Source organism: Serratia sp. PL17 (assembly GCF_017832355.1).
GTDB lineage: Bacteria > Pseudomonadota > Gammaproteobacteria > Enterobacterales > Enterobacteriaceae > Serratia.
Map to the genome: position 1 here is coordinate 115,344 of NZ_JAFIBY010000004.1, position 230,686 is coordinate 346,029.

The window sequence follows — 230,686 nt, forward strand, 5'->3', positions numbered from 1 at the left end:
CTGTGTTGGCCGCGCACGCTCCCCCCAGTCACTTAGTTTACTCAGTGACTGGGGGCGCACTGCCGCGTTACTCGGCAAAGCCTCGCCCGTTGGGGCCAGCGGAAGCGCTGTTCAACAAAGCCGTGGCTTTGTTGTGATGTAACTCCAATTATTTTGGAATGACATACAGTACAAAACATTTATTTCTCCGCCGGGCGCGTGCGTCCGTTGCGGTTCTTTTTTCTATTTTAAGAGGCGACATAACATGCAACTCCCACACTGCCCGAAGTGCAACTCCGAATACACCTATCAGGACAACGCGATGTTCATCTGCCCTGAATGTGCCCACGAGTGGAGCGACAGCGCCCCGGCAGAAGACAGCGATGCGCTGATTGTCAAAGACGCCAACGGCAACCTGCTGGCCGACGGCGACGCGGTGACCGTGGTAAAAGATCTGAAGGTCAAAGGCAGCTCTTCAATGCTGAAAATTGGCACCAAGGTGAAGAACATCCGTCTGGTGGAAGGCGACCACAACATTGATTGTAAAATCGATGGGTTTGGTCAAATGAAGCTGAAATCCGAGTTCGTGAAAAAGAACTGATCCCGCAGACTTTGCTCTCACGTTCTTACGCGGCTGTTTAGGCCGCGTTTTTCCTCTATCAGCCCTTGAATTTCGCCGTCGGCGCACAGATAGATCATGGGTAAACTTGCGCCAGTGCGTCGCACCATGAATAATTCAAGGTAGAGAACCTCAGGTTTTGCCCTGAATGCGCGTACCGAAAATCAACCAGGCCCGATATGAGCCTTGAGGAATAGTTTGAACGTCGCAACACAAGAAATTTTGTTAGAGCCGGCAGACAATAAGCGATTACTCAGCCTGTGCGGCCCGTTTGATGAGAACATCAAACAACTCGAACGCCGGTTGGGTATTGAGATAAACCGCCGTGACAACCGTTTTAAACTGGTTGGCAAAAACCCGAGTGTGGTTGCCGCCGCTGATATCCTGCGCCACCTGTACGTGGACACCTCCCCCATCCGCGGCGTGATCCCAGATATCGATCCGGAACAAATTCATCTGGCCATCAAAGAAAGCCGGGTGCTGGAACAGATTGCCGACAGCGTGCCGGATTACGGCAAGGCCGTCACCATCAAAACCAAGCGTGGCATGGTGAAACCGCGTACGCCGAACCAGGCGCAGTACATCGCCAATATTCTCGACCATGACATTACCTTTGGCATTGGCCCGGCAGGTACCGGCAAGACCTATCTGGCGGTTGCTGCCGCGGTAGATGCGCTGGAACGTCAGGACATTCGTCGCATACTGCTGACCCGCCCCGCAGTCGAAGCCGGTGAAAAACTGGGCTTCCTGCCAGGGGATCTGAGCCAAAAGGTCGATCCTTATCTGCGCCCATTGTACGACGCCCTGTTCGAAATGCTGGGCTTCGAGCGCGTAGAAAAGCTGATTGAACGCAATGTGATTGAAGTTGCGCCGCTGGCCTATATGCGCGGCCGTACCCTCAACGATGCGTTTATCATCCTTGATGAGAGCCAGAACACCACTATCGAACAGATGAAGATGTTCCTGACACGTATCGGGTTCAACTCAAAAGCGGTGATTACCGGTGACGTGACGCAGGTAGACCTGCCACGCAACCAAAAATCCGGCCTGCGCCACGCGATGGAAGTGCTGGCGGACGTCGAAGAGCTGAGCTTCAACTTCTTCCACAGCGAAGATGTGGTTCGTCATCCGGTCGTTGCCCGTGTGGTAATCGCCTATGAAGCCTGGGAAGCCGCCGAACAGAAACGCAAAGACGCCATTAACGAACAACGTAAGCGCGAGGCGACTATCGCCTCCGAGCAGGAGATACCATGAGTCAGGTGATTTTGGATCTGCAGATTGCCTGTGCAGACAGTAACGGTCTGCCGGACGAGGCCACTTTCCAGCGCTGGCTGGAAGGCGTGCTACCGCAGTTTCAAGAAGAAGCCGAAGTGACCATTCGCTTGGTCGACGAGGCCGAAAGTAACGAATTGAACCTGACTTATCGCGGCAAGGACAAACCCACCAATGTGCTGTCATTCCCGTTCGAAGCCCCCCCGGGTATTGAACTGCCGCTGCTCGGCGATTTGATCATCTGCCGACAGGTCGTTGAACAAGAAGCGGTTGAGCAAGAGAAGGCGCTGGAGGCCCACTGGGCGCATATGGTTGTTCACGGTAGCCTTCATCTGCTAGGGTATGACCACATCGAAGACGATGAAGCCGAAGAAATGGAGTCTTTGGAAACCGAAATCATGCACGGCCTGGGCTATCCGGACCCGTACCTGGCGGAAAAAGACCCTCTCTGACGTCAGCTGATTTCCCCACAGCCCCTCTATGGGGCTGTCGCTGACTCCCCTAACTCTGACATGAGTGATGTTAACTAAAACGCCATGAGCGACGACCATTCACAAAGCAATGACAGCCCCAGTCCCAAGAAGGGGTTCTTTACTCTTATCCTTAACCAGCTGTTCCACGGCGAACCTAAAAACCGTGGTGATCTGGTAGAGCTGATCCGTGATTCCGAGCAAAACGACCTGATCGATCCCGATACCCGAGACATGCTGGAAGGCGTGATGGATATCGCCGAGCAGCGCGTGCGCGACATCATGATCCCGCGCTCCCAGATGGTAACGCTCAAGCGTAACCAAACGCTGGAAGAGTGCCTGGACGTGATCATTGAATCCGCCCACTCGCGCTTCCCGGTGATCAGCGAAGATAAAGATCACATCGAAGGCATTTTGATGGCCAAGGATCTGCTGCCGTTTATGCGTGCAGAATCCGAGGAGTTCAGCATCGACAAGGTGCTGCGTACCGCCGTGGTGGTGCCTGAAAGCAAGCGAGTAGACCGGATGCTGAAGGAGTTCCGCTCCCAGCGTTATCACATGGCGATTGTCATTGACGAATTCGGCGGCGTATCCGGTCTGGTCACTATCGAAGACATTCTGGAGCTGATAGTCGGCGAGATTGAAGATGAATATGATGACGAAGACGATCTGGATATCCGCCAGCTCAGCCGTCATATGTATACCGTGCGCGCATTGGCACCGATTGAAGACTTCAATGAAGCCTTCGGCACCCATTTCAGTGATGACGAGGTCGACACTATCGGTGGTCTGGTGATGCAAGCCTTCGGTCATTTGCCTGCGCGCGGGGAAACCATTGAAATCGAAGGTTACCTATTTAAAGTTGCGATGGCCGACAGTCGACGTATCATCCAGGTTCATGTAAAAATTCCGGACGATTCTCCGCAACCGAAACTGGAAGACTAAATTAAACATGGCTAAAGCCTCTTTCCTTGAACGCCAGTGGGTTCGCGCCCTACTGGCGCTGTTGACCGGTGCCAGCGGTACGTTGGCATTTTCTCCGTACGATATCTGGCCTGCGGCCATTGTCTCCTTGTTTGGCCTGTTGGCCGTTACCCTCAATCGCACGACTAAACAGTCCGCCTTGCTCGGTTTCTGCTGGGGCTTCGGTCTGTTCGGTACCGGCATTAACTGGGTTTACGTCAGCATTGCCGATTTCGGTGGCATGCCCTTCGCCGTTAATATTTTCCTGGTCGCGTTACTGGCCGCCTATTTGTCACTGTATACCGGGCTGTTTGCCGGATTGCTGGCACGGCTGTGGCCAGCTACCAGTTGGTACCGTTTGGCGATTGCCGCGCCCGCGTTGTGGCAAGTGACCGAGTTTCTGCGTGGTTGGGTACTGACCGGTTTCCCTTGGTTGCAGTTCGGTTACAGCCAGCTCAACGGGCCGTTAAAAGGCATTGCCCCGCTGATGGGGGTAGATACCATCACCTTTATGCTGATGGCGATCGCCGGGCTACTTGTGTACGCGGTGAATCAACGCCGTATCACGCCGGCCGTGGTTGCCGTCGCGCTGCTGCTGTTGCCGTGGCCTTTACGCCAACTGCACTGGTTCACCCCACAACCGGACAAAGCGGTCAACGTCGCCATGGTTCAGGGCAACATCGCTCAGTCGATGAAGTGGGACCCGAAAGCCCTGGTCAGCACGCTGCAAACCTACCTGGATGAAACGCGCCCCTATGTGGGCAAAGCGCCGATCATCATCTGGCCGGAATCCGCCATCCCGGACTATGAAGCCAGCCAGAATGGTTTCCTGACTATGATGGATGATCTGATGCGTGCCAAAAACAGCAGCCTGATCACCGGCATTGTTGACGTACGTGCGACACCGCAGGGCCAGCAAATTTACAACAGCGCCATTGTATTAGGCGAGCCCGCACCCTACAGCTACCCAGCCAAAGACCGCTACAACAAGCACCATTTAGTGCCCTTCGGCGAGTTTGTCCCGCTGGAGACGTTGTTACGCCCACTGGCACCGTTCTTTGATCTGCCAATGTCTTCCTTCAGCCGCGGCGATTATGTCCAGCCACAGCTCAGTGTGAAGGGGTACAACCTGACTGCGGCGATCTGTTATGAGATTGTCTTGGGCCAACAGGTTCGCGACAACTTCCGCCCAGATACCAACTTCCTGTTGACCATTTCCAATGACGCCTGGTTCGGCCATTCCATCGGTCCGTGGCAGCACTTCCAGATGGCGCGTATGCGCGCACTGGAGTTGGGCCGTCCACTGTTGCGCAGCACCAACAACGGCGTCACCGCCGCGGTAGATGCCAACGGTGAGGTCATCGCAGAGATTCCTCAGTTCACTCGTAAGGTGCTTGAAGTGAAAATGACGCCGACCACCGGCATCACGCCTTATGCCCGCTTTGGCGCTACGCCATTGTGGATCGTCACTTTACTGCTCGGCGGTCTGGCGCTGATCCTCAGTCTGCGTCGTAAATAATCCTTTGGGGCGTTGCCGCTGGCACGCCCCGCTTCAATTCATCCCCCCTATAAACTTAACATTGCCTCCCGCATCGCCAGCGTTTGCCATTCAGCCAGCATAAACCATTGCTAAACCAGCGTTTCTGGCACACTCCTTGCTTTAATTATTCTGTGATTGATGACCGATTTACTTTTACTGACGCTTTGTCGCACTTATGCACAACTCAGGGGCATGACCGGCACCATATAGGTGCATTGAGATTTTGTTGCATTAATTTGGTGCGCGTGGCGTCTCAAAAAATGAAACATTTTAGTTTCAAGCCGTTCACAATCGGCTATTTTCTAACGGTTATCGGTACTAAGACTATCTTTATAACTTAAGCAATAAACCTCCATTTTGAATCTGATGCTCTTTGAATTTGAGCCACCACAACAGCAAAGGAGTTGGACCATGCAAATGCGTAAATTGGCGTTATCGTTACTGCTGATCGGTATGGCAGGTAGCGTAGCCCATGCGGAAGAACTGACCGGTACGCTGAAGAAAATCAAAGATAACGGCGTGATCGTTGTCGGCCATCGCGAATCGTCAGTGCCGTTCTCCTACTACGACAACCAGCAGAAAGTTGTGGGTTACTCCCAGGACTACTCCAACCAAATCGTTGATGCTGTTAAGAAAAAGCTGAGCCTGCCTAACCTGCAGGTAAAAATGTTACCAATCACCTCACAGAACCGTATCCCACTGCTGCAAAACGGTACCTTTGACTTCGAATGTGGCTCAACCACCAACAACCTTGAGCGTCAAAAACAGGCCGCCTTCTCCAACACCATCTTCGTGGTCGGTACCCGCCTGTTGGTGAAAAAAGGCTCTGATATTAAAGATTTCAAAGATCTGGCCGGGAAACCTGTCGTCGTAACGTCCGGTACCACCTCTGAAGTGCTGCTCAATAAGCTGAACGACAGCAACAAAATGAACATGCGCATCATCAGCGCCAAAGACCACGGTGACTCATTCCGTACCCTGGAAAGCGGTCGTGCCGTGGCCTTTATGATGGACGACGCCCTGCTGGCCGGCGAACGCGCAAAAGCGAAGAAGCCGGATCAATGGGAAATCCTTGGAACGCCGCAATCTCAAGAAGCCTACGGCTGTATGCTGCGTAAAGACGATCCTGAGTTCAAAAAACTGGTCGATGACACCATCGCTCAGGCACAGACTTCAGGTGAGGCAACGAAATGGTTTGATAAGTGGTTCAAACAACCTATCCCACCTAAGAATCTCAACATGAACTTCGAACTGTCGGACGACATGAAGAAATTGTTCAAAGAACCTAACGATAAAGCACTGAACTAATAGAACAAGGGCTGGGGCGGCTATCAGGCCAAGCCAGCTCTGTTGATGACTGGGACAGACAGGAATACGGGAGGCCGTTCCCCTCCCGTATTTTTCCCCATTGCACATTACCGATGCCCGCACACATAAGTCAGCCCGACTGGCCGCGGTGCCATCGGCGTTGAATAGTCATCAATCTTTAGGCGCTCTGCGCCCGCTTAACGGAGTTTGTTATGTCAATAGATTGGAACTGGGGTATCTTTCTGCAGCAGGCCCCGTTTGGGAATACCACCTACCTTGGCTGGATTTGGTCCGGCTTCCAGGTAACGGTAGCCCTCTCCGTCTGTGCATGGATTATCGCTTTCTTTGTCGGTTCGCTATTCGGTATCTTGCGTACCGTACCCAACCGCTTTCTTTCCACCCTTGGCACCTGTTACGTTGAATTGTTCCGTAATGTGCCGCTCATTGTGCAATTCTTCACCTGGTATCTGGTGATCCCGGAACTGCTGCCCACCAACATCGGCATGTGGTTCAAAACCGAACTCGATCCTAACGTGCAGTTCTTTGTTTCTTCGATGCTGTGCCTTGGTCTCTTTACTGCTGCACGTGTGTGCGAGCAGGTTCGTGCCGCCATCCAGTCGCTGCCACGTGGCCAGAGAGCTGCCGGGCTGGCCATGGGCCTGACGTTGCCGCAGACCTATCGCTACGTGCTATTGCCGAATGCTTACCGGGTTATTGTGCCGCCGATGACCTCGGAAATGCTCAACCTGGTCAAAAACTCCGCCATCGCCTCCACTATCGGGTTAGTCGACATGGCAGCCCAGGCAGGCAAACTGCTGGATTACTCCGCGCATGCCTATGAGTCCTTTACCGCGATTACACTGGCCTATATCGGCATCAATGCCGTCATCATGCTGCTAATGCGTTTGGTCGAAAGAAAAGTGCAGTTACCCGGCAATATGGGGAGTAAATAATGTACGAATTTGACTGGGCATCCATTGTCCCAAGCTTCCCTTATCTCCTTCAGGGTCTGCTCATTACGCTGAAGATCACCGTGACCGCCATCGTTGTCGGTATCCTTTGGGGCACCATTCTGGCCGTCATGCGGTTGTCATCGTTCAAGCCAATCAGTTGGTTCGCCGCCGTGTACGTCAACCTGTTCCGCTCGGTGCCGTTGGTTATGGTGCTGTTGTGGTTCTATCTTGTCGTTCCAAGCTTATTACAACAGGTTCTAGGGTTATCACCGAAAACCGATATTCGCCTGATCTCGGCTATGGTAGCCTTTTCCCTGTTTGAAGCGGCCTATTACTCGGAAATTATCCGTGCCGGCATTATCAGTATTTCGCGCGGTCAGTCTTCCGCTGCGTTGGCATTAGGCATGACTCACTGGCAATCCATGAAGCTGGTAATCTTGCCGCAGGCATTCCGCGCCATGGTGCCGCTGCTGCTAACCCAAGGCATCGTACTCTTCCAGGATACTTCTCTGGTATACGTACTGAGCCTGGCTGACTTCTTCCGTACTGCTTCCACCATCGGTGAGCGCGACGGTACGCAGGTCGAAATGATCCTGTTTGCCGGTTTTGTCTACTTTGTTATCAGTCTCGCCGCTTCGGCGCTGGTAAGCTATTTGAAGAAAAGGACTGTTTGATGATATCCCTGAAAAATGTTTCTAAGTGGTACGGTCACTTTCAGGTTCTGACCGATTGCACCACTGAAGTAAAAAAAGGCGAAGTGGTGGTAGTCTGTGGTCCTTCAGGTTCAGGCAAGTCCACCCTGATCAAAACCGTCAACGGCCTGGAGCCGATCCAGCAAGGCGATATCCTGGTGAACGGCACCCCGGTCAACAACAAAAAAACCAATCTGGCGCAGTTGCGTTCAAAAGTCGGCATGGTGTTTCAGCACTTTGAGTTGTTCCCGCACTTGTCGATCATCGACAATTTGACGCTGGCACAGGTAAAAGTACTCAAACGGGATAAGGCCGCCTCACGCGATAAAGGCCTGAAGTTGCTGGAGCGTGTCGGTTTGACCGCCCATGCCAACAAATTCCCTGGGCAACTTTCCGGTGGCCAACAGCAACGTGTGGCTATCGCCCGTGCGCTGTGTATGGATCCTATCGCCATGCTGTTCGATGAACCCACGTCTGCGCTCGATCCGGAAATGATCAACGAAGTGCTGGACGTTATGGTGGAACTCGCGAACGAAGGCATGACCATGATGGTGGTAACCCACGAAATGGGCTTTGCCCGCAAAGTGGCAAACCGGGTGATCTTTATGGATGAGGGCAAAATTGTCGAAGATCGTAACAAAGACGACTTCTTCAACAACCCAGAGTCCGAGCGTGCTAAAGATTTCTTGGCGAAAATCCTGCACTGATGACGACTCTGCGCCCCGCCTGGGGCGCAATTTTATTTCCCCCCGCCCGGCACTAAAAGCACTTGTTTCTCCCCTGTTTTGATCCGATGCTCACTGGATAACAACAAAAGGAGATAAACATGCCCCGCCCTATCATTATCGATTGCGATCCCGGCCTGGACGATGCCATTGCCCTTGCTATGGCACTCAGCTCACCGGAACTGGACGTTAAAGCGATCACCACCTCCGCCGGCAACCAAACGCCAGAGAAAACCCTGCATAACGCACTCGGCCTGCTAACGCTGATGAAGCGTGAAGACATTCCTGTCGCTGCAGGTGCCGCCGCTCCACTGATGCGTGAGCTGGTGATTGCCGACTACGTCCATGGCAAAACCGGCATGGGTAATACCCATCTGCCGACCCCGACGATCGCACCGGTCAAACAAACCGCCGTGGAGCTTATCGCTGACCTGTTACGGAACAGCCCAGAACCAATCACGTTGGTGGTCACCGGGCCAATGACCAATATTGCGCTGCTATTGGCTCAACACGCTGAGTTGAAAGATAACATTGAGCGTATCGTATTTATGGGGGGCGGGATGAACGCCGGTAATACGACTCCCGTGGCGGAATTTAATATTTTTGTCGACCCAGAAGCCGCCGACATGGTTCTGAAATCCGGTGTGCCAATGACCATGGCGGGATTGAATGTGACTCACCAGGCATTGGTGCTGCCGCAGGATATCGAACGTATCCGCAACATCAAAAATCCGGTAGCGCAGGCCGTGGCAGAAATGCTCGACTTCTACCTGCCGCTGTATCTCAGCCACCCGCGAGGGTTGCCCGGTGCCGCGATGCACGATCCCTGCACCATCGCTTGGCTACTGGCACCACAGCTGTTTAGCAGTATAGAACGTTGGGTCGGTGTAGAAACCAAAGGGGAATACACCCAAGGGATGACGGTGGTGGATGTCTTCCAGCAAAACGGCAACGCGGCCAACGTGGAAGTGCTGACCGACATTGACCGCGAAGGGTTTATCAATCTGTTAGCCGAACGCGTGGCAGGTTACCAATAGCGCCTCTCAATGTTCAATTTTTTTGATTTAACCCAGCGAATTTTTACGCTATCACTGCTCCAGGCTTGCCTCTAAGATGCTATCAAATGCACAACAGCACTGACACCTTAGACCTAGCCTGGAGAATACCCAATGAGTCGTATACTGGTCCTGAAATCAAGTATCCTGGGTGATTACTCCCAGTCTGGAAAATTAGTCGATTTTTTTGTTCAACAGTGGCGTGAAACCCACCCAAGCGACAGTTTTACCTTTCGCGATTTAGCCAACCCGACCCTACCTGAGCTGGATGGCGAAGTGATTGGCGGTTTTAACGCCGGTGACAAGCCTTTAACGCCACACCAGCAAGAGACGCTGGCACTTTCAGATGCGTTGATTGCCGAGCTGAAATCGCACGACACCATTATCATCAGTGCGCCGATGTACAACTTCAACATCCCCACTCAGTTGAAAATCTATTTCGACCTGGTGGCGCGTGCCGGTCAAACCTTCCGTTACACCTCCGAAGGCGCAGAAGGCCTGGTTACCGGCAAAAAAGCGATAGTGATCTCCAGCCGCGGCGGTATCCATGCAGATACACCAAGCGACCTGATCACACCTTACCTGAAGCTGTTCTTAGGGTTTATCGGCATTACTGATGTGGAGTTCGTGTTGGCAGAAGGCTTTGCCTATGGCCCAGAAGCGGCAGAAAAAACCGCACAGGACAGCCGTATTGCCGTGGCGCAGAAAGTGCCTGCTGCGCAGTACGCTGCGGTTGCCAACCAGGTTGAAACAGCGACAGCCCCAGCCAGCGGTGGTTTTCTCAGTAACTTGATGAAGAAACTCTTTGGTTGATAGCAATGCCCCGGCTCTATCTCGACAAGAGAGGACCGGGGCGTGAAATTTTAAGGCTCGAAAGGCCGACGTTGGAACTGGTCGTGACCGCATTTCGGGCATAGCGGCAGCACTTCCGGTGTGTAAAATGCCAAATGATGGTGGCACTGTTCACATACCAGGTTGCCCAGACCAACAACTTCACCGCTGTGGTAAACACCATGATGGCTGACATCTTTGAAGACTTCTCGCCATTCCAACTGGGTTTTATCCGTAATATCTGCCAGTTCCTGCCACAGGCTCTCTTTAATCACCCGCATAAAAACGCTGTCGGTAAACTCGTCCCGGCTTTCCTGGTAGCTACGCGCAAACTCTTCCAAGTCGCGCCTGACCGCCAGAGTGACCTGCTCCACTTCATCGCGCGTCAACTCACCGGCTTCATTCAGCCGTTTTTCAGCGCTCGCGACCAGTGCGTCAATATCACGTTCGCCATTTTTCAAACGTTCGGTCAGAGATGCCACCAATTCGCGGTAGTACTGAGCAACCTTGTTCATAATCTCTCCTCGATGAACTTACGTGACAGGGCTTACCTCTTAAACTATCCCTTATCATTTTAGCCGTAAATTGCTGATGTCACTTGGCAAGGGGTGAGATCCTCAGGTTGTGAGACATATCATGGCGAAGATTTTTTAAATACGCCGAGTCGGGCGCTGGGTGTTGTTGCCAAGAGGTCTTATCAGCTATGCTATGCGGATCTATAAGTACTCAACAGAATGCTACAGAAATACCCCGATAGGTTTCGAGTCACGGCCAGGTGGCCAGTGCGGGAAACCCAGGAGCTTACAACGGTAAGTGACTGGGTTGAGTGTACGCAGCCAACAACGCCGCGGCTTGAAAGATGAAGGGGGTAGCTGTTTGACACCTACAGGACCACCAGCCGCCATGCAAGAGCAATACCGTCCAGAAGACATAGAATCGAACGTACAGCTTCACTGGGAAGAGAAGCAAACTTTCAAGGTTACCGAAGATGCGAGCAAGGAAAAGTATTACTGCCTATCCATGCTGCCGTACCCATCAGGCCGTCTGCACATGGGGCACGTTCGTAACTACACTATCGGTGACGTGATCTCGCGCTATCAGCGCATGCTAGGTAAAAACGTCCTACAGCCGATCGGCTGGGATGCGTTCGGCCTGCCGGCTGAAGGCGCTGCGGTGAAAAACAATACCGCACCGGCTCCGTGGACCTACGACAACATCGAATACATGAAGAACCAGCTGAAATTGCTGGGCTTTGGCTATGATTGGGATCGCGAGATCGCCACCTGCGATCCGGATTACTACCGCTGGGAACAGTGGTTCTTCACCAAGCTGTACGAAAAAGGTCTGGTCTACAAGAAGACCTCCGCGGTGAACTGGTGTCCGCACGATCTGACCGTATTGGCTAACGAACAAGTTATCGACGGTTGCTGCTGGCGCTGTGACACCAAGGTTGAGCGTAAAGAGATCCCTCAGTGGTTTATCAAAATCACCGATTACGCCGATCAACTGCTGAACGATTTGGACACGCTTGAAAGCTGGCCAGAGCAGGTGAAAACCATGCAGCGTAACTGGATTGGCCGCTCTGAAGGGGTGGACATCACCTTTGACGTGGCGGGCAGCGATGAGAAACTGACGGTTTATACCACGCGTCCTGACACCTTTATGGGTGCCACCTACGTTGCCGTTGCCGCGGGCCACCCGCTGGCGCAGCAAGGCGCCGTGAACAACCCTGCGCTGGCTGAATTTATCGAAGAGTGCCGTAACACCAAAGTGGCCGAAGCCGAAATGGCGACGATGGAGAAGAAAGGCATGCCGACCGGCCTGTTCGCCATCCACCCGCTGTCCGGCGAGCAAGTGCCAATTTGGGTTGCCAACTTTGTGCTGATGGAATACGGCACAGGCGCCGTGATGGCAGTACCCGCTCACGATCAACGTGACTGGGAGTTCGCGACCAAATACGGTTTGCCGATCAAACCGGTTGTGCTGGCACTCGACGGCAGCCAACCCGACGTGCAAGCCGAAGCCATGACTGAAAAAGGCACACTGTTCAACTCGGGTGAATTTGACGGTCTGGATCACCAAGAGGGTTTCAACGCCATTGCCGACAAACTGGTCGCCAAAGGCGTCGGTCAGCGCAAGATTAATTACCGTCTGCGTGACTGGGGCGTTTCCCGCCAGCGTTACTGGGGTGCGCCAATCCCAATGGTGACGTTGGAAGACGGTACCGTGATGCCAACACCTGAAGACCAACTGCCGGTGATCTTGCCGGAAGATGTGGTAATGGACGGTATCACCAGCCCAATCAAAGCCGATCCTGAGTGGGCGAAAACCACCGTAAACGGTCAGCCAGCGTTCCGTGAAACAGACACCTTCGACACCTTTATGGAGTCATCCTGGTACTACGCGCGTTATACCTGCCCGCAGTACGACAAAGGGATGCTGGATCCAGCCGCCGCCAACTACTGGCTGCCGGTCGATCAGTATGTTGGCGGCATCGAACATGCCATCATGCATCTGATGTATTTCCGCTTCTTCCACAAACTGCTGCGTGACGCAGGCCTGGTCGATTCCGATGAGCCGGCAAAACGCCTGCTGTGTCAGGGTATGGTGTTGGCAGATGCCTTCTATTACACCGGTAACAGCGGTGAGCGCGTGTGGGTTTCTCCCGTCGACGCCAATGTTGAACGCGACGACAAAGGCCGCATTATTAAAGCCACCGATCCACAAGGTCGTGAACTGGTCTATGCTGGCATGAGCAAAATGTCGAAGTCGAAAAACAACGGCATCGACCCACAGGTGATGGTTGAGAAATACGGCGCGGATACCGTGCGCCTGTTCATGATGTTCGCTTCACCGGCAGAAATGACGCTGGAGTGGCAGGAGTCCGGTGTGGAAGGGGCAAACCGCTTCCTGAAACGCGTCTGGAAACTGGCCTACGAACATCTGGAAAAAGGTGCAGTTCAGCCGCTGAACGTTGCGACACTGAACGAAGAACAAAAATCACTGCGCCGCGATCTGCACAAAACCATCGCCAAAGTGACCGACGATATCGGCCGCCGTCAGACGTTCAACACCGCGATTGCCGCGGTGATGGAACTGATGAACAAGTTGGCCCGTGCACCGCAAGAAAGCGAGCAAGATCGTGCGCTGTTGCAAGAAGCACTGCTGTCCGTGGTTCGGATGCTGTATCCGTTCACTCCACACGTGTGCTTCTCTCTGTGGCAGGCTCTGGGTGGCGAAGGTGATGTGGATACCGCAGCCTGGCCGCAAGCCGACGAGCAAGCGATGGTCGAAGATTCCAAGCTGGTGGTTGTGCAGGTAAACGGCAAGGTTCGCGCTAAAATCACTGTGGCAGCGGATGCAACCGAAGAGCAAGTGCGCGCGCGCGCTGCCGAGGAACATCTGGTCGCTAAATATCTGGACGGGGTTACGATTCGCAAAGTGATCTATGTTCCTGGCAAATTGCTTAACCTGGTTGTGGGTTAACACAAGGAGGCGTTGTGCGACATCGTATTCTGACGTTGTTGCTGGGGTTGGCGGTGCTGGTCACCGCTGGCTGCGGTTTTCACCTGCGTGGCACCACGCAGGTACCCTCAGAAATGAAAACGCTACTGCTGGATAGCTCAGACCCTTATGGTCCGCTGACCCGTGCAGTACGTGAACAGTTGCGTCTAAGCGGCGTGACCATTGTCAAAGATGCGAAACGTAAGGATCTCCCTTCCCTACGCATCATTGGCGCAACCGAAAGCCAGGATACCGCGTCTATCTTCCAGGACGGTAAAACCGCTGAGTACCAGATGGTGCTAACCGTTCAGGCACAGGTGCTGCTCCCGGGTCACGATTTGTATCCGCTGAGCGTGAAAGTGTTCCGTTCGTTCTTCGATAACCCACTGACCGCACTGGCTAAAGACTCCGAACAGGAGATCATTCGTCAGGAAATGCGTGAGCAGGCCGCGCAGCAACTGGTGCGCAAACTGCTGACCGTGCACGCGGCGGAAGAAGAAACGCAACAGAAAGCCGCTGCCGCCGGTGAAAAAGCGGCCAGCCGCGTAGATCAATGATTCGTATTTATCCTGAACAACTTGCCGCGCAGCTCCGAGAGGGGCTGCGCGCTTGTTATTTATTGAGTGGTAATGAACCGTTACTGTTGCAGGAAAGCCAGGATCTGATCCGTCAGGCGGCGCAACAACAACAGTTCACCGAGCATTACAGCATTTCACTTGATGCCCATACCGACTGGGACGCCATTTTCAGCATCTGTCAGGCCATGAGCCTGTTTGCCAGTCGCCAGACGCTGATGCTGATCTTCCCGGAGAACGGACCCACCGCGCCTATCGGTGAACAGCTAATCAAGCTGGCCGCCCTGCTGCATGACGATATTTTGCTGATACTGCGTGGGCCGCGCCTGACCAAGGCGCAAGAAAACAGCGCCTGGTTCAAGGCTCTCACTCCGCATGGTGCTTATGTCAGTTGCCAGACACCTGAGCAAGCCCAATTGCCACGCTGGGTAGCGCAGCGCGCCAAAACCATGAAATTGGAATTGGACGACGCGGCCAATCAATTGCTGTGCTATTGCTACGAGGGCAACCTGCTTGCGTTGTCGCAGGCACTCGAAAGGCTGTCACTGCTGCATCCAGACGGTAAACTCACGCTACCGCGCGTTGAACTGGCGGTAAACGACGCCGCACACTTCACGCCATTCCACTGGCTAGATGCTCTGTTGGCAGGTAAAAGCAAACGTGCCTGGCATATCCTGCAACAGATGCAGCAGGAAGATGTCGAACCGGTAATTTTGCTACGTACCCTGCAGCGCGAATTGCTGCAGTTGCTGAATTTGCAAAGACGCATGGCATCAGTGCCGCTGCGCACGTTGTTTGATCAGTACAAAGTGTGGCAAAACCGCCGCAATCTGGTCACTCAAGCATTACAGCGACTATCCGGTGCCCAACTGCGGCAAGCGGTGCATCTGCTGGCGCGGATTGAAATCACCCTTAAACAGGATTACGGCCAATCGGTTTGGTCGGAACTGGAAACCCTGTCAATGCTGCTGTGCGGCAAACCTCTGGCCACGAGTTTTTCAGATGCCCACTAAAACGCAAGACACCACCGTTCTGCACGCCCTGTTTGGCGGAACCTTTGACCCAATCCACTACGGCCATTTACGGCCGGTGGAGGCCCTCGCTGCAGAAGTTGGCCTGAGCCGAGTCACGCTACTGCCAAACCATGTTCCCCCGCATCGCCCTCAGCCCGAGGCTAATGCACAGCAACGGTTGAAAATGGTAGAGCTGGCAATCGCCGGCAATCCGTTATTTGCCGTAGACGACCGTGAGCTGCACCGCACAACGCCGTCCTATACCATAGAGACGCTGGAAGCCATTCGTAAAGAACGTGGCGCTGAATTGCCTCTGGCGTTTATTATTGGCCAGGACTCGCTCTTGTCGTTGCACAAATGGCATCGCTGGCAATCGCTGCTGGATACCTGTCATCTGCTGGTGCTGGCCCGTCCCGGTTACAATGACCGGATGGATACGCAAGAACTGCAACAGTGGCTGGAACAGCATCGGGTGACCGATGCAACACAGCTTAGCCTGAAACCTCAGGGCTATATCTATCTGGCAGACACACCGCAGTTGGAAATTTCTGCCACGGAAATCCGCCAGCGCCGCCATCAGGGCCTCAACTGTGATGACCTGTTGCCACGTTCAGTACAACGCTATATCGAGTTACAGGGTTTATATCGCTAGCGAGAGCTGCATGATATACTGCGCCGCTATTTTTCAGGTATTCGCTGAAAACCCCGGAAACCTTAGCTGGCCGGGCAGTCACCAGCTGGCTTTCAGCGGCATCCTGCCGACTTATCATTGATTCAGGCCGCAATACGGGCAGTTGCCCGCCGCAGTCGAATAAACCGAACACACCCGAGGGGGAACCTTTGCAAGGTAAAGCGCTCCAAGATTTCGTCATCGATAAAATTGATGACCTGAAAGGCCAAGACATTATCGCTCTGGATGTACAGGGTAAATCCAGCATCACCGATTGCATGATCATCTGCAGCGGCACCTCTACCCGTCACGTGATGTCGATCGCCAACCACGTTGTGCAGGAAGCGCGCAACGCCGGTATGGAACTGTTCGGCATGAAAGGTCAGGAAGCTTCTGACTGGGTGGTTGTCGATTTAGGCGAAGTGATTGTTCACGTGATGCAGGAAGAAAGCCGTCAGTTGTACGAGCTGGAAAAACTCTGGAGCTAAGTGGTGAAACTGCAACTGGTAGCGGTCGGCACTAAAATGCCAGACTGGGTGCAGACCGGCTTTATGGATTATCTGCACCGCTTTCCAAAAGACATGCCGTTTGAGCTGACCGAAATCCCGGCGGGCAAGCGCGGCAAGAATGCCGATATCAAACGCATTCTGGAAAAGGAAGGCGAGCAGATGCTGGCGGCGGTGGGCAAAGGCAATCGTATTGTCACGCTGGATATCCCCGGAACGCCGTGGGAAACACCGCAGTTGGCGCAACAGCTCGAACGCTGGAAGCAGGATGGCCGCAACGTCAGCCTGTTAATTGGCGGCCCAGAAGGGCTAGCCCCCGCGTGCAAGGCCGCAGCCGAACAAAGTTGGTCACTCTCGCCGTTGACATTGCCGCATCCTTTAGTGCGCGTTCTGGTGGCTGAAAGCCTCTACCGCGCCTGGAGTATTACAACAAATCATCCTTACCACCGGGAATAATCGGTGGTAACCGTGACAGAGTGAAATAAAGCAGCGGGATGAAAATAGAACGTAACCCTTTTCGCGACTATACGGCTGAATCGGCCCTGTTTGTACGCCGCGCCCTGGTGGCGTTCTTGGTCATCCTGGTGCTGACCGGCATCCTCATCGCCAATCTGTATAATCTGCAAATCGTCCGCTTTGAGGATTACCGCACCCGCTCCAACGAAAACCGCATCAAACTGGTGCCCATCGCGCCCAGCCGCGGCATCATTTACGATCGCAACGGCACCCCGCTGGCGCTCAACCGTACGATTTACCAACTGGAACTGATGCCGGAAAAGATCGACGATCTTAAGGCTACGCTACAGGCATTGCGGCCCGTGGTCGATCTGACCGATGACGACATCACCAATTTCGAGAAAGAGCGCAAACGCTCGCGCCGTTTTGTCTCTATCCCGGTCAAAACCGCCCTGAACGAAGTGCAGGTGGCGCGTTTTGCCGTTAACCAATTCCGCTTCCCCGGTGTCGAAGTTAAAGGCTATCAGCGCCGCTACTATCCTTATGGATCTGCCCTGACCCATGTGATCGGCTACGTGTCGAAGATCAACGACCGTGACGTTGAACGGCTGGATAAAGATGGCAAGTTGGCCAACTACGCCGCCACACACGATATTGGCAAGCTGGGCATCGAACGCTATTACGAAGATACCCTGCACGGCAAAACCGGCTACGAAGAGGTTGAAGTCAACAACCGCGGGCGTGTCATTCGCCAGCTGCACGAACAGCCGCCTTCCGCCGGGCAGGACGTTTACCTGACACTGGATCTCAACCTGCAACGCTATATCGAACAGTTGCTGGTGGGCAGCCGGGCTGCGGTAGTCGTGAGCGATCCGCGCACCGGCGGCATTCTGGCGATGGTGTCCAACCCCAGCTATGATCCGAACCTGTTCGTCGACGGTATCTCCAGCAAAGACTACCAGGGGCTGCTGAACGATCCGAACCGGCCGCTGATCAACCGTGCAACGCAAGGGCTTTATCCCCCAGCCTCCACGGTGAAGCCGTACATTTCCGTCTCGGCACTCAGCGCTGGGGTGATCACCAAAAATACGACGCTGTTCGATCCCGGTTGGTGGCAATTACCCGGTTCGGAAAAACGCTTCCGCGACTGGAAAAAATGGGGCCACGGCCGCCTGAATGTGACCAAAGCGCTGGAAGAATCGGCGGATACCTTCTTCTATCAAGTCGCCTACGATATGGGCATCGATCGCCTGTCGACCTGGCTGACCAGGTTCGGTTACGGCGAATATACCGGTATCGATCTGTCCGAAGAGCGTTCTGGCTTGATGCCGACCCGCGAGTGGAAATTCAAGCGTTATAAAAAACCCTGGTACCAGGGCGATACCATTCCTGTAGGCATAGGCCAAGGCTACTGGACGGCTACGCCTATCCAGATGTCCAAGGCACTGACCACGCTGATAAACGACGGCAACGTCAAAACGCCACATCTGTTGCAGAGCACCAGAATCAATGGGGCACTGGTGCCATTTAGCCAAGAAGAAAGCAAGCAGATCGGCGATATTCATTCCGGCTTCTGGGAAATTGCCAAAGACGGCATGTATGGTGTAGCCAACCGTCCGAACGGGACGGCGCGTAAGTACTTCGCGGATGCACCTTACAAAGCCGCGGCGAAATCGGGTACCGCACAGGTATTCGGCTACGAAACCTACAACGCCCACAAACTGGCGGAGCACCTGCGTGACCACAAATTGATGACGGCGTTTGCACCGTACAACAACCCTACGGTGTCGGTCGCCATCATTCTGGAAAACGGCGGCTCCGGTCCGGCGGTCGGGACAATTACCCGTCAGATCCTCGACCATATCCTGTTGGGCGATAACAATACGCAATTACCATCTGAAGCCCCACTGCCACCAGGCGTAGAGGGTGATTAAGGTAGAACATGACTGAAAGCCAACAAAAAGGGTCGATCTGGACCAAAATCCACATCGATCCTACATTCCTGCTACTCATTCTGGCCCTGCTGGTCTACAGCGCGTTCGTCATGTGGAGCGCCAGCGGGCAGGACATTGGCATGATGGAGCGCAAGATCGGCCAGATCGTCATGGGACTGATCGTGATGGCCGTCATGGCACAAATCCCACCGCGGGTGTATGAAAGCTGGGCGCCGTATTTGTATATCTTCTGCGTAATCCTGCTGATTTTGGTGGATGCCTTCGGCCAAATCAGTAAAGGGGCTCAGCGCTGGCTTGATCTCGGCTTTGTGCGCTTCCAGCCGTCCGAGATCGCCAAGATTGCCGTGCCGTTGATGGTGGCGCGCTTTATGAACCGCGACGTCTGTCCGCCTTCGCTGAAGAATACCGCCATCGCACTGGTGCTCATTTTCCTGCCAACGCTGTTGGTTGCCGCACAACCGGATTTGGGGACCTCAATTCTGATCGCCGCCTCCGGCCTGTTCGTGCTGTTTCTGTCCGGCATGAGCTGGAAGCTGATCGCCGTGGCTGCGGTATTGCTGGCTGCCTTTATACCCGTACTGTGGTTCTTCCTGATGCACGGCTATCAGCGCGACCGCGTCATGATGCTGCTCGATCCGGAAACCGACCCGCTTGGTGCCGGCTATCATATTATTCAGTCAAAAATCGCTATTGGCTCCGGTGGTCTGTCAGGCAAGGGTTGGCTGCACGGTACCCAGTCGCAGTTGGAATTCCTGCCGGAACGCCACACCGACTTTATCTTCGCGGTGTTGGCCGAAGAGTTAGGGCTGATCGGGGTGCTGGTGCTGCTGGCACTCTACCTGCTGGTGATTATCCGAGGGCTGATGATTGCCGCCAAGGCACAAACGACCTTCGGCCGAGTGATGGTCGGCGGCCTGATGCTGATTTTGTTTGTTTATGTGTTTGTTAACATTGGCATGGTCAGTGGCATTTTACCGGTAGTTGGCGTACCTTTGCCTCTGGTCAGCTACGGGGGTTCGGCGCTGATTGTGCTTATGGCCGGGTTCGGCATCATCATGTCGATCCACACGCATCGGAAAATGATGTCTAAAAGTTTATAAGAGGTGAGTAATGCGTAAGGAATGGCTTTGGGTCGGCGTAGTCGCGGTGTTACTTTCCGCCTGTACCGCCCCGACCTCGGAACAGCAAGCACCGCCGCAGCAGCCGTATAACGGGCCGGTGGTGGAAATCGGTGGCGTTGAGCCTCAATATGAACCCTATAACCCTAATAACTTGCAGGATTATAAGGTTAATGGCGACACTTACCGCATTGTGAAAGATCCGCAGAACTTCTCGCAAACCGGTCTGGCGAGCTCCTATGGCGAAGAAGCCCGAGGCAACACCACGGCGCTGGGTGAACAGTTCGATCCTAACGGCCTGACCGCCGCACACCCGACGCTGCCGATCCCAAGCTACGTACGCGTGACCAACCTGGCCAATGGCCGCCAACTGGTGGTTCGGGTTAACGATCGCGGCCCTTACACCAAAGGTCGCATTATCGATCTGTCGAGAGCCGTGGCCGATCGCCTGAACCTGTCCAACAACACCAAGGTCAAGGTTGATTTCATCAATGTTGCACCGGACGGCACCCTGAGCGGTCCTGGCACCATCGGTACTACCGTCGCCAAACAAAGCTACGCCCTGCCTTCACGCCCGGATCTTGGTTCCAGCAGCATGGGCACCCCGGTACAGCAGGACGTTCCTGTCGCGAGCGGCGCAGCAGTTCGCCCCATTGACAACAGCAGCCTGAATAACGGCGATGACGCCCCAGCAGCGGCCACCAGCAACAGCGGCCGCAGCGGTTTCCTCGGTGCGCCGAGTGCCGTACCGGCTGGCGTGTTGGAAGGTTCAGAGCCTGAACCTGCAGTCAGCGCTGCCGCCATTGCTGCCCCTGTAGCTGCCACTGCAGCCGTTGGTGCAGGCAGCATGGCTTCTGGCGGGAGCTATGTCGTCCAGGTTGGTGCACTGAGCAGTGCCGAACGTGCGCAGACCTGGCAACAAAGCCTGAGCCAAAAGTTTGGCGTGCCCGGTAAAGTGGCTGCCAGCGGCAACGTTTATCGCGTACAGTTAGGCCCGTTCAGCAGCCGTCAACAAGCGACTCAGCTGCAGCAGCGCCTCGCTAGCGAAGCGCAGCAACAATCTTTTGTCACTGCTGCACCTTAAACAGAGCTCCGGCAGATATCGCGACTGATACTCCTTCCTTTAGCTGAAACATTTTCTTTCAGCTAAAGCCAGTAAAGCGCGATGAGTCAGAGGATTGGCTAATGCCTGCCGGGATCTCATCTGTTATAGTGTGGCTCGTTTTTAACTTTACCCTCATGGATGTTGTAGTCTCGATCATGAAACAAGTAACTTCTTTCCGCTTAATCAAGAGCATAGCGCTCGGCACCGTTATCGCGATGAGTGCAACTACTGTTGCGCATGCCGATGACGTTAATATCAAGACCATGATCCCAGGGGTACCGCAGATCGACGCGGAAGCCTACGTCCTGATTGATTACAACTCCGGTAAAGTTTTGGCCGAAATGAATGCCGATGCGCGCCGCGACCCAGCCAGCCTGACCAAAATGATGACCAGCTACGTCATCGGCCAGGCACTGAAAGCAGGTAAAATCGGCCAGGAAGACCTGGTTACCGTCGGACAAGATGCCTGGGCAACCGGCAACCCGGTATTCAAAGGCTCTTCGCTGATGTTCCTGAAGCCAGGCGATCGCGTACCTGTTTCCAAGCTGACCCGCGGCATTAACCTGCAGTCCGGCAACGATGCCTGTGTGGCCATGGCCGACTACGTGGCAGGCAGCCAGGACGCGTTTGTTAATCTGATGAATACTTACGTCAGCAAGCTGGGCCTGCAGAACACCCACTTCCAAACCGTACACGGCTTGGATGCACAGGGTCAGTACAGTTCAGCACGCGATATGGCGTTGATCGGCCAGGCGCTGATCCGCGACGTACCAGATGAATACGCGATTTATAAAGAAAAAGAGTTCACCTTCAACAATATCCGCCAGATGAACCGTAACGGTTTGTTGTGGGACACCAGCCTGAACGTGGACGGCATCAAAACCGGCCATACCGATGCAGCAGGTTATAACCTGGTTGCCTCTGCAACAGAAGGCCAGATGCGCCTGATCTCTGCGGTGCTGGGTGGTCGTACTTATAAAGGCCGTGAAACCGAAAGCAAAAAACTGCTGACGTGGGGCTTCCGCTTCTTCGAAACCGTTGCGCCACTGAAAGTGGGCAAAGAGTTTGCCTCTGAACCAGTGTGGTTCGGCGATACAGACCGTGTTGAATTGGGCGTAGACAAAGACGTCTATCTGACCATTCCACGCGGCCGCATGAAAGACCTCAAAGCCAGCTACGTGTTGAACACACCAGAAATTCATGCCCCTCTGGCTAAAAACCAGGTTGTCGGCAGCATCAACTTCCAGCTCGATGGCAAAACCATCGATCAGCGCCCACTGGTGGTGATGAACGAAGTGAAAGAAGGTGGTTTCTTCAGCCGTATCGTGGATTACATCAAACTGATGTTCCACCACTGGTTCGGTTAACAGTTGAAACGGGCGAAATCGCCCCCATATACTGATTAACTTTAACTCCCGCTCCGGCGGGAGTTATAATTTATAGATTAGCGATACCCTAAATAATTGGAGTTGCGTCGAGGCGGCAACCGTATGAATCCCGATGAACTTACTCAAGTAAGTGATTCGGCTAAGTAAGGGCAGCCAACAAAGGGGCAGTTTCAAGTATGACGGGACTATATTGATAGCCGCACTCTGGAGCGCACATGAAAACTAAACTGAACGAACTGCTCGAATTCCCTTGCTCATTTACCTACAAAGTAATGGGCTTGGCACAACCCGAGCTGGTAGACCAGGTGGTTGAAGTGGTGCAGCGCCATGCTCCTGGGGACTATAACCCACAGGTTAAACCGAGCAGCAAAGGCAATTACCACTCCGTTTCCATCACCATTAACGCGACTCATATAGACCAGGTAGAAACCTTATATGATGAGCTGGGCAACCTTGAAATTGTCCGCATGGTGCTGTAATTCCAGCACAAAAACCTGCTTTTCAGCCCGGGCCAGAGCATTCTCTGCCCGGGTTGCGCATTTTTGGTCAGCGAAATGCTGGTCGCGGGCCAGAGCGCCCGGTATAATGGCATTACCACTTCTGTAACCTGGCGATGACTCTTTTGCAACCAGACAAGATCATTTTGCGTCAGCTGGGGTTGCAGCCCTACGAGCCTGTATCCCAAGCCATGCACAACTTCACCGATCGCCGAATCGAGACCACGCCAGATGAGCTGTGGCTGGTTCAGCATCAGCCGGTGTTTACCCAAGGCCAAGCCGGTAAAGCCGAGCATCTGTTAATGCCGGGTGACATTCCGGTGATTCAGAGCGATCGCGGCGGCCAGGTGACCTATCACGGCCCGGGGCAGCAGGTGATGTATGTGATGGTTGATCTGAAACGCAACAAGGTTGGCGTTCGGCAGCTGGTCACGGCTATTGAAGATACCGTTATTAATACCCTTGCCCATTTCAACATCGCGTCACGCGCCCGTCCGGATGCGCCCGGTGTTTACGTGGGGGAGCAAAAAATTTGTTCGTTGGGTTTGAGGATCCGCAAAGGCAGTTCATTCCACGGCTTAGCCCTGAATGTCGCCATGGATCTTACCCCCTTCCAGCGTATTAACCCTTGTGGTTACGCCGGCATGCAGATGACACAGGTCAGCGCGGTTGTGCCTGGCGTTGGTATTGAAGACGTACACCCAGTCCTGGTACAGGAATTTGTTCATTTACTCGGCTACCCGAAGGTCGAGCTTCGTAACTGGAACCTGCACGATTATGAGTAAACCAATTCAGATGGAACGCGGCGTCAAATACCGCGATGCAGACAAAATGGCGTTGATCCCGATTAAAACGGTGGTCACCGAACGGCAGGAGCTGTTGCGTAAACCCGAGTGGATGAAAATCAAACTCCCTGCCGACTCTACCCGCATTCAAGGCATTAAAGCCGCAATGCGTAAAAACGGTCTGCATTCGGTGTGCGAAGAAGCTTCTTGCCCGAACCTGTCTGAGTGCTTCAACCACGGTACGGCCACCTTTATGATCCTGGGCGCTATCTGTACCCGCCGCTGCCCATTCTGTGACGTGGCACACGGCCGCCCTGTTGCCCCGGATGTTAACGAGCCGGAGAAACTGGCTCAGACCATCGCCGATATGGGCCTGCGTTATGTGGTCATTACCTCGGTTGACCGCGACGATTTACGCGACGGCGGTGCTCAGCACTTTGCCGATTGTATCGCTGCCATCCGCGCCAAGAACCCGACCATCAAGATTGAAACCCTGGTACCGGACTTCCGTGGCCGTATGGATCGCGCACTGGAAATCCTGACCGAAACGCCACCAGACGTGTTCAACCACAACCTGGAAAACGTACCGCGCGTCTATCGTCAGGTTCGTCCGGGCGCTAACTACGAGTGGTCACTGAAGCTGCTGGAACGCTTTAAAGAAGCACATCCTCACATCCCAACCAAATCAGGCCTGATGGTCGGTCTGGGTGAAACCAATGCGGAAATCGTTGAAGTGATGCGCGATCTGCGTCGCCATGGTGTGACCATGCTGACTCTGGGCCAGTATCTGCAGCCAAGCCGTCATCACCTGCCAGTACAGCGTTACGTCAGCCCGGCAGAGTTCGACGAAATGAAAGAAGAAGCGATGGCGATGGGCTTCACCCATGCCGCATGCGGTCCGTTTGTTCGTTCATCCTACCATGCCGATTTGCAGGCAAAAGGGATGGAAGTGAAGTAATCGCAGCAATGAATTGTTACGTTTCTCATCACGGAAACGCCAAAAAACGGATGTCCTTGCGGCATCCGTTTTTTATTGCCCAACCAAAAGCGTCATTACTGGTCTTTCTTTTCCACGCTCTGCGGGTTGGACTGGCTTTCAGCGGTGTTCGCTGCTGGCGGTGTCGTATCATCACCGACCGCCTTTTTAAAGCCTTTCAGCGCAGCGCCTAAATCTGCGCCCAAAGAACGCAGCTTGCTGGTACCGAACAGCAAGATGATCAACACCGCAATCACCAGAAGTTTGGTAATACTGAGACCTTCCATACTCACCTTCTTATTCATATAGCGCTGCGGACGCAGCGAAACAACAAAGCTTGCCTGATAATATTTACCTACTTTCCCTGAGCCAAAACAACATCAACATGTAACAGAGTGAGATCTTGAGCCAAGATGCTATTTTAAATGCATTGAACATTAATCAGACTATTCTGAGTTTCTTAGCTGCATGCTACGCTGTCATTCTACTTACTGTGGAGTTGCCGGATGTACACGCCTTCAGTCATTGATACCAGACGTTCCGGCCTCAGCTTCGCCAGACGCACCTATCTGCCTCGCATTGTCGGCCTTGGGGTCGGTTTTATCTGTGTATTCTCGGTGCTTTATTCACAGCAGACGTCTCCTTGGATATGGGGCCTGCTGGTTCTCCACGGTTTTATCTGGCCACACCTTGCCTATCAATGGGCACGTCGTTCCGCTATGCCTTTCAAGGCTGAGATCCGCAACCTGCTGATCGATTCATTTTTTGGTGGGCTGTGGGTGGCGATGATGGCATTCAATGCCTTACCGTCAGTCGTTATCCTGTCGATGATGGGCATGAACAACATTGCCTCCGCCGGAAAATCACTGTTCCTCAAAGGATTGGCCGTGCAAGTGTTCAGTGCCCTGGCGATCGGTGCCGTGCTGGGTTTTCCCTTTCAACCACAAAGCACAGCGCTGCAGATCTATCTGTGCCTGCCGATGATCTATCTCTACCCCACACTCTTGGGGTTGGTGACGTACCGCACCGCCAAACGGCTGGCGGAGAAAAAACAGGAACTGCTGCGTATCAGCATGCGTGACGGCCTGACAGGGCTGTATAACCGCCGTCATTGGGAACATTTGCTCCATCACCAATTTGACAGTTGCCGGCGCTATCAGCACAGCGCAACACTGATTTTGATGGATATCGATCGTTTCAAAACCATCAACGACACCTTCGGGCATGCGCTGGGGGACGAGGCCCTGGCGGTGTTGGCCGAAGAGCTGTTAATTGGATTACGTGCAGTGGATATTGTTGGGCGCTACGGCGGGGATGAGTTTGGAGCCGTATTGCCAAACACCAGTGCTGAACAAGCCAGTATTGCGCTGGTACGCATTCAGGAGCGGCTGAACGACATTATTTTCCGTGAGGCGCCACAGCTAAGATTGAATATCAGCGCCGGCATCGCCGATTATCACGGTGAAATGACCGGCTATCTGGACTGGTTAAAAGCTGCTGACAACGCGTTGTATCGTGCGAAGAACAACGGCCGCAATCGTCTGGAACTCGCGGTGCCCAATCATTAATACCAAGAGTGACAATTTCTGCTTTCCACGTCACTTTTGATACTACAAAACCGTCGGCGCTGGGTGTAAGATCCCACCTGCGCGGCAAAAACAGCGGCGTCGAATCACGGAGATGACATTCCTCCATAACCGCCTTCACAGGCTGATGATGTCTACGTAACCTCTCAGAGGGGTACGTAGCATTGTGCCTGGACCTTTCTGAGTTTGACTTCCCATTTAATGAAAGGCAGTTTTGACCATGTTGAGTTCTTTACTGGCAGTTTTTATTGGCGGCGGTGTGGGCAGCGTACTGCGCTGGGCCATCAGTATGAAGATGAACCCGCTGAATGCCCATATCCCCCTGGGTACTCTGGCGGTGAATTTGCTGGGGGGTTTTATCATCGGCGCCGCTATCGCCATTTTCTCTCGAATGACGCATCTGGATCCTACCTGGAAGCTGCTGATTACCACCGGTTTCTGCGGCGGTTTGACCACCTTCTCCACCTTTTCGCTGGAAGTGGTCTATTTGCTGCAAGATGGGCGTTTCGCCTGGGCTCTGGCCAATATGTTACTCAACCTGGCGGGCTCGCTGGCGATGACCCTGCTGGCGTTTATGCTGGTCATTTGGATTAATGGGCAATGAGCTAATTTCGTTGCCTTAATGTTTCCTTAATCTGCCCAGCCCATAATCTCATCCAGTATCCCCCACTGGATGAGAACTCAGATGTTTAGTCTGCCAAGAACCGCCACTGAAGTTACCGCAACTCTGCTGTGCCTGCTGATTGTTGGCACCTTCATCAAGGTTTATCTGTTCGCCTGACGTTCAGCGCCCCGACACCGACCTTTACAGTTGTGATATTGCCTATTGCCGTTGTTGCATTACAATTGAGAATGAACGTTCACACCCAGAAAGTGAAACGCATTTCTCTTGGCAAAGGATCGGGACATGATATCCACCAGCGACAGCAGGCAGGCTAAAGTACAGGCTCGCCGCGACCAGATTGTCGACGCAGCAAAACTCTGTTTTCGCCAGCACGGTTTTCACGCCGCCAGCATGGCGGAAATCGCACAAAACTCCCAACTGAGCGTCGGCCAGATCTATCGCTACTTCGACAACAAAGATGCGATCATCGAAGAGATCGTTAATCGTATCATCACCAGTAAAATGCGGCGGCTCGAGGATCTCGGCGATCATATCAACCTGATCGCTGGCACTTTGGCAGCACGTACCCTGTTTCAACAACCCGGTGAAAGCGAAACCGACCACATGTTGATGTTGGAGGTTACTGCCGAGGCCACACGCAACCCGAGCGTGGCGAAAATGCTCAGCGATGCGGAAACACGGTTATTCCACCATGTTTGCCAGAACCTACAGCGGATCTACCCGCACTTCAGCGAGCAGGAAATCGCCGCCAGGGTAGAGTTTATTGCCGTATTAAGCGAAGGTACCGGCTATCGCATTCTTACCACCCAAAAAGCCGATATCAGCCTGCTCAGCGGCCTATACCAGCAAGCTATCTCTCACCTGTTCAGGAAACCATAATCCTCATGACCAGACACATAGCCAGACAACGTCTGGTGTACGCACTCGTACTTGGCCTGCTTGCCTCACTGGGGCCGCTGTGCATCGATCTTTACTTACCTGCCCTGCCGGAAATGGCCGGAGAGTTGAATACGTCAACATCCACGGCACAGCTCAGCCTCACTGCCGGTCTGCTCGGGCTGGGGGTCGGTCAGCTGATTTTTGGCCCCTACAGCGACAAACTTGGCCGCATGCGTCCGCTGCTGCTTTCTCTGGTACTGCTGTTGGTTGCTTCCCTGTGGTGTGCTCTGGCACCCAACATCGACCAGTTACTGATAGCACGGCTGTTACAAGGGTTAGCAGGGGCAGGTGGTGCCGTTATTTCCCGCGCCATCGCCCGCGATCTCTATTCCGGGCACGAACTCACGCGCTTCTTCGCCCTGCTGATGCTGGTCAACGGCCTGGCACCGATCATTGCACCTGTATTGGGTGGCGCGATGCTGCAGTTTATGGACTGGCGTGGCATTTTCGGCGCGTTGGCGGCCATCGCGGTACTGCTGTTTACTCTCGCCAGCCTGAAACTGCACGAATCACTGCCCGCGGAGCGTCGTAGCCAGGGTGGGATCTTGGCAATGTTGCAATCTTTGGGGGGGTTGCTCACTCAGCGCCAATTCATGGGCCTGTGCCTGACGCAAGGCTTTGTCATGGCTGGCATGTTCGCCTACATCGGCGCCTCTCCCTTCGTATTACAGCAGATTTATGGCCTCAGCCCACAGATGTTCAGCCTGTGCTTTGCCGTCAATGGCGTTGGGTTGATCATTTCTGCGCAAGTCGCCAGCCGTCTAAGCATGCATTTTGGTGAAAGAAAGGTTCTGAAAGGGGGCTTAACATTAGCGGCTATCTCGTCGCTGCTGTTGCTGCTGGCTGCCGGTTTGCACGCACCGCTAGGACTGTTGATGGTGCCGCTGTTCTTCTCGGTGGCGGTGATCGGGATTGTCGGCCCGACAGCATCATCTTTAGCGATGCAAAGCCAGGGGGACAAGGCGGGGAGCGCATCTGCGTTGATCGGCGTGAGCATGTTTGCGCTCGGGGCATGCAGTGTGCCACTCACCGGGTTGGGCGGTACTTCCAGCGTGTCGATGGCACTGACGATTGTTGGCTGTTACGCCATTGCCATCCTGCTGTTTAGCTTACTGGTACGTAAACAACCGGCCTGAGTTACCGAAAAATAATAATAAAAAACCCGCTCAAGGAGCGGGTTTTAAGAATTTCGGCTACTGTAGCTTAGATAGCGATAACGTTAGCAGCAGATGGCCCTTTGGCACCGTTCGTGATTTCAAATTCTACACGCTGGCCTTCAGCAAGAGTTTTGAAACCATTGCTAGCGATAGCAGAGAAGTGAACGAAAACGTCCTTGCTGCCATCTTCCGGAGTAATGAAGCCGAAGCCCTTGGATTCATTAAACCACTTAACGCTACCTTTAATCTTAGACATCAAACTTACCTTTAACGTGAATGTAAGACACAAAACGTGTGTCCAGTACAGTACAGCAATTAGACGGGATTTTGTCCACAACCTGGATCACATAAAATCGATAAAAAGTGAAAAAATCCATCTCGAACGGTGTAAAGCCTGTGTCCTCTTGGCCATTACCGTATTGAGCAGTCCGATCCTCTTTAAACCCTGGCGAACAACGACCGAACGCCTGTTTCACGAACAGTCAACGCACGTTGCCACCGTGATGCAGACACAATCGCTATGAAATATAACCAGATAGTCTTTTTGCTTCCGGCTGCCCTGCACTAGGGTTAAAGCTTACTAACCACTGTGAGCCAAGACTATGACCCGCCAACTGGCCGAAAAAATCGTCGCCTACCGCCGTGAACTGCATCAGAACCCTGAGCTGTCCAATCACGAGTTTGCTACTACCGCTCGCCTCACCCGCTGGCTGGAAGAGGACGGTATCCGTATTTTACCGCTGGGGCTGAAGACCGGCGTAGTGGCCGAAATCGGCAGTGGAAAGGGGCCAATCATTGCGCTGCGCGGTGACATTGACGCCCTGCCGATCGAGGAAATTTCCGGCGTGCCGTTCAGTTCGCAAAACAGCGGTGTGATGCACGCCTGTGGGCATGATTTTCATACCTCGGTCATGCTTGGTGCCGCACACTTGTTGAAAGCACGTGAGGCCACCCTGCCCGGTACGGTTCGTATTTTCTTTCAGCCGGCAGAAGAAACCTTCAACGGTGCTCAACATCTGATCGACGCTGGCGCGCTGGATAACGTAGCCGCCGTGTTCGGCTTGCACAATGCACCGGAACTGCCGACCGGCACCTTTGCTACCCGCGCAGGTGCGTTTTACGCAAACGTTGATCGCTTCCAGATCCTGATCACCGGCAAGGGTGCTCACGCCGCCAAACCGGAGCAAGGCGTCGACACCATTGTGACCGCCAGCCAGATTGTCAACGCGCTGCAAACCCTGCCCAGCCGTAGCTTTAGCTCACTGGAATCGCTGGTCGTCAGCGTTACGCGCATTGAAGGCGGCAATACCTGGAACGTCCTGCCGCAAACCGTGGAGCTGGAAGGTACAGTGCGTACCCATAGCGATAAAGTACGCCGACAGGTACCGGATAAAATCCGCCAGGTGATTAACGGCGTAGCCGCTTCGCTTGGCGCAGAAGCGGAACTGCGCTGGCAGGCCGGTCCACCTGCCGTCGTGAATGACGCGCGCTGGGCAACGTTCAGTAAAACGGTCGCTGCTGAAGCAGGTTACCGGGTAGAAGAAGCCGAATTGCAGATGGGCGGTGAAGACTTCGCCCTTTACCTGCACCACGTACCGGGCGTCTTCGTCAGTATCGGCTCAGCCAGTGAGTTCGGTCTGCATCATCCACGCTTTAACCCGGATGAACAGGCCATTTTCCCTGCGTCACAATATTTCGACCTGTTGGCAGAACGCACTCTGCAACAATTAGCTACCGCACCAGAAAAAGCCACCAGCAAGGTGTAAAAACTCACCCAGGAATAAGCCGCAGCGCAGTGTATTCTGCGCTGCGGCTTATTATTTTTGCGCTGTTATATTTGCTATTTTCAACATTTGAATATGCTGTTTTGTTGTTTTACATCCTGATGTTGCTCATCAATAGTGGTGCTCTAGAGATAGCGCCACAGGGGCACTTAACAGGGTGATAGCAATGAGCAACAGTGCGAAGAATCAACGACAATTGCGCCTTGGCGCCATTTTGCATGGCGCATCAGGAAATATGTCTGCCTGGCGGCATCCCGATGCCACCGCCGATGCCAGCATTAATCTCGATTTTAATATTGCCACGGCAAAGAAAGCCGAACAGGGTAAATTAGATTTCGTGTTTGTGGCCGACGGTTTATATATCAATGAGAAATCCATTCCGCATTTTCTCAATCGTTTTGAACCGCTAACCCTGCTTGCCGCCCTCTCTGCCGCCACGCGTAAAATTGGGTTAGTGGGCACCCTATCAACTTCGTACAGCGATCCCTTTACCGTTGCACGCCAATTCGCCAGCCTCGATCACCTGAGCAAAGGCCGTGCAGGCTGGAACGTGGTGACTTCGCCGCTGGAAGGATCGGCAAAGAACTTCTCACGTACAGAGCACCCCGAGCACAGCCTGCGCTACCGCATTGCCAGTGAATACCTCGACGTCACCAAAGGATTGTGGGACTCGTGGGAAGCCGACGCCTTTGTGCGCAACAAACACAGCGGCGAATTCTTCCGTGCCGATAAACTCCATACCCTGAATCACCAGGGTGAGTTTTTCTCGGTACAGGGGCCACTGAATATTGGTCGTACACCACAAGGCCGCCCGATCCTGTTCCAGGCGGGCGCCTCGGAAGACGGCAAGCAATTAGCGGCCAAACACGCCGACGCGATCTTCACCCACCATGATACCCAACAACAAGCTCAGACGTTTTATCGTGACGTCAAAAAACAGCTGGTAGAGCAAGGGCGTGAACCGGATGACCTGCGGATCTTCCAGGGTGTCAGCGTGATCGTCGGAGACGACCATGAAGACGTGGAGCGTCAGTATTGGGAAACCGCACGTCTGGTCAGCATCGAAAACGCACTCAACTACCTTGGGCGCTACTTTGAACACTATGACTTCTCCCGCCACCCTCTGGATGCGCCGTTCCCGGATATTGGTGAACTCGGACAAAACAGTTTCCGCAGCACCACCGACACCATCAAGCGCAATGCTCGCGAACGTAACCTGACGCTGCGTGAAGTCGCGCTGGAGGCGGCTTCACCGCGCCCAGTATTTGGCGGTACGCCAGAAGCGGTGGCGGACGGCCTGCAAAACTGGTTCGACACCCATGCCGCCGACGGCTTCATCATCAGCGGCGGCACGCCAAATTCATTCGGCCACTTTGTGGATCGCGTGGTGCCGATCCTGCAGCAACGCGGCCTGTTCCGCAGCGATTACAGCGGCGATACGCTGCGCGAGCACCTTGGTCTGAAACAGCCACTCAACCAATTTACGCAATGACCTGGCTGATGAGGAGCCTACCGATGGCAAATGACGTTTTTATCCAAACGCTGCCGGACGACCCGCTGATCGAGCCGGTAATCGCAGGGTTGTTCAGTGAGTACCGCCAACGCTATGGCGACTATTTTGGTGACCAAGAACAGGAACCATTGAGCCTGTACGCCCCCCCACAGGGCGCCTTTATCGTGCTGCTTCGCGCAGAGGAACCGATCGCCATGGGGGCATTCAAACGCTACGATCAACAAACCGCTGAACTCAAACGCATTTGGACGCGGGCCGATCTGCGCCGCCAGGGCTTGGCACAACGGGTTTTGCAGCAGTTGGAAACGCTGGCGGGGGAACAAGGCTATCGCCAACTCTATCTGACCACCGGTTTTCGTCAGCCTGAGGCCGTGGGCTTGTATTTAAGCAATGGCTATCAACCACAGTTCGACACCACGATCGACAGCGAAGTCTACAGCCGCCCGCCTTATGACGGCCGGCTACCGTTTCGTAAAAGCCTGATAACAGCGGATGCGCTCTGTTGTGCACCCGAAAGGAAGATTGCCTAAAGCTCCCCCTTTTTCTGTTTCAGGAGACCCGTAATGTCCAAACAAGAAGTCTTAAAAGTGGTGCCCGTACGCTACCCGTTCCGGCTGGTAGGCGCGCTGTTTTCGGTCTTTATTCTGGCGGCTATTGTGCAGTCAGTCGCGGTTAACGAGCGCTGGGAATGGGGTGTATTTGCCGAATGGTTCTTTGCACCTGCAGTGTTGTCGGGCTTGGGGCAGACTCTGCTACTGACGTTGCTCGGCACCCTGTTCAGCATCATCCTTGGCACCCTGCTGGCGTTGGCGCGATTATCGCGATCTTACCTGTTGGCGTCCCTGGCATGGGGATACATCTGGCTGTTCCGTTCGCTCCCCCTGATTCTGGTGTTGATCATCCTGTATAACTTCTCCTACCTGTATGATGCCATCTCACTGGGGATCCCCTTTACTTCCGTGGTGTTCGCCAGCTACCCGACCATTGATATCCTCAGCCAATTTTCCGTCGCCGTACTCGGGCTCACGCTGGTCCAATCTGCCTATACCGCAGAAATCATCCGCGGCGGCATTATTGGCGTGGAGTACGGCCAGCATGAAGCTGCTGCCGCACTCGGCCTGCCAGGCTACCGCCGTACTTTCCGTATTATTTTGCCACAGGCGCTGCGCTCCATCATCCCGACGGGCTTCAACGAAATCATCAGCCTGGCGAAGGGAACGTCCATTGTCTACGTGCTGGCACTGCCAGAGCTGTTTTACACCATCCAGGTTATCTATAACCGCACCCAGCAGGTCATTCCGCTGCTGATGGTCGCCACCATCTGGTACCTGTTCATTACCACGGCGCTGTCAGTCATCCAGTATTACATTGAGCGCTATTTCGCCCGTGGCGCGGTGCGCGAACTGCCGCCAACGCCATGGCAGAAACTGGCTGGCTGGTTAAAACGTTAGGAGAATCCCATGTCCGAAGCCATTGATTATTATGCCCTGCACGAAGAAGCGTCGGTCCGCAGCATCGCGCCAGTGCCCGCACGTGGCCTGATTGAAATCAGTAACGTGAGCAAGTTTTTCGGTAAGCACAAGGCTCTGGACGACGTCAGCCTAACGTTGCAACCGGGTACCGTCACGGTGATTCTCGGTCCATCAGGTTCAGGAAAATCTACGCTGCTTCGCGCTATTAACCACCTGGAGCGCGTCGACGAAGGGTTTATCCGTATCGACGGTGACTACGTTGGCTATCGCCGCAAGGGGGACAAGCTGTATGAGCTAAAAGAGCATGCCATTCTCAAACAGCGCATCAATGTCGGCTATGTATTCCAGAACTTCAATCTGTTCCCTCATCTAACGGTACTGGAAAACATCACTGAAGCGCCGGTAGTCCATAAAATTTACTCGCGAGCACAGGCCAGAGACGTCGCCTATCAGCTACTGGACACTGTTGGTCTGCGCCACAAAGCCGACGCTTACCCGCGCCATTTGTCCGGCGGTCAACAACAGCGCATCGCCATTGCCCGCGCACTGGCATTAAACCCCAAAGTCATTCTATTTGATGAGCCCACTTCCGCACTCGATCCAGAGCTGGTTGGGGAAGTCTTGGATGTGATCAAAGGACTGGCGGATCTGGGCGTAACGCTGGTGGTGGTGACCCATGAGATTGGCTTTGCGCGCGAGGCAGCGGATCAGATTGTGTTTATGGTCGATGGAAAGGTTGTCGAACAGGGCGATGCGCGTCGAGTACTGAACCATCCACAGCATCATCGCACCATCAATTTTCTCAACAAGGTGCTGTAACCGGTGGGGCACAAAACGCGCCCCACTTATTCATGCCACTGTGAAACGGCGTTTTTCGGCATCGAAATCCAGCGGCTTGATACCCCGCTGGTTACGATCTTGTTCCGTCAGCAACGCAGCCGGAATAAACCAGGTCACTTCAAACAGCAACCCGTCCGGATCGTGGCCATAAATACTCTTATGCACGCCATGGTCTTCCTCAAGCCCAAGAATACCGCGTTGTGCCAACTGATCGCGAATGCGCTCCAGTTCTTCCAGGCTATCGACTTCCCACGCCAAATGGTACAGCCCGGCCGGTGGCTCATTTTCCGCCGGTGGTTCACCGTGCGCACGAAATACCCCCGCTCGCTGCTGCCCCAGATTCTTGCTGAACAACGCCAGGTCGTGATCGTTTTCTGAATCAGCGGCTTGGGTAAACACTGCTTTGTCAGGGTTATCGGTGGCTTTAAGCTTAAAACCCAGAACCTGATGATAAAAATCCGCGCTCTGCTGCACGTCGCTGACATACAGAACCGCATGATTTAGCCGTTTAATTCCCATCTATTTTCCTTGTCAGAAATGAATAACGTCAGGCTGAAAATAGCATGCGGGCAGAAACCCGCTAAATGCCGTTATTGCATTATCAAATGCTGGGCACACAATCTGTCACTGCAAGGCATTCCGCGCTATCATAAGCACTGTATTGAACGACTTTATGAGAATGATGATGAACGGCAAGATAACGACTTTTTTTGAAGACAAAGGCTTCGGCTTTATTACCGATGAGAACGGGGAAAATCGTTATTTTCACGTGATTAAAGTGCAGAATCCGGAGCTGATCAAGAAAAACGCGGCGGTGACTTTCGAGCCGACCAACAATACCAAGGGCCCTTCGGCGTTTGCGGTCAAGGTACTGGCATCGAGCAAGTACATCATCATCGCCAACGAAAGAATCAAAATCACCAGCATTAAATCCTTCAACACCTTCACCAAAGAAGTGCCGGTGAAAGCGGACGTGGATAAAGAAAACACGGTGCTGTCTGTAGGCCTGTTGATGAATCGCATTCGTCCGCAGTCCGAAGATGCGGCGCAAAGCATGCAGACGCTGCGTATGCTGACAATCACCACGTTCCAGAACGACACCTACACTTTCTCGGAGCACGAGATCGACATGGATGAAACGCTGAAAGTGCTGAAAAGCCTGTAATCACAACCCCCGCCAGCCGCATATACCCTATGAATTTCGAGTTGGCCGCTCTAGCGCGTCCATGCTCTCGCGGCATTTGTACATCCCCAGGTATGGTAGGGGCGCTGCATGCTGCGCCCGCATTAGTCGGGGCGAATATATTCGCCCCCTACAGTAACTGCGGGACCGCTGCAGCTTGAAAGGCGACGGGTATAAAACATTCAAAGCAATTTGATATCACCTGTGTTAGCGTGGGTTTTCACCTGACACAGGCCATTCATTATGTCTGATACCAGTAGTGTTAAAAGCTTCATTAACCGCTCGACTAAAATCGCCTGCCCTAAATGCGCTTACGTCACCACCCAAAAATGCGCCACGCTACGAAAAAATGTCATGCTGATCTGCCCAAACTGCGGCACGGAATTTGAACCCAAACAGAACTAAAAAACCTACTTGAACATAATGTGGCCAACACTGTTGCCACTGACCACATTAAACGACTCAACACGGTTACGCCCCTGCGATTTGGCGCGATAAAGCGCGATGTCCGCCATATTCATGAGCTGTTCCAGCGACTTCACTTCGTTCATCGCCAAACTGGCAACGCCGACGCTGATGGTAATGTTTAACGGCGTTTTCCCTCTGGGATACACATCAGCCTTTTCTACCAATTGCCGCAAATGCTCCCCCAAAGCCAACCCTTGCGCCGCCAGCGCACGCGGCAGCATGATGGCAAACTCTTCCCCACCCAAGCGGCCAAAGAGCTGATCGTGACGCAGCTCGCGCCGAACGACATGCGCAAAGGAAGCCAATACCTGATCACCAACCAAATGGCCGTAAGTGTCGTTAATTTGCTTGAAATGGTCGATATCGATCAGCAGCAGCGACACCGCCTCTTTCGACTTATGTTTATGCTCCAACAACTCGCCCGCCTTGCGCGTCAGTGCGTTACGCGCCAGTACCCCGGTAAGGAAGTCGTGATTAGCACTGTGCTCCAGCCGCCGGAGTAGCTTGCGATTAACGGCGATCGAACTCGCCAGGATCAGCGGCCCCATAACCAACATGGCGATCCCCAGGCGGGCCGACATCAGCGTATCGAGAAACGCATTGTGGTTGTTCGGCGTTTCATACAGCATCAGGTTGGCGGAGATGCTGCTGATCTCGGTCATGCCCGTCAGCAGTGTCAGCAAGGTCACAGTGAACAGCTGGTAACGCACCGCGCACCACAACAACGCCGGGATAGGGAAGGCAATGGCGCCCGGCCCACCGATATACACACTGAACGCCAACGAAAACAACAGGGCAAACAGCGGCATACTGCCACGCAGTCGGTAGTTGATCTGCATTCGCAGCAGTTGCTTGAGCCGCGGTGCCGCCAGCAGCACCGGCAACAACAGTAAATTGGTTGAGAATTGTTCGCTGAACCACGCCAGCCAGGCGATCACCGCCGTGTTGTTGTACAGGCTTTCGTTACGCAATATCGACAAAGTCGAAGCCACGGCCGCCCCGCTCAGGCTAGCGGTAAACATATACAGTATTGCCTGAGGTTTACCCATCCGGCGCTGCGACTTCGGCAGCATCAGCATTACGGCATAACCGGTACCAATCAGCGACATGTTGCAAGCATTAAGCCACATAGCCAGTGACAGGCTTTCACCATTAGCCAAATCAGCCGCAATCATCCCAAGATAGGTGATGACCCACCCCGCCGGGGTGGCATAAGCAGGCTTGCGTAATAACAGGCCGAGCAAAATCGCATTCACCGGCCAAAACAGGGAAAGTGAGCCTATTGGGCGAGTAAAAATACCCAGCAGTGAAAGTAAAAATGCCAGCAGAAAAAGTGTGATCAACTGGACGGCGGCAGGCAGGCTATGTTTGGTGTTTATTCTGGCGTTCATCGCCTTACCCATATATTGATAATAACCAGAGAAATTCTACGCATATTCCCCCGACAAACATAATGAGGAAGACATGACAACCGGACCTTAACGTAAAAAATAGAGACAATTCAAAACGAAATAAATGGCAGCTCGCCCGACAATAATACCCAGAGATATCTATCAGCATAGCGCAAACCCATGTCAGACAGCATTAACACAAAAACCATAAAATAAAGGAGGGTATTATTTGCCACCTTGCTGTTCTGCTGGCCAATATTTTCCTGTAACTCGCCCAGAAGCGCAATTCATAAAAAAAGCCCGCACAGTGCGGGCTCGCTTGAAGAGCAGCTAATCGACAGTTACGACACAGCCATTGCATGCCTGTGCTGCTGCTCATTGTATCGCCAGAAGCTTAAGCACACCTTAGCAACAAAAAACCCGGTCTAGGAACCGGGAATATTTGTACGAAATGCAGTGTTAGCCCAAGCAGGCTAATAACACGCAGCATTTTACGCGTCAATTGTGTAGAGAAAATGAGCAAGGCCATGCCTATAAAAGCACAATGCGAGGGCAATACCCCCCCTTCGTTGACGAAAAGGGGATTAACCGTTACGCCAGTTTGGCAGCAAAGCCCGCAACACGTTGGCCGTATAAGCTGGCAGTTTCCAAATCGCCCGACAGCATCTCATCCACACTGGCGTCGGCGGGTGTTTGCACCAATAGCCCGACTGACCCACCCAGATTGTTTACATCGGTGCGCTGTGCCGATTTGGTATTAGCAGGCATCAATCCCAGGCTGACCCACAGACCACCATGCTGCGAAGCCAGCGTTTGCAACGCGATCAGCGTCACTTGCTTGTCGCCATTCAGGCTGGCACTGTTAGTAAACCCACCGAAAACCTTGTCCTGCCATTTGCGGCTAAACCAGGCTTTTGAACTGGCATCAGCAAACTTCTTGAATTGCCAGGATGGGCCACCCATATAGGTCGGTGAACCAAAGATGATTGCATCCGCCTCATCCAGTTTCTGCCAGGCTTCATCGCTGATATTGCCTTCCTGATCGATAGCGATCAGTTCTGCCTCTGCCCCTTGCGCGACAACTTTTGCCAAACGCTCGGTGTGGCCGTAGCCGGAATGAAAGATAACCACTGTCTTCGCCATAATGGACTCCAGGTCATTGCATTAGAATGCCGACGGCACTCGAAGTTACTCTGATCCAATCTAATCAACTGGCCCTGGAGTGAATACCAAATTTATCTGACAGAGTTATTCAAAAAAACCGGACGCTGCTCATCCCCCCACAACCTTCACACTTTGCTGCCGTGCGAAATCGATAAACGCGCGAAGTGGGCGTGGCATTTGCTGATTGGCAGGATAATAAAGGTAAAAACCAGGAAACGGCGGTGTCCAGGCCGTCAACAACGATAATAGCCGCCCCGCTCGCAAGGCTTCGCTAGCCTGGCTCTCAAATAAATAGGCAATGCCCAGCCCATCAGTTGCCGCACGAATCAGAACCTGCGGATCGTCCACAATTAGCGGGCCTTCCACTGCGATCTCCGATACTTCCCCATCACGCTCGAATTCCCAGCGGTAAAGGTTGCCGTTGGTCGGCCAGCGAGTATTCAGGCAGCGGTGCTGGCGCAACGCATCGGGTGTTTGCGGTGTTCCGAAGCGGGCCAAATAAGTGGGAGAAGCCACCACGCACATCCGCTGTTTGTCACCCAGTGCTACGGCCACCATATCTTTCGGCAGCCGCTCATGCAGGCGCACACCCGCGTCAAAACCGGCTGCCACAATGTCTACCAGCCGATCCTCCACGCTCAGATCCACAATGATGTCAGGATAGTGTGCATTAAACGGGGCCAACAACGGGGCCAAATAATGGATAGCCGCCAGACTGGACGCATTGAGCCGCAGCGTGCCTGCAGGCTGCAACCGTAATGCCGCAGTCTGTGTAACAGCAGACTCAATCTCAGCCATCGCCGGCCTCAGTCGGGCCAACAGCTGCTCCCCTGCCTGAGTCAGAGCCACACTGCGGGTCGTGCGATTCAACAGGCGCACACCCAGCCGAGCTTCCAGATTACGCTGCGTTTGGCTAAGCGCTGAAGCGGACATACCCAATTGCGCTGCCGCACGGGCAAAGCTGCCATATTCAACAATGGCAGCAAAGGCGCGCAGTTCTGCAAAGTCACTCCCTCTCATTATGCTCTCCATCCTTAATAATTCATGAAGATTATAGCGTATTCAATACACGCTCGACGGGGCCTATCCTTGAGAAAAACCACAGAGGAAACACCTGATGCAAACATCACTGGCCCTAAACCACTACCGCCTACTCGGCCGTTCCGGCCTGCGAGTCTCGCCATTGGCTCTTGGAACCATGACCTTCGGCACCGACTGGGGCTGGGGGGCGGAACAGGCAGAGGCTCGCCGTCTGTTTGACGTTTATGTCGAACGCGGCGGCAATTTCATCGATACCGCCAACCGCTACACCGAAGGCAGCGCCGAGCGCTTTTTGGGAAAATTCGCAGCCGGACGCCGCGATCGCTTGGTGATTGCCACCAAATACACGCTCCCCATGCAGATAGACAACCCTAATTCGGGCGGTAACCACCGCAAAAGTATGATCCACTCGGTGGAGGAAAGTCTGCGGCGCCTGAACACCGATTATATCGATCTGTTGTATCTGCATGCCTGGGACTTCACCACTCCGGTGGAAGAGATTATGCGCGCCATGGATGATCTGGTGCGTGCCGGTAAGGTACTGTACCTGGCGGTTTCGGATCTTCCTGCCTGGCAAGCTGCCAGAATGCAAACACTGGCCGATTTACGCGGTTGGTCACCGTTGATTGGCCTACAGATCGAATACAGCCTGCTGGAACGCACCGTAGAGCGTGAGCTGATCCCGATGGCACGTGAATTAGGTTTGGGTGTTATCCCTTGGTCGCCGCTGTCTGGGGGTATATTAAGCGGTAAATACAGCCGACAAGACCTGCAGCCATTGGAGGAAGAAAGCGGTACCCGACGCACTATGATACGCAATAAAGGTATGCTCACCGAACGCAATATTTCTATTGCCGAAACAGTGCAATCATTGGCCGACGCGTCCGGCTTCAGTCCTTCGCAAGTGGCCCTGGCCTGGACGTTACGAAATCCGGCGGTAACCGCCCCCATTATTGGCGCACGCACACAGGCGCAGCTGGAAGATAATCTGGGGGCGTTGGATGTCAGACTAACGGAAGATCAATGGCAACGGCTGGAAATCGCCAGCGCCGTTGAGCTAGGTTTCCCTCATGATTTTTTGGCGTTGCAGGCCTCACGCGACATTATGTTTGGAGAACTCGTGATTTCACACAGATAAAAAAAATCCCGCTCAAGGCGGGATAAACTTAACAGGGATGGGTACTACACTACAGGGAATGGATAACACACAACATCATCGGGTAGCTGTTAAACTACCAGCCTCAATGTATAGAACTGTCATCCCTGCGTAAGGTTGATCCGGCAGATGTAACGCCGGATGGAAATGTGACATTTTTACTGCAGCGCCCTGTGTTCATGGCAGCAAAAATTCCCCCATCGCGCTCACAGAAATGATGAATAAATCATCAGTAAAGGGCTATTGATGACGCTGAATGGTAGAGTGAGTTTCCCTACATCGACCCGGTGAAAGATATGTCTATCTTTGAAGCCCTTAAGATGTTCAGCGACACATCAGTAAAAATGACCTGTCCAAAGTGCGCTCACGTTTCTGAACAAAATCGCCGGAAAGTGCGTAAAAACATCACCATGATTTGCCCTAAATGCGGCCACTATTTCCTTCCTGACGAAAAATAGTGTCTTCAACACCTCACCGCCTTTAGTGCGAAAGCTGAGTGGTATAGTTGGCGGCAACCCAGCGGTAGCCGTTGTCCTCGGCCTTCACATGGCCCAGACCGGGGAATGAGATATGGGCTGCGGCCACCCAATCGCCCTCACGCGCCACCTGTGCCAGAATACGCTCTCGGGTTTGCACTGCCTGCTGCTGGTTCACATCAAAATGGATCGCCACCTCAGGGTCCGGCATTTGCACCGCCTTGGCGTGAATGATATCGCCCCACAATACCAGCGTTTGCCCTTCGCTTTCGACCCGATAGACCACGCTACCCGGCGTGTGGCCCGGTGCCGGTAGCGCCTGGATACCGTCCAGTACTTTTAGCGGCGCAGTGAAGGTTTTCAGCTTACCGGCGGCGATCACCGGGTTAAGCGAATCTGCCGACTCCTTGAAGGTATGCCTCTGACTCGCCTCCACCTTGCTGAGGTTGGCCGTGTTCAGCCAAAAATCCACGTCTTTTTTATCGACATAAACCAGCGCATTAGGAAATGCCGGTTTGCCGTTTAACGACACTCCTCCAGAGTGATCGCCATGTATGTGGGTCAACAGCACCGCGTCCAGGGTTTCCGCTGGGTACCCCGCCGCACGCAGATTTTCCAACAGGTGCCCACCGGCTTTGCCGAATAACGGTCCAGCCCCCGTATCAACCAACACTCGCTGCTTGCCGGTATCAATAACAAAGGTGTTGATTGAAGTTTCCGCCTGCGGCGTCATCGCCTCCTGGGCCATCCTTTGCTTCAGCGCCTGCGGCGAGATATGGGTCAACAATTTATCGAGCGGAATGGTCACCGTGCCGTCGGACACGGCGGTAATGACAAATTTACCCAGTGGCATGCGGTAATAACCCGGTGCCTGGACCTGCGGCTCCGCCACGGCGGCCCCCGTCAACAGTAAGCCGGCAAATGCCAGCGCAGAAAGCAGCTTCATAACATCCCCTTCAGTTAGAAAAATGCGTCGCCTTTAACGCTGACGGAGATTATGGTAGCGGCAGTTAACATCATTCAAATTGATTGGAATGATTATGAACATCAGAGAAAATGATTTTAGTCGTATCGACCTGAACCTACTGACGGTACTGATGGTACTGTTTCGTGAACGCAGCGTGTCACGGGCAGCAGAAAAGCTGTATCTGGGGCAACCGGCCGTCAGCGGTGCACTGGCACGTCTGCGTGACATGTTCAATGACCCACTGTTTATCCGTACCGCTCAGGGTATGGAACCCACCCCAAGGGCGCAAACGCTGGTGCTGGCATTGACACCCCTGCTGGAAGAGATGCAGCAGGTGCTATTCCAGCCACCCAATTTCGTTGCCGCCACGGCGCAATACAGCTTCCGGATAGGCATGGCCGATTGGGTCGAAATGTGGCTGATGCCCGCGCTAATGGCTGACCTGAAACAGCAGGCACCCGGTATCACTCTAAACGTGGTGGCCACCGATCCATTCCAGGACAGTGATGCACTGGAACAGGATCGTATTGACCTGGCCATTTCCGTCGCACCATCCGGGCCTAAATGGCTGCAGCGAGAAGTGTTGACCAAGATGCGCTTCTGCTCTCTGTGGCATCCGGAACAGCTAAACCTGCCTACCCCGCTGCCGCTGGCGAATTACATTGCTAACGACCACTTGTTGGTTTCCTACCGTGGCGCAAACACCAGCGCTATCGATGAACAACTGACCCTTCATGGGCTGCAGCGTTTGGTGCGTTACACCAGCCCGCACTTCGCCACACTGCCGCTGATCCTGCAGCGCAGCCCGGCACTGGCCACCGTACCTGAAGGGCTGGGCAAAATCTGGAGTCAGGATTACGGCCTGAAGCACAGCGAGCTACCGCTAGATCTCCCACCTTTCGAAGTGGCCATGCTGTGGCATCACAAGCGCAGTCAGGACCCCGCGTTACTGTGGCTGATGGAGCGGATACGTGCGCTGGTGGCATCCACTTATTATCTGGCGGAGTGAACCACAAACAGCCGTGACTCGAATCCGCCGCTTTTAAAGGTGCTTGTATTGACCCACCCCGGCTGCGTGCGACCAAAATCCTGATTGAAATCACCGCCGCTGACCAACCAAACCCGACGATGGGTCGCAGACAAGGACTTCAGATTATCGACGTAAGTTTGCGCCGCCCGATCGTGGAAAAAGGTACCGAACCCGTAGGCATTGGGTTTACCGGAAAGCCCATTGGGCTTGGCCGGCGTATACAACAATGCACGATAATCTTTTTTGTTGTAATACACGTAGCTCAGGTAATTAAACATATTACTGACAACAACGGCATCCCCAGGCTGGTAGCCGTTGTTGATATAGTGCACCATCCCCTTAAATTGATCTTTGTCTGACGAATAATCATTCTGTAGCCCACTACCGAACAGCAAACCAACCAGCAACAGTAATGAGAGCCTATAAGCTTTATTTTCGCTTTCCGTAATTAAAATGGCCAGGATGATCGGAATACCTAATGAGGCGAAAAACAAATAACGGTCGACGAACAAGGGTGTACGCAATGAAATGATAAACAGCAGGGTCACCGGAAGAAATACGCTGCACAGCAACAGCAAAGGATATTTCCTGTCGCTTTCCCGCCCCCGCAGCCACAAATACGACAACCCGGCGAAGCACAGCGGCAATAGCCAAAAAATTATCCCAGGATAGCCTCGGCCATCATTACCGGCGAAAAAGCGCCAATACATAGCGGGTAAGTCGCTCCACTCAACCTGAGGTATCCACCCCACATCCCCGCCAACTCTCAGTTCTGCAATATGAGTCAACAAATCGAACAGCACTAACAGCCATGGGATATAGGCCAACCCTATCGCCAGGTTGGCCAACCACCAGGCCGGTTGTTTGAGATAATTCACTGGCTCATCACGCTGGAACGATAAAGCCAGCAATACTATCCAATGACTGAATAAAGCAAAAATGGTGAAGTAATGGGTATAAAAACTCAGCGTCATCAGCAACGCATAGGCGAACAAATAGCGGCGGTTGTCCGGTTTTTTCAGCCACATCATCAACGCCATGGTGGCTGCAATCGTCAACATGCCCATCAGCGCATACATTCGCGCTTCCTGGCTGTAGCGCACTGCCATCGGCATGATCGCGACTAACCAACCCGCCAGTAGCGCTGCCCGTTTGCCGGCAATCCAGCGGGTCAGTTTGATCGTCAATGCGACCGTAATGACGCCAAATACCAAACTGAGCGAACGGACCGCCAGGATACTGTCACCGAACAGGGACATCCAACCATGCAGTAACAGATAATAAAGCGGGGGATGAACGTCAAAAGAAGCGTGGTACAACAATGCCCCCACGTCATAACGACTGGTCAGAACGCTGGATGCCTCGTCACACCAAAAATATTTGTCGGTTAAAGAAATAAACCGAATAACCGCCGCGAATATCACGATCAGATACGCATAATGCCTATAGCCGATGCCCTTCACCCTGTTGTTCATCAAGGGAGTATTTGATATTTGTTGCAGTGACATAGCCACATTCCACCGAGTTGTTCCACACAATGTGGAGACGCGGTGTCATCATTGCCGAGAAGAGGTAAATGGCGACTCAATCATCGCGAAAAAGTCCGTGAATCTTTTCCGGAAAAATTACATTCTGCGTACTCCGCCCGTGAACCACGGGTTCCCCCTTCAGATACCTGAACCCAGACAGAGAATACTCACGCATTGTCCTGCCGGCAGCCGCCCGAAAAGCCACGCTAAACTAAAGAGGCCGAACACAACCCGCTGACAGGCAGCGCCGTAAAAAGGGAACGCCATCATGCACAGAGAACGACACAGCATAGAGAAGATAGGTTGGCTCAGAGCCGCAGTCCTTGGCGCTAATGATGGGATCGTATCTACTGCGAGCTTGCTGCTCGGGGTAGCATCGGCCAACGTCACCCACCAAAGTATTCTGCTAACCGGCATTGCCGGTTTGGTTGCCGGGGCGATGTCGATGGCAACCGGTGAATATGTTTCCGTGTCTTCTCAGTCAGACACCGAGAAAGCCGCCCTGGCGGAAGAACAGGCCGAGTTGGATGCCGATTTTCAGGGTGAATTTCGCGAGTTAACCTCAATTTATGTCCATCGCGGCCTGGACGTTACGCTGGCAAAACAAGTGGCTGAAAAACTGATGAGCCATGACGCTTTAGCCGCACATGCGCGTGAAGAGTTAGGCATATCGGAAATCACCACTGCCCGCCCCTTGCAGGCGGCTTTGGCCTCTGCTGCGAGTTTCTCGGCTGGGGCAATCTTACCCTTATTGGTCGCCGTGATTGTCACGGGCCCGTGGGCGATCCCAGCAATTGCCCTTTCAGCATTGCTATCTCTGGCCATTCTGGGTGGCGTTGCCGCTAACGCAGGCGGTGCTCCAATCCTTCCCGGCATGGTCCGCATTACATTCTGGAGTGCCCTGGCAATGGCGATGTCATCGGGCGTGGGGGCGTTTTTTGGTTCGATAGCCGGCTAAATACTGCTCCTCAGCCTCGGCTAATATCCTCATGAAGCCGGTGAGAAATGCATCCATCAAGACTGTGCGGATCTTACCGTCGTAGAAGTAGAAAAGGACCGACCGAATACCAAGGCTGACGTAATCACCATGCCTCCCCCTTGCAGGGTTCATTACCCGGTAGCGGATAATGAACGTAAAAAATCCCGACATAAGCCGGGATTGATTTACTTTGGTTATGCCGGTTGCGAAACCGGAATGTGTTGGGTAGTTACCTGCTCTGCGTAGCTTTCGAGCAGGATAAATGGATACTTGAATTCCCAGGTGTCTCCTGCGGCTGATACTGTCGGAGCACCTACGCCAGAAAAACAACGCCCATCGACAGAGATAGCCAGCGAGTATGCAGGAACTGTGTTCAGAACCTCATCGAATTCAGTACCTGATTCCATTGGCACTGACATGCGGCCAAGGTATTTGTTCAGCAATACAGCATTTTCAAACTGGCCTGCGACTTCAACCTTAGTAAGAGTCTTAGCTTGCTCTGGGGTCAAAGTAATGTCGTTGTTTTCGCTAATAATCAGATTTGCCATGTGAGGCTCCTTGTCATTGACACTGTATCCATATACAGCCCATGAACGTTATCTATTAAGAAGCTGAGCATCACTTGGTAATCGTTGTCTCAAAGGTCACACAACCATGAATAGATGAGTGTCCTGAGCCACTAAAATCCACTGTTTAATTTGCACTAACAAACGGCTGCGTCGCTCTAGCAATATCGAGTCTGTCTGGCCGTACGATAGGGGTCGCTCTCGACGACACCTGACCCCGTGACGTACTGCGATTTCGACTGAACACTGGTGACCATAGCCTGATACTGGTAGATCTGCCAGGTGTAGGTGAGAGTGAGCAACGGGATAAAGAATATGAATATCTATATCGCAATATTCTCTCTGAGCTGGATCTCATCCTGTCGGTTATCAAAGCCGATGATTTAGTGAGGGGCTTTTGCGTAACTGATTGAATCGAAATGGTACGCCCTACAGGGCTCGAACCTGTGACCTACGGCTTAGAAGGCCGTTGCTCTATCCAACTGAGCTAAGGGCGCATGGGGATGCGGCAACCGGAAGTTGCGGAGTGGGATTATACGGTCAGGGGTTACTGAGTCAATGCCTTTTCATAACGTTACGGCGGCAGCCGTGCTTTATGGCGTTTTTTCAACCATTACTGCCCCCGCCCACGGCGTTAACATCATCATTTGTTTTGTATTAAATCCAGCGGCGAGTCAGCGCTGCGTTGAGCCAGGCCGGAATTGGCCGGTTCGATAAGACGTTCTGATTGTTGCTCCGTAGGGCGCTGCAGGCAAATGCGTGCTGAATGCACCATTGCATTGATATTGCCCCAATCAGCATGTTCGGTCGCCAGTAGATTGCAGGCAACCGACAGCGGCGGGCTTAACGCAGCACTCACCGGTGCGGCATTGAGTGAAGCCTGACCCATCGGGGCCCACGCCAGTAGCATAAGCCCCACCCCTCTGATGCTTATCATGCGTGCAACCTCCGGCACAATGCGTTCAAACGCGTTATCCATGAGGACGGTGCTTTATGTGCAGCACGTTGATGCAGCGCAATCAACTGCGCAACGTCTGCCGGGTGTAATGACGAATCGAACACCGTTTCCCCCACGTGTCTTGGTGGATACGCCAGACTATCGATGGGCTGGTGCAAAGAGTGTAACCGAGTGATGACCATCATGATTTCTCCTCCCGTACCGCAATTTCACTGATTGCAGCTTACGTGGCACAAGGTAAAAAAGGCGTAGAGGATCATTCTGTTGGTATAAAAAAAGCGTAAATCACGCCCAGCAAACGCCATCGATCGCGATTCAACGCCTGACAGCGCGCTCCGCTTCTGACAAAATAGCGTCATTCCCCGCTTTTCTTAATTGATGGATTTCCTCACTGATGTCAGCAAAGATTATTGATGGTAAAACGATTGCGCAGCAGGTTAGAAACGAAGTGGCTGAGCAAGTTAAACAACGTCTGGCTGCCGGTAAACGTGCTCCAGGTCTGGCGGTAGTGCTGGTTGGCGAAAATCCAGCCTCACAAATCTACGTCGCCAGCAAGCGTCGCGCCTGTGATGAAGTGGGCTTTATCTCCCGCTCCTACGATCTACCTGCCACCACCAGTGAGGCCGAATTGCTGGCGCTGATCGACAGGCTGAACGCCGACGGCGAGATCGACGGCATTTTAGTGCAGTTGCCGCTGCCCGCTGGCATCGATAACGTCAAAGTGCTGGAACGCATACATCCGGATAAAGACGTCGACGGTTTCCATCCGTACAACGTCGGCCGCCTGTGCCAACGCGCGCCTAAGCTGCGTCCATGTACGCCACGCGGTATCGTGACGTTGTTAGAGCGCTATAACATCGATACCTACGGTCTGAATGCCGTGGTGGTTGGCGCGTCCAACATTGTCGGTCGCCCAATGAGCATGGAGCTGCTGCTGGCGGGTTGCACGACGACGGTGACGCACCGCTTTACCAAAAATCTGCGCCACCACGTTGAAAACGCCGATCTGCTGGTCGTTGCGGTCGGTAAACCGGGCTTTATTCCAGGCGACTGGATTAAACCGGGTGCCATCGTCGTTGATGTCGGCATTAACCGTCTGGAAAGTGGTAAAGTGGTCGGAGACGTAGATTTTGATGCCGCCAGTGAGCGAGCTGCCTATATTACGCCGGTTCCGGGTGGCGTTGGCCCAATGACCGTTGCTACACTGATCCAAAATACCTTGCAGGCCTGCGAGGTTTATCACGACGTTCAACCTAAATAAGTAAGGCAGTATGGAAACTTTTAATCTGGAAAATCACCCGCACGTCGAACTGTGCGATCTGCTCAAGTTCCAGGGCTGGTGCGAAAGCGGCGGTGCCGCCAAAGAAGTCATCGCCGATGGGCAGGTGAAAGTGAACGGTAAAGTTGAAACGCGTAAGCGCTGCAAAATCGTTGCCGATCAGGTCGTGGAGTTTAACGGCGGCAAGGTGGTTGTTAAGCCGTAAACCCCGCTCCATAGAAAAAGGCGCTGAGTAAACCCCAGCGCCTTTTTTGTTTGTTAGCCTAACGCGAATTACTTACGGCGCCAGGTCGTCCCCTGCGGGCCATCTTCCAGCACGATGTTCATCTCGTTCAAGCGATCGCGCGCAGCATCCGCCAGCGCCCAATCTTTAGCTTTACGGGCATCGTTACGTTGCTTGATTAAGGCTTCAATCTCTGTCACTTCAGCATCGTCAGCTTGTGCACCGCTTTGCAGGAACAATTCTGGTTCTTGCTGCAACAGGCCCAGCACCTTCGCCAGCTTGCGTAATTCCGCTGCCAACCCATTAGCTGCATTCAGGTCTTCGGCCTTCAGGCGGTTAACTTCACGCGCCAAATCAAACAGGGCTGAATACGCTTCCGGCGTATTGAAATCGTCGTCCATCGCCTCGCGGAAACGGCTTTCAAATACTTCACCGCCCGCCGGTTGAGCGTTGGCATCGGTACCGCGCAGCGCGGTGTACAGACGTTCCAATGCCGTGCGTGCCTGTTTCAGGTTCTCTTCGCTGTAGTTCAGTTGGCTACGATAGTGGCCGGACATCAGGAAGTAACGCACGGTTTCGGCGTCGTAGTAACCCAACACGTCGCGGATGGTGAAGAAATTATCCAATGACTTGGACATTTTCTCTTTGTCGATCATCACCATACCGGAGTGCATCCAGTAGTTCACGTACGGGCCGTCATGCGCACAGCTTGACTGAGCAATCTCGTTCTCGTGGTGCGGGAACATCAGATCGGAACCGCCGCCGTGGATATCAAAGTGGGTACCCAACTGCTTACCATTCATGGCAGAACATTCAATGTGCCAGCCCGGACGGCCTGCGCCCCACGGGGATTCCCAGCTTGGCTCACCCGGCTTGGACATCTTCCACAGCACGAAATCCATTGGGTTGCGCTTCACGTCGTCGATTTCTACGCGCGCACCAGCTTGCAATTGATCCAGATCCTGGCGTGACAACAAACCGTATTGCGGATCGCTGTCAATGGAGAACATCACGTCGCCATTGCTGGCCACATACGCATGATCACGGTCGATCAGACGCTGGGTGATCTCAATGATCTCAGCGATATGCTGGGTCGCACGTGGCTCGATGTCCGGGCGTTCGATCAACAGGGAATCAAAGTCGGCATGCATTTCTGCCAGCATGCGCGTGGTCAGTTGATCGCAGCTTTCGCCGTTTTCTGTCGCGCGACGGATAATTTTGTCATCAACGTCGGTAACATTACGCACATAGTTCAGCGAATAGCCGAGATAACGCAAATAACGCGCCACCACGTCGAAAGCAACAAAGGTACGCCCGTGGCCGATATGACACAGGTCATAGATGGTTACCCCGCACACGTACATGCCAACTTTACCGGCATGAATGGGTTTGAATTCCTCTTTTTGACGACTCAGGGTATTAAAAATCTTTAGCATCGGGACATTCCGTGGTGTGCGTGATAACAAAAAGGTCATTAGGGGTTAACCCAGTAGCATATTGAAACCCGAAGCCTGATCTAATGCAAGGTTAAGGCCACGCTTTGCTGAGCTGAACCGTGGAAAACGGCGATAAATCAGGGAATACAACCAATGTTATAATATAACAAAAACACTTTTACCACAGACTGTGCGCGGTTTAGCCGCTGCTGACTCATTAAAGGAGATATGTTATAACGACGGTCTGATTGTTCACTCGCTCTACGTGACATCTCACTTCATCTTGTTAGGACTAAAACTATGGTTACTTTCCACACTAATCACGGCGACATCGTTATCAACACCTTTGCTGACAAAGCGCCGGTTACCGTTGAAAACTTCCTGAACTACTGCCGTGACGGCTTCTACAACAACACCATTTTCCACCGTGTTATCAATGGCTTTATGGTTCAGGGCGGCGGTTTTGAGCCTGGCATGACTCAGAAAGACACCAAGGCAACCATCAAGAACGAAGCCAACAACGGTCTGAAAAACACCATCGGTACCCTGGCAATGGCGCGTACCAACGATCCACACTCCGCGACTGCACAGTTCTTCATCAACGTAGCTGACAACGACTTCCTGAACTTCCGCGGCGAAAACGCGCAAGGCTGGGGTTACTGCGTGTTTGCTGAAGTTGTTGAAGGCATGGACGTGGTTAACAAGATCAAAGGCGTGAAAACTGGCCGCAGCGGTATGCACCAGGACGTGCCGGTAGAAGACGTGATCATCACCAGCGTTACCGTCAGCGAGTAATCGCGGCTGCATGCACCAGCTGTTTATCGCAGATCTGCATTTAAGCGCACAGGAACCGGCAATCACTGCCGGTTTTCTGCGCTTTTTGCGGCAAGATGCCATTCACGCCGACGCCCTGTACATTCTTGGCGACCTGTTCGAAGCCTGGATCGGCGATGACGATCCCGAGCCGCTGCACGGTGAAATCGCCGCGGCGTTGAAGGCGCTGCAACAGGCTGGTGTGCCCTGCTATTTTATCCACGGTAATCGTGACTTTCTGGTTGGCAAACGCTTTGCCCGCGCCAGCGGTATGCAGCTGCTGCCGGAAGAAAAGGTGCTGGACCTGTACGGCCGAAAAATACTGATCCTGCACGGTGACACACTCTGTACCGACGATCATGCATACCAAGAATTCCGCAGCAAAGTGCATAACACCTGGATCCAACGGCTGTTTCTGGCAATGCCGTTGCGCTGGCGTCTTAAGATCGCCGCCAAAATGCGCGCACGTAGCCAACAGAGCAACCAATACAAGTCTGAATCTATTATGGACGTCAACCCGCAAGCGGTTGAACAGGCAATGTTACGCCACAACGTTCACTGGATGATCCACGGTCACACACACCGTCCAGCCGTGCATGATCTGACGTTGAGCAACGGTAAAGCCCACCGCGCAGTACTGGGTGCCTGGCACGTTGAAGGCTCAATGATCAAAGTCAGCGCTGACGCCGTCGAATTGATCCAATTCCCCTTCTAAGTTCCTGACATATTGCGCGAGTAAAAAATTCGCGCTTTTGACGGTGAAAACTGGCGACGCAACCGTTTTCCTTGCCGTGCGCTCATGGTATGCTCTACGCCCTCATTCGGCCTCCCGCCGCAGGCAACCGGCCGTCGTTTGTACAATTACAGGAGCCTTACACCCATGGGAGCCAACGCCGCTTCAGCCACCCACGCTGGGGTTAAAATCGCAATTGTAATGGGATCGAAAAGTGACTGGGCCACCATGCAGTTTGCGGCCGACGTCCTGACCTCGCTCAATGTCCCGTTCCATGTCGAAGTCGTTTCCGCTCATCGTACGCCAGATAAGCTGTTCAGCTTCGCCGAACAGGCAAGTGCCAATGGCTTTGACGTGATCATAGCCGGTGCGGGCGGTGCTGCGCATCTGCCAGGCATGCTGGCCGCGAAAACTCTGGTACCGGTGCTGGGTGTGCCGGTGCAAAGCGCCGCATTGAGTGGCGTAGATAGCCTGTACTCCATCGTACAAATGCCACGTGGTATCCCCGTCGGTACGCTGGCGATCGGCAAAGCCGGCGCCGCTAATGCCGCACTCTTGGCAGCGCAAATTCTGGCACTGCACGACACCCCGCTGGCACAACGCCTGGCAGACTGGCGTCAAGCGCAGACCGACGACGTACTGAACAACCCGGATCCGCGGGAGGAAGCATGAAGCCGGTTTGCGTACTGGGCAATGGTCAGTTGGGGCGCATGCTGCGCCAGGCCGGTGAACCACTGGGTATTGCCGTCTATCCGGTTGGCATCGACGCCGAACCGGAAGCTGTGCCTTATCAAAACAGTGTGATCACCGCCGAGATCGAACGCTGGCCGGAAACGGCACTGACGCGCGAATTAGCGACCCATAATAGTTTCGTCAACCGCGATATTTTCCCGCGTTTGGCAGATCGTCTGACGCAAAAACAGTTGCTCGATCAACTGGGTCTGGATACCGCACCTTGGCAGTTGCTGGCCAACGCCGCCGAATGGCCGCAGGTGTTTGCCACCCTCGGTGAACTGGCTATCGTCAAACGCCGTGTGGGCGGATACGACGGTCGCGGCCAATGGCGTTTACGCCCAGGCCAGGAAGCCGAGTTGCCGGCAGATGCCTACGGTGAATGCATCGTCGAACAAGGTATTAACTTCTCTGGCGAGGTGTCTTTGGTTGGTGCGCGTGGGCACGATGGCAAGTCCGTGTTCTATCCGCTGACCCATAACCTGCATGAAGAAGGTATTCTGCGCACCAGCGTCGCATTGCCGCAGCCTAACCCAGCCTTGCAGCATCAGGCCGAGCAGATGCTAACCGCCATCCTTGATGAGCTGAACTACGTCGGTGTGATGGCGATGGAGTGCTTTATCGTTGGCGATCGTCTGTTGATTAATGAACTGGCCCCCCGCGTACACAACAGCGGCCACTGGACGCAGAACGGCGCGTCCATCAGCCAGTTCGAACTGCATTTACGTGCCATTCTGGCCCTGCCGTTGCCAAAGCCGGTAGTGAGTACGCCGTCAGTGATGGTTAACCTGATTGGCACCGCAGTGAATCAGCAATGGCTGGCATTACCGCTGGTACATCTGCACTGGTACGAAAAAGAAGTACGTGAAGGTCGCAAGGTCGGGCACCTGAACCTGAACGATCCTGATGCCGTCGCTCTGCAACAGTCATTACTGGCTCTGGCACCGCTGTTGCCAGCCGAATACCAAAGCGGCCTGGCCTGGGCGCAAAAAAAGCTGGCTTAAGCGTTACGCCGCACCAAAAAAAAGGGTTCAACTCAATGGGTTGAACCCTTTTTTACTACCGATGAAAAGCTAATCACGCTGTACCCTAAATAATTGGAGTTGCATCGCGGCGGCAAGCTTGTAAGCCCCTGGAGCATAGATAACTATGTGACTGGGGCACGCAAGCGCAGCCAACAAAGAGGCAGCGTCAAGTATGATGGGTATAGCCCTGCGGATTTTTGCTCTGCCAATTCCAGGTATCGCGCATCATCACGTCAAGCCCGCGTTGCACTTGCCAACCTAGCTCCTGTTTTGCCAACCCGGCATCAGCCCAGAAGGCAGGTAAGTCGCCCGCCCGGCGCGGTAAAATCTGATAAGAAATGGTGACACCCGAAGCTTTTTCAAACGCTTTCACCATCTCCAGCACCGAGTAACCCACCCCGGAGCCCAGGTTATACGCTTTGAAACCAGCGATCTGCGGTAAGTGATCCATCGCCGCCAGGTGTCCCTGAGCAACATCCATCACGTGAATGTAGTCACGCACGCCCGTCCCATCTTTAGTGGGATAGTCGCCGCCAAACACGCTCAGCGTTTTCCGCTGACCAATTGCCACCTGGGCAATGTAAGGCAGCAAATTATTAGGGATGCCGCTCGGGTCTTCACCAATCAAGCCGGACTCGTGAGCGCCCACTGGATTGAAGTAGCGCAGAGCGATAATCGAAAATGCCGGCTCCGCCTTGGCAAAATCCTGCAGGATCTGCTCTACCATCCACTTGGACGTACCGTAGGGGCTGGTGGTGCCGCCGATCGGCATATCTTCCCGATAAGGCACCGGTGCATGCTCGCCGTACACCGTGGCGGAGGAGCTAAAGATAAACCGATGAGCGCCCGCCTGACGCATAGCTTCCAGTAACACCAGCGTGCCCGCCACGTTGTTTTGATAGTACTCCAGTGGCTTTTGGGTGGACTCCCCCACCGCCTTCAGACCGGCAAAATGGATCACGCAGGCGATCGGCTGCTCCTTAAAGATCCGCTGCAAGCAGTCGGCATCCTGTACATCGCCCTGGTAGAACTTCACGGCTTTGCCCGTCAGCTGTTCCACACGGCGCAAAGACTCTTCAGATGCGTTAATCAAATTGTCCAGCACCACCACATCTTCACCACGTTCCAACAATGTCAGTACGGTGTGCGAACCTATATATCCGGCACCGCCGGTAACCAGAATCGTCATAATTTTCCCTTAATCTGTGCCTGACGCAAAATTCGTCCTATGGCGAGCCACACGTGAGCGCTTAACGTGAGCCAATGTTACGTAACGGCTTACCGGCCATGAGATTGCGCTCAATATGTTCCAGAGAGATATTCTTCGTTTCTGGAATCAATGCCAGCGTGATGAAAATAAACACGACATTGAGTGCAGCATACACCCAGAAGGTGTGTGCACTGCCCAGCGAATTCAGCATGGTCAGGAATGTCGCACCGACGATCATGTTGGCGATCCAGTTGGTTGCTGTGGAACAGGTGATACCAAAATCGCGGCCTTTCAGTGGCTGAATCTCTGAGCACAGTACCCAGATCAGTGGGCCGGCACTCATGGCAAACCCGACAATAAACATCAGCAACATGATAATGGCGAAGTATTGTTCCGTCGGTGAACTCATCCCCACATTCATCATCGTCCCCAGCGCCCCCATGCCCACGGCCATGACGATAAAGCCCAGCGTCAGCGTCGGTTTGCGTCCCCAGCGATCAACCAAACCAATGGCAATAAAGGTGGCCAACACGTTAACCAAGCCAACAATAACCGTGCCCCACATCTGCTGCGCAGTACTGGCAAAACCCGCCAGGCCAAAAATCTTCGGCGCGTAATACATGATGACATTCATCCCGGTGAACTGCTGCATTACCTGTAGCAGAACGCCGAGGAAAACGGCACGTCGGAAATTTTTATTGTCCTTAAACAACGTCCAGCCACTTTGTTTCAGCTTAAGGCTCTCACGGATTTCGTTCAGTTCGTGCTGTGCCTGGGCACTGCTGTCGCGCAGTTTTTCCAATACCTGGCGCGCCTGCTCATGACGATTACGTGAAGCCAGCCAGCGTGGGCTATCCGGCAAGAAAAATACCCCAATCAGCAGCAATACGGCAGGAATCGTGATCACCCCCAGCATCCAGCGCCAGGCACCGGTATAGCTGAATGCAGTATCCGACAGGTAAGCGGCCAGGATACCGATGGTAATCATAAGCTGGTACATGGAAATCATGCTGCCACGGATTTTTTCTGGTGCGATTTCAGACAGATAAATAGGGGCGGTGTAGGATGCAACGCCCACCGCCAGCCCAAGCAGCACGCGAGAAATCAACAAGATCTCCACGTTGGGTGCCGCAGCTGAGCACAGCGAACCCACGACAAACAAGACTGCGCCAATCATCAGGCTGTATTTACGCCCGATGCGGAAGTTCATCCAACCACTGCCCACGGCACCGACAGCGGCCCCAAACATCATTGAGCTAACCACCCACTCCTGCTGGGAGCTCGTGATATGGAACGAATCCGTAATAAATGGCAGGGCACCCGCAATGACGCCGATATCCAGACCAAACAGCAACCCGGCCAGCGCAGCCAAAAAACAGACGAAAAAAGTCATACCTGCATTGTTTTGGCTTTTATCCGCCGCTGCAACGTTGACGGTAGTACTCATACTGCCTCCGATGAATAACGTTCTTAAGTTGTCATTATGATAGGAGGCAATCCATCCAAGAGAAGTGAGTGCGATCACATTAGTGGAAACGATTACATTATTTTATTTACGATACACAAAAGAAAGTCAGCCTGTAAAACCACTAAATAGCATTGATTTTCATGAACAATGACGACATTCACTCTTTTACCATGACGAGACAGGTAACATCTCCTTACCCTAATGCGCGGTGTGAATTTTAATAATCCGAACCATAAATGTAATCGATTTCACAATCAATCTATCAAGCGCCAGAACCCATTGGCAAGGAACGGAAATGACATACGGGAGGTTTTTGACACGCGAGGGGCATGGTGGCAGGAGCAATATTTTGTTCAGGCGGCCCCGGAATCAGGGCCACCTGATAATGAGGGCGAGTTACCCGTCGTAACTGCGGAACAGTGCCTGACCGCGCAACAACCTCACGCCCAGCCAACCACCACATAGCGATAGCAGCAGCGCACTGAGTAACGGCAGCGCCCACCACAGCACAGGCGTTGGCGCCCAGGGGAAGTCAAACACCTGGCTTTGCAACAGCCACAAGGCAGCTTCCGCGCCCACCGCAGCAGCAATGCCCGCGACCAGCCCCAGTAAGGCAAACTCACACCATAACGTGCTGCGTAACAGGCGTTTGCCGGCTCCTAACGTGCGATACACCACCAGTTCCTGACGCCGTTGGCGCATGCCTACCTGCACCTGGGCCATCAATAGCAAACCACCACAAAGCACCACCAGCACCACCATCACTTCCAGTGCGCGGCTCACCTGCTGCAGCACACCGCCAACCTGTTTGAGGATCGAACCTATATCCAGCAGGCTGAGCGTCGGGAACTGGCGGTTAAGCTGGGTCAACATCTGGCCGTCCCCGTCGTAGCGGAAACTGGTGAGCCAGGTTTGTGGCTGACCGTCCAGCGCACCCGGCGGGAAGATGAAGTAAAAGTTCGGTTTCAGGCTTTCCCAATCCACCTGCCGCAGGCTGGTGACTTTCGCGCTGAAAGACTGGGTATCACCGCTAAAGGTCAGGGTATCGCCCAGCTTGACGTTGAGCCGCCCGGCAATGCCTTGATCCATCGAGACCTCCCCAGTCTTAGGCGGCCAACTGCCTGCCAGCAAAGGATTGTGCGCGGGCAGATCCGCCAGCCAGGTCAGGTTCAGCTCACGATTCACTGCCTCGCCGCCCGGATCGTCCTCATGCACCCGTTCGGTCGCCACCTGCTTGTTAATCTCGGTCAAACGTACGCGGACAATCGGGTAGTAAGTTTCCGGGTTAATTTGATGTTGCTGCAGGAAGGTTTTCACCTGCGGCACTTGGGCTTCTGTCAGGTTCAGCAGGAAGTAGTTCGGGCTATCCGGCGGCAATTGCTGCTGCCAGCGGTCGAGCAAATCACCGCGTAGAACCAGTAATAATGCCAACAACATGAACGACAAAGAGAAGGCTGCCAGCTGGCTGACCGTGACCCAGGGTTGATGCAGCAGCCGATTAACCGCCAACCGCAGTGCAAGATTTTTCAGCGTAATCCGGCGTAGCAATAACAAACTGCCCCAACCAATACCGCCCAACAATAAGGCCAGCACCAAAATACCGGCGAGGATAGACCACAACAGCGTGCTGGCCCCCATCAGCGCGGTCAATAACACCACGACAATCAACGCCGTCGCTGGCAGGAAATAGCGCAGTGGCCAGACAGTGGCCACTACATCACGCCGCAATACCCGGAGCGGTTGAGTCGCCAGTAACTGACGGTACGGGCGTAACCCCACCAGCAACGAAATCATCAGCAACGCGCCGATTGCCCACAGCCACGGCCAGGTACCCGCCGCGGGCAGTTCAGCTGGCAGTACGGGGGCCAGCAACCGAATTAACACGGCTTCAAACCCCAACCCGATAAGCCCTCCACAGGCGGCGGCCAGCAGGATCACGGCCAGCCACTGGCCAACAATCAACTTACGCAACGCGCTACGGCCCGCACCCAGCGTTTTTAACACAGCGATCAGATCGTAACGGCTACGGCAATAGTGGCTCATCGCCACCGCCACGGCGGCAATCGACAGCAGCAGCGTCAGCAACGCCGACAGCAACAGGAACTGCTGCGAACGCTGTAGTGATTTGCCCAACGCACTGCCAGACTCCTGCGGCCCAAACCAGCGCTGATCGGGTGTAAGTTGTGACGTCAGGCGATCCTCGTAACGCTGGACATCTTGCGGGGCGCCGGCAAACATATACCTATAGGTCAGCCGACTGCCGGGCTGCACCGCCCCGGTTTTATCCACGTCCGCCAGATTGATCATGATGCGTGGCGCGGTCTGGAACGGGTTGAAGCCAGAATCGGGTTCCTGAAGGATTTCACCGACGATACGCAAGCGGGTATCGCCAACATCCAGCGTATCCCCCACCTTCACGTTCAACAGCGCCAGCAAACGCGGGGCGACCAATACACTCCCCGGCGTCAACTTGACGTTGGCGGGACGCGTTTCCAGCTTGCCGTACAGCGGATAGGCCAGATCGGTGGCCTTCACGTCTGCCAACTGCGGCCTGTCCCCGGCGTAGGTCATGGTGGTAAACGACAGCTGCCGGCTGACTTTCAGCCTTTGTTGCTGCGCATCCAGCAACCAGCCATCCGGTACCGGTCGGGCGCTGCGCAATACTCGGTCGCCCGCGATAAAATCACGGCTCTGCTGGCTCAGGCCCTTATCCATACGATCACTGATGCTACCCAGAGCCAGCACACAGGCCATCGACAGCGTGAGCGCTAACCAGACGATCAGCAGTGACGGCGATCGCCACTCTCGCCAAAACCAACGCCAGATCATGCTTCCTCCCACAGCTTGCCTTCGCGCAGGCGCAACCGACGCTGGCAGCGCGCCGCCAACGTTTCATCATGGGTCACCAGGATTAGCGTGGTGGAAAAATCGCGGTTGAGGGAAAACAGTAAATCGGCAATGCGTTCACCCGTCTGGCGATCAAGGTTGCCGGTCGGTTCATCAGCAAACAGCACCCGCGGCCTACCGCTGAACGCCCGCGCCAGCGCTACACGCTGCTGCTCGCCACCGGAAAGCTGCGCCGGCAGGTGAGTAAGGCGTTTGCCCAACCCAAGCTGCTCCAGCAACTGCACCGCCTGGTCTCTGCTTTGGCGATCGCTTTCACCACGCAATAACGCCGGTAACTGCACGTTTTCCAGCGCATTGAGCGTGGGTACCAACATAAATGACTGAAACACAAAGCCAACATTCTTAGCACGCAGCGCGGCCCGGCCCTCTTCATCCAACGCGGTCAGCGACTCGCCCAACAAATGCACGTCCCCCTCACTGCCGTCATCCAACCCGGCGAGGATCCCCAGCAACGTTGATTTCCCCGAGCCGGACTCGCCAATCAAGGCAATTGTCTGTGCGGGTTTGACAACCAGCTCGACTCCGGTAAGGATGGAGAGCTGATGCTCACCCTGACCAACGTGTTTACTAAGATGATGAACTTCAAGAACGTTTTCCGCTGGCATCTTCCCTTCCTTTTGCTGTTGGGATTATTCAGTTTACGCGCTGTCGCCGCCGATACATTATTGATTTTAGGCGACAGTTTAAGCGCCGGTTACCGCTTGCCGGTGGCGCAGGCCTGGCCGACGTTGCTGGCCGAGCAGTGGCAGAAAAAACCGGGTGATCCGCAACTGGTCAATGCCAGTATCAGCGGCGACACCGCCGCACAGGGGTTGGCACGTCTGCCCGAGTTATTGAAACAACACCAGCCACGCTGGGTGCTGATCGAACTGGGTGCCAACGACGGTCTGCGTGGTTTCCCAGCGCAGGACCTGCAGCGCGATCTCAGCCAGATTATCACTTTGGTGCAGAAAGCCGGCGCACAGCCGTTGCTGATGCAGATCCGTATTCCCCCTAACTATGGCCGCCGTTATACCGAAGCCTTTAGCGCCATTTACCCAGCGCTGGCTAAACAGTTCAACATCCCGCTTCTGCCGTTCTACATGGAACAGGTGGTGATTAAAGCGGAATGGATGCAGGATGACGGATTGCATCCCAATAAGGATGCCCAACCGTTTATCGCCACCTGGATGGCGGAACGCCTGGAACCTCTAGTAAAACATGAGTCTAATTAAATAGGGCTGCACACTAGGTAAAGTTATGCAAAAAGCAGTGTTGATAACCGGCTGTTCCAGCGGAATTGGATTAATTGCAGCGCAGGATCTGCGTAATCGTGGTTACCGGGTGCTGGCCGCCTGTCGTAAACCACAAGACGTGGAGAATATGCGTCAGCTTGGGCTCGAAGGCGTTGAGCTGGATCTGGACGATAGCGATAGCGTCGAACGCGCCGCTGCGCAGGTGATCGAACTGACCGGTGGTCGGTTGTATGGCTTGTTCAATAACGGTGGATTTGGCGTTTACGGCCCGTTGAGCAGTATTTCCCGCCAGCAGTTGGAACGGCAGTTCGCCACCAACCTGTTTGGTACCCATCAGTTGACCCAGCTGCTGTTGCCGGCGATGCTGCCGCACGGCGAAGGCCGCATTATTCAGACCAGTTCGGTGATGGGTCTGGTTTCCAGCGCCGGGCGAGGAGCATATGCCGCCAGCAAATTTGCGCTGGAAGCCTGGTCTGACGCACTGCGAATGGAATTGCATGGCACGGGCATTCAGGTCAGCCTGATTGAACCCGGCCCAATTTCCACCCACTTTACCCAAAACGTCAATCAGGCGCAGAGTGATAAGCCGGTGCATAACCCCGGCATTGCCAAGCGTCTGACGCTGCCGCCAGAGGCCATTTTACCAAAATTGCGCCATGCGTTGGAAAGCCCAAGGGCCAAACTGCGTTATCCGGTCACCCTGCTGGCGCACGCACTCAGCGTATTGCGTCGGATCCTGCCAGGCCGTTGTCTGGACTGGGTGTTACGCAGCAACGGTTAATTTGGCTGGCGGGGTTGAAGAATGCCGCTCCGCCCCCATTTAAAAGCCAATGGCTCCGAAAGATCAGAGAGAAAATTACATGCTAGCTCAAGCTGTTGTTGATATTAACGAAACTAACTTGCACCAGACGCTGGAACAGTCAATGTCCATGCCGGTGGTGTTCTACTTCTGGTCGGATCGCAGCCAACATTGCCTGCAACTCACCCCGATATTGGATAAGCTGGCGGCGGAATATGCCGGTCAGTTTTTACTGGCAAAGGTAGATTGTGACACCGAACAAGCCATCGCCGCCCAGTTCGGGTTGCGCTCGCTCCCAACCGTGTATTTGTTTAAAGAGGGTCAGCCGGTCGATGGTTTCCAGGGGCCACAGCCGGAAGAGATGATCCGTGAGTTCCTGCAGCGTTTCCTGCCAAAGGAAGAGGACTTGAAGCTGGCGCAAGCGACAGAATTGCTGGCTGAAGGCAATGCGGCAGAAGCACTGCCGCTGTTGAAAGACGCCTGGCAAGCGAGCCAACAACGCAGTGATATTGGCCTGACGCTGGCGGAAACCCAGATCGCACTCAACCGCTCTGAAGATGCCGAAGCGGTGCTGGCAACCATTCCGCTGCAAGATCGAGATACCCGTTATCAGGGTCTGATCGCACAGATTGAGCTGCTGAAGCAAGCCGCCGACACGCCGGAAATTCAACTGTTGCAACAGCAGGTCGAGCAGCAACCAGAGAACGTCGATTTAGCCGTGCAATTAGCACTGCAACTGCATCAGGTTGGGCGCAATGAAGAGGCGCTGGAACTGTTGATGGGGCATCTGAAGAAAGATCTCGCGGCCGCCAACGGTAATGCGCGTAAAACGCTGATGGATATTTTGGCTGCATTGGGTACCGGCGACGCATTGGCGGCCAAGTACCGTCGTCAGCTCTACTCACTACTCTACTAAATACCCGTCATACTTGAAGCTGCATCTGTGTTGGCTGCGTTTGCTCACCCCAGTCACTTACTTAAGTAAGTGACTGGGGTGAGCAAACTTGCCGCCTTGATGCAACTCCAATTATTTAGGGTATACCCTTCGTTATTTGGGGCAAATCCCCTATGGATTTCCCGTCACATCTAGGCGGCAAACGCGAGAATCCCTGGGAGCTTAGATAACTAAGTGACCAGGGTTCGAACGTGCAGCCAACAACGATGTGGCTGGAAAGACGAAGGGGATTTAGCGGTAAACCCGCACGCCGCCGTCGATCCCTTTCGGACTGAACAACACCTGCCATAACTGAATATCACGCGAACGGAAAGCGCCCGCGCAGGCATTCAGATAATAGGTGAACATCCGTTCGAAACGTTCGGAATAGCCCTCGGACAGCATCGGCCAGGCCTGTTTAAAATTCTCATACCACGCCATCAGCGTGCGATCGTAGTCAGCACCGATGTTGTGCCAATCTTCCATCACAAAACGCCCTTCGCTGGCTTCGGCAATATGGCGCACCGAAGGCAGGCAGCCATTGGGGAAGATATACTTGTCTATCCAGGCGTCGACGTGGAGATTAGTTTGGTTGGCGCCAATGGTGTGGAGCAGGAACAAGCCGTCGGGTTTGAGATTACGCGCCGCAACGCGGAAATAAGTGTCGTAGTTTTTCGGGCCCACGTGTTCAAACATGCCGACAGAAACAATGCGATCAAACTGACGGTTCAAGTCCCGGTAATCCTGCAACAGTATTTCGACCTCCAGGCCTGCGCAGCGGTCTTGCGCCAATTTTTGCTGTTCGGCCGAAATGGTCACGCCGTGCACGGATACGCCGTAATTTTCCGCCGCATACTGCGCCAACCCACCCCAACCGCAGCCGATGTCCAGCAGTGACATCCCCGGCTTCAATTGCAGCTTTTCGCAGATCATTTTCAGCTTGGCCAACTGTGCCTGTTCCAGCGTATCGGCGTCTTTCCAGTAACCGCAGGAATATTGCATATAGGGATCGAGCATCGCGCGGAACAAGTCATTGCCGATGTCATAATGTTCTTTACCCACTTGCCAGGCCCGTTTCCGAGACTGGCGGTTGAATAATCGGGCATAGGCGATGCGCGCAATATCACTCAGGTTTTTCGGCAACCGCTCATCAACACCGGCTTGCAGAATGCGGGTAAACAGCGTATCCAACCGCTCGCAATCCCACCAGCCGTCCATATAACTTTCGCCAAACCCGAGCGACCCTTCCTGCAAAATACGTTTAAACAAGGCGGGGTTGTGCACCTTGATGTCGCAGGCACGGTTGCCGTTGATAGTAATGCCAGCTGCGGACAGTAATTCTTCCACAATGCGATACCAACGATCTTTTTTTGGGGCAAGTTCATCAACACTGATTGAGTCCATAACAATCCTTGGCAAGATGTCATTTCAAAAAGCATAGTCGCAAATAAAAATGACAAATATTCGAAGTGAAAAGCGACAATGCTTTTTACTGTAGCCAAGGCAGACAACATCATGAAATGAATTAAAATTATTACAAACATGCCTATTTGGAATGCTAATTGTTCAGTACCACTGATTTATTAGTCTTTACACTGCAGCTGGCGTAATATCTGTTTACATATGTCTGACAGGAGGTTTGCCATGTTTACCCTTATCCCCATCGTGATTGTCGTCGCGCTAATCATCGTATTCGCCGGCGTCAAAATTGTTCCGCAAGGGTTCCAATGGACGGTGGAACGTTTCGGTCGATACACTAAAACGCTGATGCCCGGTTTGAACCTTGTGGTGCCGTTTATGGATCGCATCGGCAGAAAAATTAATATGATGGAACAGGTGCTGGACATTCCTTCACAGGAAATCATTTCGCGCGATAACGCCAACGTCGCCATCGATGCAGTGTGTTTTATTCAGGTCGTCGATCCAGCGCGTGCCGCCTATGAAGTCAGCAATTTGGAACTGGCGATCGTCAACCTGACCATGACCAACTTCCGTACCGTACTCGGCTCCATGGAGCTGGACGAAATCCTCTCGCAACGTGACAGCATCAACAGCCGTTTGCTGCACATCGTCGACGAAGCCACCAATCCGTGGGGCATTAAAATCACCCGTATCGAGATCCGCGATGTCCGCCCACCGGCCGAACTGATTGCATCAATGAACGCCCAGATGAAAGCCGAGCGCACCAAGCGTGCAGACATTCTGGAAGCCGAAGGCGTGCGTCAGGCCGCGATCCTGCGCGCAGAAGGTGACAAACAGTCCCAAATTCTGAAAGCGGAAGGCGAACGTCAATCGGCATTCTTGCAGGCGGAAGCGCGTGAACGTGCCGCAGAAGCCGAGGCTCGCGCTACGCAACTGGTTTCCGACGCGATCGCCAGCGGTAATATCCAGGCGGTAAACTACTTTGTGGCGCAGAAATACACCGATGCGTTGCAGAAAATCGGCTCCGCTAACAACAGTAAGGTCGTCATGATGCCGCTGGATGCCAGCAGTCTGCTTGGTTCAATAGGTGGCATTGCCGAACTGTTGAAAGAGACCAAAGGCAAGTAATCATGCTTGAGCAAATTGCAGCAAACCCGCATTGGTTCTGGCTTTCCCTCGGTGGGCTGTTGCTGGCGGCAGAAATGCTTGGTGCCAGTGGCTACCTGTTATGGAGCGGTGTGTCTGCGGTAGTGGTCGGTGCAATCGTCTGGCTGTTACCGCAGTTGGCCTGGGAGTGGCAGGGGGTGATTTTTTCGGTGCTGACGGTGGTCGTGGCCTATCTGTGGTGGTACTGGCTGCGTCAACGCCCATCGGCGCCCTCTAGCGGTTCACAGGTGCTAAACCAGCGTAACCGTCAGTTGATTGGCACCCGTGCCACGCTGACAGAACCGATGCACAATGGGATGGGTCGCATTAACATCGGCGACAGCAGTTGGCGCGCACAAGCCAGTGAAGACCTGGCCGTAGGCACCGAGGTAGAAGTGATCGCCGTCGAAGGCATCACTCTGGTGATCCGTGCACTGCCCCAACAATCTCGTTAGCGAACAAGCCGGGTAACCCCGGCTTGCTTTATTTATACTATTAATTCCGAACTGAGAATGATGACTTTTGAGGTGGCAGGATAAGTTACCCTCCACGGTAGACTGTCAGATGGATAGTGTTCAATAGTTAATTTTGTATCTGCACCTCGAATACTCGGAAGAACTGTGGAATTCCCTTTAATCTGCCAAGTTTTAACAAGCGAATCCCCGTCTCCAAATAATTTAACCGCTGAGTCAATGGCGTCTGTCGTTTGATAAATGGTCAAATTCTGCGGCAATTGGGTGACGCTTGCTGTAGTTTGCAAACAAACGGACTTGTTATTAGTCACAATAAGATTATCAATGTTAGCATTCGCTTCCATCAACACTAACGGCAGCATGTTATTTGCCGACTTGCTGTTAAATATCAAGCTACCAATTGACACTGGTTTCTTAATACTGCAAAGACTTCCGCCACCGCCAAAGGGGCTTGCATATTCATTAACCGTCAACAAATCTATAACCAGATCACTCATATTAAGATCTAAAGCCTTATTGCCAACAAGACGCTCAAAAGTTAACTTTCCGATGCGACTACCCGACTGCGTACCAGATGCACTTAATCCTGGGTGTACTCGGCATGATGCGATAGAAATATTATCAATGAGATTATTTTTTGAGCCGTCATGTATTTCCACCCCTCGAATACAGTGCCCCACAGTAACATTATTAATACGGTGTTTGCTACCGCCGGTATACACCGCCGGCGCGCCATTTAAAATCGCAGAAGCATTTGTTTGTTCAAGATAGTAACAGTCCCCGGCCTCAACATTTTCACAAAAATTATTTTCACCATCTACAATGACACCACCCCCACCCCAGGTCCCGCATTTAACATCAATGACATAACAATCTGAAGTGGTTCCATCGAATTTACTATCCTGCCCAAAGGCAATAATAGCACCAGATAAATAACCCGGTTCAAAAGTACTGGCCGGGATCCCGGCCCCAACAATAGTGACTTTAGCTACAATATTTTTACTACCTTTCACTAAAATACCATCACCAAGACAATAACCACCGGTGATATTACTGACCACATTGTCATTGTTTTTAACGACAACTAAATTATCTCGACACTCATCAATACTCACATCAAAAGCGACTGAGTTGCCCATCAATACCATACCGTCACAGAATCCCCGCACAGTCATATGGTAAAAATAACTTTTATCCCCAGCAACAAAGCCGTTATGTGCAGACACCTGATGATAAACACTTTCACGCTTTACCCAGCCATATAACATACCGCCAAACATTTCCACGCCATGTAAATAATCATAGGCTTCAAGTGTAGAGGTTTGGTTGGCAAAAAATGGTTTCAGATGACCGGGTTTAGCCTTAATGGTTGCCCCATTAAGATTAATAACTTTCTTATTAGGCGTCCCATTTTTAATCCGCACGGTGTCGGACGTCATGTAGGTCGCACCCTGTTGGCAAACGGTGTCATACGCCGTCAAAAAAGCCGCGGTTAACGCACGGGTATCATCTGCAATACCATTCCCTCGCGCACCAAACATATTTGGTGATACCAGAGAGTGGCTGTTCAATACACGAATCCATGTCCACTGTGAATTAGGCTTTATATAAATACCTGCATCATCAATAAGGCCGGGATCATTAGATGCAATGAAAACCCCACCGCCAGATTGTAACTTATCTTCTCCGTGCCAATCAGGATAGTAAGAGACAACCTCGATGGACTCCCCAGCAGTGGCCGGGATAAGGGTTCGTAATGTTGCGATATCAGGGCAAGTATTCATAACAGAAAGCCTCTTAGTGAGTGAAGTCCTCATGGACATAGCAACAATAAGAGGTGTTTCAGCAGGGAAGAATGTAGATAGGTTGTATGACTGTTCAGCGGACAAAATCTCAGTAATCTAGCTGATAGTCACTGTTTCTTTTACCTTTTCTCTGTATGGCAGCACCCCGCCAGATTATTAATGATTGGGCAGTCTGCTCCGTCATCGCCTGGGCATTGATCCGCCAGCGCCAATAAACGCTGGCGCATCTCACCCAATTCGGCAATGTGCTTTTCAATATCCGCCACCTTTTGCAACGTGCGCGCTTTCACATCGGCGCTGTGACGGCCCGGATCGTTGAACAACCCGACCAGTTCGCCGCACTCGTCCAAGTTAAACCCCACCTGCCGCGCCTGGCGTAGCAACGTCAGCTCTTCGATGTGCTTCGGGCTGTAGCTGCGATACCCGTTATCGGTTCGGATTGGTGCAGTCACCAGGCCTTTTTCTTCATAAAAGCGAATTGCCTTGCTGGTTAAGCCGGTTTTTTTTGCCACGTCGCTGATATTCATTCTTCCCCCTTGACCTTCCCCTTGCTGGAAGGTTTAAGCTTCATTCTTAGTGAAAACAGGTCAAGCGGTCAACCTTTAAACACCGCACTTGAGCGAGGGAATCGAATCATGTCACAAACTACCGTGCTGGCATTGCAGGGGCTAACCTGCATGAATTGCGCACAACGGGTAAAAAAAGCCCTGGAAAGCCGCAACGATGTTGAACAGGCAGAGGTTAATGTCCATTACGCCAAGGTCACTGGCGATGCGCCAAGTCAGGCACTGATTGATAGCGTGATTGCCGCCGGCTATCAGGCCGCTGTGGCGCAACAGGCAGATACCGAACTGCAGTTGAATGGCCTGAGCTGCATGCACTGCGCCGCCAGCACGCGCAAAGCGCTGGAAGCCGTGCCGGGTGTGATCGCCGCCGACGTCAGCATTGATAGCGCTAAGGTTTATGGCGATGCCGCTCCCGAGGCGCTGATCGCCGCGGTTGAGGACGCCGGATATCATGCCAGCGTTACCGGAGCCATCATCCCCCCAAAATCTGAGCCGTTGACTGAAACAGCGCCAACTTTGCCGGAAACCCAGGCAGCGGCCCCGCATTCCCTTCCGGTAACCCACAATGATGATGATGACAGCGTGCAGCTGCTGCTCAGCGGCATGAGCTGCGCCAGCTGCGTCAGTAAAGTTCAAAATGCGCTGCAGAACGTACCGGGCGTAGCGCAAGCACGCGTTAACTTGGCAGAGCGCAGTGCGTTAATCACTGGCAGTGCCGATCCGCAAACACTGGTCGCCGCAGTCGAAAAAGCCGGCTACGGCGCAGAAATGATCCAGGACGAAACCGAACGCCGCGAACGCCAACAGCAGACTGCGCAGGCTAACATGAAGCGCTTCCGTTGGCAGGCCGCGCTGGGGCTGGCGCTGGGTATTCCGTTGATGGCATGGGGGGTGTTCGGTGGCAGCATGTCGCTGACGCCGGAAACGCAGCGCCCATGGTTGCTGGTCGGCCTCATAACCCTGGCCGTCATGGTGTTTGCCGGCGGGCACTTCTACCGTAATGCCTGGCGCGCGTTGATGAACGGCAGCGCGACCATGGACACGCTGGTGGCGCTGGGTACCGGTGCAGCCTGGTTATATTCGATCAGCGTAAACCTGTGGCCAGATTTCTTCCCAATGGCGGCGCGGCATCTGTATTACGAAGCCAGCGCCATGATCATCGGTTTGATTAATCTGGGTCATGCGCTGGAACAGCGCGCTCGCCAGCGTTCATCACAGGCGTTGGAACGGCTGTTGGATCTAACACCGCCGACGGCACGACAGGTAACCGAAGAGGGTGAGAAGAGTATTCCGTTAGCGCAAGTGCAGCTCGGTATGACATTGCGCCTGACTACCGGTGATCGTGTCCCGGTTGACGGTGAGATCATTCAAGGTGAAGTCTGGCTGGACGAAGCAATGCTGACCGGCGAGGCAGTCCCCCAGCAGAAAAGCATTGGCGACACCGTTCATGCCGGTACGGTAGTCGATGATGGCACCGTCTTGTTTCGAGCAGGCGCTATCGGCAGCAAAACCACGCTGGCGCGCATCATTAAGTTGGTACGTCAGGCGCAAAGCAGCAAGCCAGAGATTGGCCAACTGGCGGACCGTATTTCTGCGGTATTCGTCCCCGCAGTCGTCGCCATCGCACTGTTGAGCGCCGCAATTTGGTACATCTTTGGTCCGCAGCCGCAATTGGTTTACACGCTGGTGATCGCCACCACGGTGCTGATTATTGCCTGCCCTTGTGCGCTAGGGCTGGCAACGCCGATGTCGATTATCTCTGGCGTAGGACGCGCTGCGGAATTTGGCGTGCTGGTACGCGATGCCGATGCATTGCAGCAAGCCAGCCAGCTGGACACATTGGTCTTCGATAAGACCGGTACTCTGACAGAAGGCCAGCCACGCGTAGTGGAGATCCTCACCTTTGCCCCGATAAGCGAGCAACAGGCGGTGTCTTGGGCTGCCGCGTTGGAACAAGGTGCCAGCCACCCTTTGGCACGGGCCATCGTGGATCATGCCGGTGAACAAGCGTTGCCGCAGGTTGAGAAGTTCCGCACCCTGCGCGGCGCCGGCGTCAGTGGCGAAGTGGACGGCGTGAAGCTCCTGCTAGGCAATGCGGCACTGCTGCAACAGCATCAGGTTGCGATCACCGCTGAGCTGGATACTCAGATGCAGCAACAAGCGGAACGCGGTATTACGCCAGTGTTGCTGGCTGTCGACGGTAAACCCGCTGCGCTGATTGCCATCCGTGATCCCCTGCGTAACGACAGCGTTGAGGCGCTGCAGCGCTTGCATCGCCAGGGCTATCAACTGGTGATGCTGACCGGTGACAACCCGGTGACGGCTAACGCCATTGCCAAAGAGGCCGGTATCGACCAAGTCATTGCCGGTGTGCTGCCAGAGGGTAAAGCCGAGGCCATTAAACGGTTGCAGGCACAGGGCCACCGGGTAGCCATGATCGGCGACGGCATCAACGATGCCCCGGCGCTGGCGCAGGCCGATGTCGGCATCGCAATGGGCAGTGGCAGCGATATCGCGATTGAAACCGCCGCCATCACCCTGATGCGTCACAGCCTGAACGGCGTTGCCGATGCGCTGGAACTGTCTAAAGCCACGCTGCGGAATATGAAGCAAAACCTGCTCGGGGCCTTTGTTTACAACACGCTCGGCATTCCTATTGCCGCCGGCGTCCTGTATCCGTTGACAGGTACCCTGCTCAGCCCGGTGGTCGCGGGTGCCGCGATGGCGTTGTCTTCTATCACCGTCGTCAGTAACGCCAACCGGTTGCTGCGTTTTAAACCCAAACGCTGAATGCCGACGGGGCGCAAATCACTGCGCCCCGTTTCCTTTGAGATAATTCCTTCACTCTTCAGGCTTTCTTGTATGCCGGTTAGCGTTTAGCATGGGGAAAAGGTTACGCCCTTTCCCTTTCAAGCTGAAAGGCGAACAAGTTCTCCAGGAGTCACGTTGTATGGGTCAACTGTTACGTCGTATCGCTGCCTTTTTCGGTCTGATTTCCCCCATGACCTACGCTTACCCGGCACTCGACATCCGCTTGCCTGGCGATCGCCAGTTCCATTTGGTCGGCAGTATTCATATGGGCACGGTGGATATGGCCCCGCTGCCCGCTAAACTGGCCGCGCGCCTCAAGCAAGCAGATGCCTTGATTGTTGAAGCCGATATCACCGACTCCGCCTCTCCTTTTGACCACGTTGAACGGCAACCGGAACTTGAACAAAGACTCTCCGAACCCGAGTTCCAGCAGTTATTAACGCTATGCCAGGAATTGGGCACGGATGCAGAAGCATTCTCTACTCTGCCCGGCTGGCAAGTGGCGCTGATGATGCAGGCACGACAGGCTCAGCGGCTTGGCCTGCGTGCCGAGTACGGGGTGGATTATCAGTTATTGCAGGCCGCCAGGGCGCAGCATAAAAAGGTGATCGAGTTAGAAGGTGCACAGCAACAGTTGGCGATGCTGGAACAGTTACCGGAAGGCGGCATGGCGTTGTTGCGCGATACGTTGGAACACTGGCACACCAACGCCCGCCTGCTGCAAACCATGGTGAGTTGGTGGTTGGATGCAAAACCCAGAGGCGCACTGGAAACCCTGCCCGCTACGTTCAGCGCGGGTTTGTATGATGTGTTGATGCATCGGCGCAATCGCGACTGGCGACAAAAACTGGAGAGATTGCCGGCGGGTAATTACGTGGTAGCGGTAGGTGCGCTGCATTTGTACGGCGAAGATAACCTGCCAGCGATGCTGCAAGCAGAGTAAAAAAGTGGCCAATATCGCTACTGGCCAGTCAAAGAGGAATTTCTTGTATTTTAGTTATACGCATAGCAACCGTGTTAACGGTTACAATAGACAGGGTAGCAACCTAGTGAACATATTGGCAACCCGCTTTACGTAACAGTCTCTCAGGTTGCTGTTACCGTTATATTTTTGTAATTTTGTTGCCTCGCCTTACAACTTCCCCTCAGGGGGAAAGAGGAAAATACCATGACGCCCGCAGTGATCCTGCTTGAGAAACAAAAGGTCGCATTTACCCTTCATCCGTACCATCACGACAGTGCAGAAACCCATTTCGGCGATGAAGCAGTACAGAAGCTTGGGCTGGATGCCGACCGCGTCTATAAAACGCTGCTGGTAGCACTGAATGGCGATGCCAAGCACCTGGCCGTCGCGGTTACCCCGGTCGCCACTCAATTAGATCTGAAAAAGGTCGCCCGTGCGCTGGGTGCGAAGAAAGCTGAAATGGCCGATCCGCTGTTGGCTCAGCGTGTTACAGGTTATTTGGTGGGGGGCATCAGCCCACTGGGGCAGAAAAAACGGCTGCCGACGGTAATCGACAGCCCTGCGCAGCAGTTCGCCACCATTTACGTCTCTGGCGGCAAACGCGGGTTGGATATCGAGCTAGCCGCAGAAGACCTGTGCCGATTACTTTCAGGTAGCTTCGCCGATATCGCCAAACGCGACTGAACAGCCGGGAACATCTGCCCCCAGCCCCCCGTGTAAGTCCCCCGTCTCATAGATATAACGATGAGACGGGGCGAGCGGGCACAGCCACCGAAAAGACAACGTTGACGATGAAGGGTAAAACTTACTGATAGACGATCTCACCCTTCGGCTCATACGCCGCCGCATCCAGCGGTGAGTGCTTCTCGATATATTGCTTCAGCACTTCAGCATCGATAAAACCGGTATTAACATAGCTCGGCAGGGTATCCAGCTTCGGATAGCCATCACCGCCCAACGCATTGAAGTTCAGGGTCGCCATGCGGTACGTTTTATCAGCCTGTAGCGGCTCACCGTTGATTTTGACATTGCTGACGCCCTGTTGGCCGTCCGCCGTCAAGCTGACATTGGCAAACTGCGCGTAGGCCCCGGAATCCACTTTCATATTGGCCACTACCGCCAGGTATTTCACTACGTCGCTGCCTTTCATCTCGACGTAGACCAACGTATTGCCAAATGGCTGTACCTTAAGCACGTTCTTGTAGGTAATGTCGCCCCCCTCAATCGAGTCACGTACACCACCCCCACTCATCACCGCAAAGTCAGCTTCGGCACGTTCCATTTGCGCAGCCAGCAGCACGCGCGCCAGATTGGTCTGTACGAAACGCACCTTGCTGCGATCGCCCTCCAACTTTCCGTTCACGCTGCCAATTTTCACGTCCAGTTGTGCCTTGCCCTTCTCCTGGAACGGCGTCAGCAGCTTCATCATCGACGGATCTTCTGCGATCTGCTGGGTGTAATACACGCGTTCACTGGTACCGTCGGCTTTCTCTACCTTTTTCTTCAGGTTGACCGGGATCAGTTGATAATGCATCAGCTTCAGCTCGCCGTTACGGAACTGGAAATCGGCGCGGCCCACATACTTACCCCACTCATGCGCCTGCACGATCCAGGTGCCGTTCTGACGATCCGGCGAGCACGACGTGCCCGGCACATAATCCACCTGCTTGTGGTTCTCACTGGCCATGCAGACAGGATCCTGCGAGTGACCACCGACAATCATGTCCAGATAGCCGGCAGGCAGGCTGCGCGCCATTTCCACGTCGCCAGGCGCGTTGGAACCGTGCTGGCCGTCATCATAATGCCCCATATGGGTCGCAGCGATAATCACGTCCGGCTTTTCGTCCTTACGCAATTGCTCGACCACCTGTTTGGCTTCCTGCGCTGGCACGCGGAACTCGATGTCGGTGAAATATTCCGGGTTACCAATCTTGGCTGTATCATCGGTCGTCAGACCGATAACTGCGATCTTGATGCCCTGCTTATCAAATAAGGCATAGGGTTTAAATAAGCGTTGCTGGGTGCTTTTCTGATAAATGTTGGCCGACAACAGCGGGAAGGTCGCCCATTTTTCTTGTTGGCGCAATACGCTGAGTGGATTGTCGAATTCATGGTTGCCAATCGCCATCGCATCGTAGCCCACCAGATTCATGCCGCGAAAGTCCGGCTCGGCATCTTGCAGGTCTGACTCAGGTACACCGGTATTGATATCACCGCCCGACAGCAGTAGTAGACTCCCGCCTTTGGCTGCAACATCCTGGCGGATGCTGTCGACCAACGTCTTCTGCGCGCCCAAGCCATACTCACCGTGATCGTTCTGCCAAAAATGACCGTGGTGATCGTTGGTGTGCAAAATGGTGATGTCGTAGGTCTTATCCTTTTCCCAGGCGCTGGCGGCTCCCGACAGGAAAGTCAGGGACACAGCCAAGGCGCATGCGGTGGTCTTGAACGAAAAGCGCATGGCGGAACTCCATATGATTATTAACTGTTTTTTTGAGATGGACGAAAGTGTAGCGCGAAACGAAGGCAACTAATTTCAATTTTTTGAGATGTGCGTCAAATTATGTCGGATATGGCAAATATTGACCAACTTGCTAAGATATCTGCTCTGTCCTCTAAAACTTACCAGGCTAATAATAAAATGACCGACCGTAGCGATACTGCCATGCCACCGGCCAAAGGCAGCGCGGTTAAAGGGACTGCATTCTCGATTCTTGGTGCCATCAGCGTCTCTCACCTGCTTAACGATATGATTCAATCGCTGATCCTGGCGATTTACCCGATTCTGCAAGCCGACTTCAGCCTCAGTTTCGTACAGATAGGTATGATTACGCTGACCTATCAGCTAACAGCGTCTTTATTGCAACCCCTGATTGGCTACTACACGGATAAGCATCCGCAGCCGTATTCGCTGCCGATCGGCATGGGCTTTACCCTGTGCGGGTTACTGTTGCTGTCTGTCGCCAATACCTTCCCGCTGGTTCTGCTGGCAGCGGCACTGGTTGGCACCGGCTCTTCGGTGTTCCACCCGGAGTCCTCTCGCGTAGCACGCATGGCTTCCGGTGGTCGACATGGCCTGGCGCAGTCGCTGTTCCAGGTTGGCGGTAACTTTGGCAGTTCCCTTGGGCCACTGCTGGCAGCGTTGATTATCGCGCCTTATGGCAAGGGTAACGTCGCCTGGTTTTCATTAGCGGCACTGTTGGCTATCGTCGTGTTATTGCAGGTCAGCAAATGGTACCAGCTGCAGCATCGGGCAACAAAAGGTCAGCCTAAAACGGCCTCTTCAGTGAAACAGCTGCCAAAACGTACCGTTACCTATGCCATTGGCATTCTGCTGATACTGATTTTCTCCAAATACTTCTACCTGGCGAGCATAAGCAGCTATTACACCTTTTATTTGATGCATAAGTTCGGTGTTTCAGTGCAAAATGCCCAGTTCCATTTATTTGCATTCCTCTTCGCCGTGGCGGCAGGAACCATTATTGGCGGCCCTATAGGTGACAAGATAGGAAGAAAACGGGTCATTTGGGGCTCAATCCTCGGCGCAGCCCCCTTCACACTTGTTTTACCCTACGCATCACTCTATTGGACCGGCATTTTGACGGTGTTTATAGGAGTAATCCTCGCGTCAGCGTTCTCCGCCATTCTGGTTTATGCCCAAGAGCTTATTCCGGGTAAAGTCGGCATGGTTTCCGGTTTATTCTTCGGCTTTGCCTTTGGTATGGGCGGGTTAGGTGCGGCAGTTCTTGGTTATGTCGCAGATTTGACCAGCATCGAGTTAGTCTATCAAATATGTGCTTTCCTGCCGTTAATCGGCATTATCACTGCGTTACTGCCCAATATCGACCATAACTCGCAATAACCCTGCTTTAACACCGGTTGAATGCTGCCATTCAACCGGGTCTTCCTCAACACAAATCCATGTTATTTGACTTATTAAGTGTTAAATCCCCTCATTGGCTAGTAAAAGACGGAATCCTCTGCTTTTTCACAAAATAGCTCAATTTAGCTAAGCGCAACGCGAAAAAATGCAATAAACTAAATGTATCTTTTCGTAACTTTGTTGCGTTTCCCCTCTGCTGCCATGCATAGCTAGAAGGAGTCTGGATGCATAATTCAACACCGTTAATCACCACCATTGTCGGAGGGTTAGTACTCGCCTTCCTCCTCGGTATGCTGGCGAATCGCCTGCGCATCTCCCCGCTGGTGGGGTACCTTGCCGCAGGTGTGCTCGCTGGCCCTTTTACCCCCGGTTTTGTTGCCGACACCTCGCTGGCACCGGAACTCGCGGAAATCGGCGTGATTCTGTTGATGTTCGGTGTTGGCCTCCATTTCTCTCTTAAAGACCTCCTCGCAGTAAAACATATTGCCATTCCCGGTGCCGTGGCACAGATTGCCGTCGCCACCTTGCTGGGTATGGGATTGTCGAAGCTGTTGGGCTGGGATTTGATTTCCGGTCTGGTGTTTGGTCTCTGTCTGTCCACAGCCAGTACCGTGGTGCTACTGCGGGCACTGGAGGAACGCCAGTTGATCGATAGCCAACGCGGGCAAATCGCCATCGGCTGGCTGATCGTCGAAGATCTGGCGATGGTGCTGACGCTGGTGTTACTGCCCGCGTTCGGCAATATGCTGGGCAATAACAACGCCAGCAGCGGCCAGTTGCTGATTGAACTGGCAATGACCATTGGTAAAGTTATCGCCTTTATCGCGCTGATGATTGTGGTTGGCCGTCGCCTGGTGCCGTGGATCCTGGCGAAAACCGCAAGTACCGGCTCCCGCGAGCTGTTTACCCTGGCCGTATTGGCGTTGGCACTCGGCATTGCCTATGGCGCAGTGAAACTGTTCGACGTTTCATTTGCACTGGGGGCATTCTTTGCCGGTATGGTGCTAAATGAGTCGGAGCTGAGCCATCGAGCGGCCCACGACACCTTACCGCTGCGCGATGCCTTTGCCGTCCTGTTCTTTGTGTCGGTCGGCATGCTGTTTGATCCAATGATTTTGATCAACGAGCCTCTGGCGGTATTGGCAACGCTGGCAATTATCGTGTTCGGTAAATCACTAGCAGCCTTCCTGCTGGTGAAAATGTTCGGTCACTCCAAACGCACTGCGCTGACCATCTCTGCCAGCCTCGCACAAATCGGTGAGTTCGCCTTCATTCTGGCTGGCCTTGGGATCACGCTGGGCATGATGTCAGAACACGGTCGTAATTTGGTGCTGGCCGGGGCCATCTTGTCGATTATGTTGAATCCGTTGCTGTTCACGCTACTCGAGCGTTATCTGGCCAAAACCGAAACCATCGAAGATCAGATACTGGAAGAAGCGGTAGAAGAAGAGAAGCAGATCCCGGTGGATATGTGCAACCACGCGCTAGTGGTGGGCTATGGCCGTGTTGGCAGCCTGCTGGGGGCCAAATTAGCCGAAGCGGGCATTCCGCTGGTGGTGATCGAGAATTCGCGCCCACGGGTTGAGGCACTCCGTGAACAAGGCATCAAAACGGTGCTGGGTAATGCCGCCAATCCAGAAATTATGGATCTGGCACGGCTCGACTGCGCACGTTGGTTATTGCTGACCATACCTAATGGTTACGAGGCCGGTGAAATCGTGGCCTCTGCGCGGACCAAACGGCCAAACATCGAAATTATCGCCCGTGCGCACTACGATGATGAAGTCGCGTATATCTCCGATCGCGGCGCAAATCAGGTGGTGATGGGTGAGCGGGAAATTGCCAACAGCATGCTGAATATCCTCAAGTTGGATACACTGACCGAAGAAGAGAAAATGGGCGGCTGTCCGATCTGATGTGACGGGTCATCGAGATAAAAAAGGTCCGGCATGCCGGACCTTTTGCTTTTTACCGTTCCCAGTAAGACTCTTCCAGGCTATCTTCCCGCTCTGGCAAGCCACGCGTCAAACGTGGTGAGTGCTGGTTCAGCACCTGATAACTGACACGGTTAGCGTATTTACACACCTGCGCCAACGAAGAGTAGGTCAGATAACTGCGAACGTGCTTGCTGGAGTTAGGCACGTTATTACGGTGGTAACCGTTGGCCGCGATATCATGCAGCAGTGCCGACAAGGCCCCATCACCGGCACCGTTGGTGTTCATGATTTTCTCAGGCCCGCCCATGTATGGCGCGATATGCGAATAGATGCGGAACGGATTTTCACAGCTTTCCCGGCGCATGGCACGGCTGAACTCATAGCGGTTGAATTCGGCAATATGCCCCGGCAACAGCGGATGCTGGGTCTCCCGCTTATTGGACTCTTCGGTGTAACCCGCCATATACAAGCCATTTGGCCCCGCGGTGCACAGCACCAGATCCACCCATTCAAGCGCCATGTCAGAAGCGGTGAGTGGATCGCTCAACCCGGTCAACTCCAACGCTTCATCTTCGTTCATCGCCAGAATTGAGACGTGTTCTTTTAGGAAATCACGCCACCACTGTGGATTGTCGGCAATGACATACTTGGTTCCCAGCGTCAGTACGACGGGTACATCGTGCTTTTTGGCAAATTCGATCGCCTGCATGGTGGCAGCAGGCATCGGCTCACCTTCCTTGCAACGCACCAGGTAAGATGTCAGCACTAGCGCAGAAGCCCCGGCAATCACCTCTTCCTTCACGCTTTCCGGTCGCAGTTGATTCATCTGCCCAGGGCTGATAGCAAAGGTACGCTCACCGCTTTCGCTAATCAGCGTAAAGCAGCGGCCAATGGCACCGTCAACCGCCTGCAGGTGGTTAAGATCGGTACGGCTGGAGGTGTTGCACAGATAGCGATAGGCATAGCTGCCGATCTTGATGTTGCTGCACATCACGCCGAGCAGGACCGAACGGTCATCTGCCAGTACCGAATAGTTGTGCAGCGTATTGCCGATGGTGCCGCCGGCAAATTGATGGGTGATCAGATTATTGTCGAGCAATTCCTGATACAGCGCTTCGGCGACGTCATCCTCAATCACCAGAGAGTGCCCCAGGCTCAGGCCATAGCGCTGGACGAAAGTGTCATCCACTTTTGCCTCAATATCCACCAGCGTCTGGTCGATACCGACGACATAAGAGGTGCTGATTTCATTTTCAGGTTGAACCTGCTGTAAAAGCGGATCGCGGGCGTTCACCGGAAAATAGTGTTTGGACTTACGTTTACCAGGAAATTTCATTTAATTGGCGGCAGTGGCAGTTAACAGGCAGAGAATGTTAGCACATTCCTGCCCGATTGATGATGGCTGTCACCATTTTGCGCATTGAGGATCAGAAGCGCTGTGCCACCAGTTGCTGCATCATATCAATATGCGCCGGATCGTCGTTCAGCGCAGAGATATACTCGAACTTCTCACCGCCGGCATGAAGGAAGATCTCGCGGTTTTGTTCCTTGATCTCCTCCAGCGTTTCCAGACAGTCCGCCGAGAAACCGGGGCAGATAAGCTGAATATGCTTAACGCCCTGCGCGGGTAAGCTCTTGAGCGTTTCATCGGTATAAGGCGTCAACCAGGGCTCGCGACCAAAGCGCGACTGGTAGGTCATCATTACCCGATCCGGCGCCAGCGGTAAGGTGGCCGTCAGCGCGCGCAAAGTGTCTTCGCAACGCTGCGGGTAATCGTCGCCCAGGCGCGCATAGCGCTTGGGAATACCGTGAAACGACAACACTAAACGATCCGGTTGACCATGCTCGGCGAACGAGCGTTCGACGCTTTCACGCAAAGCAGAAATGTAGGCCGGGTGTTCGGCATAGTCGCGGATAAAGCTGATCGACGGCAGGCGACGGTATCCCTTCAATATGCGGGCCACGCCGTCCCATACCGCTGCACTGGTGGAACAGGAGTATTGCGGGTATAACGGCAGCACCACCAGATTGGTTACCCCCTGCGCCAACAGCTTGTCTATCGACTCCCCAAGGCTCGGTGAGCCGTAGCTCATGCCCAATTCAACCGGCGTATTTGGCATACGAGCGGCCAGCGCACGCTGCTGACGACGGCTGTAGACCAGCAATGGCGAGCCTTCGTCCATCCAGACCGACTTATACAGCTTTGCCACCCGCGGCGAACGGATTGGCAGGATCGCACCGTTGAGGATCGGCCACCAGATCAGTGGGGCGGTATCCACAACGCGGTCGTCACTGAGGAATTCCTTCAGATAGCGTTTTACCGCCGACGAGGTCGGAGCATCCGGCGTGCCCAGGTTCACCAGCAATACCCCGTGTTTCTCTTGCTTCATCTCAGTTCCCCTTGATTCCTTGCAAGCTAACCCCCCGTTCTGGGTCAGGGGGTTAACGTCGATTAATGGCGCCTATTGTAACGGAAAAGCGCCTCGTCGGAACCGATATCAGCAACAGGCGTTGCCCATGATAAAGGGAATGGCAGTTAGCCCTGTGCCAAGCGCCAGACGGCGGCTACATTACGCGCAGTGACTTCCAGGTTATTGGCCGCCTCCGCCAATGCGTCCTCTAACGAGACGACACGATCGAGCACCGAAAAGGCCGCGTCAATGCCATGTTGGTGCACCACCTGATAATCTTTCGACAGGCTGCCGGCAATGCCGATCACCGGCAAACCATAACGCTTGGCTACCCTCGCAACGCCAATCGGCGTTTTACCGTGGATTGATTGGCTATCGAGCCGCCCTTCGCCGGTGATCACCAGATCGGCATCGCGCAATGCCTCGTCCAGCCCCAAGGTTTCAATCACGATCTCGATGCCCGGTCGCAGCCTGGCGTTGAGCATACCAAGCAATGCGGCCCCCATGCCGCCCGCCGCACCGGCCCCCGGCATATTGATCACCTCACGGCCGGTTGCTTGCTCCAGCAAGGTGCCGTAATGACGCAGCGCCGCGTCCAACTGCGCAACCATTTCTGGTGTTGCCCCCTTTTGCGGGCCAAACACTGCAGAGGCCCCATGCGCACCACACAGCGGATTATCTACATCACAGGCCGCGGTCACACTGACCTGCTGCAAACGTGGATCCATGGCTGAAAGATCGATATGCGCCAGCTGCGCCAGTGCCGCGCCGCCCGGTAGCAATAGATTTTGTTGATCATCCAGCAGCTTGGCACCCAGCGCCTGCATCATACCGGCGCCACCGTCGTTAGTGGCACTGCCGCCGATGCCAAGAATAATCGCCTTCACACCGCGTTCTAGCGCTGCCAGTATCAGTTCACCGGTACCGTAGCTGGTGGTGATCCGTGGATCACGCTGCGCTTTGGGTGCCAGGTGCAGGCCAGAGGCCGCAGCCATCTCAATAACGGCGGTTTCCTCATCCCCCAGCAACCCGTAAAAAGCCTGTACCGGTTGGCCCAACGGCCCCGTAACCTCAACCCTGACGATTTCCCCGCCGGTAGCGGCGACCATTGAATCCACCGTACCTTCACCGCCGTCTGCCATCGGCAGCTTTACATACTGCACGTGAGGGTAGACTTGGCGGAACCCACGCTCAATAGCCTCGGCCACCTCCAGCGCGCTCAGGCTCTCTTTAAACGAGTCCGGAGCAATAACCACTTTTTTCAGCGTTTTCATCAGTATTCCTTATCCCGCCAGATTAAATACGCCAAACATCAACGCCGAGACGGTTGCAATAGTGAAGCCGATCAAGGTTTCATACGGCAACAATTTCAACCGCTGATGCACCGCCATATTGACGCTGCCACCTGTGGCGTGGAAGAAACTGCCGTGTGGCAGATGGTCCAGCACTGTCGCACCGGCATGGATCATCGCCGCCCCAGCCAGACCACTGACGCCCAGTTCCAGTAATGTGCTGCTGAATACGCCAGATGCCACCGCGGTACCCGCCGTCGTCGACGCAGTCGCCATCGACATCAGTGCCCCAGACAGCGGCGCAAGCAGCCAGGCCGGCATACCGGTGTGGGTCAGGCCGTTAATCAATGCATCCTTCAGCGCCGAGTTGGCGATAATACCGGCCAGCGTGCCGGTACCGAGCAGCATAATTGCCACTGGAGCCATACGGGACAGCCCAGAAACCATAAACTGATTGCACTGGCGGATTCGGCCCATCAGCAATGCCCCCACCAGCCCCCCGGCCGGCAGCGCAATCAGCGGATCAATGGCGATGCCCGCAATGGGACGTAACGACAGCAATACAATGGCAACCAACGGCGCACTGATCGCCGCCGCAAAGCCCGGGCGAGACCCTTCGGCATGTTGAGTCAACTCCTCCGCCATCACCTTGTCACCCTTGTTACTCAAACGCCGGGCAAGCAGATAAGCCACCACCAATCCGCACAGGCCAGGCACGATACCCGCCATCATCACAGAGGTCAGCGGTACGTGGAAGTTGTCGGCAGCCGCAATGGTGTTTGGATTTGGCGACATCACGTTACCGGCCTTACCCCCCCCGATCATCGCCAGCAAAATGGCGGCGCGTGATATTCCGGCCTTTTGAGCGATTGAAAGTGCGATGGGTGCCACAGTGATCACCGCTACGTCGATAAATACGCCGACCGCAGTCAGGATCAGTGTAGCCACCGCCAGGGCCAGCAGCGCGCGGGTTTCTCCAACTTTACGAACGATAGTTTCAGCAATCGTGTGTGCGGCACCGGACTCAATCAGCACCCCGGCCAGCACACCGGCCGCCAGAATGCGCATCACGGCATTGGTGATGCCCTGAGCACCGGTAATCATCAGTGTCACGGTCTGCACCAGATCGGCGCCGCCGCATAACCCACCGGCCAATGCACCGGCAATCATGCCGTAGGCAGGTGGGACCTTGCGTAGAATCAGGACAATAGCGACGATCAATGCGACCAGTGCCCCAAGCGTGGATACCGTTGTCATTATTATTTTCCCCGTTGTTGGTGTGGGGAAAACATATCCTGAGCCTCAGGCTTTAGCGTGAGAGAAAGCCACAAAAACGTGCGCGGCTGTCCGCCACAAAGTTGTGGCTTTACACAATTCAGTCGTGCATCAACATGCCGATATACAACTGCAATGCATCAGTTAACTGATTGATTTTTAGCCCCGTAATAGCCTCAATGCGCTGCAGGCGGTAGCGGAGTGTATTGACGTGAATATGAAGTTCGGCGGCGGTCTGCGTCTGATCACAATTCCGCGAAAAATAGTGCCGCAGGGTGCTACGCAATACCCCTTTTTCATCGCTGGCACCTAATACCTGCCAAGGCCGAGAAAGCTCCTGGGCACGCCAATCCTCACCTAAGTCACACAGTAATGAGGGCAACGGAAAATCTTGATAGAACAGCGTTTTATGGCGCAACTTCAGTCGCTGCGCCATCGCCTGCGTAGCGCGTGCCGTCAGATTTGAACGATGCAGCCCCGATTCACCGTTAAAAAAACCGCCGATGATCAGGCGCAGGTTAAAGCGCGATTGAAGCTGTGCCTGCAACTGCTGAGCCTGCTTGCGCTCCTGTTTCAAACTCCATTTGCCTTGCACCAGGCAGGCAGGCCGCAGCAGGATCATTTCATTGAAGCCCGTCATTGCGATCAGTGCTTCACGTTGGGTGTGTTCCAACTCTGTCAGCAGTTCACGCAGAAAATGCGGCTGGGGATCCTGCAATTCAACTATCCAGACAATACGCGGTTGTTGCAGATCCAACCCCAAATAGGCAGCCATCGCCTCCAGTGAGGCCGATGCCGGTTGCGGTTGCAGTAACTGATTCGCCAGTTCCTCGCGGTAGCGTTTTTCCCACTGGTTTTGATCCAGCAAAGCCGCCTGCTCCACCATCAGCTCCGCCGCCATTTTCACCAACTCGGCATAGGCACGCACCTGTGCCGGCTCACCGGAAATGCCGATCACTCCCACCTGCTGGCGACGAAAACTGAATGGCAGGTTGATGCCGGGCCGAACACCTTTCAAATGCGTAGCGGTCACCGCATCGATTTCCACCACGCGATCCTCTGTCAGTGCCAACACTGCGCCTTCATGGCGTTGAAACAGTCGTGAGGGATTGCCGGAAGCAATGATGACACCATTGCTGTCCATCACGTTGACGGAATGATTGATGATGCCCATCGCCCGCTGCACGATCTGGCGTGCGGTGGATTCTGCCAGCAAATTAGTGGGTCTGTGCATACCGGCTCCTGCTATGCATGGAAATGCTGGCAGTTATACGCCATTTTCCCGGCGTTATTAAAGATCGGTGCCGCAACAAGCCGTAGCGATCACACTTCGGCGGCAAAAGACAAAAAAAACGCCAGGCCTAAGGCCTGGCGTTACGCACAGCAATAAAAACCGATCAGCCGAGGATGGTCGCCAGTTCTGCGCTCACTTCGGTCACTTTACGGGTGCCGTCGATTTTACGGTATTGGGTGTTACCTGCTGCAGCTTCTTTGCTGTAATAGGAAATCAGCGGTGCAGTCATCTGATGATATTCCACCAGACGTTTACGTACGGTTTCTTCCTGATCGTCTTTACGTGTCGTCAGCTCTTCACCGGTCACGTCATCTTTACCTTCCACCTGCGGCGGATTGAATTTAACGTGATACACGCGGCCAGAAGGCGCATGTACGCGACGACCCACGATACGATCAACGATCAGTTCGTCTGGCACGTCAAATTCCAGCACGTAATCCACGTTGATACCGGCTTCTTTCATCGCGTCAGCCTGTGGAATAGTGCGTGGGAAACCGTCAAGCAGGAAGCCATTACGGCAATCTTCCTGGGTGATGCGTTCTTTAACCAGTGCAATTACCAGTTCATCGGTCACCAGCTTGCCGGCGTCCATGATCTCTTTCGCCTGCTTGCCCAGTTCACTGCCGGCCTTCACGGCTGCGCGCAACATATCACCAGTAGAGATTTGCGGAATACCGTATTTCTCCATGATGAATTGAGCCTGAGTACCTTTACCAGCGCCCGGAGCGCCCAGCAGAATGATACGCATTGCGTAAATCCCCTTGCTATTATTCCCTTCGTCTTTCAAACCGCAGCGTTGTTGGCTGCGCACACTCATCCCAGCCACTTACCAAAGTAAGCTCCCGGGTCTCACGCGCTTGCCGTCTGGCCGCAAATTGAAATCTTTTGGGTATTAAGTTTTTATAAAATTGCGAAAACGCTCAACCATACCATTTCAGGGGGGGCTGGCTCAAGATACGCGAGGAAATCGATTGCGGAACACAGGGCGTAAAACAGAGGATAAAACGCGGAAAATCAGTGATAAAACAAAAAAATACGCCCCTAACACGCAGGCCAGGGGCGTATACAATCGGAATTATGCGGACAACAGCTTATTCATGCGGCGAATAAACTGGTTTGGATCTTCCAGTGTGCCACGTTCAGCCAGCAGCGCCTGATCCAGTAACAGGTCAATCCATTCAGCGAATTGTTCGTTATCACCCACGTCGGATGCGCGTTTGACCAGTGCATGCTCCGGATTCAGTTCGAAAATGTATTTTACGGCCGGTGCTTCCTGGCCGGCAGCGGCAAACAGTTTCGCCATCTGGGTACTCATTTCGTCGGCATCGGTGATCACGATAGCCGGCGTATCCGTCAGGCGGTGCGTCAGGCGCACATCCTTCACACGATCCCCCAGCAGCGTTTTCACGCGATCAACAAACGGCTCCAACTGCTTCTCAGCGGCCTTCTGCTCTTCGGTTTCATCCGCCAGCTTGTCCAACGCCTCGTCCGCCTTGCTGACCGACTGGAACGGCTTACCGTCAAACTCAGTCAGGTAGCTCATCATCCATTCGTCAATGCGATCGGACAGCAGCAGTACTTCGATGCCTTTCTTACGGAACAGCTCCAGGTGCGGGCTGCTCTTGGCGGCAGCATAGCTGTCAGCAGTGATGTAATAGATCTTCTCCTGCCCTTCCGCCATCCGGCCAACGTATTCATCCAGCGAAACGGTTTGCGCCGAGCTGTCGCCGTGAGTGGAAGCAAAACGCAGCAGTTTGGCAATGGCTTCTTTGTTGCCGCCATCTTCCGCTGGACCCTCTTTCAACACCAGACCGAACTGCTGCCAGAACTTTTGGTAGCCTTCGGCATCGTCTTTAGCCAGCTTTTCCAACATCTGCAATACGCGCTTGGTCAACGCACCGCGCAAGTTTTGCGTCACGCGGCTGTCTTGCAGAATTTCACGCGAAACGTTCAGCGGCAGATCGTTGGAATCTATCAAACCACGCACAAAACGCAGGTAATTCGGCATGAACTGCTCGGCGTCATCCATGATGAATACGCGCTGCACATACAGCTTCAAACCGTGCTTGTGATCGCGGTTCCACATATCCCAAGGTGCCTGTGCCGGGATATACAGCAGGCTGGTGTATTCCTGCTTACCTTCAACCCGGTTATGGCTCCAGCTCAGCGGATCGGTAAAGTCGTGCGCGATATGCTTGTAGAATTCTTTGTATTCTTCGTCGGTAACGTCAGCCTTGCTGCGGGTCCACAAAGCCTGCGCTTTGTTGATTTTTTCCCAGGTAACGGTGCCGTCTTCTTCGTTTTTGGTTTCAATCTCAACAGGCAGTGCGATGTGATCAGAGTATTTGCCGATCACCGAACGCAGACGCCAGGCATCGAGATATTCATCTTCGCCTTCGCGCAGATGCAGGGTGATCTCAGTTCCGCGATCTTCTTTGCTAATGTCAGCGATGGTGTAATCACCTTCACCAACGGACTCCCAGAACACGCCCTGATCGGCCGCGGCGCCGGCAGCGCGGGTGCGCACGGTCACTTTATCCGCCACGATGAACGCGGAGTAGAAGCCCACGCCGAACTGACCGATCAGTTGGCTGTCTTTAGCCTGATCAGAGCCGATAGACTCCAGGAAGGCCTTGGTACCTGATTTGGCAATAGTGCCGAGGTTCTCAATCACTTCTTCACGGCTCATACCAATGCCGTTATCAGCAATGGTCAGCGTACGCTTGTCTTTATCGAAGGACAGACGTACGCGCAGCTCGCCGTCACCTTCATACAGCTCAGGCGTAGACAACGCGCGGAAACGCAGTTTGTCGGCGGCGTCTGAGGCATTGGAGATCAGCTCGCGCAGGAAAATTTCTTTATTGGAGTACAGCGAATGAATCATCAAATGAAGCAGTTGTTTTACTTCAGACTGGAAACCACGGGTTTCTTGACCTTTCATACTCATTGATTACCTCAAAGACAATTTACCCGTCGCCTTTCAAGCCACAGCGTTGCTACCTGCACTCGCTGCAATTTGAAATTCATAGGGTATAACTAATAAAAGCGGACAATGAGGATCAAGTGGGGATAAGGGTGTTGTTTTTCAAGCGACTGGCGGGAAATTTTTGCAGAATAACTGGCGGGGCCAGATAGCCCCGTCAGAGGAAAACATCAATACTTAATGACGTGGCGACCTGCCAATGAATGTGACAGCGTGGTGCCGTCAACCATCTCAAGTTCGCCACCCACCGGCACGCCGTGGGCTATGCGGCTGGCAACCACACCATACTGACCACACATTTCGGCAATATAGTTGGCGGTCGCCTCGCCCTCCACCGTCGGGTTGGTGGCCAGGATCACTTCGGTAATGCTTTCTTTTTCCAGCCGTTGCTCCAGCCTGTCCAAACCAATATCGCCAGGCCCAATGCCGTCCATCGGCGACAAATGGCCCATCAGCACAAAGTAGCGGCCGGCGAACTGGCCGGTCTGCTCAATGGCGTGAATATCAGCCGGGCTTTCCACCACACAGATCTGGCCGTTTTGTTGACGGCGCGGATTGGCGCAGATGGTGCAAATATCTTGCTCGGTGAACGTGCGGCAATCGGCACAATGGCCAATTTCCGACATGGCACGGGTCAGCGCCTGCGCCAGGCGCATTCCGCCGCTGCGATCGCGCTGCAACAGCTGGAATGCCATACGCTGCGCCGATTTAGGGCCTACGCCCGGCAGGCAACGCAACGCCTCCATCAGTGTTTCAAGGAGCGGGCTGGTTTGCATCAGAACGGCATCTTAAAGCCAGGCGGCAGTTGCATGCCATTGGATACAGATGCCATCTTCTCTTTCTGGGTTTCGTCGATACGGCGTGCAGCGTCGTTGATTGCCGCCGCGATCAGATCTTCCAGCATATCTTTGTCGTCTTCCATCAGGCTCGGATCGATCTCCACACGACGGCAGTTGTGCGCGCCATTGATGGTGACTTTCACCAGGCCAGCACCAGATTCACCCGTCACTTCCAATTTGGCGACTTCTTCCTGCATCTGCTGCATTTTTTCTTGCATTTGCTGGGCTTGCTTCATCAGGTTGCCCAGACCGCCTTTACCAAACATAGTCGTCTCTCGTCGCTAGGGCCGCGCACTTTACGCGGCGTTTAAATGGGGCGAATACTCTCTTCATCCAGATCCGCGTCAAAAAAACGACGCAGCGTCTGGATATTGGTATCCGCAACGATCGACTGACGCGCCTGCGCCAGTTTTTCTTCATAAATGGCTTGTCGCCACTCCAGCGGAGTCCGCTCCGCCGGATTATCGTCTTCCACCACGGTCAACTCAACCGGGCTGCCATACAGCTCGCTGAGCGCATCCGCCAGCACCTTCTGCGCCGAAGGCGAGTTCAGATGACGCTGTGACGACCGCAGATGGAGACAAATCTTACCCGGTTCCAGCCGTTGTTTAACCGCGTTTAATGCCAGTTGCTGTACCAGTTTCGGAATTTTTAGCTTATCGATTTCCGCTGCCCAGGCATCGCGCTCCAGCGACTCAACCACCAGCTTAGCTGACAGTTCGGGCGTTTTCTCATGCTCAAGCGCGGTGCGCAGCGCTTTTGGCGTCGCCAGCGGCTCAGGTTCGGCCTCTGGCTCGGTCAGTGCACGCCAGCGATAAGCTTCCGGCTTGGCCGGTTTTTCATTTACGAGCTTTTCCGCCTGGCGCTGCTGGCTGCGCTCAGTCACGGAAGCTAACCGCTCCAGTGCTGAGTTTGCCGGCCGCGCTTTTCCTGGCGCTGCCGGCTCACTCTTTTTTGGTGTGGATGCTCCCTGCTGCCGTAACAGTTGGGTTCGCGCCTTTAATAATTGCGCGGTGGCATCCGGTAGATTTGCCGATTGATTGGTCTGTGGTGCAGCCTGCCCTAACGGCGGCGGCGCATCCTGAAACTGTGGTGCCTGAGCCAGTTGAGACTGCGGCTGTGCCAGTTGCACGGGCGCCGTCTGCACCATTGCCACCGGCTCTGGGATCACCGCTTTCGGGTGAAATGCCAGCGCACGCAGTAAGGTCATTTCAACCCCCATACGGCGATCCGGTGCAAAAGCCAGCTCTTTACGCCCGACCAGCAGCGTTTGGTAATAAAGTTGCACGTCAGTCGGCGGCAAAGTACGCGCTAACTCACGCAACCGCTGTTCGATAGCGGCGTAATGGTTGTCCAGCACTGATGGCAGCAGTTGCACCATCGCGATACGGTGCAGCAATGCCAGGGTTTCGACGAGCAAATTCTCCCAATCGACCCCGCGCGAAGCGGCCTGCGCGACTTGTGCCATCACCTTTTCGCCATCGGCGCTCACCAACGCTTCGAGAATAGCCAGTGGCTGTTCGTCGTCGAGTGTGCCAAGCATCTGGCTGACCGTAGCGGTGGTTACCTGCCCCTGCCCCATGGCAATCGCCTGGTCAGTGAGGCTCAATGCATCGCGCATGCTGCCGTCAGCGGCGCGCGCTAAAAGCTGCAATGCACGCTGATCGCTGGTGATATGTTCTGCCTGCAGTACCGTTTCCAACTGGCTGCGGATCTGATCGACATCCAACGCCTTGAGATGGAATTGCAGGCAACGTGACAGAATGGTCACCGGCAATTTTTGCGGATCTGTGGTTGCCAGCAGGAATTTGACATGCGCAGGCGGCTCTTCCAGCGTTTTCAACAGCGCATTAAAGCTGTGGCGCGAGAGCATGTGCACTTCGTCAATCAGGTAAACCTTGAAGCGACCACGAGCGGGTGCATACTGGACGTTATCGAGCAGATCGCGAGTATCTTCCACCTTGGTTCTGGACGCGGCATCAATCTCGATCAGATCGACAAAACGCCCCTGCTCAATCTCGCGGCAGTTATCGCATTGGCCGCACGGTGTGGCGGTGATGCCGGTTTCACAGTTCAGGCCTTTGGCCAGCAGGCGCGCAATGGTGGTTTTACCCACGCCACGCGTTCCCGAGAACAGATAGGCGTGATGAATCCGCCCCAGCGAGAGGCCGTTAGCCAGCGCAGTCAGGACGTGTTCCTGTCCGACAACATCTGCAAACGTTTGAGGGCGCCACTTACGGGCAAGAACCTGATAGCTCATTAATACCGGAAAAGTCGAGTAATCTGGAGGGTCATGCTAACACAGGCCCGCGCCGATCCGCGAGACCGTTTATCCCCTTCATCTTTCGTGCCATCGCGTTGTTAGCTTCAGGCCTCACTCCAGTCGCTTACTTGAGTAAGCGCCTGGAACTCACGCGCTTGCCGCCTGACGGTGACACGAAATCTTTCGGGGATATCAATTTTAGATCAGTGGCCGGCGAAATTGACCAGGCTGTAGCATTCGATACCCAAGCCATTCAAACGCGCTTCACCGCCAAGATCCGGCAGGTTGATAATGAATGCTGCGTCTTTAACTTCACCGCCCAGGCGGCGGATCAGTTTTGCCGTTGCCTCAATGGTGCCACCCGTCGCCAGCAGATCGTCAACCACCAGCACTTTATCACCTGCGTTGATAGCATCGGTGTGGATTTCCAGCTTGTCAGTACCGTATTCCAGCTCATAGCTTTCGCTGAGGGTCGCACGCGGTAGCTTGCCTGGTTTGCGTACGGGCACAAACCCCACGCCCAGCGCCAACGCAACAGGAGCGCCAAACAGGAAGCCACGCGCTTCGGTGCCCACCACTTTGGTGACGCCCGCTTCGCGGAAGCGCTCAACCAGCAATTCAATACTGGCAGCATAGGCCAGCGGGTTTTCCAGCAGGCTGGTGACGTCACGGAACAGTATGCCCGGCTTAGGGTAATCCGGGATGGTTTTGATACTGTCTTTAATAAACTGAAGCTGCTGCGCAGTAGCGGTCATAATTATTGCCTGATAAAACTGCCTAATGACTTGCGCGCAGGTCGTCTTAAACCCAATCCCGCGATAAACAGGAAAAGGGGAGCACCCCGCGCACGAAAACGCCCAAATCTATGCAAACTGGCGGACAAATGCAACTGTCGCCTGCATCTTTCAAGCTGCAGCCTAAAAGCTACTGGCCATCATAAGCCATAATCAGCGCTGTTTTTGTTGCGACAGGTCAGCAACAGGTAGACGCAGCATAAAGACCAGCAGAATGGCCAACATCAATAACAATAATCCACGAACCCACCAGATTTTAACCAACCACAGCGAAACCGAAAAAGTCAGCACAATCACCAACACGGCCTTCCATTTCGCCCCCGGCGGCAATGCGCGATGCTGCTGCCAATGACGCAGGTAAGGCCCGAACCATGAACGGTACAGCAACCAAGAATGGAATCGCGGCGACGAACGTGCAAAACACCAAGCGGCCAGCAACAGGAACGGCGTCGTCGGTAACAACGGCAATACCACGCCCAGCGTTGCCAACACCACCGCCAGCCAACCGAGGACAATCAATAACCAACGCGTCATGCCACCCCTTAGTGCTTCATCCTGTTGCCGCCTACTTTACCACCGGCATCTGCCGCATCGCCAGCCACTGCAGCCGGAATATGCGCGTGACGCTTGTTTCACGGCGTGATCGCGGGCAAGCTGAACCCAATCTCATTGTCATGGAGCCAACGTGAGCACTCAGCGTCTTTTACAGGTGTTAGAACAACAGATCACCGTACTCGCCGGTGAAATCACACCGCGCGGTGATGCCCCCATTCCGCAGGCACGCTTTGACACAGCGCTGTTTGCCAATCGCGGCACGCGTCTGCGCGATTACCTGACGGAAGTGCAAAAGAATTTTACGCAATTGCAGACCGCAGCCAACGACAATCGCACGACGCAGGTTGCCTTCTTGGCCGAGCGGCTGGTGGCGCAGATCACCGCTCTACAGCGTGAACTGGCGACTCAGGCACTGCGCCGCAAGAATCAACCCAAGGAAGTGGCGGCAGTCGATTTGTACCACAAGCTGGCTGAGCATCAGGATTATGAGCGCCGAATCATTGCAATGATTCAAGATCGGGAAAGTCTTTTAGGAAGACAAACGACGTTGGCCGCACAGCAAAAATTACAGCATGAACTCGCGGCGCTGGAAGGTCGCTTGATGCGTTGTCGCCAAGCGTTGGCACGCATTGAACGCAGTATTGAGCGCAAAGAAAACGGTTTTTGAAGATTTATCACAATATTTTAATGATTATTCCCCTCTGAGGATCTTGTTCACTATACTCAGCCGAAGCGAAGCATCACTCATTCATCTCAATTAAACGTGGGTTTTATGTCTCTAGAAAATGCCTCTCCAGAACTGCAACTGGCGGTAGACCTGATTTACCTGTTGGAATGCAATGAAATCGATCCAGCCACCGCACTGGCGGCGTTGGATATCGTCAAACGGGATTACCAGGAAAAGCTGCAACGCAATGGCGTGACCTCTCCCTACCTGCCCGTCGGGCAGTAAAAAGGGTTCAGCCTGCGCTGAACCCTTGATTCTCATCCCACTACCCTGCCGATACTCCACCTTCCCCCGGTGATAGCGTCCGTTTGACCTCCTGCACTTCATTGCCCTGCTGATTGTGCAAGTACACCTCAAGCTGGTTGAAGGCAATATTGATGTCGTTCTCACGACATAGGCGTTCGATCGAACGGTTCAGTTCATCAACGGTATAGCTGCGGTCACGCAATTCCCGCACATAAAGGCGCAGTTCATGATCCAGCGTGCTGGCGCCAAAATTAAGGAAGAACACCTGCGGTTCTGGATCGGTCATTACCCGTGGATTGTCATGCGCCGCTTTTAACAGCACAGCTTTCACCTTATCCAGATCTGAACCATAGGCCACACCCACTTTGATCAATACGCGGGTGATGGTGTCTGACAGTGACCAGTTGATTAACCGCTCGGTCACAAAGGCTTTGTTCGGGATGATCACCTCCTTGCGGTCAAAGTCGGTGATGGTTGTGGCGCGAATGCGAATTTTGCTGACCGAGCCTGAGAAACTCCCGATAGTAATGGTATCGCCGATGCGGATCGGCCGTTCGAACAGGATGATCAAACCAGAGACAAAGTTGGCGAAAATCTCCTGCAGACCGAACCCTAACCCCACCGTTAAGCCCGCAGCCAACCATTGCAACTTATCCCAAGAGACACCCAGCGATCCGAGTGCGGTCACGGCACCCACGGTGGTAATCAGATAAGTCAGTATGGTGGTAACAGCGTAAGACGTCCCCTGCCGCAACTGCAACCGCGACAACACCACTACCTCCAGTAAGCCAGGTAAGTTGCGGGTCATGACGTAGGCGACGATCACCGCAGCTATCGCGACCATCATGTTGCCCAGCGTCACCGCCTGCGCCACGCTGCTGCCGGCAACAGTCGCGGTATAATGCCAGAGCGTGATGCTGTCCAGATACGATATTACCGTCACCAGATCCGACCAAATACCGTACAAGGCGCTGGCGAAGATAATAAATAGCGCCATTGTGGTCAGACGCAACGACTGTTCGTTGATCTGATCCAGCGCCAAAGGCGGCTCTTCGACCGGCTCGACCCCTTCGGCCCCCTCTTTCTCCTTCGCCAAACTCTGGCGTCGAGCCAACGCACGCCGGTATGCCAGCCGCCGCGCCGCAACGCTCAAACCGCGAATAGCGGTCAGATAAACAATGTTCCACAGGAAGAATAAGTAGAGGCTGTCGATCCAGCGGCCAGCCAGACGCAGTGTGGTGTAGAAGTAACCGGCGAACATCAACCCGAGCAAGATTAGCGGCGTCGCTGCAATAGCGGTGACGATCACCAACCGCACCGCATGTGAGCCTTTCTCACGCCAACTGTCGCGACACATTGGGAACACCAGCACGGCTAACAACGCCAATGTCAGCATCACCACGACCTGGCCAATAACATCTTCCACCAGCCGTAACGGGGCTTTCTCACCCAGCACTGACCAGAAGATCAGCGGCAGCAGTGCCAAGCCCAAACGCACCGTCTGACGCCGGTAGTGTGCGCAGAGTTCAACAGAAAAGTTGAAATGCCGCTCGCTAATGCCGCCGCGTGCCAATAAGCGGTAGGTAAAACCGAACACCAGCCAGAACATTGCTAGCTGCTGCGACAACGCCCAAATAAAGTCGCTGAGGCCAATATCCGCGCGGTAACACCAAAAACCAGCGCCGAGCAGTAACGCCGACCCCGGCAATACCTTCAGCAGGGTCAAAATAATGGCTTTTGGCGTATGCAATTGGCTGTCGCGCTTTAACTGTCCGACATCATTCGCCAGCTTCTGCAAATGGTTGTCGATCAGCTTATAGCGCCAGCGTAACAGACCCAGTAACAGCAACAGCGGAATAAGGATGACTAATGAATTCAACCCACCCTGCAGCATTTTGCGGAGGTCTATTTTGAAATCGAGCGCGGCGATTTGATCTTTGACCGCTCCCGGCAATGCTTTCAACCACGCCAAATCGACCGGCTTGTTGCTGTTAACCCAGAAAATCTGCTGGGTTAGCGTATCTCGCAGCGAAGTGTTTACGCTGGTCAACTGTTGCTGATTGATCTGCAAGCTGATCGACTGCGCCAACTGATTACTGAGCTGTTTATTCAACTGATCCAACAGCTCACGCCGCATATCGACGATTTCATTCAAGGCATCAAGCACGTCCGCACTGGCTTTTTCTTTGCTGTCGGCCACCAACTTATTGATGTAGTCATCACCCTTGAACAGATCGTCGCGCTGCTGGTTGATATCAAATTGCTCCAGGCGAAGATCGGCAATGCGTGTCCCCATATCAGCCACCAGCGTTCCTTGCGGCAAACTCTGTTGCTGCTGATACAAAATACGCGACAGCACCAAACTGCCTTTGAGCACCTGGATTTGCTCCTTCAGATTGCGCTCTGCCTGCAAGCCGCGATCGAGCCAGTTCTTTACCCGAATATTCTGTTGGAACAGTACGTTGCTCTCCTCAGTCGCGGCGATCAACCGCTGACTGAGCTGACGGTTAACGTCCAGCTCTTTGCTGACCAACTGATTGTGCTGAATGTCTGTGGCATCTTCCGGGTTCTGTGCTTCTTTTGCGGTTTTTTCCGATAACGTCAACCGCTTACTGTTGACCACTTCTTGCAGGAGTTGCACGTTGTGGTCCAGAGCATCAATATGGGCGGTGGTGTAGTCACGCTGCTTCTGCAACAGATCCTGCAAGGTGGTGTTGGCTTCCAGACTTTTCCGTTGCAAATCAATTTGCGCGTTGAGCAAGGTCTGTTCAGTGGCCAGCATCACCAACTGACTGTCGCGCAATGAGCTCTGACCCGGCGTCTGATCGTTGATTTGATTGCGGATTTCCTGCAGGCGTTGCGAAGCGGTATACATACTGCTTTGTACCCGCTCTGGCTGGGTCTGCAATGAAACGAGTTGGCTGTTATATGTCGACAGGTTTTCCTGAGCTGCCTGCAAGTCGTCGAGCGTCTGATAGAGGCGGGTTTCTAACTGTCGCAGGGAAAGCGGCAACAGTTCAGCTCTGGCAGCCGCACTGTCTACCGGCGCTTTCAGCGCCTCCAGATCGGCAGTGACCTGCCGCAATTTACCCGGTGCCAATTGCAGCTGCTGTTTAAGCTGAGCCCCATCTTGTTTGCTGCGTTCAATAGCCTCCAGCAGTTCAAGCGTGCGGGTCAAATCCTGCTGGGTCAGTTTATTCACCGGCGTCAGCGTTTTTTGCTTATTCAACGCATCCAGTTGGCTTTGAATTTCGCTGCGTGACGGCAGATCGCCATTCAGTGTGGCATAGGCCGTGGGCTGGCAGACCGCGCAAACCGCGATCAGCAAAAATAGGGCAAGAGTGCGGTAGAGATCCACACCCAGGAACGGGGGTAACGCTGAAAAAAGGCGTTTAACTAACCTGCGATGCATGATTTAGCTTCGAATCAATAAAGAAGCAGAAAGATTATCACGATCGCAGATAGCCAAAGAATAAGAAAAGCATTGCTGGTGATGTACAGATGTACCGGGATCAGAACGTCAGCACTTTCTCGGCCGCCAGCGTCCATTGCGCCAACTCAACCAACGTGCCAATCTCTACGCCATCTGCCAACGGCAGCCGGCTGACACCGCGCGCATCCGCGCAGGTTTTACACAGCTTCACCGGCACCTGCTGCGCAGTGAGAATTTCCAGCATCTGCTGCAAATGGTAGCCTTCATGCGGCTGTTGCCCGGCGAGGCCCGCCACTACCGCATCGGACATCAGGAACAATTTCAGATTGAGGTCGGTTTGCTGTTCTTTCAGCGCAATCGCCAGGCGTAATGCATTAAATAACGATTCGTGGCCATAGGCGGCGCCATTGGCGATCAACACAACAGATGACATAGTGCTTCTCCTTATAAAGGATGACTTTCGACGCTGCACGGCAGTGCCGCCAGCTCTTCCGGCTTGATACGCAAGGTGGGGCTAAACTGGGCCATTTCGAGGAAAGAATCGATCAGCATCGTGGCTTCTGCTTTCAAGTCAAAGCTCTCCGGCATAAACAGCCAATTTTCCATCAGGCCGGTAATATAGGCGTGCAGGATGATCGCCGCACGGCGGGTATGTAAATCAGCAGGCAGTTGGCCATGGCTCATGCAGTCACGCAGTACCGACTCGATGCGTTCGTAACCGGCCAGGTACAGCACTTTACGCGCTTCCTGCAACGGCATCATTTCACCCACGAATTCGCACTTGTGGAAAACGATTTCCATCAGGGCTCTGCGACGGCTGTCATCGACTGTAGCCGTCAGAATGTAAATCAGAATTTCTCGCAAAATACGCAGTGGATTCTCGGGGAACTTTGCCTGATACTCTAGTTCGAGATCGCCTATTTTCGACTCTGATAATTCCCAAACTTCGTTAAACAGGTCTACCTTGTTCTTGAAGTGCCAATAAATTGCACCACGCGTAACCCCAGCAGCGGTGGCAATATCTGTCAGTGACGTTGCAGAAACGCCACGTTCAGAGAATTCTTGCACTGCAGCATCAAGTATGTGCTGCCGAGTTTCTAGCGCCTGCTGTTTGGTTTTTCGTGCCATGACGTTGTTTTTTAGGGGGAGTGTGATTTACATACATTCGCGTATGTATGTACCATAGCACGCACATATAATTAACGCAGCAATGGGTTTTAAAGCTTGTGATCCATTGATCATTTTGAAATCGGACACTTGAGGTTTTTCTATGAACAAAAACAGAGGGTTAACGCCTCTGGCGGCAGTTCTGATGCTTTCAGGCAGCTTAATGCTTACAGGATGTAACGATAAAGAAACCCAACAGCAAGGCGCCCAACCACCGGCTCCCGAAGTGGGTGTAGTGACGTTGAAGGCAGAGCCTCTCAACATTACTACCGATCTTCCTGGCCGTACCGCTGCGTATCGTATCGCCGAAGTTCGCCCTCAGGTTAGCGGTATTATCCTGAAACGCAACTTCGTTGAAGGCAGTGATATCAAAGCAGGGTCTTCCCTGTATCAGATCGATCCTGCTACCTATCAGGCAAGTTATGACAGTGCCAAAGGCGATTTGGCCAAAGCACAGGCCAGCGCATCGATCGCGCGCGTCACGGTAAACCGCTATAAACCATTGCTGGGTACCAGTTACATCAGTAAGCAGGATTACGATACCGCTGTCTCCACACTGCAGCAGGCAGAGGCCGCAGTAGTCGCTGCAAAAGCCGCAGTGGAAACCGCACGCATCAATCTTGCTTACACCAAAGTGACTTCACCGATCTCCGGGCGTATCGGCAAATCTGCCGTAACTGAAGGTGCGCTGGTGACTAACGGCCAGACCACTGCCCTGTCCACCGTGCAGCAACTTGATCCGATGTACGTTGACGTCACGCAGTCGAGCAACGACTTCCTGCGCCTGAAGCAAGAACTGGCCAGCGGTGCGCTGAAACAGGAAAACGGTAAAGCCAAGGTGAAACTGCTGCTGGAAAACGGCGTGCAGTACGAGCAGGAAGGCACGCTGGAATTCTCTGACGTCACCGTTGATGAAACCACGGGCTCCATCACTATCCGAGCCATGTTCCCGAACCCGAACGATATCCTGTTGCCGGGCATGTTCGTTCGCGCCCGTCTGGATGAAGGCGTGCGTAGCGATGCGTTGCTGGTTCCACAACAGGGTGTGACACGTAATCCACGTGGCGAAGCGACGGCTCTGGTCGTGGGCGCTGACGACAAAGTCGAAATGCGCACGCTGAAAGCGGATCAGGCGATTGGCGACAAATGGCTGGTTACCGACGGTTTGAAAGCCGGCGACCGCGTAATCGTCACTGGCCAAATGAAAGCCCGCCCAGGCGCTCAGGTAAAAGTGCAGGAAGTTGACACTCAGGCGCAAAAGCAGCCGCAGTCTGAAGCGCAGAAGTCATAAAAAGGAGCCGGTAAGACATGGCTAAGTTCTTTATAGATCGCCCGATTTTCGCCTGGGTAATCGCCATCATCGTCATGTTGGCGGGGGTGCTTGCAATAATGAAACTGCCTATAGCGCAGTATCCAACTATTGCACCACCTGCGGTCAGTATTTCCGCAAACTATCCGGGCGCGGATGCAAAAACGGTTCAGGATACCGTCACTCAGATTATCGAACAGAATATGAACGGTATCGATAATCTGATGTACATGTCCTCCACCAGTGACTCCTCTGGTAGCGTCACCATTACATTGACATTTAATTCTGGCACCGACCCTGATATCGCTCAGGTTCAGGTTCAGAACAAACTGTCACTGGCTACACCGCTGCTGCCACAAGAAGTACAGCAGCAGGGCCTGAAAGTTGAAAAATCGAGCAGCAGCTTCCTGATGGTTGCCGGCTTCATTTCCGACGATCCGAGCATGACTCAGGACGATATCGCGGACTATGTGGCCTCTAACATCAAAGACCCTATCAGCCGTTCATCCGGCGTAGGTGAAGTGCAACTGTTTGGTGCCCAGTACGCCATGCGTATCTGGTTGGATCCGAACAAGCTGAACAATTTCCAACTGACCACGACGGATGTGACGTCCGCCATCACCGAGCAGAACAACCAGATCGCCGCAGGGCAGCTGGGTGGGATGCCACCGGTGCCAGGTCAACAACTTAACGCCTCCATCATTGCGCAGACCCGTCTGACCTCTCCAGAAGAGTTCGGTAAAATTCTGCTGAAGGTGAATGCTGACGGTTCTCAGGTTCGCTTGAGCGATGTAGCGCACATTGAACGCGGTGCGGAAAGCTATGCCGTTACGGCGCGTTACAACGGTAAACCTGCTGCTGGCTTGGGTATCAAACTGGCCACGGGTGCCAACGCCCTGAACACCGCGAAAGCGGTTAAAGACGCGTTGACCAAGATGCAACCTTTCTTCCCTCAAGGGATGAAAGTGGTTTACCCGTACGACACGACCCCGTTCGTTAAAATCTCCATTAACGAAGTGGTAAAAACGCTGATCGAAGCCATCATCCTGGTGTTCCTGGTGATGTATTTGTTCCTGCAGAACTTCCGCGCAACGTTGATCCCAACGATTGCGGTACCGGTGGTATTGCTGGGGACCTTCGCTATTCTCGCGGCGTTTGGCTTCTCGATAAACACCCTGACGATGTTCGGCATGGTGCTAGCGATAGGCTTGTTGGTGGATGACGCCATCGTGGTGGTAGAGAACGTCGAGCGTGTGATGTCCGAAGAGGGACTCCCGCCGAAAGAAGCCACCAAGAAATCGATGGAACAGATCCAGGGCGCGTTGGTCGGTATTGCTATGGTGCTGTCAGCGGTATTCGTACCAATGGCATTCTTTGGCGGCTCAACGGGTGCCATTTACCGTCAGTTCTCCATCACTATCGTTTCTGCGATGGCACTGTCAGTCCTGGTTGCGTTGATCCTGACACCCGCGCTGTGCGCCACCATGCTCAAACCGGTGCCGAAGGGCGATCACGGGGTTAAAACCGGCTTCTTCGGTTGGTTTAACCGCATGTTCGAAAAGAGCACCCACCACTACACCGACAGCATCGCGGGCATTCTGCGCAGCACAGGTCGTTATCTGGTGATCTACCTGCTGATCGTCGTCGGTATGGGGCTGTTGTTCCTGCGTCTGCCTTCTTCGTTCCTGCCGGAAGAAGACCAGGGTATTTTGTTAACCATGGTGCAGTTGCCAGCGGGTGCGACCGAAGCACGTACCTCTAAGGTACTGGAAGAAGTCACAGACTACTTCCTGACCAAAGAAAAAGATAACGTGGTTTCTGTGTTTACCGTAGCGGGCTTCGGCTTTAACGGTAATGGTCAGAACAACGGTCTGTCGTTCGTCAGTTTGAAAGACTGGTCCGAACGTAAAGGTGAGCAAAATAAAGTGCCCGCGATTGCAGGCCGCGCCATGGGTGCGTTCTCGCAAATCAAAGACGGCTTGGTATTCCCGTTCAACTTGCCAGCGATTATCGAACTGGGTACCGCGACCGGTTTCGACTTCCAGCTGATTGATCAGGGTGGCCTGGGCCACGAAAAACTGACTGAAGCACGTAACCAGCTGTTGGGCATGGCAGCCAAGCATCCCGACTTGCTGGTGGGCATGCGTCCAAACGGCCTGGAAGATACACCGCAGTTCAAGCTGATTATCGACCAAGAGAAAGCCAAGGCGCTGGGTGTCAGCATCACCACCATTAACAGCACGCTGACAACGGCACTGGGTGGTTCGTACGTTAACGACTTCATCGACCGCGGTCGTGTGAAGAAAGTATACGTACAGGCTGACGCACCGTTCCGTATGTTGCCAGAAGACATCAATAAATGGTTTGTTCGTGGCACCAGCGGCCAGATGGTTCCGTTCTCCGCCTTTGCTTCCGCGAAGTGGGAATACGGCTCACCGCGCCTGGAACGTTATAACGGCCTGCCTTCCATGGAGATTCTGGGTCAGGCTGCACCGGGTAAGAGTACCGGTGAAGCAATGAACATGATGGAAGAGTTGTCTTCGAAACTGCCGAGCGGCATTGGTTACGACTGGACCGGTATGTCCTATCAGGAACGTCTGTCCGGTAATCAGGCCCCAGCGCTGTACGCCATCTCGATTCTGGTGGTGTTCCTGTGTCTGGCAGCGTTGTATGAGAGCTGGTCAATTCCGTTCTCGGTTATGCTGGTTCTGCCACTGGGGGTTATCGGTGCGCTGTTGGCAGCGACGATGCGCGGTCTGAACAACGACGTGTACTTCCAGGTGGGGCTGTTGACCACTATAGGTCTGTCGGCGAAGAACGCCATATTGATTGTGGAATTCGCCAAGGATCTGATGGATAAAGAAGGTAAAGGTCTGATAGAAGCCACGTTGGAAGCGGTGCGTATGCGTCTTCGTCCAATTCTGATGACTTCACTGGCCTTCATCCTCGGGGTACTGCCGCTGGTTATCAGTAGCGGTGCAGGCTCCGGTGCACAGAACGCAGTAGGTACCGGCGTGATGGGTGGGATGATTACCGCAACCGTCTTGGCCATCTTCTTTGTTCCGGTCTTCTTCGTGGTGGTTCGTCGCCGCTTCAGCAAGAAGTCTGAGGATGTGGAACACAGCCATCCGGTCGAGCATCACTGATAACACGGTGAGTGCTTACCCCTGAATACAAAGGCCGCTTATGCGGCCTTTTCCTTTTGCTTCATCCGCTTAATGCAAATCACTCTCATTAATTTATCTACAAATGCATTTTGTACTTGATCCGTGATGCCGTGCAGCGCATAATTATTGTTATAGTATAACATTACATTGGAGCGCATCATGAAAGCAGGCATCCACCCAAACTACCGCACCGTCGTGTTCCACGACCTCAGTGCCGATACCTACTTTAAGGTGGGTTCGACGATTAAGACCGACCGCACCATTGAGCTTGAAGGTGAGAGCTGGCCGTACGTCACTCTCGACATCTCTTCCGCTTCTCATCCGTATTACACGGGCAAGCAGAAAGAGTTCTCGAAAGAAGGCAGCACCGCACGCTTCCAGCAGCGTTTTGGCCGCTTCTTTACTGGCAGCAAGTAAAAGGGAATCAATATGCAGGTTTTGAGCTCGTTGCGTTCTGCGAAAAATCGCCATCCAGATTGCAAAGTCGTGCGTCGTAAAGGTCGTATCTATGTGATTTGTAAAAGTAACCCACGCTTTAAAGCGGTACAGGGACGTAAGAAAAAACGTAAGTAATGCAGTACCCGCTGTCTGTCGCAAAGCCCCGTTGCTGCTCAACGGGGCTTTTTTTATGGAGAAAGCTGAAACAGCAAAAATGCCCTGCCTGACAAACAGGGCAAATCCGTTATTTCATACTGCCGAGCAGAGTATCGACATTGTGCTTGAACGCCTGCACGTAAGTGGCTGCTGGCCCGTTGGCGTTGGATAAGGCCTCTGGATACAGTTCCCCCCCTGCTTTGGCACCCGTGGCAGCGGCAATTTGCTTCACCAGGCGTGGATCGGTCTGGTTTTCAATAAAGTAAGCATTAACCTTTTCTTGTTTGATTTGCTTGATCAAACCGGCCACGTCGCTGGCGCTGGCTTCTGCCTCGGTAGAGAAACCGACCGGGGCAAGGAAGGTGACGCCATATTCTTGCCCAAAATAGCCAAAAGCATCATGACTGGTCAGCACCTTACGCTTTTGCTGAGGCACCGCGGCAAATTCTGTTTTTGCCCACAGATCCATCTTTTGCAACTGCTGGATATACTCCGCGCCTCGCTGGCGGAAATAGTTGGCATCTTCAGGGTCTGCCGCAATCAGTGCATTCATCACGTTAGTCGCATACAGCACGCCATTCTTCATACTGTTCCAGGCGTGGGGATCGGTGATTTCCTTACCATCTTCATTCATCTTCCGCGAATTAACCCCCAGCGATGCCGTAACCACCTGCCCTTTGTACCCTGATGCGCTGACCAGGCGATCGATCCCCCCTTCCAACCCCAGGCCACTGACAAACACCACATCCGCTTGTGAAAGCAGCTTGCTGTCTTTCGGTGACGGCTCAAAACTGTGTGGGTCGCCGTCCGGGCCTACCAATGTAGAGACACTGACATGCTCTCCCCCCACCTGCTTGACGATATCACCGAGGATAGAAAAACTGGCAACGGCGTCGACAGTCTTCGCCATAGCCAATGGGCTGGACAGCAGAGCAGCCACTGCCAGCGATATAGGTAAACGTTTCATACTTTCTCCTTGCACATAGCACTTCTCAACGGCGCGCGAGAGAGTAGATTCCCCCACGCGTCCCAAACAGAATCGAAGCAAAAAAGATTACGCTGGCACTCAGCACGATTGCAGGACCGGCGGGCAATGACGCGTAATACGACCATTCAAGCCCAATAAAGCTCGAAAGCATGCCGATCCCCATAGCAACCGCCAACATGTGCGGCAGATTACGCGCCCAAAAACGGGCGCTGGCAGCGGGCAACATCATCAGCCCAACCGACATCAGGGTACCGAGGATCTGGAAACCAGCGACCAGGTTGATGACCACCAAAGCCAGAAACATCCCGTGTATCAGCGCCAACCAACGGGGTGCGCTGACGCGTAAAAAGGTGGCGTCAAAAGATTCAATCACCAGCGCACGGTACAATGCGGCTAACACCAGCAGAGAGAAGCTGGTTATCGCCCCCACCATTAAAATGGCATGCGTGTCCACCGCCAGGATCGAACCGAACAACACGTGCAGTAAATCAACGCTGGACCCCCGTAGCGAAACTAAAGTCACCCCCAGAGCCAGAGATCCCAGATAGAAACCTGCAAAACTGGCGTCTTCTTTCAGCAATGTCCGGCGACTGACAAATCCGGACAGCATCGCTACCGCCAACCCGGCAATAAATCCACCGACGCCCATTGCGACCAGCGACATGCCGGAAATCAGATAGCCGATCGCGGCCCCTGGCAGCACCGCGTGAGATAACGCATCACCAACCAGACTCATGCGCCGCAGCAACAGGAAAACCCCTAGCGGTGCGGCGCTCAGCGACAACGCAAAGCAGGCAACCAACGCACGACGCATAAAGCCGAATGAAGCAAAGGGATCAATAAGTGAATCAAGTAACATCATTGCGCCACCGCCATACGACATACCGGTGGGCTGGCGACATTCAACGCGGGAATATGCTCCAACACTCGACCGGCGGCTCCCCAATGGCAGCATTCTGGTGTCAGTAACAACGCTTGAGGGAAATGGTTAGCCACCATCGACATGTCATGCAGTACCGCAATGACGGTTCGCCCTTGTTGATGCAACTGCGCGATCACCTGCAACAACAATTGCGTCGTTGCGCTGTCGATGCCGGTAAAAGGTTCATCCAGTAAAATCAGCGGCGCCTGCTGGACCAGCAGACGTGCGAACAATACCCGCTGTAGTTGGCCCCCAGAAAGCTCGCCAACCGGGCTATGTGCCATCGCCGTCATACCCACGGTCTCTAACGCTTCAGCAATTTGCAGTACAACGCGTTTGCGCAATCCACCAAACATGCCGCTCTGCGGCCAGCTTCCCATCGCCACCAGATCGCTCACCACGATCGGAAACTGGCGGTCCAATTCAGCCTGTTGCGGCAAATACGCCATCCGCGGTAATGAATGACCGCTGAAGGACAGACTGCCGTTCTGTAGCGGCAAAAGCCCAGCCAACGTTTTCAGCAACGTGGACTTTCCGGCCCCGTTTACCCCGACAACGGCGGTCAGAGACCCCGTAGCAAAGTGACCACTGAGCGGTGGGAACAGAGGTGCACCACCGTAACCGATCACGGCCTCTTGTAACGTTATCATGGCAATGCCACCGCCCAGAGTATGCCTAGCCAGAGTAAAACCAACAGCAATGCGGCAATGCCACAGCGCAACCCTGCAGAGGCCGTGAACAGTGAATGTAATGACGGCGTAGCGTCATCGTGTGATGTGGATGTCAGTTTCATGGTCAGACGACAGGAAATTAAATTGTTATAGTATAACATCACAAACACTTCAACAGCTCAAGCGCCGACCCGGTGATTAGTGCAACCGAACGTAACAATAAAGTGAGTAACCTGCCGACATGTGACACTTTTTCGAAAACGAGAGCGACTCTTTAGAGGTATGCTGGGTAGCGTCAGGGTTATTAACTGATAAGCAACGTTGGGTTAGTGTAAAAAAGCCTTTAGTTAACGAAAAGTTTACCGACGAAGTGTCCAAAAAGGAGTAAGATAATTAGACGGGAACGCCATAAGGTCAGGCATTAAATGGATCTAATTCTCCACTGTCGAACAATGACGGAAGCACTTTCTGTTAAAAAACTAAAGAAAGCGATCCTCGATAAAATGTCAGAGTTGGAACCGGCATTGACCAGCGGCTTGAGTTTTTATTCAGAAAGTGCGCATTATGCTGAGGGTTCATTAGAGATACTTGATATTCAAGCACTGAGCAACGATAAGTATTCAATGAGTTACCGCTATAAATGGACAATTTTCAATGCCTGTCTGGATATCAACACCGAGGAATACATCAGCGATAGTGTCACGTTTCGCGTTGCCGAACAGGGACTCATCTTTGACATCATTGATAACTCTCGGCCATCTACAGCAGATGAATTGTAAGTTTACGTAATAACAGCAGGCCAGATGCGAAGAAATGATTTATATTCATTATACGGAAAGTTTATTCTGTCACCTTCATTAAGCTGTCTCCGTCTATGATGTAAATCAGCTTACTCACAGAGTGTTATCAACACCGAAATTAAGACTTACGGAGGGGATGATATGGATGAGTATTCGCCTAAAAGGCACGATATTGCTCAGCTAAAATTCTTGTGCGAAAACCTGTATGATGAAGGCATTGCCACGCTGGGCGACAGCCATCACGGCTGGGTGAACGATCCGACATCTTCCGTCAACCTTCAGCTTAATGAGTTGATAGAACATATTGCTTCGTTTGTGATGAGTTATAAAATTAAATACATGGACGAAAGTGATTTATCGGAGTTAGTCGAAGAGTATCTCGATGATACCTACACGCTGTTCAGCAGTTACGGTATAAATGATTCCGATTTGCGTCGTTGGCAAAAAACCAAGGCGCGATTATTCAGAATGTTCTCAGGAGAGGACATCTGTACGACAATGAAAACTTAGGGGATAATTATCCCCAAATTATTCTTCTCTACGGTTTATAACACCAAAGGTTATCATGACTAAAATTGATTATCTGATGCGTTTACGTAAATGCACCACAATTGACACACTGGAACGCGTCATTGAAAAAAACAAATATGAGCTTTCAGATGATGAGCTTGAGTTGTTTTACTCTGCAGCCGACCATCGCTTGGCTGAGCTCACCATGAATAAACTGTACGATAAAATCCCAACGGCCGTTTGGAAGTTCGTACGATAGTCCCAGCGTAAAATGCGTTGAGCCGATACATTCATCGGCTTCAATGTTCCCCTGCTAGCGTATTTATCTCATTGACTTCCTAGACTTTCATTCGCTTTTGGAATTCTTGCAATAACAATTGGAAACAATCATCAATTAATACCGGATGGTTTCGGTGTGCGCTGCGCATTAACGCCACGGTGCGGCTGAGCATTGGCTGCTGTAGCTGAACCACGGTTAATTCTTCATCATTCAAATGCGTGGTGTAAAGTTGCGGTAAAATTGCCACGGCTAATTTTGAACGCACTAAACCATATAACGTCTCTAAAAAATCCACCTGGTAACGTGCGGTTAAATTCAAACGGTGGCTTTCCGCCAATGCCAACACCAATCTGCTGATATTCCCTTTAGAAAAAACGGCGATATCCCGCCGGGTTAATTGCCGCCACGGTAGGTGATGTGATTCCGCCAGAGGATCGTCACATCGCATGACGACCACAAAGGGGTCTTCCTGCAACGGATATATCTCCAGCGATTCTGGCACCGAGCTATCCAGTGCACCAATACCAAAATCGATTAACCCGTTATCTAACTGTAATAACAGCGAGTCATTTGTTTGATCATGAAACTCGATACGCAGACGGGGAAAGTGCGTCGCCAGCAATTGCGGCACCGCCGGAAATAATAACCCGCTGACTGAAGGCACCAGCCCGATACGCACAGTCCCGTCGCCACCCGCCAACATAATACGCTGCATATCGTCAAACGCGGCCTGCGCCACATTCAGCAGCCGTTCAGCATGTGGCAAGATAGCCGCGCCCTGTTCAGTTAAGGTCACCGCCGAGGCGGTGCGATTCACCAATTTGCCCCCTAACACCAACTCTATCTGCCGCAGCGCACTGCTCAATGCCGGCTGACTGATAGCCAGTCGGTTTGCCGTATCGGTAAAATGCCGCAACCTCGCCAAAGTAACGAAATATTGGATCTGTTTCAGAGAAAGCGCGGGCAACCGGCGCCAGGGTTCAGACATGTCAGGTTTCCGTCAGCTAACAAAGTAAACGTTTGCGACAGCATAAACGTTTCTTATCAGGCGATAAATTAAATCATCTGTGCAAAGCCCGTACGCCCGCCTAGAGTAACAACCCTGTCATTATGCCGGGTAATCACCATGACCACTCATTGCACCAGCACGGGCGAACGCCAGCGTGCGGTGAAAGCCGCACTAGGCCAACATCCTTTTGATTTACTGCTGACAAACGCTGCACTCATTGACATGGCAACCGGTGAGGTTCGCCACGTTGATGTCGGCATCGTTGGCTCGCTGATTGCAAGCGTTCACCCTTGCACCACAATGACTGACGCCTTGCTGACACAGGATTTGGCTGGTGCGTATCTGAGCCCTGGGTTGATCGATACCCATGTGCATGTTGAGAGCTCGCACTTGCCAGCAGAACGCTATGCTGAGATCGTCGTCGCCCAGGGGACCACAACGATCTTCTGGGATCCGCACGAACTGGCCAACGTGCTCGGCGTTGCTGGCGTGCGTTATGCCGTTGATGCCAGCCGAGGCTTACCGCTCCGGGTGATTTGCGCTGCGCCCTCAAGCGTACCTTCCACACCAGGATTAGAAATGTCCGGGGCCGACTTTGGCGGCCAGGAGATGGAAACCATGCTGGCATGGCCGGAGGTCGGCGGCGTTGCCGAAGTCATGGATATGCATGGCGTACTCAACGGCAGCGACCGTATGCTCGAGATCCTTAATGCCGGGTTAAACAGCGGCAAGTTGATTGAAGGACATGCACGTGGATTGAGCGGTGCTCAACTACAAGCTTACCTGGCCGCAGGTGTTACTTCTGACCACGAACTGACCTCAGGGGCAGATGCGCTGGAAAAATTACGCGCGGGTCTGACGTTAGAAATAAGAGGCTCTCACCCTTACCTGCTGCCGGAGATCGTCGCAGCACTGAAAACGCTCCCGCATCTGTCCTCACAAGTCACAGTGTGCACCGACGATGTACCACCCGATATGCTGTTGGAAAAAGGCGGCATCGTGGCATTGCTTAATATGTTGATCGAACAAGGGTTACCGGCGACTGATGTGCTACGCATGGCTACGCTCAATGCCGCCATCCGCTTGCAGCGTAACGATCTCGGGCTGATTGCCGCAGGCCGTATCGCAGATCTGGTGGTATTCGATTCTCTGGAACACCTTAATGCCCGGCAGGTTTACGTCGCAGGGAAGCTGATGGCACAAGACGGCAAAATGCTGGCTCCCCTCAACGCTAACCCGGATGTCACGGCTCCGCGTAACACCTTGCAGCTGCAACCGCGAGTTGCAGACGATTTCATCCTGAAGGTTCCTGCGATCCACCATGGCCAAGCGACTCTGCGCCACATCAAGGGTGCCCGTTTTACCCAGTGGGGAGAAAAAACGGTCGAAGTACGTGACGGTAACGTACAGATTCCAGAGGGTTTTAGCCTGATTTGGGTTCAGCATCGTCATGGACGTCACCAAGCCACGCCACAACTGGCGCTACTGGAAGGTTGGGGTGAACTGCGTGGCGCTATCGCCACCAGCTATTCGCATGATTCACACAATCTCGTGGTGCTGGGCCGCGATCCTGCCGACATGGCACTGGCCGCCAATACCCTCATCACCACGGGCGGCGGCATGGCCTTAAGTCAAAACGGCAAGATCCTGGCACAGGTGGCGATGCCGATTGCCGGCATGCTTTCGGATCTGCCTGCCAGCGAATTGGCACAACAGTTTAAAAACCTGCGCGCCATGAGCGCACTGATCGCTGACTGGGAGCCGCCTTACCGGGTTTTCAAAGCAATAGAAGGCACCTGTCTGGCATGCAACGCCGGACCACACCTGACCGATCTCGGCCTGACTGACGGCACAACGCGCCAGATTGTCGATCCACTGATCGCCTGCTGGGAAACACCAGCATAAACACAAACATAATAACAACAGATAACCTATAGATTTCGAGCTACGGCCAGCCGTTCAACATGAAATACGATAGGTATAGCGACGGGAGATTGCCATTATGGCAGAAAATTCAGTACCTGCTCCAACACCAGGGAGCTGGCTGCAGCGGCGTTTTCAACTGCACGCGCGGCAAAGTAATGTCAAAACCGAATGCCTGGCCGGGATCACCGGTTTTCTGGCTGCGGCCTATCTGCTGGTCGTGATCCCCGGGTTACTGGCTGTCGGAGGCATGGATAAAGGCGCCGTCACCACAGGCACCATTCTGGTGTTCGTGCTGGGTACCTTGCTGATGGCATTTTACGGCAATCTGCCGTTTATTGTTGGGCCGGGTATCGGTGGTTCGGTGCTGGTCGGTGTGACATTGGCAGGCAGTGAAGGCATCAGTTGGCAAATTGGTCTGGGTATCGCTTGCTGGTCCGGCATTTTATTTTTTGTCCTGACCCGGCTAGGGCTACGTGAAGTGGTCACCCGCTCGGTACCGCAGTCGATCAAGCTTGGGCTAACGGCCTCGATCGGGCTGTTTGTTGCAATACTGGGGTTCCGCAACGCCGGGCTGGTACTGGCCAACGCAAAATCCAACGCGCTAATGCTGGGGGACTTCACTGCGCCCGGTGCATTGATTGCGCTGTGTGGCCTGTTTTTAGCGATTGCTCTGCAGGCCCGCCGCATCCCCGGCGCTATTCTCTGGGCGATCCTGGTCGCTACTCTGGTCGGCATCCCATTCGGCGTCACGCATTTGCCAACCAGCCTGATGGCCATGCCGCATTCATTGGCCCCGGTACTCGGCCATGTCGATCTGGTCGGCGCATTGAATATTGCCTTCTTACCCTATCTGTTCGTGTTTTTCGCTTCAGAGTTTTTCTCAACCATGGGCACGACGCTGGCTGTGGGGGGGGAAGCCGGATTGTTGGACGAGCACGGCAATATGCCGCACATCAACCGACCATTCATGGTGGACTCTATTGCCGCTGCCCTCGGTCCCTGTGTCGGTATTCCTGCTGCCACAGCGCTGATCGAGTCCTCTGCAGCGGCTGAAGCCGGCGGAAAAACCGGGCTAACCGCACTGGCGGCGGCGGTGATGTTTTTACTGATGCTGCTGTTCACACCGGTTGCCCTGATGATCCCGAAAGAAGCCACTGCACCAGCGCTGATTTTGATCGGCCTGAATATGTTCAGCGGGCTGCGCAAAGTCGACTTAGCCAACTTTACCGACGGCCTGCCGGTACTGATGATGGTAATGATCACATTGATCGCCAACAGCTTTGGCACAGGCATCGCAGGTGGGTTGTTGTTTTATATTATTATCAAGGTGATTGCCGGTAAGTGGCGTGAAGTACCTGTAGGTCTTTATCTGCTGGCGATCCCACTGGCGTACTACTTCGCCACGCTGGTTAGGCACTGAGGTGGAAAAGCTGGCGAGCCGTCGGCGCCGGCAGTATTTCTGCTGCGACATTATTAGCCTGGCAATGGCAAACGAGCGGGATGAAGGTTAAAGAGGCTGGCGTGACGCTGAAATTGGTGGAGGCCCTGCCAGCTACATCCCGGCACACACGTCACCTGCTACGGCTGCTTCCTTCCGGATCTGACCGAGTTCACAAGTTAGTGTTGCGGGAGAACCAACAGGGCCCCCATTGACGGCTTCTGTACTCTGAAGCGGTGGGCATTATCGGCTATGCCCCGCCAAATAGCAAGCCAACCCCGGCCAACCGCTGTTTTCTTACCCACCTCGCCTGTGGCACACTCTTCGCTTGGGATTTTACTCGCGCAGGAAGACACTATGGAACCAGAAGACGCCTCCTTCAGCCAACGCGTATTCCACGTGGTGGCCGCCATCCCCTATGGTAAGGTCACGACCTATGGAGAAGTCGCACAGCTGGCCGGCTCACCGCGCGCAGCTCGGCAAGTCGGCGGCGTACTCAGACGTTTGCCTGAAGGCAGCAGCCTCCCTTGGCACCGGGTCATTAACCGGCACGGGCAAATATCGCAGCAGGGAGAGGATTTCCAACGCCAGCGGCAGGCATTGCTTGAGGAGGGGATTATCTTCGGCAAACACAGCACGATTGATCTGCAGGTCTACGGCTGGCGCTGGTAGTAACAAAACAGCCTTTGGCCAGAGCGCAAAGGCTGTTCATCGTTTACTGCTTCAGACTTGCCGGATTATGGCATCGTTGTCGGGGCAGCCTGTGCGGCCATACCCTGCACCGGAACCATCACCAAGTCAGCACGGGTGCCGTTACGATTCACCACTTCCTGAATGGTGTCGGTAATGAACATCATCCGACCATTTAACGTAATTGCCGCACTCAGGATAATGCGCGCATTAGGCTGTATATCGGACGGATTGTACGGCAGTACAAAATTAAACGGTGCCTGCTTGCCCTCGGTGCGAACGGCGCGCTGGGCGATCACTTTAGATGGCGCATCCGCCAGTGAGGCATCAGAGAGCGTAACGGTCAGTACCGCATCCGGCGGCAGCGCTATGCGCTGGCGAATGTTAACCGAACCTGTCACCGCCGGGCCCTGAATCTGCGTTTGCGCAATCGCTGCGTTTCCCGCGGTCGGTGTAGGCACTTTCGCGCTCTTTTGGGCACAGCCCGCCAGGGCGATCGTTAATGCTGTTGCTCCACCTACGATTTGCCAGAGTTTCATGGATCGGTCTCCTTTTTTATTATCAACATGTTGGTGGCTTTCACCACCGCACTCATTAAACTTAGCACAAAATACTGAAAAATCCATTTAGTCCTGCCTATTAATCATTTAGCCCTCTAATAACGCTCAGTATTCAGTCCATTTTCCCTGTGCTTTAACGCAATATATTGACGTCTTGCCGTGATATTCCGCACACTGCTCAAAATGATTATAAAAGGGTAGTAATTTTATGAGCCAGGCACTGCAAAACCTCCTTGATCTGCTGGATCTGGAGAAAATTGAAGAAGGGTTGTTCCGTGGTCAAAGCGAAGACCTGGGACTACGTCAGGTATTCGGTGGCCAAGTCGTTGGCCAGGCGCTGTATGCTGCCAAGCAAACCGTGCCGGCTGAACGCAGTGTGCATTCATTCCACAGCTACTTCCTGCGCCCCGGCGACAGCAGTAAGCCGATTATTTATGACGTGGAAATCCTGCGTGACGGCAACAGCTTTAGCGCCCGCCGCGTCAGCGCTATCCAGCACGGCAAACCGATCTTCTACATGACGGCCTCTTTCCAAAGCCCAGAAGAAGGGTTTGAGCACCAGAACACCATGCCAGATGTGCCGCCTCCGGAAGGATTGATGTCTGAATCGGAGATTGCCCAGAAGCTGTCGCACATGTTACCGGATAAAGTGCGCGAGAAGTTCATCGGCCAGAAACCGATTGAAATGCGCCCGGTCAAATTCCATAACCCATTGAAAGGCAGCGTGGAAGAACCGCACCGCTACGTGTGGTTCCGCGCCAATGGCACCATGCCGGACGATCTGCGTATCCATCAGTATTTGCTCGGCTATGCGTCTGACTTCAACTTCCTGCCAACCGCGCTACAGCCGCACGGCGTCGGGTTCCTGGAACCGGGCATGCAGGTCGCGACGATCGACCACTCAATGTGGTTCCACCGTCCATTCCGCATGGATGACTGGTTGCTGTACGTGGTGGAAAGCCCTTCTGCTTCCGGCGCCCGTGGCTTTGTACGCGGCCAATTCTATACCCGTGATGGCCAGTTGGTTGCGACGACGGTTCAGGAAGGCGTGATCCGCCAACGCGAAGCCTAATCGCCCACCAAAGAAAAAGGGCGATGTCACCATCGCCCTTTTTGCATCATCATTATTTTTCGAGTTATTTAGCGCACTGCCCTTCTTCAAGGCTTATTGGTTGTAGGCACTCTCGCCATGGCTGTTGACGTCCAGACCTTCGCGCTCCTGCTCTTCCGGCACGCGCAGACCGACAATAGCCCCTGCCACTTTGAAAGCGATAAAGGCAGCCACTCCAGACCAGACCAGGGTTATCACGACACTCAACAACTGGATCCACACCTGATGGCCCATAGTAACGCCTTCTGCGTAGCCCGTACCGCCCAGCGAAGCAGAGGTGAACACACCTGTCAGCAGACAGCCGACGATGCCACACACGCCATGCACGCCGAACACGTCACAGGTATCATCAACTTTCAGCCATTTCTTCAGCGTGACCACACCCCACAGACCGGCAATGCCGCCGACCAGGCCGATAATCAACGCCCCGCCAACACCCACGGTGCCCGCAGCCGGTGTTATCGCAACCAGCCCGGCGATCATGCCGGAACAAGCACCCAACAGTGAAGGTTTGCCACGCACAATCCACTCAGCGAAGGTCCATGAGAGAATCGCGCCCGCAGTAGCCACCACGGTATTCAGGAACGCCAGGGCCGCAACACCGTTAGCCGCGCTGGCAGAACCGGCGTTAAAGCCAAACCAACCGATGTACAGGATGGACGCACCGGTAAACACCATTGGCAAGTTGTGCGGCTTGAAGGCTTCTTTACCGAAACCCGCGCGCTTGCCCAGCAGGTAAGCGCCGATCAGACCGGCACTGGCCGCGTTGATGTGCACGACGGTACCACCGGCAAAGTCCAGTGCACCGTCAGTAGCGAGCAAACCACCGCCCCACACCATATGGGCAATTGGCAGGTAAGAAATGGTGAACCAAATTGCCGCGAAGATCACTACCGCAGAGAAACGGATTCGTTCGGCAAAGCCCCCCACAACCAGCGCAACGGTAATACAGGCAAATGAGCACTGGAATGCCACGTGGATCATTTGGTTAAAGGTGCCGGTAACGCTGTCGATGCCAATGCCCTTCAGCATCGCCGTTTGGAAGCCACCGAAGAACGCATTGCCTTCGCTGAAAGCCAGACTGTAGCCATAAAGCACCCATAACACGCACACCAATGCGAAGGTGACTGTCACTTGGGTCAACATGGAAAGCACGTTCTTGGAACGCAGCAAACCGCCGTAAAACAACGCGACGCCCGGCAAGGTCATGAACAGCACCAAAGCGGTGCAAATCATCATGAAGGCGTTGTCAGCCTTGTCTGCGACCGCCGGAGCGGCCAGGGCCAAAGAAGGAACCATGGTTACCGTACTCAGGCCCAACATGGATAAAAGTTTTTTCATTATCAATCCATCCCCATTACTTTACTGAGCCTGTGATTACAGTGCTGCTTCATCTGTTTCGCCGGTGCGAATGCGAATGACACGTTGCAATTCGGCAACGAAAATTTTGCCGTCACCTATTTTGCCGGTGTAGGCCGCTTTACTAATGACATCAACCACTTCATCTAACTGGTCGTCAGCGATAGCAATGTCGATTTTTACTTTGGGTAAGAAGTTGACGCTGTACTCGGCTCCGCGATACAGCTCAGCATGCCCTTTCTGACGACCAAAGCCTTTCACTTCGCTTACGGTCAGCCCCTGAATACCTACAGAGGATAGGGCTTCACGCACGTCCTCCAGCTTGAATGGTTTAATCACCACGGTCACCAGCTTCATATTGCCTCTCCACGAATTAAGCCCAAACTCACCCCGGGTACGAGTCTTATAAAGCAAAGGCTATGCCACAAATGATTTTGTACGCTAATTCAGCAAATTAACCGGCAGGACGGCGATCCGTTGCACTGCAGGTCGCCGCCAATGCGCCAGCGCACAGAAGATTGATTAAATATTGCGCACTATTTTGGTGCGTGACGCGTCGAAAAAGTGCAGAGAAAGGGATTTAAAAAGCCGTGATGCCTGTTTGTGGTGCGTAGGCGTGGGAAAAGTAAGAGGCCGCCAAAGCGGCCCCAGGCATTACGCCGTTTGTGTTTCTTCGCGGTTAGCGGCGGCCAGTTCTTCCCCCACCAATTGCAGCTGATACATCTGGTAGTAACGTCCCTGCTGCGCCAGCAGTTGCTGATGATTGCCCTGCTCGACGGCCTGACCACGGTGCAGCACCAGAATAGTATCCGCATCCACAATGGTCGACAGACGATGAGCGATCACCACCAGCGTGGTATGTTCGCGAATCAAGCGCAGTGCGCGCTGAATCGCCTGTTCCGTTCCCGAATCAATGTTGGCTGTCGCCTCATCCAGGATCAAGATTTGCGGTGCCTGCACCAACACCCTGGCCATCGCCAGCAGCTGTTTCTGGCCCACAGAAAGATTGTTACCTTGCTCACCCAGGCGCGTATGAATACCCTGCGGGAAGCCGCGCACCAGCTCAGCCAGTTGAACCCTTTCCAGCGCTTGCCAGACGGCTTCCTCACTGATATTGCGCCCCAAGGTAACGTTAGCCAGCACTGACTCGGCAATCACTACCGGATCCTGCTGCACCATCGCCACGCCCTGACGCAACGTACGGTGTGACAGACTGGCCAGCGGACGCCCATCGAGACGCACCTCTCCCTGGTTAACGGGGTAGTAGCCCATTAACAGATTGGCCAACGTACTCTTACCGCTGCCGGTATGCCCGACCAGCGCCACAAAACCACGCGACGGCACCGACAGCGAAATATGCTGCAGCACCTTTTTGTCATCACGGTAGGCAAAGCTCAGATCGTCTATATCTATGCGCCCGCTTTCCAGCGGGCGTTCATCCGTGCCGTAACTCTGCTGCTGACGATCCATCAATTCGAAAATACGCTCGCCGGCGACAACTGCCTGCTGCAAGATAGATTGCTGCGCCGTCAGCTCTATCAGCGGCTCATTCAGACGCCCCAGATAGTTGATAAAGGCATACAACACCCCAACGCCGATCGCTCCCTCACCACTGAAGCCGAACAGCATCAACAGGCCGCACAGCACGAGCGCCGAAAACAGGCTGAGCAGTGGACGCAAAAGAAAACCATCCAACCGCAAGGTTTGCATGCGGGCGGTATAATGAGAACGACTGGCGGCGCTCATGCGTTCGCCAAAGCGGAGCTGCTGACGGAACTGCTGAATGACCCCCATACCGTTGATCACTTCGTTAAAGCCATCGTTAATGTCTGCCAGATAACTACGTACCCGCCGCACAATCGGTATGCTGTAATATTGATAAATCCCCATCACCACAAACACCGCAGGAAAGATGCAGATCGCCACCAGTGCCATACGCCAGTCGAGGCTAAACATCGCCACCAGCATGGCGCCAATCAGCGCAGCACTTTTCAATACGGTGGACACAACCATCACGTACAGATCTTTGATCACTTCCGTGTCGTTGGTTACCCGCGAGATTAACTGCCCGACCGGCTGCGTATCAAAAGCACTCAGCGGCTGGCGTAACGCGGCATCCATCACGTCCGTACGCAGGCGTTGAACCACCCCGACTGCCGCCTGGTTGAACAGCAACGCCTGAAAATAGTGTAGCGCTGCTGCGAGCAGTTCCAACAGAATATAGGCGGCTGCCAGCCCACAGACGATCATCAACGGCAGCTGGCCCTTGGCAACATAGTTATCGATAAAGTAGCTGACCAGAATGGGTCCGGCGACTTCCGCCGCTGCTGCGACCCACAGCATTAACACCGCCAACCCCAGCGGTTTCCGGTACGGCGATCCATAAGCCAGCAACCGTTTCAGCGTCGGCCACAGCTTTTGCACCTTATTCATTGGGTAACATCTCCTCACCGCTTTCAGGAGCCTCATCGAGTGCCGCTTCCAGTTGCTGATAACGATACATATCGCGATACCAACCGGGTTGAGCCGCCAGCGACGCATGCTGGCCACGTTGCGCCACGCTACCGTGCTGTATCACCAGAATTTCACTGGCTTCGGTCAACGCCGAGAGCCGGTGTGCGCTGATAATCACCGTCCGGTTTTGTCCCCAGCTACGCAGGTTATGCAGAATTTGATGTTCAGTACGGCCATCCACTGCCGACAGCGCATCATCAAGGATCAGGATTTCCGCATCCAGCAACAGGGCTCGGGCAATAGAAATACGCTGTTTCTGCCCGCCGGACAGCATCACGCCACGCTCGCCCACTTCGGTTTCATACCCCTGCGGCAGACGCAAAATATCCTCATGTACGCTGGCCAGCCGAGCTGCTCGCTCAATTTGTTCCTGCGTCGCACCCGGATTCCCCAGCGCAATGTTGTTTGCCACGCTGTCAGAAAACAAGAACGGCGTCTGGCTAACCACAGACAAGCGTGAACGCCAATCGTCGAGCTTCACCTGCGTCAACGGCAACCCCTGATAGCTGATTTGGCCATCATCAATATCAAACTGACGCTGGATCAACGACAGCAACGTCGATTTACCGGCACCGGTCGGCCCACACAGCCCAAGCATTTGTCCTGGCTCCAGTTTCAATACCACATTGTGCAGTGCCGAATGCGTATTGCCCGGGTAGTGGAACGCCCGGATATCGACAGCCAGACTGCCTCGCCCTGCTGGCAACCTATGCTCACCATCGGTTACCGCGGGTGCTTCGTCCAGCAGACTGCGAATACGGCTATAGGCCGCGCTGCCGCGCTCGACAATGTTAAACATCCAGGCCAGCGCCAACATGGGCCAAATCATCAGGCCAAGATACATGACGAAACTGGTCAGTTGCCCCAGCGTCATAGAACCGTTTACCACCATCCAACTGCCGCCGCCGATCGCCAACAGATTGGCGGTACCGATGGCGATATAAATCGTCGGGTCAAAACGGGCATCCACCCGCGCCACATGCATATTTTTGGCGCCAGTTTGGGCTGCCACTTCAGCAAACTGATTGGACTGATGATCTTCCAGGCCAAACGCCTTGATCATCCGAATACTGGTCATGCTTTCCTGCGCCTGATCGTTCAGGCTGGAGAACGCGGCCTGCGCTGATTTAAAGCGTTGGTGCAACTGATCGCCATAATACTTGATAACGATCGCCATGATCGGCATGGGAATGAGCGATATCAGGGTGAGCTGCCAGCTAATTTGGGTGCTCATTACCACCAATACAGCCAACCCCATCACCAGCGAATCCACCAGTGTTAATACACCTTCACCGGCAGCGAACACCACCCGATCGACGTCGTTGGTGGCACGCGCCATCAGATCGCCCGTGCGGTGACGCAGATAGAAGGCCGGGTTCTGACGGCTAAGTTGGCGATAAAAGTTTTCACGCAGTTCAACGGCGAGCTGATAGGACGCGCCAAACAGCAATACCCGCCACACATAGCGCAACAGGTAAACAACCACCGCGGTGCCGAGCATTAGCCCCAGCCATGCCATCAGCACCCCACCGGACATCTGTTTTTCGGTGATGCCATCCACAATGATCCCCACCAGCTTGGGCGGCAACAATTGCAGTATGGCAATGATGATCAGCAGCACCACCGCCCCTAAGTAGCGGCGCCACTCGCGGCGGAAATACCAGCCGATTTGAGCAAATAGTCTCACGCAGTTTTATTCCAAGATGTAGATGTAATCGTTTTTTCTCTCGATCTGCCTCAGCAGAGTAGGATACCACCGTTACTTCGCCGATTTGGTGAACTTTTCACTCAGGAACCGGCAGTGCAGTGGTGTATTTGATCTTTTCCATCGCGAAGCTGGAAGTCACGTCGATCAGCCCCGGCACACCGTTCACCAGGCGTTTGTAAAAGCTGTCGTAGCTCTTCATATCTGCCACTTCTACCTGCATCAGGTAATCGTATTCTCCCGCCATGCGGTAAAACGCCAGCACCTCCGGCATCTGCTTGGTCAGTTGCACAAACTGTTGATACCACTCGCTGCTGTGCTGCTGCGTTTTGATCAGTACAAATGCCGTCAGACCCAAACCGAGCTTTTCGTTATCGAGTAGCGCAACCCGTCCACGGATATAGCCCTCCTCTTCCAACCGCTTGAGCCTTTTCCAGCAGGGTGTCGACGTCAGATTGACCGCATCCGCCAGTGCCTGTAACGGCTGCGTGCAATCCTGCTGCAGCATGCAAAGTAATTTACGGTCTGTTTTATCTAACATATCGACAACCAGGAGAATAATTTTCTCCCATTAGGCGATTAAACAGGAAAAATGGCAATCCTTTTTTCTCAGCGGCGGGCTATATTATGCGGTAAATAAGCTCCCCTATTCTGAGGCCAGATGATGACAAATTCTTGGGTAAAATATGCTATCGGTGAAATAGAAGCGGATTTTCAACGCTCCGCCGACACGCACCTGATCCGCCTGAACCTGCCTGAATTTCCTGGTATCTGCCTGTACCTGAAAGACGAAAGTACGCACCCGACCGGCAGCCTGAAGCACCGCCTGGCGCGCTCGCTGTTCCTGTACGGCCTGTGCAACGGCTGGATCACCGAAAACACCACCATAATCGAGGCATCATCCGGCAGTACAGCGGTGTCAGAAGCCTACTTCGCCAGATTAATTGGCTTGCCTTTTATTGCTGTGATGCCTTCCTGTACCGCGCGCCGCAAAGTTGAGCAGATTGCCTTCTATGGTGGCCGATGTCACTTCGTCGATCATGCAGCGCAGATTTACGCCGTCTCCGAGCAACTGGCGAAAGAGCTTAACGGCCACTACATGGATCAGTTCACTTACGCAGAACGTGCTACCGACTGGCGTGGCAACAACAACATCGCCGACAGTATTTTCCGCCAAATGGCTCGCGAACCTTTCCCGGTCCCTAAACACATCGTCATGAGCGCCGGCACCGGCGGTACCTCCGCAACGCTGGGCCGCTACATCCGCTATCAGGGGCACGACACAAGCCTGATGGTGGTCGATCCGGAAAACTCGGTGTTCTATGATTGTTTCCACCAGCGTGACCGTACCCTGATTGGCAGTTGCGGCAGCCGAATTGAAGGCATTGGCCGCCCTCGCGCCGAGCCATCATTTATCCCTTCCGTGGTCGATAGCATGTTGCGCGTGCCTGATGCCGCCAGTGTTGCGACTATCCATTGGCTGGAGACGGTCCTGGGACGCAAAGTGGGCGCATCCACCGGCACTAACGTCTGGGGCGCATTACAGCTGGCAAAACAGATGCGGGAAAACGGCGAGCAGGGTTCCATCGTCACCTTACTGTGCGACAGTGGCGAACGTTATTTGGATACCTACTACAACGAAGAATGGGTCAGCAACAATATCGGCGATCTGACCCCCTATCTGGCGCAGTTGGCAGATTTGTAATCAGCAATAATCCCCAATGGCTTTCGAGTTGCAGCCAACAACGCTGCGGCTTGAAAGATGCCGGGTATAAAAAAAGCCGGGTAAGTCTTACCCGGCGGCCGCCAATAAAACCTCATAATTCGGGGGAATAGGTGAGGCAAGGTGAACGCAGCCAATGTTGCAAATAGTGAGCCACTGCCTGCTGTTCGCAGTGGCCGATAACCTGTAGCTGTGGCAATAACGACTTCAGCTGTGGCAACGCGTTGCCCATCACCACACCGTGCCCTACTGCCGCCAGCATCTCCTTGTCGTTCATCGCATCACCAAACGCCATGCAGTCCGCCATTTTCAGCCCCAGATGGCGGCTTAAGGTGTCCAGCGCTGAGCCCTTATTGCAGCCCAACGGCAAAACCTCCAGGCATTCATAAGCGGAGAAGCAAAGATCAACGCGGGCGGCAAAATGTTGCCGCAGTTGTACCTGAAGCTTCAGCAGTTCTTCATGCGGCCCCACAAAGCAGACCTTGCTGTTGCCAAACGCCGGCAAGCGCCGCACTTCGGTAAGTTGGTAATGGAAACCACTCAAGTGGTGCGCCCGGAGCATCGCCTCCGGCACCGCGAACTCCGTCATCCAGCCTTCGTCACGAAATACGTGCATACTGGCTTCGGTGCACCAATGGGTATGCAAGACCTCTTCAGCAATATCGGCAGGCAAATCGGTGGCGTGCAGCTGCTGCCCCTGATTATCATAGACCCGTGTACCGTTGCCCGTAATCAGATACCCTTGCAGACCCAGCTGCGCCATGATCGGCTGTGCATCCAGGTAGTGACGCCCTGTCGCGAAAGTGACGATCATCTCTCGCTCAACAAGCTGCTTTAGCACCGCCAGAGTTTCCGGCCCAACCCGGTGATCCGGTGTCAACAAAGTGCCATCCATATCAAAAGCCGCCAGGCGATACATAAAGACCTCGTGAATGTGAACGCGATTACAGTCCCTGCAGTATGAGATGGTATTTGCGGAAGTAATAGTGAACAATTCTGGAAAACTGTTCCGGATTTCCCCTCATGCGCCTGACCCACCGCCTCAGCCAATATCAACGCCTGTACCAGCAACTTGGCGGTACGCCAGTCGCCATCACCATCAGCGAACTGGCGGCCATGTTCTATTGCAGTGAGCGCCATGCCCGCACGCTGGTGCAACAGTTGCAGGATCAAGGCTGGCTAAGTTGGCAGTCGCAGCCTGGGCGGGGAAAGCGTGCACGGCTGCATTGCCTGAAAACACCTGATGAACTCCGCGCCGCCCACCTGCAAAGGCTATTACAGGACGGCGATCATCAGGGTGCATTGGAAATGGCGCAGCTGGACCCACAACATTTGCAGGAATTACTCAATCCACACCTCGGCGGCCAATGGCAAGCAGGTAGCCCAACGTTGCGTATCCCCTACTACCGTAGGCTGGAATCCCTGGATCCGCTGACGCTCACTGGCCGTGCCGAACAACATTTGGTTGCCACTCTGCATGCCGGCCTGACGCGCTTTATTACCGGTAATACCGAACCGCAATCAGATCTGGCTCATCATTGGCAAACCAGCCATGACGGTTTACGTTGGCAGTTCTTTCTGCGCAGCCAATTACGCTGGCACAACGGCGAACCCTTGACCGGGCAACAACTGTTACAAACACTGGAAAAACTGCTGAAGCATCCGCGTAGCCAACCCAGCCTGGCCAACGTCGCCACGCTCAGTCTGCCGCATGCGCTGTGTCTGCAGTTTGATTTACACTCCCCAGATTACTGGTTGGCGCACCGACTGGCAGAGCTGCCTTGCCTGCTCACCCACCCCGATACGCCGAGCATGGGCGCAGGCCCATTTAAGCTAACGCTCAACGAACCCCATCTGGTGAGATTGGAACAACACGCATTTTACCATTTGCAGCATCCTTATCTGGAAAGCATTGAGTATTGGATCACACCGGAACTGCAAAACGGCGATGCCTATACCAGTTGCCAACACCCCGTACGTATTACCATTGGCCAGCAGGAGGACTTGGCGCTGGCGCGGCCGGTACAGCGCAGTATGAGTCTGGGGTGGTGCTATCTGGCGGTGAATTTAAAACATGGCGAGCTCAGTGAGGCACAAGGGAAAAAGCTGCTGATGTTGATCCAGCAATCCGGCTTACTGGCCAATCTGCCGGTTCCAAACAGTGTCATCACCCCCAGCCACGAAATGCTTCCCGGTTGGGCGATCCCACAACATCACGTTGAGGAGGGTATTACCCTGCCGGCCAAACTGAAGCTGCTGTACCGGCCCCCTGTGGAGCTGGAAACGGTCACCGTTGCGTTACAACAGCTGTTGGCACGACACGGTTGCGAACTGGAGGTGTGTTACTACGCGGGCAAACGCTGGCAAAGCGCCGAGCAAATCGAGCAGGCCGACCTGCTGCTTGCGGACAACTTAATTGGGGAGTCGCCGGAGGCAACGTTAGAAAGCTGGCTACGGCAAGATACGCTGTGGCGCGGTATCCTGCCCGACTCTCGCTGGCAACATCAGCAACAGACGCTGCAACAGATCCAACAACGACCAGCACAACAACAACGTCATGAGCAGTTAAAAGATTATTATCGGCAACTGATGACAGCGGCGATCATCACTCCCCTGTTCCACTACCAATATCAGATCAGCGCGCCACCGCGTATCCATGGCGTCACATTGACCGCCCACGGTTGGTTCGACTTCTGCCAAGCCTGGTTACCACCACCGGTGGAGGATACAGAGCCGCCCTCAGCAGACTGAGCATGGGTGCGGCCCTGCGGTATCCAGCTATTTCTGCTACCATTGCTGCCGCAACGCATTTTTATCCTGCCGCCCGATTGTGTGTCGGGAAAGGCCAAATCCAATAAGGTGATTTTATGAAGCGCGCGGTTGTCGTTTTTAGCGGTGGACAAGATTCCACGACCTGCTTGATCCAGGCATTACAACAGTATGACGAAGTTCACTGCGTTACCTTCGATTACGGCCAGCGCCATCGCGCTGAGATTGAGGTGGCTCAGGCGTTGTCGGTAGCTCTGGGAGCCAAAGCGCACAAACTGCTGGATGTCGGCCTTCTCAACGAACTGGCGATCAGTAGCCTGACCCGTGACAATATCCCGGTACCCGCCTACAACCCAGATGAAAAGAATGCGCTACCGAGTACCTTTGTGCCGGGCCGCAACATTTTGTTCCTGACGCTAGCGGCTATCTATGCTTATCAGGTTGAAGCCGAAGCCGTGATCACTGGCGTGTGTGAAACCGATTTTTCCGGCTACCCGGACTGCCGCGACGAATTTGTCAAAGCATTGAATCACGCGATAGTGCTGGGTATCGCGCGTGATATCCGTTTTGAAACACCGCTGATGTGGTTGAACAAGGCAGAAACCTGGGCGATGGCGGATTACTATCATCAATTGGCGTTGGTGCAGCAAGAAACGCTGACCTGCTACAACGGCATTAAAGGCAACGGCTGTGGCGAATGTGCCGCCTGCCATCTGCGCGCTAACGGCCTGCAGCAGTACCAAATCAACAAAGCCGAAGTCATGGCAAGTCTGAAACAGAAGACCGGCCTGGTCTGAAGGAAGATAACCTGAATCGGTGAGTTGCATCGAGGCGGCTAGCAAGCGCCGCTACTATGGATGCAACTTGCCGCATGATGGGTAGAACGGCGGCAGCATTGCCGCCCGTTATTTTACTGTTCCTCTTCCGGCTGCGTGAATACCTGCAAGTATTCGCGCAGTTGCCCTTCAATAGGCAGCGCCCGCTGAGTTTTTAGATCCACACAAACAAAGGTCAGCATTGCGTCTGCAACCGGCGAGCCTGTAGCATCTTGTATCACCTTCTGGCTCAGCACACCGCTTTTGCTGTTTAGCTGCACCATCTGGCTGTCGATACGCAGTTTGTCTCCTAACAACGCCGGCGTGCGATAGTTTATATTGATGTTCACCACGATAAAGGCAATGTTGTTTTGCGTCATCCAACGGAAGCCTTCCTGATTCTCCAGCCAATCCCAGCGCGCCTCTTCCAAAAACTCCAGATAGCGGGCGTTATTAACATGCTGATAAAAATCAAGATGATAACCACGGACTTTGATAAAGGTATGGTGCATAGTGTACGGCCGCTCCTGCCTGGTGATTACAGTAAAGAAGGAGCCGCTGGCGGCTCCTTTACGCGTTTGGTCAACTCGCCAAACTGGTAAGACCTGTAAAATGTAGCAGAGGAAAAAGAGCTGTATGGGCACTTTGCCACTCAGCTGTGAGTAACATCACATTTTGAGCCGTGCACGATTCATTTCAAATAAGGCAGGCCCAATGCCCGGCACTTCCTGGAGCTGTTCAATCTGTGTAAAGGGGCCATGCTGTTCACGATAGCGCACTATGCTCTCCGCTTTCTTCAGCCCCACACCTTTCAGCACGCTCGCCAGTTGTTCGGCATCCCCCTGATTAATACTGACCGACGCCTCTTTATTGGCAGTCACACCGGGCTCGGTGCTTTGCCCTACTTTAACCGGCTGTGTTGATAACACCGGTTGCCCGGTAGCCGCTTTCTCTTCCGCCGCCAGTGTCGGCCCTGCAAGGCAGATCAGGGCTGCCATCAACAACGCTTTAATGCTCAAGCCACGGCCATTAGCCGCTTTTATTTCTGTAAGTTGCATGCTGTATCCTCCTTGTGTTTAACAGCAAGCTCACCTTGCCGCAACGGGCGATCTTCAGCAATTCACGGATTCCAGATGTGGAAAAGGCCGCGAAAGCGGCCTTTGAGGATTACATTGCGTTGCAGAAAATTGCGGTACTTTACTGAGGTTGCTGCTGCTCAGAGGCACCCATGGTGATTTTGGCTTCTTTACGCAAGCTAGCCAGCAGAGAGTCAAAGGACACGCCGGTCGCACCTTCTTCCATTTTGCTGACGAAGGTTTTCATTTCTTCCGCTGGCAAGGTGCCAGGATTCACAGCATCGAGTGCAATAAGCACCACGTTGCCCTGATTATCCTGCGACATGCCGTAAACGGGTTTACCTTCCTGCGGATGCGCCAGCGCGAATACACTCTGCACCAGTTGGCTATCTTCCGGCGCACGTGCCATCTTCTGCACGCTACCAAAGCTCAGACCTGCCGCTTTCATTGCTTCGTCGCCTTTGCCTTGTTTCAGCTCCACCAGCAGTTTCTCGCCCTGCAGTTTCGCTTCCTGTTCCGCTTTGTTGCGTTTAACCAATTCAGCTACGCGATCTTTCACCTGGTCGAAGGGTTCAATGCCTTCTGGTTTATGGCCAGAAACACGGATCACGAAGGCGCGGTCACCATCAACGGTGATCACATCAGAGTTGCTGCCCGGAGCACCCGCTTCACCAATCAGTGAACCGTCAAAAATCGACTGAATCACAGGTTTGAAGTTCAGTGCTGCCGGGATGTTATCGCGAGTAAACCAGTCAGTGTGTGCCGCTTTCATGCCCGCGGCCTCTTCTGCTGATGCCAGGGACTCGTTATCGCTGGTGGCAGCTTCGCTGACCTTCTGCTGCAGCGCGTAATACGCATCTACGGCTTTTTCCTGCTTAACCTGCTTGGCGATAGCGTCATGCACTTCGCTCAAAGGTTTCACTTTCTCAGGTTCGATGTCGTTCAGACGCACGACCAGATAACCTACGGAAGACTTCACCGCGCCAGACAGCTGGCCTTTTTCGGTCAGGTTAGCTTGTTTCAATTCGTCTGCTGTGGTTTCCGGTTCCAACCAACCCAACTCACCACCGGTACGGCGTGAAATGATGTCGGTGGATTTTTCTTTCGCCAGAGTGGCGAAATCGCCGCCTTTTTTCAGTTCATCCAGCACTGCATTGGCTTCCGCCTCAGTTTTCAGCTGGATAACGCTGTAGTTCTTGCGTTCAGGTTGGCCGTAGCTGCTTTTGTGCTGGTCGTAATAGGCGCTGATATCCGCGTCGGTTACCGTCACCTTGTCCTGCATAGAGGCCGCATCCATCGGGATATAGCTTACTTTGACCTGCTCCGGAGCAATGAAGCTGTTCTTGTTCTGGTTGTAGAACTCTTTCAGCTCGTCGTCAGTCACGGTTTGCTTGGTCTGCAACGCTTTCAGATCCAGCGTAGCCAGGCGCACATCGCGTTCTTGCAATACCAGTGCTGTCATGCCTTGCGCTTCAGCGGGCAAAATGAAGCCGGAGCTACCAAAGGCTTGGATCACTTGCTGATTAACCAATTGCTGGCGCATTGATTGCGCAAAGTTATCGGCGGTGTAACCCATACGGCTAATCAGATCGAGATATTTAGCGTTATCGAACTGGCCGTTAGTTTGGAAATAAGGCGCCTTGCGGATGGCGTCCTTCACCTGATCGTCGCTGACGCTCAGGCCTAATTTCTTGGCGTATTGATCCAACAGCATGTTGTCGATCAACTGTGACAACGCCTGATGGCGCATCTGCTGCATGTAGCCTTCATTGCCCGCCAGCGCGGAGAACTGGTCACCCAGCTGTTGCTGCATACGGCTGCGTTCGCTTTGGAAAGCCTGTTCCAGCTGAGCGCGCTCGATCACCTGACCATTTACTTTCGCTGCATAATCGCCGGAACCGCCGATCAGGTAGTTACCCACCCCGGTCAAAATAAATGACAAGATGATCAGGGCCAGGATGATTTTGAGCACGACGTTATTAGCAGCCGCGCGTAAATTGTCCATCATAGTGTGACAACACTCCGCTGTGATGTGGATTAAAAACACCCTTGCGCAGGCGCGTTCCCTGCGACAAAAATAAAAAAAGCGCATCAATCTGATGCGCCTTATATCTTACCTTACCAGCACCGTTGCGTCAGGTGATTGTTTATTACAAAACCCTGTAACGCTAAACGGTTAGACGCAAACAATCAGTTTACTGCGTCTTTCAGCGCTTTCCCTGCACGGAAGGCCGGAACTTTGGCTGCCGCGATTTTGATCTCTTTACCGGTTTGTGGATTACGGCCAGTACGGGCTGAACGCTCACGCACTGTAAAAGAACCGAAACCAACCAGAGCCACGTCATCCCCTTCCTTCAAGGATTCGGTAACAGATGCAATGACTGCATCTAAAGCACGTCCAGCTGCCGCTTTGGAAATATCAGCACCTGCGGCAATTTTGTCGATCAGTTGTGACTTATTCACTCTATCATCCCCTCTAGAATTCAATCGTCGCACCGAAAAATCCCTACGGTTGCGACAGCGCAGCTGTTATATCAATCCCATCGAACCTTGGCAAGCCACCGAAAGCATGACAAAACGCGGGCCGATAGCTTTCTAACTTAGCGGTACAAAAAAAGACTGGCAAGTCCGAAATGACTTGCCAGCATAAGTTTTATCAATGGTTTTTGCGATTCGTCACTATTTTGCCGCTACCGGCAGTGCGCCGAAGGCCGGGTTTTGCAACGCAAGGTTCAAAACTTCATCGATTCGCTGCACCGGATGAATATCCAGATCGGCGATAACGTTGTCCGGAATCTCTTCCAGATCGCGCTTGTTCTCAAAAGGAATCAGCACGGTTTTGATACCGCCGCGATGCGCCGCCAGCAGTTTCTCTTTCAGACCACCAATAGGTAACACCTGACCACGCAACGTGATCTCACCGGTCATTGCCACATCTGCGCGAACCGGGTTGCCTGTCAGGCAGGAAACCAGCGCTGTGCACATCGCAATACCGGCACTTGGGCCATCTTTCGGCGTAGCGCCTTCCGGCACGTGCACGTGGATGTCACGCTTCTCGTAAAAATCAGGATTAATCCCCAATTTGTCCGCGCGCGCGCGGACCACGGTCAGTGCAGCCTGAATCGATTCCTGCATCACTTCACCCAGAGAACCGGTGTAGGTCAGCTTGCCCTTGCCCGGTACGCAGGCGGTTTCAATGGTCAGCAGATCGCCACCCACTTCCGTCCACGCCAGGCCAGTAACTTCGCCCACACGGTTTTCGGTATCCGCACGACCATAATCGACGCGCTGCACACCCAGGTAATCCTTCAGGTTGTCGCCGTTGATCTCAATATGCTTGGTCTTCTTGTCCATCAGCAGCGTTTTCACCGCTTTACGGCACAGCTTGGAGATTTCACGCTCCAGGCTACGCACCCCAGCTTCACGGGTGTAGAAACGGATAATGCCGACAATGGCGCTGTCGTCTACCGTCAGTTCACCTTTCTTCAGGGCATTGCGCTCAAGCTGCTTCGGCAACAGGTGTTGCTTGGCAATATTAAGCTTCTCATCTTCGGTATAGCCTGACAGGCGGATCACTTCCATACGATCCAGCAACGGCGCAGGAATGTTCATCGAGTTTGAGGTGGCAACAAACATCACGTCGGACAGATCGTAATCGACTTCCAGGTAGTGATCGTTAAACGCCACGTTCTGTTCTGGATCCAGCACCTCAAGCAGTGCAGAAGCAGGATCGCCACGCATGTCCGAAGACATTTTGTCGATCTCATCGAGCAGGAACAGCGGGTTTTTCACCCCCACCTTGGCCATTTTTTGGATCAGCTTGCCCGGCATTGAGCCGATATAGGTGCGTCGATGCCCGCGGATTTCCGCTTCATCGCGCACGCCGCCCAGTGCCATACGCACGTACTGGCGGCCGGTCGCCTTGGCGATCGACTGCCCCAGCGAGGTTTTACCCACGCCTGGAGGCCCTACCAGGCACAAGATCGGCCCTTTGATTTTGCTAACGCGGCTCTGCACTGCGAGATACTCAAGGATACGATCCTTGACGCGTTCCAGGCCGTAGTGATCGATATCGAGCACTTCCTGCGCCTTAACCAGGTCTTTTTTCACCTTGCTGCGCGCATTCCACGGTACCTGCAACATCCAATCGATGTACCCGCGTACCACGGTCGCTTCCGCAGACATCGGTGACATCATTTTCAGCTTTTGCAGTTCCGCTTCGGTTTTTTCGCGCGCTTCTTTCGGCATTTTGGCCGCTTCAATCTTACGCTTCAGCGCTTCATGCTCGTCCGGCGCGTCGTCCATTTCACCCAGTTCTTTCTGAATCGCCTTCATCTGCTCATTCAGATAGTACTCGCGCTGGCTTTTTTCCATCTGTTTTTTGACGCGGTTACGGATACGTTTCTCAACCTGCAGCAGGTCGATTTCCGATTCCATCATCGCCATCAGGTACTCCAGACGTTCAGTAATATCGAACATCTCCAGTACCGACTGCTTGTCGCTGAGTTTCAGCGGCATATGCGCAGCGATGGTATCCGCCAGGCGTGCAGCATCGTCGATGCTGTTCAATGACGTCAGCACCTCCGGTGGAATTTTCTTGTTCAGTTTGATGTAGCCTTCAAACTGATTGATGGCGGTACGCACCAGGACTTCTTGCTCACGCTCATCAATTGCCGGCGACTCAAGATATTCTGCCTGGGCAGCAAAATGCTCACCGCTGTCGGAAAGCGTAGTAATACGTGCCCGTTGCAGACCTTCTACCAGCACTTTTACCGTGCCATCGGGCAATTTCAGCATCTGCAGGATCGACGCTACGGTGCCGACAGAGAACAAATCATTAATGCCAGGTTCATCCGTTGAGGCCTCTTTCTGTGCCACCAGCATGATCTTCTTATCATGATCCATTGCTGCTTCGAGGCACCGAATCGATTTTTCCCGGCCAACAAATAACGGGATCACCATGTGCGGATAAACCACCACGTCGCGCAACGGCAAGACGGGGATTTCAATGCGTTCGGAACGCTCAGGGTTCATAGAGCTCTCTCTTAAGTTTAACTTCCGCCAGGTTGAGGGGAATCTCATGAGACGCAAGCATCAAACGTTTCATAAAATCTGGTTAATGAGTATATGGGGATGAATCTCTTACATTCAACGGCAAGAATGCAGGAAAAAGAAATGGGGGATAAAATCCCCCATTTTGGTATTAACTTTCTGGTTTGACTGGCGAATTATTCGCCTGAAGCCTGCGCTTCCGGCTTGCCGTAAATCAGTAACGGTTTGGACTGACCGGCAATGACCGACTCGTCGATCACCACTTTGTCGACGCTGTCCATAGAGGGCAGGTCATACATGGTATCCAGCAGCGCGCCTTCTACGATAGAACGCAGGCCACGTGCACCGGTTTTACGTGTCATGGCTTTCTTGGCGATAGCATTCAACGCTTCTTCACGGAATTCGAGCTCGACACCTTCCAGATTGAACAACGCCTGATACTGTTTGGTCAGGGCATTTTTCGGCTCTTTCAGGATCTGAATCAGCGCATCTTCGCTCAGCTCGCTGAGCGTAGCGACCACCGGCAGACGACCAATGAACTCTGGGATCAAACCAAACTTGATCAGATCTTCCGGTTCAGCCTGCAGCAGCAATTCGCCTTCCGTTGCTTTCTCTGCTTCACCCTTCACGGTTGCGCCGAAGCCGATACCGGAACCGGTATTGACGCGCTGACCGATCACCTTATCCAGGCCGGCAAATGCGCCACCACAGATAAACAGGATTTTCGAGGTATCAACCTGCAGGAATTCCTGCTGCGGATGCTTACGACCCCCTTGCGGTGGAACGGCAGCAATAGTGCCTTCGATCAGCTTCAACAGTGCCTGCTGCACGCCTTCACCCGAAACATCACGGGTAATAGACGGATTGTCTGACTTACGAGAAATCTTATCGATTTCATCGATGTAGACAATGCCACGCTGTGCTTTCTGCACATCGTAGTCACATTTCTGCAGCAGTTTCTGGATAATATTTTCCACGTCCTCACCCACATAACCGGCTTCGGTCAGCGTGGTGGCATCGGCCATGGTGAAAGGGACATCCAGGAAGCGCGCCAGCGTTTCCGCCAGCAAGGTTTTACCGCTACCGGTCGGGCCAATCAGCAGAATGTTGCTTTTGCCCAACTCAATACCGTTACTGGTATCGCCGTTGCGCAGGCGCTTGTAGTGGTTATACACCGCAACAGCCAGCACTTTCTTCGCCTGCTCCTGACCAATGACGTAGTCATCCAGGTGGTGGCGGATCTCGTGCGGCGTCGGTAGCGCACTGCGCTCACGGTGCGGGGCAACTTCTTTAATCTCTTCGCGAATAATGTCGTTACACAGGTCAACACATTCATCGCAGATATACACTGACGGACCGGCAATCAGCTTACGCACTTCATGCTGGCTTTTGCCGCAGAAAGAGCAGTACAGCAGCTTTCCTGAACCGTCTTTGCGCTTATCTGTCATCAGTAAACCTCTTCTTTAGTCTTTGTTCCGCAGGAAAATCACGGCGATCGTGCGCCCCAATTCATACCGGGAATGCCGATAATGCTCACCAGAGCGAGCCGCGCCCGCTCTGATTACTATAGTCTATCGGCTCGCACATATTACCTCGCCAGCCGCGTGGTCTTACTTGCGGTGCGTCAGAATGCCGTCAACCAGACCATATTCTACTGCTTCTTCCGCGGTCATAAAGCGATCACGCTCGGTATCGCGTTCGATCTGCTCCAATGACTGGCCGGTATGTTCTGCCATCAGCTCATTCATGCGAGCCTTCACCTTCAGGATTTCACGCGCATGGATTTCGATATCCGTCGCCTGGCCCTGATAGCCGCCCAGCGGCTGGTGGATCATCACACGTGAATTTGGCAGGCAGAAGCGTTTGCCTTTAGCACCGGCAGTCAGCAGGAACGAGCCCATCGAGCATGCCTGGCCCATACAAATGGTGCTGACATCCGGTTTGATGAACTTCATGGTGTCATAGATTGACATGCCAGCGGTGATCACGCCACCCGGGGAGTTAATGTACAGGTAAATGTCTTTTTCCGGGCTTTCTGCCTCGAGGAACAGCATCTGCGCCACAATCAGGTTGGCCATGTGATCTTCGACCTGGCCGGTCAGGAAAATAATGCGCTCTTTCAGCAGGCGGGAATAGATGTCGTAAGAACGCTCCCCGCGTGAAGTCTGCTCTACCACCATCGGCACCAGGGCCATGTTAGGTGCAAATTGATCTCGTTCGCCACTGTATGACATTACCGTCTCCTAATAGAAATTGCCTTGGCGGCCAGGGTTACACCCTATTACACCGATTCTACTTGAGAACGGTCATGATGACTATGCTCAAGCATTCGACCCACGCCACACGTACCCGACGGTTTTTCTTATCCCGCGCACTCTGGCAAATAGCCTTTCCCCGTCATCTTTCAAGTCACAGCGTTGTTACCTGCACTTGCTCACCCCAGTTACTTACTCGAGTAAGCGCCTGGGGATGAGCGAGTTGGGCGCCTAGCTGCAACTTGAAAGCTATAGGGTATACATATACTTTTTACAGATTGGGGCCGCTGAGAGATTTTCAAGCCCGGCAACGTATTTTTAGCAGTTACCCTGCGCACCCACGTACTGACTGTAAACATCATGCCAGACGGCTCCAAGAGCAACAGTGTAAATATAGTGCATATTGTCACGCTTAACCTGAGATTAATCAGCAACGTGGCCAAAAGAAAAGCCCGCAACCGAAGGTTACGGGCTTTTTTAACGCCGGGACTCAGCAAGCCGTTCCCAAGGGCGCAACCTGTGCGCCCCGACGTACAGACATTACGCCTGTTGAGTCTGGTTCATCAGCTCGCTGAAGGTAGTGGCTTTCTCAGTCACTTTCGCTTTTGCCAGCAGGGCTTCAACCGCTTGTTCTTCCAGAGCAACGTTGCGCATATTGTTCATCAGCTCTTTGTTTTTGCTGTAGAACTCAACAACTTCACTTGGATCTTCGTAAGCAGAAGCCATTTCTTCGATCAGCGTTTTAACGCGATCTTCGTCAGCTTTCAGATCGTTGGTGCTGATCACTTCGCCCAGCAGCAGGCCAACAACAACGCGACGCTTAGCCTGTTCTTCGAACAGTTCACGTGGCAGTTCCAGCGCTTGCTTCTCGTTGCCACCGAAACGCTGTGCAGCCTGACGGCGCAGAACGTCAACTTCGCCGTCGATCAGCGCAGCTGGAACGTCGATTTCGTTAGCGCTGACCAGACCGTCGATTGCCTGAGTCTTGATGCGGTTACGCACTGCGCCTTTCAGCTCGCGCTCCATGTTTTTACGCACTTCAGCACGCAGGCCTTCGATAGAACCATCAGCCACGCCGAAACGTTTGATGAACTCTTCAGTCAGCTCTGGCAGCTCACGCTCTTCTACTTTCTTCAGAACGATAGCGAACTTAGCCGCTTTGCCCTTCAGGTTTTCAGCGTGGTAATCTTCTGGGAAGTTAACGTCGATGGTGAATTCTTCACCGGCTTTATGACCGACCAGACCTTCTTCGAAGCCTGGGATCATGCGGCCCTGGCCCATAGCCAGTACGAAGTCAGAGGCTTTGCCGCCTTCAAACTCTTCACCGTCGATAGAACCAGAGAAGTCAACAGTCACACGGTCTTCAGCTTGCGCTGCGCGATCGCTGTCTTTCCAGGTCGCCTGCTGTTTACGCAGAGTGTCCAGCATAGTGTCAACGTCAGCGTCGTTAACTTCGACAACTGGCTTCTCAACTTCGATGCCATCCAGGCCTTTCAGCTCAACTTCTGGATACACTTCGAACTCAACGGCGAAGGTGAAGTCTTCACCTTCTTTGTACTCGCCCGGCACATAGTTTGGTGCGCCAGCCGGATTGATCTTTTCTTTGATGATCGCATCAACAAAGCTGCGTTGCATCGCTTCGCCCAGCACGTCTTGGCGAACGGAAGCGCCATAACGCTGCTCAACGATGTTCATCGGTACATGGCCTTTACGGAAGCCATCGATACGAACGCTTTTTGCCGCGTTGATCAGCTCTTTTTTGATAGCCTGCTTGATTGTATCAGCGGGTACAGTAATAGAGAGACGGCGCCCAAGGCCTTGAGTGGTTTCTACTGAAACTTGCATCTTGTTACCTCAAAAAAATCACAGTGCTCGGTCAACTCCGTTCCAAGAACCAGGACGGCTACATTACAGAACCGAGTTTCCTGATGACAGAAGCGTCCCGAAACCATTCCGGAAAAATAAGACGCGACATTATAGCGGCGCATGCGGAGCGAGTCGAGGAAAGCAAGGCGGCGGCGGCGCGCTAAAACTCACACTTTTGTCGATTTGATCGCCAAAAGGCCGCCGAAACCGACCCGGCCTTAGCTGCATGGCGCATCGGCTGTGTCGTCGTCAAAAACAGAAACGGCCCGCAGGCCGTTCCAAAATTCGTCTGTAGTAATACCCCAATTCGTGGTCAAAGTTCCACTGATACCGCAAATTTAGCCATCAGGCTAAGGTACCGGCCCCACGACATGGGGGTGATGCTGGCACGGTATCTTGCAAACCTTCCCACTCTTTCAGGGTATAGGTGTGCAATGCCAACGCATGGACGCCATCTGCCAACTCTTCAGACAGCACGCCGTAAATTGAACGATGCCGAGTCAGAAAACGTTCGCCGACGAAGCGATCGCTGACCAATACGACTTTAAAATGGCTTTCTGAACCCGCCGGAACGTTGTGACGATAACTTTCATCAACGACTTCCAGATACGCGGGCTCAAACGCCGCCCTTAACTTTGCTTCTATTTGCTCGCGAATCATAGGATCTCCTTTACTACACCGGCAGAGGACCGCCCCATCTATTTCAATATTAGCCGCTTTCCCCCCTTTTAGACCATTCCTCAGGTAAATTTCTCTTTTCTGCGGGCAAAAAATGGTCAACATCTGCCGCCGCTTGAGGTTTATCTGATTGAGGCGGTCAAAAAAGCATGTTTTTATCAACGGCAGGTAAAAATTTGTCACTCCGGTGCGTTCTGCGCTTCCTCCGGCTGGCGGCGATGCTATGATGTCGACAATTTGTTGTTGGCTATCCCGCTCTGATTATTACAGAAAGCGTGCTCAAACCCGCCGCTCAGCCTTTGGCGGTTTGCAGCAGCTTAAAATCCATCGAGAATGAGACAGTAACTATGTTGAAAAAACTTTGCCTTCCACTGTTGGCCGCACTGATGCTGGCTGGCTGTGCTACCAGCAGCAACACCTTGAACGTGACGCCAAAAATTGTGCTGCCGCAGCAAGATCCTACGCTGCAAGGCGTAACCATCAGCATTAACGGTGCGGATCAGCGTAAAGATCAGGCGCTGGCAAAAGTGAACCGCGACGGCCAGCTCGTGACGCTGACGCCATCACGTGATCTGCGCTTCCTGCTGCAAGAAGTGCTGGAGAAACAAATGGGCGCTCGCGGTTACATGATTGGCGCAGACGGTGCGGTCGACCTGCAAATCGTCGTCAATAACCTGTATGCGGACGTCTCTGAAGGCAACCTCCGCTACAACATCACCACCAAGGCGGATATTTCGATCATCGCTCAGGCGAAGAACGGCAGCAAGCAGGTGAAGAACTATCGCTCCACGTATAACGTCCAGGGCGCCTTCACCGCAACCAACGAGAAAATCACCAACGCGGTTAATAGCGTGCTGGGTGACGTTATTGCCGACATGGCGCAAGACACCAGCGTCAACGACTTTATCAAGCAAAACGCGCGTTAAGCCGCGCTCGCCTTGTGCCGCCCGGATCATCGGGCGGTGCAGACAGGGAACTCATGTCGAAACAGTATCTGAATATTTTCACCCAGCGTAATTCTGCCATCCTCCTGCTGCTGGGCTTTGCGTCGGGTCTGCCACTGGCACTGACCTCCGGCACGCTACAAGCCTGGATGACCGTCGAAAACATCGATCTGAAAACCATTGGTATTTTCTCTCTGGTTGGCCAGGCCTATGTGTTCAAATTCCTGTGGTCCCCCTTTATGGACCGCTATACCCCGCCATTCCTTGGGCGGCGGCGTGGCTGGTTGCTGATCAGCCAATTACTGCTGGTCGCGTCAATTGTTGCGATGGGCTTTATGCAGCCGGCGCAAGACTTGTGGTGGCTGGCGGCGTTGGCGGTACTGGTCGCCTTCTGTTCTGCATCGCAGGATATCGTTTTTGACGCCTATAAAACTGACCTGCTGAGCGCCGAAGAACGCGGTGCCGGCGCCGCTATCTCGGTTCTGGGTTATCGCCTGGCGATGTTGGTCTCCGGTGGGTTAGCGCTGTGGCTGGCCGATCGCTATTTTGGCTGGCAGTCAACCTATTGGTTGATGGCTGGGCTGATGCTGATTGGTATCGCCGCCACCTTGATGGCGCCCGAACCGGACGACAGCATTCCTGCACCACGCACCATGGAACAAGCGGTGGTTGCCCCGTTGCGTGATTTCTTTGCGCGTAACAACGCCTGGCTGATTTTACTGTTGATCGTGATGTACAAGATGGGGGATGCCTTTGCCGGCAGCCTGAGCACCACCTTCCTGATCCGCGGCGTTGGCTTCGATGCCGGGGAAGTCGGTCTGGTGAATAAAACGCTGGGCCTGTTCGCCACCATCGTCGGCGCCCTGTTTGGCGGCGTGCTGATGCAGCGCCTGAGTTTGTTCCGCGCGCTGATGCTGTTCGGTATCCTGCAGGCGGTTTCCAATCTCGGTTATTGGATCCTCGCCGTTACCGATAAAAACCTTATGACCATGGGCAGCGCCATTTTCCTGGAAAATCTGTGCGGAGGAATGGGGACCGCAGCCTTCGTCGCATTACTGATGACGCTGTGCAACAAGTCATTTTCCGCCACCCAGTTTGCACTTTTGTCTGCACTGTCCGCCGTTGGGCGCGTTTATGTAGGCCCGATTGCCGGCTGGTTTGTCGAAGCACACGGCTGGCCGCTGTTTTATTTATTCTCAATCGCCGCTGCCCTGCCGGGCCTGTTGCTGCTGCGCCTGTGCCGTCAGACGCTGGAATATACCCAACGTACCGATGATTTCATGCCGCGCACCGAGTTCCGCCAGTATTACCGTTGGGCATTACGCATGCTGACGCTGGGCTGCTCGTTGTTGGGCCTGTGGCTGGTTCTACTGATCACGAACGCGCTTGACTGGAGTGCCTTGCCAAATCTGGCCGATCGGCTGTTGCAGTTAGGCGCCGCGTTGAGTCTGGTGGGCATTGCGATGGGCAGTGTGCTGGATTATCTGGCGTTACGCCGTACTAAATTGGCGTGATATCGCCGACCGGTCATCGCGCCGGTCGGCAAAAATGCATCAGAGTGATGTATTTATTTAGTTAAAAAATATAATTCCCGTCCAAATTATTTTTTTATCCGAGTGCGGCAGTCGGAAATAAAATTAAATTCACTTTTAAGATACAATAATTTTACATTAAATAAACCTTTCATTCGTATTTCAAAAAAGGGTTTCTACCTGCAAGATTCATCATACCTTTAGTTTTCCTTAACATACGAATTACCCGGCACGATTCAGCGTGCCAACGCTTTGTTGCCATTAGTAAATTGTCACGCAGCGTGACATCTGTGACCCCCTTAACAGAAAGTGTCAACAAGCCGCTGACACTCCCTTAAGCATGTTTACAGTACTGCAACCTTCCCGTAAAATGCCCGCACACATGAAACGACAATAGAGCCTTTGTAATTGAGGTCGTTAGATGAGACTTAAGAAATACAATAAAAGTATTGGGATGTTGGCCTTAATTGCTTCCACTGTAATGCTCAGTGGTTGCAATATGGTATTGATGAATCCCAAAGGAGCAATTGGTGTTGAGCAACGGACACTGATTATCACCGCAATCGCATTAATGTTGATCGTAGTGGTACCAGTTATCTTTATGGCGTTCGCCTTTGCCTGGAAGTACCGTGCTTCCAACAAAGATGCCAAATACAGTCCGAACTGGTCACATTCCAACAAGATCGAAGCGGTCGTCTGGACCATTCCTATCATTATCATCGCCATCCTTGGCACCATTACCTGGAAAACGACGCACGAACTCGACCCGTTCAAGCCGATTGTCACTGACAAAAAGCCAATGACGATCGAAGTCGTGTCGCTTGACTGGAAATGGCTGTTTATCTACCCAGAACAAGGCATCGCAACCGTTAATGAGCTGGCCTTCCCGAAAGATGTTCCAGTCGAATTCAAGATCACCTCTAACTCGGTAATGAACTCGTTCTTTATTCCTCAGTTAGGTGGGCAGATTTATGCGATGGCCGGGATGCAGACCAAACTGCACCTGATCGGCAATGAAGCAGGCAAATACGACGGTATTTCCAGCAGCTTCAGCGGTCGCGGGTTCTCCGGCATGAAATTCACCGCCATTGTCACCCCAACCGAAGGCGACTTCGATCAGTGGGTTGCCAAGGTGAAAGCATCGTCGACTAACCTTAACGCCACCAGCGACTTTAACAAACTGGCAGAGCCGAGTGAAAATAACCCGGTCGAGTACTTCTCCAGTGTCAAACCGAATTTGTTCAAAGAAACTATTGGCAAATTCATGGGCGATATGGACATGCACAAAGGCGCTTCCGCGCACGAAGGTATGGACATGAGCCAGGGTATGGACATGGGTGAACATGCTCACGCCGGAGCCGAGGAATAAAACTGATGTTGGGAAAATTAACGCTTGATGCGGTTCCGTACCACGAACCAATCATCGTAGTCACCGTTGCTGCAATTATTATTGGGGGCTTGGCTCTGCTGGCCCTGATAACCTATTTCGGCAAGTGGAAGTGGCTATGGAAAGACTGGCTGACTTCGGTCGACCATAAAAAAATTGGTATCATGTACATCATCGTGGCAATGGTTATGTTGCTGCGTGGTTTCGCCGATGCCATCATGATGCGTAGCCAGCAGGCGCTTGCGTCCGCCGGCGAGGCCGGATTCCTGCCGCCGCACCACTACGACCAAATCTTTACCGCTCACGGCGTGATCATGATCTTCTTCATGGCGATGCCTTTCGTGGTCGGTCTGATGAACGTGGTCGTACCGTTGCAAATCGGTGCGCGTGACGTTGCCTTCCCGTTCCTGAACTCCCTGAGCTTCTGGTTCTTCGTGGTGGGTGTCGTGCTGATCAACATCTCTCTGGGTGTCGGTGAGTTCGCGCAGACAGGCTGGTTGGCGTATCCGCCGCTGTCGGGCAAGGAATACAGTCCTGGTGTCGGGGTCGATTACTGGATCTGGAGTCTGCAGATTTCTGGTCTGGGTACCTTGTTGACCGGTGTGAACTTCTTCGCAACCATCATGAAGATGCGTGCTCCTGGCATGCCTTTAATGAAGATGCCGGTGTTCACCTGGGCGGCGCTGTGTACTAACGTCCTGATCATCGTTTCTTTCCCAATTCTGACCGTGACTATCGCGTTGCTGACCCTGGATCGCTACCTGGGCTTCCATTTCTTTACCAATGATATGGGCGGCAACATGATGATGTACATCAACCTGATTTGGGCCTGGGGTCACCCAGAGGTGTATATCCTGGTTCTGCCAGTGTTTGGTGTGTTCTCTGAAGTCACCGCGACCTTCTCAAGAAAACGCCTGTTCGGCTATACCTCACTGGTATGGGCAACCATCGCGATTACCGTTCTGTCGTTCATCGTATGGCTGCACCACTTCTTTACCATGGGGTCCGGCGCGAACGTTAACGCCTTCTTCGGTATCGCCACCATGATCATTTCCATCCCTACCGGGGTGAAAATCTTCAACTGGCTGTTCACCATGTACCAAGGCCGCATTCAGCTCAACTCCGCAATGCTGTGGACCATCGGCTTCATCATCACCTTCTCCGTTGGTGGGATGACCGGCGTTCTGCTGGCAGTACCGGGCGCGAACTTCGTGCTGCACAACAGTCTGTTCCTGATTGCCCACTTCCATAACGTGATTATCGGTGGTGTGGTGTTCGGTTGCTTCGCTGGCCTGACCTACTGGTTCCCTAAATCCTTCGGCTTCACGCTGAACGAAAAATGGGGTATCCGTGCGTTCTGGTTCTGGATCATCGGTTTCTTCGTGGCCTTCATGCCGCTGTATGCTCTGGGCTTTATGGGTATGACTCGTCGTATCAGCCAGAACATCAACCCAGAGTTCCACCCACTGCTGCTCGTAGCAGCTGGCGGCGCGGCTCTGATTGCCTGCGGTATCCTGTGCCAACTGATTCAGATCTACGTCAGTGTGCGTGACCGTGAGCAGAACCGTGACCTGACCGGTGACCCATGGGGTGCTCGTACGCTGGAGTGGGCGACCTCGTCTCCACCGCCGTTCTATAACTTTGCCGTAGTGCCACAGATTCATGACCGTGATGAGTTCTGGGACATGAAAGAAAAAGGCGAAGCTTATAAGAAGCCGGCGAAATACGAACCCATTCATATGCCGAAAAATACCGGCGCCGGTGTGATTATTGCTGGCTTCAGCCTGGTATTTGGTTTCGCGATGATCTGGGACATCTGGTGGATGGCGATCGCTGCCTTCGTAGGTATGATCGTGACCTGGATTGCCAAGAGCTTCGATGAAGATGTTGATTACTATGTGCAGGTTGATGAAATCGAGCGCATTGAAAACCAACACTATGAACAAATCAGCAAAGCAGGCGTGAAACATGTCAACTGATACTCTGACTAACCATAACGCAGCCCATGCAGAGCATGGGCACCACGACGCAGGAGAGACCAAAGTCTTCGGATTCTGGATCTACCTGATGAGCGACTGTATTTTGTTTGCGAGCTTGTTCGCGACTTATGCAGTACTGGTGAACGGGACCGCGGGTGGTCCCTCTGGCAAAGACATCTTCGATCTGAAGTTTGTCCTGGTTGAAACCTTCCTGCTGCTGTTCAGCTCCATCACCTACGGTATGGCGATGATCGGCATGAACAAAGGCAAGGTTGGCAGCGTTAATACCTGGCTGTTCCTGACCTTCCTGTTTGGTCTGGGCTTCGTAGCGATGGAAATCTATGAATTCCATCACCTGATTGTTGAAGGTTATGGCCCGGATCGCAGTGCGTTCCTGTCCGGCTTCTTCGCACTGGTTGCTACCCACGGTCTGCACGTGACTACCGGCCTGGTGTGGATCGTCATCATGATGATTCAGGTCAGCAAGCGTGGCCTGACGTCAACCAACAAAACCCGTCTGATGTGCCTGAGCCTGTTCTGGCACTTCCTGGACGTGGTCTGGATCTGCGTATTCACCGTTGTTTACCTGCTGGGGGTTATGTCATGAGTCATTCATCCCATGAAACTTCTCACGGCGGCGCAAGCCACGGTAGCGTCAAGACCTATCTGATCGGCTTTATTCTGTCGATCATCCTGACGGTGATTCCATTTGCGATGGTCATGAGTGGTACAGCCTCTCATTCAACCATTCTGGCGGTTGTCGTTGGCATGGCAGTGATTCAGGTTGTTGTTCACCTGATTTACTTCCTGCACATGAATACCTCATCGGAAGAGCGCTGGAACCTGGTGGCATTGCTGTTCACCGCTATGATCATCGGTATCGTTGTTGTAGGTTCACTCTGGATTATGTACAACCTCAACATCAATATGATGGTCGATTAAGAGCAGAGCTGGACGTGATGATTAAGCAATACCTGCAAGTAACTAAACCAGGAATTATTTTCGGCAATTTAATTTCTGTCGTCGGGGGATTTTTGCTCGCCTCCAAAGGGAGCATCGACTATCCCCTGTTTCTCGCCACCCTCGTGGGTGTCTCGTTGGTTGTCGCTTCGGGCTGTGTGTTTAACAACTACATTGACCGTGACATCGACAAGAAAATGGAGAGAACGAAGAATCGGGTGCTGGTTAAAGGCCTGATCGCGCCGAGTGTAAGCCTGGTTTATGCTACCGCTCTGGGTATTGCGGGCTTTGCGTTGCTGTATATCGGTGCCAACCCGTTAGCCATGTGGCTGGCGGTGATGGGTTTCGTGGTGTATGTCGGCGTCTACAGCCTGTACATGAAGCGTCACTCGGTATACGGCACCTTGATCGGCAGCTTGTCGGGCGCTGCGCCACCGGTTATCGGTTACTGCGCGGTGACCAATGAGTTCGATGCTGGTGCGTTGATCCTGCTGGCTATCTTTAGCCTGTGGCAGATGCCGCATTCCTATGCGATTGCCATCTTCCGCTTTAAAGATTACCAAGCGGCGAACATCCCGGTATTGCCGGTCGTCAAAGGCATTTCGGTGGCGAAGAACCACATCACGGTCTACATTGTGGCGTTTATGATTGCCACCCTGATGTTGACCCTGGGCGGCTACGCTGGCTACAAATACCTGATCGTCGCTGCGGCGGTAAGCGTATGGTGGTTGGGCATGGCACTGCGTGGTTACAAAACCGAAAATGACAGCGTGTGGGCACGTAAGCTATTCGTGTTCTCGATCGTTGCCATCACCTCGTTGAGCGTCATGATGTCTATCGACTTCAGCGCCACCGCGGCGCCGGAAGCCCTGATGACGTACGTCTGGTAAGCCAAATCGTCTGTAAATGGGCCGCGTAAGCGGCCCATTTTATTTGTCAGTTCAGAAATCCGTTTACTCCCGAAATGATCGGAGCTGCAACAAGGCGGCAAGAGTGCGAATCATCGGGAGCTTGACCAACCAAGTGACCGGGGTAAGTGCTCGCGGTCAACAGCGCTGTAGCTTCAAGGGGAAGCTGTAATATCTGCTAAACAACATTAGATTTACCCCCCCTACCCTTCACACTAAAATGACGCAGTTTTAACAGAAGCTATCCCATCAGGCGTTATCACCGATAACCTGACGGAATGGCTTTTAATGAGGTTTTAATGAACGATAATGCAATGACCCCGCTGGAGCGCCGGGCGACCTGGGGATTAGGAACGGTATTTTCACTGCGCATGCTCGGCATGTTTATGGTGCTGCCGGTACTGACCACCTACGGCATGGCATTGAACGGTGCCAGCGAAACATTGATCGGTATTGCTATCGGCATTTACGGCCTGGCACAGGCTGTCTTCCAGATCCCCTTTGGTCTGATCTCCGACCGCATCGGCCGCAAACCGCTGATTGTCGGCGGCCTGTTGATCTTTGCTTTGGGCAGCGTGATTGCCGCCGCAACCGACTCTATCTGGGGTGTTATTCTTGGCAGGGCATTACAAGGTTCTGGCGCTATCGCGGCGGCAGTCATGGCGCTGCTGTCAGATCTCACCCGGGAACAGAACCGTACCAAGGCCATGGCGTTTATCGGCGTGAGCTTCGGTATAACTTTCGCTATTGCTATGGTCGTCGGCCCGATTGTCACCCACGCCTTCGGCCTGCATGCGCTGTTTTGGATGATTGCCGTGCTGGCATTGGCGGGTATCGTAATCACTCTGACGGTCGTGCCTTCCGCAAGCCATCACGTGCTGAACCGTGAATCCAGCATAGTGCGCGGCAGTTTCAGCAAAGTGCTGAGTAACTCCCGCCTGTTAAAACTGAACATCGGCATTATGTGCCTGCATATTCTGCTGATGTCCAGCTTCGTGGCACTCCCATTGGCGATGGAAAAAGCAGGTTTGGCCCCGAGCGAACACTGGATCGTCTACCTGGTCACCATGCTGGTTTCTTTTGCCGCCGTCGTGCCCTTTATCATTTACGCTGAGAAGAAACGCCGAATGAAGCAAGTCTTTATGGGCTGCGTGGCGGTGCTGTTCTGCGCTGAAATACTGTTGTGGCTGTCCGGCGCGCACCTGTGGGGCATCATTGCAGGTGTACAGTTATTCTTTATGGCTTTTAACGTGATGGAAGCAATCCTGCCTTCACTGATCAGTAAAGAATCCCCTGCTGGCTATAAAGGCACGGCGATGGGCGTTTACTCTACCAGCCAATTTATTGGCGTCGCGATAGGTGGCAGTCTGGGCGGTTTCCTGTATGGCCTGCAGGGCGCTGGGCTGGTATTTATCGCCGGCGCGGTGCTGGCGGCCATTTGGTTCTTGGTCAGCAGTACCATGCAAGAACCGCCATACGTCAGTAGCCTACGTATTACATTGTCGGAACTGGCAGTGAAAGATTCAGCCTTGGAAAGCCGCCTGAAAGCCCAGCCGGGCGTGGCGGAGGCAATAGTGGTCCCGGAAGAGCGCAGCGCCTATGTAAAGGTCGATACCAAACAAACCAACCGCGGCCAATTGGAAGCGCTGGTGAATTCACTGTAAAGAAAAGGGCCAGCAAGCTGGCCCCTCACGATCTTCGCCTTCGCAAAAACCTTAATCGCGGAAGTTCTTGAACTGGAACGGCTGCCCCAGATCGGCACCGCGTACCAGCGCCATCACGCCTTGCAGATCGTCACGTGACTTACCGGTTACCCGGACTTCTTCACCCTGGATTTGCACCTGAACTTTCAGCTTGCTGTCTTTGATCAACTTGACGATTTTCTTCGCCTGGCTGGCTTCGATACCTTGCTTCAGCTTGGCTTCCACACTGTAGGTTTTTCCGCTATGGGTCATTTCGTCCGGGATCTCAAGCGCGCTGCCTTCGATACTGCGTTTACTGAGCTTTTCACGCAGAATATCAAGCAACTGCTGCACCTGAAAATCAGATTCGCTGGCAACTTTAATGCTTTCATTTTTTTCGTTCAGCTCGAAGCTGGCCGGCACGTTACGGAAATCCCAACGCGTGCCAAGATCGCGCGTGGCGTTCTCAACGGCGTTACGCACTTCCTGCATATCAATTTCGGAAACAATGTCGAAAGATGGCATACTTCTTCCTCCTGAATGAGAGCCTAATGCGATAGGCGATTTCGATGCCGAGCATGATAACCGCTTTAAGGCCTCAGGCAAAATCTGCCTAACCTGTTGGCGAATAACCCGTCGAACAACGGAAAAGTCTATAATTATACGACAGTAATAGAGCGATATTCCCGTTACCCCAAGGAGTCTGGATGAAAATAACTATTCTTGGTTGCGGTGCGCTCGGACAGCTGTGGCTCTCTCGACTTTATCAGCAGGGCCATGACGTACAGGGATGGTTGCGAGTGCCACAACCCTTCTGCGCAGTGAACGTGATTGAGCCTAATGGCCCCTCGTTCAACCGTAATTTGCCCACCAACGATCCCGAACATTTGGCGCAGAGTGAACTGCTGCTGGTCACCCTGAAAGCCTGGCAGGTATCCGGCGCAGTCAGTGCGCTGTTGCCGAAGTTGAACCCGCGCTGCGCCATCCTGTTACTGCATAACGGCATGGGTACTCAGGATGAACTCCCGGCAAACAACCAGCCGATATTGCAGGGAACCACAACCCATGCAGCACGCCATGACGGCAGCACGATTATCCACGTCGCGGGTGGCACCACGCATATTGGCCCAACCTCCCCGTCGGCAATACCCCTCAGCCATCTGGCAGAGGTGCTGCATCAAGCCCTGCCTGATGTCGCCTGGCACAATAATATTGCCTCTGCGAATTGGCGTAAGTTGGCCGTCAACTGCGTAATCAATCCGCTGACGGCGCTGTATAACTGCCGTAATGGTGATCTTCAGCGCTATCCAGAGCAAATTGAAGTTATCTGCCGCGAGGTCTCCAGTGTGATGGAAATGGAGGGCTACCACACCTCTTGTGAAGGGTTGCTGCAGTACGTCATGGCCGTGATCCAGAGTACCGCAGACAATATCTCTTCGATGCTGCAAGACATCCGTACCCAACGGCACACGGAGATCGACTACATTACCGGCTACCTCCTGCGCCGCGCACGTAGCCACGGCATCACCCTGCCAGAAAATGCGCGGCTGTTTGAATTGATTAAGCGAAAGGAAAATGAATATGAGCGTATCGGCGCTGGTCTGCCTGGCACCTGGTAGCGAAGAAACCGAAGCCGTCACTACCATCGATCTGCTGGTACGAGCGGGCGTTAACGTCACTACGGCCAGTGTGGCCAATGATGGCGACCTGACCATTGTCTGTTCGCGCGGCGTTAAGCTGTTGGCGGATGCGCCCTTGGTATCGATTGTGGACGAGCCTTTTGATGCCATCGTGCTGCCCGGCGGCTTGAAAGGTGCCGAATGTTTCCGTGACAGCCCGTTGCTGGTGGAGAAAGTGCGTCAAATGCATCTGCAAGGCAATATCGTCGCGGCTATCTGTGCGGCACCTGCACTGGTGTTACAGCACCACGACCTGTTCCCCATCGGTAATATGACCGGGTTCCCAGGATTGAAAGAACAGATCCCCGCGGACAAATGGATGGAGCGCCGTGTGGTCTTTGATGCACGCGTTAACCTGCTCACCAGCCAGGGGCCGGGAACGTCTATGGAGTTTGCGCTGAAGCTGATTGATTTACTGTTGGGTAAAGCGAAAGCGGCGGAAATCGCGGCGCAATTGGTGCTGATACCGGGGATGTACGACTTCCGCGATTAGCAAGCATCAGTTCTGAGGTTAAAATATATAATCCACAAAATAATTGGAGCTGCAACCCGGCGGCCAGTGCGGGAATCCCCGAGAGCTTACTTGAGTAAGTGACCGGGGTGAGCGCATGCAGCCAACACAGGTGCAGCTTCAAGTATGAAGTGGATTTAAGGGCGATAGACTTTGACGTTACTATACCCCTGCTCCAGCAAGTACAGCGCCTGCAGGCGGCTCATCACGCCACGCTCACAGTACAGCAGGTAGGTTTTGCTCTGGTCCAAATCGCCAAACTGGGTACTGAGCTTGTAGAACGGCAGTGATTTTACCTCTACCTGATCCAGCTTCAGCGGTTTATCTTCCTGTTCGTCGTTAGAACGAATATCCAGAATCACCTCGTCAGTGCCAAACGCCGCCACGGTTTCCACTTCGGTAACCTGTTCCTGCGTTTGCTCGGCGATAGTACGAATATCCACGTTCTTGGCTTCGCTCACCACACGATCGAGAATGCTGAAATCAAAGTTAGCTTCTTCTTCTTCGATCTTCGCTTTGATTGCTTTTACCGTCGGGCTTTTCGAGATCACACCGCAGTATTCCGGCATGGTCTTGGCGAAATCCTCGGTGCCAATCTCACGCGCCACTTTAATGATGTGCTCTTTATCGTGGGAGATAAGCGGACGCAGGATCAGCGTATCGGACGCATTGTCGATCAAGCGCAGGTTCGTCAGCGTCTGGCTGGACACCTGGCCCAAGGCCTCACCGGTCACCAGTGCCTGCACGCCATAACGTTCAGCAATCTGCGAAGCAGCACGTACCATCATGCGCTTGAGCACTACACCCATCTGGCCGTCTTCGACCTTTTCCAGGATCTCGCCAACCACGGGTTCAAAGTCGATAGCGATAAACCGTACCTTGTGCGAACTGGCAAAGCGGTTCCACAGATAGTGAGCCACCTGACGCACGCCAATTTCATGCGCAGCGCCACCCAGATTGAAGAAGCAATAATGCACGCGGCAACCACGACGCATCAGCATATAGCTGGAAACGCCCGAGTCGAAACCACCAGAAATCAGCGACAGTACGTCTTCCTGTGTCCCCACCGGGTAACCGCCGATGCCTTCACGGCGGGCTTTCACCAACATCAGCTTGTCGTCTTCAATCTCCAGGTTGACCGTCACCTGCGGGTGCGACAACTTAACGCGCGCGCTTTCGATATGCTGGTTCAGGCCACCGCCGACGTAACGCTCCACGTCCTGAGAATTAAAGTCCTGTTTGCCACGGCGTTTAACCCGCACACAGAAGGTTTTACCTTCCAATTGCTCGCGATAGGCTTCCAGCGTCTGCTCGAAAATATGGTGGATGTCGGTATAGTCGCGGTCTTCCACTTCCAAAATATGGTGTATACCGGGAATGCGCGTCAGTGCGTCGGCAATAACCGGACGCTGGTTTTCATCTTTGGCGCGAACTTCGATATGATCCCAGTGACGGACAACCGCCAGTGTTTCATCATACTGCTTCAGGACGTTGCGGATACTGGTCGAGAGGATCTTGATAAAGCGCAAGCGCACAGATTGGCTCTTGATGGTGATTTCCGGGAACAATTTAATGATAAACTTCATGGCGGTCTTTATTGTCAGAATTACGTGGGAAAAGGATTTACAATGTATATGCGATTGATAAAGCCCTCGGGGCTACCGAATGTTTTATCAATCGCATTTGCGGCGCAGAGTATACCATCATCTGGTGGGGCTCGGTGCACAAAACCACACATGCGCGCCATGATTTGCTAATCAAAATCCGCTAGGATAGGCTCTGGCGCTACTGTTCACATGATGATGTAAAAAGAAAACTATGCCGAAAAAACCTGCACAATCAGACAGTACAGAGCAAAGCATCAGCTTTGAAAGCTCACTCAGCGAGCTTGAAAACATCGTAACGCGTCTGGAATCGGGTGAATTGCCTTTGGAAGACGCGCTCAATGAGTTCGAGCGTGGCGTACAGCTCGCGCGTCAGGGCCAGCAGAAGCTTCAGCAGGCGGAACAACGCGTACAAATTCTGCTTAACGACAGTGCCGATGATACTGCGCTGGCACCTTTTACACCGGATGCCGAGTAATCACCATGTCCGAGACCGTCCAACAAACCGCTTTTTCTGACCAGTTGCAGGCGTTGCGCCAGCGGGCCGACCGCACGCTGCTGGATTTTATCGCACCCTTGCCGTTCAACAATGGCAATATGGTGGCGGCAATGCGCCACGGCGCGCTGCTGGGCGGCAAACGCCTGCGTCCGTTCCTGGTGTACACCACTGGGCAGATGTTTGGCGTATCACTGAATAATTTGGATGCGCCCGCAGCTGCGGTAGAATGTATTCACGCCTACTCACTGATCCATGACGATCTGCCGGCCATGGACGACGACGACCTGCGTCGTGGTCAACCGACTTGCCACATCAAATTTGGTGAGGCCAACGCAATTTTAGCCGGCGATGCCCTGCAAACGCTGGCCTTTTCCATTCTGGCCGATGCCGACATGCCCGATGTGGCGTTGCGCGATCGGTTAGCGATGGTGTCTGAATTGGCAACCGCCAGCGGCGTTGCGGGAATGTGTGGCGGTCAGTCGCTGGATCTCGAAGCCGAAGATCAGCAGGTTGGTCTGGAAGCATTGGAGCAGATCCATCGCCACAAGACCGGCGCATTAATCCGCGCCGCAGTCCGTCTCGGGGCCTTGGCCGCCGGAGAACCTGGTCGTGCCGCGCTGCCACAGCTCGACCGTTACGCGGCTGCAATTGGCCTGGCGTTCCAGGTGCAGGATGATATTTTAGATGTGGTCGGCGAAACCGAAAAAATTGGCAAACGCCAAGGCGCAGACCAGCAACATGGAAAGAGCACCTATCCAGCTTTGCTCGGGCTTGACAGCGCGAAAGCAAAAGCGTGGGATCTCTATCAGGAAGCTTTAGCTGCATTAGATACTTTGGCAGCACAATCTTATAACACAGCGCCATTGCGAGCGTTAGCCAGCTTCATTATTGAACGCGACAATTAACGTGTGACGTAATACCCAATTGACTTCAAGTTGCAGCCAGGCGGCAACTGAGCGAATCCCCCGGAACTGGGCAATCCCAGTGACTGGGGTGAGAGAAGGCGGCCAATACCGCTGCACCTTGAAAGATGAAGGGTAACATCCTCTGATATGAGTATCGAATGAGTCTTGATATAGCCAAATACCCGACCTTGGCGCTAGCGGAAAATCCCGATGAACTCCGCTCGTTGCCGAAAGAGAGCCTGCCGAAACTGTGTGACGAACTTCGGCAATACCTCCTGGACAGCGTCAGTCGCTCCAGCGGCCACTTTGCGTCTGGGCTGGGTACCGTCGAACTGACGGTGGCGTTGCACTATGTGTACCAAACCCCGTTCGATCACCTGGTATGGGACGTGGGCCATCAAGCCTACCCACATAAGATTCTGACCGGTCGCCGTGACAAAATCTCCACTATTCGCCAGAAAAATGGCCTGCATCCTTTCCCGTGGCGTGCGGAAAGCGAATACGATGTGCTGTCAGTTGGCCACTCTTCCACCTCGATCAGCGCCGGGCTCGGCATGGCTGTGGCAGCGGAACGTGAAGGTAAAAATCGCCGCACTGTCTGCGTGATCGGCGATGGCGCAATCACCGCAGGTATGGCGTTTGAAGCCATGAACCACGCCGGCGACATTAACCCAGACATGCTGGTGGTTCTGAACGACAACGAAATGTCGATCTCGGAGAACGTCGGTGCGTTGAATAATCACCTGGCCCAACTGCTGTCCGGCAAGCTCTACTCCACCCTGCGCGAAGGCGGAAAAAAAGTGCTGTCTGGCCTGCCGCCAATCAAAGAATTGGTCAAACGCACCGAAGAACACCTGAAAGGTATGGTCGTGCCAGGCACGCTGTTCGAAGAGCTGGGCTTTAACTACATCGGCCCGGTAGACGGTCACGATGTCCAGGGCCTGGTTGCCACGCTGAAAAACATGCGTGACCTGAAAGGCCCGCAGTTGCTGCATATCATGACCAAAAAAGGCCGTGGTTACGCCCCTGCGGAAAAAGACCCGATCAGCTTCCATGCGGTACCCAAATTCGATCCAGCCAGCGGGACTCTGCCAAAAAGCGCGGGGGGCCTGCCAACCTATTCAAAAGTCTTTGGTGATTGGCTATGCGAAACTGCCGCCAAAGACAGCTCGCTGATGGCCATCACTCCCGCAATGCGTGAAGGCTCAGGCATGGTGCAATTCTCCCGTGACTATCCACAGCAATATTTTGATGTGGCTATCGCCGAGCAGCATGCGGTGACCTTCGCCGCTGGCCTGGCGATTGGCGGTTACAAGCCGGTGGTGGCCATTTATTCCACCTTCCTGCAACGTGCTTACGATCAATTGATCCACGACGTTGCCATTCAAAAATTGCCGGTAATGTTTGCTATCGATCGTGGCGGCATTGTCGGCGCCGACGGCCAAACTCACCAAGGTGCATTCGATCTGTCATTCATGCGTTGTATCCCAACCATGGTGATCATGACGCCAAGCGATGAGAACGAGTGCCGTCAGATGCTGTACACCGGTTATCACTACAATGAAGGCCCAAGCGCCGTACGCTATCCACGCGGCAACGGCACCGGCGCGCCACTGGAACCGCTCAGCGCGCTACCGATAGGCAAAGGCGTGGTCCGCCGTGAAGGTGAAAAGCTGGCGATCCTGAACTTCGGTACACTGTTGCCGGAAGCGGCACAGGTAGCGGAAACCATGAACGCTACGTTGGTGGACATGCGCTTCGTGAAGCCACTTGACGAACAGCTGATACTGGCGCTGGCAACCAGCCACGACGCACTGATTACGCTGGAAGAAAATGCCATTATGGGCGGTGCTGGCAGCGGTGTGAACGAGTTGCTGATGGCCAAGCGCCGAGTCGTACCTGTGCTGAATATCGGCCTGCCGGACAGTTTTATCTCCCAGGGCAGTCAGGAAGAAGTCCGTGTTGATCTTGGCCTGGACGCTGCAGGCATCCAGCGGCAAATCGAAGTCTGGCTGGCGCAGTAATCCTCACGCCACACTGACAGGCGCCTCCGCTTTGCGGGGGCGTTTGCATTTCTGCCGTCTGAAAATCCGCTATATGTGCTAACGCAGGAAGAAATGCCGAGGGGGGAATGCCCTGTGTGCCGCGTTGCGTGCCAGGATTTGAATAGTCGGGTGAGTGGTGCTCAAGGGCGCAGTATTGCACTGCGCCCTTGTTATCAGAACAACCCAACCGGCCAGTGGTGGCCAATCAGGTAGATAATACCGGCGGAAAATACCCCAGCGACGATGTCGTCAACCATGATGCCCATACCACCATGAACGTTGCGATCAAACCAACGAATCGGCCACGGCTTCCAGATATCAAGAATGCGGAAAATCACGAAGCCTGCCGCTACCCACTGCCAATCATTGACCGGCAGCGCCATCAGCGTGATCCACATCCCGACAAACTCGTCCCAGACGATACTGCCATGATCGTGCACCTTCATGTCTTTGGCCGTCTGATGGCACAGATAAACACCGATGCAGATACTGAACATCACTAAGAGTGAATACAGTTGCCAAGGCAGTTGGATCAGCAGCAGCCAAAAAGGAATCGCAGCCAGTGATCCCATCGTCCCAGGCATTACCGGTGACAAGCCGCTGCCGAAGCCGGTTGCCAGCAGGTGCCAAGGATTACTCATCCGCAAGCGGCGTTTAGCGTCATCCATGTTACGCCTGCCCTTCGCTGAAATGGTCGAAGCCATGCCACGGCAATTCCACTGCTTCATCGTTGCGGTAGAACTTAATACCTTCGGAGAGCGGGCCAATTTGACCAATGCAGGTGTAATCCGCACCCAGATGGCTCAGCGCCACTTCCAAAGCGCCACGATTGATCTCCGGCACGGTGAAGCACAATTCGTAATCTTCACCACCGGTCAACGCCCAGCGCAATGCTTGCTCAACGTCCACATTGCTGCTTAACGCCTGTGACAACGGCAGCTCATCAAGGTTGATCCGCGCACCGCACTCGGAAGCGCTAAGCACATGTTTCAGATCCGAAATCAAACCGTCCGAGATATCAATCGCCGAACTGGCCAGATCGCGCAGTGCCTGCCCCTGCAATACCCGCGGTTGCGGCCGCAGGTGACGGCCAACCAGGTAATTACGTGCGTCAACGTCCGCCACCTGCAGACGATCCTGCAGAACAGCCAGGCCGGCGGCGCTGTCACCCAGCGTTCCGGTGGTGTAGATCCAGTCACCAATGCGCGCACCGCTGCGGGTCAACGCACGGCCGGCAGGGATAAGCCCGTGAATAGTTAACGTCATGCTTAATGGGCCGCGTGTGGTATCGCCGCCAATCAACTGCATGCCGTAATAATTAAGTTGTTCGAACAGGCTGTCACTAAACGCCTTTAGCCAAGGTTCATTCACGTCCGGCAGGGTTAATGCCAGTGAAAGCCAAGCGGGATCGGCGCCCATAGCGGCCAAATCGCTCAGATTGACGGCCAGTGCTTTGTAGCCGAGATCGGCCGGATCGATATCCGACAGGAAGTGAACGCCCGAAACCAGCGTGTCGGTACTGACGGCCAAAAGCTGTTTTTCTGCCACTGTCAGAAGTGCGCAGTCATCTCCAATGCCCAACTGTACGTCCCGGCGCAGACTCTTAAACCGGTCAAAATAGCGGGCAATGAGGTCAAATTCGCCGCATGCCATGGTCATATTCCAATATACTCTTCATACTTGAAGCTGCATCTGTGTTGGCTGCAAGCGCTCATCCCAGTCACTTACTTAAGTAAGCTCCGGGGAACTCACGCTTTTACCGCCTTGATCCAACCCCAATTATTTTGTGTATAGATAAAATTAAGGCCGGGGATACCGGCCTTAATGCTTTATTTTTTCTTGCGAATGCTGGGTGCTACTTTATCCAGCACACCATTCACAAACTTGTGGCTGTCCTCAGCGCCGAAGGTTTTCGCCAGCTCGATCGCTTCGTTGATGGCCACTTTGTAAGGGACATCTTCACGCATTTTCAGCTCAAACAGCGCAATGCGCAGAACGGCTCTTTCGACCTGGCCCAGCTCTTCGAGCTGGCGCGACAGGACAGGTGCCATCAGGCTATCCAGCAGACCTGCATTCACCGCCACGCCGGACAGCAGCTCCCGAAAATAGGCGATGTCTACATCTTTGACATCTTGCTCCGACAGGAACTGGTGTTCAACATCGGCAATGTCATTTTTAGACAACTGCCAAGAGTAAAGCGCTTGAACAGCGCACTCACGAGCGCGGCGACGAGCAGCAGGTTTCACGGAATTCCCCTTAACTAAATTCAGGCTTTAATAGCTTTGATAACATTAATCATTTCAAGTGCGGTCAGAGCCGCTTCAGCGCCCTTGTTGCCTGCTTTGGTGCCAGCACGTTCGATAGCCTGTTCGATGCTTTCGGTTGTCAGCACGCCAAAGGCAACCGGGATTTCAGTGTTCATAGAAACACTGCCCAGGCCAGAGCTGGCTTCGCCCGCGACATATTCAAAGTGCGCGGTGCCCCCACGGATAACGGTGCCCAGTGCGATCACTGCATCATATTTGCCGGTGTTAGCCAGCACGCGTGCAGTCAGTGGCAACTCGTAAGCGCCCGGGACCCAGACAACGGTTATGTTGTCGTCAGCAACCTGACCAATGCGCTTGAGTGCGTCGATGGCACCTTGCAGCAGGCTGTCGTTGATGAAATTGTTAAAACGTGCAATTGCAATCGCCACACGGGCATTTGGAGTAGCAACAACACCTTCGATAACTTTCATGGGCTTTCCTTAAAAATGGGTTCAGTACCCCGCAGGGGGGCGGATTCTATCATATTCTTTATACCCGTCATACTTGAAGCTGCATCTGTGTTGGCGACGCCCGCCGACTCGAGTGGCTTACTTGTGTAAGCTCACCGGGATACGCGCGCTTGCTGCCTTGATGTAACACCAATTATTGACGGGCACCAGACCGTGCTGTCGGTGTTGTAAAAGACCCATCCCCCCGACACACAGACATTAAAATCAGTATTTTGCTTTCAATCGCAGCCGCAAATCGGGCCCGACGTGCCGCACTTCGCTGAAGACAAACTCCGGCGCATCAGCCAAATGTTCCAGGCCCGGTAGGTGGCACAAACCGTGGCCATTATCGCCCAACAATTTTGGCGCGATGTACAAAATGAGCTCATCCACCAACCCGGCCTGCAGTAAAGCCCCTGCCAAGTGCGCGCCAGCCTCGACCCAGATGGAATTCACTTGTCGTTTGGCCAATTGCATCATCATCACGACCAGATCAATCCCGGCGCCATGGGCCGGGAAGGTCAGTTGTTCGACATCCTGCGGCCAAACGTGGTCATCCGGCTGCAAACGCGCCAGCCAGGTTGCCCCCGGCTGTTGCACCACCCGGTGCTGCGGGGTGACACGATTTTGGCTGTCGAGGATAATGCGCAATGGCTGCCGCAGGTTTTCACGTGGATAAATGCGTTGAGTTTCAGCATCCAACTCATCCCAACGCACCGTCAGTGATGGATCGTCAGCCAGTACAGTGGCACTGGTACTGAGAATCGCCGCGCTTTGCGCTCGCAACCGCTGTACGTCCTGGCGCGCCTCGGGCGAGGTGATCCATTGGCTTTCACCGGACGCCATCGCCGTACGGCCATCGAGAGAGGCGCCAAGTTTCAATTGTACATACGGGAAACCGGTACGCATCCGCTTGAGAAAGCCCAAATTCACCGCTTCGGCTTCAGCCAGCATCAAACCATGACGCACATCCAGCCCCGCCTGCTGTAATTTGTACAGACCCCGCCCCGCCACTTCCGGATTCGGGTCTTGCATGGCGGCCACGACACGAGCGACCCCGGCGGCAACCAGTGCATCGGCGCAAGGCGGTGTACGACCATGGTGGCTGCAAGGTTCCAGCGTGACATAGGCAGTAGCACCACGTGCTTTTTCGCCCGCCATGCGCAGCGCATGCACTTCCGCATGGGGCTCACCGGCTCGCAGGTGGTACCCTTCACCGACGATTTCGCCATCGCGCACAATAACACAGCCGACATTCGGGTTCGGTGCGGTAGTGAAACGCCCCAGCCGCGCCAATTCGAAAGCGCGTGCCATGTAGAATTCATCGTTATGCATGAGGGGTCCCTTAATCCTGTAGACGGGCGATCTCTTCGCCGAACTCGCGAATATCTTCAAAGCTGCGATACACAGAGGCAAAGCGGATATAGGCGACTTTATCCAACTTCTTCAACGCATCCATCACCAGGTTACCAACCAATTTGGTTGGCACTTCACGCTCGCCGGTGGCACGCAATTGGGATTTAATGTGGTTAATCGCGTTTTCCACGTCGTCAGAACTGACCGGGCGTTTTTCCAACGCCTTCAGCATGCCGCGACGCAGCTTGTCTTCGTTAAATGGCTCGCGCACATCGTCGCTTTTTATCACCCGTGGCATCACCAGTTCAGCCACTTCAAAGGTGGTGAAACGTTCATTACAAACCAAACACTGGCGACGACGGCGCACCTGCGAACCATCACCCACCAAACGGGAATCAATGACTTTGGTATCAACAGCGGCGCAGAAAGGGCAATGCATAACACGTCCTGATAAACGTTTTCATAGTTAAGAGCAGTTTACCCCGAAGTGCGGCCACAACAAAGGCCGTCGGCCATTTGTTGCGAGCCCACCTGCGGAACAACAGGACAAAAACGGACTGGCATGACTTTCCCTGCCAGGCGGGCTAAGCTGATAAAAGGAGATGTTGAATAGGAAATCCCCGCTATGACAACCCATTACCCCAAGATTATCCTGCTGAGCACCCTGGCCCTGCTGGCAGGCTGTGCACAAACTCGCGAGGTGCCGAAATTGCACAATCAGGTGGTTGCGCTGAATCAACAGTTAACCACTCTGACTACCCAGGCTACGGCACTGGAACAGCAAAATCAGCTGAACAAAAACTCCACCAGCGGTGTTTATCTGCTGCCGGCGGCCAATAATGCCGCACGCTTGCAGAGCAGCCTCGGCGAGCTGAGCGTGTCACTGAGCCACGTGAAAGCCGAAGCTAACGGCACCCAAGCCTTATTGCACGTCCGAACGCTTTCACAGGCATCCCTGCCCGCGTTCAACGCAGTAGTGGAGTGGGGCCAGTTGGATCCTGTCACCGGTAAACCCCTGGCGGCAGATTCCCTCTCGCAACCTATTGCCAGTGCAGATTCACTGCTGCCTAAAACTGAACATACTTTTGAGCTGCGTTTCAGCGGCCTGACACCTGAACAACTGGGTTTTGTACGGCTGCATAGCGTAGAGCCCGTTAAAGCCGCGCCAGCGCAAAACTAACAGCAAAAAGGCCCAACCTCCGATGGTTGGGCCCTCAGGTTACGCCAAGCGTTGCAGCCTTGCCGGTAATCCCTGACGAACCGCCGCACCGCTGACCCAATCAAGCCAGCTATTACCGATCTCTCTGGTCGGATCCGGCAACCCAAGGTCATTCAGATTGATGCCGGCGGCAATGCGTGGATCTGCCGCCATCGGCTGCCCATCCAGCAGGTGTGCACGGGCCCCCATCTCGCGATGGCCATAGCCGTGCTCGATAGCAATAACGCCTGGCATCACGCCATCGAGTAAGCTGACTTGCGCCTCAACGCTGCCGCCCGGGGTCTGCAACCGAACCCGATCGCCATGCTGCAATGCATAGCGCTCAGCGTCGACCGGATTAAGCGCCACCAGATTGACGGGCTTCACCGCACGCAAGCGATCAATGGGCGCTGTTGAACTGCTCATCAGATGCGACTTAAACGACATCAAACGGAACGGCCACTCGTCCGGTGGATAGTGTTTCCCCACGTCTGAACCGTCGGCAAAACGCGGTGGGTAATACGTCGGACACCCACTGTAACGCTCTCCTGTCATCGCATGGCGGTGACGTGCCACCTCTTCATTCCAGATATTAAGCCCCTTCTTCCATTGCGGGCCAGTTTCATTGCCTCGCCAGGCTTGCTCATACGGCGCGAAACGTCCACCCCGAGCCAACATATAACCCACCCGCAGCCGCTCATCCGCTTTCAGCACCCTGTCTAGTGCCGGTTGCAGGCGATCAACACCGGTCAACCGTAGCTCGCTTTCTGTCGCCTCAGGCAATGGCTCCCCGGCAAAAGCCACGTTGGCCGCTGCGCGCAGGTAATAATCCTCGGCAGTGTGCAACCCAAAAGCATTGCCTTGCGTATCCTGCAAAGCGGCATCACCAAACCCCGGCAGCGCCATCGCCTTCGACAACGCAATGACGAAGCTTTCCAGTGCCACCGGCTGCCCCTCTGCGGTGCTCAGGGTGCGTGACGGGACGACAGGCCAACGCGCAGTGCTCGATCGCACCATCACGCCGGACCAGGGCGCCGTAAATCCCCAGCTTTCGAAGTTGTGAGTGTCCGGCACGATATAATCTGCCAATGCGCTGGTTTCGTTAATAAAGGCGTCCACTGCAATAAACAGCGGCAGTTGCCGAGGATCTTTAAGTCGGCTTTCGACCACTTCGCGCAGGCCGGCAACACCGTAGAGCGGGTTGCCCATATGGCTGATCCAGGCCTTTAGCGGGTAAGGATACCCCATCAGCGCCGGAGCAAGCTGCTCAGTGAACTGCCCCGCAACAAAGGGGTACCAAGGCCCACGGGCCGGGTACGGCTTATCGCCTTGCTCAACCTTGCGGCGATACTCGTCTGATTGTTCATACGCCTGTTTGCTGCGCGACAATACCAACCCTTTTGGCTTCACCATGCCCGGGAAAGTTTTTAAGTCATAACGCGGCCCATCGGCAAACTCCTTGAACTTACCGCCGCCGACCGAGACGCCGCCCTTAAGGTTCAGGTTACCGATCAGCGCATTAAGCATCATCACCGCCCAGCTGTTATAAAAACCGTTGCCGCTCATCATACCGCCGTGCGCAATCACCGCTGCCTGCCGCTGGTAAGAGGTGAACTCTTTGGCCAACGCGGCAATGGTCTCGGCGCTGACACCACACCGGGTGCCGTATTCGGCCAACGTGAAGCGTTCAGCGGCCTGTTGCAGGCAAAGAAAACTCGAGCGAACCTGAACCTGTGAACCGTCGGCGAGCTGTAACTGTTGCTCCACCCGCAACGGCCCCTGTAAAGCCTCATTCGCCGGCACTGGCTTAGCCCGCTGCGTATCCCAGACCAAAGACGGGCTTTCGGCTTCCCCGGTTGCCCCCCCGTCCAAATGCACCTGACGTAAAAACTGCCCGCACAACGGGTGATCCTCATCGGTCACAACCAAATGCGTGGCGTTGGTCCAACTCTTTTCGCCGGCGGCCTGCATCGCCACCTCGCCAGGTAATGCCAGGTAGTCGGCGTTATAGCGTTCTTGCTCAATAATCCAACGGATCATGCCCATCGCTAATGCAGAGTCCGTACCCGGCAACACCGGCACCCAACGGTTGTGATCATTGGCCAACGTGGTGGTCAGTGGCAGTGCCGGCGCCACTACCACGTAGCGGAATTCATCACGCATGCGAGCATTGGCTAACTGCCGCCCCTGTCGCTTGAACGGGTTGCCCGACTGCGCAGGGGACGTACCGAGAAATAGCCCAAAACGTAAATGATCCCAATCGGGTTTGACGTGCGCATTCGTTTCCAGATCCCCCATTAAGGCCCCGGATCCCGCGCGGTAAGCCAACCCGCAATAAGCCCCATGATGGCCGAAATTGCGCGTCCCAAACGCATTCTGTGCAAAACGCTTGATAAAAGCATCTCGGCCTTCATCACCGGCATTAGTGACCAGCAGCTGATTGGCCTTTGGCCCCAGTGAAGGTTGTTCCGGATCAAGCGGAGTTTCAAGATCGCGGATCGCCCGTAATCCCTCAACCGGCCCCTCGCCAAAAAGGTCACCGCCCTCCACCACCTCATGGATCAACTGTTCAAAGCTGATCCGTTGCCATTGGCCACTGCCACGTGGCCCTACCCGCTTCATCGGCTCCAGGACGCGATAAGGGCTGGTCAGCCCTTCCAACAACGTCGCCCCACGTGCACAGGCCGTCGAGCGCTGTTCAAGACCCGCATCGCCCCCCAGGCGGTTGAGCGCATCACTCACCGGCAGCGAATAAGGAAAGTGGTGATCATGAGACAACGGATGATACGGGTTACCCGCCACGCGTAATATTTGCTGGCTTTCGCGATCCACCCGGACCCGTAAGCCACACAACGTCCAGCAACCAAAACATTGCGTCATGGACACCGCTTGCTGCGGGTTGGCCTGCCAGCCATCAGGATGCCGGGTCCCCTCTGTCGGTAGCGCGTTGGCACTGATTCTGTCCAGCGTCAATTTACCGCTGCTGCCGTCGCGCAGGCCGGTAAAGACTTTTTGCACCATCTCGCTGTAGCTGGCACCAAACAGCGTCAATCCACCCAGAGCGAGACCGCCTTTCAACCACTGACGCCGCGTTGACTTAGCCATAGTGTCTTTTCTCCATCAGCTGATGCTGCAATTCACGAATTCCAATGATTAACGCAATCCACAAACCCAGGGTGCCCAGAATCGCCAACAGCCCTTCACTGCCCAGCGGCAACACATAGGGATTAGCCACTGCATTGAATTTGGGTAACGTTTGGGTTTGCATCAGCAACATCCAACGCGTACCCCAGCAAAGCAACAGCGCCGCAATGCACTGCATCAACAGCCCATGAACACTTAGCCGCTGGTCGAACATTCGCCATGCCAACATCAACAGCAATAACGTCATCGCGATAAAGGCGATACCGGCCACCCACCAGGCAATGCCCTGAGCCGCCAACGTGTGTAACGCAGAAGAAGAGGTGCTGCCATCCACCCACCAACCAAGACAAGAAAGACACAACAGCACAAGCGTGACGGCCTGATAACGCGCCAGGCGTGGCTGCCATTGAGGTTCCTGACGTAGCCAGTAGGCCAGCAGCGGCGAAACGGCCTGCATGGCGGTAAGCAGCAGTAACCAAGGCAGCCAAAGGCTGAACCACAGCGGCTGCGACCGAAGAACGGAAACCTCACGCCCGGTATAGAGCAAGATACTGGCCGCCGACACCAAGGTCGCCAATGCCACCCAGCGCAGCCACGCTTCCTCACGCCATGCCGGTCGGACCATCAGCCAACGTGCCCAAAGCGGCAAGGTTTTTGGCCTTAACTGATTACGCAGCAGCAAGACGAAATAGCTGACCACTAACAGGGTAAACAGCGGTAAAAACAGCGAGCCGAGTGACATCCACGACCAGGGGGCGAAGTACGCGTAGAAATGCCAGATGCGCGCGGGTTGATGCAAATCGGCACTCAAGGCCAAGGGCGCAACGGTACCGCTTACCACTGCCAACGACACGGCAGCCAATTCCAGACGTGACGTCTTATTTGGATCGCGCCAACGCAGCCAAACGGCAATAATGATGCAGCCGCATGCCAGGCCAATAAAGAAAAAATACTGTACCGCCCAAGGTAACCAGGCGATCTCCTGCGGGCGGGCCATAATTTCGCGAATCATGCGTGCACCTCCTGCCACAGCGCCGGCTGTCCCCGAACGTGACTGACAAATGCCTCATCGAGCCCCAGATAGAACACCTGAGGATGGGTTCCCTGCTCAGGTTTCAGTACCTTAAGCTGCGCCTGATGCTCATCCAGAGCACGCCTTAGTGCACCTTGGCGATCGTTGAGATCACCGATCATTCGCGCACCACCAACGCAAGACTCGACGCACGCAGGCAGCAGGCCGGCATCCAGCCGATGCACGCAGAAAGTACATTTATCGGCAGTCTGGGTTTCATGATTGATAAACCGTGCCTCATAAGGGCAAGCCTGTACGCAATAGGCACAGCCGACGCAACGGGTGTTATCGATCACCACAATGCCATCCTGACGCTGGAAAGTGGCCTGTACCGGACACACAGGCACGCAAGGCGGATTATCACAATGGTTGCACAACCGCGGTAACAGCACGTTGGTGGTCGAGTCCTGTCCTTCAAGAGTGACCTGGTATTGCAGTACACTGGTGCGAAATTGTCCCTGCGGCAGCCGGTTTTCTACTGCGCAACTGACTGTACAGGCCTGGCAACCGATGCAGCGGCGCAGGTCAATCAACATCGCCATGCGTCTTTTACCGTCACCTTCCCGCCGTGCCGGCTGCAACTGCCACCCTGACTGTGCCAATGGCACCAGTGCGGCACCGGCGGTCAGCGCACCGAGTCGTTGTAAAAATTGCCGTTTCCCACTGTCCATTGATTTCTCCCAATAAGTATTCGCCGGGGAATTGATACAACGGAGTGTAAAAACGGCAACCGATCGCCAATATTGTGGTTTACCACATTCCCGGCATCGGCTTGATCCAGGACAATTCAACCTGGTGATACAGGTCATAAAAGCGGAGATGATGTGAAAAGAGCGGCGCTATTCCTGTTGCTGAGCAGTTGGTTAAACGCGGCTTGGGCGGGACAATGGACTATCGCAGTACTCGCACTGCGTGGTGATGCTCATGCACTGGCCCAATGGCAACCCTTGGTCGACCATCTCAATCGTCAGTTTCCCCAGGACAGCTTTCAATTGTTGCCGGTGAGCCTGTCCGGTATGGGTGAAGCAGTCCGCAGCGAACGCGTCGATTTTTTGCTCACCAACCCGGCACAATACGTCCAGTTGGATAACCGCTACCCATTGCGTTGGCTGGTTTCACTGCGTTCCTCCCCATCGTCGCAACAGGCGTCAAACAACGTGGTCGGCAGCGTCATATTGGTGAGGCGCGACAGCCCTGTCACCACAGCCAGCCAGCTCGTCGGTCGAAAAGTTGGCGCAGTCGCCGCTGACGCATTTGGCGGTTACCTGCTGGGATATAAAGAACTCCTTGGCGCGGGTCTGCGCCCGGAAAAAGATCTGACGCTGCACTTCAGCGGTTATCCGGCAGATGCCTTGCTGTATCAGTTGCGCGATGGCGCACTGGACGCCGTGATTGTGCCCGTTTGCCTGTTGGAAAAAATGCAAACGGAAGGGTTGCTGCAAGCCAGTGGCTACCGCGCCCTGTTGGAAAAACACAGTGGCCAGCACTGCCTGACGAGCACTGAGCTTTACCCTAATTGGTCATTTGCAGCCTTAAACCACGTGCCAGATCGGCTGGCCGACGAGTTGACCCGCCAGTTACTGCAAATGGACATACCCCGTTTACCTGTTTGGGGTGCCCCAGCATCATCTCATCAGGTCAATCAGTTGCTGCATGATCTGAATATTCACCCAACGCAGCGCTCACTCTGGCAGGACGTGTCTCTTTGGGCGCAACAGCACCTGCTGTTACTCAGCGCCATTATCGGCGCGATGGTGTTGCTGGGTGCCAACCATCTGTGGATTGGTCATTTGGTGCACCGGCGTGGACGTCAGATCGAACAGATGCATCAGACGTTACGCGCCAGAGAAGCAGCCCTGGCTCAAGCGCAAAGGCTCAGCACGCTGGGCGAGATGGCCTCTGGCTTTGCTCATGAGCTGAACCAACCGCTGGCCGCAATTCGTCATTATGCGGAGGGGTGCCGCATTCGTCTTGAACGTAGCGATAGCCAACATGCGCTGCTGCCGATACTCGAACAGATTGGCCAGCAAGCACAGCGTGGTGCGGAAAGCATTGTCAATTTGCGACGCTGGGCGAGTAAAACACCGCAACATGAAAGCGCGAAGCCACTCTTGCTGCGCCCACTGGTGGAACACCTTCTAAAATTGATGCAGATCGAACAACAATACCCGCAGTGCCGTTTAACCCTTGCCATCCCGGCCCAAAGTCAGTTGTACAGCCAGGCAACGCTGTTGGAGCAAGTGCTCACCAATATATTGAGTAATAGCCTGCAAGCCGGTGCCCAACACATTTTCTTGCGGCAGGAAACCAACCAACATCAACAACGGCTAATCATAGAAGATGATGGCGGCGGCCTGAGCGCAGAACAACTGGCACTGCCGTTTGTACCCTTCCGCAGCACTAAGCAGGAAGGTCTCGGGTTGGGGCTGGTGATCTGTCAGAAACTGCTCAAGAGCCAGGGTTGCGATCTGACGCTGGAAAATTATATGGCTCCCTCACAACGGCAAGGGCTGCGCGTTACCTTGCACTTCCCTGTTATTCAAAAGGAAACTCGCCATGGCGCTGATACATCTGGTCGATGACGATTTTGCGGTTACCGACGCCTGCCGCTTTTTACTCGAGGGACTGAACTACCGGGTACAGATCTGGCACGACAGCCAAAAGTTTGTCGACAAGGTCGATCTTTACCAATGTGGCGTAGTCATGTTGGATATCCGTATGCCTGGATTGGACGGGCAGCAAGTTCATCAGCAACTGCGCCGGCAGGAAAGTACGCTGGCGGTGGTGATTGTCACCGGTCACGGTGATATTTCTATGGCGGTGGCGGAAATGAAATTGGGTGCATTGGATTTCTTGCAAAAACCGATCGCCGCCGCCCCGCTGATTGAAGCGCTTGAACGCGGGTTAGCCCATTCCCAACGCCAGGTTGAGCGCCACCAACTGCAACAGCGTTTCAGTGCGCTGACGCCGCGCGAACGTGAGATTGCCCGTGCTGTGGCCGCCGGGATGACCAATAAACTGATCGCCGACCGGCACTTTATTGCGGTTCGTACCGTAGAGGTTCATCGAGCCAAAGTGATGGAAAAAATGCAGGCAGCCAGCCTTGCGGAACTGGTGAACTCACTCAACCAACTGACGTCGATTGAGCGCCCGTAAACCCAAAAGTCATGGTCTATAGACAAAAAAATGCCGGTCGGAATAAACCGACCGGCAGTGTATTTTCAACTCACGGGCAAATCACGGCATAATCGAAGGCTGATCTGCGCCTTCTTTTTCCACTTTCTGCTGCAGCATGTGTTCGCGTTTCATACCCAGTTTCAACGCCAGCGCGGACGCCACGTAGATAGAGGATATGGTACCGATAGACACACCGATCAACATAGCCAGAGAGAAGCCATGCAGCATCGCGCCACCGAAGATGTACAGCATCAGAACAACCATCAAGGTTGTACCGGATGTCATCAGCGTACGGCTTAGCGTCTGGGTCAGTGACACGTTCATGATTTCGTAAGGCGTCCCGCGGCGGATCTTGCGGAAGTTCTCACGAATACGGTCAGAAACCACGATGCTGTCGTTCAACGAGTAACCGATAACCGACATCAATGAAGCGACGATGGTCAGGTCAATCTCGATATGGAACAACGACAACACGCCCATGGTGATGATCACGTCGTGCGCCAACGCAATAACCGCCCCCAGCGCCAAACGCCATTCGAAGCGGAAACCGACGTAAATCAGAATACAGATCAGCGCAACCAGCAGCGCCATGCCGCCGTTTTGCGCCAGTTCGGTGCCCACGCTCGGGCCGACGAACTCAATCCGTTTTACGCTCGCGTTTTTATCGACCGACTCGTTAATCACGCCGATCACTTTGTTACCCAGTTCCTGGCCTGCGGTACCTGTCGCAGGTGGCATACGCACCATCACGTCACGGCTGCTGCCAAAGTTCTGAATAACCGGGTCCTGGAACCCGGCTTTTTCCAGCGTATCGCGCATCAGATCGAGGTTGGCAGGTTTCTCCAGGCTGATTTCAATGACGGTACCGCCAGTGAAGTCCAGACCCCAGTTAAAACCACGCACCGACATAATGGCGATTGACGCGATCAGCAGCACCAGCGAGATGCCGAAGGCCACGTAATCCCAGCGCATAAAGTCATAAACTTTACGGCCGTAGTTGAGTTGTTCAACAGTATAATCCTGTGCCACAACGCACTCCTCAGATAGACAGCTTATTAATGCGTTTGCCGCCGTAAAGCAGGTTGACGATGGCACGGGTACCGACAATTGCGGTGAACATGGACGTCGCCACACCGATTGCGGTGGTAATCGCAAAGCCCTTGATTGAACCGGTGCCCACTGCGTACAGAATGACTGCGGTAATCAGGGTAGTGATGTTGGCGTCAACGATACTGGAGAACGCGCCTTTATAGCCTTCATGGATTGCCTGCTGAACGGAACGCCCGTTCTTCAGCTCTTCCTTGATACGTTCGTTAATCAGCACGTTGGCATCGACAGCGACCGCCAGCGTCAGCACGATACCGGCAATCCCCGGCATGGTCAGTGTCGCCCCGGGTAACAGGGACATCACGCCGACAATCAGCACCAGGTTGGCGACCAGCGCCGTGGTGGCGATCATGCCGAACTTACGGTACCACACCACCATAAATACGATGGATGCCACCAGGCCCCACAAGCAAGCTTCCAAACCTTGGGTGATGTTCTGTTGCCCCAGGGTTGGGCCGATAGTACGCTCTTCCACAATCTGGATAGGCGCAATCAGCGCACCGGCGCGCAGCAGCAGCGAAAGCTGGCGTGCTTCGTTCGGGTTGCCAATACCGGTAATACGGAAGCTGTTGCCCAGACGCGACTGAATGTTAGCCACGTTGATAACTTCTTCCTGTTTCACCAGAATTGCACGGCCGTTGGCGTCTTTCTTGCCGCTGTCCTTGTACTCCACAAACAGGGTCGCCATCGGTTTACCGATGTTGTCCTTGGTGAAGTTAGACATGGCAGTACCGCCGGCGCTATCCAGAGAGATATTAACCTGCGGCTGGTTGTATTCGTCGGTGCTGGACGTCGAGTCAGTGATGTGATCACCGGTCAGGATCACACGCTTGTACAGCACAACGGGCTGGCCTTCACGCGTGTCTTTTACTTCTGAGTCACCCGGCACACGGCCGTTGGCTGCCGCTGTGGCATCCGCATTGGTGTTAACCAGACGGAACTCCAGCGTCGCGGTAGCGCCCAGAATCTCTTTGGCGCGCGCAGTATCCTGAATACCCGGCAGCTCGACCACAATGCGGTCAGAGCCCTGACGTTGCACCAGCGGTTCGGCAACGCCGAGCTGGTTAACGCGGTTACGCAAGATAGTGATGTTTTGTTGCACCGCATATTCGCGAGCTTCGCTCAGACGGGCATCCGTCAAGCTGGCTTTCAGGGTGTTGGTGCCGTTGGCAGAGAACACCATATCGCGCTGACGCGGGCTGAGGTAGCTGATGGCCTGATCGCGGGTAGCATCGTCACGGAAGCGCACTTCCACGCCGTTGTTGTCCAGCTTGCGGATAGACGCATAAGGAATGCCCTTCTCACGCAGCTCGCTGCGCAGGGTATCCATAGTCTGCTCCTGCAGCTTGCTCAGCGCAGTGTCCATGTCCACTTCCATCAAGAAGTGCACACCACCGCGCAGGTCCAGACCGAGTTTCATCGGCTCTGCACCCAGCATGGCCAACCAGGCCGGCGTAGCCGGAGCCAGGTTCAGCGCAACGACAAACTTGTCACCCAACTCAGCCATTAAGGCTTCACGGGCGCGCAGCTGAATGTCAGGATTGCTAAAGCGAGCCAGGATAGCGCCGTTTTCCAGCGCAATCGACTTGCTTGCGATCTTGTCTTTTTCTAATACGGTACGGACTTGGTCCAGCGTAGTTTCACTGGCGGCGACACCGCGCGCGCCAGTGATTTGTACAGCCGGATCCTCACCATAGAGGTTGGGAAGCGCATAAAGCAGACCGACGATGATCACCACGATCAACATCAGATACTTCCACAAAGGATAACGGTTTAGCACGGCAATTCCCTTAGGGAAAACAAAATTACAGGGCCTTCATGGTACCTTTCGGCAGAACGGCCGCCACGAAGTCACGCTTGATCATCACTTCCGTGGTGTCGTTCAGCGCAATGGCGATGATGCCGGTGTCAGCCACTTTGGTTACGCGGCCAATCAGGCCACCCGTGGTCAGCACTTCATCACCTTTACCGATCGAGTCCATCAGTTTTTTGTGCTCTTTAGCGCGTTTCTGCTGTGGACGCAGGATCATGAAATAGAAAATCAGACCAAAAACCACCAGCATAATGATCAGAGAGTACGGGCTTCCCTGAGCCGGGGCCCCTGCGGATGCGACGGCGTCAGAAATGAAAAAGCTCATTGAAATTCCCTCATTAAGTTATCAATTATTAATTCAAGCGTTTCTACCCTTCATCTTTCAAACTGCGGCGGTGTTGGCTTTCCTCTTTCACCCCAGCCACTTAGCTATCTAAGCTCCTGGGGATTCATTCGGTCGCCGCCTTGCTGCAACGTGAAATCTATTGGGCAGTTAAAGGTGGAATCGGTTTACCGATCCGACCGTAGAAGTCCGCAACAAACAGCTCTAATTTACCCTGTTCAATGGCCTCGCGTAAACCCGCCATCAGGCGTTGGTAGTGACGCAGGTTATGAATGGTGTTCAATCGAGCACCCAGTATTTCGTTGCAACGATCGAGATGATGCAAGTAGGCGCGGCTGTAATTGCGACATGTGTAGCAATCACAGTCTTTATCCAGCGGAGAAGTATCATCCTTGTGCTTGGCATTACGGATTTTTACCACACCGTCAGTCACGAACAGATGGCCGTTACGGGCATTACGCGTTGGCATCACGCAGTCGAACATATCGATACCGCGACGCACGCCTTCAACCAGATCTTCCGGCTTGCCAACGCCCATCAGGTAACGTGGCTTATCTTCCGGAATTTGCGGGCAAACGTGTTCAAGAATACGGTGCATATCCTCTTTTGGCTCGCCTACTGCCAAGCCGCCCACAGCGTAACCATCAAAACCGATATCCACCAGCCCTTTTACTGATACATCACGTAAATCTTCGTAAACACCGCCCTGAATAATACCGAATAACGCATTCTTATTATTCAGTTCGTCAAAACGCTGGCGGCTACGCTGCGCCCAGCGCAGCGACATTTCCATCGAACGCTTCGCGTAATCCCAATCTGCCGGGTAAGGCGTACATTCGTCGAAGATCATCACGATGTCAGAACCCAGGTCATACTGGATTTCCATCGATTTTTCCGGGCTAAGGAACACCTTATCGCCGTTAATCGGGTTACGGAAATGAACACCTTCTTCTTTAATCTTGCGCATCGCCCCCAGGCTGAACACCTGGAAGCCGCCTGAATCGGTGAGGATCGGGCCGTGCCACTGCATGAAATCATGCAGATCGCCGTGCAGCTTCATGATTTCTTGCCCTGGGCGCAGCCACAGGTGGAAGGTGTTACCCAACAAGATCTGTGCACCGGTCTCTTTCACTTCTTCCGGCGTCATGCCCTTTACCGTGCCGTAGGTACCGACAGGCATAAAGGCAGGCGTTTCTACCACGCCACGGTCAAAAATCAGGCGGCCACGGCGCGCGCGACCATCGGTAGTGTCTAATTCGTACTTCACAAAGCCTCCAGCATCAGAGAAACAGTCTGATGTCATTAATACCCAATGATTTAGGGCATACCTCGAAAATTTATTTGCCGACGGACTCTTGTTCCGCCTGCGGGTTACGGGTGATGAACATCGCATCGCCGTAGCTAAAGAAACGGTATTGCTCGGCCACCGCCTGCTGATAGGCATACATGGTATTTTTATAACCGGCAAAAGCGGAGACCAACATAATCAGCGTCGACTCCGGCAGGTGGAAGTTGGTCACCAGTGCGTCAACCACCTGGTAATGGTAACCCGGGAAGATAAAGATGCTGGTGTCGTCGAAGAACGGGGCAATTAATGCCTCTTTACTGGCGTTGGCAGCGCTTTCCAGCGAACGCACCGACGTGGTGCCGACGGCTACCACGCGCTTGCCGCGTGCTTTACACGCCAGCACCGCGTCAACCACATCCTGCGGCACTTCCGCGTATTCGGCGTGCATGACGTGTTCTTCAATAGTTTCGACCCGCACTGGCTGGAAGGTGCCCGCGCCCACGTGCAGGGTGACAAACGCCATCTCTATGCCTTTCTCGCGCAGCGCAGCCAACAGCGGCTCGTCGAAGTGCAGCCCGGCGGTCGGGGCCGCGACGGCACCCGGTTTTTCGCTGTAAACCGTTTGATAAAGCTCGCGGTCGGCGTCTTCGTCCGGGCGATCGATATACGGCGGCAATGGCATGTGGCCGGCAGCATTCAGGATAGTGAACACGTCGCGTTCATCGTTGAAACGCAGTTCAAAAAGCGTATCGTGACGCGCCACCATAGTCGCCGCGATACTTTCATCGTCACCCAGCAGCAGGTCGGTGCCTGGCTTGGGGGCTTTAGAAGCGCGCACATGTGCTAACACCCGATGATCGTCCAGCACGCGCTCCACCAGGACTTCAATCTTGCCGCCGCTGACCTTACGGCCGAACATACGTGCGGGGATCACACGGGTGTTGTTGAACACCAACAGGTCACCTGCTTCCAGGTTATCCAGCAGATCGGTGAAGACGCCATGCTTAAGCTCCCCGCTCGGCCCATCCAACTGCAGCAAACGGCAACCGCTGCGCTCAGGTTGGGGATAGTGGGCAATCAGGGACTCGGGAAGTTCAAACGAAAAATCGGCGACGCGCATGGCTCTATTCACTTCTTCATTGTTTATACCCGATGGCTTTCAAGTTGCAGTTAGGCAGCCAGCCTGCGCATCCCCGCAGGCTCACTTGAGTAAGTGACCGGGATGGGCAAGTGCAGCCAACAACACTGCGGCTTGAAAGGCGACGAGTATGTTGGTCATAAAAAAACAGGCGGCCTAGTCTAAAGCTGCGGGCGGTCAGCGGCAAGAAATAAGGAGGATTTGCATGACTTCAGGTATAGTTGCCCGATGAATTATCTCGCTCATCTCCATTTAGCCTCACTGGCGGAAAGCTCACTACTGGGCAATTTGTTGGCCGACTTCGTGCGTGGCAATCCCGCAGGCGAATACGCTCCCGAGGTCGTGGCCGGCATTATGATGCACCGTCGCGTCGATGTATTGACCGACAGCCTGCCGCAGGTCAAGGCCTGCCGCGACTACTTCACCGATGAGCATCGGCGCGTAGCCCCCATCACACTCGACGTCGTGTGGGATCACTTCCTTGCGCGTCACTGGCAGCAATTGGAGCCCTCTCTTAGCCTGCAAGGTTTCACGCAGCAAGCCCGTAACCAGATAGCCCCGCATCTGCCGATGACACCACCGCGCTTTCAGAATTTAAATGGTTATTTATGGCCGGAACGTTGGTTGGAGCGTTACGCAGAGCTGCCGTTTATCGGCAACGTGCTGGCCGGCATGGCTAGCCGTCGTCCACGCCTGGCGGCACTGGCTGGCTCCTTCGCCGACGTGGAACGCAACTATCATCAGCTTGAAATACAATTCTGGCAGTTTTATCCGCTGATGATGCAACAAGCCAAAGATAAAAAGCTGTAAGGCCGAAGTAAAACCGTTGAAAATGCGACGCTTTACAATAAATTGCTTTTTAACCCTTGCCCTTTTGCGGGAAAAGGTTATTTTTAAAGCTCGCTAAATTTAATTGCCGACTTTGATAGGTAAAAGCTATCTCATCGATTGGTCTTTTACCCTTTATTCACCACGTCGTGGCCCCTATACTGGCCCTTGCTTTTACATCAACCCCTTAACACCTATTACAGGAGTAATTATGGTCCTGGTAACTCGTCAAGCCCCTGACTTCACCGCAGCTGCCGTACTGGGCAGTGGCGAAATCGTTGAAAACTTCAACTTCAAGAAGCACCTGAACGGCAAACCAGCTGTCCTGTTCTTCTGGCCGATGGACTTCACCTTCGTATGTCCTTCTGAGCTGATCGCTTTCGATCACCGCTATGAAGAATTCCAGAAGCGTGGCGTTGAAGTGGTTGGCGTTTCATTCGACTCCGAATTTGTACACAACGCATGGCGTAAAACCCCCGTCGAGAATGGCGGCATCGGGGAAGTGAAATACGCAATGGTTGCTGACATCAAGCGTGAAATTCAGAAAGCTTACGGCATCGAGCACCCAGAAGCAGGCGTTGCCCTGCGTGGTTCTTTCCTGATCGACAAAGACGGTGTGGTTCGTGCTCAGGTTGTTAACGACCTGCCAATCGGCCGTAACATCGACGAAATGATCCGTACCGTTGACGCGCTGCAATTCCACGAGCAACACGGCGAAGTGTGCCCGGCTCAGTGGGAAAAAGGCAAAGCAGGTATGGGCGCATCTCCAGACGGCGTCGCTAAATACCTGTCCGAAAACGCTTCCAAGCTGTAATTTCAGCCTGTGAGTGTATCAACCGGCCCTTGCGGCCGGTTTTTTTTGCGCCAAATTAGGGCGCGCTGCCCACTTTCTGTGCTTCATTTCCTTGTTTCCGCTCACATTTCTCCGGCTGTTTCCCGCGTAATCCCTTAACTGTAGCTAGTATCAATAGGCTGGCCCGCACTTTGCAGTGCAAATATGGCAAGCCAAACACAATAAGAAAACTGACAGGGTAGGAATAACTATGTTTTTACAAAAATGGAGCAAACCGCTGACCATGGCAGCGCTGCTCGTCAGCAGCAGCCTGTATGCTGCGTCCAATCCGGCTGTTGAAGCCAAAAACGGCATGGTGGTGACATCACAACATCTGGCCTCACAGGTTGGTGTCGATATCCTTAAGTTGGGCGGTAACGCGATTGATGCCGCAGTCGCTGTTGGCTATGCGCAGGCGGTGGTTAACCCATGCTGCGGCAACATCGGCGGCGGCGGTTTTATGACGGTGCATCTGGCTGATGGCACCGATACCTTTATTAACTTCCGTGAAACTGCGCCGGCAGCGGCCAGCGCCAATATGTATCTGGATGCCGACGGCAACGTGAAGAAAGGCGCCAGCCTGTACGGTTATCTGGCGGCGGGCGTCCCCGGCACCGTGCTTGGCATGGAAACCGCGCGCAAGAAATACGGCAAACTGAGCCGCGAACAGGTGATGGAACCGGCCATCAAACTGGCGCGTGAGGGCTTTGTGCTGACCCGTGCCGATACCGATATCCTCGACACCACTGTCGTACGCTTTAAGCAGGATCCGGAATCCGCCAAGATCTTCTTGCGCCCAGACGGCACGGCGCTACAGCCGGGCGATCGTCTGGTGCAAAGCGACCTGGCCAATACCCTGGAAGCCATCGCCAAAGGGGGGCCTGATGCCTTCTACAAAGGCAAAATCCCGCAGGCGGTAGAAGCGGCAGCCAAACAAGGTGGCGGTATCCTGACAGCAGCCGACTTCGCCAACTACAACGTCACCGAAACCCCGCCGATTACCTGTAGCTACCGCGGTTATAAATTTGTTTCGGCACCGCCACCCAGCTCAGGCGGCGTGACACTGTGCGAAATCCTCAACGTGGTCGAAGGTTACGATCTCAAAAGCATGGGCTTTAACTCGGCGGCAGCGATTCACACCATGACCGAAGCCATGCGCCACGCCTATATGGACCGCAATACCTACCTCGGTGACCCGGAATTCATCAAAAACCCGATCGACAGACTGGTCAGCAAAAGCTACGCCGAAGAGATCCGCAAGAAAATCGTCGCCGATAAAGCCACGCCGTCAGAGAATGTCCAACCCGGCATGGAACCTCACGAAAAGCCGGAAACAACCCATTACTCGATTGTCGATCATGACGGTAACGCCGTCTCCACCACCTATACCGTCAACGGTCGCTTTGGCGCGGTGGTGATTGCTCCGGGTACCGGCTTCTTCCTCAACGATGAAATGGATGACTTCACCGTCAAAGTCGGTGAGAAAAACCTCTATGGGCTGGTGCAAGGTACCGCCAATAGCATTGCCCCCGGTAAGCGCCCACTATCGTCAATGAGCCCGACACTGGTGACCAAGGACAATAAAATCTTTATGGTGCTTGGCTCGCCGGGGGGATCACGCATCATTACTATTACCTTGCAGACGGCACTGAACGTGATCGACCACGGCATGGCTCCGCAAGAAGCTGTAGATGCGCCGCGTATCCACCATCAGTGGCTGCCGGATGAGGTTTACTACGAACAGCGTGGGGTTTCGGCCGATACGCTAAAACTTCTCAGCGGTATGGGCTACAAGATGGTAGAGCAAACGCCGTGGGGTGCAGCTGAATTGATTCTGGTCGGTTTACCCGGCGCGGTTGGCGTCAGCCCGGCCAACTCCGGCAACGACTCAGCAGTCTCTGGCAAGGTGCGCGAAGGCTACCTGTACGGAGCCAACGACGTTCGTCGCCCAGCGGGCTCTGCGGTAGGCTATTGATTTCACTGGGCGTGTGAACGCCCACTAACCCAGACAGGGGCCGGTTTACCGGCCCCTGTACAGCGCTAACCGATTCGTCGCCACAGGGTCACTGATTCCTCGCCTAATTGCAGCGAGACAGCATTCTGCCCGTCATGCAACTCGCCGTCCCCTTCCAGCCGTTGCCATTTGCCTGCAGCCAACAGTGGGCTATGCTGCAAGGTCACTGCGCCACTGCCTCCACGCTGTAACGCCACCAGCACCTGCTCCTGTTGATAGATGCGCACAAACACCAGCGTTTCACCGGAGGCGTGCAGTACCTGACAACCACCGCGGCGCAGCGCCAGGCTCCGTTTACGCAATGCCGCCATACGCTGGCACAGGGCCAACAAGCGCTGGTCCCACTGGCTTTCGTCCCACGGGAAAGGCTTGCGACAGAAGGGATCATTGGCACCATCCAGGCCAATCTCGTCGCCATAATATAAACACGGCACGCCGATCCAACTCATCAGCCACACCGCCGCCATCTGCATGCGCGCCTGATTGCCTTGCAATAGCGTCAGAAAACGTGCGGTGTCGTGGCTGTCGAGCTGGTTGAACTGGATCAGTTGGCGGCCATGTGGCAGCCCGGCTCGGTAGCCATCCATCCACTGGGCGCAGTCCGCAGCATCCATCTGCACCGGATGGTGTGCGACGTCCAGCCCAGCAAGGAACCCTCGTACCGGTAGAGCGAACCCCATGTAGTTCATTGCTGCATCTTCCACGCCGGCATGCAACCAGCGGCGTGCATCACCAAAATGCTCACCCAATACGTAAGCTTGTGGATTTTCCTGTTTTACCGCCTGATAAATACCCGCCAGATGCTGCAAATTGCCGGTAGCGCCGCCGTTCTCCCCCAACATATGTACGACATCCAGTCGCCAACCATCAATGCTGTACGGCGGGCGTAGCCAGTGGCGCACCACGCTGCCATCCCCCCGGTAAATCGCCTCCGCAACCTGCGGTTCGGCAAAGTTGAGTTTTGGCAGGCTGGCATTGCCTTTCCAATCAAGCGCGCGGCCATCCGGGTAGAAATTAAACCAACCACGGTACGGCGAGTCTGGGTGGTGGCAAGCGCCGTTCTCACCTTGCTGGTGACGATCAAACCACGGATGTGAATCGCCGGTATGGTTAAACACCCCGTCTAACACCAGTTTCATCCCTACCTTGTGAGTGCTCACTCGCAAACGTTGCAACGCGGCATTACCACCGAAATAGGGATCGACCTGATAATAATCTTCGGTATCGTATTTATGCACACTCGGTGCGGTGAAAATTGGGTTCAGGTACAGTGCCGTTACGCCCAACGCCTGCAGATAAGGCAGCTTTTGGCTGATACCATCCAAATCGCCACCATAGAAGGTGGACGCGGCATGACGGTCCTCCAACGGATGTTGCCAGTCATGGCGCACAACCTCACAACCCGCTGCATGATGCCTATAGCTCCCGTTTTGAATACCGTGCTCACCACCGCTACTGGCAAAACGGTCAGGGAAAATTTGATAAAAGACCTGATCCGCCACCCAGTCCGGGCTGCTATCAGGCACATCGACTGCAAACTGCGTCAATTGCGCAGGTGGCGTAACCACGCCCCCCAGTGGCCCAAACCATTGCTGGCGATCGTTCCAAACCAGCTTGAAGCAGTAACGGCGGGTCGGTTCTCCTTCATTTAGCGTCAGACTGGCCTGATAGCGAGACATGCCATCAACGCGCTGCACTTTCATGATCAACAGCCATTCTTCATTGTCCGGCTCGGCACGTAAAAACACGCGTTCGGGCAGATCATCCCCTTGTAACCAGAGCGTGATATCCAGGCGTTGTCCCTTTTTCACCACAAAGGGCGGGACCGGTTGATGCCAGGCATTAAGCATACTGTTCTCCTGCTGTACAAAACGAAATCGACGACGTTATTCAATGCCACGAACAATGCCACGTTGAGTGCAAGTCCCCCTCCTCTCTGGCCTGCAAACTCGGGGAGGAGCCGGGGGGTGGAGAGCGTCAGTCAGCGGCGACCCTATGTAAAAAAGGGTAAACAGGCGCACATTATGGCCCGCAGCCATTAGGCTAACGTCTTTTGAGTGTATTGGATATTTCTTGCGCATTTTTTAAGGAGCCGTAATGCAACAACAGATAACCCTTTGGCTGGAGAAGTTTGGGCTGGAATTCAGTGGGGTGATGTCTCTGCTCATGGTGCTGGGATTGATCGTGCTGATCTCGGTGGTGATCCACCTGGTGTTGCATCGCGTCGTATTGGCGGCGATCCAACGTCGTGGTCAACAATCGCAACGGGTATGGCAGCAAGCGCTGACCCAATACAAACTCTTCCAGCGCGTGGCTCTGTTACTACAAGGGGTGATCATTAATGTGCAGGCGGTACTGTGGCTGCACGCAGGCAGCCAGACACAGGCGATTATCGTCACCGCCGCACAAGTCTGGATTATGGGCTTCGCTCTGTTGTCGCTGTTTTCCCTCCTGGATACGCTGTTGGCAATGCTGCGCCAAAGCCCGATCTCAAACCAGTTACCGTTGCGCGGTATTTTTCAGGGGCTGAAGCTGGTCGCCGCCATTTTGATTGGCATCATGATTGTTTCGTTATTGATGGGCAAATCGCCATTGCTGCTGCTCAGCGGCCTGGGGGCGATGACCGCAGTGCTGATGTTGGTGTTTAAAGACCCCATTCTCGGTCTGGTGGCCGGTATTCAGCTTTCCGCCAACGATATGCTGACCATCGGCGACTGGCTGGAAATGCCGAAATACGGCGCTGATGGCGCGGTCACCGACATCGGTCTGACCACGGTAAAAGTACGCAATTGGGACAACACCGTCACGACAATTCCGACTTATGCCCTGATTTCCGACTCCTTTAAAAACTGGCGTTCAATGTCGGAGTCCGGCGGACGCCGCATTAAGCGCAGCATCAATATCGATACCACCAGCGTACATTTCTTGTCGGACGAAGAGCAACAGCGGCTGAACCGCAATCCGCTGCTGCAGCGTTATCTGAACGATAAAACGCAGGAGCTGAGCCAGCATAATCAGCAGATTGCCGTAGATCTCAGTTCTCCACTCAACGGCCGCCGTCTGACCAATCTGGGCACATTACGTGCTTATCTGGTGGCATACCTGCGCGCTCACCCAGGTATCCATCAAAATATGACGCTCATGGTGCGCCAGCTAGCCCCGCAGCCGGAGGGATTGCCGCTGGAGATTTACGCCTTCACCAACACCACGGTCTGGGCGGAATACGAAAGTATTCAATCTGATATTTTTGACCATATTCTGGCGGTGATTAACGAATTCGATCTGCGGGTGCATCAGATGCCAACCGGCAACGACATGCGCAGCATGCTCAGCCAAATGCGGCAGGCAACAGAGATTTCCTGACGCAGACTGACGTAACTGTTTCTGCCGGTAATGACTATCAACCTATGGGCAACGGATGTCTCAGACCTCTTTTCTTTCGGCATAAAAACAGCGTTAATGCGCTGATTATCGCCCGCTGAAGGAAAAGAGGATTGCAGAAAAAATTACGCCACCGACTGTTTACCCTACTGGCTGCCCTGATGTTTGTCGGCTGCCTGCACAGCGCCTCACTGGACGAAAGCCGTCTGAGCCGCACCTTGCAACCCGCACTGAGTACCCTGAGCAACAAAATGCAGGATATCCGCGAGATACTGGCACGCACCGCAGGCGATGAGCAGGAAGAACGATTGAATGACAGCAGCCTGCGCATTGAAGCCCGCGCCTCTGGTGACGACGAACCGGAAGATAAGCGATAAAAAAACACCGGCGCCAGGCCTAATGCCGATCGGCTAAGCCCGACTGGCATTTTTTACTCGGTCTCTGTAGGTTCAGTGCAGCCAGAATTGCCGTAAATATCTTATCTTTCTCTGTAGCCACAATGAACGGCAATTGGAAGGGCCGAGGGCGCGGCCCCTATGTCTTCAGTGTGACGTTGCGAGATGAAAGACAGTGGAAATGATGAGATGAGCATTGTGTTGGACGCCCTTGAAGACGTCGAACGCAAGAACAACGCATAGGCGAAACCGCCATGGACGGCGGTTTCAGGCGAGACAGGCAGGAACGCCTGTCGTAGCCGGCCGTGATGCGGCGTGATGAAGTGAGAGCCGTTGGCGCAGCCAACCGTCTGAGTGGGCAAAGGCGCGGGTTGCAAGGGACCGCGCCTTACGGTCCTTTGCTCGGTCGAGGCGTATGAGCGCCATGGTACGCTGCTCGTTTATCGACCGAAAAAAACGCTGAGCCCGCTAAAAAAACACCTTAAGTGACCAGCATTCGGCGCCAGGCCGGTGTCTTTATGTTCAATCCTGCTGTTGCGCCAGCAACGTCAATTTCTTCTGGCGATTAACCTTGAAGTAATACCCCGCCAGCAGCACCACCACCCATACCAGACCGGCATACAGGGATACACGGGTCGTTGGGAAGTAACCTATCAGACCGATGATAAACACCAGGAAAATGATCGCCACCACGGAAGTGAACACGCCGCCTCGTAGCGGGAAGGCCAGGTTCTTCACCTGTTCTTTACTCAGGCTACGGCGGAAAGCAATCTGAGAGAACAAGATCATGATCCACACCCACACGGTAGCGAAGGTCGCCAGTGAGGCGATCACCAGGAACACATTTTCCGGCATGATGTAGTTCAGATACACCGCCAGCAGCAACGCAAACATCATCACCACAACCGTGACCCACGGAATGCCGCGTTTAGAGACCTTGCTGAACATCTTCGGCGCGTGGCCCTGTTCGGCCATGCCGTGCAACATGCGGCCTACACCAAACACATCGCTGTTAATTGCAGACAACGACGCGGTGATCACCACAAAGTTAAGAATACCCGCCGCCACGGTAATACCCATGTGTTGGAAAGTCAGTACAAACGGACTGCCGTTAGTACCCACCTGATTCCACGGGTAGATCGACATGATGACAAACAACGTACCGACGTAGAACACCAGGATACGCCACGGAACCGAGTTGATGGCCTTGGGAATCGAGGTTTTCGGGTCTTTGGCTTCGCCAGCGGTAATGCCGATGATTTCGATACCGCCGTAGGCGAACATCACCAGTTGCAGCGAGAGGATCATCCCCATAAAGCCGTTGCTGAAGAAACCGCCGTTGGACCACAGGTTATGGATCCCGGTCGGTTGCCCGCCGTTGCCTATCCCCCAGATAATGATGCCGATACCGGCAGCAATCATGATGATGATGGTGGCCACTTTAAAGAACGAGAACCAAAACTCCAGTTCACCGAAGACCTTCACGCTCATCAGGTTGATGGCGCCGATCACCAGCACCACGCTCAGCACCCAAATCCAATGCGGCACCTCAGGGAACCAAATGCCCATATAGATACCGAAAGCGGTCACATCGGCAATGGCGACAATCAGGATTTCGAAACAGTAGGTCCAGCCCGTGATATACCCCGCCATAGGGCCAAGGTAGTCCTGCGCATAGCGTGAAAACGAACTGGCCTGCGGGTTGTTGACCGACATCTCGCCCAGCGCGCGCATGATAATAAAGGCGACGATACCGCCAATCAGGTAGGCCAGCAAAACGCTCGGGCCTGCCATTTTAATGGCGTCTGCCGAACCATAGAACAGACCGGTACCGATAGCCGAACCCAGAGCCATAAAGCGAATGTGACGCGTACTGAGACCGCGTTTTAGCTTATTGGCCGCGGGGGCGGCAGGTGACTGTTGTTGCATGAAAATAACCCGTGTTTTTTAAACGTAAAAAAGCCACGGACAAGTCCGTGGCCCAAAATTTAGCCGGGAGATTAGGAGTGCGCGGTCACTTCAGTGCGCGTACAAACCCGGTCATAAATGGCGACCAGCACCAGTATCAACAGAGACGGCGGCAACCATGCCAACCCCTGATCCGCCAGTGGCAGGTGATTCGTCCAATTTGGCAGCAAAGACTGGAAGGTGGACGCTTTCACTGCGTCAAGGATACCAAACAACAGGCTGACTAACATCACCGGCGCGATGATACGCGGCGCGCTGTGCCACCAACGCAGGGTGAAGCTCAGCACCACCAGGACGATACACGGCGGGTAAATCGCGGTCAGCACCGGGATAGAGATCTGAATCAGATGGCTCAGGCCCAGGTTTGAAACCAGCATCGAGAACAGCCCCAGGATAAACACCAGTGTCTTATAGGAGAACGGCAGGTACTGGGCGAAGAACTCGGCACAGGCGCAGGTCAGGCCCACTGCCGTTACCATACAGGCGATGAAAATCAAGGCCGCCAGGAAGAAACTGCCCAACCCACCGAAGGTGTTTTGCACGTAAGCATGCAGAATCACCGCACCGTTGGTGGCATCTGGAACCAGCACGCCGCTACCGGAACCCAGTTTGAACAGGCTCAGGTAAACCAGCGTCAGGCCGACACCGGCGATCAAACCGGCCAGAATGGTATAACGCGTCAGCAGACCGGCATCTTTAACACCACGGGAACGCGCGGCATTAACGATAACGATACCGAACACCAGCGCGCCCAGCGTATCCATGGTCAGATAGCCGTTAACGAAACCGGTAGAGAACGGAACGTTCTGATAAACCTCAGTCGCCGGAATTGGCGTACCCGCAGGCCAGGCCAGCGCGGCAATGCCGAGCGCACCCAGCGCAACAATTTTCAGCGGTGCCAACACGTGCCCCACGGTATCGAGCAGACGGCCCGGATACAGGGAAATGCCGATCACCAGTGCGAAATACACCAGGCTATAAATAAACAACGGCATGGCGCCATCACCGGTCAGGGGGGCAATACCCACTTCGAAGGAAACGGTCGCGGTGCGCGGTGTAGCAAACAGTGGGCCGACGGCCAGATAGCAGACCGTTGCCAGCAGCAAACCCGCGCGACGGCCAATTGGCGTGCTCAGGGCGTCAATGCCGCCACCCACACGAGCCAAGGCAATCACGGTCATTACCGGTAGGCCGACAGCGGTAATCAGGAAGCCGATAGCTGCGGTCCAGACGTGTTCACCGGACTGTAAACCGACCATCGGCGGGAAAATGATATTCCCAGCACCGACGAATAAGGCAAAGGTCATAAAACCCAATGCAATAATATCTTTTGACGTTAAACGATGACTCATACGATGTCGTGTTGCCTGTTCAAATGAAAAAAAGTGCCCGATATCGTGGTGGCGTTATGCCCCACCCGGTTGCCGGCTTGCCATTTCATCGCGAGACCAATAAGAGCAGAAAACGCATTTTTTCCGGCGTTTTGTCCTTATTCGAAAGTGACCACTCATGATGATGGGCAGAGTTTTAAGAGTTATAAATGGAGGTTTAGTCCGACAACGAGGCCTAAGTTAAACGTTTATAGCGTTGAAAGGCAAGGCACATGACAAAAAGCAGAGCTATCGACCAGATAATCTTTAAGCACCAGTCGATCATAGTGGTTATCAATAAATATACAATACATGATTTGTATCATTTTTGAGCAACCATCTCACAAAACGTGAAACCTATAGCCAATGTCCGCGCAAAAACGCCAATAAACACTCAGTTTCCGCGCGCTATGAACGGGTTTCAGCCTTTATCAAAGCCGCCAAAAGAGGCTCATGACGTTTTTGCAGCTTATTCCACTGCGGCTGTCTGCCAACCTTTAACATGCGTGCAAGCCGCTGCAAAACGCGGCGCCAAATCATGATGCGTGTTTCTGGAGCGCTTATTTCAAGCCCAATGCCAATCGGGTTTTATGCAGGGTATCGGGAGGCAGCGGCAGATAGCCGTCGTGATTAACCAGATCTTGCCCGGTATCGGACAGTACGCGATCGAGGAAGGCTGCGGTCAACGGCTCCAACGGCTGGTTGGGCGCTTTATTGATGTAGATATACAGGTAGCGCGACAGCGGGTAACTGCCATTGCGTACATTGGCATCATTGGGAGTGATATAGTTTTCACCAGACTCAGCCAACGGCAGTAGCCGCACACCACTGGCACGAAAACCGATGCTGGCGTAACCAATGCTATTGAGTGAACCGGCAACGGCCTGCACCACCGAGGCAGAACCGGGCAATTCATTGACGCGCGGCATAAAGTCGCCGCCGCACAGCGCACGCAACTTGAAATAGCCGTAAGTACCGGAGGCAGAATTACGCCCAAAACGTTGCAAGGCTCGCTGCTGCCAATCACCGGTCAGCCCCAGTTCCCCCCAGCGCGTCAACGGTTGGCTTTCACCACAGCGCAGAGTGGCGGAAAAAATTCGGTCAAGCTGCTGCAGGTTAAGCCCACGCAGAGGGTTGTCCTGATGGACCAACACGACCAGCGCATCGACAGCGACCGGTACCGCCAACGGCGCATAACCGTAGCGGTGTTCGAACGCCGAAACCTCTGCCGCCTTCATCGGTCGGCTCATCGGCCCAAGCTGCGCCGCCCCTGCTGCCAATGCGGTGGGGGCAGTAGAGGACCCCGCGGCCTGGATCTGCAAATTAACGTTGGGATAATGCTGACTGAAATCTTGCGCCCACAGCGCCATGAGATTTGCCAGCGTATCGGAACCGACGCTCGACAAATTACCGGACAGCATGCCGTCCGGCTGCGCCAGCGCGCCACGACTAGCCAACAGCACCAGGCAAAGCAGTAGCCCTCGGGTAATTCGGATCATTGAGCCTCTCGCGCGTTAATTTTTCACCGCATTCTCTGATAAAGCTGCGGGAACAATCAACCGGTTAGGCAAGGTAAAAATGAATCGGGTACCCATGCCCTGTTCGCTGAGGATCTCCAGACGTGCGTCATGATGACTTAATGCATGCTTAACGATCGCCAACCCCAACCCACTGCCGCCAGTCTGGCGTGAACGGGCCTTATCAACGCGGTAAAAACGTTCGGTCAGACGTGGAATATGCTCTGCAGCGATGCCCGGCCCGTTATCACTGACCTGGAACTGCGCGCCGCTTGGCGTTTGTTGCCAGCTCACCTCAATATTGGTGCCCTTTGGCGTGTGATTCACAGCGTTATACACCAGGTTGGATACCGCACTGCGCAACTGGTCGTCGTTGCCAAAAACCTTAAGCTGTTCGTTCACCCGGAAAGTAATCTCATGGTTCCCGCCGCTCAATGACTGCGCTTCGCGTTGCAGCACTCGCAGCATCAACGGAATATCGACCCGCTCGTTCATTTCTACATTTGGCGCGGCTTCAATACGCGACAGTGTCAGCAACTGCTTGACCAGACCATCCATGCGGCGAGTCTGTTCCTGCATGGTGCCCAACGCCTTGCCCCGCAGCGAACCATCCAGCTCTTCGTCGCTCATCATTTCCAGGTAGCCCTGCAATACCGTCAGCGGAGTACGCAACTCATGACTGACGTTGGCAAAGAAGTTGCGCCGGGCGCCTTCAAGCTGACGCATTTGGGTAACGTCACGCGCAACCATCAACAGCTGCCCTTCTGAATACGGCATCACGCGAAATTCAACGTAATGCTCATTGTTCAACTGCAGCGTTAACGGTCGAGAGAACTCCTGCTGTTGCAGATAGTGGCTGAATTCCGGATAACGCAGCAGGTTCAGGATGTGTTGGCCGTTATCTTCAGGCCAACGGAAACCCAGCAGATGCTGCGCCAACCCGTTACACCAGAAGATGTTACCTTCAACGGTCGTCATCACCACCGCATCAGGCAGTGACTCTGCGCCGCTGCGGAAACGTTTGATCAATAACGCCAGCTCACGACGTCGGCGACGGTTTCGCTGTTGCATCTGGTATAAGCCGTAAAACAGCGGTTCCCAGCTCCAGCGCCCGGGTGGCGGTGTCATGCTGCGGTCAACCCACAGCCAGTGAGAAAGTTTAAGTTGGTTGTAGAAGTTCCACACCAGCGCAGCCAGCACGGAGGCAAGCAGCAACCAGGGCAGATAACCGAAAATCAGCCCCAGTAATAAGGCAGGTAGGCAGAAAAGGGCCAGCTCCAGGGCCAGCCTCTTCCAGGATAGACGTTCTAACACGGCATATTCTCCAGCGCGGCGCGATCAGTAGCGCGTTGAGAATCGGTAGCCTGTGCCCCGAACGGTTTGAACCATTTTGTCATGACCAGTGGTCTCTAACGCCTTACGGAGTCGGCGGATATGCACGTCAACGGTGCGGTCTTCCACATAAACGTTAGTGCCCCAGACGTGATTAAGCAACTGTTCGCGGCTATAAACTCGCTCAGGGTGGGTCATAAAGAAGTGCAACAGCTTGAACTCGGTCGGCCCCATATCCAGCGCTTGCTCGTTGGCCATCACGCGGTGTGAGGAAGGGTCCAGGCTCAGCCCTTGCATTTCAATCACTTCTTCCACTGCCATGGGTGAAATACGGCGCATTACCGCCTTGATACGTGCCACCAGTTCCTTCGGCGAGAAAGGTTTGGTGATGTAATCATCCGCACCGACTTCCAGACCACGAACCCGGTCTTCTTCTTCACCACGCGCTGTCAGCATCATCACCGGAATATCGCGGGTTAGCGCTTCACGCTTCATATGCTTGATAAACTGAATGCCGGATCCCCCGGGTAACATCCAGTCGAGCAACACTAAATCAGGGAACGGTTCAGACAGGCGTGTCACGGCACTGTCATAATCCTCGGCTTCCAACGGTTGGTAACCATTCTGTTCCAACACAAAGCACACCATCTCACGGATCGGCGCTTCGTCTTCCACCACCAATATGCGTCTTGCCATCGTCAATCCTGCCAATGTGTTAGCTATCTGCGGGCGCCATTATGCGTCAGTTTTATGACACTTTTATGAAAAGAACACCCTGTTATAGGCAGTAAGCATAGCGATTATTTCCAACGTCAAAGAAAAATCATTCAGTTGTCATAATGATTCCGTCACGACAGCCGCCGCGGTGCCCTTTATAATCACCGCCATTAGCTTATCGCCCCGGGAGTGTCATGCGCCTGATCCACACCTCTGACTGGCATCTTGGCCAGTACTTTTTCACCAAAAGCCGTGCCGCCGAGCACCAGGCTTTTCTGCGCTGGCTGATAGACCAAATCGAGCAACATCAGGTGGATGCACTGATCGTCGCCGGGGACCTGTTCGATACCGGTTCGCCACCCAGCTATGCCCGCGAACTGTACAACCGCTTCGTGGTAGAGCTGCAACATACCGGCTGCCAATTAGTGGTGCTGGGAGGTAACCACGATTCCGTGGCGACCTTAAATGAGTCGCGTGAATTGCTTTCTTGCCTGAATACGACGGTGATCGCCAACGCGCAGGCTGAAACCGAACAGCAAATCGTGGTCCTGAACCAACGCGACGGCCAACCGGGCGCCGTGCTGTGCGCCATCCCGTTCTTACGCCCGCGAGATCTGCTTACCAGCCGAGCCGGTGAGTCAGGCGTGCAAAAACAGCAGGCGCTGCAAGAGGCCATCGCAGAACATTACCAGACGCTTTATCACGCCGCCTGTGCACGCCGCGACGCGCTCGGCCTGGCACTGCCTATCGTTGCCACGGGCCACCTGACAACGGTTGGCGTCACCACGTCCGATTCCGTGCGCGATATCTATATCGGCACGCTGGATGCCTTCCCGGCGCAAGCTTTCCCACCGGCCGACTACATCGCCTTGGGGCATATTCACCGTGCGCAGAACGTCGCAAAATCCGAGCACATTCGCTACAGCGGTTCGCCGATCCCACTCAGTTTCGACGAATTGGGCAAAGCAAAAAGCGTGTTCATGGTGGATTTCTCCGCAGGTGCTTTGCAACAGGTCAGTACGCTGGGCATTCCCAGCTTCCAACCTATGCAGCTTATTAAGGGTGATTTAGCGCAGATCGAGCACCAATTACGGCAGTTCGCCGACTATCAAGGTGAGTTGCCGGTGTGGTTGGATATCGAGGTCGCTACGCAGGATTATCTCAGCGACATTCAGCGCCGTATCCAACTGCTGGCCGATCAACTGCCCGTAGAGGTGGTGTTGCTGCGCCGCAGTAAAGAACAGCGCCGCCAGGCGATTGAACAACAGGACAAAGAAACGCTTAACGAACTGAGCGTCAATGACGTCTTCGAACGTCGTCTGGCGCAAGAACCTGATATGGCCGATGATCGCCGGCAACGCATGAGTCAAATGTTCCAGCAGGTCGTTGAAGCCGTTAGGCACCAAGATCAGGAGCCGAGCCAATGAAAATTCTCAGCCTGAGATTAAAAAATCTCAACTCCCTGCAAGGTGAATGGAAAATCGACTTCACTGCGGAGCCTTTTGCCAGCAATGGGTTGTTTGCCATCACCGGGCCAACCGGGGCAGGTAAAACCACCCTGCTGGACGCCATCTGTCTGGCGCTGTACCACCAGACGCCGCGCCTGAATGTCACACCGAGCCAAAACGAGCTGATGACACGCCATACCGCCGAGTCGCTGGCAGAGGTCGAGTTTGAGGTCAAAGGTGTCGGTTATCGCGCATTCTGGAGCCAGCGCCGAGCCAAAAATGCGCCAGACGGTAACCTGCAGGCTCCTAAAGTCGAATTGGCACTGCGTGACGATGGCAAGATCCTGGCGGACAAAGTGCGCGACAAACTGGATCTTACCGCCGCAATTACCGGGCTGGATTTCGGGCGCTTCACCAAATCGATGATGCTGTCCCAGGGCCAGTTCGCCGCCTTCCTTAACGCTGATGCCAATGATCGCGCCGAACTGCTGGAAGAGCTAACCGGCACCGAGATCTACGGCCAGCTTTCCGAACGGGTTTTCAAACAGCACAAACAGGCCAAGGTCGAACTGGATGCGCTGCACCAACGCGCCAGCGGTATTGAACTGCTAAATGATGAACAACGACAACAGCTGGAAAACCAGTTAGTTGAATTGGCGACACAAGAAAATACCCTCAGCGACCAAACCCGCCAGCAGCAGCAGGCGTTGAACTGGTTGCAATTTTGGCAGCAAACGCAGCAAAAACAACAGGCATATCAACGCCAACTGGACGCGGTGGAGCTAGAGCAAACCGCAGCAGAACCGCAACTACAGCAACTGGCACGCAGCGAACCGGCAGAAAAACTGCGGCCGTTGCTTAACGAACGTAACCGCTGCCGTCACGATCACCAGACGCTACAACAGCAGATTGCCCAGTTGACGCAGCAGCAGGAGCAGCAGCTCGCCCAGATGGCACCGTTGCAACAGGCTGTGGAACAAGCCCGTGTGCAACTACAGGCACATGTTGAACACCAGCAGGAACAACAGCGGTTGATCGACGATCAAGTCGTCCCGCTCGATAACCGGATTGCCCAGTTACAGAAAACGCAGACCGAACTGCAACAGATGTGCGATAGCGCCGCACAGCAGTATGCCCAGCAAAAAACGGCGCTGGAACAACTCGAGGTTCAGCGAACCCAGTTGACCGCACAGGCCGGTCAGCATCAGGAAAAGCTTAACGCCCTCACCGCCGCGCTGACGGCGCAGCAGCAACAGCAACATGCGCTGGAAGTCCAGTCGCCCCTGGCAGCACTGCGTCAACGTCAGGCTGAGCTGGCCGAGTTACGCCCGGTGCGCCAGCAGTTATTCACCCTCTCCTCGCTGTTTAGTCAAGTCAGAGAACGTCTGGATCAACAACGTAAAGAGTTTGCCGCCCGTCAGACGCAGCTCAGCGAACATGAAAAACAGCTCGAAGAGACGCGACAGCAATATAAACAACAAAAAGCACACCAGTCGGACGTGGAAAAAACCCTCGAACTGGAACAGCGCATTGTCAGCCTGGAAGCCGAACGCGCCCGCCTGCAAACCGGCGAACCCTGTCCACTCTGTGGCTCTTGTAATCACCCGGCCATTGAGCAGTATCAGACGGTAAAACCTTCCGAGACCGCATTGCGCCTGGCAGAGATGCGCATCAAAACTGAGGCCTTGTACACCCTGGGTACCGAACTGCGTACCCGTTGCGAAAGCCTGAGAGAACAGCAACAGCGCCAACAGCAACTCATCACGCAAGATGAGCAGCACGTTGTTGAGCACCAGCAAAACTGGCAACGCTTGACCGCGCCGCTGGCATTTGACTTTACCCTTCAGGACAGTGATCGCCTGAGCCAGTGGCTAACCACCTGCGACAACGAAGAGCGTCAGGGTCAGGCCGCTCTGTTGCAACACGAACAAGCGTCACACGCAGTGCAGCAGGCCAAAGACCAATTAGCCGCACTGCAAGCACAGCAGCAACAGGCACAGCAAGACAAGGCGCGACTGGACGAGCGTTTCATTCTGCTGGAGAAAAGCCTCGCAGAAGCCCTATTGCAACAGCAGCGCCTGCAGCAACAGTGGCAGGGAGGTGAACAAGCTCTGGGCGAGCAACGTGCACAGCGGCTTGCCCTGTTTGGTGAACGGCAAATCGCGCAGGAGCGCGAACAGTTGCGCGCCAAACAAGGGCTTTGCGAACAGGCCAGTCAACAAGCCGCCGAGCACTGGCAGAAAGCGCAGGAGCAACGCGATCGTCTGAGCGGCCAACTTGCTGGATTACAGCAACAGCTGTTGCAACAAAACGAACGGCTGCAACAGGCGGAACAAGACTGGCTGCAGGCGCTAGCCGCCAGTGAATTCAGTGATGAGGCCGCGTTCAATGCCGCTCTGCTTGATGATGCCCAACGCCAACAGTTGCAACGCCGCAAAGAGCAATTACAACAGCGACACGTTGAAGCCCGTGCACTGCTGGCACAGGCTGTCGAAAGCCTGCAACAGCACCAACAACAGCGTCCGCAAGGGTTGGATGAGACCCAGGCCGATCCCCAAATCCTGAGCCAGAGCCTGGAAACGCTGGCACAACGGTTAAAAACCTTGCAGCTGCAACAGGGGGAAGTGCGCAATCAGTTAGGCAGTGACGCCGCGCGCCGAATCAATCAACAGTCACTGTTTGAACACATCAGCCAGAGCCAGCAACAGTACGACGATTGGAGCTATCTCAATCAGTTAATCGGCTCCAAAGAGGGCGACAAATTCCGTAAGTTTGCTCAGGGGTTAACCCTTGATCACCTGGTGTATTTGGCCAATAACCAGCTTGGCCGACTGCACGGACGCTATTTGCTGCAACGTAAAGCCAGCGACGCACTGGAACTGCTGGTGGTGGATACCTGGCAGGCAGACGCGCTGCGCGATACCCGCACCCTGTCCGGCGGTGAAAGTTTCCTGGTGAGTCTGGCGCTGGCACTGGCGCTATCCGATCTCGTCAGCCACAAAACCAGTATCGATTCGCTCTTCCTCGACGAAGGCTTTGGCACGCTGGATGCAGAAACCCTCGATACCGCGTTGGACGCCTTGGACAGCCTGAATGCCTCGGGGAAAACCATTGGCGTGATCAGTCACGTTGAGGCAATGAAAGACCGTATTCCGGTGCAAATTAAGGTGAAAAAGGTCAACGGCCTCGGCGTCAGTAGACTGGAGCCACAGTTCCGGCTGGAATAGCCTGACTGGGCTGAGAAATGTGACCGCGGTGGCACTCCCTGGCGAAAAGCGTTGAGCCGCCGCGGACAAGGGTTATGATACTACCGATAACAGGATTGCTACTGTAGATATACAGGCAAAACCTGACGCACGGGATCGCTCCCGGGCGTCAGGTTTTTTCGTTTTCAGCGCGCTGAAACATCCGGGAAGAACCATGAAGATCGCTAAAATACTCAATAATAACGTGGTGATTACGCTGGACGACCGTCAGGAAGAGACGGTGGTGATGGGCAAAGGTATTGGCTTTAAAAAGAAGGCGGGGGATCTGCTGGACGAAGAGCTGATCGAGAAGATCTTTACGCTGAACGGCAGCGAAATGGCCGAGCGTTTTAAAACGCTGTTGTCTGAAATCCCACTGGCTTGCGTCACCACCGCCGACAAAATCATCACCCTCGCCCGCCAGCGCCTGCCAGGTAAGCTGCACAACATCGTCTACATCACGCTGACCGATCACATCCACTTTGCGTTGCAGCGCCATGCGCAGGGGCTGGACATTAAAAACGTGCTGCTGTGGGAAATCAAAAAACTCTACCCGGCCGAGTTTGCCGTCGGGCTTGAGGCGTTGGCGCTGATCGCCCAGCGGCTGGGCACCGCCCTGCCGGAAGATGAAGCCGGATTTATCGCCCTGCACCTGGTCAACGCACAGCTGAATGATGAAATGCATAACACCCTGCACATCACCCGCGTGATGCAGGAGATTTTGAACATCGTCAAATACCACTTCCGCTTTGACTATAACGAAGAAGCTCTGAGTTATCATCGCTTTGTTACCCACCTCAAGTTCTTCGCCCAACGCCTCCTGGGGAAAAACTACGTCGACAGCGACGACGATTCGCTCTATCTGGTGGTGAAAGAGAAATACCCTGAGTCCTTCGCCTGCGCGGGGAAAATTAATCAGCACATAGAAAAGAACTACCAACACCAGTTAACCAGCGAAGAGATGATGTTTTTGACTATTCACATCGAGCGGGTACGCAGCGAAAGCGAGACGAAAGAGGGTTAGCGTCGGGCGTCAAATACCCTGATGCCATATCTTGGAAAAACGGCATCGGCGGAAATCAGTGTTAACCCTTCCGCCTGCGCCTGGGCGATCAGCATGCGGTCAAAAGGATCGTTGTGATGCGGTGGCAACTGGCCCGCCTGCTGGCCGTGAAAAGCCGTCATTGGGAGCGACAGGAAATCTTCGGCATCAATCACCTCGAAAATGTCCTCCGGCAGCACCAACTTACCCAACACCTGCTTAATCGACATTTCCCAAATGCTGGCCGCACTGATAAACACCCTATTGCCGGGATCGGCGATCTGCTTTCTTGCCCCTTCCCCCAGGCTGGCATCGTCTATCAGCCACCACAGCAGTGCATGAGTATCCAGCAGCAGGCGCCTCATTCATCGCCCTCAAACAGCGCGGTAATGTCTGCATCGCCGTCATTGAAATTCTCCGGCACGGTAAATTTGCCCTTGGCGGCACCGGGTTGGCGGTTTTTCCCCTTGATAGCCGTCAACTGAACATATGGCTTCCCTGCTTTCGCTATAATCACGGTCTCTCCCTGTGCGGCTTTATCCGCCAGTTGGCTCAGGTTAGATTTGGCTTCGTGCATATTGGCCTGGATAGGCATACGCGACCTCCTTAGCTAAGTTAGCTAAAGAATAAAGGAGAGTCTAGTTTTTGTACAGAGAATTGATTAAAGCGCGAGCAGGCCCGCGCTTTTTTGCAACGATTACAGCTGCGGCCACAGCCAGGCTGCACCACGCACGCCGCTGGAATCACCGTGGACGGCTTTGCGGATCGGGGTTTCGCACTCGCCGCCGAAAACCCAGGACTTCACCAGCTGTGGTACGTGCTGATACAAACGATCCACATTGCTCATGCCGCCGCCCAATACCACCACGTCCGGATCAAAAATATTGATCACGTGCGCCAGCGATTTCGCCAACCGCAGTTCATAACGGCTGATGGCTTGCTCTGCCAAGGCATCGCCTTGTGCCACCAGGGACATGATCTCATGCCCTTTGAGCGGGGTGCCGCTCAAGCGTGCATAGTCAGTGGCAAAACCCGTGCCGGAAATAAAGGTCTCGATACAGCCTTGTTTGCCACAGTAACAGGGGACCTCAGCACGAAAGCGCAGTTCGTCACCGTCCAGCCACGGCAGCGGATTATGTCCCCATTCGCCCGATATGCCGTTACCGCCCGAGTGCGCCTGTCCGTTGATTGCCACCCCAGCACCACAGCCGGTGCCAATAATGACGGCAAACACCGTTTGTTTGCCGGCGGCTGCGCCATCGGTAGCTTCAGAAACCGCCAGACAGTTAGCATCGTTTGCAATACGCACTTCGCGCGCCAGCATTCGTGATAAATCTTTATCCAGGGGTTGCCCATTCAGCCACACCGAATTGGCATTTTTTACCAGACCGGTAAAAGGCGACAATGTGCCGGGAATGCCGACACCGACGGAGCCCTGTTGGCCGGTATTCTCTTCCGCCAGCATCACCAGGCCGGTAATGGCATTCAGCGTTTGCTGATAGTCATGACGCGGCGTGGCAATACGATGACGGAACAGCTCCTGCCCGTCATTGGCCAACGCGATTACTTCAATTTTGGTGCCACCCAGGTCGATACCAATGCGCACGATTTTTCTCCTCAATGCACCACAACGTTGCCACAGCCTAATATATTCAGTTGCCGGGATCACTCAATGACCGCCGAGTGTGACGGTGATGGCAATTTCCACATCCGAACACGTCCGTCTGCCGCTTATTAATTGGTCATCGGGTACACTGCATTTAAGCAGTTAACCTATTGATAACATTTTCCGCATAATATAATCCGGAGAGCAGCGATGAAACCTGCCGTATTGATCGTCGATGACGATCCCGCTATCTGTGACGTACTTTGCGACGTGCTCAATGAGCACGTGTTTACCGTCCACGCCTGCCACCGGGGCAGTGAAGCGCTCACCTTGATCAACCAGCAGCCGGATATTGCACTGGTGCTGCTCGATATGATCCTGCCGGATACCAATGGCTTGCTGGTACTACAGCAGATCCATCGCCTGCGCCCGGATCTACCGGTAGTGATGCTGACGGGGCTGGGTTCCGAGTCCGACGTGGTGGTCGGTCTGGAAATGGGCGCCGACGATTACATCGCCAAACCCTTCAACCCACGCGTGGTCGTTGCCCGCGCCAAAGCCGTATTACGTCGTACCGGCGCACTGGCGCTGGAGCCGGCCCTGCTCTCCTCGAGTAAACCCGAAGGCTGGCAGTTCAACGGCTGGTGCCTGGACACAAGCCGCTGCACATTGCATAACCCCCAGCGACAACCGGTTGACCTCACCCAGGGCGAATACGGCTTGCTGCTGGCGTTGGTACAGCATGCACGTAAAGTGCTAACCCGCGATCGCCTGCTGGAACTGACCCATAGCGAAACGCTGGAGGTGTTCGATCGCACTATCGACGTTTTGATCATGCGTTTACGGCGTAAGATCGAAAACAATCCACATCAGCCCGAACTGATCCGCACCATTCGTGGGCTGGGTTATGTTTTTGCTGCTGACGTCAGCCAGCCTGTGGCTGCCGTCTGATGTAATCCAACAATTCCGGCAATGGCCGTGCGCCATCGATCGCGTTGGCGCACAAGAGATTGAAACGCGCGCAGGCATGCGCTAGCTGCAACGTCTCCTTCAAAGACCCGTCTTCATGGCTGGCGTACAGCACTCCGGCACAGAAGGCATCCCCAGCACCCACGCTACCAACAATCTCGGCGTCACTCACTGGCCACGACGGCTGCCAACGTGCTTCGCCCGACGTTTCCAGCCCGTAGGCACCTTCAGGGCAGTGGATCACCACCCGCCGCCGCACACCGGCCCGTAATAATTGTTCTGCGGCTTGGGCCATCAAGGGCTGTTGCAACGCGCCGTCGGCCGCACGCAGCGCCAGCCCGGTAAACTCCCCAGCTTCTAACTCGTTGATCACCAGGTAATCCAGCCAGCGCAGCGCGGGCAGCACCAATGGTCGATAACGCGGATCCCCTTGACGTGACACCAGATCGAGTGAGGTTTGATACCCGCGTTGCTGCATCTGTGCCAAAAGACGTGCGCTACGCGTACCGAATTCTTCATCCGGGCGATCCAGGCTGTCGAGCAGCAACAAATAGCCTAAATGGAAAATTTTATGTTGGCTGTACAGTCCGTCAAAATCGGCCAGATCCAGCAACCGATTGGCGCCGAGTGCATGGAAAAACGTCCGCTGCCCACCCGGTTCAGTCATCACTTGTGACATGGACGTCATCGCCGCTTCACTGCGCCGTACAAAACTGCTGTCGACCCGGTGCTGCGCCAGCATCTGCAAAATGTAGTCACCGTCGGCGTCGCAACCAATCAGCCCAAGCGCAGCCAGCGGTAAACCGGTTTCCATACGCGCCAGCGTCAACAACACATTAAGCGGCGCGCCGCCGGTGGCACGCTGGCTGTGTTCAATCTCCACCAGCCAGCCCGGCTGTGGCCAGTGGGCAATTTGATGCACATGATCCACCAGCATGTTGCCTGCCGAAAAAATACCGCGGCGGATCATCACAGGCGCCCGGCGCTGCCGAAAATATGCATTTGCTGCTGCACCACTTCAGCGATCGACTGTTCCACCGCCAGCAGCACTTCAGCAAACTCATCGTAAATCGCGTGACGTTGCGTTATCCGCTGCTCAACCGCCCCCAGCGCTGCTTGTGACATACCCGTGTAGAAATTAATTTTGTGAATCCCCAGGCCAATCGCACGTTTGAAATCAGCATCGCTGATGCCAGAACCGCCGTGCAGCACCAACGGAATTCCCGCCTGATGCTCAATAGCCGCCAGCCGCTCAAAATCGAGCTTTGGCTCACCTTTGTATTTGCCGTGCGCATTGCCAATCGCCACCGCCAACGCATCAATTCCGGTCAATTCGACAAATTCACGCGCCCGCTGCGGATCGGTAAATTTATTGCTGTCGGCTTCGCCGTACAGCGCACCGCCTTCGTCACCGCCGACCGCGCCCAGCTCTGCCTCTACAGAAACGCCGACCGCATGGCACATGCGTACCACTTCTTGCGTCTGACGCACGTTCTCTTCGTAACTCAAACCGGAACCGTCAAACATCACAGAGCTGAATCCCAGCCGCAGTGCCTGCACCACCGCGTCGAAATGCAGGCCGTGATCGAGATTCAACACCACGGGAATATCATGCTGTGCCACTTCACTTTTAATCGCCGCCACCAGAGATTCCAGCGAGACATATTTAAAGTGCACTTCTGCAATATTAATAATGAAGGGCGACCGTGCCGCCTGCGCTGCTGCAAACAGGGCCCGCAGGAAGTGGCTGTCGAGCACGTTGAACGCACCTAACGCATAACCCTGCTGACGCGCATGTGCCAGCCCCTGAGCCAATGAAATCAATGCCATGCTGGTTCTCCTTAATCGATAAAGCGCAAATAGTCGTTACACAACAACCACTGCGGCGGCTGATCTTCTTGGATCTGGCTAAAGCGCTTGAGCGGTGTCAGGAAACGGTTGTCATTGTCGTCATCGTTCACCGTGGACACTTCACCGACCAGCACGTCGCCAAAGCCCTCCTCCCCCCAAAAACTGTGGTAGATACCTGGCGTCAGGCAAATGCTTTCTCCGGGTGCCAGCCGCAGCCGCGAACCGGCAGCGTGGGTCTGTTTGCAACCGTCCAGCGTGACGGTCACGGCGCTATCGGCCAGCGCTTCCTGCGAGTCGGCATTGTGTAACTCCACGATCAGGTTGCCTCCACCACGGTTGATGATGTCTTCCCGCTTACGCCAGTGAAAATGCATCGGCGTTACCTGCGCTTCGCGGCAATGCATGATCTTTTCCGCATAGCCTTTGGCATAAGGCTGCCCGCCGGGTGAACCATTGCGCAGGGTAAACAACGTAAGTCCCTGACGGGCAAAATCATCGCCGCCGAACGCCGTAACATCCCAACCCAGCTTCAGGTCGAACACCTCTTGCCACGGCTGGCGATCAAGCTGCCGCCAAACGGGTGGGCTGAAATGGGCAAAAGGGGGTAACTGAACGTCAAAACGGGCAAAAAAGTGCTGGGTTTGCTGCAGAATATGATTCACGGCGGAACGGTTCATGGTGCCTCCGGAAGCGCTTAAAGAATGGGGGGCCCGATCTGGCAGGCCCCGTAAATATACCCAAAATCATTCAAGATGCGTCTAGCCGGCAACTGAGTGAATCCCGATGAGCTTACTCAGGTAAGTGATTCGGGTTAACAAAGGCAGCCAACAAAGAGGCAGCTTGAAGGATAAGGGTATAACGGTTATTTCACCGTCCAGCCTTTGTAGCTGCCAATATTGTTTTTATCGATCATGGTGACCGGGATCAGCACCGGACCGGTCGGTGCAGGTTTGCCCTGCAGGATTTGATAACCGATCTCGACCGCTTTGGCCGCCATAACCTGGGGATCCTGTGCTGGCGTCGCCACAAACAGTGAATTGCCGCGTTTAAGCGCTTCCTCGCCGTCCGGCGATCCGTCTACGCCAACGATAAAGAATTCGCTACGCTGTGCTTGTTTCGCCGCCAGATCGGCACCGATCGCTGTCGGATCGTTAATCGCAAAGACACCGTCGATCTTCGGATTGGCCGCCAGCAACGCGGTCATGATCTCCAACCCGCCTTCACGGCTGCCTTTCGCGTTCTGGTTATAAGACAGCAGCTTGATCTCTGGGTGTTTCTTCAGCTCGGTCATGCAGCCTTCCACCCGGTTTTGCACGGCAGATACCGGTGGCCCATTGATGATCACCACGTTGCCTTTCTCTTTCAGGCGGTCGCTGATGTATTTACATGCCATGGCACCGGCCTGAGTGTTGTCCGAGGTAATGGTGGCGTCGGCACCTTCGGCCGCCACGTCAACCGCCACCACCACGATACCGGCATCCTTGGCGCGTTTGACGGCTGGGCCAATGCCCTTGGAATCCGCAGCGTTCAGGATGATCATATCGACCTTGGCAGCGATAAAGTTATCAATCTGCGCCACCTGCTGACCAAGATCGTAACCGCTCGACACCAGCGTGACGTTTACCTTGTCACCGGCCAGCTCACGTGCCTTCAGCTCAGCCCCCTTGGTGATCTGCACAAAGAACGGGTTGGCCAAATCCCCTACCGTCACCCCAATCGATCTCAACTCTTTTGCCTGCACCAACGACGCACTGCCGAGCGCAGCGGTAACCAGTAAAGCGGTAATCAATGGCTTGAAACGCATAGTGTTTTCCTCATTATTTTCTAATCTATGAAAAACCTGCCCCGGTGGGCGCTAACCAACTGATTTCTCTCACTCACTCAAACTTGCTCTAGGGTTTTCAAGCTGCAGCCAGCATGGCTGTCGCTTGAAAGACAACGGGTATTAGTGTTGATAATTACGGGTGCGGTATTTATCGATCAGTACCGCGATGATGATGACGGCCCCTTTGATCACTAATTGCCAGAAGTAAGAGACCCCCATCAGCGTCATGCCGTTGTTGAGGGTAGCGATAATCAGCGCCCCCACCAGCGTGCCGGTAATGGTGCCAATGCCGCCGACAAAGCTGGTACCGCCGAGGATCACCGCAGCAATCGCATCCAGCTCATAGCCCATACCGAGATTGCCGTTGGCGCTGTAAAGCCGTGAGGCACTCATTATCCCCCCCAGCCCTGACAGCAAACCGCTCATACCGTAGACGAACAGCAGCACCGCACCCACCTTGATCCCGGTCAGACGTGCCGCCTGGATGTTGCCGCCCACGGCATAGATGTGTACGCCCAGCGTGGTGCGGCGCAGGATAAACCAGCACAGCGCAATGACGGCAAAAGCGATGATCACCAGCCAAGGGATCGGCCCCAGATAAGCATTGCCGATCCATTCAAAACTGATATTGGAGTTGATAATGGTGGTACCGTCTGCCAGCAAATAAGCGGCACCACGCAGTGCGGTATAGGTCCCGAGCGTGACGATAAACGGCGGCAAACCGGCGTAGGCCACCAAGAAACCGTTAAACAACCCCATGCCCAAGCCGGCCAGAAGCGCCAGCGGAATTGACATTCCGGCGAAGCCCGGCATCAATGAGACGGCCATTGCCACCACTGCCGTGGTGCCCAGCATCGAACCGACCGAGAGATCGATACCGCCGGTCAGGATGATAAAGGTCATGCCCGCCGCCAATACGATGTTAATTGACGCCTGCCGGGCGATATTCAGTAGGTTGGCATCGGTAAAAAAGTTTGGCGCAACAAAACCGAAAACGGCAACGATCAAGATCAATATCGGCAAGATACCGACGGTTTGCATCATATCGCCCAGTAATGCCCGTTTTAGCGTAGGGTTCTTTGCACCTGGCGGCAGCGAATTTGATGTCATGGCAGGCTCCTTGAGCGTGGGGATAGAATTATTCATGCGGTTGTCACCTGCGGCTGAGGGGAGTCGACGCCGGTTGCCAGCGCCATAATATTTTCCTGGCTGATATCACCGCCGTTCAGTTCCCCAACGATGCTGCCTTCGTGCATCACGTAGACCCGGTCGCTCATACCGACCACTTCAGGCAGTTCACTGGAGATCATCAGGATCGCCACACCCTGCTGTGCCATCTGGCTCATGATGCGGTAAATTTCGCTTTTGGCACCGACGTCAACGCCGCGCGTCGGTTCGTCGAGGATCAGAATGCGCGGGCCGATCGCCACCCAGCGTGAAATCAGCAGCTTTTGCTGGTTGCCGCCGGACAGCCCACCGGCACGTACCTGGGCATGCGGCACGCGGATATTCAACAAGCTGATAGCGTCACTGGAAATACGCTGTGCCTTGCGGCGATTGAGCAGGCCATAGCGGCCGTCACGTTCCAGTGTCGCCATGACGATATTTTCATGCGCTGCCAGATCGAGGAATAACCCCTGCTCTTTGCGGTTTTCCGTAAGAAAACCGATACCCAGGGCAATGGCATCGCGCGGTGAATGGATATTGGCCAACGTGCCGTCAATCTCCACCGTGCCACCACTGGCCTTGCGCACGCCAAATATCAGCTGAGCCAGTTCGGATCGCCCGGCGCCCACCAACCCGGCAAGGCCAACAATTTCACCGGCGCGCACTTGCAGGCTGACGGGTTTCACCTTCTTGCCATCGGTCAGGCCGTGCAGCGTCAGGCGTGGTTCGCCCACCGCAATGCCCGGTTCCTTATTGAACAAATCACTTAATGGGCGGCCCACCATCATGCGCACCAATTCGCTGGCGGACAGTTTGTCGCGCATCAGGCTACCGACATATTGGCCGTCGCGCAGGACACTGACGCGGTCCGACAGTTCATACACTTCCGCCATGCGATGGCTGATGTAAATAATCGCCATGCCCTCATCACGCAGGCGCTTGATCAGCTCGAACAATCGCTGCGTCTCACGTGAAGAAAGCGCCGCCGTCGGCTCATCCATAACCAGGATGCGGCTGTTGCGATGCAGCGCACGGGCAATTTCCACCTGTTGCTGCTCGGCGATGGTTAATTTCATCACCCGATCGCCGGCGCTGAACTGAGCCCCCAAACGATCGATCACCTTCTGCGCGTCCAGCAACATCTGTCCGCGTTTTACCAGGCCACCGCGCTGGATCTCGCTGCCCAGAAATATGTTCTCTGCCACCGTCAAGTTCGGTGCAAGGTTCATTTCCTGATAAATCAGCGTGATGCCTGCTGCCAGGGCATCTTTTGGCCCTTTAATGGCGAACGGCTGCCCATCGATAAAAATTTCCCCGCTGCTGGCGATATAAGCGCCGGCCAATATTTTCATTAAGGTACTTTTACCTGCACCGTTTTCCCCCATCAACGCGTGAATTTCCCCGCGATATACCGTCAGATTGACGCCTTTAAGCGCATAAAACTGACCAAAACGCTTGGCGATGTTGTGCATTTCCAGAATCGGGATCGCGCTCATCGTCATACCTCAGGTTAGGGTTCGGATTGAGAGCAGTTAACCACGCATAAATAAATGCAAAATGTCAGCGTCCATTCATCTTTGTCATATTGTTAATGAAACGGGGATCTATACTGCGAACAGTCAGTTACGGGAGATACGATGCGCAGATTGCCTTTCCTTGCCGGTGCTCGTGGGCGCTTGCTGATGTTCAACCTGCTGGTTGTGGCGGTGACGCTCATGGTCAGTGGGGTGGCAATCGTCGGTTTTAACCATGCGGGCAAGCTGCAGGAACAGGTGCAGGCGCAGACGCTGAAAGAGATGAACGGCAGTATGGCGTTAAGCCGGGACACGTCAAACGTGGCGACCGCCGCGATTCGGCTTTCGCAAGTGGTTGGCGCGCTGGAGTACCAAAGCGAATCCGCTCGACTGAAACAGACTCAGCTGGCGCTACAGGCTTCACTCAGTCGGTTGGCAGAAGCACCCCTGGCACACAGTGAACCGGCCCTGGTCAAACGCATCATCAGCCGCAGTAACGCGTTGGAAACCAGTGTGACCCGCATGCTGGATCTCGGGCACGCGCGGCATTTACAACGCAATATTCTTCTCAGCGGCCTGTATCAGTCACAAAGCACGCTGCGGCATATCGCCAGCCTTAACCAACGCCATAACCTGAACCAACCTTCGCAGCCGCTTCTGAGCCAAATTGATCGGCTGCTGGCCATTGCCATTCAAACCCCAACGCCCAAGGCAGCAGCCCAACAGCTCGATAGCGTGATGGCCTACTGGCCGCAAAACAGCCCAGATGCGTTGGTGGATGAGAAAATGCGGCAATTTCGGGACAATGAACAACGGTTGCTGCCTGAAACACTGGAGTTGGAGCAAAGCGATCTCGCCCTAGCCTATTACACCTACCATATCAAAGCGTTAGTCGCGATGCTCAACGATGATATCAATCTTTACGTACAGAAAGTGGCGGACGAATCGGAGCTACGTACCCACCAAACGCACCATGAACTCAGTTCCATCAGCGTATTTATCGGCCTGTTTGCGCTGCTGGCGCTGGTGATTACCGGTTTCGCCGGGTTGTATATCTACCGCAACCTCGGCTCGAACCTGACCGCAATTGCTAACGCCATGACGCGGTTGGCACGGGGTGAGCGCGATGTCAGCGTACCCGCGCTGCAACGCCGCGATGAATTGGGCGAACTGGCACGCGCATTCAACGTTTTTGCACGTAATACCGCCTCACTCGAACAGACTTCCCGCCTGTTGAAAGAGAAAAGCACCCAGTTGGAAACCACGTTTCTGGCGATGCGCGACGGCTTCGCACTCTTTGATAACGACGGTCAATTGGTCGTGTGGAACCCGCAATATCCTCTCCTGTTGGGATTAAACGAACACCAATTACACCGGGGACAACACTACCGCGAGCTGCTGCAACACGTGACGCCTCCGGCCGGCCAGCGTTGGGATGCGGTGTTGGCCAACCTCTCCAGCGAACTGCCGCAACCGCAGGAGCTAAGGCTGAGCGATGGGCGCACCGTCGAGCTGCGTTTTAGCCCGGTACCAAACCGTGGCGTGGTCAACGTGGTGCTGGAGCGTACCGAGCGTAAAGCGTTGGAAGAAGCACTGTTGCACAGTCAAAAAATGAAAGCAGTCGGCCAACTCACCGGCGGATTGGCGCATGATTTTAATAACCTGTTGGCGGTAATTATCGGCAGTTTGGAGCTGACGACCCAGCAGACACAGGACGCACAGACTGAGCAACGCATCGCTCGCGCACTGAAGGCTGCCGAACGCGGGGCACAGCTCACCCAGCGACTGCTGGCGTTCTCTCGTAAACAGGCACTGCACCCGCAGGCCATCACGCTTCACCTGCTGGTAGAAAATCTGCAGGAGTTGCTACGTCATTCACTGCCCACGACGCTGTCCCTGGTCATTGAGTCTCAGCATCCCGGCTGGCCGGCGTGGGTTGATGCTAACCAGTTAGAAAATGCGCTGATCAATCTGGTGGTCAACGCCCGCGACGCCATGGAGGGCCGCAGCGGCATAGTGAAGATCAGGACCTACAACCAACGCGTGGTGCGCAGCGGCGGCAAGAAACAGGACATGGTGACGTTAGAGGTGATCGACACCGGCTGTGGTATGTCGGAAGAGGTCAAAGCGCAGGTGTTCGAACCCTTCTTCACCACCAAGGCCGTGGGCAGCGGCAGTGGACTGGGGCTGTCGATGGTATACGGGTTTGTTCGCCAGTCAGGTGGCCGGGTACAGATTGAAACCACTCCGGGCCAAGGGACACTGGTGCGCTTGCAGTTGCCACGAGCGCCTACGCCAGCACTGATAGACGCACCGGCCCTGCCAACCGAGGAAGATGACGACAGCGGCAACCTGGTACTGGTATTGGAAGATGAAAACGACGTGCGCTATACGTTGTGTGAACATCTACACCAGCTCGGCTACCTGACGCTGGACTGTGCGGACAGCCATGAAGCACTGGCGCTGTTACGTCAGACGTCGGATATCGGCGTACTGATAAGCGACCTGATGTTACCGGGCGAGCTGGACGGCGCACAGGTGATTGGGCTGGCGCGAGAGATTAATCCGCGCATCACGGCCTTGTTGATCAGCGGTCAGGATATACGTCGAAACCACGAAGACACGCTGCCTAATGTGGAATTGCTGCGCAAGCCTTTCAGCCAGCGTCAGCTGGCGATGGCGTTGCAACGGGCACGTCGTTCAAACGCGGTCGACGACGCAATTGAGAGGGAATGAGGCGATTTTTCGCCTCTGATTCGTTATTATGCCGCCCTGCTTTTGATGAATAAGCGTGCCAGATGCACGCCCAGCCAGGGATAACATTATGCTGTGGTTTAAGAATTTGATGGTTTACCGTTTGAGCCGCGAAGTTGCGCTAAACGCGGATGAAATGGAAAAACAGCTCAGCGCCTTTGCTTTCACCCCGTGCGGCAGCCAGGACATGGCGAAAACCGGCTGGGTCTCCCCGATGGGCTCGCACAGCGACGCATTGACGCATGCAGTGAATGGCCAGATCGTCATCTGTGCGCGCAAGGAAGAAAAAATCCTGCCGTCGCCGGTCATCAAGCAAGAGTTGCAGGCCAAAATTGAACGCCTGGAAGGTGAGCAACACCGTAAACTGAAGAAAACCGAGAAAGACGCACTGAAAGACGAAGTGCTGCACAGCCTGCTGCCGCGTGCCTTCAGCCGCTTTAACCAAACGTTTATGTGGATAGACACCGTCAACGATCTGATCATGGTTGATGCTGCCAGCGCCAAGCGTGCGGAAGATACACTCGCGCTGTTGCGCAAAAGCCTGGGTTCTCTGCCCGTGGTGCCGTTGACCATGGAAAGCCCAATTGAACTGACGCTGACTGAATGGGTACGCTCCGGCGAACTGCCTGCGGGCTTTATCATTCAGGACGAAGCGGAACTGAAGGCAATTCTGGAAGATGGCGGCGTTATTCGCTGCAAAAAACAGAACCTGATCAGCGATGAGATTGCGGTGCACATTGAAGCCGGCAAGCTGGTGACCAAACTGGCGGTTGACTGGCAAGAACGCATTCAACTGGTCCTGGCGGACGACGGCTCGTTGAAACGTCTGAAGTTTGCTGATGCGCTGCGCGAGCAGAATGACGACATCGATCGTGACGATTTTGCCCAGCGTTTTGACGCCGACTTCATCCTGATGACCAGCGAGCTGGCGGCGTTAATCAAGAACACCATCGAAGCTCTGGGTGGCGAAGCCCAGCGTTGAGCCTGCAAAAACTGCGCCTTTGCTCCAGATGCGCAGCTTTTGCCAAATAAACAACCTACCCAAATTAATTTGAGTTGCAGCCAGGTGGCAAGTGCGAGAACCCCAGGGACTTACGCAAGTAAGTGACTGGGGTGAGTGCGCGCGGCCAACAGCGCTGCGGCGTCAAGTAAAGGGTAGGATTATTTACTTAAGTAGCGGCACAGATAGGCCGTTGCATCGGCAACCTGCAGGTTGAACTCACTGTGGCCCGGTACGAAGAACTTCTCACCCGGCATAAATACCTGCCAATCCGGCGAGCCCGGCAACAACACTTTCAACGCGCCGGTAATTACGGTCATTTCTTCCGGCTGGGCGGTGCTGAAGGTGTACTCTCCCTCTTCCATAACACCGACGCTGGTAAGGCCGATGCTGCTACTATCGAAACCGATAGACTTCACTTTTCCGGCAAAATACTCGTTCACTTTCAGCATAGACTGGCACCCGCGTAATCAACTTTATGGGGAATCCATATTGGGGGATTAAGGTTGATCTGTCACTGGTTTTTCACGCGAAATGCGATCGAGACGCAGAGTAAAGTTCTGCAGAGTGGAGATGTGCCAGATAGCCATTCTGCATCCTGGCTTCAAAAGGCACCGCATACCAGATTCAGAAAGTGGCATACAACTTTATTCGCTATTTTAATCAGTCAATTAGCAAAAAAAATGAATAAAGAAACCGGCCTTGCGCCGGCTTCTGGGGATGTCGATTAATCTTCCAGCGTAGGATCTTCGTAGCGATGCTTGGCATCAAGCGCTTCCTGCTCGGTAGGATGCTCACTGAGCAGCGTGTTCGGCTCAATGTCATCGGTACGCACCTCAAAACGGTGCATATGCAAGCTCGGATCGCCCCGGTCAACGGCGACCACTCGGGCGGTTCTCGGATAGCCAGGTCGGTCATTTTCGCGCATGCTCATCTCCCCTGTGATTCCACAAGCTTAAGTATAGCAGCGCTATTTAGACCGACACGCATGACCCCAGGTCGCGATCGCCGTGCTCCCCCTCCAGCAATTGCGTCAGTTCATCGCAGGCGCTGATTTTTCCGTCACGCACAGTGAAATGCGCCAGCACCTTGACCAAGCTACTGCCGCCATCGCGTTTTTCCACCCGTACCAGATGGTGCGTCAACACCGCGTCGCCCTGCCCGGCAACCGCGACAAACACCAATGTCATGCTACGGGTGAGCTGCTTCAGCAACGCCATATGTTGTACAAACTGCGAATAATCGAGCGTTTTACCATCCACCTGCTGGTGGTAATCCGCATGGAAGAATTCAGCGATCAGTGCGGGTTGGTGCTGCGGGGTAGCAACCACCTGCTGCAAGGCGTCGAGCACAATGGCGGCTGGGGTCTTCAAGGTCATCAGCAATCTCCAGAATTGAATGAAGCGGAGATCATAGCGCGACCAGAGCGTGGCATAATAAGCGCACTGGGACTTTTTATACTGTAAATCGGCCAATCAATATGATCCTGCAAAGCGAGCGACTCTGGCATGAGAAAAAACACCTGACGCCTTGGCATCAACATACCGAGGGGCAAATCTATTTGTTAACCCATGGCATGATCGCACTGGAAACCCACGAGCGGCAATGGGCAATGACCGCGGGTAATATTGGCTGGCTGCCCCCTCATTGCGCACATCAGGCGGTGGCGTGCGGCAACGTAGCAGGCTGGAGCCTATATGTGCCGGAAGCTTACTGTGGCGGATTACCTGAACAACCCCGGCTAAGTACCGCCTCCGGGTTGATTCAGGCGCTTGTGGAACGCATAACGCCCTTCGCCGGGCAAAAGTTGAACGCGCCGCAGCGGCGGCTATTGCATGTATTGTTAGATGAAGTCCGTGCTCAGGAAAGCGCCCCGCTCCAACTGCCGCTACCGCAGGACGCGCGGTTGTTGAAAATTGCGCGTGCACTGCTGAACGATCCTGCTGACAACCGGAGCCAGATTGAATGGGCTGCCTGGGCCGGACTGAGCGTCCGCACCCTGAGCCGCCGTTTTATTGGCGAAACTGGCGTCACTTTCGCCCGCTGGCGCCAACAAGCCCGGGTGATCCGCTCGCTGGAGCCATTGTCGCGCGGCGAGTCCGTCAATCGGATCGCCGGCGACTACGGTTACGAGAATGTCAGTGCCTACATTGCCGCTTTCCGTCAACGTTTTGGCATCACGCCGGGGCTGTATTTTACAGCGCACCCAGCCGATCAGGCACACTCGTAGTGTCCTCATCCCAACACTCAGACGCGTGAGGCGGTTCGACACGGGGGAAAGCAGGGGAAATGCAGAGAATCGGGCACAGCCTAGTGTGCCCGCACGTACCCTTTAGGTATTACTTTACCGTTTCACGCTGTAACGCGGCGAGGATCTGAGCCACCACCTGTTGTGGGTTGCCGGTACCGTCCATCACGTAATGCGCAGCTTCCTGATACAAGGCTTCGCGAGCGGCCAACACTTCCAACATCTCTTCGGCAATAGGACGGCCGGTCAAGGTTGGGCGCTGTGCGTCTTGTGGGTATTCTTCCAGTCGTTGTGCCAGTACGTCAGCCGGCGAGCGCAGGTAAATCACCGTGCCGTGCTGACGCATAAAGCGGCGGTTCTCTTCTGCCAGGATTGCACCACCGCCGGTGGCAACTACAGTTGACGGTTGCGTCACGGTTTGCAGCGCGATGCTTTCACGGCGGCGAAACCCCAGCCAGCCTTCTTTTTCGACCATTTCCGCCACGCTCATCTGCGTGGTCTGCTGCATAAACAGATCGGTATCGATGAATTGATAGCCCAGCGCCAACGCCAGTGCATTGCCCACCGTGGTTTTACCGGCTCCGCGAGCGCCGACCATGAAAATGGTTTGTGTCATTACGGGTTGTCCCTTATACGGTGACGTGATTGCGTTTGCATGCCAGAATCTGGCGTGCAGATCGTGCGATGGCGTAGTTGCTGCATCATACCGCCATCAGCCTGTATTTCAATATTTACGACAGTGTAAATTCCATGGCACAGCGGCTGTCCGCAGCAAAACCCTGCGCACTGTCTTCAGCCAACTGATGCTTCAATGACGCACTGAGTTGCTGGGCGGCGATCGGCCTGAACCCAAGGCGCTGGTAATAGGGTGCGTTCCAGGGCACATCAATAAAAGTCGTCAACGTCAAACGCTGTGCGCCTTGCAATGCCGCCTGTGCTGCAACCTCCGCGATCAAACGTCGGCCAATGCCCTGGCGCTGCCAATTGGCGGCTACCGACAGCTCGGCGATATGCCAATCCTGTGATTGCGGTATGACGGCAATAAAGCCGGCGACCTCTCCTGACGCGCCTTCAACCAGCCATTCGTGTTGCCGCTGAATAAAATCAGCATGCTGTTCTGAACTCATCACCGGGCCTTCGGCGATAAAACGCCAGGCAGGCTGTTGATGAAACAGCTGCGCCGCCGAGCGCTCAACGGCGATCAACTGAGCGATATCCTGCGGCTGCGCTAAACGGATTTGCAGGCTCATCGGGTTCTCCTTAACGTCAGGGCCGGCTATTTAATCAGATTTACCCGGCGGCAGATACCGGCCGCCGGGCAGACATTCCTGTGCGTAAAATCAGAAGTCGACGCTGGCACGCAGCACCACTTCACGTGGTTCTCCCACCGCAACGCGCAAATTGCCACCGCTGGACGGGTAATAGGTTTTGTCGAACAGGTTCTTCACGTTTAACTGCCATTTCACCTGGTAACCCTTCACCGGTAGAGTGTAAGCAGCAAAAGCGTCGGCAACAGTGTAGTTGTCGAGATTAAAACTGTTGGCGGCATCACCAGGGCGGCGCCCCACATAGCGTGCACCTGCACCCACGCGCACGTTATCTCCGCTGTATAGCCCCGTTGATCCCAGATCCTGGGTCATAAACAGCGAGGCAGTATGACGCGCCACGTTGGTCATTTCTTTGCCTTTGTTGTCGGGATCATCCACTACCCGCGCATCGGTATAAGCATAAGAACCGATCAGGCTCAACGAATCGGTAATGTTGCCTGCAACATCCAACTCCACGCCCTGAGAACGCACACGTCCTGCAGTGCGGGTGACGGTTTCACCATTTACCAATTCGTTGACCATCACGTTGCGTTTAGTGATGTCAAACAGCGCCAGCGTGCCGGTAATACCCTTTGGCAACTCAACCTTGCTCCCCACTTCCCAGGCCTTGCCTTGTTCCGGTGGCAGCGAACCAATCTGGCTGGCAATGGAAGAGTTCGGCTTGAAAGATTCGGTGTAACTGCTGTACAGCGAGACATTCGGCGTCAGCTTGTAGACCACCCCGGCACGCGGTATCAGCTTGCTGTCGGAACTGTCGGTATTGGTGACAAAGGGCCGCCCTTTCCCGGCGAAAACGTCAAAGGCGTCATAGCGCAAGCCACCCATCACCAACCACTTTTCGGTCAGTTGGATAGAATCCTGCATAAACCAGCCATAACTGGTGAGGTTTTCACGCTGATCGCTGTCTTTGGCGCTGACGGCATTCGAGGTCGGCATCAGGCCATACACCGGATTATAGATGTTGAAATCGCTGTTCTTTTTGCCGCGAATCATGTCGCCGCGGTAGGTGCGGTTATCTTCAAAATCAAACCCGAATAGCATCTGGTGGTTGGTTTTGCCCCAATCGACGTCGCCATTGAACGTCAGCTGTACCGCGTTGGCATGGCTGACAGCATGGGCCGTAGAGTCGGCCTGGCGCGACAACACCCCCGTATCAGGGTTCAGCGCCAGCGCACGTGCCTGATTATCGCTGTAGCTATTGCGGCTGTAAGCGTAGGTCAGCGAGCTTTTCCAGCTTTCATTCAGTACCTGATCGACCTGCAGCGTAACGCTGTCCTGATCGCCCCGCGTGGCGTTATAGCTTTCGTCAAAACGGCGATCGCGCGGCGTATTCACCGGCTTGCCAGTGCGTGAATCAATGATGGTCCCGCGATCAAAGGGCACCAAGTATTCCATATGTTCGTAAGCCACACGCACCGTGGTGCTTTCGCCGTACCACATCAACGAAGGCGCAATCACCGTTTGGCGATTGCGTCCAAAATTGCGCCAGTAATCGGTTTCATCGTGATCGACAATCATCCGATAGGCAAAACCAGAGGTGCCCAGCGGCCCGGTAACGTCTAACTGGCCGCCGCCGCCTTTAAAGCTGCTGCCCCCCCCTTCCACATGCGTGTGCTGCTGCAACTGCGGCTTTTTGGTGATCATATTGATCATCCCGCCCGGCTCGCCCATGCCGTATAGCATAGATGCCGGACCTTTCAATACCTCAACCCGCTCAGTGGTCGGGGTAAAGTTGCGTGCCTGAACCGAACGCACGCCGTCGCGCAGAATGGAGCCATCGCGGTTATCGCCAAAGCCACGTTTCATTACCGCGTCCTGGGTGCCTCCCAACGTGTTTGCCTGTGTGATGCCGCTGACGTTATACAGCGCCTCGTCCAGGCTGCTGACAGCCTGATCGGTAATCACTTGTTGCGGGACAACGTCGATAGCCTGCGGCACGTTCAGCAGAGAGGTTTCGCTACGGGTGCCGGTCACGCTTGTCAGCGGCTGGTAGCTTTTTACACCATCCGATGGTGGTTGACCCACCACCACCAGGGTTTCACTCTTTTCTGCTGTTTTGTCGACGCTGAACGCCGGGGCCGATGCACAGGCCGCCAGAGGCAATGCGCACCACCAGCCACGCTGGGTGTTATTCATTATTTAACTGACTCCAATAAGTCCCTGAAAAAGGTAACGGCAAAAATTGTTGATATAACTGCTTAAAGGTCTGCTGCGGGTTGATGTCTGCAAACAGATCCGGGTAGAAAGCTTTAGCGAACATCTCAACGGCCACAACGTGGTAAGGGCTGAGATAGAAGTTGTGCCAGATGCTCCAGGCCTGGTGGTTTTTTACCGCTTTCAGGTTGGCGAGCATCGGCTGCTTTTGCATGATCATCCGGAAGCTTTCGTCAGCTTCCTTCTGGGTGACCAAGGGCCCAAGGCGCAGATCGGAAAAACGCTTGCCCTCTGGCCCGGCCATGCCGGTAGCAATATAGATATCGGGATTAGCGGTCAAAATGGTTTCCGGGTTCAGCTCACCATAAACGCCTTTGATGCTGGCATTGGCGATATTGTCCCCGCCGGCAAAAGCCAGCAGATCGCCGAGGTTGCCATGTGCCGCCGTAGTGCAACAGGTTTCACGCCGCCCAAGGTGCAAATGCAGCATTACCTTGGGTTTTGGCCCCTTGTAGCCTGCCAATCGCTGCTGGATCACCGCCATATGCTGCTGGTAGAAGCTGATGAACTGCTCCGCGCGCTGCTGACGATTGAGAACTTCCCCCAGCAAACGGACACTCGGCACGGTGTTATTCAGCAAGTCGACCCGTAAATCGACGTAGATCACGGCGATTCCGGCCTTACTCAGCGTATTGAGCAACAAATCACTGTCACCCTCTTCCCGCGCGTAACGTGCGAGAATCACCAGATCCGGCTTTAACTTGATCAGGTTTTCGCTATTAACCTGGCGGAAATTCCCCTTGCTAATGGAAGGGATCGCTTTGATCTGCGGAAACTTTTGTGTGTAAAGCTGCCAGCTTTGCGCATCAAAACGCGCCATGTCTTCCGGCCAGCCGACGATACGCTGAGCGGGATTCCCCGGCTCCAAGAGCGCCAGCGTATACAACATGCGGCTTTCGCCCAACACGATGCGTTGCGGGTTATCCGGCACTTCGACCTGACGACCGGTAATGTCAGTCACCATTTTCGCCTGAACGCTAAAAACGCCGAGCAACAGAGAAAGCAGCAGTAAAACGAGGGGATTGCGCATGAACAGGCCGGATCAAGGTAAGAATATGCGCGCATGATAATCACTCTCATTAACACTTTCAATCACAACCCGCGCCAGGCGGCCTAAATCCGCTGAATGACGCTGTTTCGCCGCTGATACATGCAAAACCGCTGTAAATACGGTTTTATAAAGTTAAAAAATCGGGCGATAATTCAATAAAAGGTGGGCTAGCGTGGCAGGTAATCCAGGAGGAACAACGATGACCCAACGTATTATCCCATTGGTGGAATGTCCCCATTTTAGCGACGTCTGTGCCGCATGGGCATTTGGTCAGTGGGGCTCCCAGCGTGGCGGTTCGCTGGAACGCACGCGCCAACGATTTGCACAGTGCGCACAACCCAGTGAAGACTACACCACGCTGTTGGTGCTCGAGGGGGAATGCCCGCTGGGTATGGCTAGCCTATGGCCAAGTGACGATCATCACCGGATGGATCTTTCCCCTTGGCTGGCAGGCGTATTTGTTCATCCAGACCACAGACGACAAGGTATCGCTCAGCGCCTGGAGGCGGCCATCGTGCAACTGGCGCGCCAGCGCAACCACCCTGTCCTGCATCTGATTACCGATAAATCCGAGGCGTTGTATTCAGGCTGGGGCTGGCAAACCATTGAGCGTCGCCAGCAATATGGCGGCGACGTGGTAGTGATGGAAAAAAGGCTTTAGTTAACGCGGCGTGCAGATATAGACCAACGCCGGGGGGAAATTACGGACGACCCGTAGCCGTTTCCAATGGAAATAGCGAGACAACAGCTTTTCCGACAAATGGCTGTATTGAAACAACACCAGCGTGCCATTGCGCGCGCGCAAGCAGTGCTGCGCCTGTTGCAAAATACGAATACTGATTTTAAGCGGGATGGATAACAAGGGCAGGCAAGAGAATATCACGTCGTAATCGCGGGCCATCTCTTCGGCGGAACGGTCCATTACCTGCAAACGACGGTCGTCAATTTTCCGCAGTTGATGCACAAAATGAGATTGAATTTCAAAGGCCTCAAGCGAGGCATCGGCGCGCATACGTCCCAATATACGCTTGGTCAACACGCCGTCAGCCGCGCCTAATTCTGCAATGGACAGTGCCCCGGTCCATTCAATCTGATTCAGCATCGCCTGGCATAACCAAGGGGAAGAAGGCGCCAGCGTACCGACAGTACGCGGCGAAGCCATAAACTGCTGGAGATAGCTAAAGTGGTTCTTCAGTTGCAGCCGTGTCGCATTTAACATTGGGGCCTCCTTACGTTGAGTAGCCACCAATCTGAACTCAATTTCTTAAGTATTCATTAACATGTTTCCTAAAACCACCGACACAGTTGTAATGAAATGCAACCGACAGACGAAAAGATAAAAAAAGGCTGCGAAAATAATCTTCAGGTAATCAATAAACAGCATTACCGGTCAGATTATATTCCACAGCCGTTTGTTTTATCGGCCACCCTTTACAGTGACCGAGGTTTATTTACTGCCAGGCGATTAACGGTATATTTCTGCATTACCACGCCAGTTGCTGGAATCCCCCGGGGTGTCCAGCCCGATAATACGAATACTGCTGGCGCCATCCGCCTGCGCTTTTTCTTTCAGCGCGTGAACCGCATCGGCTGGAGAGCCACTAACGCCGGAAACCGACACTACACCAAGGCTTTGCATGCTGCTGGCCTGTTCAGTATTCACCTGTTTTACTGATGACAGCGGCGCTGCAAATGAAGAAAATGAAGCGGCTGCCAAAAGAACTGCTGCGATGCCAGGTAATAGTTTCATGATTAACTCCAGATGTTTTTGTTTATTTTCTCGTATCAGTGGAGTTAATTATCTACCAGGCAATGAAAGCAGACGTAATCCAATGTAAAGAACATCAATCATTGTGATGAAAATAAGGAGGAAGTGCATGCAGATATGTCTTTGGCTGGGTAACGCGGGGGTAATGTTGCCACTCTACCCCTGGCAGATGACAATTAAAAGTCCGTTTGGCCAAATGCGATAAAAATCCTCATCTTTAAGATTCTTCTCTTAGCACCCGCGACTGAACTACGCTATTTCTGAAGGTTATCATTATGGAAGGACTCCCTATGTCGCAAACCTTACTGCGTGTGCGTGATGGCCATGGTGCCTCGGTTTCATTTTCAGAACTGCTGTTCGATCTGATTTACGTTTTTGCCGTTACCCAGCTCTCTCACTATCTATTGCACCACCTGACACTGACCGGCGCGCTCGAAACGCTGTTGCTTTGGTTCGCCGTCTGGCTGGCCTGGCAGTACACCGCTTGGGTCACCAACTGGTTTAACCCGGATACCCGCCCTATCCGCATCCTGCTGTTCGGCATCATGCTATTGGGGTTGTTCGCCTCTTCTGCGCTGCCACACGCGTTTGGCGAGCGTGGCCTGCTGTTCGCACTGTTTTACGTGGCTATCCAGGTTGGGCGTTCACTGGTGATCTTAAATCTACTGCCCATCGGCCACCCATTAAAACAAAATTTCCGCCGCATTCTTGGCTGGATGTGCATTTCAGCGGTGTTCTGGATCCTGGGCGGGTTGGCGGAAGGCAACTACCGGCTGTTGCTGTGGGCAATAGCCGTATTGTGCGAATACGTTTCGCCCATGTTCGGTTTCCGCTTGCCGGTACTCGGTCGTTCCGACAGCAGTAGCGAATGGACTATCGAGGGCCATCACCTGGCGGAGCGCTGCCAATTGTTCGTAATCGTGGCGCTGGGTGAAACCATTCTGATTACCGGTTCGACCCTTAGCGAAATGGCGTCCTGGAACCCACCGGTACTGATTGCCTCGCTGGTTGCCTTTCTCGGCAGCCTGGCGATGTGGTGGGTTTATTTCGATACCAGCAGCAAAGCCGGCAGTCACGCCATTAGCCAGGCGGAAAACCCGGGCCAACTGGGCGCCAACTTCCACTATGTTCACGTGATACTCGTCGGTGCCATCATCGTTTGCGCCGTCGCCAACGAACTGGTGATTGCTCATCCTGACGGCCATATTAACAACGTTACGGCAGCGGTACTGCTCCTCGGTCCTGCAATCTACCTGTTCGCTAACGCCTTGTATAAAAGGTTGGTTTATCGTCGCTTTCCCCTATCGCATCTGGTGGGGCTCATTGCGCTGGCAGTGCTGGCACCAATCGCCTACCTCACCGATTTACTGATGGTGAACGGTTTGACCACGTTGATTATGGTGGCGGTCGCGGTGTGGGAGAGCATTTCACGAGGCAGGACGCCGCAGGTCAGCGGCACTCACGGATAAAAACAGGGGGCATCGGCCCCCTGTTGCCGTCTCTACTTCAGCGGCTGCGGCAGCGTCAGCACCCACAATTCGCTGAGCGACTCCGGTTTCTCCAGCGGTTGCAGCTCAATACGGGCCGACACGGTTTTACCGTCCAGGCTCAGGTTACCCTGCTTATCCAACTGATAGTCGCCGATTTTCTTCGCCTTGGGCTGTGCGTCCACCAGCTTGGCCTGCAGGCCAAAATCGTTATCGTTAATCACCGCCAGAGTGTGATCGTCGATCAGCGATAGACCCTCTACCTTCTCCTGCTGCCAACCCAATTTGCGCAGATCGACCACTTCACGCTTCTGCGCCAGCTTCACGTCGCGCTTGGCGAGCGCTTGCGCATCGTCAAACTCCAGCGCTTTGCCCTTGCCTTCGAAGGCCGTCAGATCGGTCGCCTGACTGAGATCGACCAGATAGATCTTGTTGATCATCTGCTTGTCTTTATCGCTGCCCTGCTCAACCAACAGGATGTGTTGGTTGTCTACAGCCACAATGTCACCCACTTTGGCGTCTTTGGCCTTTTTATAGCTGTCGATATCGATCGGGTAGCCGTACATCGCCGTTTTGCCGCTGGCCGGATCAAAACTGACCAAGCGCGTAAACTGTGCTTTGTTCTTGGTCTTGCCGTCCACGTCGAGCGTGCTCTGCACCGCCGCCAGAATACGCCCGTCCGGCAGGCGGGTGATGCCTTCAAAACCTCGGTTCGGCTGACGCCATTTGATGATATTCGGCAATCCGCCTGCCACCGCGTGCTCTCCCTGCTCCGGCGTCGGGCCGTATTTGGCGAGGATCTTGCCCTGATTGTCGATATGGATCAGGAACGGGCCATATTCATCACACAGCCAATAACCGCCTTTTCCATCCGCCGTAATGCCTTCGGTATCCAGCCCGCGCCGATCGCCCTGCAAGATTTTCAGCGTATCACTCAACGCAACTTCATTGGTTGAACCAATCAGACCTGCCGGCAGCGGCAGCCCGCTAATCGGCCCTTGCTGGTCATGCAGTGGGCGTGAATTGCTGGCAACCGCCTTCCCCCCACCGACACGAATATCCATCAACAGCGGAACGAAAGCAGGGTTAGCGAAAATTTTGGCGTCCTGTTCACCGACCGTAGGCGCATCGGCATTCGGGCCGCGATCGGTCACTGTCGTCAACAGCAGGTCATTGCCTTCACGACTATTGAATACCAGACCCGAGCCGATACCTACCGGCAATCCCTGTGGGAAGTGCTTAGCGAATGCGCCCTGGTAACTCACATGCTCACCACCAGGGAAACTGACAATATAGCGTGCAACCTCAACGTCAGTGGCGGCATAGGACAACAGAGGGAATAACGAACTGATTAACAGTGAAACCGATTTTATTTTCATGGTTATAGCTCAAAATTAAGAATGTAAGCTTGGCAGTTTGCCAATGTATTCGCTCCACATGACAATCTTATGACAAGCCCACTAATACCATGAATTGGCTTGAAAATTAAAGATGGCAAATAGGAATTAACAATTAACGCGGACAAAACCAATGGAAAAAACATAGGAGAGTGAAAATTTAACGCTAGCTATTTTCAACAAAAAAAACCTGTCGCTTAAGCTTAGGGTAAATTCTTATAACAAAGATAAAAAAAACAGCAAACGCGCCGTAATTAGAAAAATATAGCCGTATTCGCATAGACAAAGTTAATTCCCAGGGATTTAATATCCACCGTTATTCAAGGTGCATTAAGAAAATATTGATAGAAACCTGCATTAACTTAAAAAGGTGTTCTATAGTTTTTAGTGCTAACGCCCGTTAGTATTTTCCGTAGGATGGAATCTATGTCAAAGCGACTTTTTGCCGAATTTTTTGGCACATTTTGGTTGGTGTTCGGTGGTTGTGGTAGCGCCGTATTAGCAGCAGCATTCCCACAGCTGGGTATTGGTTTTCTCGGTGTCGCACTCGCTTTTGGTCTTACCGTGGTAACAATGGCCTATGCCGTTGGCCATATTTCTGGCGGGCATTTTAACCCAGCCATTACCGTGGGGTTATTTGCCGGTGGCCGTTTCGCCGCAAAAGATGTTATTCCTTACGTGATTGCTCAGGTGATTGGCGGGATTGCTGCAGCGGCGGTGTTGTATTTAATCGCCAGCGGTAAAGCAGGTTTCGATGCCACTGCTGGCGGCTTTGCCTCCAACGGTTACGGTGAACACTCACCGGGTGGTTATTCTCTGCAATCTGCTATCGTCATTGAATTGGTGCTGACAGCATTTTTCCTGATCGTTATTCATGGTGTCACGGACAAACGTGCGCCAGCCGGTTTTGCTCCCTTAGCGATTGGTTTGACATTAACGCTGATTCACTTGATCAGTATTCCGGTAACCAATACTTCTGTTAACCCTGCGCGCAGTACCGGCGTGGCCATCTTCCAAGGTACCTGGGCATTGCAACAGCTTTGGGTATTCTGGCTAGTCCCCTTAGTGGGCGGTGCTATCGGTGGCCTGATTTATCGCTGCCTGTTGGAAGACAAAAAGTAATTTATACCCGGTAATACTCTGTCAGGGCAGCCGCTATATCCGATGGTTTTCTGCGTATTTCTCGCGGAAAGAGGAAGGGTATATTGGTTGCCCTGACGTTATTTATCCCCTGCTCACTTCAAACATCATGATATCGCTGGTAAATGATCCGTCTTGCTGGATCGCGAAATGCCGCAGCACATCTTCAGAAACCCCTTGTTGAAACGCACGAATAGCCGTAACGAAATGCTCTGGCGTACGCATGCGCGCCACCCAGCTGCTAAATTCCAGATACAACCGATCTGACGTCACCTCTCGAACCTGCAACCCAGATTCTGTTATCAAGCTCAGCCATTCGCCCGGTGCATAATTGCGGACATGTGACGTATCGCGCAGGACTTCAACGGTTTGCAGATAGATATCCAACAAAGGATGCCCTGGTGAGACCACATCCATAAAGATAGCTTTTCCCCCCGGCTTCAGCACCCGACGCACTTCGCGCAATGCCTGGCCAACATCATGCCAGTGGTGCGCCGAATAACGGCTGATCACCAGATCAAAGCTGGCATCATCAAACGGCAGTGATTCGGCTACGCCCTGCTGCACCTGGATATTAGTAAAGCCTTTATCCGCTGCGGCCTGGCTTACTACCGCCAACATCTGTACCGATAAGTCGTAAGCCACCACCTGCGCCACTTTTGCCGCAGCCGTAAAACTGGCGTGACCTGCACCACAGCCCAGATCGAGCAGCCTGGCATCGGCATGGGGTTCCAGCAGCAGCCCCAGTCGTTGTAAATCCTTCCCCTGCGCATGGACTGCGCTGGTCAGATAAGCGCTGGCCTGCTCGCCAAACTGACGATCGACCGCATTTTTATGGCTGTTGCTCTTGCTCATATGTGCCCCATTTATTGTATGGCTTACGCCTGTGCCGGATGACTTTTGTTACTATAATCAGCTTAATATACGGGTACAATATGAGCAGTTATCCTAGTATCAGGGGTACCAGTCTATGCAATCAGAAGCCTTATCCGGTCCCAAGGCACTCGGTGCCTTTTTACGCGCCCACCGTGAGCGTATTACACCGGAAATGCTGGGCTTACCCAGCGCACCACGCCGTCGCACCAGCGGCCTGCGCCGTGAAGAGCTGGCGCAAATCAGCGGTATTAGTGCCACGTGGTATACCTGGATTGAACAGGGCCGGGAGGTGTCCATCTCTCCGCATACACTGGCACGCATTGCCAAAGCGCTCCGTTTGGGGCATGCCGAACGCCACTATTTATTTACCCTGGCGCGGGTGGCCGATCCCGAACAAGAACAGCATCAGGAAATGGCTAACAGTGCGGTTTTACAAAGCGTTCATCAGGTAGCGGTGCCTTGCTATCTCCTGGATATCACCTGGAATGTCGCGGCCTGGAATGCGCCCGCGGAAAGCCTGTTCAGCGGCTGGCTGGGCCAAACCAACACGCCCAATCTGCTGCACTTTATGTTTTTCCATCCGTTAGCGAAAACGCTGGTCAGCGACTGGGAAGATCGTGCGCGGCGCGTGGTCGCCGAATTTCGCGCCGAAACCAGCCATCACCAAAATACCGAAGAGATTCGTGCTTTTGTGCGCAATATGACCCACAACAGCGAGGCGTTTAACCACTGGTGGAAACAGCACGATGTCATGGCACGCGAAGGGGGCGAAAGGGGGTTCGAACACCCCCAACGCGGTCCCTTACGCTTTCAGCAACTGACGTTTCATCCTGCGGAAAACAGCGGGCTAAAGCTGGTGATGTTAATCCCTTTGCCGTAACTGGTAACAAATTCATAATCAGGTTTACCTACCATTTATTTATTGCTTCATACAAACGCGCTAGGGTGAGAGTTACCGATGATATCGATCATCCAGTACCGTAATTAATCTCCTTGAGGTAATCCTATGCAATCTGAAGAACAACGCCTTATCGATGGTCTGTTTGGCCGCTTGAAAGATGCCGAGACCAAGACAGGCCAGAGGGATCTCCAGGCAGAGCAGCAAATCAATCAGCACATTCGTGAGCAGCCTTCAGCACCTTATTACATGGCGCAGGCAATGATTATTCAGGAAGCGGCCTTGAAGCAGCTTGACCAGCGGGTAAAAGATCTGGAAAGCCAGATTGCCCAACAACAGCAAAATAGCGCCAACCAGCAAAGCAGCGGCGGTTTCCTGGCCGGCCTGTTTGGCGGCGGTAACCGCAACACGCCAAGCCCGCGTGAGCAATATCAGGCGCAACAGCAGAACAACGCGGCATGGAACAATCAGCCGCAAGCAGGCTACGCTCCACAGCAGCAGCAACCCGCTTATAGCCAGCCACAACAGGCGGCACCTTCACGTGCTGGCGGGTTCCTTGGTGGCGCATTGCAAACTGCAGCCGGCGTAGCGGGAGGGGTGGTGCTCGCCGATATGCTAACCGGCATGTTCCGCCATTCACAGCCGGAAGAGATTGTGAACATTATCGATGAGACACCGGCAACGCCGGTGGATGACAGCGCAATGCGTAACTTCGACGCATCCAATAATCTCGATACCTTTAATAACGGTGGCGACAGCCGTTTCCTCAACCAGGATAACGGGTTCCAGAACGCGGACTATCAAAACGACGATAGTAACGACTTCTCTGATGACGACTACAACGACGACGATTCATTTATCTGATCCATTCCCCCTCTCCACCTGGAGAGGGGGGTGTGTTCCCTTCTCCGCACAACGGGTCTACAGTTAAACCTGCCTTTTACCGCAGCTGACGAGAAACCATGCAACAGACTCACCCTACCGCCCCTTTTGTTAGCGCCCGTCTGCTGATGCGCCCGCCCGTCGCCGACGATCTAGCTCGCTTTTACGCCATTTTTGGCGATCCCGACACGCAACGTTTTAATCCGGCAGGCCCCATTGCCAGCGAGGCGCAGGCGCAGCAGGCGTTGGCTGAACGGATCGAAAATTGGCAGCATCACGGCTACGGCTCTTGGGCTATTGCGCGGCTTGAGCGACCGGAATGGGTCATCGGTTTTGGTGGGATATCCTGGCGGCCGCTGGGCGCGCAGCGCACGGTGAATCTGGGTTATCGTTTTGATACGCAGGTTTGGGGCGGTGGGTTAGCCACAGAACTGGCACAGGCCTCACTCGAATTTGGTTTCGAACATCTACGGCTGGCAGAAATCTCTGCGATCGTGCGTGAAAAAAACCTGGCCTCACGCCGCGTGCTGGAAAAAGCAGGTTTACGTTTGGTCGATACCCTGGATGACGTGCCTGGCGATACGCCAAGCCTGGTTTTCAGTATCACAAGCCGTGAATATCAGGGTCGCTAAGCCGGTGGTTCATCGTTGATTTTCGCCAAAACCCGGCGATAGGACTTCACTTTTTGACGCTTCTTCAGCCAGGTCGTGGTGGAGACGATAAAAATCAGCCCTGACATCGTCAAGACCCCCATCGGATGACCGTAAAACACCATCATGGCGAAGTAAATGGCAGAGACAATTGCTACCCATTTCGCCGTATTCCCCACCGCGTTCTTTTCCTGACTTAAACGGCGGAGATGCTCTTCTTCACTGATTCCCATACACGCTCCTTTTCGGCTGAATGCTCCATTATATGCGGCCAGAGTGCTGATATTTCAATCGATTAAAGGGTAAAGAAGCGTAAAGTTCAGCGGGTATAGTCAGAGCGATGATGCAAATAACGCCCCGGCAGATGCTCCCCGGGTAAGGCGGTGCCTTCATTGCGGCCAAACAGCCGGTAGCGGTTGCTGGCCACCAGGTTATAAAACGCATCCGCCAGCCGAGGGGGGAGAAAACGCGCCAGCGCCAGTAACCGAAATGGCCAACCAAGCTGGCGCATTGCCTGAAAAAAAGCAGCCGATCTTAGCCAGTACTGCCCTTGTTCAAGATACACAATGGAGTCAATACGGTCGGTCGGTAAGCCCAACCCGCCTAAGATGGCTTGCCCTTCCGCAGATTGCACCGTAGCCAGCAGGATCTTGCCCTGACGATCCGCACGGATCAAAAATCTCACCAGTCCGTGGCACAGGTTGCATTCGCCATCGAATAACAACACCCGATCATCAGGTTGGAGATAAGGGGGGAGCGTTAATAGATTCATCCTGCCTCCTGAGGAAAACCTCCTCAGACTACCCTGCATTCCCCCTCAGAGCTAGCCGGTCCGTTTAAGGCGCGAGGGGCACGGGTGGCGTATCTGGCAAGGCAACGACAGAAACACGGACTTCATAATGTTTGGCGCTACTTGCCGGGATCACCGCAGTGAGCTTATTGATGGTTTCGGTTGGGTTATCGCTGGCGGACGTCGCGCAGAACAGTTCCCCTCCGTGACAGAACCCCGGTTTAGGCATATGTCCGCCCGGGAACGGGGGTAAGCGGAAACCTTGTTCTGCCAGCGGTGGGGCATTTTTCTCTGCCGGTGCCGGAGCGGAAAGCGCGCTAACGCTGAACAGCGTCACAGCAGCCAAAAAAGGCAGTGTCAGTACGTTAATTGCATTTTTCATGTCATGTGTCCTCATTTGCCGGGATTGGGCTTAACCTACCCCGCCCCCGGCCAATGAGAAAGCCGCTTTTCACGACCTTTTCACCCCGATGATCTTTGCTTACATCCCGCCGCTAACGTGATGAAAATTTAAGGATTATGTAAAGAATCATCGGTTTTTCTTTCTCGCGGGATTACTTGCCTTTGGTCAGCGTGCTGTAGCTGGTCATCAGGTTGCGGTAATCAGGAATATGGTTGGAGAACAAGGCCCCCAGCCCTTCCACATCATTGCGCCAGTCGCGGTGCAGTTCACAGGCGACGCCGAACCAGGTCATCAGCTGCGCACCTTCGGCTTCCATGCGGCTCCACGCCGATTGACGCGTCAGTTCGTTGAAGGTGCCGGACGCATCGGTAACCACAAACACCTCAAAACCTTCGCTGAGGGCGGACAGCGCCGGGAAAGCTACGCAGACTTCGGTGACGACACCGGCGATGATCAGCTGCTTACGGCCGGTGGCTTTCACTGCGTTGACGAAATCCTCGTTATCCCAGGCATTAATCTGGCCAGGGCGCGGAATAAAGGGGGCATCGGGGAATTGAGCCTTTAGCTCAGGCACCAGCGGGCCGTTAGGGCCATCTTCGAAACTGGTGGTCAGAATGGTTGGCAGGTTGAAATACTTCGCTAAATCACCCAGCGCCAGTACGTTATTTTTAAAACGATCGGGATCGATATCGCGTACAAGAGAAAGCAGCCCTGCCTGATGATCCACCAGCAAAACGACGGCCTGATCCTTATCGAGGCGTTTGTAGTTTGCAGTCATGGTTTACTCCTTTTGGGATTGATTATCGCGGTTAAAAGTTGCCTTTGACCGAGAGGCCAAAGCGCAGAGGTTACCTAAGTGTAGAACCCGATCCGGAGATCACTTTCCGGATCAGTTCTGAGATGCTTATTGCGGGCTGGCGTCATGTTCTGCCGTCATGCTGCCAAACTTGCCACCGTTGAAGTCACGGAAAGCCTGCTGGATCTCCGCGTCGCTGTTCATCACGAACGGGCCATAACCTACGATAGGCTCGTCGATTGGCTCGCCACTCAATACCAGCAAAGCAACATCGTTATTGGCTTCGATAGTGATCGTATCGCCCGCACGATCAAACCTGACCATTTGGGTTTCACGTACCACTTCCTCGCCGTTAACGTGAACAGCACCGTGCAATATCACCAGCGCCAGCGTATGGCCTTCTTTCACCGTCAACGTGGTGGTATGGCCTGCATTTAACTTCATGTCCCAAACGTTGAGCGGGCTGAAGGTGCGTACCGGGCCGTCGTGACCGTCAAAGTTGCCGGCAATTACGCGAATTTGCCCTGCGCCATCCGCCAGCGGAACGACCGGAATATCGGCATTCAGCAGCGTCTGGTAACCCGGCTCGGCCATTTTGTCTTTGGCTGGCAGGTTCACCCACAGCTGCACCATTTCCATGGTGCCGCCATTGCGCGAGAAATTCCGTGAATGGAATTCTTCGTGCAAGATGCCCGAAGCAGCGGTCATCCACTGAACATCGCCGGGGCCAATCACCCCGCCGCTACCGGTAGAATCACGGTGCTCCACTTCCCCTTGGTACACGATGGTGACCGTTTCAAACCCGCGATGCGGATGTTGACCGACGCCACGCGTGCCGGAAGCGGAACGGAACTTGGTGGGCGCTGCATGATCCAACAGCAGGAACGGGCTCATTTCCGCCCCCAGATCGTTATAGGAGAACAGCGAATTCACCAGGAAACCGTTGCCGACCCAGTGGGCTTCAGGGCTGTTGTAAATACCGAGGATTTTTTTCATATTGAACTCCTGTTTCAGGTCTCACGACCTTACGTTGATGCCAGAAGTTTAATCCAGCCCCCTTTGCTGCAGTAGTCGTCAAGATGTACACTCAGCGTTCTATATATAGGACGATAAGGACAGGCGATGTTCACCGATTTAAACGATCTGTTTTATTTCGCCAGCGTGGTCGATCATCAGGGGTTCGCCCCCGCCAGCCGCGCGCTGGGCATACCGAAGTCAAAATTGAGCCGCCGCGTAGCATTACTGGAAGAACGCTTAAACGTGCGCCTTATTCAACGCTCAACGCGGCGTTTTTCTGTCACCGACGTGGGCCTGAATTACTACACGCACTGCAAGGCGATGCTGGTTGAAGCCGATGCAGCGCAACAGGCTATTGAACAAACCCGCGCTGAGCCATGCGGCACCGTGCGCATGTCTTGCCCGGTAGCCATCCTGCATACCCGGGTCGGCAGCATGGTCGCGGCTTTTATGGCCGATTACCCGAAAGTCACTGTGCACCTAGAGGCCACCAACCGCCGGGTTGACGTGGTCGGTGAAGGATTGGATCTGGCGATTCGTGTGCGGCCGCCACCGTTGGAAGACAGCGATCTGGTGCTGAAAATTTTGGCACAGCGAACCTGGTGTATCGCCGCCAGCCCTGCGCTGGTGAGAACCCTTGGCCCAGTACAACGACCGGAGGAATTGCGTAAATACCCCACGCTGGATCTCGGGCCGGCACGTGCACAGCACCTGTGGCAGTTGACCGGGCCCGACGGTGAAAAAATGGAATGGGAGCATAGGCCACGGCTGGTCACCGACGACATGCTGATGCTGCGAACCGCCGCAATTGCAGGGGCCGGGATTGTACAGCTGCCGTCAATGATGATGCGCGACGACATGTTGCGTGGCGAACTGGTACAGCTGTTGCCCGGTTGGCAGCCCCAGGGCGGCGTGGTGCATGCGGTCTTCCCATCACGCCGCGGACTGCTACCGGCGGTGCGGCTGCTGCTCGATTATCTGGCGCAGCAGTTCGCCACCCTCGAAGAAGAGTGATCAGGCCGTAATTTCTATGGCATTACCATCAGGGTCGCGGATGACTGCCTCGTAAAATCCATCACCGGTCTGGCGCGGTGCTGCCAGCAGGATCCCCTCTTGCTGCGCGCGCTGCGCCAACCGATCGACCAGGCCTTCGTCGCCGACCGACAGAGCTATATGCGCCCAACCCACACGCTCATTAGCCTGTTCCGCCGGCAATAATTCTGGCAGGCCCATAATTTCCAGCGTCGGACCGGTGGCCAGGCGAACAAAGCGGGACACAAATCCCGGGCGGTTGCGGCTAACATACAGCTCCCCGGCATCGCCGTTGAAATAACGCTGCCAAAATGCCACTTGTGCATCAATATCGCGGGTCCACAGTGCAACATGGGCTATTTGCATTTCACTCTCCCGTAATTGAAGGGTTGTACACGACTTTGCCGCCGCTGTGAGTCACTTGCTGCTCAAGCTGCGGATGTCGACCGGGCGGCGTGACCAAATAATCAACCCGGCTGGCGGCCAGAAAAGGATAAGGGGCGTAGGTATTGAGTTTGTCGTCGGTGCACAACACCGCCACGTTGCCAGAACGCGTCAACAAACGTTTCTTAAACTGGGCATCCTGATAGTTCATCGCCGAAAAACCGCTGGTGGGGTCATAGGCACAGATGCCGGTAAACGCCAGATCGAAATGGAAACCGTCAATGTCCTGCACCGCTTTGGCGTCCACACAACCGCCAATATCCGCGTCCAGTTCACCGCCAATCAAAATAGTGCGGATCCCCGGTTGCTCCAGCATTTTACTGGCGATACTCAGTGCATTGGTCACCACGGTCAGCCGTTGGTCACACGGCAACAGCTCAGCCAGATAAAGGTGGGTGCTGCCGGCATCCAGGAAAATAACCTGCCCTTCTTTGATCAGCTCAAGCGCAGCCAGCGCCAATGCCTGTTTCTCATTACTGCTCAAACGTAGCCGCGCGCTTATAGGCCCGGTTGCTGGCGTGGGGGCCAGCGCGCCGCCATAAATGCGTTTGCACAAGTTTTGCGCCGCCAACTGGCGTAGATCGCGTCGAATGGTCGCTTCAGTCGTATTCAGGCGTTCCGCCATGTCAACGGCCAGCACGCGCCCCTGTTGCTGTAATGCAGTGAGGATAACCTCATGGCGTTGATTGGGTAACAGCTTGGACATTCTGTCTCTCGATGGCAAATAAGCGATCATAAATGTACACAAACGTACAAAAACGTACAAATGTTTTATGTCTTGCATCGACGTGTCAGGACTAAGCTAGACTGAGGTTCTACGTCACAGATAAAGGAATATTGATGACTTCTGCCGTGCTTTATACGCTGTTCCCCGCCGCAGCTACCCTTGTTGGTGCCGCCGTAGCGCTTTATCACCGCCCTGGCGATGCGACCATGCGCATCATTCATCACTTTACCGCCGGTATTGTGTTTGCCGCCGCGGCGACCGAAATCCTGCCTGATCTCAAGCAACAATCACCCTGGGCGGTTCTGCTCGGGGGCAGCGTTGGCGTGTTGCTGATGCTGTTGGTCAGGCGCTTGGGGGAACGTGCTCAGGGGCCGGTTGGCTTTGTGGCCGCGGTCGGCATAGATATATTTATTGATGGCTTGGTTTTGGGGATCGCCTTTGCCGCCGGTGCAAAAGCCGGTTTGTTATTGACCCTGGCGCTCACGCTGGAAGTGTTATTTCTGGGATTATCGATCGTCGGGGACCTGCGTGATTTCCTCGGCAAACGGATAAGAGCCATGTTGGCAGTCGCCGGTCTGGCACTGTTGCTCCCCATCGGCGGGATGTTGGGTGCCCCCATTGCCACTCTGGGTGCCTTTTGGCTAACGGCATTTCTGGCCTTCGGCCTAATTGCCTTGCTCTATTTGGTCACGGAAGAACTGCTGGTCGAAGCACATGAAGTGGGTAAAGACACGCCGCTGACTACCGCTATGTTCTTTGCCGGTTTTTTATTGTTGTTACTGCTGGAAGAAGGGATGGGATGACTGCGCAATAATTTCATAGGGCAGAACAACTCACCTCGAACGATTTGGCTATACTGAGGCAAGCAACGTTACCGCAGAACGTAACGGCTTGGGCGCGAAGGAAAAAGATGCTGTCAAAAATTGCGAAGTGGCTATTTCAATTACCGGGCAGGCTGTTCGGAGGGGTTTTCAAGAATCGCCTGACAATATTTATCTTCTTTATGCTGATAGCTGCCGGGCTCTTCAGCGCTAAACGCTATCTGCGTGCGCATCAAAACGACGATGAGTTTATCAGCATTACCGCCACTGATTACAATCGGGCTATCCAGCGTGAATTGCCACTGCGAGAGGCGCGCGAGCAATGCGGTGGCCCGCTGCATGACAATGCGGGGCAGCCCTGGCCACCGTCAGCCGGTTACTTGCATCAACCGGAACACAAAACCACTGGCCGCTTGCAGCAACTGACGTTGGACAACCAAAACAACGATTTTGCCGTGCTGGTCAAACTGGAAACCCCCGGGGAACCACAACAACTGGCCGAGGTATTTATTCCCGCCGCAGGCAGCTTCAATATCAAAACCAATCCGGCCGGTGAATATGTGATGAAAATCAGAAATATCAAAAGCGGCTGTAACTTCCGCTCCAAGCCCTTCACCCTCAGCAGCCATCAAGACTGGCGCCTGCCGTTAAATACGCAAACGGGCGGCAGCGTGAAGCTGCAGCCCATCAGCGATCGTGAGTTTTAACCGAGGTACTTATTTCTTCACGGGATGATCGCGGCGGAACAACTCCCAGCTTTCAATTTCCTGGCCGTTAGGCAGGGTACAGGTGGAATACTGGCCATTGGCATTTTGCTTGGCGTTTAATTTCCCACCTATCTCTGTGCAATACACGTCTGCCGGGTTCGCCATACCGATAGGTTTCATCTGCGGCGGCGGTGGCGCGTCGTTGGATTTCATCGTGCACCCCTGTAGCATCGCCATCCCAGCCAGCAGGGAGACCATTAGCATTTTTTTCATTTCTTCTCTTACCACTCCCGGCCCCAGTCAAACAGCAGTTAGCCCGTTTACACTATGGCGGGAAGAATTGGAAACGGCGGCAGCCTAGGCATACCGCCGTTTATGCCATCAGGAAATAAAGGACGCGCCCTGCTTCAGAACCAGATCACAGGCTTTCTGTTTCACTTTTTCGGTGATTTGCGACGTTCCCAGGCTGTTCAGATCCAGGCTCTTGCCTTCGCCTGTTTTCAGCAAACCGCCCAGCCCTTGCTGGTAGTCCTGGCTTTTGGCATTTTCAGTGCTGCTGATACCCAGCTTGCTCAGCAGTTGGTTTTTCACTGCCTCGGTTCCATTGGCTGACAATACGTTATTTTTCACACAGTACTGCAAAATACCGGCGGCGTTAGTCATGCTGCTGGAACTCAAGGCTTTATCGCCACCGTTCAACAGACCGGTCAATGAAGACAGCGAAGTGCCGCCCGTGCTGCCACCTGATTTGCTTAGCTCACCGGCTGCGCTGCTGAGAGAATCCATCAGCCCGGCAGCCTGAGCCGCCCCGCAAGCCATAGTCGTGGTCAATGTCAGCGCCAACAGTAAACGATGCTTGGTATTCATGGGGTAAAACTCCTGTTTATCTCGCCATCCCTTCGTCTTTCCCGTTTTCTCTGGGGTTCGGGAAATCTGCTGGGCATATCATGTGCAATAAGCGCAATGCGCCGGATCACCTCTTCGGACGCCACCTCCCGCGACAAGTTCCTTTTATCTGGCAATGCCGCGGTTTTTTCAGAATTCAGGTAATTTTCTGGTGGGAGAATGTACAAACAGGATGATAGAGAACGGCAGACCGAATGGCCCGCCGGTAATCAGAACTGCCAACGCAGCCAAGCGAAAAACACGTTGCCGTTATTGTAGGTACCAGGGATATAGGTCGCCTGGAAGGTCAATCGTTTATAACCGATAGACGCCAGCGGCAAAGGAGCCGGGATCGGAATGTATTTCCAGTTGTCACGCGCAGTGACACTGGCCGTAAAGCCCAGACCCAGACGGAAATCCTTGTCATCGAGTGGACGCCAGATCTTCTCATAAGCGTAACCACCGATCGGTTCCCACTTATTGAACGAATCCTTAAACACCATCATATAGAGGCCGTGCCAGTCACCGTCGCTATCATAACGCGAGATACCATAGCCACCGCCCCAAGGCCGCTCGTTGTACGAGTCGATTTTTTCTTGGCTGTAGGTCAAACGGTTGTGCCAGGTGATGGCCGGCAGATAGATATCTTTATTGGGTGAGTTGTTCCAGGTCTCTGCCACGTTATCCGTGAAGCGCTGCCATAACCCCGGTTTTTCAGCCTGCGCAGCGTTGCTATTTTCTGCACCAACCTCAGCGTAAGAAGGTAGTGCAGAAAATATCAACGACATTGAGCAAGCTAACATTGTCCGTTTAAAAAACATCATAAACTCCTGTAAAAAATAAGGCCGGCGATTCTTACCGATCGCCACATCAAGATCAAGCTGTATCTTATTTACCCAACCTGTTTCTTACCCCTCGTTTTCCTTTGGTTAAGTTTAGTTGCCGCAAATGACAAAAGCCCGGCGTTGCGATTCGGGTCGCACAGGCTACTGCGCGCCCAAGGCAGCGTCTGTCGGAATATTCCGCAATAGCGGCGATTCGCAGGAGCGACAGACAGCACACCAGCATGCGAGATAACTTCTTTTCTACGCTGAGCGTAGCAAAATGTTTACTGGCACCCGGCAACCGAATGTAACAGCGATCACGTTTTTGGTTGCTGCCGAAGCCCCGCCTTACAGGCGATCCAACCCCGATGAGGCTTTGCCTGCGCAATGGCAGTGTAAATGTCCAGTTACATACCACAGTAGAGAATGGCCGAACCCATAATTTTCAGGTTACAACTGGCGACGTAACCCGCAGGTAAAGTACCGGACGTTCATCTCCCCCTGCATGATCTGGCTAGAGAAGCCGGATTTTACATCTCTATTACATTCAATGAAAAATACCATCCGCAATATCCACACTCTTTATAGTGAATGTTCACCGCGTAAACCCGCGAATACAATCGACCGATCCCCCATACCTCTGCACCAACTTGAACAAGCCGACAGTTTAAATAATTGTTAAAGCTGATGAGCGCCCTCGGTTTGAAACGGGTGACGCATTATTTCACTGTTCGCCACACAACATCGCCAGCAATATTTTTTGCTGCTCTCTGCCTGATAAAAGAAAGATAAAAAATCCGGAGAAACACATGAAAATCACTATTGGAGCTTTCATCCTGCAACAGCTCCGCACCCTGAACATCGATCGTATTTATGGCGTGCCCGGCGACTATAATCTGGCGCTGCTGGAATTGATCGAGCAGGATAGTCATCTTGAGTTTGTCGGTAACTGTAATGAATTGAATGCGTCCTACGCGGCCGACGGTTATGCGCGGCTAAAAGGCGCAGGAGCACTGATCACTACCTACGGCGTCGGCGATCTGGCCGCGCTGTCCGGCATTGCCGGCGCTTACGCCGAATCTGCACCGGTAGTTTGCCTGTCCGGTACACCGCCACTGCACGCGATGAAAAACCATCTGCTGTTGCACCATACGCTGGCGGACGGTAATTTTGATAACGTCATGAACTGCTTTAAACAATTTACCGTTGCCCAAGCGCTCATCACGCCTGAAAATGCCGCAGTGGAAATTCCTCGCGTTATTTCCCGCGCCTGGACGGAAAAGAAACCGGTTTATTTGCAATTGCCTTCTGATATTTGTGATGTAGAAATTGAAATCGCTCAGGCCGTCACCGCGCCGCAATTACCCCCAAGCGACAAATATAATGTGCAGTTGGCCGCTATGGCGCTGTTGGCACGGATAAAACTCGCGAAAAAACCGATTATTCTGGTCGACCAAATGGTAGACCGTTTCCAGTTACAGCAATTAGTGATCGACGTCGCTCATAAATTCGCGATTCCACTGACCAATATGCCAACGGCAAAATGCATCATTCCTGAAACCACGCCAGGTTGGATGGGCGGGTATAGCGGTAATTTGTCGCGCCCTGAGCTGTATGAACACATGGCGCATGCCGACTGCGTATTGAGCTTCGGCGTGCGTCTGGTAGATTCCACGACCGGCTATTTCTCGCATCGGATCCCGTCCGACGCGCAAATTGATATTCAGCCGTTTTCGCTGAATCTGGGCAACACCTCCTACCCGGCGGTCGCTGCGGCAGACCTGTTGCAGGCATTGCTGGCACTGGGTGAAAACGTGGCAAACCACCACCCGGCACCGTTGCCTGAAGCACGCCATCGGTTGGCTACACCGAGCGAAACGCCGATCGACCAGGCTTATTTATGGCAACGTATACAGCGTTTTATTCGAGCCGATGACGTGGTTGTGGTCGAGAATGGGACTTCGGGTGCCGCGATTGGTGGCATGCGTATGCCGGACGGCGTCCAAGTGGTCAATCAGCCGATCTGGGGATCGATCGGGTACACACTGCCGGCACTGTTGGGTACCATGATGGCCGCACCGGATCGGCGGCACCTGTTGTTTATCGGTGACGGTTCTTTCCAACTCACCGCTCAGGAAGTTTCCACCCTGCTGCGCTACGATCAAAAGCCGATTATCTTCCTGATCAATAACGACGGTTACACCATCGAACGCTACATTCTGGGGGAAAACTCGTCGTATAACGACATCGGGCCGTGGGACTACGCCAAACTGCCAGCGGTACTCAACACCCAAGCAACGCCGTTCAGCGTGTCAGTTGAAACCACCCAACAGTTGGAATTAGCGTTGGAGCACGCCTCACGGCAAGATCGGTTGGCGTTTATCGAAGTGAAGGTGCCCATGATGGACACCCCGCCCGTGATGAAAGAATTCTGCAACCGCTGCAATAACTTTAACTTCGGCCTGACCAATCCACGCCGCGCATAACGGCGCCCAGCCCGCCGTTGCTCAGGTAACGGCGGGCTTTCCCAGTGCTTGCACAACCTGCCGCTGCAACGTCTGCAGCAGCGGCTGTTGCCGCTTGGCCCCCAGACGCAATGCATGTGCTACCGCCGGTAATGGCAGCATGTGATCAAAGGCCGTTTCAATCTGTACTCGCCGATCGATAGACTGCTGGCTGAGTAACCCAACCCCCATTCCTGCAGAGATGGCAGCCAGCATCCCCGCCACCGATGGGCACTCCACCGACACCTTATAAGCTATCCCCGCGGCCCTTAGGCGCTCTTCAGCCAATCGACGGTAAAAACAATCCGGCCCGTAACTGACCAGCTTCAGGTTATCTCCTGGCTGATAACGCCAGCCGGGTGGCACACACCAATGAATAGGTTCCGTCGCCAACACGATATCTTCTGCACTCAGTGCATCACAAAACTGCTGATGCAGTACCAGGTCTAACGTCCCATGATCCAGCGCGTTTCGCAGCACATGACTTTGCTCAATCACCAACTGTATATCAACCTGCGGATGCTCATGAGTAAATGCCGCCAACAAGGCCGCCAACTGGGGCAACGACATCTGTTCTGTGGCACCAAAACGCACCGTCCCCTGCAATAAAGAAGGGGAAAAATGCGCCAACGCCCGATCGTGAGCATGCAAAATTTGCCGCCCATGCGACAACAGCGCCTCGCCATCCACAGTCGCGGTCAAGATACTGCCCTGACGATCGACCAGAGTCCGGCCCAACTGCTCTTCCAGCCGTTTGATTTTCCAGCTCACCGCCGACTGGCTGAGATTTAGCTGTTGTGACGCACGCGTCATGCTGCCGGTGTCAATAACACTTTGCAGTGCCCGCAATGCATCAATAGATAAGCGCTGGTTCATAGGCCTGATCATGACAAAAATTGGATTTAACTACCATAACTTGTCATTAGCGTCATGGAAAGACGATGGGTATGGTTTATGTACAAGGCCAAAACGGGAGGAGCTTCATGAATGGCTTAGCATCTTTGCTTAATCAGCAGGTTATCATCAATGGTCATCGTATTGCTGCCGGCGTACATGGCGTGGGTGAACCTTTGGTACTGGTGCATGGCACCCCTGCCCACTCGATAATCTGGCGGGATCTGCTGCCCCGATTGACATCGGCAGGCTTCAACGTCCATATCTACGATTTGCTGGGCTACGGTGCCTCGGAACGTCCATTGTCAGCAGATACCTCAATTGCCGCACAAGCGGAATTACTGATCGGCCTATTGGACCATTGGCAACTGGCGTCCACCCACGTGTTTGGCCACGATATTGGCGGTGCATTGTCGCTACGCGCAGCTTTTAGTCACGCCGAGCGTTTTCGCTCGC

220 protein-coding genes, 1 tRNA gene, 1 other RNA gene, 1 riboswitch and 1 other annotated feature (1 of these 224 running past the window's edge) are annotated in these 230,686 nt (G+C 54.1%); of the genes, 110 read left to right on the forward strand and 112 right to left on the reverse strand.

Annotated features, from left to right (window positions below; genetic code table 11):
- The first annotated feature begins 244 nt into the window (after positions 1–244).
- From JOE25_RS14730 to JOE25_RS14780, 11 genes are all read left to right on the forward strand, one after another.
- Positions 245–580, forward strand: a complete 336-nt coding sequence (locus JOE25_RS14730) for a zinc ribbon domain-containing protein YjdM (protein WP_209636349.1) — start codon at positions 245–247, stop codon at positions 578–580.
- A 216-nt stretch (positions 581–796) separates the two neighbouring features.
- Positions 797–1,852: a PhoH family protein gene (locus JOE25_RS14735; RefSeq protein WP_209636351.1), complete on the forward strand. Its 1,056-nt coding sequence runs from the start codon at positions 797–799 to the stop codon at positions 1,850–1,852.
- Positions 1,849–2,322, forward strand: coding sequence for an rRNA maturation RNase YbeY (gene ybeY / locus JOE25_RS14740; RefSeq protein ID WP_020825630.1), 474 nt, complete (start codon positions 1,849–1,851; stop codon positions 2,320–2,322). Before JOE25_RS14735 ends, ybeY begins: the two co-directional genes overlap by 4 nt.
- Positions 2,323–2,406: 84 nt before the next feature.
- On the forward strand, positions 2,407–3,285 hold the full coding sequence (gene corC, locus JOE25_RS14745) for a CNNM family magnesium/cobalt transport protein CorC (protein ID WP_209636353.1): 879 nt from the start codon (positions 2,407–2,409) through the stop codon (positions 3,283–3,285).
- A gap of 7 nt (positions 3,286–3,292) precedes the next feature.
- The gene (gene lnt, locus JOE25_RS14750; RefSeq protein ID WP_209636355.1) at positions 3,293–4,822 is read left to right on the forward strand and encodes an apolipoprotein N-acyltransferase; all 1,530 of its coding nucleotides are present in this window, start codon (positions 3,293–3,295) and stop codon (positions 4,820–4,822) included.
- A 432-nt stretch (positions 4,823–5,254) separates the two neighbouring features.
- Positions 5,255–6,151: an amino acid ABC transporter substrate-binding protein gene (locus JOE25_RS14755; protein ID WP_209636357.1), complete on the forward strand. Its 897-nt coding sequence runs from the start codon at positions 5,255–5,257 to the stop codon at positions 6,149–6,151.
- 212 nt (positions 6,152–6,363) lie between these two features.
- Positions 6,364–7,104, forward strand: a complete 741-nt coding sequence (locus JOE25_RS14760; RefSeq protein ID WP_037418020.1) for an amino acid ABC transporter permease — start codon at positions 6,364–6,366, stop codon at positions 7,102–7,104.
- Positions 7,104–7,778 (forward strand): glutamate/aspartate ABC transporter permease GltK, encoded by a 675-nt coding sequence (gene gltK / locus JOE25_RS14765; protein WP_209636359.1) that lies wholly within the window; start codon positions 7,104–7,106, stop codon positions 7,776–7,778. The genes JOE25_RS14760 and gltK overlap by 1 nt, the downstream gene beginning before the upstream one ends.
- Positions 7,778–8,503 carry an amino acid ABC transporter ATP-binding protein gene (locus tag JOE25_RS14770; protein WP_209636361.1) on the forward strand — a complete coding sequence of 242 codons (726 nt, stop codon included), beginning with the start codon at positions 7,778–7,780 and terminating at the stop codon, positions 8,501–8,503. The genes gltK and JOE25_RS14770 overlap by 1 nt, the downstream gene beginning before the upstream one ends.
- 119 nt (positions 8,504–8,622) lie before the next feature.
- Complete coding sequence (gene rihA, locus JOE25_RS14775) at positions 8,623–9,558, forward strand: pyrimidine-specific ribonucleoside hydrolase RihA (protein ID WP_209636363.1); 936 nt, start codon at positions 8,623–8,625, stop codon at positions 9,556–9,558.
- Positions 9,559–9,690: 132 nt separating this feature from the next.
- Complete coding sequence (locus tag JOE25_RS14780; protein ID WP_209636365.1) at positions 9,691–10,389, forward strand: FMN-dependent NADH-azoreductase; 699 nt, start codon at positions 9,691–9,693, stop codon at positions 10,387–10,389.
- 50 nt (positions 10,390–10,439) lie between these two features.
- Here the strand turns inward: JOE25_RS14780 and JOE25_RS14785 are convergent, their stop codons facing one another.
- Positions 10,440–10,922 carry a zinc ribbon-containing protein gene (locus tag JOE25_RS14785; RefSeq protein ID WP_209636367.1) on the reverse strand — a complete coding sequence of 161 codons (483 nt, stop codon included), beginning with the start codon at positions 10,920–10,922 and terminating at the stop codon, positions 10,440–10,442.
- A 388-nt stretch (positions 10,923–11,310) separates the two neighbouring features.
- Between JOE25_RS14785 and leuS the strand changes: the two genes are divergently transcribed.
- From leuS to lipA, 13 genes are all read left to right on the forward strand, one after another.
- Positions 11,311–13,893: a leucine--tRNA ligase gene (gene leuS, locus JOE25_RS14790; protein WP_209636901.1), complete on the forward strand. Its 2,583-nt coding sequence runs from the start codon at positions 11,311–11,313 to the stop codon at positions 13,891–13,893.
- A 14-nt stretch (positions 13,894–13,907) separates the two neighbouring features.
- The gene (lptE, locus tag JOE25_RS14795; protein WP_209636369.1) at positions 13,908–14,468 is read left to right on the forward strand and encodes an LPS assembly lipoprotein LptE; all 561 of its coding nucleotides are present in this window, start codon (positions 13,908–13,910) and stop codon (positions 14,466–14,468) included.
- A complete protein-coding gene (gene holA / locus JOE25_RS14800) occupies positions 14,465–15,499 on the forward strand; it encodes a DNA polymerase III subunit delta (protein ID WP_209636372.1) in 1,035 nt (344 codons plus the stop codon). Before lptE ends, holA begins: the two co-directional genes overlap by 4 nt.
- A complete protein-coding gene (nadD, locus tag JOE25_RS14805) occupies positions 15,489–16,151 on the forward strand; it encodes a nicotinate-nucleotide adenylyltransferase (RefSeq protein WP_209636374.1) in 663 nt (220 codons plus the stop codon). The genes holA and nadD overlap by 11 nt, the downstream gene beginning before the upstream one ends.
- Before the next feature lie 188 nt (positions 16,152–16,339).
- A complete protein-coding gene (gene rsfS, locus JOE25_RS14810) occupies positions 16,340–16,657 on the forward strand; it encodes a ribosome silencing factor (RefSeq protein WP_037417998.1) in 318 nt (105 codons plus the stop codon).
- Between the two features lie 3 nt (positions 16,658–16,660).
- On the forward strand, positions 16,661–17,131 hold the full coding sequence (gene rlmH, locus JOE25_RS14815; protein ID WP_004949595.1) for a 23S rRNA (pseudouridine(1915)-N(3))-methyltransferase RlmH: 471 nt from the start codon (positions 16,661–16,663) through the stop codon (positions 17,129–17,131).
- A gap of 38 nt (positions 17,132–17,169) precedes the next feature.
- Positions 17,170–19,065: a peptidoglycan DD-transpeptidase MrdA gene (mrdA, locus tag JOE25_RS14820; protein ID WP_209636376.1), complete on the forward strand. Its 1,896-nt coding sequence runs from the start codon at positions 17,170–17,172 to the stop codon at positions 19,063–19,065.
- Positions 19,066–19,073: 8 nt separating this feature from the next.
- On the forward strand, positions 19,074–20,186 hold the full coding sequence (mrdB, locus tag JOE25_RS14825; protein WP_012005638.1) for a peptidoglycan glycosyltransferase MrdB: 1,113 nt from the start codon (positions 19,074–19,076) through the stop codon (positions 20,184–20,186).
- 10 nt (positions 20,187–20,196) lie between these two features.
- Positions 20,197–21,288: an endolytic peptidoglycan transglycosylase RlpA gene (gene rlpA / locus JOE25_RS14830; protein WP_209636378.1), complete on the forward strand. Its 1,092-nt coding sequence runs from the start codon at positions 20,197–20,199 to the stop codon at positions 21,286–21,288.
- A 176-nt stretch (positions 21,289–21,464) separates the two neighbouring features.
- On the forward strand, positions 21,465–22,676 hold the full coding sequence (gene dacA / locus JOE25_RS14835) for a D-alanyl-D-alanine carboxypeptidase DacA (protein WP_037417985.1): 1,212 nt from the start codon (positions 21,465–21,467) through the stop codon (positions 22,674–22,676).
- Positions 22,677–22,912: 236 nt separating this feature from the next.
- A complete protein-coding gene (ybeD, locus tag JOE25_RS14840) occupies positions 22,913–23,176 on the forward strand; it encodes a DUF493 family protein YbeD (RefSeq protein WP_020825613.1) in 264 nt (87 codons plus the stop codon).
- A gap of 134 nt (positions 23,177–23,310) precedes the next feature.
- Positions 23,311–23,979 (forward strand): lipoyl(octanoyl) transferase LipB, encoded by a 669-nt coding sequence (gene lipB, locus JOE25_RS14845; RefSeq protein ID WP_209636380.1) that lies wholly within the window; start codon positions 23,311–23,313, stop codon positions 23,977–23,979.
- Positions 23,972–24,937 carry a lipoyl synthase gene (gene lipA, locus JOE25_RS14850; RefSeq protein ID WP_209636382.1) on the forward strand — a complete coding sequence of 322 codons (966 nt, stop codon included), beginning with the start codon at positions 23,972–23,974 and terminating at the stop codon, positions 24,935–24,937. Before lipB ends, lipA begins: the two co-directional genes overlap by 8 nt.
- Positions 24,938–25,032: 95 nt before the next feature.
- Here the strand turns inward: lipA and tatA are convergent, their stop codons facing one another.
- A complete protein-coding gene (gene tatA / locus JOE25_RS14855; protein ID WP_209636903.1) occupies positions 25,033–25,242 on the reverse strand; it encodes a Sec-independent protein translocase subunit TatA in 210 nt (69 codons plus the stop codon).
- 219 nt (positions 25,243–25,461) lie between these two features.
- On the opposite strand from tatA, the gene JOE25_RS14860 reads away from it, so the two are divergent.
- From JOE25_RS14860 to JOE25_RS14875, 4 genes are all read left to right on the forward strand, one after another.
- Positions 25,462–26,523: a diguanylate cyclase gene (locus tag JOE25_RS14860; protein WP_209636385.1), complete on the forward strand. Its 1,062-nt coding sequence runs from the start codon at positions 25,462–25,464 to the stop codon at positions 26,521–26,523.
- Between the two features lie 99 nt (positions 26,524–26,622).
- Positions 26,623–26,685, forward strand: a riboswitch (Fluoride riboswitch).
- A gap of 76 nt (positions 26,686–26,761) precedes the next feature.
- Positions 26,762–27,145 (forward strand): fluoride efflux transporter CrcB, encoded by a 384-nt coding sequence (gene crcB, locus JOE25_RS14865; RefSeq protein ID WP_209636387.1) that lies wholly within the window; start codon positions 26,762–26,764, stop codon positions 27,143–27,145.
- Positions 27,146–27,448: 303 nt separating this feature from the next.
- Positions 27,449–28,045, forward strand: coding sequence for a TetR/AcrR family transcriptional regulator (locus JOE25_RS14870; RefSeq protein ID WP_209636390.1), 597 nt, complete (start codon positions 27,449–27,451; stop codon positions 28,043–28,045).
- Positions 28,046–28,050: 5 nt separating this feature from the next.
- Positions 28,051–29,241 carry a multidrug effflux MFS transporter gene (locus JOE25_RS14875; protein ID WP_209636392.1) on the forward strand — a complete coding sequence of 397 codons (1,191 nt, stop codon included), beginning with the start codon at positions 28,051–28,053 and terminating at the stop codon, positions 29,239–29,241.
- Between the two features lie 67 nt (positions 29,242–29,308).
- On the opposite strand, the gene cspE is transcribed toward JOE25_RS14875, so the two are convergent.
- Positions 29,309–29,518 carry a transcription antiterminator/RNA stability regulator CspE gene (gene cspE, locus JOE25_RS14880; protein WP_002210315.1) on the reverse strand — a complete coding sequence of 70 codons (210 nt, stop codon included), beginning with the start codon at positions 29,516–29,518 and terminating at the stop codon, positions 29,309–29,311.
- Between the two features lie 346 nt (positions 29,519–29,864).
- Here cspE and JOE25_RS14885 point away from each other — a divergent pair, with 346 nt between their 5' ends.
- The 5 genes from JOE25_RS14885 (at position 29,865) to JOE25_RS14905 (ending at position 34,850) form a co-directional block, all read left to right on the forward strand.
- Positions 29,865–31,028, forward strand: coding sequence for a M20 peptidase aminoacylase family protein (locus tag JOE25_RS14885; RefSeq protein WP_209636394.1), 1,164 nt, complete (start codon positions 29,865–29,867; stop codon positions 31,026–31,028).
- Positions 31,029–31,212: 184 nt separating this feature from the next.
- On the forward strand, positions 31,213–32,538 hold the full coding sequence (locus JOE25_RS14890; RefSeq protein ID WP_209636396.1) for an LLM class flavin-dependent oxidoreductase: 1,326 nt from the start codon (positions 31,213–31,215) through the stop codon (positions 32,536–32,538).
- A 23-nt stretch (positions 32,539–32,561) separates the two neighbouring features.
- On the forward strand, positions 32,562–33,089 hold the full coding sequence (locus JOE25_RS14895) for a GNAT family N-acetyltransferase (protein WP_209636398.1): 528 nt from the start codon (positions 32,562–32,564) through the stop codon (positions 33,087–33,089).
- A gap of 33 nt (positions 33,090–33,122) precedes the next feature.
- Positions 33,123–34,010, forward strand: coding sequence for an amino acid ABC transporter permease (locus tag JOE25_RS14900; RefSeq protein ID WP_209636400.1), 888 nt, complete (start codon positions 33,123–33,125; stop codon positions 34,008–34,010).
- Positions 34,011–34,019: 9 nt separating this feature from the next.
- A complete protein-coding gene (locus JOE25_RS14905; protein ID WP_280921276.1) occupies positions 34,020–34,850 on the forward strand; it encodes an amino acid ABC transporter ATP-binding protein in 831 nt (276 codons plus the stop codon).
- A gap of 30 nt (positions 34,851–34,880) precedes the next feature.
- Here the strand turns inward: JOE25_RS14905 and JOE25_RS14910 are convergent, their stop codons facing one another.
- Positions 34,881–35,390, reverse strand: a complete 510-nt coding sequence (locus JOE25_RS14910) for a VOC family protein (RefSeq protein ID WP_209636402.1) — start codon at positions 35,388–35,390, stop codon at positions 34,881–34,883.
- Between the two features lie 166 nt (positions 35,391–35,556).
- Here JOE25_RS14910 and JOE25_RS14915 point away from each other — a divergent pair, with 166 nt between their 5' ends.
- Both JOE25_RS14915 and JOE25_RS26585 read left to right on the forward strand, forming a co-directional pair.
- Complete coding sequence (locus JOE25_RS14915) at positions 35,557–36,036, forward strand: cold shock domain-containing protein (RefSeq protein WP_209636907.1); 480 nt, start codon at positions 35,557–35,559, stop codon at positions 36,034–36,036.
- Between the two features lie 261 nt (positions 36,037–36,297).
- Positions 36,298–36,459: a YnfU family zinc-binding protein gene (locus JOE25_RS26585; protein WP_245209914.1), complete on the forward strand. Its 162-nt coding sequence runs from the start codon at positions 36,298–36,300 to the stop codon at positions 36,457–36,459.
- A gap of 5 nt (positions 36,460–36,464) precedes the next feature.
- Here JOE25_RS26585 and JOE25_RS14920 read toward each other — a convergent pair whose 3' ends face one another.
- The 3 genes from JOE25_RS14920 to JOE25_RS14930 all read right to left on the reverse strand — a co-directional run bounded on the left by JOE25_RS14920 (position 36,465) and on the right by JOE25_RS14930 (position 40,097).
- A complete protein-coding gene (locus tag JOE25_RS14920; RefSeq protein ID WP_245209918.1) occupies positions 36,465–37,913 on the reverse strand; it encodes a GGDEF domain-containing protein in 1,449 nt (482 codons plus the stop codon).
- A 591-nt stretch (positions 37,914–38,504) separates the two neighbouring features.
- Complete coding sequence (locus tag JOE25_RS14925; protein WP_209636406.1) at positions 38,505–39,056, reverse strand: flavodoxin family protein; 552 nt, start codon at positions 39,054–39,056, stop codon at positions 38,505–38,507.
- Positions 39,057–39,185: 129 nt separating this feature from the next.
- On the reverse strand, positions 39,186–40,097 hold the full coding sequence (locus JOE25_RS14930) for a LysR family transcriptional regulator (RefSeq protein WP_209636408.1): 912 nt from the start codon (positions 40,095–40,097) through the stop codon (positions 39,186–39,188).
- Between the two features lie 97 nt (positions 40,098–40,194).
- Here JOE25_RS14930 and JOE25_RS14935 point away from each other — a divergent pair, with 97 nt between their 5' ends.
- Together JOE25_RS14935 and JOE25_RS26590 are read left to right on the forward strand one after the other, a co-directional pair.
- Positions 40,195–41,256 (forward strand): aldo/keto reductase, encoded by a 1,062-nt coding sequence (locus JOE25_RS14935; protein WP_209636410.1) that lies wholly within the window; start codon positions 40,195–40,197, stop codon positions 41,254–41,256.
- Positions 41,257–41,570: 314 nt separating this feature from the next.
- Positions 41,571–41,732 carry a YnfU family zinc-binding protein gene (locus tag JOE25_RS26590; protein WP_265554504.1) on the forward strand — a complete coding sequence of 54 codons (162 nt, stop codon included), beginning with the start codon at positions 41,571–41,573 and terminating at the stop codon, positions 41,730–41,732.
- Positions 41,733–41,754: 22 nt separating this feature from the next.
- On the opposite strand, the gene JOE25_RS14940 is transcribed toward JOE25_RS26590, so the two are convergent.
- On the reverse strand, positions 41,755–42,696 hold the full coding sequence (locus tag JOE25_RS14940; protein ID WP_209636412.1) for an MBL fold metallo-hydrolase: 942 nt from the start codon (positions 42,694–42,696) through the stop codon (positions 41,755–41,757).
- Between the two features lie 94 nt (positions 42,697–42,790).
- Between JOE25_RS14940 and JOE25_RS14945 the strand changes: the two genes are divergently transcribed.
- Positions 42,791–43,726 (forward strand): LysR family transcriptional regulator, encoded by a 936-nt coding sequence (locus JOE25_RS14945; RefSeq protein WP_245209920.1) that lies wholly within the window; start codon positions 42,791–42,793, stop codon positions 43,724–43,726.
- On the opposite strand, the gene JOE25_RS14950 is transcribed toward JOE25_RS14945, so the two are convergent.
- Positions 43,711–45,255, reverse strand: coding sequence for a glycosyltransferase family 39 protein (locus JOE25_RS14950; RefSeq protein WP_209636416.1), 1,545 nt, complete (start codon positions 45,253–45,255; stop codon positions 43,711–43,713). The two genes, JOE25_RS14945 and JOE25_RS14950, sit on opposite strands and share 16 nt — an antisense overlap.
- A gap of 289 nt (positions 45,256–45,544) precedes the next feature.
- Here JOE25_RS14950 and JOE25_RS14955 point away from each other — a divergent pair, with 289 nt between their 5' ends.
- Entirely contained in the window at positions 45,545–46,234 is a 690-nt protein-coding gene (locus JOE25_RS14955) for a VIT family protein (RefSeq protein ID WP_209636418.1), read from the forward strand.
- Positions 46,235–46,449: 215 nt separating this feature from the next.
- Here JOE25_RS14955 and JOE25_RS14960 read toward each other — a convergent pair whose 3' ends face one another.
- The 4 genes from JOE25_RS14960 to JOE25_RS14975 form a co-directional block, all read right to left on the reverse strand.
- Positions 46,450–46,803, reverse strand: a complete 354-nt coding sequence (locus tag JOE25_RS14960) for a hypothetical protein (RefSeq protein ID WP_209636420.1) — start codon at positions 46,801–46,803, stop codon at positions 46,450–46,452.
- Between the two features lie 438 nt (positions 46,804–47,241).
- Positions 47,242–47,318: transfer RNA gene (locus tag JOE25_RS14965), tRNA-Arg, on the reverse strand.
- Between the two features lie 146 nt (positions 47,319–47,464).
- Complete coding sequence (locus JOE25_RS14970) at positions 47,465–47,731, reverse strand: hypothetical protein (protein ID WP_245209922.1); 267 nt, start codon at positions 47,729–47,731, stop codon at positions 47,465–47,467.
- A gap of 23 nt (positions 47,732–47,754) precedes the next feature.
- Positions 47,755–47,964, reverse strand: coding sequence for a hypothetical protein (locus tag JOE25_RS14975; RefSeq protein ID WP_209636423.1), 210 nt, complete (start codon positions 47,962–47,964; stop codon positions 47,755–47,757).
- Between the two features lie 209 nt (positions 47,965–48,173).
- Between JOE25_RS14975 and folD the strand changes: the two genes are divergently transcribed.
- Both folD and ybcJ read left to right on the forward strand, forming a co-directional pair.
- A complete protein-coding gene (gene folD, locus JOE25_RS14980; protein WP_209636425.1) occupies positions 48,174–49,040 on the forward strand; it encodes a bifunctional methylenetetrahydrofolate dehydrogenase/methenyltetrahydrofolate cyclohydrolase FolD in 867 nt (288 codons plus the stop codon).
- Between the two features lie 10 nt (positions 49,041–49,050).
- Positions 49,051–49,263 (forward strand): ribosome-associated protein YbcJ, encoded by a 213-nt coding sequence (ybcJ, locus tag JOE25_RS14985; RefSeq protein WP_037417915.1) that lies wholly within the window; start codon positions 49,051–49,053, stop codon positions 49,261–49,263.
- 68 nt (positions 49,264–49,331) lie between these two features.
- Here ybcJ and cysS read toward each other — a convergent pair whose 3' ends face one another.
- Positions 49,332–50,717: a cysteine--tRNA ligase gene (gene cysS, locus JOE25_RS14990; protein ID WP_209636428.1), complete on the reverse strand. Its 1,386-nt coding sequence runs from the start codon at positions 50,715–50,717 to the stop codon at positions 49,332–49,334.
- A gap of 300 nt (positions 50,718–51,017) precedes the next feature.
- On the opposite strand from cysS, the gene ppiB reads away from it, so the two are divergent.
- The 4 genes from ppiB to purK all read left to right on the forward strand — a co-directional run bounded on the left by ppiB (position 51,018) and on the right by purK (position 53,999).
- Positions 51,018–51,512 (forward strand): peptidylprolyl isomerase B, encoded by a 495-nt coding sequence (ppiB, locus tag JOE25_RS14995; protein WP_209636430.1) that lies wholly within the window; start codon positions 51,018–51,020, stop codon positions 51,510–51,512.
- Positions 51,513–51,522: 10 nt separating this feature from the next.
- Entirely contained in the window at positions 51,523–52,245 is a 723-nt protein-coding gene (locus tag JOE25_RS15000) for a UDP-2,3-diacylglucosamine diphosphatase (RefSeq protein ID WP_209636432.1), read from the forward strand.
- A gap of 165 nt (positions 52,246–52,410) precedes the next feature.
- The gene (gene purE / locus JOE25_RS15005) at positions 52,411–52,935 is read left to right on the forward strand and encodes a 5-(carboxyamino)imidazole ribonucleotide mutase (protein WP_209636433.1); all 525 of its coding nucleotides are present in this window, start codon (positions 52,411–52,413) and stop codon (positions 52,933–52,935) included.
- Positions 52,932–53,999 (forward strand): 5-(carboxyamino)imidazole ribonucleotide synthase, encoded by a 1,068-nt coding sequence (gene purK / locus JOE25_RS15010; protein WP_209636435.1) that lies wholly within the window; start codon positions 52,932–52,934, stop codon positions 53,997–53,999. Before purE ends, purK begins: the two co-directional genes overlap by 4 nt.
- Positions 54,000–54,186: 187 nt before the next feature.
- Here the strand turns inward: purK and galE are convergent, their stop codons facing one another.
- The 4 genes from galE to ybbA form a co-directional block, all read right to left on the reverse strand.
- Positions 54,187–55,209, reverse strand: a complete 1,023-nt coding sequence (galE, locus tag JOE25_RS15015; protein ID WP_209636437.1) for a UDP-glucose 4-epimerase GalE — start codon at positions 55,207–55,209, stop codon at positions 54,187–54,189.
- Between the two features lie 61 nt (positions 55,210–55,270).
- Positions 55,271–56,677, reverse strand: coding sequence for a sugar porter family MFS transporter (locus tag JOE25_RS15020; RefSeq protein WP_209636439.1), 1,407 nt, complete (start codon positions 56,675–56,677; stop codon positions 55,271–55,273).
- 417 nt (positions 56,678–57,094) lie between these two features.
- Positions 57,095–59,527 carry a putative ABC transporter permease subunit YbbP gene (ybbP, locus tag JOE25_RS15025; RefSeq protein ID WP_209636441.1) on the reverse strand — a complete coding sequence of 811 codons (2,433 nt, stop codon included), beginning with the start codon at positions 59,525–59,527 and terminating at the stop codon, positions 57,095–57,097.
- Positions 59,524–60,210 (reverse strand): putative ABC transporter ATP-binding protein YbbA, encoded by a 687-nt coding sequence (gene ybbA, locus JOE25_RS15030; RefSeq protein WP_209636444.1) that lies wholly within the window; start codon positions 60,208–60,210, stop codon positions 59,524–59,526. Before ybbA ends, ybbP begins: the two co-directional genes overlap by 4 nt.
- Between ybbA and tesA the strand changes: the two genes are divergently transcribed.
- The 3 genes from tesA (at position 60,181) to JOE25_RS15045 (ending at position 62,555) form a co-directional block, all read left to right on the forward strand.
- Positions 60,181–60,819, forward strand: coding sequence for a multifunctional acyl-CoA thioesterase I/protease I/lysophospholipase L1 (tesA, locus tag JOE25_RS15035; protein WP_209636909.1), 639 nt, complete (start codon positions 60,181–60,183; stop codon positions 60,817–60,819). The two genes, ybbA and tesA, sit on opposite strands and share 30 nt — an antisense overlap.
- A gap of 25 nt (positions 60,820–60,844) precedes the next feature.
- Positions 60,845–61,621, forward strand: a complete 777-nt coding sequence (locus JOE25_RS15040) for an SDR family oxidoreductase (RefSeq protein WP_209636446.1) — start codon at positions 60,845–60,847, stop codon at positions 61,619–61,621.
- A 79-nt stretch (positions 61,622–61,700) separates the two neighbouring features.
- A complete protein-coding gene (locus JOE25_RS15045) occupies positions 61,701–62,555 on the forward strand; it encodes a co-chaperone YbbN (RefSeq protein WP_209636448.1) in 855 nt (284 codons plus the stop codon).
- Between the two features lie 270 nt (positions 62,556–62,825).
- On the opposite strand, the gene cfa is transcribed toward JOE25_RS15045, so the two are convergent.
- Positions 62,826–63,977 carry a cyclopropane fatty acyl phospholipid synthase gene (gene cfa, locus JOE25_RS15050; protein WP_209636450.1) on the reverse strand — a complete coding sequence of 384 codons (1,152 nt, stop codon included), beginning with the start codon at positions 63,975–63,977 and terminating at the stop codon, positions 62,826–62,828.
- A 240-nt stretch (positions 63,978–64,217) separates the two neighbouring features.
- On the opposite strand from cfa, the gene JOE25_RS15055 reads away from it, so the two are divergent.
- Both JOE25_RS15055 and JOE25_RS15060 read left to right on the forward strand, forming a co-directional pair.
- Positions 64,218–65,123 (forward strand): SPFH domain-containing protein, encoded by a 906-nt coding sequence (locus tag JOE25_RS15055; RefSeq protein ID WP_037417867.1) that lies wholly within the window; start codon positions 64,218–64,220, stop codon positions 65,121–65,123.
- Between the two features lie 2 nt (positions 65,124–65,125).
- Positions 65,126–65,596, forward strand: coding sequence for an NfeD family protein (locus JOE25_RS15060; RefSeq protein WP_209636453.1), 471 nt, complete (start codon positions 65,126–65,128; stop codon positions 65,594–65,596).
- A 32-nt stretch (positions 65,597–65,628) separates the two neighbouring features.
- Here JOE25_RS15060 and JOE25_RS15065 read toward each other — a convergent pair whose 3' ends face one another.
- Together JOE25_RS15065 and cueR are read right to left on the reverse strand one after the other, a co-directional pair.
- On the reverse strand, positions 65,629–67,398 hold the full coding sequence (locus tag JOE25_RS15065; protein WP_209636454.1) for a hypothetical protein: 1,770 nt from the start codon (positions 67,396–67,398) through the stop codon (positions 65,629–65,631).
- 140 nt (positions 67,399–67,538) lie between these two features.
- Positions 67,539–67,946 carry a Cu(I)-responsive transcriptional regulator gene (gene cueR, locus JOE25_RS15070; protein WP_209636456.1) on the reverse strand — a complete coding sequence of 136 codons (408 nt, stop codon included), beginning with the start codon at positions 67,944–67,946 and terminating at the stop codon, positions 67,539–67,541.
- 108 nt (positions 67,947–68,054) lie between these two features.
- Between cueR and copA the strand changes: the two genes are divergently transcribed.
- The 3 genes from copA (at position 68,055) to ybaK (ending at position 72,444) form a co-directional block, all read left to right on the forward strand.
- Positions 68,055–70,775 (forward strand): copper-exporting P-type ATPase CopA, encoded by a 2,721-nt coding sequence (gene copA, locus JOE25_RS15075; RefSeq protein WP_209636458.1) that lies wholly within the window; start codon positions 68,055–68,057, stop codon positions 70,773–70,775.
- Positions 70,776–70,935: 160 nt separating this feature from the next.
- Positions 70,936–71,739, forward strand: coding sequence for a TraB/GumN family protein (locus tag JOE25_RS15080; RefSeq protein WP_209636460.1), 804 nt, complete (start codon positions 70,936–70,938; stop codon positions 71,737–71,739).
- A gap of 225 nt (positions 71,740–71,964) precedes the next feature.
- The gene (gene ybaK / locus JOE25_RS15085; protein WP_209636462.1) at positions 71,965–72,444 is read left to right on the forward strand and encodes a Cys-tRNA(Pro)/Cys-tRNA(Cys) deacylase YbaK; all 480 of its coding nucleotides are present in this window, start codon (positions 71,965–71,967) and stop codon (positions 72,442–72,444) included.
- Positions 72,445–72,565: 121 nt separating this feature from the next.
- On the opposite strand, the gene ushA is transcribed toward ybaK, so the two are convergent.
- Complete coding sequence (gene ushA, locus JOE25_RS15090; protein WP_209636464.1) at positions 72,566–74,221, reverse strand: bifunctional UDP-sugar hydrolase/5'-nucleotidase UshA; 1,656 nt, start codon at positions 74,219–74,221, stop codon at positions 72,566–72,568.
- A gap of 180 nt (positions 74,222–74,401) precedes the next feature.
- Between ushA and JOE25_RS15095 the strand changes: the two genes are divergently transcribed.
- Both JOE25_RS15095 and ybaL read left to right on the forward strand, forming a co-directional pair.
- Positions 74,402–75,622, forward strand: a complete 1,221-nt coding sequence (locus JOE25_RS15095; RefSeq protein ID WP_209636466.1) for an MFS transporter — start codon at positions 74,402–74,404, stop codon at positions 75,620–75,622.
- 245 nt (positions 75,623–75,867) lie between these two features.
- Positions 75,868–77,559, forward strand: coding sequence for a YbaL family putative K(+) efflux transporter (ybaL, locus tag JOE25_RS15100; RefSeq protein WP_209636468.1), 1,692 nt, complete (start codon positions 75,868–75,870; stop codon positions 77,557–77,559).
- A gap of 52 nt (positions 77,560–77,611) precedes the next feature.
- Here ybaL and JOE25_RS15105 read toward each other — a convergent pair whose 3' ends face one another.
- The 12 genes from JOE25_RS15105 to JOE25_RS15160 all read right to left on the reverse strand — a co-directional run bounded on the left by JOE25_RS15105 (position 77,612) and on the right by JOE25_RS15160 (position 91,265).
- Positions 77,612–78,916 (reverse strand): inosine/guanosine kinase, encoded by a 1,305-nt coding sequence (locus JOE25_RS15105; RefSeq protein ID WP_209636470.1) that lies wholly within the window; start codon positions 78,914–78,916, stop codon positions 77,612–77,614.
- Positions 78,917–79,007: 91 nt separating this feature from the next.
- A complete protein-coding gene (hemH, locus tag JOE25_RS15110; protein ID WP_209636472.1) occupies positions 79,008–79,970 on the reverse strand; it encodes a ferrochelatase in 963 nt (320 codons plus the stop codon).
- A 146-nt stretch (positions 79,971–80,116) separates the two neighbouring features.
- A complete protein-coding gene (locus JOE25_RS15115; RefSeq protein ID WP_209636475.1) occupies positions 80,117–81,265 on the reverse strand; it encodes a glycerate kinase in 1,149 nt (382 codons plus the stop codon).
- 9 nt (positions 81,266–81,274) lie between these two features.
- The gene (locus JOE25_RS15120) at positions 81,275–82,540 is read right to left on the reverse strand and encodes an SLC13 family permease (protein WP_209636477.1); all 1,266 of its coding nucleotides are present in this window, start codon (positions 82,538–82,540) and stop codon (positions 81,275–81,277) included.
- A 118-nt stretch (positions 82,541–82,658) separates the two neighbouring features.
- Positions 82,659–83,792 carry a sugar diacid recognition domain-containing protein gene (locus JOE25_RS15125; protein ID WP_209636479.1) on the reverse strand — a complete coding sequence of 378 codons (1,134 nt, stop codon included), beginning with the start codon at positions 83,790–83,792 and terminating at the stop codon, positions 82,659–82,661.
- 163 nt (positions 83,793–83,955) lie between these two features.
- Positions 83,956–84,600 carry an adenylate kinase gene (adk, locus tag JOE25_RS15130; protein ID WP_209636911.1) on the reverse strand — a complete coding sequence of 215 codons (645 nt, stop codon included), beginning with the start codon at positions 84,598–84,600 and terminating at the stop codon, positions 83,956–83,958.
- A gap of 327 nt (positions 84,601–84,927) precedes the next feature.
- The gene (htpG, locus tag JOE25_RS15135; protein WP_209636913.1) at positions 84,928–86,793 is read right to left on the reverse strand and encodes a molecular chaperone HtpG; all 1,866 of its coding nucleotides are present in this window, start codon (positions 86,791–86,793) and stop codon (positions 84,928–84,930) included.
- 212 nt (positions 86,794–87,005) lie between these two features.
- Positions 87,006–87,611, reverse strand: a complete 606-nt coding sequence (gene recR / locus JOE25_RS15140) for a recombination mediator RecR (protein WP_209636481.1) — start codon at positions 87,609–87,611, stop codon at positions 87,006–87,008.
- Entirely contained in the window at positions 87,611–87,940 is a 330-nt protein-coding gene (locus tag JOE25_RS15145; RefSeq protein ID WP_012005575.1) for a YbaB/EbfC family nucleoid-associated protein, read from the reverse strand. Before JOE25_RS15145 ends, recR begins: the two co-directional genes overlap by 1 nt.
- Positions 87,941–87,981: 41 nt before the next feature.
- Positions 87,982–89,934 carry a DNA polymerase III subunit gamma/tau gene (gene dnaX, locus JOE25_RS15150; RefSeq protein WP_209636484.1) on the reverse strand — a complete coding sequence of 651 codons (1,953 nt, stop codon included), beginning with the start codon at positions 89,932–89,934 and terminating at the stop codon, positions 87,982–87,984.
- Positions 88,585–88,649: a sequence feature (DnaX frameshifting element), on the reverse strand. Its footprint overlaps the gene before it by 65 nt.
- A gap of 206 nt (positions 89,935–90,140) precedes the next feature.
- Positions 90,141–90,692 carry an adenine phosphoribosyltransferase gene (apt, locus tag JOE25_RS15155; RefSeq protein ID WP_037425226.1) on the reverse strand — a complete coding sequence of 184 codons (552 nt, stop codon included), beginning with the start codon at positions 90,690–90,692 and terminating at the stop codon, positions 90,141–90,143.
- A gap of 192 nt (positions 90,693–90,884) precedes the next feature.
- Positions 90,885–91,265, reverse strand: coding sequence for a DUF454 family protein (locus JOE25_RS15160; RefSeq protein WP_209636486.1), 381 nt, complete (start codon positions 91,263–91,265; stop codon positions 90,885–90,887).
- Positions 91,266–91,416: 151 nt separating this feature from the next.
- On the opposite strand from JOE25_RS15160, the gene JOE25_RS15165 reads away from it, so the two are divergent.
- Both JOE25_RS15165 and rsmS read left to right on the forward strand, forming a co-directional pair.
- Positions 91,417–91,953, forward strand: a complete 537-nt coding sequence (locus JOE25_RS15165; protein ID WP_209636488.1) for a primosomal replication protein — start codon at positions 91,417–91,419, stop codon at positions 91,951–91,953.
- Positions 91,954–92,058: 105 nt separating this feature from the next.
- Positions 92,059–92,238, forward strand: a complete 180-nt coding sequence (gene rsmS, locus JOE25_RS15170; protein WP_020825528.1) for a pleiotropic regulatory protein RsmS — start codon at positions 92,059–92,061, stop codon at positions 92,236–92,238.
- Between the two features lie 40 nt (positions 92,239–92,278).
- On the opposite strand, the gene mscK is transcribed toward rsmS, so the two are convergent.
- The 3 genes from mscK to acrR all read right to left on the reverse strand — a co-directional run bounded on the left by mscK (position 92,279) and on the right by acrR (position 96,820).
- Positions 92,279–95,671: a mechanosensitive channel MscK gene (gene mscK / locus JOE25_RS15175; RefSeq protein ID WP_209636490.1), complete on the reverse strand. Its 3,393-nt coding sequence runs from the start codon at positions 95,669–95,671 to the stop codon at positions 92,279–92,281.
- A gap of 100 nt (positions 95,672–95,771) precedes the next feature.
- Positions 95,772–96,125 carry a DsrE/DsrF/TusD sulfur relay family protein gene (locus tag JOE25_RS15180; protein ID WP_209636492.1) on the reverse strand — a complete coding sequence of 118 codons (354 nt, stop codon included), beginning with the start codon at positions 96,123–96,125 and terminating at the stop codon, positions 95,772–95,774.
- An 11-nt stretch (positions 96,126–96,136) separates the two neighbouring features.
- Positions 96,137–96,820 carry a multidrug efflux transporter transcriptional repressor AcrR gene (gene acrR / locus JOE25_RS15185; protein WP_209636494.1) on the reverse strand — a complete coding sequence of 228 codons (684 nt, stop codon included), beginning with the start codon at positions 96,818–96,820 and terminating at the stop codon, positions 96,137–96,139.
- A 142-nt stretch (positions 96,821–96,962) separates the two neighbouring features.
- On the opposite strand from acrR, the gene sdeX reads away from it, so the two are divergent.
- From sdeX to ykgO, 4 genes are all read left to right on the forward strand, one after another.
- Positions 96,963–98,150, forward strand: coding sequence for a multidrug efflux RND transporter periplasmic adaptor subunit SdeX (sdeX, locus tag JOE25_RS15190; RefSeq protein ID WP_209636496.1), 1,188 nt, complete (start codon positions 96,963–96,965; stop codon positions 98,148–98,150).
- 17 nt (positions 98,151–98,167) lie between these two features.
- Positions 98,168–101,314 (forward strand): multidrug efflux RND transporter permease subunit SdeY, encoded by a 3,147-nt coding sequence (sdeY, locus tag JOE25_RS15195; RefSeq protein ID WP_209636498.1) that lies wholly within the window; start codon positions 98,168–98,170, stop codon positions 101,312–101,314.
- Positions 101,315–101,494: 180 nt separating this feature from the next.
- Entirely contained in the window at positions 101,495–101,752 is a 258-nt protein-coding gene (locus JOE25_RS15200) for a type B 50S ribosomal protein L31 (protein WP_037425248.1), read from the forward strand.
- 12 nt (positions 101,753–101,764) lie between these two features.
- Positions 101,765–101,908 carry a type B 50S ribosomal protein L36 gene (gene ykgO, locus JOE25_RS15205; protein ID WP_037425251.1) on the forward strand — a complete coding sequence of 48 codons (144 nt, stop codon included), beginning with the start codon at positions 101,765–101,767 and terminating at the stop codon, positions 101,906–101,908.
- Between the two features lie 109 nt (positions 101,909–102,017).
- On the opposite strand, the gene JOE25_RS15210 is transcribed toward ykgO, so the two are convergent.
- The 4 genes from JOE25_RS15210 to JOE25_RS15225 are packed head-to-tail and all read right to left on the reverse strand — an operon-like array spanning position 102,018 to position 104,671.
- The gene (locus JOE25_RS15210; RefSeq protein ID WP_209636500.1) at positions 102,018–102,896 is read right to left on the reverse strand and encodes a zinc ABC transporter substrate-binding protein; all 879 of its coding nucleotides are present in this window, start codon (positions 102,894–102,896) and stop codon (positions 102,018–102,020) included.
- Between the two features lie 25 nt (positions 102,897–102,921).
- Positions 102,922–103,779: a metal ABC transporter permease gene (locus tag JOE25_RS15215; protein ID WP_209636502.1), complete on the reverse strand. Its 858-nt coding sequence runs from the start codon at positions 103,777–103,779 to the stop codon at positions 102,922–102,924.
- Complete coding sequence (locus JOE25_RS15220) at positions 103,776–104,489, reverse strand: ABC transporter ATP-binding protein (RefSeq protein ID WP_209636504.1); 714 nt, start codon at positions 104,487–104,489, stop codon at positions 103,776–103,778. Before JOE25_RS15220 ends, JOE25_RS15215 begins: the two co-directional genes overlap by 4 nt.
- Positions 104,486–104,671: a hypothetical protein gene (locus JOE25_RS15225; protein WP_209636935.1), complete on the reverse strand. Its 186-nt coding sequence runs from the start codon at positions 104,669–104,671 to the stop codon at positions 104,486–104,488. Before JOE25_RS15225 ends, JOE25_RS15220 begins: the two co-directional genes overlap by 4 nt.
- Positions 104,672–104,962: 291 nt before the next feature.
- Between JOE25_RS15225 and JOE25_RS15230 the strand changes: the two genes are divergently transcribed.
- The 3 genes from JOE25_RS15230 to JOE25_RS15240 all read left to right on the forward strand — a co-directional run bounded on the left by JOE25_RS15230 (position 104,963) and on the right by JOE25_RS15240 (position 106,079).
- Positions 104,963–105,289, forward strand: coding sequence for a hypothetical protein (locus tag JOE25_RS15230; RefSeq protein ID WP_209636915.1), 327 nt, complete (start codon positions 104,963–104,965; stop codon positions 105,287–105,289).
- A gap of 162 nt (positions 105,290–105,451) precedes the next feature.
- Positions 105,452–105,820 carry an Hha toxicity modulator TomB gene (gene tomB / locus JOE25_RS15235; RefSeq protein ID WP_004940312.1) on the forward strand — a complete coding sequence of 123 codons (369 nt, stop codon included), beginning with the start codon at positions 105,452–105,454 and terminating at the stop codon, positions 105,818–105,820.
- Between the two features lie 55 nt (positions 105,821–105,875).
- Positions 105,876–106,079 (forward strand): HHA domain-containing protein, encoded by a 204-nt coding sequence (locus JOE25_RS15240; protein ID WP_044548719.1) that lies wholly within the window; start codon positions 105,876–105,878, stop codon positions 106,077–106,079.
- Positions 106,080–106,158: 79 nt separating this feature from the next.
- On the opposite strand, the gene JOE25_RS15245 is transcribed toward JOE25_RS15240, so the two are convergent.
- Complete coding sequence (locus JOE25_RS15245; RefSeq protein ID WP_209636506.1) at positions 106,159–107,088, reverse strand: LysR family transcriptional regulator; 930 nt, start codon at positions 107,086–107,088, stop codon at positions 106,159–106,161.
- Positions 107,089–107,226: 138 nt separating this feature from the next.
- On the opposite strand from JOE25_RS15245, the gene JOE25_RS15250 reads away from it, so the two are divergent.
- Positions 107,227–109,014: an adenine deaminase C-terminal domain-containing protein gene (locus JOE25_RS15250; RefSeq protein WP_209636508.1), complete on the forward strand. Its 1,788-nt coding sequence runs from the start codon at positions 107,227–107,229 to the stop codon at positions 109,012–109,014.
- Positions 109,015–109,111: 97 nt separating this feature from the next.
- Positions 109,112–110,455, forward strand: a complete 1,344-nt coding sequence (locus JOE25_RS15255) for an NCS2 family permease (protein WP_209636510.1) — start codon at positions 109,112–109,114, stop codon at positions 110,453–110,455.
- A 123-nt stretch (positions 110,456–110,578) separates the two neighbouring features.
- Here the strand turns inward: JOE25_RS15255 and ffs are convergent.
- Positions 110,579–110,675, reverse strand: an RNA gene (gene ffs, locus JOE25_RS15260) — signal recognition particle sRNA small type.
- Between the two features lie 155 nt (positions 110,676–110,830).
- Here ffs and JOE25_RS15265 point away from each other — a divergent pair.
- Positions 110,831–111,145, forward strand: a complete 315-nt coding sequence (locus JOE25_RS15265) for an MGMT family protein (RefSeq protein ID WP_245209923.1) — start codon at positions 110,831–110,833, stop codon at positions 111,143–111,145.
- Between the two features lie 65 nt (positions 111,146–111,210).
- Here the strand turns inward: JOE25_RS15265 and JOE25_RS15270 are convergent, their stop codons facing one another.
- Entirely contained in the window at positions 111,211–111,702 is a 492-nt protein-coding gene (locus JOE25_RS15270; RefSeq protein WP_209636512.1) for a YbaY family lipoprotein, read from the reverse strand.
- Positions 111,703–111,931: 229 nt separating this feature from the next.
- Between JOE25_RS15270 and tesB the strand changes: the two genes are divergently transcribed.
- Positions 111,932–112,795, forward strand: coding sequence for an acyl-CoA thioesterase II (gene tesB, locus JOE25_RS15275; RefSeq protein WP_209636514.1), 864 nt, complete (start codon positions 111,932–111,934; stop codon positions 112,793–112,795).
- A 93-nt stretch (positions 112,796–112,888) separates the two neighbouring features.
- Here tesB and amtB read toward each other — a convergent pair whose 3' ends face one another.
- The 5 genes from amtB to JOE25_RS15300 all read right to left on the reverse strand — a co-directional run bounded on the left by amtB (position 112,889) and on the right by JOE25_RS15300 (position 118,953).
- On the reverse strand, positions 112,889–114,175 hold the full coding sequence (amtB, locus tag JOE25_RS15280) for an ammonium transporter AmtB (protein ID WP_209636515.1): 1,287 nt from the start codon (positions 114,173–114,175) through the stop codon (positions 112,889–112,891).
- A 36-nt stretch (positions 114,176–114,211) separates the two neighbouring features.
- Positions 114,212–114,550, reverse strand: a complete 339-nt coding sequence (gene glnK / locus JOE25_RS15285; RefSeq protein ID WP_012005549.1) for a P-II family nitrogen regulator — start codon at positions 114,548–114,550, stop codon at positions 114,212–114,214.
- 297 nt (positions 114,551–114,847) lie between these two features.
- Positions 114,848–116,626 (reverse strand): SmdB family multidrug efflux ABC transporter permease/ATP-binding protein, encoded by a 1,779-nt coding sequence (locus JOE25_RS15290; protein ID WP_209636516.1) that lies wholly within the window; start codon positions 116,624–116,626, stop codon positions 114,848–114,850.
- Positions 116,619–118,394 carry a SmdA family multidrug ABC transporter permease/ATP-binding protein gene (locus JOE25_RS15295; RefSeq protein WP_209636518.1) on the reverse strand — a complete coding sequence of 592 codons (1,776 nt, stop codon included), beginning with the start codon at positions 118,392–118,394 and terminating at the stop codon, positions 116,619–116,621. Before JOE25_RS15295 ends, JOE25_RS15290 begins: the two co-directional genes overlap by 8 nt.
- A 97-nt stretch (positions 118,395–118,491) precedes the next feature.
- A complete protein-coding gene (locus JOE25_RS15300) occupies positions 118,492–118,953 on the reverse strand; it encodes an Lrp/AsnC family transcriptional regulator (RefSeq protein WP_061806800.1) in 462 nt (153 codons plus the stop codon).
- 123 nt (positions 118,954–119,076) lie between these two features.
- Here JOE25_RS15300 and JOE25_RS15305 point away from each other — a divergent pair, with 123 nt between their 5' ends.
- On the forward strand, positions 119,077–120,117 hold the full coding sequence (locus JOE25_RS15305; RefSeq protein WP_209636920.1) for a PLP-dependent cysteine synthase family protein: 1,041 nt from the start codon (positions 119,077–119,079) through the stop codon (positions 120,115–120,117).
- A 112-nt stretch (positions 120,118–120,229) separates the two neighbouring features.
- Here JOE25_RS15305 and cof read toward each other — a convergent pair whose 3' ends face one another.
- Positions 120,230–121,054, reverse strand: a complete 825-nt coding sequence (cof, locus tag JOE25_RS15310) for an HMP-PP phosphatase (RefSeq protein WP_209636520.1) — start codon at positions 121,052–121,054, stop codon at positions 120,230–120,232.
- Positions 121,055–121,158: 104 nt separating this feature from the next.
- On the opposite strand from cof, the gene JOE25_RS15315 reads away from it, so the two are divergent.
- Positions 121,159–122,886, forward strand: a complete 1,728-nt coding sequence (locus tag JOE25_RS15315) for an SgrR family transcriptional regulator (protein ID WP_209636522.1) — start codon at positions 121,159–121,161, stop codon at positions 122,884–122,886.
- A 116-nt stretch (positions 122,887–123,002) separates the two neighbouring features.
- On the forward strand, positions 123,003–123,701 hold the full coding sequence (queC, locus tag JOE25_RS15320; RefSeq protein ID WP_209636524.1) for a 7-cyano-7-deazaguanine synthase QueC: 699 nt from the start codon (positions 123,003–123,005) through the stop codon (positions 123,699–123,701).
- Between the two features lie 113 nt (positions 123,702–123,814).
- Here the strand turns inward: queC and JOE25_RS15325 are convergent, their stop codons facing one another.
- The 9 genes from JOE25_RS15325 to bolA form a co-directional block, all read right to left on the reverse strand.
- Positions 123,815–124,231, reverse strand: a complete 417-nt coding sequence (locus JOE25_RS15325) for a thioesterase family protein (RefSeq protein WP_209636527.1) — start codon at positions 124,229–124,231, stop codon at positions 123,815–123,817.
- Between the two features lie 156 nt (positions 124,232–124,387).
- Positions 124,388–124,777, reverse strand: a complete 390-nt coding sequence (locus JOE25_RS15330) for a ComEA family DNA-binding protein (RefSeq protein WP_209636529.1) — start codon at positions 124,775–124,777, stop codon at positions 124,388–124,390.
- Positions 124,778–124,916: 139 nt separating this feature from the next.
- Complete coding sequence (ppiD, locus tag JOE25_RS15335) at positions 124,917–126,803, reverse strand: peptidylprolyl isomerase (RefSeq protein ID WP_209636531.1); 1,887 nt, start codon at positions 126,801–126,803, stop codon at positions 124,917–124,919.
- A 182-nt stretch (positions 126,804–126,985) separates the two neighbouring features.
- A complete protein-coding gene (gene hupB, locus JOE25_RS15340; protein WP_006319790.1) occupies positions 126,986–127,258 on the reverse strand; it encodes a nucleoid-associated protein HU-beta in 273 nt (90 codons plus the stop codon).
- A gap of 216 nt (positions 127,259–127,474) precedes the next feature.
- A complete protein-coding gene (lon, locus tag JOE25_RS15345) occupies positions 127,475–129,829 on the reverse strand; it encodes an endopeptidase La (protein ID WP_209636533.1) in 2,355 nt (784 codons plus the stop codon).
- Positions 129,830–130,023: 194 nt separating this feature from the next.
- Complete coding sequence (gene clpX / locus JOE25_RS15350) at positions 130,024–131,295, reverse strand: ATP-dependent protease ATP-binding subunit ClpX (RefSeq protein ID WP_182821771.1); 1,272 nt, start codon at positions 131,293–131,295, stop codon at positions 130,024–130,026.
- Positions 131,296–131,457: 162 nt separating this feature from the next.
- A complete protein-coding gene (gene clpP / locus JOE25_RS15355) occupies positions 131,458–132,081 on the reverse strand; it encodes an ATP-dependent Clp endopeptidase proteolytic subunit ClpP (RefSeq protein WP_020825491.1) in 624 nt (207 codons plus the stop codon).
- 561 nt (positions 132,082–132,642) lie between these two features.
- A complete protein-coding gene (gene tig / locus JOE25_RS15360) occupies positions 132,643–133,947 on the reverse strand; it encodes a trigger factor (protein WP_044548696.1) in 1,305 nt (434 codons plus the stop codon).
- A 366-nt stretch (positions 133,948–134,313) separates the two neighbouring features.
- Positions 134,314–134,628: a transcriptional regulator BolA gene (gene bolA, locus JOE25_RS15365; RefSeq protein WP_004940361.1), complete on the reverse strand. Its 315-nt coding sequence runs from the start codon at positions 134,626–134,628 to the stop codon at positions 134,314–134,316.
- 365 nt (positions 134,629–134,993) lie between these two features.
- Here bolA and JOE25_RS15370 point away from each other — a divergent pair, with 365 nt between their 5' ends.
- The 8 genes from JOE25_RS15370 to JOE25_RS15405 all read left to right on the forward strand — a co-directional run bounded on the left by JOE25_RS15370 (position 134,994) and on the right by JOE25_RS15405 (position 144,020).
- Positions 134,994–135,572: a lipoprotein gene (locus tag JOE25_RS15370; RefSeq protein ID WP_209636535.1), complete on the forward strand. Its 579-nt coding sequence runs from the start codon at positions 134,994–134,996 to the stop codon at positions 135,570–135,572.
- Positions 135,573–135,625: 53 nt separating this feature from the next.
- On the forward strand, positions 135,626–137,104 hold the full coding sequence (gene ampG, locus JOE25_RS15375; RefSeq protein ID WP_209636537.1) for a muropeptide MFS transporter AmpG: 1,479 nt from the start codon (positions 135,626–135,628) through the stop codon (positions 137,102–137,104).
- A 439-nt stretch (positions 137,105–137,543) separates the two neighbouring features.
- Complete coding sequence (gene cyoA, locus JOE25_RS15380; RefSeq protein WP_209636540.1) at positions 137,544–138,491, forward strand: cytochrome o ubiquinol oxidase subunit II; 948 nt, start codon at positions 137,544–137,546, stop codon at positions 138,489–138,491.
- A 5-nt stretch (positions 138,492–138,496) separates the two neighbouring features.
- Positions 138,497–140,488 carry a cytochrome o ubiquinol oxidase subunit I gene (gene cyoB, locus JOE25_RS15385; protein ID WP_209636542.1) on the forward strand — a complete coding sequence of 664 codons (1,992 nt, stop codon included), beginning with the start codon at positions 138,497–138,499 and terminating at the stop codon, positions 140,486–140,488.
- A complete protein-coding gene (locus tag JOE25_RS15390) occupies positions 140,478–141,095 on the forward strand; it encodes a cytochrome o ubiquinol oxidase subunit III (protein ID WP_209636543.1) in 618 nt (205 codons plus the stop codon). The genes cyoB and JOE25_RS15390 overlap by 11 nt, the downstream gene beginning before the upstream one ends.
- The gene (locus tag JOE25_RS15395; protein ID WP_012005527.1) at positions 141,092–141,430 is read left to right on the forward strand and encodes a cytochrome o ubiquinol oxidase subunit IV; all 339 of its coding nucleotides are present in this window, start codon (positions 141,092–141,094) and stop codon (positions 141,428–141,430) included. The genes JOE25_RS15390 and JOE25_RS15395 overlap by 4 nt, the downstream gene beginning before the upstream one ends.
- A gap of 17 nt (positions 141,431–141,447) precedes the next feature.
- The gene (gene cyoE / locus JOE25_RS15400; RefSeq protein ID WP_012005526.1) at positions 141,448–142,338 is read left to right on the forward strand and encodes a heme o synthase; all 891 of its coding nucleotides are present in this window, start codon (positions 141,448–141,450) and stop codon (positions 142,336–142,338) included.
- Positions 142,339–142,655: 317 nt separating this feature from the next.
- Positions 142,656–144,020, forward strand: coding sequence for an MFS transporter (locus tag JOE25_RS15405; protein WP_209636545.1), 1,365 nt, complete (start codon positions 142,656–142,658; stop codon positions 144,018–144,020).
- Positions 144,021–144,071: 51 nt separating this feature from the next.
- Here the strand turns inward: JOE25_RS15405 and JOE25_RS15410 are convergent, their stop codons facing one another.
- Complete coding sequence (locus JOE25_RS15410) at positions 144,072–144,563, reverse strand: YajQ family cyclic di-GMP-binding protein (RefSeq protein WP_209636547.1); 492 nt, start codon at positions 144,561–144,563, stop codon at positions 144,072–144,074.
- A gap of 182 nt (positions 144,564–144,745) precedes the next feature.
- Between JOE25_RS15410 and panE the strand changes: the two genes are divergently transcribed.
- Together panE and yajL are read left to right on the forward strand one after the other, a co-directional pair.
- The gene (gene panE, locus JOE25_RS15415) at positions 144,746–145,657 is read left to right on the forward strand and encodes a 2-dehydropantoate 2-reductase (RefSeq protein ID WP_209636549.1); all 912 of its coding nucleotides are present in this window, start codon (positions 144,746–144,748) and stop codon (positions 145,655–145,657) included.
- A complete protein-coding gene (gene yajL / locus JOE25_RS15420) occupies positions 145,620–146,210 on the forward strand; it encodes a protein deglycase YajL (RefSeq protein ID WP_209636551.1) in 591 nt (196 codons plus the stop codon). The genes panE and yajL overlap by 38 nt, the downstream gene beginning before the upstream one ends.
- A gap of 155 nt (positions 146,211–146,365) precedes the next feature.
- Here the strand turns inward: yajL and thiI are convergent, their stop codons facing one another.
- On the reverse strand, positions 146,366–147,814 hold the full coding sequence (gene thiI, locus JOE25_RS15425; protein ID WP_209636554.1) for a tRNA uracil 4-sulfurtransferase ThiI: 1,449 nt from the start codon (positions 147,812–147,814) through the stop codon (positions 146,366–146,368).
- A 232-nt stretch (positions 147,815–148,046) separates the two neighbouring features.
- On the opposite strand from thiI, the gene xseB reads away from it, so the two are divergent.
- The 3 genes from xseB to dxs all read left to right on the forward strand — a co-directional run bounded on the left by xseB (position 148,047) and on the right by dxs (position 151,260).
- Positions 148,047–148,310, forward strand: coding sequence for an exodeoxyribonuclease VII small subunit (gene xseB, locus JOE25_RS15430; RefSeq protein WP_209636557.1), 264 nt, complete (start codon positions 148,047–148,049; stop codon positions 148,308–148,310).
- A gap of 5 nt (positions 148,311–148,315) precedes the next feature.
- The gene (ispA, locus tag JOE25_RS15435; protein ID WP_037424308.1) at positions 148,316–149,236 is read left to right on the forward strand and encodes a (2E,6E)-farnesyl diphosphate synthase; all 921 of its coding nucleotides are present in this window, start codon (positions 148,316–148,318) and stop codon (positions 149,234–149,236) included.
- 158 nt (positions 149,237–149,394) lie between these two features.
- Positions 149,395–151,260 (forward strand): 1-deoxy-D-xylulose-5-phosphate synthase, encoded by a 1,866-nt coding sequence (gene dxs, locus JOE25_RS15440; protein WP_209636559.1) that lies wholly within the window; start codon positions 149,395–149,397, stop codon positions 151,258–151,260.
- A 194-nt stretch (positions 151,261–151,454) separates the two neighbouring features.
- Here dxs and pgpA read toward each other — a convergent pair whose 3' ends face one another.
- The 6 genes from pgpA to nrdR all read right to left on the reverse strand — a co-directional run bounded on the left by pgpA (position 151,455) and on the right by nrdR (position 155,831).
- Entirely contained in the window at positions 151,455–151,985 is a 531-nt protein-coding gene (gene pgpA, locus JOE25_RS15445; RefSeq protein ID WP_209636560.1) for a phosphatidylglycerophosphatase A, read from the reverse strand.
- On the reverse strand, positions 151,951–152,934 hold the full coding sequence (thiL, locus tag JOE25_RS15450) for a thiamine-phosphate kinase (protein ID WP_209636562.1): 984 nt from the start codon (positions 152,932–152,934) through the stop codon (positions 151,951–151,953). The genes pgpA and thiL overlap by 35 nt, the downstream gene beginning before the upstream one ends.
- Positions 152,935–153,110: 176 nt before the next feature.
- Positions 153,111–153,527, reverse strand: coding sequence for a transcription antitermination factor NusB (nusB, locus tag JOE25_RS15455; protein ID WP_061806788.1), 417 nt, complete (start codon positions 153,525–153,527; stop codon positions 153,111–153,113).
- Positions 153,528–153,547: 20 nt separating this feature from the next.
- The gene (ribE, locus tag JOE25_RS15460) at positions 153,548–154,018 is read right to left on the reverse strand and encodes a 6,7-dimethyl-8-ribityllumazine synthase (protein ID WP_037424293.1); all 471 of its coding nucleotides are present in this window, start codon (positions 154,016–154,018) and stop codon (positions 153,548–153,550) included.
- Between the two features lie 243 nt (positions 154,019–154,261).
- Positions 154,262–155,371, reverse strand: coding sequence for a bifunctional diaminohydroxyphosphoribosylaminopyrimidine deaminase/5-amino-6-(5-phosphoribosylamino)uracil reductase RibD (ribD, locus tag JOE25_RS15465; RefSeq protein WP_209636564.1), 1,110 nt, complete (start codon positions 155,369–155,371; stop codon positions 154,262–154,264).
- Positions 155,372–155,381: 10 nt separating this feature from the next.
- Complete coding sequence (nrdR, locus tag JOE25_RS15470) at positions 155,382–155,831, reverse strand: transcriptional regulator NrdR (protein ID WP_037424287.1); 450 nt, start codon at positions 155,829–155,831, stop codon at positions 155,382–155,384.
- 186 nt (positions 155,832–156,017) lie between these two features.
- Here nrdR and JOE25_RS15475 point away from each other — a divergent pair, with 186 nt between their 5' ends.
- Positions 156,018–156,572, forward strand: a complete 555-nt coding sequence (locus JOE25_RS15475) for a DUF3251 domain-containing protein (RefSeq protein WP_209636566.1) — start codon at positions 156,018–156,020, stop codon at positions 156,570–156,572.
- A 39-nt stretch (positions 156,573–156,611) separates the two neighbouring features.
- Here JOE25_RS15475 and ttrA read toward each other — a convergent pair whose 3' ends face one another.
- Genes ttrA through ttrB form a run of 3 tightly spaced genes read right to left on the reverse strand, consistent with a single transcriptional unit; the run spans position 156,612 to position 161,477 of the window.
- Positions 156,612–159,695, reverse strand: coding sequence for a tetrathionate reductase subunit TtrA (gene ttrA / locus JOE25_RS15480; protein WP_209636568.1), 3,084 nt, complete (start codon positions 159,693–159,695; stop codon positions 156,612–156,614).
- Positions 159,688–160,746, reverse strand: coding sequence for a tetrathionate reductase subunit TtrC (gene ttrC, locus JOE25_RS15485; protein ID WP_209636570.1), 1,059 nt, complete (start codon positions 160,744–160,746; stop codon positions 159,688–159,690). Before ttrC ends, ttrA begins: the two co-directional genes overlap by 8 nt.
- The gene (gene ttrB, locus JOE25_RS15490; protein WP_209636572.1) at positions 160,743–161,477 is read right to left on the reverse strand and encodes a tetrathionate reductase subunit TtrB; all 735 of its coding nucleotides are present in this window, start codon (positions 161,475–161,477) and stop codon (positions 160,743–160,745) included. Before ttrB ends, ttrC begins: the two co-directional genes overlap by 4 nt.
- 153 nt (positions 161,478–161,630) lie before the next feature.
- On the opposite strand from ttrB, the gene ttrS reads away from it, so the two are divergent.
- Positions 161,631–163,388: a tetrathionate respiration histidine kinase TtrS gene (ttrS, locus tag JOE25_RS15495; protein WP_209636574.1), complete on the forward strand. Its 1,758-nt coding sequence runs from the start codon at positions 161,631–161,633 to the stop codon at positions 163,386–163,388.
- Positions 163,363–163,962: a tetrathionate respiration response regulator TtrR gene (ttrR, locus tag JOE25_RS15500; protein WP_209636577.1), complete on the forward strand. Its 600-nt coding sequence runs from the start codon at positions 163,363–163,365 to the stop codon at positions 163,960–163,962. The genes ttrS and ttrR overlap by 26 nt, the downstream gene beginning before the upstream one ends.
- A gap of 81 nt (positions 163,963–164,043) precedes the next feature.
- Here ttrR and secF read toward each other — a convergent pair whose 3' ends face one another.
- The 5 genes from secF to queA all read right to left on the reverse strand — a co-directional run bounded on the left by secF (position 164,044) and on the right by queA (position 169,654).
- A complete protein-coding gene (gene secF, locus JOE25_RS15505) occupies positions 164,044–165,012 on the reverse strand; it encodes a protein translocase subunit SecF (protein WP_209636579.1) in 969 nt (322 codons plus the stop codon).
- 10 nt (positions 165,013–165,022) lie between these two features.
- Positions 165,023–166,870 carry a protein translocase subunit SecD gene (gene secD / locus JOE25_RS15510; RefSeq protein WP_209636581.1) on the reverse strand — a complete coding sequence of 616 codons (1,848 nt, stop codon included), beginning with the start codon at positions 166,868–166,870 and terminating at the stop codon, positions 165,023–165,025.
- 25 nt (positions 166,871–166,895) lie between these two features.
- Positions 166,896–167,228: a preprotein translocase subunit YajC gene (yajC, locus tag JOE25_RS15515; RefSeq protein WP_004949246.1), complete on the reverse strand. Its 333-nt coding sequence runs from the start codon at positions 167,226–167,228 to the stop codon at positions 166,896–166,898.
- A 157-nt stretch (positions 167,229–167,385) separates the two neighbouring features.
- A complete protein-coding gene (gene tgt / locus JOE25_RS15520; protein ID WP_209636583.1) occupies positions 167,386–168,513 on the reverse strand; it encodes a tRNA guanosine(34) transglycosylase Tgt in 1,128 nt (375 codons plus the stop codon).
- A gap of 70 nt (positions 168,514–168,583) precedes the next feature.
- Positions 168,584–169,654, reverse strand: coding sequence for a tRNA preQ1(34) S-adenosylmethionine ribosyltransferase-isomerase QueA (gene queA / locus JOE25_RS15525; protein WP_209636585.1), 1,071 nt, complete (start codon positions 169,652–169,654; stop codon positions 168,584–168,586).
- A 246-nt stretch (positions 169,655–169,900) separates the two neighbouring features.
- On the opposite strand from queA, the gene JOE25_RS15530 reads away from it, so the two are divergent.
- The 3 genes from JOE25_RS15530 (at position 169,901) to ggt (ending at position 173,307) form a co-directional block, all read left to right on the forward strand.
- Complete coding sequence (locus tag JOE25_RS15530; RefSeq protein WP_209636588.1) at positions 169,901–170,482, forward strand: ACP phosphodiesterase; 582 nt, start codon at positions 169,901–169,903, stop codon at positions 170,480–170,482.
- A gap of 229 nt (positions 170,483–170,711) precedes the next feature.
- A complete protein-coding gene (locus JOE25_RS15535) occupies positions 170,712–171,314 on the forward strand; it encodes a peroxiredoxin C (RefSeq protein ID WP_012005499.1) in 603 nt (200 codons plus the stop codon).
- Between the two features lie 229 nt (positions 171,315–171,543).
- Positions 171,544–173,307, forward strand: a complete 1,764-nt coding sequence (gene ggt, locus JOE25_RS15540) for a gamma-glutamyltransferase (protein WP_209636590.1) — start codon at positions 171,544–171,546, stop codon at positions 173,305–173,307.
- A gap of 65 nt (positions 173,308–173,372) precedes the next feature.
- On the opposite strand, the gene malZ is transcribed toward ggt, so the two are convergent.
- Positions 173,373–175,196, reverse strand: coding sequence for a maltodextrin glucosidase (gene malZ / locus JOE25_RS15545; RefSeq protein WP_209636592.1), 1,824 nt, complete (start codon positions 175,194–175,196; stop codon positions 173,373–173,375).
- 247 nt (positions 175,197–175,443) lie between these two features.
- Here malZ and JOE25_RS15550 point away from each other — a divergent pair, with 247 nt between their 5' ends.
- On the forward strand, positions 175,444–176,709 hold the full coding sequence (locus JOE25_RS15550; RefSeq protein ID WP_209636594.1) for a mechanosensitive ion channel domain-containing protein: 1,266 nt from the start codon (positions 175,444–175,446) through the stop codon (positions 176,707–176,709).
- Positions 176,710–176,840: 131 nt separating this feature from the next.
- On the forward strand, positions 176,841–177,104 hold the full coding sequence (locus JOE25_RS15555; protein WP_209636596.1) for a hypothetical protein: 264 nt from the start codon (positions 176,841–176,843) through the stop codon (positions 177,102–177,104).
- 540 nt (positions 177,105–177,644) lie between these two features.
- On the opposite strand, the gene proY is transcribed toward JOE25_RS15555, so the two are convergent.
- The 5 genes from proY to phoB form a co-directional block, all read right to left on the reverse strand.
- The gene (gene proY, locus JOE25_RS15560; protein WP_209636597.1) at positions 177,645–179,051 is read right to left on the reverse strand and encodes a proline-specific permease ProY; all 1,407 of its coding nucleotides are present in this window, start codon (positions 179,049–179,051) and stop codon (positions 177,645–177,647) included.
- Positions 179,052–179,122: 71 nt separating this feature from the next.
- Positions 179,123–180,442, reverse strand: a complete 1,320-nt coding sequence (gene brnQ, locus JOE25_RS15565) for a branched-chain amino acid transport system II carrier protein (protein ID WP_209636599.1) — start codon at positions 180,440–180,442, stop codon at positions 179,123–179,125.
- Between the two features lie 578 nt (positions 180,443–181,020).
- On the reverse strand, positions 181,021–181,959 hold the full coding sequence (locus JOE25_RS15570) for a phosphate ABC transporter substrate-binding protein PstS family protein (protein ID WP_209636602.1): 939 nt from the start codon (positions 181,957–181,959) through the stop codon (positions 181,021–181,023).
- A 15-nt stretch (positions 181,960–181,974) separates the two neighbouring features.
- Positions 181,975–183,291 carry a phosphate regulon sensor histidine kinase PhoR gene (phoR, locus tag JOE25_RS15575; RefSeq protein WP_209636604.1) on the reverse strand — a complete coding sequence of 439 codons (1,317 nt, stop codon included), beginning with the start codon at positions 183,289–183,291 and terminating at the stop codon, positions 181,975–181,977.
- A gap of 24 nt (positions 183,292–183,315) precedes the next feature.
- On the reverse strand, positions 183,316–184,005 hold the full coding sequence (gene phoB / locus JOE25_RS15580; RefSeq protein ID WP_004949222.1) for a phosphate response regulator transcription factor PhoB: 690 nt from the start codon (positions 184,003–184,005) through the stop codon (positions 183,316–183,318).
- Between the two features lie 215 nt (positions 184,006–184,220).
- On the opposite strand from phoB, the gene sbcD reads away from it, so the two are divergent.
- From sbcD to JOE25_RS15595, 3 genes are all read left to right on the forward strand, one after another.
- Positions 184,221–185,453: an exonuclease subunit SbcD gene (gene sbcD / locus JOE25_RS15585; protein ID WP_209636606.1), complete on the forward strand. Its 1,233-nt coding sequence runs from the start codon at positions 184,221–184,223 to the stop codon at positions 185,451–185,453.
- The gene (gene sbcC / locus JOE25_RS15590) at positions 185,450–188,701 is read left to right on the forward strand and encodes an exonuclease subunit SbcC (RefSeq protein ID WP_209636609.1); all 3,252 of its coding nucleotides are present in this window, start codon (positions 185,450–185,452) and stop codon (positions 188,699–188,701) included. The genes sbcD and sbcC overlap by 4 nt, the downstream gene beginning before the upstream one ends.
- A 193-nt stretch (positions 188,702–188,894) precedes the next feature.
- A complete protein-coding gene (locus JOE25_RS15595; protein WP_209636611.1) occupies positions 188,895–189,743 on the forward strand; it encodes a PRD domain-containing protein in 849 nt (282 codons plus the stop codon).
- Here JOE25_RS15595 and JOE25_RS15600 read toward each other — a convergent pair.
- The 3 genes from JOE25_RS15600 to mak form a co-directional block, all read right to left on the reverse strand.
- Positions 189,740–190,126 carry a type II toxin-antitoxin system VapC family toxin gene (locus tag JOE25_RS15600; protein ID WP_209636613.1) on the reverse strand — a complete coding sequence of 129 codons (387 nt, stop codon included), beginning with the start codon at positions 190,124–190,126 and terminating at the stop codon, positions 189,740–189,742. The genes JOE25_RS15595 and JOE25_RS15600 overlap by 4 nt on opposite strands.
- Positions 190,123–190,356 carry a type II toxin-antitoxin system Phd/YefM family antitoxin gene (locus JOE25_RS15605; RefSeq protein WP_209636615.1) on the reverse strand — a complete coding sequence of 78 codons (234 nt, stop codon included), beginning with the start codon at positions 190,354–190,356 and terminating at the stop codon, positions 190,123–190,125. Before JOE25_RS15605 ends, JOE25_RS15600 begins: the two co-directional genes overlap by 4 nt.
- 102 nt (positions 190,357–190,458) lie before the next feature.
- Entirely contained in the window at positions 190,459–191,367 is a 909-nt protein-coding gene (mak, locus tag JOE25_RS15610) for a fructokinase (RefSeq protein WP_209636617.1), read from the reverse strand.
- Between the two features lie 210 nt (positions 191,368–191,577).
- Between mak and JOE25_RS15615 the strand changes: the two genes are divergently transcribed.
- On the forward strand, positions 191,578–192,318 hold the full coding sequence (locus JOE25_RS15615) for a response regulator transcription factor (protein ID WP_209636619.1): 741 nt from the start codon (positions 191,578–191,580) through the stop codon (positions 192,316–192,318).
- On the opposite strand, the gene JOE25_RS15620 is transcribed toward JOE25_RS15615, so the two are convergent.
- From JOE25_RS15620 to JOE25_RS15645, 6 genes are all read right to left on the reverse strand, one after another.
- Complete coding sequence (locus JOE25_RS15620; protein WP_209636621.1) at positions 192,293–193,306, reverse strand: carbohydrate kinase family protein; 1,014 nt, start codon at positions 193,304–193,306, stop codon at positions 192,293–192,295. The genes JOE25_RS15615 and JOE25_RS15620 overlap by 26 nt on opposite strands.
- On the reverse strand, positions 193,306–194,166 hold the full coding sequence (locus JOE25_RS15625) for a ketose 1,6-bisphosphate aldolase (protein WP_209636623.1): 861 nt from the start codon (positions 194,164–194,166) through the stop codon (positions 193,306–193,308). Before JOE25_RS15625 ends, JOE25_RS15620 begins: the two co-directional genes overlap by 1 nt.
- Positions 194,167–194,177: 11 nt before the next feature.
- Positions 194,178–194,864: a D-lyxose/D-mannose family sugar isomerase gene (locus tag JOE25_RS15630; RefSeq protein ID WP_209636625.1), complete on the reverse strand. Its 687-nt coding sequence runs from the start codon at positions 194,862–194,864 to the stop codon at positions 194,178–194,180.
- Positions 194,865–195,049: 185 nt separating this feature from the next.
- Complete coding sequence (locus JOE25_RS15635; protein WP_209636628.1) at positions 195,050–195,991, reverse strand: ABC transporter substrate-binding protein; 942 nt, start codon at positions 195,989–195,991, stop codon at positions 195,050–195,052.
- A 141-nt stretch (positions 195,992–196,132) separates the two neighbouring features.
- Entirely contained in the window at positions 196,133–197,122 is a 990-nt protein-coding gene (locus tag JOE25_RS15640) for a ribose ABC transporter permease (protein ID WP_209636630.1), read from the reverse strand.
- Between the two features lie 32 nt (positions 197,123–197,154).
- A complete protein-coding gene (locus JOE25_RS15645) occupies positions 197,155–198,675 on the reverse strand; it encodes a sugar ABC transporter ATP-binding protein (protein WP_209636632.1) in 1,521 nt (506 codons plus the stop codon).
- Between the two features lie 141 nt (positions 198,676–198,816).
- Here JOE25_RS15645 and JOE25_RS15650 point away from each other — a divergent pair, with 141 nt between their 5' ends.
- Positions 198,817–201,429: an ATP-binding protein gene (locus JOE25_RS15650; protein ID WP_209636634.1), complete on the forward strand. Its 2,613-nt coding sequence runs from the start codon at positions 198,817–198,819 to the stop codon at positions 201,427–201,429.
- An 88-nt stretch (positions 201,430–201,517) separates the two neighbouring features.
- Positions 201,518–202,429, forward strand: a complete 912-nt coding sequence (gene rdgC, locus JOE25_RS15655) for a recombination-associated protein RdgC (protein WP_006321205.1) — start codon at positions 201,518–201,520, stop codon at positions 202,427–202,429.
- A gap of 179 nt (positions 202,430–202,608) precedes the next feature.
- Here the strand turns inward: rdgC and ppnP are convergent, their stop codons facing one another.
- The 3 genes from ppnP to JOE25_RS15670 all read right to left on the reverse strand — a co-directional run bounded on the left by ppnP (position 202,609) and on the right by JOE25_RS15670 (position 203,826).
- Positions 202,609–202,899: a pyrimidine/purine nucleoside phosphorylase gene (ppnP, locus tag JOE25_RS15660; protein ID WP_044548616.1), complete on the reverse strand. Its 291-nt coding sequence runs from the start codon at positions 202,897–202,899 to the stop codon at positions 202,609–202,611.
- 275 nt (positions 202,900–203,174) lie between these two features.
- Entirely contained in the window at positions 203,175–203,375 is a 201-nt protein-coding gene (locus tag JOE25_RS15665) for a YaiA family protein (RefSeq protein WP_209636636.1), read from the reverse strand.
- A gap of 46 nt (positions 203,376–203,421) precedes the next feature.
- The gene (locus JOE25_RS15670) at positions 203,422–203,826 is read right to left on the reverse strand and encodes a nuclear transport factor 2 family protein (protein ID WP_209636638.1); all 405 of its coding nucleotides are present in this window, start codon (positions 203,824–203,826) and stop codon (positions 203,422–203,424) included.
- Between the two features lie 101 nt (positions 203,827–203,927).
- On the opposite strand from JOE25_RS15670, the gene JOE25_RS15675 reads away from it, so the two are divergent.
- Positions 203,928–204,677 carry a helix-turn-helix transcriptional regulator gene (locus JOE25_RS15675; protein WP_209636641.1) on the forward strand — a complete coding sequence of 250 codons (750 nt, stop codon included), beginning with the start codon at positions 203,928–203,930 and terminating at the stop codon, positions 204,675–204,677.
- A 109-nt stretch (positions 204,678–204,786) separates the two neighbouring features.
- Here the strand turns inward: JOE25_RS15675 and aroL are convergent, their stop codons facing one another.
- The 4 genes from aroL to JOE25_RS15695 all read right to left on the reverse strand — a co-directional run bounded on the left by aroL (position 204,787) and on the right by JOE25_RS15695 (position 209,267).
- Positions 204,787–205,311 carry a shikimate kinase AroL gene (gene aroL, locus JOE25_RS15680; RefSeq protein ID WP_037423282.1) on the reverse strand — a complete coding sequence of 175 codons (525 nt, stop codon included), beginning with the start codon at positions 205,309–205,311 and terminating at the stop codon, positions 204,787–204,789.
- A 115-nt stretch (positions 205,312–205,426) separates the two neighbouring features.
- A complete protein-coding gene (locus JOE25_RS15685) occupies positions 205,427–205,945 on the reverse strand; it encodes a GNAT family N-acetyltransferase (protein ID WP_209636643.1) in 519 nt (172 codons plus the stop codon).
- Between the two features lie 90 nt (positions 205,946–206,035).
- Positions 206,036–208,159: a TonB-dependent siderophore receptor gene (locus JOE25_RS15690; protein WP_209636644.1), complete on the reverse strand. Its 2,124-nt coding sequence runs from the start codon at positions 208,157–208,159 to the stop codon at positions 206,036–206,038.
- Positions 208,152–209,267, reverse strand: coding sequence for an ABC transporter substrate-binding protein (locus JOE25_RS15695; protein ID WP_209636646.1), 1,116 nt, complete (start codon positions 209,265–209,267; stop codon positions 208,152–208,154). The genes JOE25_RS15690 and JOE25_RS15695 overlap by 8 nt, the downstream gene beginning before the upstream one ends.
- Positions 209,268–209,487: 220 nt before the next feature.
- Here JOE25_RS15695 and JOE25_RS15700 point away from each other — a divergent pair, with 220 nt between their 5' ends.
- Complete coding sequence (locus JOE25_RS15700; RefSeq protein ID WP_209636649.1) at positions 209,488–209,949, forward strand: GNAT family N-acetyltransferase; 462 nt, start codon at positions 209,488–209,490, stop codon at positions 209,947–209,949.
- Here JOE25_RS15700 and JOE25_RS15705 read toward each other — a convergent pair whose 3' ends face one another.
- Entirely contained in the window at positions 209,950–210,507 is a 558-nt protein-coding gene (locus tag JOE25_RS15705; protein ID WP_209636651.1) for an rRNA adenine N-6-methyltransferase family protein, read from the reverse strand.
- A 246-nt stretch (positions 210,508–210,753) separates the two neighbouring features.
- A complete protein-coding gene (locus JOE25_RS15710) occupies positions 210,754–211,038 on the reverse strand; it encodes a DUF1471 domain-containing protein (protein WP_209636653.1) in 285 nt (94 codons plus the stop codon).
- 308 nt (positions 211,039–211,346) lie between these two features.
- Between JOE25_RS15710 and JOE25_RS15715 the strand changes: the two genes are divergently transcribed.
- The gene (locus tag JOE25_RS15715; RefSeq protein WP_209636654.1) at positions 211,347–212,525 is read left to right on the forward strand and encodes a low temperature requirement protein A; all 1,179 of its coding nucleotides are present in this window, start codon (positions 211,347–211,349) and stop codon (positions 212,523–212,525) included.
- A 32-nt stretch (positions 212,526–212,557) separates the two neighbouring features.
- Here the strand turns inward: JOE25_RS15715 and JOE25_RS15720 are convergent, their stop codons facing one another.
- On the reverse strand, positions 212,558–213,922 hold the full coding sequence (locus JOE25_RS15720; RefSeq protein WP_209636657.1) for an esterase-like activity of phytase family protein: 1,365 nt from the start codon (positions 213,920–213,922) through the stop codon (positions 212,558–212,560).
- A gap of 444 nt (positions 213,923–214,366) precedes the next feature.
- Between JOE25_RS15720 and aqpZ the strand changes: the two genes are divergently transcribed.
- The gene (aqpZ, locus tag JOE25_RS15725; protein ID WP_037423302.1) at positions 214,367–215,062 is read left to right on the forward strand and encodes an aquaporin Z; all 696 of its coding nucleotides are present in this window, start codon (positions 214,367–214,369) and stop codon (positions 215,060–215,062) included.
- Between the two features lie 102 nt (positions 215,063–215,164).
- Here the strand turns inward: aqpZ and JOE25_RS15730 are convergent, their stop codons facing one another.
- Positions 215,165–215,935, reverse strand: a complete 771-nt coding sequence (locus JOE25_RS15730) for a class I SAM-dependent methyltransferase (protein WP_209636659.1) — start codon at positions 215,933–215,935, stop codon at positions 215,165–215,167.
- A 115-nt stretch (positions 215,936–216,050) separates the two neighbouring features.
- Between JOE25_RS15730 and JOE25_RS15735 the strand changes: the two genes are divergently transcribed.
- The 3 genes from JOE25_RS15735 (at position 216,051) to JOE25_RS15745 (ending at position 218,368) form a co-directional block, all read left to right on the forward strand.
- Positions 216,051–216,836 (forward strand): helix-turn-helix transcriptional regulator, encoded by a 786-nt coding sequence (locus JOE25_RS15735; protein WP_209636661.1) that lies wholly within the window; start codon positions 216,051–216,053, stop codon positions 216,834–216,836.
- Positions 216,837–216,962: 126 nt separating this feature from the next.
- On the forward strand, positions 216,963–217,718 hold the full coding sequence (locus JOE25_RS15740) for a DUF2076 domain-containing protein (protein ID WP_209636663.1): 756 nt from the start codon (positions 216,963–216,965) through the stop codon (positions 217,716–217,718).
- A 98-nt stretch (positions 217,719–217,816) separates the two neighbouring features.
- Positions 217,817–218,368, forward strand: coding sequence for a GNAT family N-acetyltransferase (locus JOE25_RS15745; protein WP_209636665.1), 552 nt, complete (start codon positions 217,817–217,819; stop codon positions 218,366–218,368).
- Here JOE25_RS15745 and JOE25_RS15750 read toward each other — a convergent pair.
- From JOE25_RS15750 to JOE25_RS15770, 5 genes are all read right to left on the reverse strand, one after another.
- A complete protein-coding gene (locus JOE25_RS15750) occupies positions 218,365–218,619 on the reverse strand; it encodes an ABC transporter ATP-binding protein (protein ID WP_209636667.1) in 255 nt (84 codons plus the stop codon). The genes JOE25_RS15745 and JOE25_RS15750 overlap by 4 nt on opposite strands.
- 86 nt (positions 218,620–218,705) lie before the next feature.
- The gene (locus JOE25_RS15755; protein WP_209636669.1) at positions 218,706–219,158 is read right to left on the reverse strand and encodes a DCC1-like thiol-disulfide oxidoreductase family protein; all 453 of its coding nucleotides are present in this window, start codon (positions 219,156–219,158) and stop codon (positions 218,706–218,708) included.
- 64 nt (positions 219,159–219,222) lie between these two features.
- Positions 219,223–219,558 (reverse strand): hypothetical protein, encoded by a 336-nt coding sequence (locus JOE25_RS15760; RefSeq protein ID WP_209636671.1) that lies wholly within the window; start codon positions 219,556–219,558, stop codon positions 219,223–219,225.
- A 172-nt stretch (positions 219,559–219,730) separates the two neighbouring features.
- A complete protein-coding gene (gene ycaC / locus JOE25_RS15765; RefSeq protein ID WP_209636673.1) occupies positions 219,731–220,357 on the reverse strand; it encodes an isochorismate family cysteine hydrolase YcaC in 627 nt (208 codons plus the stop codon).
- Positions 220,358–220,483: 126 nt separating this feature from the next.
- Positions 220,484–221,371 (reverse strand): pirin family protein, encoded by an 888-nt coding sequence (locus JOE25_RS15770; RefSeq protein ID WP_209636675.1) that lies wholly within the window; start codon positions 221,369–221,371, stop codon positions 220,484–220,486.
- 126 nt (positions 221,372–221,497) lie between these two features.
- Between JOE25_RS15770 and JOE25_RS15775 the strand changes: the two genes are divergently transcribed.
- Positions 221,498–222,406 (forward strand): LysR family transcriptional regulator, encoded by a 909-nt coding sequence (locus tag JOE25_RS15775; RefSeq protein WP_209636677.1) that lies wholly within the window; start codon positions 221,498–221,500, stop codon positions 222,404–222,406.
- Here the strand turns inward: JOE25_RS15775 and JOE25_RS15780 are convergent, their stop codons facing one another.
- Together JOE25_RS15780 and JOE25_RS15785 are read right to left on the reverse strand one after the other, a co-directional pair.
- Positions 222,407–222,790, reverse strand: a complete 384-nt coding sequence (locus tag JOE25_RS15780; protein ID WP_209636679.1) for a VOC family protein — start codon at positions 222,788–222,790, stop codon at positions 222,407–222,409.
- A 1-nt stretch (position 222,791) separates the two neighbouring features.
- Positions 222,792–223,574 carry a DeoR/GlpR family DNA-binding transcription regulator gene (locus JOE25_RS15785; protein ID WP_209636681.1) on the reverse strand — a complete coding sequence of 261 codons (783 nt, stop codon included), beginning with the start codon at positions 223,572–223,574 and terminating at the stop codon, positions 222,792–222,794.
- A gap of 134 nt (positions 223,575–223,708) precedes the next feature.
- Here JOE25_RS15785 and JOE25_RS15790 point away from each other — a divergent pair, with 134 nt between their 5' ends.
- Positions 223,709–224,398: a transporter gene (locus tag JOE25_RS15790; protein WP_209636683.1), complete on the forward strand. Its 690-nt coding sequence runs from the start codon at positions 223,709–223,711 to the stop codon at positions 224,396–224,398.
- 107 nt (positions 224,399–224,505) lie between these two features.
- Complete coding sequence (locus JOE25_RS15795) at positions 224,506–225,123, forward strand: hypothetical protein (RefSeq protein ID WP_209636685.1); 618 nt, start codon at positions 224,506–224,508, stop codon at positions 225,121–225,123.
- Positions 225,124–225,132: 9 nt separating this feature from the next.
- Here the strand turns inward: JOE25_RS15795 and JOE25_RS15800 are convergent, their stop codons facing one another.
- The 3 genes from JOE25_RS15800 to pagP all read right to left on the reverse strand — a co-directional run bounded on the left by JOE25_RS15800 (position 225,133) and on the right by pagP (position 226,832).
- On the reverse strand, positions 225,133–225,396 hold the full coding sequence (locus tag JOE25_RS15800) for a DUF333 domain-containing protein (RefSeq protein ID WP_209636687.1): 264 nt from the start codon (positions 225,394–225,396) through the stop codon (positions 225,133–225,135).
- 108 nt (positions 225,397–225,504) lie between these two features.
- Positions 225,505–225,990, reverse strand: coding sequence for a DUF2501 domain-containing protein (locus JOE25_RS15805; protein WP_209636689.1), 486 nt, complete (start codon positions 225,988–225,990; stop codon positions 225,505–225,507).
- A gap of 248 nt (positions 225,991–226,238) precedes the next feature.
- Complete coding sequence (gene pagP / locus JOE25_RS15810) at positions 226,239–226,832, reverse strand: lipid IV(A) palmitoyltransferase PagP (protein ID WP_209636691.1); 594 nt, start codon at positions 226,830–226,832, stop codon at positions 226,239–226,241.
- Positions 226,833–227,641: 809 nt separating this feature from the next.
- On the opposite strand from pagP, the gene JOE25_RS15815 reads away from it, so the two are divergent.
- The gene (locus tag JOE25_RS15815; protein WP_209636693.1) at positions 227,642–229,318 is read left to right on the forward strand and encodes a thiamine pyrophosphate-binding protein; all 1,677 of its coding nucleotides are present in this window, start codon (positions 227,642–227,644) and stop codon (positions 229,316–229,318) included.
- 21 nt (positions 229,319–229,339) lie between these two features.
- On the opposite strand, the gene JOE25_RS15820 is transcribed toward JOE25_RS15815, so the two are convergent.
- Positions 229,340–230,212: a LysR family transcriptional regulator gene (locus tag JOE25_RS15820; protein WP_245209926.1), complete on the reverse strand. Its 873-nt coding sequence runs from the start codon at positions 230,210–230,212 to the stop codon at positions 229,340–229,342.
- 107 nt (positions 230,213–230,319) lie between these two features.
- Between JOE25_RS15820 and JOE25_RS15825 the strand changes: the two genes are divergently transcribed.
- Positions 230,320–230,686 carry the 5' end (the start) of an alpha/beta hydrolase gene (locus tag JOE25_RS15825; protein ID WP_209636695.1) on the forward strand. The gene runs 476 nt beyond the window's last position, so 367 of the gene's 843 nt are visible here — the first part of the coding sequence; the start codon lies at positions 230,320–230,322; its stop codon lies off the right edge, out of view.

Bases quoted from the DNA above. Each gene is read 5' to 3' on its own strand.
- JOE25_RS15670 (WP_209636638.1), bottom strand. From the start codon at position 203,826: ATGACCTTGAAGACCCCAGCCGCCATTGTGCTCGACGCCTTGCAGCAG.
- JOE25_RS15595 (WP_209636611.1), top strand. From the start codon at position 188,895: ATGAAGATCGCTAAAATACTCAATAATAACGTGGTGATTACGCTGGAC.
- ggt (WP_209636590.1), top strand. From the start codon at position 171,544: ATGTTTTTACAAAAATGGAGCAAACCGCTGACCATGGCAGCGCTGCTC.
- JOE25_RS26585 (WP_245209914.1), top strand. From the start codon at position 36,298: ATGTCTGATACCAGTAGTGTTAAAAGCTTCATTAACCGCTCGACTAAA.
- JOE25_RS15775 (WP_209636677.1), top strand. From the start codon at position 221,498: ATGTTCACCGATTTAAACGATCTGTTTTATTTCGCCAGCGTGGTCGAT.
- thiI (WP_209636554.1), bottom strand. From the start codon at position 147,814: ATGAAGTTTATCATTAAATTGTTCCCGGAAATCACCATCAAGAGCCAA.
- JOE25_RS15250 (WP_209636508.1), top strand. From the start codon at position 107,227: ATGACCACTCATTGCACCAGCACGGGCGAACGCCAGCGTGCGGTGAAA.
- tatA (WP_209636903.1), bottom strand. From the start codon at position 25,242: ATGGAAGGTCTCAGTATTACCAAACTTCTGGTGATTGCGGTGTTGATC.
- pgpA (WP_209636560.1), bottom strand. From the start codon at position 151,985: ATGGCTTCGACCATTTCAGCGAAGGGCAGGCGTAACATGGATGACGCT.
- yajC (WP_004949246.1), bottom strand. From the start codon at position 167,228: ATGAGCTTTTTCATTTCTGACGCCGTCGCATCCGCAGGGGCCCCGGCT.
- JOE25_RS15115 (WP_209636475.1), bottom strand. From the start codon at position 81,265: ATGAAAACGCTGAAAAAAGTGGTTATTGCTCCGGACTCGTTTAAAGAG.
- amtB (WP_209636515.1), bottom strand. From the start codon at position 114,175: ATGAAAAAACTTTTATCCATGTTGGGCCTGAGTACGGTAACCATGGTT.
- aqpZ (WP_037423302.1), top strand. From the start codon at position 214,367: ATGTCAAAGCGACTTTTTGCCGAATTTTTTGGCACATTTTGGTTGGTG.
- mscK (WP_209636490.1), bottom strand. From the start codon at position 95,671: ATGCATCGCAGGTTAGTTAAACGCCTTTTTTCAGCGTTACCCCCGTTC.
- JOE25_RS26590 (WP_265554504.1), top strand. From the start codon at position 41,571: ATGTCTATCTTTGAAGCCCTTAAGATGTTCAGCGACACATCAGTAAAA.
- JOE25_RS15800 (WP_209636687.1), bottom strand. From the start codon at position 225,396: ATGAAAAAAATGCTAATGGTCTCCCTGCTGGCTGGGATGGCGATGCTA.
- JOE25_RS15750 (WP_209636667.1), bottom strand. From the start codon at position 218,619: ATGGGAATCAGTGAAGAAGAGCATCTCCGCCGTTTAAGTCAGGAAAAG.
- lipA (WP_209636382.1), top strand. From the start codon at position 23,972: ATGAGTAAACCAATTCAGATGGAACGCGGCGTCAAATACCGCGATGCA.
- JOE25_RS15095 (WP_209636466.1), top strand. From the start codon at position 74,402: ATGACCGACCGTAGCGATACTGCCATGCCACCGGCCAAAGGCAGCGCG.
- JOE25_RS14935 (WP_209636410.1), top strand. From the start codon at position 40,195: ATGCAAACATCACTGGCCCTAAACCACTACCGCCTACTCGGCCGTTCC.
- JOE25_RS15665 (WP_209636636.1), bottom strand. From the start codon at position 203,375: ATGCGCGAAAATGACCGACCTGGCTATCCGAGAACCGCCCGAGTGGTC.
- JOE25_RS15270 (WP_209636512.1), bottom strand. From the start codon at position 111,702: ATGAAACTCTGGCAAATCGTAGGTGGAGCAACAGCATTAACGATCGCC.
- JOE25_RS15820 (WP_245209926.1), bottom strand. From the start codon at position 230,212: ATGAACCAGCGCTTATCTATTGATGCATTGCGGGCACTGCAAAGTGTT.
- JOE25_RS15290 (WP_209636516.1), bottom strand. From the start codon at position 116,626: ATGAATAAGGTGCAAAAGCTGTGGCCGACGCTGAAACGGTTGCTGGCT.
- ybaK (WP_209636462.1), top strand. From the start codon at position 71,965: ATGACGCCCGCAGTGATCCTGCTTGAGAAACAAAAGGTCGCATTTACC.
- JOE25_RS15735 (WP_209636661.1), top strand. From the start codon at position 216,051: ATGCAATCAGAAGCCTTATCCGGTCCCAAGGCACTCGGTGCCTTTTTA.
- acrR (WP_209636494.1), bottom strand. From the start codon at position 96,820: ATGGCACGAAAAACCAAACAGCAGGCGCTAGAAACTCGGCAGCACATA.
- ppnP (WP_044548616.1), bottom strand. From the start codon at position 202,899: ATGCTGAAAGTGAACGAGTATTTTGCCGGAAAAGTGAAGTCTATCGGT.
- malZ (WP_209636592.1), bottom strand. From the start codon at position 175,196: ATGCTTAATGCCTGGCATCAACCGGTCCCGCCCTTTGTGGTGAAAAAG.
- ybbA (WP_209636444.1), bottom strand. From the start codon at position 60,210: ATGCCAGCGGAAAACGTTCTTGAAGTTCATCATCTTAGTAAACACGTT.
- JOE25_RS14930 (WP_209636408.1), bottom strand. From the start codon at position 40,097: ATGAGAGGGAGTGACTTTGCAGAACTGCGCGCCTTTGCTGCCATTGTT.
- JOE25_RS14945 (WP_245209920.1), top strand. From the start codon at position 42,791: ATGAACATCAGAGAAAATGATTTTAGTCGTATCGACCTGAACCTACTG.
- JOE25_RS15330 (WP_209636529.1), bottom strand. From the start codon at position 124,777: ATGCAACTTACAGAAATAAAAGCGGCTAATGGCCGTGGCTTGAGCATT.
- JOE25_RS14955 (WP_209636418.1), top strand. From the start codon at position 45,545: ATGCACAGAGAACGACACAGCATAGAGAAGATAGGTTGGCTCAGAGCC.
- JOE25_RS14895 (WP_209636398.1), top strand. From the start codon at position 32,562: ATGGCAAATGACGTTTTTATCCAAACGCTGCCGGACGACCCGCTGATC.
- JOE25_RS14905 (WP_280921276.1), top strand. From the start codon at position 34,020: ATGTCCGAAGCCATTGATTATTATGCCCTGCACGAAGAAGCGTCGGTC.
- JOE25_RS15475 (WP_209636566.1), top strand. From the start codon at position 156,018: ATGACAACCCATTACCCCAAGATTATCCTGCTGAGCACCCTGGCCCTG.
- JOE25_RS15675 (WP_209636641.1), top strand. From the start codon at position 203,928: ATGATCCTGCAAAGCGAGCGACTCTGGCATGAGAAAAAACACCTGACG.
- JOE25_RS15105 (WP_209636470.1), bottom strand. From the start codon at position 78,916: ATGAAATTTCCTGGTAAACGTAAGTCCAAACACTATTTTCCGGTGAAC.
- ribD (WP_209636564.1), bottom strand. From the start codon at position 155,371: ATGCATAACGATGAATTCTACATGGCACGCGCTTTCGAATTGGCGCGG.
- cyoA (WP_209636540.1), top strand. From the start codon at position 137,544: ATGAGACTTAAGAAATACAATAAAAGTATTGGGATGTTGGCCTTAATT.
- JOE25_RS15045 (WP_209636448.1), top strand. From the start codon at position 61,701: ATGCTAGCTCAAGCTGTTGTTGATATTAACGAAACTAACTTGCACCAG.
- JOE25_RS15550 (WP_209636594.1), top strand. From the start codon at position 175,444: ATGCAACAACAGATAACCCTTTGGCTGGAGAAGTTTGGGCTGGAATTC.
- copA (WP_209636458.1), top strand. From the start codon at position 68,055: ATGTCACAAACTACCGTGCTGGCATTGCAGGGGCTAACCTGCATGAAT.
- JOE25_RS14780 (WP_209636365.1), top strand. From the start codon at position 9,691: ATGAGTCGTATACTGGTCCTGAAATCAAGTATCCTGGGTGATTACTCC.
- JOE25_RS14940 (WP_209636412.1), bottom strand. From the start codon at position 42,696: ATGAAGCTGCTTTCTGCGCTGGCATTTGCCGGCTTACTGTTGACGGGG.
- JOE25_RS14900 (WP_209636400.1), top strand. From the start codon at position 33,123: ATGTCCAAACAAGAAGTCTTAAAAGTGGTGCCCGTACGCTACCCGTTC.
- bolA (WP_004940361.1), bottom strand. From the start codon at position 134,628: ATGATTCGCGAGCAAATAGAAGCAAAGTTAAGGGCGGCGTTTGAGCCC.
- JOE25_RS15265 (WP_245209923.1), top strand. From the start codon at position 110,831: ATGGAACCAGAAGACGCCTCCTTCAGCCAACGCGTATTCCACGTGGTG.
- JOE25_RS15020 (WP_209636439.1), bottom strand. From the start codon at position 56,677: ATGAGTACTACCGTCAACGTTGCAGCGGCGGATAAAAGCCAAAACAAT.
- rlpA (WP_209636378.1), top strand. From the start codon at position 20,197: ATGCGTAAGGAATGGCTTTGGGTCGGCGTAGTCGCGGTGTTACTTTCC.
- cyoE (WP_012005526.1), top strand. From the start codon at position 141,448: ATGATTAAGCAATACCTGCAAGTAACTAAACCAGGAATTATTTTCGGC.
- JOE25_RS15745 (WP_209636665.1), top strand. From the start codon at position 217,817: ATGCAACAGACTCACCCTACCGCCCCTTTTGTTAGCGCCCGTCTGCTG.
- cfa (WP_209636450.1), bottom strand. From the start codon at position 63,977: ATGGACTCAATCAGTGTTGATGAACTTGCCCCAAAAAAAGATCGTTGG.
- JOE25_RS15615 (WP_209636619.1), top strand. From the start codon at position 191,578: ATGAAACCTGCCGTATTGATCGTCGATGACGATCCCGCTATCTGTGAC.
- JOE25_RS15570 (WP_209636602.1), bottom strand. From the start codon at position 181,959: ATGATCCGAATTACCCGAGGGCTACTGCTTTGCCTGGTGCTGTTGGCT.
- ushA (WP_209636464.1), bottom strand. From the start codon at position 74,221: ATGCGCTTTTCGTTCAAGACCACCGCATGCGCCTTGGCTGTGTCCCTG.
- JOE25_RS15755 (WP_209636669.1), bottom strand. From the start codon at position 219,158: ATGAATCTATTAACGCTCCCCCCTTATCTCCAACCTGATGATCGGGTG.
- JOE25_RS14730 (WP_209636349.1), top strand. From the start codon at position 245: ATGCAACTCCCACACTGCCCGAAGTGCAACTCCGAATACACCTATCAG.
- sbcD (WP_209636606.1), top strand. From the start codon at position 184,221: ATGCGCCTGATCCACACCTCTGACTGGCATCTTGGCCAGTACTTTTTC.
- JOE25_RS14755 (WP_209636357.1), top strand. From the start codon at position 5,255: ATGCAAATGCGTAAATTGGCGTTATCGTTACTGCTGATCGGTATGGCA.
- JOE25_RS15790 (WP_209636683.1), top strand. From the start codon at position 223,709: ATGACTTCTGCCGTGCTTTATACGCTGTTCCCCGCCGCAGCTACCCTT.
- JOE25_RS15720 (WP_209636657.1), bottom strand. From the start codon at position 213,922: ATGAAAATAAAATCGGTTTCACTGTTAATCAGTTCGTTATTCCCTCTG.
- JOE25_RS14970 (WP_245209922.1), bottom strand. From the start codon at position 47,731: ATGCTACTGGCGTGGGCCCCGATGGGTCAGGCTTCACTCAATGCCGCA.
- purK (WP_209636435.1), top strand. From the start codon at position 52,932: ATGAAGCCGGTTTGCGTACTGGGCAATGGTCAGTTGGGGCGCATGCTG.
- rihA (WP_209636363.1), top strand. From the start codon at position 8,623: ATGCCCCGCCCTATCATTATCGATTGCGATCCCGGCCTGGACGATGCC.
- JOE25_RS15000 (WP_209636432.1), top strand. From the start codon at position 51,523: ATGCACCAGCTGTTTATCGCAGATCTGCATTTAAGCGCACAGGAACCG.
- cof (WP_209636520.1), bottom strand. From the start codon at position 121,054: ATGTATCGCCTGGCGGCTTTTGATATGGATGGCACTTTGTTGACACCG.
- JOE25_RS15040 (WP_209636446.1), top strand. From the start codon at position 60,845: ATGCAAAAAGCAGTGTTGATAACCGGCTGTTCCAGCGGAATTGGATTA.
- thiL (WP_209636562.1), bottom strand. From the start codon at position 152,934: ATGGCATGCGGCGAATTTGACCTCATTGCCCGCTATTTTGACCGGTTT.
- JOE25_RS15060 (WP_209636453.1), top strand. From the start codon at position 65,126: ATGCTTGAGCAAATTGCAGCAAACCCGCATTGGTTCTGGCTTTCCCTC.
- JOE25_RS15225 (WP_209636935.1), bottom strand. From the start codon at position 104,671: ATGTTATACTATAACAATTTAATTTCCTGTCGTCTGACCATGAAACTG.
- JOE25_RS15530 (WP_209636588.1), top strand. From the start codon at position 169,901: ATGAATTATCTCGCTCATCTCCATTTAGCCTCACTGGCGGAAAGCTCA.
- ybeD (WP_020825613.1), top strand. From the start codon at position 22,913: ATGAAAACTAAACTGAACGAACTGCTCGAATTCCCTTGCTCATTTACC.
- ybcJ (WP_037417915.1), top strand. From the start codon at position 49,051: ATGGAAACTTTTAATCTGGAAAATCACCCGCACGTCGAACTGTGCGAT.
- lon (WP_209636533.1), bottom strand. From the start codon at position 129,829: ATGAACCCTGAGCGTTCCGAACGCATTGAAATCCCCGTCTTGCCGTTG.
- corC (WP_209636353.1), top strand. From the start codon at position 2,407: ATGAGCGACGACCATTCACAAAGCAATGACAGCCCCAGTCCCAAGAAG.
- JOE25_RS15535 (WP_012005499.1), top strand. From the start codon at position 170,712: ATGGTCCTGGTAACTCGTCAAGCCCCTGACTTCACCGCAGCTGCCGTA.
- JOE25_RS15600 (WP_209636613.1), bottom strand. From the start codon at position 190,126: ATGAGGCGCCTGCTGCTGGATACTCATGCACTGCTGTGGTGGCTGATA.
- cyoB (WP_209636542.1), top strand. From the start codon at position 138,497: ATGTTGGGAAAATTAACGCTTGATGCGGTTCCGTACCACGAACCAATC.
- JOE25_RS15780 (WP_209636679.1), bottom strand. From the start codon at position 222,790: ATGCAAATAGCCCATGTTGCACTGTGGACCCGCGATATTGATGCACAA.
- lipB (WP_209636380.1), top strand. From the start codon at position 23,311: ATGACTCTTTTGCAACCAGACAAGATCATTTTGCGTCAGCTGGGGTTG.
- JOE25_RS14885 (WP_209636394.1), top strand. From the start codon at position 29,865: ATGACCCGCCAACTGGCCGAAAAAATCGTCGCCTACCGCCGTGAACTG.
- JOE25_RS14920 (WP_245209918.1), bottom strand. From the start codon at position 37,913: ATGAACGCCAGAATAAACACCAAACATAGCCTGCCTGCCGCCGTCCAG.
- JOE25_RS15390 (WP_209636543.1), top strand. From the start codon at position 140,478: ATGTCAACTGATACTCTGACTAACCATAACGCAGCCCATGCAGAGCAT.
- JOE25_RS14760 (WP_037418020.1), top strand. From the start codon at position 6,364: ATGTCAATAGATTGGAACTGGGGTATCTTTCTGCAGCAGGCCCCGTTT.
- JOE25_RS15405 (WP_209636545.1), top strand. From the start codon at position 142,656: ATGAACGATAATGCAATGACCCCGCTGGAGCGCCGGGCGACCTGGGGA.
- adk (WP_209636911.1), bottom strand. From the start codon at position 84,600: ATGCGTATCATTCTGCTGGGCGCTCCGGGCGCTGGTAAAGGTACTCAG.
- dxs (WP_209636559.1), top strand. From the start codon at position 149,395: ATGAGTCTTGATATAGCCAAATACCCGACCTTGGCGCTAGCGGAAAAT.
- JOE25_RS14870 (WP_209636390.1), top strand. From the start codon at position 27,449: ATGATATCCACCAGCGACAGCAGGCAGGCTAAAGTACAGGCTCGCCGC.
- dacA (WP_037417985.1), top strand. From the start codon at position 21,465: ATGAAACAAGTAACTTCTTTCCGCTTAATCAAGAGCATAGCGCTCGGC.
- crcB (WP_209636387.1), top strand. From the start codon at position 26,762: ATGTTGAGTTCTTTACTGGCAGTTTTTATTGGCGGCGGTGTGGGCAGC.
- JOE25_RS15695 (WP_209636646.1), bottom strand. From the start codon at position 209,267: ATGCGCAATCCCCTCGTTTTACTGCTGCTTTCTCTGTTGCTCGGCGTT.
- JOE25_RS14890 (WP_209636396.1), top strand. From the start codon at position 31,213: ATGAGCAACAGTGCGAAGAATCAACGACAATTGCGCCTTGGCGCCATT.
- JOE25_RS15645 (WP_209636632.1), bottom strand. From the start codon at position 198,675: ATGAGCGCGATCCCGATTCTGGAAATGCACAACATCGCCAAGCGTTTT.
- lnt (WP_209636355.1), top strand. From the start codon at position 3,293: ATGGCTAAAGCCTCTTTCCTTGAACGCCAGTGGGTTCGCGCCCTACTG.
- JOE25_RS15715 (WP_209636654.1), top strand. From the start codon at position 211,347: ATGTCGCAAACCTTACTGCGTGTGCGTGATGGCCATGGTGCCTCGGTT.
- ybbP (WP_209636441.1), bottom strand. From the start codon at position 59,527: ATGATCTGGCGTTGGTTTTGGCGAGAGTGGCGATCGCCGTCACTGCTG.
- JOE25_RS15785 (WP_209636681.1), bottom strand. From the start codon at position 223,574: ATGTCCAAGCTGTTACCCAATCAACGCCATGAGGTTATCCTCACTGCA.
- JOE25_RS14910 (WP_209636402.1), bottom strand. From the start codon at position 35,390: ATGGGAATTAAACGGCTAAATCATGCGGTTCTGTATGTCAGCGACGTG.
- nrdR (WP_037424287.1), bottom strand. From the start codon at position 155,831: ATGCATTGCCCTTTCTGCGCCGCTGTTGATACCAAAGTCATTGATTCC.
- JOE25_RS15255 (WP_209636510.1), top strand. From the start codon at position 109,112: ATGGCAGAAAATTCAGTACCTGCTCCAACACCAGGGAGCTGGCTGCAG.
- gltK (WP_209636359.1), top strand. From the start codon at position 7,104: ATGTACGAATTTGACTGGGCATCCATTGTCCCAAGCTTCCCTTATCTC.
- JOE25_RS15760 (WP_209636671.1), bottom strand. From the start codon at position 219,558: ATGAAAAATGCAATTAACGTACTGACACTGCCTTTTTTGGCTGCTGTG.
- ybeY (WP_020825630.1), top strand. From the start codon at position 1,849: ATGAGTCAGGTGATTTTGGATCTGCAGATTGCCTGTGCAGACAGTAAC.
- ampG (WP_209636537.1), top strand. From the start codon at position 135,626: ATGTCGAAACAGTATCTGAATATTTTCACCCAGCGTAATTCTGCCATC.
- ttrA (WP_209636568.1), bottom strand. From the start codon at position 159,695: ATGGCTAAGTCAACGCGGCGTCAGTGGTTGAAAGGCGGTCTCGCTCTG.
- JOE25_RS15640 (WP_209636630.1), bottom strand. From the start codon at position 197,122: ATGACATCAAATTCGCTGCCGCCAGGTGCAAAGAACCCTACGCTAAAA.
- ribE (WP_037424293.1), bottom strand. From the start codon at position 154,018: ATGAAAGTTATCGAAGGTGTTGTTGCTACTCCAAATGCCCGTGTGGCG.
- JOE25_RS15215 (WP_209636502.1), bottom strand. From the start codon at position 103,779: ATGATGTTACTTGATTCACTTATTGATCCCTTTGCTTCATTCGGCTTT.
- JOE25_RS15370 (WP_209636535.1), top strand. From the start codon at position 134,994: ATGTTGAAAAAACTTTGCCTTCCACTGTTGGCCGCACTGATGCTGGCT.
- JOE25_RS15245 (WP_209636506.1), bottom strand. From the start codon at position 107,088: ATGTCTGAACCCTGGCGCCGGTTGCCCGCGCTTTCTCTGAAACAGATC.
- tesA (WP_209636909.1), top strand. From the start codon at position 60,181: ATGAACTTCAAGAACGTTTTCCGCTGGCATCTTCCCTTCCTTTTGCTG.
- JOE25_RS15125 (WP_209636479.1), bottom strand. From the start codon at position 83,792: ATGCACAGACCCACTAATTTGCTGGCAGAATCCACCGCACGCCAGATC.
- recR (WP_209636481.1), bottom strand. From the start codon at position 87,611: ATGCAAACCAGCCCGCTCCTTGAAACACTGATGGAGGCGTTGCGTTGC.
- JOE25_RS15080 (WP_209636460.1), top strand. From the start codon at position 70,936: ATGGGTCAACTGTTACGTCGTATCGCTGCCTTTTTCGGTCTGATTTCC.
- JOE25_RS15690 (WP_209636644.1), bottom strand. From the start codon at position 208,159: ATGAATAACACCCAGCGTGGCTGGTGGTGCGCATTGCCTCTGGCGGCC.
- ppiB (WP_209636430.1), top strand. From the start codon at position 51,018: ATGGTTACTTTCCACACTAATCACGGCGACATCGTTATCAACACCTTT.
- JOE25_RS15620 (WP_209636621.1), bottom strand. From the start codon at position 193,306: ATGATCCGCCGCGGTATTTTTTCGGCAGGCAACATGCTGGTGGATCAT.
- JOE25_RS15395 (WP_012005527.1), top strand. From the start codon at position 141,092: ATGAGTCATTCATCCCATGAAACTTCTCACGGCGGCGCAAGCCACGGT.
- JOE25_RS15220 (WP_209636504.1), bottom strand. From the start codon at position 104,489: ATGATAACGTTACAAGAGGCCGTGATCGGTTACGGTGGTGCACCTCTG.
- folD (WP_209636425.1), top strand. From the start codon at position 48,174: ATGTCAGCAAAGATTATTGATGGTAAAACGATTGCGCAGCAGGTTAGA.
- JOE25_RS15705 (WP_209636651.1), bottom strand. From the start codon at position 210,507: ATGTTAAATGCGACACGGCTGCAACTGAAGAACCACTTTAGCTATCTC.
- JOE25_RS15145 (WP_012005575.1), bottom strand. From the start codon at position 87,940: ATGTTTGGTAAAGGCGGTCTGGGCAACCTGATGAAGCAAGCCCAGCAA.
- JOE25_RS14975 (WP_209636423.1), bottom strand. From the start codon at position 47,964: ATGATGGTCATCACTCGGTTACACTCTTTGCACCAGCCCATCGATAGT.
- clpP (WP_020825491.1), bottom strand. From the start codon at position 132,081: ATGTCATACAGTGGCGAACGAGATCAATTTGCACCTAACATGGCCCTG.
- JOE25_RS15055 (WP_037417867.1), top strand. From the start codon at position 64,218: ATGTTTACCCTTATCCCCATCGTGATTGTCGTCGCGCTAATCATCGTA.
- mrdA (WP_209636376.1), top strand. From the start codon at position 17,170: ATGAAAATAGAACGTAACCCTTTTCGCGACTATACGGCTGAATCGGCC.
- JOE25_RS14770 (WP_209636361.1), top strand. From the start codon at position 7,778: ATGATATCCCTGAAAAATGTTTCTAAGTGGTACGGTCACTTTCAGGTT.
- JOE25_RS15650 (WP_209636634.1), top strand. From the start codon at position 198,817: ATGCGCAGATTGCCTTTCCTTGCCGGTGCTCGTGGGCGCTTGCTGATG.
- JOE25_RS15635 (WP_209636628.1), bottom strand. From the start codon at position 195,991: ATGCGTTTCAAGCCATTGATTACCGCTTTACTGGTTACCGCTGCGCTC.
- JOE25_RS15065 (WP_209636454.1), bottom strand. From the start codon at position 67,398: ATGAATACTTGCCCTGATATCGCAACATTACGAACCCTTATCCCGGCC.
- JOE25_RS14950 (WP_209636416.1), bottom strand. From the start codon at position 45,255: ATGTCACTGCAACAAATATCAAATACTCCCTTGATGAACAACAGGGTG.
- sbcC (WP_209636609.1), top strand. From the start codon at position 185,450: ATGAAAATTCTCAGCCTGAGATTAAAAAATCTCAACTCCCTGCAAGGT.
- JOE25_RS15210 (WP_209636500.1), bottom strand. From the start codon at position 102,896: ATGAAACGTTTACCTATATCGCTGGCAGTGGCTGCTCTGCTGTCCAGC.
- rsmS (WP_020825528.1), top strand. From the start codon at position 92,059: ATGTCTCTAGAAAATGCCTCTCCAGAACTGCAACTGGCGGTAGACCTG.
- sdeX (WP_209636496.1), top strand. From the start codon at position 96,963: ATGAACAAAAACAGAGGGTTAACGCCTCTGGCGGCAGTTCTGATGCTT.
- JOE25_RS15230 (WP_209636915.1), top strand. From the start codon at position 104,963: ATGACGGAAGCACTTTCTGTTAAAAAACTAAAGAAAGCGATCCTCGAT.
- proY (WP_209636597.1), bottom strand. From the start codon at position 179,051: ATGCAACAACAGTCACCTGCCGCCCCCGCGGCCAATAAGCTAAAACGC.
- cspE (WP_002210315.1), bottom strand. From the start codon at position 29,518: ATGTCTAAGATTAAAGGTAGCGTTAAGTGGTTTAATGAATCCAAGGGC.
- aroL (WP_037423282.1), bottom strand. From the start codon at position 205,311: ATGACACAAACCATTTTCATGGTCGGCGCTCGCGGAGCCGGTAAAACC.
- JOE25_RS15685 (WP_209636643.1), bottom strand. From the start codon at position 205,945: ATGAGCCTGCAAATCCGTTTAGCGCAGCCGCAGGATATCGCTCAGTTG.
- ttrC (WP_209636570.1), bottom strand. From the start codon at position 160,746: ATGATTCGCGAAATTATGGCCCGCCCGCAGGAGATCGCCTGGTTACCT.
- JOE25_RS15740 (WP_209636663.1), top strand. From the start codon at position 216,963: ATGCAATCTGAAGAACAACGCCTTATCGATGGTCTGTTTGGCCGCTTG.
- JOE25_RS14960 (WP_209636420.1), bottom strand. From the start codon at position 46,803: ATGGCAAATCTGATTATTAGCGAAAACAACGACATTACTTTGACCCCA.
- JOE25_RS15700 (WP_209636649.1), top strand. From the start codon at position 209,488: ATGACCCAACGTATTATCCCATTGGTGGAATGTCCCCATTTTAGCGAC.
- pagP (WP_209636691.1), bottom strand. From the start codon at position 226,832: ATGATGTTTTTTAAACGGACAATGTTAGCTTGCTCAATGTCGTTGATA.
- tomB (WP_004940312.1), top strand. From the start codon at position 105,452: ATGGATGAGTATTCGCCTAAAAGGCACGATATTGCTCAGCTAAAATTC.
- JOE25_RS15710 (WP_209636653.1), bottom strand. From the start codon at position 211,038: ATGAAACTATTACCTGGCATCGCAGCAGTTCTTTTGGCAGCCGCTTCA.
- JOE25_RS14875 (WP_209636392.1), top strand. From the start codon at position 28,051: ATGACCAGACACATAGCCAGACAACGTCTGGTGTACGCACTCGTACTT.
- cueR (WP_209636456.1), bottom strand. From the start codon at position 67,946: ATGAATATCAGCGACGTGGCAAAAAAAACCGGCTTAACCAGCAAGGCA.
- ycaC (WP_209636673.1), bottom strand. From the start codon at position 220,357: ATGACTGCAAACTACAAACGCCTCGATAAGGATCAGGCCGTCGTTTTG.
- JOE25_RS15200 (WP_037425248.1), top strand. From the start codon at position 101,495: ATGAAAGCAGGCATCCACCCAAACTACCGCACCGTCGTGTTCCACGAC.
- apt (WP_037425226.1), bottom strand. From the start codon at position 90,692: ATGACCGCTACTGCGCAGCAGCTTCAGTTTATTAAAGACAGTATCAAA.
- JOE25_RS15240 (WP_044548719.1), top strand. From the start codon at position 105,876: ATGACTAAAATTGATTATCTGATGCGTTTACGTAAATGCACCACAATT.
- panE (WP_209636549.1), top strand. From the start codon at position 144,746: ATGAAAATAACTATTCTTGGTTGCGGTGCGCTCGGACAGCTGTGGCTC.
- htpG (WP_209636913.1), bottom strand. From the start codon at position 86,793: ATGAAAGGTCAAGAAACCCGTGGTTTCCAGTCTGAAGTAAAACAACTG.
- ttrB (WP_209636572.1), bottom strand. From the start codon at position 161,477: ATGGACAGTGGGAAACGGCAATTTTTACAACGACTCGGTGCGCTGACC.
- nadD (WP_209636374.1), top strand. From the start codon at position 15,489: ATGCCCACTAAAACGCAAGACACCACCGTTCTGCACGCCCTGTTTGGC.
- galE (WP_209636437.1), bottom strand. From the start codon at position 55,209: ATGACGATTCTGGTTACCGGCGGTGCCGGATATATAGGTTCGCACACC.
- JOE25_RS15180 (WP_209636492.1), bottom strand. From the start codon at position 96,125: ATGTCATCTGTTGTGTTGATCGCCAATGGCGCCGCCTATGGCCACGAA.
- JOE25_RS15625 (WP_209636623.1), bottom strand. From the start codon at position 194,166: ATGGCATTGATTTCATTGGCTCAGGGGCTGGCACATGCGCGTCAGCAG.
- phoB (WP_004949222.1), bottom strand. From the start codon at position 184,005: ATGGCAAGACGCATATTGGTGGTGGAAGACGAAGCGCCGATCCGTGAG.
- queA (WP_209636585.1), bottom strand. From the start codon at position 169,654: ATGCGCGTCGCCGATTTTTCGTTTGAACTTCCCGAGTCCCTGATTGCC.
- hemH (WP_209636472.1), bottom strand. From the start codon at position 79,970: ATGAAGCAAGAGAAACACGGGGTATTGCTGGTGAACCTGGGCACGCCG.
- JOE25_RS15325 (WP_209636527.1), bottom strand. From the start codon at position 124,231: ATGCACCATACCTTTATCAAAGTCCGTGGTTATCATCTTGATTTTTAT.
- JOE25_RS15815 (WP_209636693.1), top strand. From the start codon at position 227,642: ATGAAAATCACTATTGGAGCTTTCATCCTGCAACAGCTCCGCACCCTG.
- rdgC (WP_006321205.1), top strand. From the start codon at position 201,518: ATGCTGTGGTTTAAGAATTTGATGGTTTACCGTTTGAGCCGCGAAGTT.
- JOE25_RS15795 (WP_209636685.1), top strand. From the start codon at position 224,506: ATGCTGTCAAAAATTGCGAAGTGGCTATTTCAATTACCGGGCAGGCTG.
- queC (WP_209636524.1), top strand. From the start codon at position 123,003: ATGAAGCGCGCGGTTGTCGTTTTTAGCGGTGGACAAGATTCCACGACC.
- mrdB (WP_012005638.1), top strand. From the start codon at position 19,074: ATGACTGAAAGCCAACAAAAAGGGTCGATCTGGACCAAAATCCACATC.
- JOE25_RS14785 (WP_209636367.1), bottom strand. From the start codon at position 10,922: ATGAACAAGGTTGCTCAGTACTACCGCGAATTGGTGGCATCTCTGACC.
- ykgO (WP_037425251.1), top strand. From the start codon at position 101,765: ATGCAGGTTTTGAGCTCGTTGCGTTCTGCGAAAAATCGCCATCCAGAT.
- JOE25_RS14925 (WP_209636406.1), bottom strand. From the start codon at position 39,056: ATGGCGAAGACAGTGGTTATCTTTCATTCCGGCTACGGCCACACCGAG.
- JOE25_RS15300 (WP_061806800.1), bottom strand. From the start codon at position 118,953: ATGTTAGATAAAACAGACCGTAAATTACTTTGCATGCTGCAGCAGGAT.
- brnQ (WP_209636599.1), bottom strand. From the start codon at position 180,442: ATGAGTCATCGTTTAACGTCAAAAGATATTATTGCATTGGGTTTTATG.
- tesB (WP_209636514.1), top strand. From the start codon at position 111,932: ATGAGCCAGGCACTGCAAAACCTCCTTGATCTGCTGGATCTGGAGAAA.
- cysS (WP_209636428.1), bottom strand. From the start codon at position 50,717: ATGCTAAAGATTTTTAATACCCTGAGTCGTCAAAAAGAGGAATTCAAA.
- JOE25_RS15160 (WP_209636486.1), bottom strand. From the start codon at position 91,265: ATGACGCGTTGGTTATTGATTGTCCTCGGTTGGCTGGCGGTGGTGTTG.
- ispA (WP_037424308.1), top strand. From the start codon at position 148,316: ATGTCCGAGACCGTCCAACAAACCGCTTTTTCTGACCAGTTGCAGGCG.
- JOE25_RS15730 (WP_209636659.1), bottom strand. From the start codon at position 215,935: ATGAGCAAGAGCAACAGCCATAAAAATGCGGTCGATCGTCAGTTTGGC.
- JOE25_RS15410 (WP_209636547.1), bottom strand. From the start codon at position 144,563: ATGCCATCTTTCGACATTGTTTCCGAAATTGATATGCAGGAAGTGCGT.
- JOE25_RS15630 (WP_209636625.1), bottom strand. From the start codon at position 194,864: ATGAACCGTTCCGCCGTGAATCATATTCTGCAGCAAACCCAGCACTTT.
- ppiD (WP_209636531.1), bottom strand. From the start codon at position 126,803: ATGATGGACAATTTACGCGCGGCTGCTAATAACGTCGTGCTCAAAATC.
- clpX (WP_182821771.1), bottom strand. From the start codon at position 131,295: ATGACAGATAAGCGCAAAGACGGTTCAGGAAAGCTGCTGTACTGCTCT.
- JOE25_RS15315 (WP_209636522.1), top strand. From the start codon at position 121,159: ATGCGCCTGACCCACCGCCTCAGCCAATATCAACGCCTGTACCAGCAA.
- JOE25_RS15605 (WP_209636615.1), bottom strand. From the start codon at position 190,356: ATGCCTATCCAGGCCAATATGCACGAAGCCAAATCTAACCTGAGCCAA.
- ttrR (WP_209636577.1), top strand. From the start codon at position 163,363: ATGGCGCTGATACATCTGGTCGATGACGATTTTGCGGTTACCGACGCC.
- JOE25_RS15120 (WP_209636477.1), bottom strand. From the start codon at position 82,540: ATGACAACGGTATCCACGCTTGGGGCACTGGTCGCATTGATCGTCGCT.
- yajL (WP_209636551.1), top strand. From the start codon at position 145,620: ATGAGCGTATCGGCGCTGGTCTGCCTGGCACCTGGTAGCGAAGAAACC.
- xseB (WP_209636557.1), top strand. From the start codon at position 148,047: ATGCCGAAAAAACCTGCACAATCAGACAGTACAGAGCAAAGCATCAGC.
- dnaX (WP_209636484.1), bottom strand. From the start codon at position 89,934: ATGAGCTATCAGGTTCTTGCCCGTAAGTGGCGCCCTCAAACGTTTGCA.
- leuS (WP_209636901.1), top strand. From the start codon at position 11,311: ATGCAAGAGCAATACCGTCCAGAAGACATAGAATCGAACGTACAGCTT.
- tig (WP_044548696.1), bottom strand. From the start codon at position 133,947: ATGCAAGTTTCAGTAGAAACCACTCAAGGCCTTGGGCGCCGTCTCTCT.
- JOE25_RS15305 (WP_209636920.1), top strand. From the start codon at position 119,077: ATGACAAATTCTTGGGTAAAATATGCTATCGGTGAAATAGAAGCGGAT.
- JOE25_RS15770 (WP_209636675.1), bottom strand. From the start codon at position 221,371: ATGAAAAAAATCCTCGGTATTTACAACAGCCCTGAAGCCCACTGGGTC.
- JOE25_RS14860 (WP_209636385.1), top strand. From the start codon at position 25,462: ATGTACACGCCTTCAGTCATTGATACCAGACGTTCCGGCCTCAGCTTC.
- holA (WP_209636372.1), top strand. From the start codon at position 14,465: ATGATTCGTATTTATCCTGAACAACTTGCCGCGCAGCTCCGAGAGGGG.
- ybaL (WP_209636468.1), top strand. From the start codon at position 75,868: ATGCATAATTCAACACCGTTAATCACCACCATTGTCGGAGGGTTAGTA.
- purE (WP_209636433.1), top strand. From the start codon at position 52,411: ATGGGAGCCAACGCCGCTTCAGCCACCCACGCTGGGGTTAAAATCGCA.
- JOE25_RS15805 (WP_209636689.1), bottom strand. From the start codon at position 225,990: ATGAATACCAAGCATCGTTTACTGTTGGCGCTGACATTGACCACGACT.
- sdeY (WP_209636498.1), top strand. From the start codon at position 98,168: ATGGCTAAGTTCTTTATAGATCGCCCGATTTTCGCCTGGGTAATCGCC.
- glnK (WP_012005549.1), bottom strand. From the start codon at position 114,550: ATGAAGCTGGTGACCGTGGTGATTAAACCATTCAAGCTGGAGGACGTG.
- JOE25_RS14915 (WP_209636907.1), top strand. From the start codon at position 35,557: ATGAACGGCAAGATAACGACTTTTTTTGAAGACAAAGGCTTCGGCTTT.